The 224,117-nt window shown below is 72.0% G+C and carries 222 protein-coding genes, 5 tRNA genes and 2 pseudogenes (2 of these 229 only partly in view); 56 read left to right on the top strand and 173 right to left on the bottom strand.

What is annotated here, in order from left to right; genetic code table 11:
* A protein-coding gene (locus AB0O11_RS02705) for a serine/threonine-protein kinase (RefSeq protein ID WP_363381002.1) crosses the window boundary here: on the bottom strand, positions 1-1,885 show its 5' portion. The gene continues 14 nt to the left of window position 1, outside the view; only the first 1,885 of its 1,899 coding nucleotides appear in the window; the start codon lies at positions 1,883-1,885; the stop codon falls past the left edge of the window.
* Between the two features lie 252 nt (positions 1,886-2,137).
* On the opposite strand from AB0O11_RS02705, the gene AB0O11_RS02700 reads away from it, so the two are divergent.
* The gene (locus AB0O11_RS02700) at positions 2,138-2,701 is read left to right on the top strand and encodes a hypothetical protein (RefSeq protein ID WP_363381000.1); all 564 of its coding nucleotides are present in this window, start codon (positions 2,138-2,140) and stop codon (positions 2,699-2,701) included.
* 104 nt (positions 2,702-2,805) lie between these two features.
* Here AB0O11_RS02700 and AB0O11_RS02695 read toward each other — a convergent pair whose 3' ends face one another.
* From AB0O11_RS02695 to AB0O11_RS02680, 4 genes are all read right to left on the bottom strand, one after another.
* A complete protein-coding gene (locus AB0O11_RS02695; RefSeq protein ID WP_363380999.1) occupies positions 2,806-3,933 on the bottom strand; it encodes a GuaB3 family IMP dehydrogenase-related protein in 1,128 nt (375 codons plus the stop codon).
* Between the two features lie 160 nt (positions 3,934-4,093).
* Entirely contained in the window at positions 4,094-5,596 is a 1,503-nt protein-coding gene (guaB, locus tag AB0O11_RS02690) for an IMP dehydrogenase (RefSeq protein WP_363380998.1), read from the bottom strand.
* A gap of 274 nt (positions 5,597-5,870) precedes the next feature.
* The gene (gene shbA / locus AB0O11_RS02685; RefSeq protein WP_363380997.1) at positions 5,871-6,587 is read right to left on the bottom strand and encodes an RNA polymerase sigma factor ShbA; all 717 of its coding nucleotides are present in this window, start codon (positions 6,585-6,587) and stop codon (positions 5,871-5,873) included.
* A gap of 341 nt (positions 6,588-6,928) precedes the next feature.
* On the bottom strand, positions 6,929-7,540 hold the full coding sequence (locus AB0O11_RS02680) for a response regulator transcription factor (protein WP_014136228.1): 612 nt from the start codon (positions 7,538-7,540) through the stop codon (positions 6,929-6,931).
* Between the two features lie 563 nt (positions 7,541-8,103).
* On the opposite strand from AB0O11_RS02680, the gene AB0O11_RS02675 reads away from it, so the two are divergent.
* Positions 8,104-8,430, top strand: coding sequence for a WhiB family transcriptional regulator (locus AB0O11_RS02675; protein ID WP_049654358.1), 327 nt, complete (start codon positions 8,104-8,106; stop codon positions 8,428-8,430).
* Between the two features lie 99 nt (positions 8,431-8,529).
* On the opposite strand, the gene AB0O11_RS02670 is transcribed toward AB0O11_RS02675, so the two are convergent.
* From AB0O11_RS02670 to groES, 3 genes are all read right to left on the bottom strand, one after another.
* Positions 8,530-9,528, bottom strand: a complete 999-nt coding sequence (locus AB0O11_RS02670) for a LysR family transcriptional regulator (protein WP_363380996.1) — start codon at positions 9,526-9,528, stop codon at positions 8,530-8,532.
* A 134-nt stretch (positions 9,529-9,662) separates the two neighbouring features.
* Complete coding sequence (gene groL, locus AB0O11_RS02665) at positions 9,663-11,294, bottom strand: chaperonin GroEL (RefSeq protein WP_363380995.1); 1,632 nt, start codon at positions 11,292-11,294, stop codon at positions 9,663-9,665.
* A 116-nt stretch (positions 11,295-11,410) separates the two neighbouring features.
* Complete coding sequence (gene groES / locus AB0O11_RS02660) at positions 11,411-11,716, bottom strand: co-chaperone GroES (protein ID WP_014136232.1); 306 nt, start codon at positions 11,714-11,716, stop codon at positions 11,411-11,413.
* Between the two features lie 250 nt (positions 11,717-11,966).
* Here groES and AB0O11_RS02655 point away from each other — a divergent pair, with 250 nt between their 5' ends.
* Both AB0O11_RS02655 and AB0O11_RS02650 read left to right on the top strand, forming a co-directional pair.
* Positions 11,967-12,290 carry a hypothetical protein gene (locus AB0O11_RS02655; protein WP_363380993.1) on the top strand — a complete coding sequence of 108 codons (324 nt, stop codon included), beginning with the start codon at positions 11,967-11,969 and terminating at the stop codon, positions 12,288-12,290.
* 130 nt (positions 12,291-12,420) lie between these two features.
* A complete protein-coding gene (locus tag AB0O11_RS02650) occupies positions 12,421-13,617 on the top strand; it encodes a class I SAM-dependent methyltransferase (RefSeq protein ID WP_363380991.1) in 1,197 nt (398 codons plus the stop codon).
* Here the strand turns inward: AB0O11_RS02650 and AB0O11_RS02645 are convergent.
* The 5 genes from AB0O11_RS02645 to tsaB all read right to left on the bottom strand — a co-directional run bounded on the left by AB0O11_RS02645 (position 13,593) and on the right by tsaB (position 17,135).
* Positions 13,593-14,501, bottom strand: coding sequence for a polysaccharide deacetylase family protein (locus tag AB0O11_RS02645; RefSeq protein WP_363380990.1), 909 nt, complete (start codon positions 14,499-14,501; stop codon positions 13,593-13,595). The two genes, AB0O11_RS02650 and AB0O11_RS02645, sit on opposite strands and share 25 nt — an antisense overlap.
* A gap of 91 nt (positions 14,502-14,592) precedes the next feature.
* On the bottom strand, positions 14,593-14,853 hold the full coding sequence (locus tag AB0O11_RS02640; protein WP_363380989.1) for a hypothetical protein: 261 nt from the start codon (positions 14,851-14,853) through the stop codon (positions 14,593-14,595).
* Positions 14,850-15,956 (bottom strand): tRNA (adenosine(37)-N6)-threonylcarbamoyltransferase complex transferase subunit TsaD, encoded by a 1,107-nt coding sequence (gene tsaD / locus AB0O11_RS02635; protein ID WP_363380988.1) that lies wholly within the window; start codon positions 15,954-15,956, stop codon positions 14,850-14,852. Before tsaD ends, AB0O11_RS02640 begins: the two co-directional genes overlap by 4 nt.
* Positions 15,949-16,437, bottom strand: a complete 489-nt coding sequence (gene rimI, locus AB0O11_RS02630; protein ID WP_363381264.1) for a ribosomal protein S18-alanine N-acetyltransferase — start codon at positions 16,435-16,437, stop codon at positions 15,949-15,951. The genes tsaD and rimI overlap by 8 nt, the downstream gene beginning before the upstream one ends.
* Positions 16,438-16,460: 23 nt before the next feature.
* Positions 16,461-17,135: a tRNA (adenosine(37)-N6)-threonylcarbamoyltransferase complex dimerization subunit type 1 TsaB gene (gene tsaB / locus AB0O11_RS02625; protein ID WP_363380987.1), complete on the bottom strand. Its 675-nt coding sequence runs from the start codon at positions 17,133-17,135 to the stop codon at positions 16,461-16,463.
* Positions 17,136-17,290: 155 nt separating this feature from the next.
* Between tsaB and AB0O11_RS02620 the strand changes: the two genes are divergently transcribed.
* Complete coding sequence (locus tag AB0O11_RS02620; RefSeq protein ID WP_363381263.1) at positions 17,291-17,857, top strand: hypothetical protein; 567 nt, start codon at positions 17,291-17,293, stop codon at positions 17,855-17,857.
* Positions 17,858-17,908: 51 nt separating this feature from the next.
* On the opposite strand, the gene AB0O11_RS02615 is transcribed toward AB0O11_RS02620, so the two are convergent.
* The 5 genes from AB0O11_RS02615 to AB0O11_RS02595 all read right to left on the bottom strand — a co-directional run bounded on the left by AB0O11_RS02615 (position 17,909) and on the right by AB0O11_RS02595 (position 22,879).
* Positions 17,909-18,103 carry a hypothetical protein gene (locus AB0O11_RS02615; protein WP_363380985.1) on the bottom strand — a complete coding sequence of 65 codons (195 nt, stop codon included), beginning with the start codon at positions 18,101-18,103 and terminating at the stop codon, positions 17,909-17,911.
* Positions 18,104-18,203: 100 nt separating this feature from the next.
* Positions 18,204-18,701: a tRNA (adenosine(37)-N6)-threonylcarbamoyltransferase complex ATPase subunit type 1 TsaE gene (tsaE, locus tag AB0O11_RS02610; RefSeq protein ID WP_363380983.1), complete on the bottom strand. Its 498-nt coding sequence runs from the start codon at positions 18,699-18,701 to the stop codon at positions 18,204-18,206.
* Positions 18,702-18,797: 96 nt separating this feature from the next.
* Complete coding sequence (locus tag AB0O11_RS02605) at positions 18,798-20,033, bottom strand: alpha/beta hydrolase (RefSeq protein WP_363380981.1); 1,236 nt, start codon at positions 20,031-20,033, stop codon at positions 18,798-18,800.
* Positions 20,030-21,229 (bottom strand): alanine racemase, encoded by a 1,200-nt coding sequence (gene alr, locus AB0O11_RS02600; RefSeq protein WP_363380979.1) that lies wholly within the window; start codon positions 21,227-21,229, stop codon positions 20,030-20,032. Before alr ends, AB0O11_RS02605 begins: the two co-directional genes overlap by 4 nt.
* A 174-nt stretch (positions 21,230-21,403) precedes the next feature.
* Positions 21,404-22,879: an NAD(P)H-hydrate dehydratase gene (locus AB0O11_RS02595; RefSeq protein WP_363380976.1), complete on the bottom strand. Its 1,476-nt coding sequence runs from the start codon at positions 22,877-22,879 to the stop codon at positions 21,404-21,406.
* Between the two features lie 170 nt (positions 22,880-23,049).
* Here AB0O11_RS02595 and AB0O11_RS02590 point away from each other — a divergent pair, with 170 nt between their 5' ends.
* Complete coding sequence (locus tag AB0O11_RS02590) at positions 23,050-23,607, top strand: Uma2 family endonuclease (protein ID WP_363380974.1); 558 nt, start codon at positions 23,050-23,052, stop codon at positions 23,605-23,607.
* A 42-nt stretch (positions 23,608-23,649) separates the two neighbouring features.
* Here AB0O11_RS02590 and glmS read toward each other — a convergent pair whose 3' ends face one another.
* Positions 23,650-25,506 (bottom strand): glutamine--fructose-6-phosphate transaminase (isomerizing), encoded by a 1,857-nt coding sequence (gene glmS, locus AB0O11_RS02585; protein ID WP_363380972.1) that lies wholly within the window; start codon positions 25,504-25,506, stop codon positions 23,650-23,652.
* A gap of 99 nt (positions 25,507-25,605) precedes the next feature.
* On the opposite strand from glmS, the gene coaA reads away from it, so the two are divergent.
* Positions 25,606-26,601: a type I pantothenate kinase gene (gene coaA, locus AB0O11_RS02580; RefSeq protein WP_363380970.1), complete on the top strand. Its 996-nt coding sequence runs from the start codon at positions 25,606-25,608 to the stop codon at positions 26,599-26,601.
* Positions 26,602-26,655: 54 nt separating this feature from the next.
* Here the strand turns inward: coaA and glmM are convergent, their stop codons facing one another.
* The 43 genes from glmM to rfbB all read right to left on the bottom strand — a co-directional run bounded on the left by glmM (position 26,656) and on the right by rfbB (position 56,891).
* On the bottom strand, positions 26,656-28,020 hold the full coding sequence (gene glmM, locus AB0O11_RS02575; RefSeq protein ID WP_363380968.1) for a phosphoglucosamine mutase: 1,365 nt from the start codon (positions 28,018-28,020) through the stop codon (positions 26,656-26,658).
* Between the two features lie 165 nt (positions 28,021-28,185).
* Entirely contained in the window at positions 28,186-28,689 is a 504-nt protein-coding gene (gene rpsI, locus AB0O11_RS02570; protein ID WP_224273932.1) for a 30S ribosomal protein S9, read from the bottom strand.
* Positions 28,690-28,734: 45 nt separating this feature from the next.
* Complete coding sequence (gene rplM, locus AB0O11_RS02565) at positions 28,735-29,178, bottom strand: 50S ribosomal protein L13 (protein ID WP_035848207.1); 444 nt, start codon at positions 29,176-29,178, stop codon at positions 28,735-28,737.
* Between the two features lie 243 nt (positions 29,179-29,421).
* Entirely contained in the window at positions 29,422-31,080 is a 1,659-nt protein-coding gene (locus AB0O11_RS02560; RefSeq protein ID WP_363380965.1) for an ATP-binding cassette domain-containing protein, read from the bottom strand.
* A gap of 41 nt (positions 31,081-31,121) precedes the next feature.
* On the bottom strand, positions 31,122-32,033 hold the full coding sequence (gene truA, locus AB0O11_RS02555; RefSeq protein WP_363380964.1) for a tRNA pseudouridine(38-40) synthase TruA: 912 nt from the start codon (positions 32,031-32,033) through the stop codon (positions 31,122-31,124).
* 97 nt (positions 32,034-32,130) lie between these two features.
* Positions 32,131-32,610, bottom strand: a complete 480-nt coding sequence (gene rplQ / locus AB0O11_RS02550) for a 50S ribosomal protein L17 (RefSeq protein ID WP_224273920.1) — start codon at positions 32,608-32,610, stop codon at positions 32,131-32,133.
* A gap of 127 nt (positions 32,611-32,737) precedes the next feature.
* Positions 32,738-33,760 (bottom strand): DNA-directed RNA polymerase subunit alpha, encoded by a 1,023-nt coding sequence (locus tag AB0O11_RS02545; protein ID WP_363380961.1) that lies wholly within the window; start codon positions 33,758-33,760, stop codon positions 32,738-32,740.
* Positions 33,761-33,910: 150 nt separating this feature from the next.
* A complete protein-coding gene (rpsK, locus tag AB0O11_RS02540) occupies positions 33,911-34,318 on the bottom strand; it encodes a 30S ribosomal protein S11 (protein ID WP_014136257.1) in 408 nt (135 codons plus the stop codon).
* Positions 34,319-34,390: 72 nt separating this feature from the next.
* Positions 34,391-34,771 carry a 30S ribosomal protein S13 gene (rpsM, locus tag AB0O11_RS02535; protein ID WP_363380958.1) on the bottom strand — a complete coding sequence of 127 codons (381 nt, stop codon included), beginning with the start codon at positions 34,769-34,771 and terminating at the stop codon, positions 34,391-34,393.
* A gap of 176 nt (positions 34,772-34,947) precedes the next feature.
* Complete coding sequence (gene rpmJ, locus AB0O11_RS02530) at positions 34,948-35,061, bottom strand: 50S ribosomal protein L36 (RefSeq protein WP_003956441.1); 114 nt, start codon at positions 35,059-35,061, stop codon at positions 34,948-34,950.
* Between the two features lie 33 nt (positions 35,062-35,094).
* Entirely contained in the window at positions 35,095-35,316 is a 222-nt protein-coding gene (gene infA / locus AB0O11_RS02525) for a translation initiation factor IF-1 (RefSeq protein WP_003956442.1), read from the bottom strand.
* Positions 35,317-35,509: 193 nt separating this feature from the next.
* Complete coding sequence (gene mscL, locus AB0O11_RS02520) at positions 35,510-35,935, bottom strand: large conductance mechanosensitive channel protein MscL (RefSeq protein WP_363380956.1); 426 nt, start codon at positions 35,933-35,935, stop codon at positions 35,510-35,512.
* 142 nt (positions 35,936-36,077) lie between these two features.
* Positions 36,078-36,917 (bottom strand): type I methionyl aminopeptidase, encoded by an 840-nt coding sequence (gene map, locus AB0O11_RS02515; protein ID WP_363380953.1) that lies wholly within the window; start codon positions 36,915-36,917, stop codon positions 36,078-36,080.
* Positions 36,918-37,034: 117 nt separating this feature from the next.
* Positions 37,035-37,688, bottom strand: a complete 654-nt coding sequence (locus tag AB0O11_RS02510) for an adenylate kinase (RefSeq protein WP_363380951.1) — start codon at positions 37,686-37,688, stop codon at positions 37,035-37,037.
* Positions 37,688-38,998, bottom strand: a complete 1,311-nt coding sequence (gene secY, locus AB0O11_RS02505) for a preprotein translocase subunit SecY (RefSeq protein WP_359820423.1) — start codon at positions 38,996-38,998, stop codon at positions 37,688-37,690. The genes AB0O11_RS02510 and secY overlap by 1 nt, the downstream gene beginning before the upstream one ends.
* A gap of 309 nt (positions 38,999-39,307) precedes the next feature.
* Positions 39,308-39,763, bottom strand: a complete 456-nt coding sequence (gene rplO, locus AB0O11_RS02500; RefSeq protein ID WP_363381262.1) for a 50S ribosomal protein L15 — start codon at positions 39,761-39,763, stop codon at positions 39,308-39,310.
* Entirely contained in the window at positions 39,763-39,945 is a 183-nt protein-coding gene (gene rpmD, locus AB0O11_RS02495; protein ID WP_030055835.1) for a 50S ribosomal protein L30, read from the bottom strand. The genes rplO and rpmD overlap by 1 nt, the downstream gene beginning before the upstream one ends.
* Positions 39,945-40,565 carry a 30S ribosomal protein S5 gene (rpsE, locus tag AB0O11_RS02490; RefSeq protein WP_363380949.1) on the bottom strand — a complete coding sequence of 207 codons (621 nt, stop codon included), beginning with the start codon at positions 40,563-40,565 and terminating at the stop codon, positions 39,945-39,947. Before rpsE ends, rpmD begins: the two co-directional genes overlap by 1 nt.
* A gap of 48 nt (positions 40,566-40,613) precedes the next feature.
* The gene (rplR, locus tag AB0O11_RS02485; protein ID WP_030280785.1) at positions 40,614-40,997 is read right to left on the bottom strand and encodes a 50S ribosomal protein L18; all 384 of its coding nucleotides are present in this window, start codon (positions 40,995-40,997) and stop codon (positions 40,614-40,616) included.
* 3 nt (positions 40,998-41,000) lie between these two features.
* The gene (rplF, locus tag AB0O11_RS02480) at positions 41,001-41,540 is read right to left on the bottom strand and encodes a 50S ribosomal protein L6 (protein ID WP_363380947.1); all 540 of its coding nucleotides are present in this window, start codon (positions 41,538-41,540) and stop codon (positions 41,001-41,003) included.
* 22 nt (positions 41,541-41,562) lie between these two features.
* Entirely contained in the window at positions 41,563-41,970 is a 408-nt protein-coding gene (gene rpsH, locus AB0O11_RS02475) for a 30S ribosomal protein S8 (protein ID WP_188301635.1), read from the bottom strand.
* Between the two features lie 269 nt (positions 41,971-42,239).
* Entirely contained in the window at positions 42,240-42,425 is a 186-nt protein-coding gene (locus AB0O11_RS02470; protein ID WP_030055830.1) for a type Z 30S ribosomal protein S14, read from the bottom strand.
* 4 nt (positions 42,426-42,429) lie between these two features.
* Positions 42,430-42,999 (bottom strand): 50S ribosomal protein L5, encoded by a 570-nt coding sequence (gene rplE, locus AB0O11_RS02465; RefSeq protein WP_030300393.1) that lies wholly within the window; start codon positions 42,997-42,999, stop codon positions 42,430-42,432.
* Positions 42,999-43,310: a 50S ribosomal protein L24 gene (rplX, locus tag AB0O11_RS02460; RefSeq protein ID WP_030232484.1), complete on the bottom strand. Its 312-nt coding sequence runs from the start codon at positions 43,308-43,310 to the stop codon at positions 42,999-43,001. Before rplX ends, rplE begins: the two co-directional genes overlap by 1 nt.
* Before the next feature lie 15 nt (positions 43,311-43,325).
* Complete coding sequence (gene rplN, locus AB0O11_RS02455; protein ID WP_030055827.1) at positions 43,326-43,697, bottom strand: 50S ribosomal protein L14; 372 nt, start codon at positions 43,695-43,697, stop codon at positions 43,326-43,328.
* A 102-nt stretch (positions 43,698-43,799) separates the two neighbouring features.
* Entirely contained in the window at positions 43,800-44,072 is a 273-nt protein-coding gene (gene rpsQ / locus AB0O11_RS02450; protein WP_030055826.1) for a 30S ribosomal protein S17, read from the bottom strand.
* Positions 44,072-44,296, bottom strand: coding sequence for a 50S ribosomal protein L29 (rpmC, locus tag AB0O11_RS02445; RefSeq protein WP_049649042.1), 225 nt, complete (start codon positions 44,294-44,296; stop codon positions 44,072-44,074). Before rpmC ends, rpsQ begins: the two co-directional genes overlap by 1 nt.
* Positions 44,296-44,715, bottom strand: a complete 420-nt coding sequence (gene rplP / locus AB0O11_RS02440) for a 50S ribosomal protein L16 (protein WP_030055824.1) — start codon at positions 44,713-44,715, stop codon at positions 44,296-44,298. Before rplP ends, rpmC begins: the two co-directional genes overlap by 1 nt.
* 5 nt (positions 44,716-44,720) lie before the next feature.
* On the bottom strand, positions 44,721-45,545 hold the full coding sequence (gene rpsC / locus AB0O11_RS02435; RefSeq protein WP_030055823.1) for a 30S ribosomal protein S3: 825 nt from the start codon (positions 45,543-45,545) through the stop codon (positions 44,721-44,723).
* On the bottom strand, positions 45,545-45,892 hold the full coding sequence (gene rplV / locus AB0O11_RS02430) for a 50S ribosomal protein L22 (RefSeq protein WP_030055822.1): 348 nt from the start codon (positions 45,890-45,892) through the stop codon (positions 45,545-45,547). Before rplV ends, rpsC begins: the two co-directional genes overlap by 1 nt.
* A 55-nt stretch (positions 45,893-45,947) precedes the next feature.
* On the bottom strand, positions 45,948-46,229 hold the full coding sequence (gene rpsS, locus AB0O11_RS02425; protein WP_363380942.1) for a 30S ribosomal protein S19: 282 nt from the start codon (positions 46,227-46,229) through the stop codon (positions 45,948-45,950).
* An 11-nt stretch (positions 46,230-46,240) separates the two neighbouring features.
* Positions 46,241-47,077, bottom strand: a complete 837-nt coding sequence (gene rplB / locus AB0O11_RS02420) for a 50S ribosomal protein L2 (protein WP_355669651.1) — start codon at positions 47,075-47,077, stop codon at positions 46,241-46,243.
* A 43-nt stretch (positions 47,078-47,120) separates the two neighbouring features.
* The gene (gene rplW, locus AB0O11_RS02415) at positions 47,121-47,438 is read right to left on the bottom strand and encodes a 50S ribosomal protein L23 (protein WP_030280768.1); all 318 of its coding nucleotides are present in this window, start codon (positions 47,436-47,438) and stop codon (positions 47,121-47,123) included.
* The gene (gene rplD / locus AB0O11_RS02410; RefSeq protein WP_363380940.1) at positions 47,438-48,115 is read right to left on the bottom strand and encodes a 50S ribosomal protein L4; all 678 of its coding nucleotides are present in this window, start codon (positions 48,113-48,115) and stop codon (positions 47,438-47,440) included. Before rplD ends, rplW begins: the two co-directional genes overlap by 1 nt.
* A gap of 4 nt (positions 48,116-48,119) precedes the next feature.
* Positions 48,120-48,767, bottom strand: coding sequence for a 50S ribosomal protein L3 (gene rplC / locus AB0O11_RS02405; protein WP_360184161.1), 648 nt, complete (start codon positions 48,765-48,767; stop codon positions 48,120-48,122).
* Between the two features lie 14 nt (positions 48,768-48,781).
* Positions 48,782-49,090, bottom strand: coding sequence for a 30S ribosomal protein S10 (gene rpsJ / locus AB0O11_RS02400; RefSeq protein WP_012785157.1), 309 nt, complete (start codon positions 49,088-49,090; stop codon positions 48,782-48,784).
* Positions 49,091-49,481: 391 nt separating this feature from the next.
* A complete protein-coding gene (locus tag AB0O11_RS02395; RefSeq protein WP_363380937.1) occupies positions 49,482-51,287 on the bottom strand; it encodes a hypothetical protein in 1,806 nt (601 codons plus the stop codon).
* Between the two features lie 297 nt (positions 51,288-51,584).
* Positions 51,585-52,490, bottom strand: a complete 906-nt coding sequence (locus AB0O11_RS02390; RefSeq protein ID WP_363380934.1) for a glycosyltransferase — start codon at positions 52,488-52,490, stop codon at positions 51,585-51,587.
* A 4-nt stretch (positions 52,491-52,494) separates the two neighbouring features.
* On the bottom strand, positions 52,495-52,893 hold the full coding sequence (locus AB0O11_RS02385) for a DUF2304 domain-containing protein (protein WP_224273902.1): 399 nt from the start codon (positions 52,891-52,893) through the stop codon (positions 52,495-52,497).
* Positions 52,890-53,579, bottom strand: coding sequence for a glycosyltransferase family 2 protein (locus tag AB0O11_RS02380; protein ID WP_363380932.1), 690 nt, complete (start codon positions 53,577-53,579; stop codon positions 52,890-52,892). Before AB0O11_RS02380 ends, AB0O11_RS02385 begins: the two co-directional genes overlap by 4 nt.
* A 68-nt stretch (positions 53,580-53,647) precedes the next feature.
* Complete coding sequence (locus AB0O11_RS02375) at positions 53,648-54,964, bottom strand: hypothetical protein (protein ID WP_363380930.1); 1,317 nt, start codon at positions 54,962-54,964, stop codon at positions 53,648-53,650.
* A gap of 17 nt (positions 54,965-54,981) precedes the next feature.
* Entirely contained in the window at positions 54,982-55,917 is a 936-nt protein-coding gene (gene rfbD, locus AB0O11_RS02370) for a dTDP-4-dehydrorhamnose reductase (protein ID WP_363380928.1), read from the bottom strand.
* Entirely contained in the window at positions 55,914-56,891 is a 978-nt protein-coding gene (gene rfbB / locus AB0O11_RS02365; protein WP_363380925.1) for a dTDP-glucose 4,6-dehydratase, read from the bottom strand. The genes rfbD and rfbB overlap by 4 nt, the downstream gene beginning before the upstream one ends.
* 81 nt (positions 56,892-56,972) lie before the next feature.
* On the opposite strand from rfbB, the gene rfbA reads away from it, so the two are divergent.
* From rfbA to AB0O11_RS02350, 3 genes are all read left to right on the top strand, one after another.
* Positions 56,973-57,848, top strand: a complete 876-nt coding sequence (rfbA, locus tag AB0O11_RS02360) for a glucose-1-phosphate thymidylyltransferase RfbA (protein WP_363380922.1) — start codon at positions 56,973-56,975, stop codon at positions 57,846-57,848.
* Positions 57,845-58,444 (top strand): dTDP-4-dehydrorhamnose 3,5-epimerase family protein, encoded by a 600-nt coding sequence (locus AB0O11_RS02355; protein WP_363380919.1) that lies wholly within the window; start codon positions 57,845-57,847, stop codon positions 58,442-58,444. The genes rfbA and AB0O11_RS02355 overlap by 4 nt, the downstream gene beginning before the upstream one ends.
* Positions 58,445-58,563: 119 nt before the next feature.
* Entirely contained in the window at positions 58,564-59,847 is a 1,284-nt protein-coding gene (locus AB0O11_RS02350) for an acyltransferase (RefSeq protein ID WP_363380917.1), read from the top strand.
* A gap of 42 nt (positions 59,848-59,889) precedes the next feature.
* Here the strand turns inward: AB0O11_RS02350 and AB0O11_RS02345 are convergent, their stop codons facing one another.
* The 9 genes from AB0O11_RS02345 to AB0O11_RS02305 all read right to left on the bottom strand — a co-directional run bounded on the left by AB0O11_RS02345 (position 59,890) and on the right by AB0O11_RS02305 (position 71,295).
* A complete protein-coding gene (locus tag AB0O11_RS02345; protein WP_363380916.1) occupies positions 59,890-60,342 on the bottom strand; it encodes a GtrA family protein in 453 nt (150 codons plus the stop codon).
* Between the two features lie 27 nt (positions 60,343-60,369).
* A complete protein-coding gene (locus tag AB0O11_RS02340) occupies positions 60,370-62,790 on the bottom strand; it encodes a hypothetical protein (RefSeq protein ID WP_363380914.1) in 2,421 nt (806 codons plus the stop codon).
* Positions 62,791-62,885: 95 nt separating this feature from the next.
* The gene (locus AB0O11_RS02335) at positions 62,886-63,836 is read right to left on the bottom strand and encodes a glycosyltransferase family 2 protein (RefSeq protein ID WP_363381260.1); all 951 of its coding nucleotides are present in this window, start codon (positions 63,834-63,836) and stop codon (positions 62,886-62,888) included.
* A gap of 354 nt (positions 63,837-64,190) precedes the next feature.
* Positions 64,191-65,384, bottom strand: a complete 1,194-nt coding sequence (tuf, locus tag AB0O11_RS02330) for an elongation factor Tu (protein ID WP_363380912.1) — start codon at positions 65,382-65,384, stop codon at positions 64,191-64,193.
* A gap of 200 nt (positions 65,385-65,584) precedes the next feature.
* Positions 65,585-67,690, bottom strand: coding sequence for an elongation factor G (gene fusA, locus AB0O11_RS02325; RefSeq protein ID WP_363380911.1), 2,106 nt, complete (start codon positions 67,688-67,690; stop codon positions 65,585-65,587).
* A gap of 39 nt (positions 67,691-67,729) precedes the next feature.
* Positions 67,730-68,200: a 30S ribosomal protein S7 gene (gene rpsG, locus AB0O11_RS02320; RefSeq protein WP_030232420.1), complete on the bottom strand. Its 471-nt coding sequence runs from the start codon at positions 68,198-68,200 to the stop codon at positions 67,730-67,732.
* A gap of 2 nt (positions 68,201-68,202) precedes the next feature.
* Positions 68,203-68,574 (bottom strand): 30S ribosomal protein S12, encoded by a 372-nt coding sequence (rpsL, locus tag AB0O11_RS02315; RefSeq protein ID WP_014144289.1) that lies wholly within the window; start codon positions 68,572-68,574, stop codon positions 68,203-68,205.
* Between the two features lie 377 nt (positions 68,575-68,951).
* Positions 68,952-70,559, bottom strand: a complete 1,608-nt coding sequence (locus AB0O11_RS02310; RefSeq protein ID WP_363380910.1) for a DUF2142 domain-containing protein — start codon at positions 70,557-70,559, stop codon at positions 68,952-68,954.
* Between the two features lie 181 nt (positions 70,560-70,740).
* Positions 70,741-71,295, bottom strand: a complete 555-nt coding sequence (locus AB0O11_RS02305) for a DUF1707 and DUF4190 domain-containing protein (RefSeq protein WP_363380909.1) — start codon at positions 71,293-71,295, stop codon at positions 70,741-70,743.
* 259 nt (positions 71,296-71,554) lie between these two features.
* Here AB0O11_RS02305 and AB0O11_RS02300 point away from each other — a divergent pair, with 259 nt between their 5' ends.
* From AB0O11_RS02300 to AB0O11_RS02285, 4 genes are all read left to right on the top strand, one after another.
* Positions 71,555-72,376, top strand: a complete 822-nt coding sequence (locus AB0O11_RS02300; RefSeq protein ID WP_363380906.1) for an ABC transporter ATP-binding protein — start codon at positions 71,555-71,557, stop codon at positions 72,374-72,376.
* 73 nt (positions 72,377-72,449) lie between these two features.
* Positions 72,450-74,063, top strand: a complete 1,614-nt coding sequence (locus AB0O11_RS02295) for a transporter (protein ID WP_363380903.1) — start codon at positions 72,450-72,452, stop codon at positions 74,061-74,063.
* A gap of 155 nt (positions 74,064-74,218) precedes the next feature.
* A complete protein-coding gene (locus tag AB0O11_RS02290; protein WP_363380901.1) occupies positions 74,219-75,490 on the top strand; it encodes a DUF2786 domain-containing protein in 1,272 nt (423 codons plus the stop codon).
* Between the two features lie 181 nt (positions 75,491-75,671).
* On the top strand, positions 75,672-76,784 hold the full coding sequence (locus AB0O11_RS02285; RefSeq protein ID WP_363380898.1) for an ADP-ribosylglycohydrolase family protein: 1,113 nt from the start codon (positions 75,672-75,674) through the stop codon (positions 76,782-76,784).
* A gap of 18 nt (positions 76,785-76,802) precedes the next feature.
* On the opposite strand, the gene AB0O11_RS02280 is transcribed toward AB0O11_RS02285, so the two are convergent.
* The 18 genes from AB0O11_RS02280 to AB0O11_RS02195 form a co-directional block, all read right to left on the bottom strand.
* The gene (locus AB0O11_RS02280) at positions 76,803-78,122 is read right to left on the bottom strand and encodes a serpin family protein (protein WP_363380896.1); all 1,320 of its coding nucleotides are present in this window, start codon (positions 78,120-78,122) and stop codon (positions 76,803-76,805) included.
* Between the two features lie 56 nt (positions 78,123-78,178).
* Positions 78,179-79,177: an ADP-ribosylglycohydrolase family protein gene (locus AB0O11_RS02275; RefSeq protein WP_363380893.1), complete on the bottom strand. Its 999-nt coding sequence runs from the start codon at positions 79,175-79,177 to the stop codon at positions 78,179-78,181.
* Between the two features lie 20 nt (positions 79,178-79,197).
* Positions 79,198-80,412 carry a cytochrome P450 gene (locus AB0O11_RS02270; RefSeq protein ID WP_363380890.1) on the bottom strand — a complete coding sequence of 405 codons (1,215 nt, stop codon included), beginning with the start codon at positions 80,410-80,412 and terminating at the stop codon, positions 79,198-79,200.
* A 90-nt stretch (positions 80,413-80,502) separates the two neighbouring features.
* Positions 80,503-81,243, bottom strand: coding sequence for a Sir2 family NAD-dependent protein deacetylase (locus AB0O11_RS02265; protein WP_363380888.1), 741 nt, complete (start codon positions 81,241-81,243; stop codon positions 80,503-80,505).
* Between the two features lie 200 nt (positions 81,244-81,443).
* Positions 81,444-81,517: transfer RNA gene (locus AB0O11_RS02260), tRNA-Met, on the bottom strand.
* 163 nt (positions 81,518-81,680) lie between these two features.
* On the bottom strand, positions 81,681-85,574 hold the full coding sequence (locus AB0O11_RS02255; RefSeq protein ID WP_363380885.1) for a DNA-directed RNA polymerase subunit beta': 3,894 nt from the start codon (positions 85,572-85,574) through the stop codon (positions 81,681-81,683).
* A gap of 98 nt (positions 85,575-85,672) precedes the next feature.
* Positions 85,673-89,149, bottom strand: coding sequence for a DNA-directed RNA polymerase subunit beta (rpoB, locus tag AB0O11_RS02250; RefSeq protein WP_363380882.1), 3,477 nt, complete (start codon positions 89,147-89,149; stop codon positions 85,673-85,675).
* A 681-nt stretch (positions 89,150-89,830) separates the two neighbouring features.
* Complete coding sequence (rplL, locus tag AB0O11_RS02245) at positions 89,831-90,214, bottom strand: 50S ribosomal protein L7/L12 (RefSeq protein ID WP_224278207.1); 384 nt, start codon at positions 90,212-90,214, stop codon at positions 89,831-89,833.
* Between the two features lie 90 nt (positions 90,215-90,304).
* On the bottom strand, positions 90,305-90,868 hold the full coding sequence (gene rplJ, locus AB0O11_RS02240; protein WP_363380879.1) for a 50S ribosomal protein L10: 564 nt from the start codon (positions 90,866-90,868) through the stop codon (positions 90,305-90,307).
* A gap of 394 nt (positions 90,869-91,262) precedes the next feature.
* The gene (locus AB0O11_RS02235) at positions 91,263-92,141 is read right to left on the bottom strand and encodes a hypothetical protein (RefSeq protein WP_363380876.1); all 879 of its coding nucleotides are present in this window, start codon (positions 92,139-92,141) and stop codon (positions 91,263-91,265) included.
* Between the two features lie 198 nt (positions 92,142-92,339).
* Positions 92,340-93,257 (bottom strand): hypothetical protein, encoded by a 918-nt coding sequence (locus AB0O11_RS02230; protein WP_363380872.1) that lies wholly within the window; start codon positions 93,255-93,257, stop codon positions 92,340-92,342.
* An 88-nt stretch (positions 93,258-93,345) separates the two neighbouring features.
* Positions 93,346-93,576 (bottom strand): hypothetical protein, encoded by a 231-nt coding sequence (locus AB0O11_RS02225; RefSeq protein WP_363380869.1) that lies wholly within the window; start codon positions 93,574-93,576, stop codon positions 93,346-93,348.
* A gap of 123 nt (positions 93,577-93,699) precedes the next feature.
* Positions 93,700-94,482, bottom strand: a complete 783-nt coding sequence (locus AB0O11_RS02220) for a hypothetical protein (RefSeq protein WP_363380867.1) — start codon at positions 94,480-94,482, stop codon at positions 93,700-93,702.
* A gap of 235 nt (positions 94,483-94,717) precedes the next feature.
* Positions 94,718-95,440, bottom strand: a complete 723-nt coding sequence (rplA, locus tag AB0O11_RS02215) for a 50S ribosomal protein L1 (RefSeq protein ID WP_207809814.1) — start codon at positions 95,438-95,440, stop codon at positions 94,718-94,720.
* Positions 95,441-95,536: 96 nt separating this feature from the next.
* Positions 95,537-95,971 carry a 50S ribosomal protein L11 gene (gene rplK, locus AB0O11_RS02210; protein ID WP_153461023.1) on the bottom strand — a complete coding sequence of 145 codons (435 nt, stop codon included), beginning with the start codon at positions 95,969-95,971 and terminating at the stop codon, positions 95,537-95,539.
* 165 nt (positions 95,972-96,136) lie between these two features.
* A complete protein-coding gene (nusG, locus tag AB0O11_RS02205) occupies positions 96,137-97,003 on the bottom strand; it encodes a transcription termination/antitermination protein NusG (protein ID WP_363380864.1) in 867 nt (288 codons plus the stop codon).
* Between the two features lie 209 nt (positions 97,004-97,212).
* Positions 97,213-97,542: a preprotein translocase subunit SecE gene (secE, locus tag AB0O11_RS02200; protein ID WP_363380861.1), complete on the bottom strand. Its 330-nt coding sequence runs from the start codon at positions 97,540-97,542 to the stop codon at positions 97,213-97,215.
* Positions 97,543-97,689: 147 nt separating this feature from the next.
* Positions 97,690-97,762 (bottom strand) — tRNA-Trp (locus tag AB0O11_RS02195).
* A gap of 282 nt (positions 97,763-98,044) precedes the next feature.
* Between AB0O11_RS02195 and AB0O11_RS02190 the strand changes: the two genes are divergently transcribed.
* Positions 98,045-99,292 (top strand): pyridoxal phosphate-dependent aminotransferase, encoded by a 1,248-nt coding sequence (locus tag AB0O11_RS02190; protein ID WP_363380859.1) that lies wholly within the window; start codon positions 98,045-98,047, stop codon positions 99,290-99,292.
* A gap of 157 nt (positions 99,293-99,449) precedes the next feature.
* Complete coding sequence (locus tag AB0O11_RS02185; RefSeq protein WP_363380856.1) at positions 99,450-100,514, top strand: adenosine deaminase; 1,065 nt, start codon at positions 99,450-99,452, stop codon at positions 100,512-100,514.
* On the opposite strand, the gene AB0O11_RS02180 is transcribed toward AB0O11_RS02185, so the two are convergent.
* The 8 genes from AB0O11_RS02180 to AB0O11_RS02145 all read right to left on the bottom strand — a co-directional run bounded on the left by AB0O11_RS02180 (position 100,511) and on the right by AB0O11_RS02145 (position 105,323).
* Positions 100,511-101,554, bottom strand: a complete 1,044-nt coding sequence (locus tag AB0O11_RS02180) for a UDP-N-acetylmuramate dehydrogenase (protein ID WP_363380854.1) — start codon at positions 101,552-101,554, stop codon at positions 100,511-100,513. The two genes, AB0O11_RS02185 and AB0O11_RS02180, sit on opposite strands and share 4 nt — an antisense overlap.
* 115 nt (positions 101,555-101,669) lie before the next feature.
* Positions 101,670-103,115: an MFS transporter gene (locus tag AB0O11_RS02175; RefSeq protein ID WP_363380851.1), complete on the bottom strand. Its 1,446-nt coding sequence runs from the start codon at positions 103,113-103,115 to the stop codon at positions 101,670-101,672.
* A gap of 98 nt (positions 103,116-103,213) precedes the next feature.
* Positions 103,214-103,777, bottom strand: coding sequence for a TetR/AcrR family transcriptional regulator (locus tag AB0O11_RS02170; RefSeq protein ID WP_363380849.1), 564 nt, complete (start codon positions 103,775-103,777; stop codon positions 103,214-103,216).
* Between the two features lie 106 nt (positions 103,778-103,883).
* A complete protein-coding gene (locus AB0O11_RS02165) occupies positions 103,884-104,306 on the bottom strand; it encodes a MaoC family dehydratase (RefSeq protein ID WP_030055766.1) in 423 nt (140 codons plus the stop codon).
* Between the two features lie 5 nt (positions 104,307-104,311).
* Positions 104,312-104,770, bottom strand: coding sequence for a MaoC family dehydratase N-terminal domain-containing protein (locus AB0O11_RS02160; RefSeq protein ID WP_363380846.1), 459 nt, complete (start codon positions 104,768-104,770; stop codon positions 104,312-104,314).
* Positions 104,771-104,886: 116 nt separating this feature from the next.
* Positions 104,887-105,051: a 50S ribosomal protein L33 gene (rpmG, locus tag AB0O11_RS02155; protein WP_006604855.1), complete on the bottom strand. Its 165-nt coding sequence runs from the start codon at positions 105,049-105,051 to the stop codon at positions 104,887-104,889.
* Between the two features lie 83 nt (positions 105,052-105,134).
* Positions 105,135-105,207, bottom strand: a tRNA-Met gene (locus AB0O11_RS02150).
* A 43-nt stretch (positions 105,208-105,250) separates the two neighbouring features.
* Positions 105,251-105,323: transfer RNA gene (locus AB0O11_RS02145), tRNA-Thr, on the bottom strand.
* Between the two features lie 278 nt (positions 105,324-105,601).
* Between AB0O11_RS02145 and AB0O11_RS02140 the strand changes: the two genes are divergently transcribed.
* On the top strand, positions 105,602-106,870 hold the full coding sequence (locus AB0O11_RS02140; RefSeq protein WP_363380843.1) for a hydrolase: 1,269 nt from the start codon (positions 105,602-105,604) through the stop codon (positions 106,868-106,870).
* A 249-nt stretch (positions 106,871-107,119) separates the two neighbouring features.
* Here the strand turns inward: AB0O11_RS02140 and AB0O11_RS02135 are convergent, their stop codons facing one another.
* From AB0O11_RS02135 to AB0O11_RS02100, 8 genes are all read right to left on the bottom strand, one after another.
* A complete protein-coding gene (locus tag AB0O11_RS02135) occupies positions 107,120-107,794 on the bottom strand; it encodes a response regulator (RefSeq protein ID WP_363380841.1) in 675 nt (224 codons plus the stop codon).
* Positions 107,795-107,890: 96 nt separating this feature from the next.
* Complete coding sequence (locus AB0O11_RS02130) at positions 107,891-110,452, bottom strand: sensor histidine kinase KdpD (protein WP_363380839.1); 2,562 nt, start codon at positions 110,450-110,452, stop codon at positions 107,891-107,893.
* Between the two features lie 133 nt (positions 110,453-110,585).
* Positions 110,586-111,221: a potassium-transporting ATPase subunit KdpC gene (gene kdpC, locus AB0O11_RS02125; RefSeq protein ID WP_363380837.1), complete on the bottom strand. Its 636-nt coding sequence runs from the start codon at positions 111,219-111,221 to the stop codon at positions 110,586-110,588.
* A 21-nt stretch (positions 111,222-111,242) separates the two neighbouring features.
* Entirely contained in the window at positions 111,243-113,351 is a 2,109-nt protein-coding gene (gene kdpB / locus AB0O11_RS02120; RefSeq protein ID WP_363380836.1) for a potassium-transporting ATPase subunit KdpB, read from the bottom strand.
* On the bottom strand, positions 113,351-115,015 hold the full coding sequence (kdpA, locus tag AB0O11_RS02115) for a potassium-transporting ATPase subunit KdpA (protein WP_363380834.1): 1,665 nt from the start codon (positions 115,013-115,015) through the stop codon (positions 113,351-113,353). Before kdpA ends, kdpB begins: the two co-directional genes overlap by 1 nt.
* Position 115,016: 1 nt before the next feature.
* On the bottom strand, positions 115,017-115,106 hold the full coding sequence (gene kdpF / locus AB0O11_RS02110) for a K(+)-transporting ATPase subunit F (RefSeq protein ID WP_045693083.1): 90 nt from the start codon (positions 115,104-115,106) through the stop codon (positions 115,017-115,019).
* A gap of 497 nt (positions 115,107-115,603) precedes the next feature.
* Entirely contained in the window at positions 115,604-117,436 is a 1,833-nt protein-coding gene (locus AB0O11_RS02105; protein ID WP_363380831.1) for an APC family permease, read from the bottom strand.
* A gap of 385 nt (positions 117,437-117,821) precedes the next feature.
* Positions 117,822-117,902 (bottom strand) — tRNA-Tyr (locus AB0O11_RS02100).
* Positions 117,903-118,119: 217 nt separating this feature from the next.
* Between AB0O11_RS02100 and AB0O11_RS02095 the strand changes: the two genes are divergently transcribed.
* Positions 118,120-118,608: a YajQ family cyclic di-GMP-binding protein gene (locus AB0O11_RS02095; protein WP_363380829.1), complete on the top strand. Its 489-nt coding sequence runs from the start codon at positions 118,120-118,122 to the stop codon at positions 118,606-118,608.
* A gap of 196 nt (positions 118,609-118,804) precedes the next feature.
* Here AB0O11_RS02095 and AB0O11_RS02090 read toward each other — a convergent pair whose 3' ends face one another.
* A complete protein-coding gene (locus AB0O11_RS02090; RefSeq protein ID WP_363380826.1) occupies positions 118,805-119,299 on the bottom strand; it encodes a hypothetical protein in 495 nt (164 codons plus the stop codon).
* A 601-nt stretch (positions 119,300-119,900) separates the two neighbouring features.
* Between AB0O11_RS02090 and AB0O11_RS02085 the strand changes: the two genes are divergently transcribed.
* The 3 genes from AB0O11_RS02085 (at position 119,901) to mug (ending at position 122,870) form a co-directional block, all read left to right on the top strand.
* A complete protein-coding gene (locus tag AB0O11_RS02085) occupies positions 119,901-121,064 on the top strand; it encodes an aminopeptidase P family protein (RefSeq protein WP_363380824.1) in 1,164 nt (387 codons plus the stop codon).
* A 109-nt stretch (positions 121,065-121,173) separates the two neighbouring features.
* Positions 121,174-122,283 carry a phosphatase PAP2 family protein gene (locus AB0O11_RS02080; RefSeq protein ID WP_363380821.1) on the top strand — a complete coding sequence of 370 codons (1,110 nt, stop codon included), beginning with the start codon at positions 121,174-121,176 and terminating at the stop codon, positions 122,281-122,283.
* Between the two features lie 14 nt (positions 122,284-122,297).
* On the top strand, positions 122,298-122,870 hold the full coding sequence (mug, locus tag AB0O11_RS02075) for a G/U mismatch-specific DNA glycosylase (protein ID WP_363381259.1): 573 nt from the start codon (positions 122,298-122,300) through the stop codon (positions 122,868-122,870).
* 107 nt (positions 122,871-122,977) lie between these two features.
* Here mug and AB0O11_RS02070 read toward each other — a convergent pair.
* Positions 122,978-123,838: pseudogene (locus AB0O11_RS02070) on the bottom strand (LysR family transcriptional regulator); the annotation flags it as partial.
* Between the two features lie 139 nt (positions 123,839-123,977).
* Here AB0O11_RS02070 and AB0O11_RS02065 point away from each other — a divergent pair.
* Positions 123,978-124,982, top strand: coding sequence for an NADP-dependent oxidoreductase (locus tag AB0O11_RS02065; RefSeq protein ID WP_363380819.1), 1,005 nt, complete (start codon positions 123,978-123,980; stop codon positions 124,980-124,982).
* Positions 124,983-125,004: 22 nt separating this feature from the next.
* Here AB0O11_RS02065 and AB0O11_RS02060 read toward each other — a convergent pair whose 3' ends face one another.
* The gene (locus AB0O11_RS02060) at positions 125,005-125,946 is read right to left on the bottom strand and encodes a sigma-70 family RNA polymerase sigma factor (protein WP_363380817.1); all 942 of its coding nucleotides are present in this window, start codon (positions 125,944-125,946) and stop codon (positions 125,005-125,007) included.
* Positions 125,947-126,020: 74 nt separating this feature from the next.
* Between AB0O11_RS02060 and AB0O11_RS02055 the strand changes: the two genes are divergently transcribed.
* Positions 126,021-126,710: an NAD(P)H-dependent oxidoreductase gene (locus AB0O11_RS02055; protein ID WP_363380815.1), complete on the top strand. Its 690-nt coding sequence runs from the start codon at positions 126,021-126,023 to the stop codon at positions 126,708-126,710.
* A gap of 17 nt (positions 126,711-126,727) precedes the next feature.
* On the opposite strand, the gene AB0O11_RS02050 is transcribed toward AB0O11_RS02055, so the two are convergent.
* From AB0O11_RS02050 to AB0O11_RS01990, 13 genes are all read right to left on the bottom strand, one after another.
* A complete protein-coding gene (locus tag AB0O11_RS02050; protein WP_363380812.1) occupies positions 126,728-127,684 on the bottom strand; it encodes a M48 family metalloprotease in 957 nt (318 codons plus the stop codon).
* 3 nt (positions 127,685-127,687) lie between these two features.
* Positions 127,688-128,113, bottom strand: a complete 426-nt coding sequence (locus tag AB0O11_RS02045; protein WP_363380809.1) for a BlaI/MecI/CopY family transcriptional regulator — start codon at positions 128,111-128,113, stop codon at positions 127,688-127,690.
* 207 nt (positions 128,114-128,320) lie between these two features.
* Positions 128,321-129,184 carry a zinc metalloprotease HtpX gene (gene htpX, locus AB0O11_RS02040; RefSeq protein WP_363380806.1) on the bottom strand — a complete coding sequence of 288 codons (864 nt, stop codon included), beginning with the start codon at positions 129,182-129,184 and terminating at the stop codon, positions 128,321-128,323.
* A 153-nt stretch (positions 129,185-129,337) separates the two neighbouring features.
* Positions 129,338-130,882, bottom strand: coding sequence for an NADH-quinone oxidoreductase subunit N (locus tag AB0O11_RS02035; protein ID WP_363380803.1), 1,545 nt, complete (start codon positions 130,880-130,882; stop codon positions 129,338-129,340).
* 56 nt (positions 130,883-130,938) lie between these two features.
* On the bottom strand, positions 130,939-132,567 hold the full coding sequence (locus AB0O11_RS02030; protein ID WP_363380801.1) for an NADH-quinone oxidoreductase subunit M: 1,629 nt from the start codon (positions 132,565-132,567) through the stop codon (positions 130,939-130,941).
* 53 nt (positions 132,568-132,620) lie between these two features.
* Positions 132,621-134,681 (bottom strand): NADH-quinone oxidoreductase subunit L, encoded by a 2,061-nt coding sequence (locus AB0O11_RS02025; protein WP_363380798.1) that lies wholly within the window; start codon positions 134,679-134,681, stop codon positions 132,621-132,623.
* Entirely contained in the window at positions 134,678-135,070 is a 393-nt protein-coding gene (nuoK, locus tag AB0O11_RS02020) for an NADH-quinone oxidoreductase subunit NuoK (protein WP_363380795.1), read from the bottom strand. Before nuoK ends, AB0O11_RS02025 begins: the two co-directional genes overlap by 4 nt.
* Positions 135,070-135,768, bottom strand: a complete 699-nt coding sequence (locus AB0O11_RS02015; RefSeq protein ID WP_363380792.1) for an NADH-quinone oxidoreductase subunit J — start codon at positions 135,766-135,768, stop codon at positions 135,070-135,072. Before AB0O11_RS02015 ends, nuoK begins: the two co-directional genes overlap by 1 nt.
* Complete coding sequence (locus tag AB0O11_RS02010) at positions 135,765-136,322, bottom strand: NADH-quinone oxidoreductase subunit I (RefSeq protein WP_363380789.1); 558 nt, start codon at positions 136,320-136,322, stop codon at positions 135,765-135,767. Before AB0O11_RS02010 ends, AB0O11_RS02015 begins: the two co-directional genes overlap by 4 nt.
* Positions 136,319-137,272, bottom strand: coding sequence for an NADH-quinone oxidoreductase subunit NuoH (gene nuoH / locus AB0O11_RS02005; RefSeq protein WP_224284490.1), 954 nt, complete (start codon positions 137,270-137,272; stop codon positions 136,319-136,321). Before nuoH ends, AB0O11_RS02010 begins: the two co-directional genes overlap by 4 nt.
* A 2-nt stretch (positions 137,273-137,274) precedes the next feature.
* Positions 137,275-138,309: an NADH-quinone oxidoreductase subunit C gene (locus tag AB0O11_RS02000; protein ID WP_363380786.1), complete on the bottom strand. Its 1,035-nt coding sequence runs from the start codon at positions 138,307-138,309 to the stop codon at positions 137,275-137,277.
* Positions 138,306-139,004, bottom strand: a complete 699-nt coding sequence (locus tag AB0O11_RS01995) for an NADH-quinone oxidoreductase subunit B family protein (RefSeq protein WP_363380783.1) — start codon at positions 139,002-139,004, stop codon at positions 138,306-138,308. The genes AB0O11_RS02000 and AB0O11_RS01995 overlap by 4 nt, the downstream gene beginning before the upstream one ends.
* Positions 138,995-139,411: an NADH-quinone oxidoreductase subunit A gene (locus AB0O11_RS01990; RefSeq protein WP_363380781.1), complete on the bottom strand. Its 417-nt coding sequence runs from the start codon at positions 139,409-139,411 to the stop codon at positions 138,995-138,997. The genes AB0O11_RS01995 and AB0O11_RS01990 overlap by 10 nt, the downstream gene beginning before the upstream one ends.
* Positions 139,412-139,751: 340 nt before the next feature.
* Between AB0O11_RS01990 and AB0O11_RS01985 the strand changes: the two genes are divergently transcribed.
* The gene (locus AB0O11_RS01985) at positions 139,752-140,921 is read left to right on the top strand and encodes a sensor domain-containing protein (RefSeq protein ID WP_363381257.1); all 1,170 of its coding nucleotides are present in this window, start codon (positions 139,752-139,754) and stop codon (positions 140,919-140,921) included.
* 171 nt (positions 140,922-141,092) lie between these two features.
* Here AB0O11_RS01985 and AB0O11_RS01980 read toward each other — a convergent pair whose 3' ends face one another.
* Positions 141,093-142,274 carry a trypsin-like peptidase domain-containing protein gene (locus AB0O11_RS01980; RefSeq protein ID WP_363380778.1) on the bottom strand — a complete coding sequence of 394 codons (1,182 nt, stop codon included), beginning with the start codon at positions 142,272-142,274 and terminating at the stop codon, positions 141,093-141,095.
* 140 nt (positions 142,275-142,414) lie between these two features.
* Between AB0O11_RS01980 and galE the strand changes: the two genes are divergently transcribed.
* Positions 142,415-143,401: a UDP-glucose 4-epimerase GalE gene (gene galE / locus AB0O11_RS01975; RefSeq protein ID WP_363380775.1), complete on the top strand. Its 987-nt coding sequence runs from the start codon at positions 142,415-142,417 to the stop codon at positions 143,399-143,401.
* 37 nt (positions 143,402-143,438) lie between these two features.
* On the opposite strand, the gene AB0O11_RS01970 is transcribed toward galE, so the two are convergent.
* A complete protein-coding gene (locus AB0O11_RS01970) occupies positions 143,439-145,811 on the bottom strand; it encodes a PQQ-binding-like beta-propeller repeat protein (protein WP_363380773.1) in 2,373 nt (790 codons plus the stop codon).
* Positions 145,812-146,259: 448 nt separating this feature from the next.
* On the opposite strand from AB0O11_RS01970, the gene AB0O11_RS01965 reads away from it, so the two are divergent.
* Entirely contained in the window at positions 146,260-146,907 is a 648-nt protein-coding gene (locus AB0O11_RS01965; protein ID WP_363380770.1) for a TetR family transcriptional regulator, read from the top strand.
* Between the two features lie 241 nt (positions 146,908-147,148).
* Here AB0O11_RS01965 and AB0O11_RS01960 read toward each other — a convergent pair whose 3' ends face one another.
* From AB0O11_RS01960 to AB0O11_RS01935, 6 genes are all read right to left on the bottom strand, one after another.
* The gene (locus tag AB0O11_RS01960) at positions 147,149-148,093 is read right to left on the bottom strand and encodes a beta-ketoacyl-ACP synthase III (protein WP_363380767.1); all 945 of its coding nucleotides are present in this window, start codon (positions 148,091-148,093) and stop codon (positions 147,149-147,151) included.
* A gap of 122 nt (positions 148,094-148,215) precedes the next feature.
* Positions 148,216-149,409 (bottom strand): L,D-transpeptidase family protein, encoded by a 1,194-nt coding sequence (locus AB0O11_RS01955; RefSeq protein ID WP_363380764.1) that lies wholly within the window; start codon positions 149,407-149,409, stop codon positions 148,216-148,218.
* Between the two features lie 116 nt (positions 149,410-149,525).
* A complete protein-coding gene (gene mqnE, locus AB0O11_RS01950; protein WP_363380762.1) occupies positions 149,526-150,689 on the bottom strand; it encodes an aminofutalosine synthase MqnE in 1,164 nt (387 codons plus the stop codon).
* Positions 150,690-150,741: 52 nt separating this feature from the next.
* Positions 150,742-151,704, bottom strand: a complete 963-nt coding sequence (locus AB0O11_RS01945; RefSeq protein WP_363380759.1) for a threonine/serine dehydratase — start codon at positions 151,702-151,704, stop codon at positions 150,742-150,744.
* 3 nt (positions 151,705-151,707) lie between these two features.
* Positions 151,708-152,166, bottom strand: a complete 459-nt coding sequence (locus AB0O11_RS01940) for an Lrp/AsnC family transcriptional regulator (protein WP_030055719.1) — start codon at positions 152,164-152,166, stop codon at positions 151,708-151,710.
* 119 nt (positions 152,167-152,285) lie between these two features.
* Positions 152,286-152,969, bottom strand: coding sequence for a UbiX family flavin prenyltransferase (locus AB0O11_RS01935; RefSeq protein ID WP_363380755.1), 684 nt, complete (start codon positions 152,967-152,969; stop codon positions 152,286-152,288).
* 90 nt (positions 152,970-153,059) lie between these two features.
* Here AB0O11_RS01935 and AB0O11_RS01930 point away from each other — a divergent pair, with 90 nt between their 5' ends.
* The 5 genes from AB0O11_RS01930 (at position 153,060) to AB0O11_RS01910 (ending at position 156,949) form a co-directional block, all read left to right on the top strand.
* Positions 153,060-153,803 (top strand): cyclase family protein, encoded by a 744-nt coding sequence (locus tag AB0O11_RS01930; RefSeq protein WP_363380752.1) that lies wholly within the window; start codon positions 153,060-153,062, stop codon positions 153,801-153,803.
* Positions 153,804-153,870: 67 nt separating this feature from the next.
* A complete protein-coding gene (locus tag AB0O11_RS01925) occupies positions 153,871-154,587 on the top strand; it encodes an MOSC N-terminal beta barrel domain-containing protein (RefSeq protein WP_363380749.1) in 717 nt (238 codons plus the stop codon).
* Positions 154,588-154,686: 99 nt separating this feature from the next.
* On the top strand, positions 154,687-155,079 hold the full coding sequence (locus tag AB0O11_RS01920) for a GntR family transcriptional regulator (protein ID WP_363380746.1): 393 nt from the start codon (positions 154,687-154,689) through the stop codon (positions 155,077-155,079).
* The gene (locus tag AB0O11_RS01915; protein ID WP_363380743.1) at positions 155,076-155,960 is read left to right on the top strand and encodes an ABC transporter ATP-binding protein; all 885 of its coding nucleotides are present in this window, start codon (positions 155,076-155,078) and stop codon (positions 155,958-155,960) included. Before AB0O11_RS01920 ends, AB0O11_RS01915 begins: the two co-directional genes overlap by 4 nt.
* Complete coding sequence (locus AB0O11_RS01910; protein WP_363380740.1) at positions 155,957-156,949, top strand: ABC transporter permease subunit; 993 nt, start codon at positions 155,957-155,959, stop codon at positions 156,947-156,949. The genes AB0O11_RS01915 and AB0O11_RS01910 overlap by 4 nt, the downstream gene beginning before the upstream one ends.
* A 1-nt stretch (position 156,950) precedes the next feature.
* Here AB0O11_RS01910 and AB0O11_RS01905 read toward each other — a convergent pair whose 3' ends face one another.
* Together AB0O11_RS01905 and AB0O11_RS01900 are read right to left on the bottom strand one after the other, a co-directional pair.
* Positions 156,951-157,328 (bottom strand): VOC family protein, encoded by a 378-nt coding sequence (locus AB0O11_RS01905; protein WP_363380737.1) that lies wholly within the window; start codon positions 157,326-157,328, stop codon positions 156,951-156,953.
* On the bottom strand, positions 157,325-158,140 hold the full coding sequence (locus AB0O11_RS01900; protein WP_363380734.1) for a TetR/AcrR family transcriptional regulator: 816 nt from the start codon (positions 158,138-158,140) through the stop codon (positions 157,325-157,327). The genes AB0O11_RS01905 and AB0O11_RS01900 overlap by 4 nt, the downstream gene beginning before the upstream one ends.
* Before the next feature lie 99 nt (positions 158,141-158,239).
* Between AB0O11_RS01900 and AB0O11_RS01895 the strand changes: the two genes are divergently transcribed.
* The 6 genes from AB0O11_RS01895 (at position 158,240) to AB0O11_RS01870 (ending at position 162,727) form a co-directional block, all read left to right on the top strand.
* The gene (locus tag AB0O11_RS01895) at positions 158,240-159,463 is read left to right on the top strand and encodes an FAD-dependent oxidoreductase (protein ID WP_363380732.1); all 1,224 of its coding nucleotides are present in this window, start codon (positions 158,240-158,242) and stop codon (positions 159,461-159,463) included.
* Between the two features lie 45 nt (positions 159,464-159,508).
* A complete protein-coding gene (locus tag AB0O11_RS01890) occupies positions 159,509-160,264 on the top strand; it encodes an alpha/beta hydrolase (protein WP_363380729.1) in 756 nt (251 codons plus the stop codon).
* Between the two features lie 37 nt (positions 160,265-160,301).
* Complete coding sequence (locus AB0O11_RS01885; RefSeq protein WP_363380726.1) at positions 160,302-160,940, top strand: hypothetical protein; 639 nt, start codon at positions 160,302-160,304, stop codon at positions 160,938-160,940.
* A gap of 98 nt (positions 160,941-161,038) precedes the next feature.
* Positions 161,039-161,833, top strand: a complete 795-nt coding sequence (locus AB0O11_RS01880; protein ID WP_363380723.1) for a hypothetical protein — start codon at positions 161,039-161,041, stop codon at positions 161,831-161,833.
* Positions 161,834-161,906: 73 nt separating this feature from the next.
* Complete coding sequence (locus AB0O11_RS01875; RefSeq protein ID WP_363380720.1) at positions 161,907-162,245, top strand: hypothetical protein; 339 nt, start codon at positions 161,907-161,909, stop codon at positions 162,243-162,245.
* Between the two features lie 83 nt (positions 162,246-162,328).
* Positions 162,329-162,727 (top strand): hypothetical protein, encoded by a 399-nt coding sequence (locus AB0O11_RS01870; RefSeq protein ID WP_363380717.1) that lies wholly within the window; start codon positions 162,329-162,331, stop codon positions 162,725-162,727.
* Between the two features lie 36 nt (positions 162,728-162,763).
* Here AB0O11_RS01870 and mqnP read toward each other — a convergent pair whose 3' ends face one another.
* Together mqnP and AB0O11_RS01860 are read right to left on the bottom strand one after the other, a co-directional pair.
* Complete coding sequence (gene mqnP / locus AB0O11_RS01865) at positions 162,764-163,660, bottom strand: menaquinone biosynthesis prenyltransferase MqnP (protein WP_363380714.1); 897 nt, start codon at positions 163,658-163,660, stop codon at positions 162,764-162,766.
* The gene (locus tag AB0O11_RS01860; RefSeq protein ID WP_363380711.1) at positions 163,657-165,114 is read right to left on the bottom strand and encodes a menaquinone biosynthesis decarboxylase; all 1,458 of its coding nucleotides are present in this window, start codon (positions 165,112-165,114) and stop codon (positions 163,657-163,659) included. The genes mqnP and AB0O11_RS01860 overlap by 4 nt, the downstream gene beginning before the upstream one ends.
* A gap of 93 nt (positions 165,115-165,207) precedes the next feature.
* Between AB0O11_RS01860 and AB0O11_RS01855 the strand changes: the two genes are divergently transcribed.
* The 4 genes from AB0O11_RS01855 (at position 165,208) to AB0O11_RS01840 (ending at position 168,835) form a co-directional block, all read left to right on the top strand.
* Positions 165,208-165,630, top strand: coding sequence for a PLD nuclease N-terminal domain-containing protein (locus AB0O11_RS01855; RefSeq protein WP_363380708.1), 423 nt, complete (start codon positions 165,208-165,210; stop codon positions 165,628-165,630).
* Between the two features lie 451 nt (positions 165,631-166,081).
* Positions 166,082-167,683 carry an acyl-CoA carboxylase subunit beta gene (locus AB0O11_RS01850; RefSeq protein WP_363380707.1) on the top strand — a complete coding sequence of 534 codons (1,602 nt, stop codon included), beginning with the start codon at positions 166,082-166,084 and terminating at the stop codon, positions 167,681-167,683.
* A gap of 89 nt (positions 167,684-167,772) precedes the next feature.
* Complete coding sequence (locus AB0O11_RS01845) at positions 167,773-167,982, top strand: acyl-CoA carboxylase subunit epsilon (protein ID WP_363380704.1); 210 nt, start codon at positions 167,773-167,775, stop codon at positions 167,980-167,982.
* Between the two features lie 241 nt (positions 167,983-168,223).
* Positions 168,224-168,835, top strand: coding sequence for a ScbR family autoregulator-binding transcription factor (locus AB0O11_RS01840; protein WP_363380701.1), 612 nt, complete (start codon positions 168,224-168,226; stop codon positions 168,833-168,835).
* A gap of 30 nt (positions 168,836-168,865) precedes the next feature.
* Here the strand turns inward: AB0O11_RS01840 and AB0O11_RS01835 are convergent, their stop codons facing one another.
* Positions 168,866-169,510, bottom strand: a complete 645-nt coding sequence (locus AB0O11_RS01835) for a ScbR family autoregulator-binding transcription factor (protein WP_363380698.1) — start codon at positions 169,508-169,510, stop codon at positions 168,866-168,868.
* Positions 169,511-169,857: 347 nt separating this feature from the next.
* Between AB0O11_RS01835 and AB0O11_RS01830 the strand changes: the two genes are divergently transcribed.
* Complete coding sequence (locus AB0O11_RS01830) at positions 169,858-170,997, top strand: ScbA/BarX family gamma-butyrolactone biosynthesis protein (protein ID WP_363380695.1); 1,140 nt, start codon at positions 169,858-169,860, stop codon at positions 170,995-170,997.
* A 16-nt stretch (positions 170,998-171,013) separates the two neighbouring features.
* Here the strand turns inward: AB0O11_RS01830 and AB0O11_RS01825 are convergent, their stop codons facing one another.
* From AB0O11_RS01825 to hemL, 7 genes are all read right to left on the bottom strand, one after another.
* Positions 171,014-171,400: a hypothetical protein gene (locus AB0O11_RS01825; protein ID WP_363380692.1), complete on the bottom strand. Its 387-nt coding sequence runs from the start codon at positions 171,398-171,400 to the stop codon at positions 171,014-171,016.
* Between the two features lie 141 nt (positions 171,401-171,541).
* On the bottom strand, positions 171,542-172,672 hold the full coding sequence (ccsB, locus tag AB0O11_RS01820) for a c-type cytochrome biogenesis protein CcsB (RefSeq protein WP_363380689.1): 1,131 nt from the start codon (positions 172,670-172,672) through the stop codon (positions 171,542-171,544).
* Between the two features lie 3 nt (positions 172,673-172,675).
* The gene (locus tag AB0O11_RS01815) at positions 172,676-174,433 is read right to left on the bottom strand and encodes a cytochrome c biogenesis protein ResB (RefSeq protein ID WP_363380686.1); all 1,758 of its coding nucleotides are present in this window, start codon (positions 174,431-174,433) and stop codon (positions 172,676-172,678) included.
* 2 nt (positions 174,434-174,435) lie between these two features.
* Positions 174,436-175,209, bottom strand: coding sequence for a cytochrome c biogenesis protein CcdA (locus AB0O11_RS01810; RefSeq protein ID WP_363380684.1), 774 nt, complete (start codon positions 175,207-175,209; stop codon positions 174,436-174,438).
* The gene (locus tag AB0O11_RS01805) at positions 175,206-175,823 is read right to left on the bottom strand and encodes a TlpA disulfide reductase family protein (RefSeq protein ID WP_363380681.1); all 618 of its coding nucleotides are present in this window, start codon (positions 175,821-175,823) and stop codon (positions 175,206-175,208) included. The genes AB0O11_RS01810 and AB0O11_RS01805 overlap by 4 nt, the downstream gene beginning before the upstream one ends.
* 143 nt (positions 175,824-175,966) lie before the next feature.
* Positions 175,967-176,617 carry a histidine phosphatase family protein gene (locus AB0O11_RS01800; protein WP_363381255.1) on the bottom strand — a complete coding sequence of 217 codons (651 nt, stop codon included), beginning with the start codon at positions 176,615-176,617 and terminating at the stop codon, positions 175,967-175,969.
* 74 nt (positions 176,618-176,691) lie between these two features.
* Complete coding sequence (gene hemL, locus AB0O11_RS01795) at positions 176,692-178,020, bottom strand: glutamate-1-semialdehyde 2,1-aminomutase (protein WP_363380678.1); 1,329 nt, start codon at positions 178,018-178,020, stop codon at positions 176,692-176,694.
* Positions 178,021-178,312: 292 nt separating this feature from the next.
* Between hemL and AB0O11_RS01790 the strand changes: the two genes are divergently transcribed.
* Entirely contained in the window at positions 178,313-178,942 is a 630-nt protein-coding gene (locus AB0O11_RS01790; protein ID WP_363380675.1) for a hypothetical protein, read from the top strand.
* A 72-nt stretch (positions 178,943-179,014) separates the two neighbouring features.
* Here AB0O11_RS01790 and AB0O11_RS01785 read toward each other — a convergent pair whose 3' ends face one another.
* The 5 genes from AB0O11_RS01785 to AB0O11_RS01765 form a co-directional block, all read right to left on the bottom strand.
* Positions 179,015-180,457, bottom strand: coding sequence for a DHA2 family efflux MFS transporter permease subunit (locus AB0O11_RS01785; RefSeq protein WP_363380672.1), 1,443 nt, complete (start codon positions 180,455-180,457; stop codon positions 179,015-179,017).
* 193 nt (positions 180,458-180,650) lie between these two features.
* Complete coding sequence (locus AB0O11_RS01780) at positions 180,651-181,142, bottom strand: MarR family winged helix-turn-helix transcriptional regulator (protein ID WP_363380669.1); 492 nt, start codon at positions 181,140-181,142, stop codon at positions 180,651-180,653.
* 63 nt (positions 181,143-181,205) lie between these two features.
* On the bottom strand, positions 181,206-182,486 hold the full coding sequence (locus AB0O11_RS01775) for a glycosyltransferase family 39 protein (protein ID WP_363380666.1): 1,281 nt from the start codon (positions 182,484-182,486) through the stop codon (positions 181,206-181,208).
* A gap of 300 nt (positions 182,487-182,786) precedes the next feature.
* Entirely contained in the window at positions 182,787-184,460 is a 1,674-nt protein-coding gene (locus tag AB0O11_RS01770; protein WP_363380663.1) for an RICIN domain-containing protein, read from the bottom strand.
* Positions 184,461-184,704: 244 nt separating this feature from the next.
* Positions 184,705-184,944 carry a chaplin gene (locus AB0O11_RS01765; RefSeq protein ID WP_363380660.1) on the bottom strand — a complete coding sequence of 80 codons (240 nt, stop codon included), beginning with the start codon at positions 184,942-184,944 and terminating at the stop codon, positions 184,705-184,707.
* Between the two features lie 545 nt (positions 184,945-185,489).
* On the opposite strand from AB0O11_RS01765, the gene AB0O11_RS01760 reads away from it, so the two are divergent.
* The 3 genes from AB0O11_RS01760 (at position 185,490) to AB0O11_RS01750 (ending at position 186,624) form a co-directional block, all read left to right on the top strand.
* Complete coding sequence (locus AB0O11_RS01760; protein WP_363380657.1) at positions 185,490-185,780, top strand: chaplin; 291 nt, start codon at positions 185,490-185,492, stop codon at positions 185,778-185,780.
* 89 nt (positions 185,781-185,869) lie between these two features.
* Positions 185,870-186,133, top strand: coding sequence for a chaplin (locus AB0O11_RS01755; protein WP_363381254.1), 264 nt, complete (start codon positions 185,870-185,872; stop codon positions 186,131-186,133).
* Between the two features lie 113 nt (positions 186,134-186,246).
* Positions 186,247-186,624 (top strand): hypothetical protein, encoded by a 378-nt coding sequence (locus AB0O11_RS01750; protein WP_363380654.1) that lies wholly within the window; start codon positions 186,247-186,249, stop codon positions 186,622-186,624.
* An 81-nt stretch (positions 186,625-186,705) separates the two neighbouring features.
* On the opposite strand, the gene AB0O11_RS01745 is transcribed toward AB0O11_RS01750, so the two are convergent.
* A complete protein-coding gene (locus tag AB0O11_RS01745) occupies positions 186,706-187,371 on the bottom strand; it encodes a hypothetical protein (RefSeq protein WP_363380651.1) in 666 nt (221 codons plus the stop codon).
* 300 nt (positions 187,372-187,671) lie between these two features.
* Here AB0O11_RS01745 and AB0O11_RS01740 point away from each other — a divergent pair, with 300 nt between their 5' ends.
* The 3 genes from AB0O11_RS01740 to AB0O11_RS01730 all read left to right on the top strand — a co-directional run bounded on the left by AB0O11_RS01740 (position 187,672) and on the right by AB0O11_RS01730 (position 188,924).
* Positions 187,672-188,016: a rodlet layer protein gene (locus AB0O11_RS01740; RefSeq protein WP_363380649.1), complete on the top strand. Its 345-nt coding sequence runs from the start codon at positions 187,672-187,674 to the stop codon at positions 188,014-188,016.
* Positions 188,017-188,096: 80 nt separating this feature from the next.
* A complete protein-coding gene (locus AB0O11_RS01735) occupies positions 188,097-188,441 on the top strand; it encodes a rodlet layer protein (RefSeq protein WP_363380647.1) in 345 nt (114 codons plus the stop codon).
* Between the two features lie 213 nt (positions 188,442-188,654).
* Positions 188,655-188,924, top strand: a complete 270-nt coding sequence (locus AB0O11_RS01730; protein ID WP_363380644.1) for a hypothetical protein — start codon at positions 188,655-188,657, stop codon at positions 188,922-188,924.
* A gap of 65 nt (positions 188,925-188,989) precedes the next feature.
* On the opposite strand, the gene hemB is transcribed toward AB0O11_RS01730, so the two are convergent.
* The 7 genes from hemB to AB0O11_RS01695 all read right to left on the bottom strand — a co-directional run bounded on the left by hemB (position 188,990) and on the right by AB0O11_RS01695 (position 196,314).
* Positions 188,990-189,970 (bottom strand): porphobilinogen synthase, encoded by a 981-nt coding sequence (hemB, locus tag AB0O11_RS01725; RefSeq protein WP_363380641.1) that lies wholly within the window; start codon positions 189,968-189,970, stop codon positions 188,990-188,992.
* A gap of 68 nt (positions 189,971-190,038) precedes the next feature.
* The gene (locus AB0O11_RS01720) at positions 190,039-191,688 is read right to left on the bottom strand and encodes a bifunctional uroporphyrinogen-III C-methyltransferase/uroporphyrinogen-III synthase (RefSeq protein ID WP_363380639.1); all 1,650 of its coding nucleotides are present in this window, start codon (positions 191,686-191,688) and stop codon (positions 190,039-190,041) included.
* On the bottom strand, positions 191,685-192,692 hold the full coding sequence (gene hemC / locus AB0O11_RS01715; protein WP_363380637.1) for a hydroxymethylbilane synthase: 1,008 nt from the start codon (positions 192,690-192,692) through the stop codon (positions 191,685-191,687). Before hemC ends, AB0O11_RS01720 begins: the two co-directional genes overlap by 4 nt.
* A 41-nt stretch (positions 192,693-192,733) precedes the next feature.
* Positions 192,734-194,074: a glutamyl-tRNA reductase gene (locus tag AB0O11_RS01710; protein ID WP_363380635.1), complete on the bottom strand. Its 1,341-nt coding sequence runs from the start codon at positions 194,072-194,074 to the stop codon at positions 192,734-192,736.
* Between the two features lie 25 nt (positions 194,075-194,099).
* Complete coding sequence (locus tag AB0O11_RS01705; RefSeq protein WP_363380633.1) at positions 194,100-195,002, bottom strand: redox-sensing transcriptional repressor Rex; 903 nt, start codon at positions 195,000-195,002, stop codon at positions 194,100-194,102.
* Positions 195,003-195,103: 101 nt separating this feature from the next.
* Positions 195,104-195,850, bottom strand: coding sequence for a 3'-5' exonuclease (locus AB0O11_RS01700; protein ID WP_363380630.1), 747 nt, complete (start codon positions 195,848-195,850; stop codon positions 195,104-195,106).
* A gap of 170 nt (positions 195,851-196,020) precedes the next feature.
* Complete coding sequence (locus AB0O11_RS01695; RefSeq protein WP_224285312.1) at positions 196,021-196,314, bottom strand: glutaredoxin family protein; 294 nt, start codon at positions 196,312-196,314, stop codon at positions 196,021-196,023.
* A 105-nt stretch (positions 196,315-196,419) separates the two neighbouring features.
* On the opposite strand from AB0O11_RS01695, the gene AB0O11_RS01690 reads away from it, so the two are divergent.
* From AB0O11_RS01690 to AB0O11_RS01680, 3 genes are all read left to right on the top strand, one after another.
* A complete protein-coding gene (locus tag AB0O11_RS01690) occupies positions 196,420-197,421 on the top strand; it encodes an HAD-IB family hydrolase (protein ID WP_363380628.1) in 1,002 nt (333 codons plus the stop codon).
* A gap of 635 nt (positions 197,422-198,056) precedes the next feature.
* Positions 198,057-198,830: an ECF subfamily RNA polymerase sigma factor, BldN family gene (locus tag AB0O11_RS01685; protein WP_363381253.1), complete on the top strand. Its 774-nt coding sequence runs from the start codon at positions 198,057-198,059 to the stop codon at positions 198,828-198,830.
* A 265-nt stretch (positions 198,831-199,095) separates the two neighbouring features.
* The gene (locus AB0O11_RS01680) at positions 199,096-200,382 is read left to right on the top strand and encodes a DUF5667 domain-containing protein (protein WP_363380625.1); all 1,287 of its coding nucleotides are present in this window, start codon (positions 199,096-199,098) and stop codon (positions 200,380-200,382) included.
* A 94-nt stretch (positions 200,383-200,476) separates the two neighbouring features.
* On the opposite strand, the gene AB0O11_RS01675 is transcribed toward AB0O11_RS01680, so the two are convergent.
* The 5 genes from AB0O11_RS01675 to AB0O11_RS01655 form a co-directional block, all read right to left on the bottom strand.
* On the bottom strand, positions 200,477-201,484 hold the full coding sequence (locus AB0O11_RS01675) for a lysophospholipid acyltransferase family protein (RefSeq protein ID WP_363380622.1): 1,008 nt from the start codon (positions 201,482-201,484) through the stop codon (positions 200,477-200,479).
* Positions 201,485-201,491: 7 nt separating this feature from the next.
* Positions 201,492-202,613, bottom strand: a complete 1,122-nt coding sequence (locus AB0O11_RS01670) for an NAD-dependent epimerase/dehydratase family protein (protein WP_363380619.1) — start codon at positions 202,611-202,613, stop codon at positions 201,492-201,494.
* A gap of 151 nt (positions 202,614-202,764) precedes the next feature.
* On the bottom strand, positions 202,765-202,863 hold the full coding sequence (locus AB0O11_RS01665; protein ID WP_003948845.1) for an AURKAIP1/COX24 domain-containing protein: 99 nt from the start codon (positions 202,861-202,863) through the stop codon (positions 202,765-202,767).
* A gap of 191 nt (positions 202,864-203,054) precedes the next feature.
* Positions 203,055-203,264: a helix-turn-helix domain-containing protein gene (locus AB0O11_RS01660; protein WP_045699258.1), complete on the bottom strand. Its 210-nt coding sequence runs from the start codon at positions 203,262-203,264 to the stop codon at positions 203,055-203,057.
* A gap of 225 nt (positions 203,265-203,489) precedes the next feature.
* The gene (locus AB0O11_RS01655) at positions 203,490-204,686 is read right to left on the bottom strand and encodes an acetoin utilization protein AcuC (protein ID WP_363380617.1); all 1,197 of its coding nucleotides are present in this window, start codon (positions 204,684-204,686) and stop codon (positions 203,490-203,492) included.
* A 238-nt stretch (positions 204,687-204,924) separates the two neighbouring features.
* Between AB0O11_RS01655 and AB0O11_RS01650 the strand changes: the two genes are divergently transcribed.
* Positions 204,925-205,389: a hypothetical protein gene (locus AB0O11_RS01650; protein ID WP_363380614.1), complete on the top strand. Its 465-nt coding sequence runs from the start codon at positions 204,925-204,927 to the stop codon at positions 205,387-205,389.
* A gap of 28 nt (positions 205,390-205,417) precedes the next feature.
* On the opposite strand, the gene AB0O11_RS01645 is transcribed toward AB0O11_RS01650, so the two are convergent.
* Together AB0O11_RS01645 and proC are read right to left on the bottom strand one after the other, a co-directional pair.
* A complete protein-coding gene (locus AB0O11_RS01645) occupies positions 205,418-206,641 on the bottom strand; it encodes an MFS transporter (protein WP_363380612.1) in 1,224 nt (407 codons plus the stop codon).
* Positions 206,642-206,779: 138 nt separating this feature from the next.
* On the bottom strand, positions 206,780-207,607 hold the full coding sequence (proC, locus tag AB0O11_RS01640; RefSeq protein WP_363380609.1) for a pyrroline-5-carboxylate reductase: 828 nt from the start codon (positions 207,605-207,607) through the stop codon (positions 206,780-206,782).
* A gap of 167 nt (positions 207,608-207,774) precedes the next feature.
* On the opposite strand from proC, the gene AB0O11_RS01635 reads away from it, so the two are divergent.
* Entirely contained in the window at positions 207,775-208,224 is a 450-nt protein-coding gene (locus AB0O11_RS01635; RefSeq protein ID WP_363380606.1) for a hypothetical protein, read from the top strand.
* A 66-nt stretch (positions 208,225-208,290) separates the two neighbouring features.
* On the opposite strand, the gene AB0O11_RS01630 is transcribed toward AB0O11_RS01635, so the two are convergent.
* The 7 genes from AB0O11_RS01630 to AB0O11_RS01600 form a co-directional block, all read right to left on the bottom strand.
* Entirely contained in the window at positions 208,291-208,803 is a 513-nt protein-coding gene (locus tag AB0O11_RS01630; RefSeq protein ID WP_363380603.1) for an EamA/RhaT family transporter, read from the bottom strand.
* An 83-nt stretch (positions 208,804-208,886) separates the two neighbouring features.
* Positions 208,887-210,731, bottom strand: a complete 1,845-nt coding sequence (gene ilvD / locus AB0O11_RS01625; protein WP_363380600.1) for a dihydroxy-acid dehydratase — start codon at positions 210,729-210,731, stop codon at positions 208,887-208,889.
* 135 nt (positions 210,732-210,866) lie between these two features.
* On the bottom strand, positions 210,867-211,655 hold the full coding sequence (locus tag AB0O11_RS01620) for a methyltransferase domain-containing protein (RefSeq protein ID WP_363380597.1): 789 nt from the start codon (positions 211,653-211,655) through the stop codon (positions 210,867-210,869).
* A gap of 46 nt (positions 211,656-211,701) precedes the next feature.
* Complete coding sequence (locus AB0O11_RS01615; RefSeq protein ID WP_363381252.1) at positions 211,702-212,505, bottom strand: sugar phosphate isomerase/epimerase; 804 nt, start codon at positions 212,503-212,505, stop codon at positions 211,702-211,704.
* Positions 212,506-213,236: 731 nt separating this feature from the next.
* Positions 213,237-214,199, bottom strand: a complete 963-nt coding sequence (locus AB0O11_RS01610; RefSeq protein ID WP_363380594.1) for a Ppx/GppA phosphatase family protein — start codon at positions 214,197-214,199, stop codon at positions 213,237-213,239.
* A 302-nt stretch (positions 214,200-214,501) separates the two neighbouring features.
* Positions 214,502-216,070: an SUKH-4 family immunity protein gene (locus tag AB0O11_RS01605; protein ID WP_363381251.1), complete on the bottom strand. Its 1,569-nt coding sequence runs from the start codon at positions 216,068-216,070 to the stop codon at positions 214,502-214,504.
* A gap of 72 nt (positions 216,071-216,142) precedes the next feature.
* Complete coding sequence (locus AB0O11_RS01600; protein ID WP_363380592.1) at positions 216,143-216,700, bottom strand: MerR family transcriptional regulator; 558 nt, start codon at positions 216,698-216,700, stop codon at positions 216,143-216,145.
* A 95-nt stretch (positions 216,701-216,795) separates the two neighbouring features.
* Between AB0O11_RS01600 and AB0O11_RS01595 the strand changes: the two genes are divergently transcribed.
* On the top strand, positions 216,796-217,623 hold the full coding sequence (locus AB0O11_RS01595) for an oxidoreductase (protein ID WP_363380589.1): 828 nt from the start codon (positions 216,796-216,798) through the stop codon (positions 217,621-217,623).
* Here AB0O11_RS01595 and AB0O11_RS01590 read toward each other — a convergent pair.
* From AB0O11_RS01590 to AB0O11_RS01580, 3 genes and pseudogenes are all read right to left on the bottom strand, one after another.
* Positions 217,588-217,818, bottom strand: a pseudogene (locus AB0O11_RS01590) (DUF4158 domain-containing protein); the annotation flags it as partial. The gene AB0O11_RS01595 and the pseudogene AB0O11_RS01590 sit on opposite strands and share 36 nt — an antisense overlap.
* A 191-nt stretch (positions 217,819-218,009) precedes the next feature.
* Positions 218,010-220,796 carry a toxin glutamine deamidase domain-containing protein gene (locus tag AB0O11_RS01585; protein ID WP_363380587.1) on the bottom strand — a complete coding sequence of 929 codons (2,787 nt, stop codon included), beginning with the start codon at positions 220,794-220,796 and terminating at the stop codon, positions 218,010-218,012.
* Between the two features lie 26 nt (positions 220,797-220,822).
* Positions 220,823-221,329: a hypothetical protein gene (locus AB0O11_RS01580; protein ID WP_363380585.1), complete on the bottom strand. Its 507-nt coding sequence runs from the start codon at positions 221,327-221,329 to the stop codon at positions 220,823-220,825.
* 259 nt (positions 221,330-221,588) lie between these two features.
* Here AB0O11_RS01580 and AB0O11_RS01575 point away from each other — a divergent pair, with 259 nt between their 5' ends.
* A complete protein-coding gene (locus AB0O11_RS01575; RefSeq protein WP_363381250.1) occupies positions 221,589-222,473 on the top strand; it encodes a hypothetical protein in 885 nt (294 codons plus the stop codon).
* 6 nt (positions 222,474-222,479) lie between these two features.
* On the opposite strand, the gene AB0O11_RS01570 is transcribed toward AB0O11_RS01575, so the two are convergent.
* Positions 222,480-223,649 (bottom strand): NADH-quinone oxidoreductase subunit D, encoded by a 1,170-nt coding sequence (locus AB0O11_RS01570; RefSeq protein WP_363380582.1) that lies wholly within the window; start codon positions 223,647-223,649, stop codon positions 222,480-222,482.
* Positions 223,646-224,117, bottom strand: partial view of an SAM-dependent methyltransferase gene (locus AB0O11_RS01565; RefSeq protein WP_363380579.1) — the 3' portion only. 545 nt of this gene lie beyond the right edge of the window; the window shows 472 of its 1,017 coding nt (coding positions 546-1,017); the start codon falls outside the window, past its right edge; it ends in the stop codon at positions 223,646-223,648. The genes AB0O11_RS01570 and AB0O11_RS01565 overlap by 4 nt, the downstream gene beginning before the upstream one ends.

Genomic DNA, 224,117 nt, shown 5'->3' with positions numbered 1-224,117 from the left:
GGAAGCTGTTGAAGACGACGTCCCGGACCGGGGCCTGGGCGGCCCACTCGGTGTCCGGGACGATCCAGTAGATCGAGTACCCGTACTTGGCCGGGGTCCCGGTCACGAAGCCGCGGTTGAGCGAGTGCGTCCTGGGCGTGCCGCTGGTCCACTCCCAGTCCGCCGCGTTGCTCCACTGCCGGTAGCCGATCGCCGCCAGGTTCACCCGCTGGTAGTTGGTGACCTTCGCGCTCAGGGCCGGCTCGGACTCCTGCCAGTCCGCAACCGCGCTCGCACCGGGCGACGTGGTCCACTCGATCCGCAGCTGGCTGCCGTCGGCCGCGTTCTTGAAGATCCGCCGGTTGGCCTCCGACCCGGTCGGCTGCAGGCCGTCCGGGATCACGACCGAGAAGCCGCTCGGGTCCTTGTACTCGTGGTACCCGGCCGGCACGGCGCCCGGCGCGGGCTGCGCCGGGGTCTGCGCCGGGGGCTGGGCCTGCGCCGGGGGCTGCCCGGGGGCAGCCGGCGCGCCGGCGGACTGCACGGGCGCGTCCGGCACCGCGGCCGGATCGCCCGTCGGCTGGGCGGGCGCCGGCGCGGGTTCGCCCGCCGGTGCCGACGTCGGCACCGGCTCCGTACCGGTCGCCACCGGCGCCGTGGCACCCGCACTCTGCGTGGCCCCGCCGGTCGAGGCGCCGTCCCCACCGACCGCCTGGATCACCGCCACCACTCCCGCGATCAGCAGCAGCACCACGATCACGGTGGCGATGGCCAGCCGCCGCCGGCCGGTGCGCGGGTCGGCCCCGGCCGCCTGCGTCGCACCCCTCGTCCACTCACTGGTCACCGGCCGGATCGGCTCGGGCCCCGGCTCGGCCGGAGCGGGCTCCGCGGCCTCCGCGGGCGGCTCCCCACCCTGCGCCCGGCTCCCCACCCGAACCGTCCCCAGCAGCCCGCCCACAGCCCGCTTGCGGCCGTCCTCGGGCTGCTCCGGCTCCGCCTTCGAAGGCTCCGACGCCGCCTCGGCCGGCTTCTCCACCGGCACCGCGTGCTCGGTGGTCGACTCGGCCCGCGCGGTCGCCTCCGCGACCACCCGCTTGAGCATCGACCGGGTCTGCGAGGCGTCCAGCCGCTCGGCCGGGTCCTTCGCCAGCAGCCCCTCGATCACCGGCAGCAGCGGCCCGGCGTTCACCGGCGCCGTCAGGTCCTCGGTCATCACCGCGGTCAGCGTGGCCAGCGCCGAGCCCCGGTCGTACGGCGGCCGGCCCTCGACCATCGCGTACAGCGTGCCGCCCAGCGACCACAGGTCGGCCGGCGGCCCGGGCTTCTGCCCGCGGGCCCGCTCCGGCGAGATGTACGAGGGCGCGCCGACCAGCATCCCGGTGGAGGTGACCGAGGCGTCGCCCTCCACGCTGGCGATGCCGAAGTCGGTGAGCACCACCCGGCCGTCATCGCCGATCAGCACGTTGGACGGCTTGACGTCCCGGTGCAGGATGCCCAGCGCGTGCGCCGCGCTGAGCACGCCCAGCACGTCCAGCGCGATCTCCGCCGCCCGGCCGGGCGTCAGCGGCCCGTCCTCCCGTACCACGTCGGCGAGCGAGCGGGACTCGACCAGCTCCATGACGATCCACGGCCGGTCGTCCTCGTCGACCACGTCGAAGACCGTCACCGCCGAGCTGTGCCGGATCCGTGCGGTCGCCTTGGCCTCGCGCAGCGTCCGGGTGATCAGCCGGTGCTTCTCCTCCTCGTCGACGCTGGCGTTCATCCGCAGTTCCTTGACCGCGACGGTCCGGCCCAGCATCTCGTCCTCGGCGCGCCAGACCGTGCCCATGCCGCCGCGCCCGAGCACGCCGTTCAGGCGGTAGCGGCCGGCCAGGAGGCGGCCGGTGGAACCCTGCGCCTGGGTCATTCGGAACGTTCCCCCATGTGCTGCCGGCGGTCGTGGTGACGGCGCGTCGGCCCACCTGGGTCCCGAGCGCCCAAGCCTCCATCATCTCCTGTCCCGAGGGCCCTCGACCACCCACCCCCCGGCCCAAGCCGGGACGAACCGGAACGGGTACGGCGCTCCGTGCCTGATCTGTGATCGAAAACTCGCCAAGATCTGCCCGGGCCACTGCTACCGTTCGGCAGCTCATCGTCTTTCCGGGGGGATTCGACGCCCATGACCGCACCCGCACCGGGCACTGACGGCCCATCGACCCGGCCGCTCACCGCCCAGCACTACTCGGTCGCACCGGCCCCGGCCACCCCCGAGGGATACGTCGCCCCCGGCATGCCGGGCGCCCCGGTGACCGGCTTCGAGCCCGCCGAACCCGCGCCCCGCCCCGTCCCCCGCCGCCGCACCGCCCTGGCCGTGGCCCTGGCCCTGCTCGCCATGCTGCTCGGCGGCCTCGCCTACGGCAGCGCCCCCCTGCGCGCCGCCGACAGCCTCGGCTGGCTGGCGATCGCCCCGGCCGGCCTGGTCGCCCTCCCCCTCGGCCGCCTCGGCGGCCAGGGCCGCTTACTCCCCCCGCTCGGCGCCCTCCTCGCAGCCGGAGCCCTCCTCCTCGGCCAGCTGATCGAACACCTCCGCCGGATCCACGCCGACGGCCCCGCCCCCCACGGCCTGCTGCACGACGCCATCACCACCTGGCGCGCCGACCTGCGCCCCCTCGACGCCGCCTTCTACGCCATCGCCCTCATCGGCGGCTTCCTTCTCACCCGCCGAACCGCCACTCGCAGTTGAGCCCCGCACCACCCCCTCCCGAGAGCCCCGCCCCCGCCCCGGAAAACCGAGAGGCCCCGCCGTCTCCCCGGCAGGGGCCTCCCTCACCGCGAAGAACCCGAGCCTCAGCGGTGGTCGAGCGCCGGGTTGACCGTCACCTCGACCCGCTGGAACTCCTTGAGCTCCGTGTACCCCGTGGTCGCCATCGCCCGTCGCAGCGCACCGAACAGGTTCATGGTCCCGTCCGGCGTGTGCGACGGACCGGTCAGGATCTCCTCGGTGGTGCCGACGGTCCCGAGGTCCACCCGCTTGCCACGCGGCAGCTCCTCGTGGACGGCCTCCATCCCCCAGTGGAACCCCTTGCCCGGGGCATCCGTCGCCCGCGCCAGCGCAGCCCCGATCATCACCGCGTCGGCACCGCAGGCGACCGCCTTCGGGATGTCCCCGCTGTACCCGACCCCACCGTCCGCGATCACGTGCACGTAGCGCCCGCCGGACTCGTCCATGTAGTCACGACGGGCCGCCGCCACATCGGCCACGGCCGTGGCCATCGGCACCTGGATGCCCAGAACGTTCCGAGTGGTGTGGGCGGCGCCCCCACCGAACCCGACCAGCACGCCGGCGGCGCCGGTCCGCATCAGGTGCAGCGCCGCGGTGTACGTGGCGCAGCCGCCGACGATCACCGGGACGTCCAGCTCGTAGATGAACTGCTTGAGGTTGAGCGGCTCGGCGGCGCTGGAGACGTGCTCGGCCGAGACGGTGGTGCCGCGGATGACGAAGACGTCGACGCCGGCGTCCACCACGGCCTTGGAGAACTCGGCGGTGCGCTGCGGCGAGAGCGCGGCGGCGGTGACCACGCCGGAGTCGCGGACCTCCTGGATCCGCTGCTTGATCAGCTCGGCGCGGATCGGCGCGGCGTAGATCTCCTGGAGCCGACGGGTCGCGGTGGACTCGTCGGTGATCGCGGCGATCTCGTCCAGCAGCGGCTGCGGGTCCTCGTAGCGGGTCCACAGGCCTTCGAGGTTCAGCACGCCCAGACCGCCGAGGCGGCCGATCTTGATGGCCTGCTGGGGCGAGACCACGCTGTCCATCGGGGCGGCCAGGAACGGCAGCTCGAAGCGATAGGCATCGATCTGCCAGGCGATCGAGACCTCCTTCGGGTCCCGGGTCCGGCGGCTGGGGACGACAGCGATGTCGTCGAATGCGTACGCCCGACGGCCGCGCTTGCCTCGCCCGATCTCGATCTCAGTCACTTCGAGCCCTTCTGCTTTGTTGCTCATGCCCGCCGGGTCACCCCGGCCGCACCCCAGTATCCCGTACTGCTGCCGGTCCCGCCCCGACGGCCCACGGCCCGGACAGCCCGAAGGGCCCGCCGCCGTGGTCCGGCAGCAGGCCCTTCAGTGGTTCGACGGATCAGCGGGTCGAGTAGTTCGGCGCCTCGACGGTCATCTGGATGTCGTGCGGGTGGCTCTCCTTGAGGCCCGCCGAGGTGATCCGGACGAAGCGGCCCTTGCTCTCCATCTCGGCGACGGTGGCGGCGCCGACGTAGCCCATGGTCTGGCGCAGGCCGCCGACCAGCTGGTAGAGCACGGTCGACAGCGGGCCGCGGTACGGCACCTGGCCCTCGATGCCCTCGGCGATGAGCTTCTCGTCGGAGGTGACCTCGCCCTGGAAGTAGCGGTCCTTGGAGAAGGACCTCGCCTGGCCGCGGGACTGCATGGCGCCCAGCGAGCCCATGCCGCGGTAGGACTTGAACTGCTTGCCGTTGATGAACAGCAGCTCGCCCGGGGACTCCTCGCAGCCGGCCAGCAGCGAGCCGAGCATCACGGTGTCGGCACCGGCGGCCAGCGCCTTGCCGATGTCGCCCGAGTACTGGAGACCACCGTCGCCGATGACCGGCACGCCGGCCGCCTGGCAAGCCTGGGCGGCCTCGTAGATGGCGGTAATCTGCGGGACGCCGATGCCGGCGACCACGCGGGTGGTGCAGATGGAGCCGGGGCCGACGCCGACCTTGACGCCGTCCACGCCGGCGTCGATCAGCGCCTGGGCGCCGTCCCGGGTGGCCACGTTGCCGCCGACGACGTCGATCTTGACGGCGGACCTGATCTTCGCGATCCAGGCCAGCGCGTTGTGGCTGTGGCCGTGCGAGGTGTCCACCACCAGGAAGTCCGCACCGGCCTCGACCAGGGCCTGGGCCCGGTCGAACGCCTCGGCGCTGGCGCCGACGGCGGCGCCGACCAGCAGCCGGCCCTCGGCGTCCTTGGCGGCGTTCGGGTACTGCTCGGCCTTGACGAAGTCCTTGACGGTGATCAGGCCCTTGATCCGGCCCTCGTCGTCGACCAGCGGCAGCTTCTCGATCTTGTGGCGGCGCAGCAGGGCCATCGCGTCGACCCCGGAGATGCCGACCTTGCCGGTGATCAGCGGCATCGGGGTCATGATCTCGCGGACCTGGCGGCTGCGGTCCGACTCGAAGGCCATGTCACGGTTGGTGACGATGCCGAGCAGCTTGCCCGCCTCGTCGGCGATCGGCACGCCGGAGATGCGGAACTTGGCGCACAGCGCGTCGGCCTCGGCCAGGGTGGTCTCCGGGCCGACCGTGATCGGGTCGGTGACCATGCCGGACTCGGAGCGCTTCACCAGGTCGACCTGGTTGGCCTGGTCCTCGACCGACAGGTTGCGGTGCAGCACGCCGACGCCACCCTGGCGCGCCATCGCGATGGCCATCCGGGCCTCGGTGACCTTGTCCATCGCCGCGGAGAGCAGCGGGATGTTGACGCGGACGTTCCGGGAGACCCGGGAGGAGGTGTCCACCTGGTTCGGCAGCACCTCGGAGGCCCCGGGCAGCAGCAGGACGTCATCGAACGTGAGCCCGAGCATGGCGAACTTCTCGGGTACGCCTGCGGCGTTGTAAGACATTTGGGGGGTACCTTCCGTGGCCGGCCTAATCCGCTCACGCCCTGAGGGTGGGGGCGCATTCATCGCTCACTCGCGCAGACCGCCGAAGCCGGGTGCAATGGGAGGATCCTCCAAGGGGACCCCGCGCGCACCCGTGAAACTTTGGCAACCCGCCCAGGCGCCGATACCCCATGGTACTGGCACCGCGAATGTGTCCTCGTGTGCCCTTGACAACAACCCCGCCCCGTGGCCCATTCCCCCATGATCGGCGCGCAACCGGCGCAACCGGCACGGATCAGGAGGACTCCTCCGCAAGCGCCCGCAGCCGGCTGAGCGCCCGGTGCTGGGCGACCCGGACGGCACCCGGTGACATCCCGAGCACCTCGCCGGTCTCCTCCGCCGACAGCCCGGCGGCCACCCGCAGCAGCACCAGTTCGCGCTGACGGGCCGGCAGGTTGGAGAGCAGTTCCTTCGCCCAGGCCGCGTCACTGCTCAGCAGCGCCTGCTCCTCCGGGCCGAGCGCCTCGTCCGGCACCTCCGGCAGGTCGTCCTGCGGCACGACGGTCGAACCGGGCCCGCGCATCGCGGCCCGCTGGAGATCGGCGATCTTGTGCGCGGCGATCCCGTAGACGAAGGCCTCGAACGGGCGCCCCTGGTCCTTGTACCGGGGCAGCGCGCAGAGCACCGCGACGCAGACCTCCTGCGCGACGTCGTCCACGTGGTGCCGGGCCCCGCCGGGCAGCCGGACCAGCTTGGCGCGGCAGTACCGCAGCGCCAGCGGGTGGACGTAGGCGAGCAGCGCGTCGATCGCCGGGCCCTCGCCGCGCACCGCGGCCGCGACCAGCTCGCCCACCAGCGGCGAGCCACCCCTTCCGAGCACCGGCGGGCGGCCCGGCCCGGTCGCACCGGCGGAACCGCCGGGATCGGCGTACGACGGATCGTGGCCCGGACCGGAGGGCTCGGCCTCCACCGGGTCCGCCTGGCCGGCCGCACCGGCGACGTCGTCGCGCATCGGTCCATGGTGCCTGGTCGAGAGGGAAAACGCGGCACCGCGTCCGGAGTTGTGCACCGGAACGTTATGCGGTGCCGCACCGTACGGCGTGCCGCGCACCACCAGCCCCTCCTGCACCGTGCCGCCTCCCGCCCCGCCGTCGTCGTCGGTGATGGTCCCGTCCGTCGCGCCGTCCACCGAGTGTCCTGCGGCTGCGTGGTTCGCCGCAGTGCCTGTCCGCTGGTCCCCGAGGTGCTCCACTCCTCCATGGTGCAACCTCGGGACCGTGACGTCACACGCCTGTGCGGTGCCCGTTCCGGGAACCGCCGACGGCGCGCCGCAACCGGCGGCGCCGCCGATGGTCAGCGGACCAGGCCCCAGCGGAAGCCCAGCGCCACCGCGTGCGCCCGGTCGGAGGCCCCGAGCTTCTTGAACAGCCGTCGGGCATGGGTCTTGACGGTGTCCTCGGAGAGGAACAGCTCGCGGCCGATCTCGGCGTTGCTGCGGCCGTGGCTCATGCCCTCCAGCACCTGGATCTCACGCGCCGTCAGGGTCGGCGCCGCACCCATGTCGGGGCTGCGCAGCCGGCGCGGGGCGAGCCGCCAGGTCGGGTCGGCGAGGGCCTGGGTGACGGTGGCCCGCAGCTCGGCGCGCGAGGCGTCCTTGTGCAGGTACCCGCGGGCGCCGGCGGCCACCGCGAGCGCGACGCCGTCGAGGTCCTCGGCGACGGTGAGCATGATGATCCGCGCGCCCGGGTCGGCGGACAGCAGCCGCCGGACCGTCTCGACCCCGCCGAGGCCGGGCATCCGGACGTCCATCAGAACGAGATCGGAGCGGTCGGCCACCCAGCGGCGGAGGACCTCCTCCCCGTTCGTCGCGGTGGTGACCCGGTCCACACCGGGTACGGTCGCGACCGCGCGGCGAAGCGCCTCGCGGGCGAGCGGGGAATCGTCGCAAACGAGAACGGAAGTCATGACCGTCGTCCTCCGCAGCTGATCCGCGTCACGTTGAGCCTCCTGGCTGGTACGAACCTCTCCGACACGGCCGATCGGCGACGGACTCCGTGCCGATCGCCCCAACCTGCCCGCGATCGTTCCGACGTCCGGCGCCCGCTGACCGCCTCCGCACTTCCAACGACCGTCACTCGAATGAGTTACGGCCTTCGGGGCCACGTCCACCACTGTACGTGGCCAACCCATTACCGATCAGCCGCATCGCGGTGCACACGCCGCACTTTTCCGCAGCTCGCGCGCGGTGGGCGTGCGACCCGCACACCGATTCGGCACGTCGCGCGCCCGTCGGCCACCCGATTGCCACGCCCGCGCCCGGCGGAGCCCTTGCCCGCTATGCCCGTTTTTATAGCTTTCGTATGGTCATTGACTGTTGTGCCAGTGTGTGGGTGACTTGTCCATGGAGTTGCCTTAAGTCATATTTCCAGGTGTCCATACCAGTGCATCGAAGCCCCGCCGCACCGCTCGGCAGCAGCCCCCCGCCGAACGCCCGGCCGACGGCCGACAGCCTCTGAAGGGAATGAGCCATGGCAGATTTCTCCCGCCTCCCCGGTCCCAACGCGGACCTCTGGGACTGGCAGCTCTCCGCAGCCTGCCGTGGCGTGGACAGCTCGCTCTTCTTCCACCCCGAGGGCGAGCGCGGGGCCGCACGCAGTTCGCGCGAGGCCAGCGCCAAGGAGGTCTGTATGCGCTGTCCGGTGATCGCCGAGTGCGCGGCGCACGCGCTGGCGGTCCGTGAGCCGTACGGCGTCTGGGGCGGGATGACCGAGGACGAGCGCGAGGAGATGCTGGGGCGCTCGCGGCACCGGCTGGTCGAGGTCCCACTGGCCCCGCCGGCGGTCGCCCAGCGCTAGACCCGTCTCCACGAGCGCCGCGAAAAAACGTTTCTTCTTGACACCTCAGCCTGCCGACTCACCGTGCGTGCAGGGCCAGGGCAGCCCCGTCACCCACCGTCAGCGATCGGCAGCCGCCCCCGCCAGCCGCTCCAGCATCAGCGCCACGGCCGGCACCTCGGCCAGGTCCGGCAGGGTCAGCGCGACCACCTGGCGCACCGCGGGCGCCCCGGAGGCCGTCCGCACCGGCACCGTCGACACGCCGTCAGGGCGCACCGACTGGAGCGCCAGCCGAGGCAGCACCGCGACCCCGAGCCCGGCCGCCACCAGGCCGACCACCGCCGGGTAGTCGTCCGTCGCGAAGTCGATCCGGGGCTCGAAGCCCGCACCGGCGCACAGCTCCACCAGGTGCCCCCGGCACTGCGGGCAACCGGCGATCCACTGCTCCCCCGCCAGCTCGGCCAGCTCCACCGCCCCGCCCCGCCCCGCCAGCGGATGAGCGGCGGGCAGCAGGCCCACCAGAGGGTCGTCCAGCAGCGGGGTGGCCACCAGATCGGACCAGTCGGTCCCGGCGGTCAGCTGCTGCGCCTCCAGGTTGGCCTCGGCCCGGGCCTCGCGCGGCGTACCGTGGGCGGGCGCCGGGAGCGCGACGGCGCCGTCGGACTGCGGGTAGCGGAAGGCCAGTGCGATCTCGCACTCGCCGCCGCGCAGCATCGCCAGCGACTCCGGCGGCTCCGCCTCGACCAGCGACACGCGCACCCCCGGATGGCCGTCCCGCAGGCGGGCGACCGCGGGCGGCACCAGGGTGGAGCTCGCGGTCGGGAAGGAGACCAGCCGCACCCGTCCGGCCCGCAGCCCGGCGATCGCGGCCACCTCCTCCTCGGCGGCGGAGAGCCCGGCCAGGATTCCGGTGGCATGCTTGAGCAGGACCCGGCCTGCCTCGCTGAGCTGCATCCCGCGGCCCGAGCGGACCACCAGCGGGGTGTCCACCGACTTCTCCAGGGCCTTCATCTGCTGGCTGATGGCGGGCTGCGTACACCCCAGCTCGCGGGCGGCGGCGGAGAAGGAGCCGGTGCGGGCGACGGCACGCAGGACGCGCAGGTGGCGGGCCTCGATCATGCCTTAGTTATAAGGCAATCTTTGCGTTCTGCAAAATTCTACTGATAGTTGAAAGGTCAAGCGCGGACGGCCGGAGGCCCGGCCCGCATCCCCTCGCGGGGCGCGGACCGGGCCTCCGGTCAGTGGTTCGGGCCTCAGTGCGAGTGGCCGTGGCCGTGCGAGTGGCCGTGACCGTTGTCGGCCTCCTCCTCCTTCTTCTCCACCACGAGGGTCTCGGTGGTGAGGAGCAGGGAGGCGATCGAGGCGGCGTTCTCCAGCGCGGAGCGGGTGACCTTGACCGGGTCGATGACGCCGGCCTTCAGCAGGTCGCCGTACTCGCCGGTGGCCGCGTTGTAGCCGTGACCGGTCTCCAGCTCGGCGACCTTGTGGGTGATGACGTAGCCCTCGAGGCCGGCGTTCTGGGCGATCCAGCGCAGCGGCTCGTGCAGCGCCTTGCGGACGACCGCGACACCGGTCGCCTCGTCGCCCGACAGGCCCAGGCCGTCCTCCAGCACCTTGGCGGCGTGGACCAGGGAGGCGCCACCACCGGCGACGATGCCCTCCTCGACCGCGGCGCGGGTCGCCGAGATGGCGTCCTCCAGACGGTGCTTGCGCTCCTTCAGCTCCACCTCGGTGGCGGCGCCGACCTTGATGACGCAGACGCCGCCGGCCAGCTTGGCCAGGCGCTCCTGCAGCTTCTCGCGGTCCCAGTCGGAGTCGGTCGCGGCGATCTCGCCCTTGATCTGGGCGACGCGGCCGGCCACGGCCTCGGCGTCACCGGCACCGTCGACGACCGTGGTCTCGTCCTTGGTGATGGTCACGCGGCGGGCGGTGCCCAGCACGTCCAGGCCGACCTGGTCGAGCTTGAGGCCGACCTCCTCGGAGATGACCTGGCCACCGGTCAGGACGGCCAGGTCGCCGAGGATCGCCTTGCGGCGGTCGCCGAAGCCCGGGGCCTTGACGGCGACGGCGTTGAAGGTGCCACGGATCTTGTTCACGACCAGGGTCGACAGCGCCTCGCCGTCGACGTCCTCGGCGATGATCAGCAGCGGCTTGGAGGCACCGCCCTGGAGGATCTTCTCCAGCAGCGGCAGCAGCTCCTGGATGGAGGAGATCTTGCCCTGGTTGATCAGGATGTACGGGTCCTCCAGGACCGCCTCCTGCCGCTCCGCGTCGGTGACGAAGTACGGCGACAGGTAGCCCTTGTCGAACTGCATGCCCTCGGTGAAGTCCAGCTCCACGCCGAAGGTGTTCGACTCCTCGACGGTGATGACACCGTCCTTGCCGACCTTGTCGATCGCCTCGGCGATCAGCTCGCCGACCTGGGTGTCCTGGGCGGAGAGGGAGGCGACGGCGGCGACGTCGTCCTTGCCCTCGATCTCGCGGGCGACGGAGAGCAGGTGCTCGGAGACAGCGGCGACGGCCTTGTCGATGCCCTTCTTCAGGGCGGCCGGGCCGGCTCCGGCGGCGACGTTGCGCAGACCCTCGTTGACCAGGGCCTGGGCCAGCACGGTGGCGGTGGTGGTGCCGTCACCCGCGACGTCGTTGGTCTTGGTGGCGACCTCCTTGACGAGCTGCGCGCCAAGGTTCTCGTACGGGTCGTCCAGCTCGACCTCACGGGCGATGGTGACACCGTCGTTGGTGATGGTCGGGGCGCCGAACTTCTTGTCGATGACGACGTTGCGGCCCTTGGGGCCGATGGTCACCTTGACGGTGTCGGCCAGCTTGTTGACACCGCGCTCCAGCGAGCGGCGGGCGTCCTCGTCGAACTGCAGGATCTTCGCCATGTTCCCTATTCCCTCGGGGCTGCGGCCGGCCCACCGGCCGCCGAACTACGTGAACCAACAACCACGCCCCGGGCCACTGTCACTGAGGACACGGATCCGGGGCGGGTCGGGACGTCTTACTTCTCGATGATCGCGAGAACGTCGCGGGCGGAGAGCACCAGGTACTCCTCGCCCTGGTACTTCACCTCGGTGCCGCCGTACTTCGAGTACAGGACGATGTCACCCACGGCGACGTCGAGCGGCAGACGCTGGCCGTCCTCGAAGCGGCCCGGGCCGACGGCCAGGACGACGCCCTCCTGGGGCTTCTCCTTGGCGGTGTCCGGGATAACCAGGCCGGAGGCCGTGGTGGTCTCGGCGTCGAGCGGCTGGACCACGATGCGGTCCTCGAGCGGCTTGATGGCAACCTTGCTGCTGGTGGTCACGTCCGAGCTCCCCTTCGGAGATTACGGGGTTTTCTAACGGGTAGGGGCGAACCTGCGGGCCTGCCGTCGCGGGGGTCAGACACGCGTCTTCGCGTTAGCACTCCCCCAGTGGGGAGTGCCAAGGACGACCATAGGGCCCTGTTAGCACTCAGTCAACCAGAGTGCCAACGACGCGCCCTGAGGACCTCTGGTTCGCGGATGAGTAGCCGTACTCATGTGCGGCGGGCCCGGGCGTCGACAGACTCCTGCCATGACATCGATCCCGGCGCGACTCGGCCCGTCCCACCTCAAGGACGCGTCCCTCGCACTGCTGTCGCTGCCCCTGCTGGGAGCCGTGCTGCCGTTCCTCGTCTTCTCCTTCGTCGCCGGCCTCGGCAACGGCCCCGGCACCGGGGACGACGGGGCGGCCTTCCTGGGCATCGGGATGCTGGCCGGCCCGGCCGTCTCCCTGGTGGCGGGCCTCGTGGTGGCCTTCCGCACCTGGCGGTCCGGCTACCAGTTCCTCCCGGTCGCCGCCGCGCTCGCCCCGCTCCTGCTGCCCGTGGTCCTGTCCTCGGGCATCCTGTGGCGGTGAACCGACCGCCTGCGCGACCGCGGATGCACTCGGCGGCGGACCTGCTGCCCCTGATCGCGCTCACGGCGAGTACGCCGTTCGTCCTCGCGCTGCCGGCCCGGCCGGCCGACTGACCGGCGAGAATGACCCCGTGGACACCGAGAACCTCCAGCCCCTGCTGACGCCCGAGGGCCAGGCCCTGCTCGCCGAGTTGCGCGAGTTCACCCCCGAGGAGGAGCTCGCGCTGGCGACCCGCTTGCGGCGGGAGCACCCGGCGGAGCTGGTGTCGGCGGCGTTCGGGCAGGCGCGGCTGCGGCAGCGGGCCCGGGCGAAGTTCGGGGCGGACGCCGACCTGATGTACTTCACGCCCAACGGGGTCGAGCAGTCCACCCGGCGCAGCGTGGCCGAGTGGCGGGCGCAGCGGTTCGCCGGGCTGGGCGTACGACGGCTGGCGGACCTGTGCTGCGGCATCGGCGGGGACGTGCTGGCGCTGGCCCGGGCGGGCATCGAGGTGCTGGCCGTGGACAAGGACCCGGCGGCCTGTGCCGCCACCGCGGCCAACGCCGCCGCGCTGGGTCTGGCCGGGCTGGTCGAGGTGCGCTGCGCGGACGTCGCCGAGGTGGACGTCACCGGTTACGACGCGGTGTTCACCGACCCGGCCCGGCGCACCTCGCGCGGCCGGGTGTTCGACCCGGAGGCGTACGCCCCGCCGCTCTCCTGGGCGATCGGGGCCGGCCGGCGGACCCCGATCGGCGCGCTGAAGGTCGCGCCGGGCATCCCGCACGAGGCGGTGCCGGAGGACGCCGAGGCCGAGTGGGTCTCCGACCACGGCGACGTCAAGGAGGCGGTGCTCTGGTTCGGCACCGGGGCCGCGAGCCCGCACCGCGCCACCCTGCTGCCGCAGGGCGCCAGCCTGACCGGTGGCGACCTGCCCGACCCGCCGGCCGGCCCGGTCGGGCGCTACCTGTACGAGCCGGACGGCGCGGTGATCCGGGCGCACCTGGTGGCCGAGGTGGCCGGGCAGGTGCGCGGTCGGCTGATCGACCCGAAGATCGCCTACCTGACCTCGGACGAGCTGGTCGCCACCCCGTACGCGCACGCCTTCGAACTCACCGACGTGCTGCCGTTCAACATCAAGAAGCTGAAGGCACTGCTGCGCGAGCGCGGGGTCGGCACGGTGGTGATCAAGAAGCGCGGGATGGCGATCACCCCGGAGGAGCTGCGCCGTCAGCTCAAGCCCTCCGGGCCGAACACCGTCACGGTCATCCTCAGCCGCACCGACCACGGTCCGCTGATGATGCTGGGGCAGCCCGTACGGGCCGCTCAGGACGCGGGCGCCTGGATGTAGTCCTCCAGCCGGGCCACCGAGAATCCCTGCTCCTGGATCCGGGCGAGCAGGTCGCCGAACATCTGGGTCATCGTGGCGCCCTTGAGCTCCTTGGGGCCGCGGAAGTGCGCCAGGATGATGTCACCGGGCTTCAGCTTCTTGTCGCCGGCCTGGTACTGCATGTCGTGGATCTGCATCGACTCGCGCCACAGCACTATGGCGCGCGGGCCGCACTCCTGGACCGAGGTGTTGAGCGTCGGGGTGTTGGCGCCGTCGCCGAACGGCGGGCGGAACAGCAGCGGGGCGGTGCCGTACTGCTGGGTGAGCGCGGACTGGTCGTCGCAGATCTCGGCCTTCTGCTTCTCCGGCGGGAGCTTGCTCATCACCGGGTGGGTGACGGTGTGGTTCTGGATGTGGTTGCCCAGTGCCTGGAGCGGCTTGAAGTAGCCGTAGTCGTTCTTGACTATGTCCTTGGTCAGGAACATCGAGATCGGCACCTTGAGGTCGGTGAGCATCTCGACGAACTTCGGGTCCTTCTCGGCGCCGTCGTCGATGGTGATGAAGACGACCTTGTCGTTCGTCTTCACCTCGCTGAACACCGGCACGGTGCCGGTGCGTTCGAGCTTGACGGGCTTGTCGGCGGGCGGCGCGGGGGCCGGGGCGAGCGGCTTGAGGTTCCACTTCGCCCAGGCCGCGGCGTCGCCCTCGGCCGGGGCCGTGCCGGGCGTGGTGGCCGCAGCGGCCGGCGCGGCGCCGGCGGACTGGGGTGCGGCCGGGGCTGCCGTGGTCGCGGCCGGGGCGGCGCTGCCGCCGCCCCCGTTGTCGCCGCACCCGGTGGCGAGGGCCAGCAGGGCCAGCGCCCCCGCCGCGTACGTCCTGGTCCTGCTCCGCCCGTCCCTGCTCACCGCACCGCGCTCCCGGTTCCCGTCCAGCTGCCTCTCAGCTATGCACGGTAGCGGCCGGGGCGGCGGTTCCCCGTATCATCCGCTTTTCGGATTACTCGACGTGCTCACTGGTGAAGGACCAGCGGTGCACCGGACGGCCGAGCAGTTCGGTCGGCGGGTCGGCGACGGGCGCGGGCTCGCCGCTCCACCAGGTGATCAGCAGCACTCGCTCCCCGGGGGCGGAGAGCAGCTCGGCGCGCTCCAGGCCGGCCGCGCCACGGACTGCGGGCAGCGCGAACTCCCGCACCCAGGCCGCGAGTTCAGCCCCTCGACCGGCCGCCGCCCGGGCCTCCCACATCGCCGCGACGGTCATGCCGCGCCGCCGCCGAGGGCGTCGTAGGCCTGGCCGTGGAAGTCGCCGTGCCCGATGTCCGCAGCCGGCACGTGGACGTCGGTGACCGGCAGCGAGGAGTCCGCCGACAGGTCGAGGGCGGAGGGCGCGCGGTCGCGCCACACCATCTCGGCGCCCAGCGCCGCCACCATCGCGCCGTTGTCGGTGCACAGGCCCGGCCGGGGCACCCGCAGCCGGATGCCGGCCCGGTCGCAGCGCTGCTGGGCCATCTCGCGCAGCCGCGAGTTGGCCGCCACGCCGCCGCCGATCATCAGGTGGTCGACGCCGTTGTCCCTGCACGCCTTGACGGCCTTGCGGGTGAGCACGTCGGTGACCGCCTCCTGGAAGGACGCCGCCACGTCGGCGATCGGCACCTCCTCGCCGGCCCGGCGCTTGGCCTCCACCCAGCGGGCGACGGCGGTCTTCAGGCCGGAGAAGGAGAAGTCGTACGCGGGGTCGTTCCTGCCGCTCAGACCGCGGGGGAAGGCGATCGCCCCGGGGTCGCCCTCGCGGGCCGTGCGGTCGACGATCGGGCCGCCGGGGAAGCCGAGGCCGAGCACCCGGGCGACCTTGTCGAAGGCCTCTCCGGCCGCGTCGTCGATGGTCGCGCCGAGCGGGCGGACGTCGCTGGTGATGTCCTCGCTGAGCAGCAGCGAGGAGTGCCCGCCGGAGACCAGCAGGGCCATCGTCGGCGAGGGCAGCCGGCCGTGCTCCAGCTGGTCGACGCAGATGTGCGAGGCGAGGTGGTTGACCCCGTACAGCGGCTTGTCCAGCGCCCAGGCGTACGCCTTCGCGGCGCTGACGCCGACCAGCAGCGCACCGGCCAGGCCGGGGCCGGCGGTGACGGCGATGCCGTCCAGATCGCTCGCCTTGATCCCGGCGGTGTCCAGGGCGCGCTGGATGGTCGGGATCATCGCCTCCAGGTGCGCGCGGCTGGCGATCTCCGGGACGACGCCGCCGAAGCGGGCGTGGTCGTTGACGCTGGAGGCGACCGCGTCGGCGAGCAGCGTGGTGCCGCGCACGATGCCGACGCCGGTCTCGTCGCAGGAGGTCTCGATGCCGAGGACGAGCGGTTCGTCAGCCATGGCGGGTGTCCTCAATGTCCTTCGGGTCGGTGCTGTCAGTGCTCGGGTGGTCGAGGCGCATCACCAGCGCGTCGACGTTGGCCGGCTGGTAGTAGCCGCGCCGGATGCCCACCGGTTCGAAGCCGTGGCGCTCGTACAGCCGCTGGGCCCGCGGGTTGTCCACCCGCACCTCCAGCAGCAGCTCGGCGCACTCGCGCCGGGCGGCCTCCCGGATCAGGTCGGTGAGCAGCGCCGCGCCGAGGCCGGCGCCCTGGTGGCGCTCGTCGACGGCGATGGTCTGGACGTCGCCCTCGCCGGCGATCGCCATCAGCCCGGCGTAGCCGACGATCCTGCCGTCCGGGGCGGCCGCGACGGTGTAGTGGCGGGTGCCGCCGGGGTGGGATTCGGCCAGCTCGGACCAGAACATCCCGGCGGACCAGGCGTCCTCGGGGAAGAGCCGCAGCTCCAGATCCAGCACCGGCGCGATGTCCCACCAGCGCATCGGGCGCAGGGTGGTGCCGTGGTTCACGCCGGAAGCACCGCCTTGCCCCCTAGAACGGTCTTGTAGCCAGCGGGGACCTGGGCGTCCGGGCGGCGCAGGTACAGCGGGTGGTTCGCCAGCAGCTCGCGCCCGGCGGCCAGCTCGGCGGCGGCGAAGCCGGCCAGGGCGCCGGCCGAGACGTGCTCGGGGCCGTGCGCGCCCGGGAAGGCGTCGGGGTAGAGCAGCGCGCCGGCGCCGACGGAGCGTTCCTGCGGGGTCAGCTCGGCCGGGCGGTCCACGCCGGGGCCCTCGGTGCGGCGGCCGTCGGCGTCGTACGAGGCCCAGTAGACCTCCTTGCGGCGCGCGTCGGTGGCCACCGTGAACGGCTGCCCGGCCAGGCCCTCGGCGCGGGCCTGGAAGGCGATCGCGTCCAGGGTGCAGACACCGTGCACCGGCAGCCCGAGCGCGTGGCCGAGCGCGGCGGCGGTCACCAGGCCGACCCGCAGGCCGGTGTACGGGCCGGGACCGACGCCGACCGCGATGCCGGTCAGCTGGTGCTTGTCCACCCCGGCGGCCCGCAGCACCCGGTCGATCGCGGGCAGCAGCAGTTCGCCGTGGCGCCTGGCGTCGACCTGGTGGGTCTCGGCGAGGACGGCCGTGCCGTCGTGGACGGCGGCGGTGACGGCAGGGGTAGCGGTGTCGAACGCGAGCAGCAGCACGGGGTCAAGGTTAGACCGAGGTTGGGCCGACCGGCCGATCGGCAAGGTGTGCCACCCGGGAACACAGATCCGAGGCGCTGCGACCCGCGAGGATGAACCTGGCACGATGGGGCCGTACGTAAAGGGACGGCGGCGGGAGCGGCAACGTGGCGAAGATGGGTCCTGGAGTGGTGGTCACGGGGCTGACCCTGGGGGCCCTGGCGGTGGTGAGCCTGCTGGCCTTCCAGGCCAACGGCGCCCAGAACCGGGCGGGCGGCGCCAAGCCCACCGCCACCACCACGGCGACCGGCACGGCCACCGCCGCGGCCCCGACCCCCGCGGCCACCCCGACCGTTCCCGCGCTGCCGGCCACCTCGGGCACCGGCCTCCGGGTGGTGTACTCGGTCGGCAGCCACTACGTCTGGCTGGTCGATCCGAAGAAGAACCCGCAGGTCTCGGCCGCGTTCCCGGTCACCCCGGGCTCGGTCGAGCCGGCCCCGGGCAGCTACGCGGTGTACAGCCGCACCCAGGCCACCACGGGGACGGACGGCAAGCAGATCGAGCACGTGGTGCGCTTCGCGCAGCAGAACGGCGTGGTGTTCGGCTTCAGCGCGACGGTGGACGGCGCGACGCCGACCACCGACCCGAGCGCCAAGACCGGCGGCATCCGCAGCGGCCGCGCCGAGGGGCAGCTGCTCTGGGACTTCGCGCCGAAGGACACCAAGGTGGTCGTGATCGCCTGATCCCGGGCGGCCTGGAACAACCCACGTGCTCCAGGTCCGGGAAGTGCGGCCTCACGCGGCCCGGGGCGCCTGCGCCTCGGGCCGTTCGTCCTGCCTGGGCCGCGGTTCGGGCGGGGTGGACACCGCCTCGGCGGCCGCGCAGGCGGCCAACAGTGCCCGCATCGGCTCTCCCGGAGCGCGGCGGGCGGAGTCTCCGGCCTCGGCGGCGGGGACCGCGCGCTGCGGATCGGGGGTGGTGCTCGACATGGCGCCTCCCTAGTTAGGCAGACCTAACCGCAGCACCCATCCCACCACGCCCGGCACCCCGCCCGCAACACTTGCCGACAGTCTGTCGGCAACCCGTCGGCTATGCGAGGTCCGCCAGCGCCACGTCCGACCAGCGCGGGCCGATGCCGGTCAGCACCACCCGGCGGGGGTCCTGGTCGTCCCCGTCCGCGGCGTCGCCGATGGCACGCTCGATCCGGACCTCCAGCCGGTCCTCGGACAGCCGCTCGACCTTGCCCTCGCCCCACTCGACCACGACCACCGACTCGGGCAGCGAGACGTCCAGGTCGAGGTCCTCCATCTCGTCCAGGTCCCCGCCCAGCCGGTAGGCGTCCACGTGCACCAGCGCCGGGCCGCCGACCAGCGAGGGGTGCACCCGGGCGATCACGAAGGTCGGCGAGGTCACCGCCCCGCGGACCTGCAGGCCCTCCCCCAGGCCCCGGGTCAGCGTGGTCTTCCCCGCTCCCAGCTCACCGGAGAGCAGCACCAGGTCCCCCGGCCGCAGCAGCGCGGCCAGCTCCCGGCCGAGCCGGCCCATCCGCTCCGGGGTGGGGACGGTGAGAGTGGCGTGCGAGCCCATGCGCGTGTCTTGCCCTTCGGTCCGTACCGGCGCACCGACCACCGGCCGCCACCGCTACCGTGCCACATCGGCGCGCCCGGGTGCGGCACACGGGGCCTAGGCCGGGTCGACGACGGGTTCCGCGGCCCGCTCCCGGGCCAGGTCGAGGACGGTCGCGGGCAGCGGCGGCGCCCCGGCGAAGCGGGCGGCCCGGCGAAGCAGCCGCGCCAGCTCGTGGTCGACCAGCTCCGCGCGCTCCAGCATCACCAGGTGCCCGGCGCCCTCGGCCAGGACCAGCTCGGCGCCGGGCAGCTGCTCGGCCATCGCCTCGCTGAGCGTCGAGGGCGTCAGCAGGTCCTTCGTCCCGGCCAGCACCAGCGCGGGCAGGCCGCGCAGGACGGCCAGCGCCTCGTACTTCTCGTGCACGCCGAACACCGGGTAGAACTCGGCGACCACGTCGATCGGGGTGGCGTCCAGCAGCTGCTCGGCGAAGCGCACCACGCCGGGGTCGACGTCCCGGCCGCCGAAGGAGAACTTCCGGTAGAAGACGGCGGCCACGTCCGAGCCCAGCCGCCTGGTCGCCTCGACCAGGTCGACCTGGCGGCCCAGCAGCTTCACCATCCCGGGCGCGACCTTCTTGAACAGCTTCGCGCCGGCCTTCGGCAGGCCGAGGCTGACCTCGTCCCAGTCCCCGGCGAGGGTGCCGATCAGCGCCACTCCGGCGACGCGCTCGCGGAACAGCTCCGGGTGCTGGTCGGCCAGCGCCATCACCGTCATGCCGCCCATCGAGTGGCCCACCAGCACCAGCGGCCCGGTCGGGGCGACGGCGTCCATCACCGCCTTGAGGTCGCCGCCCAGCTGGTCGATGCCGGCCGGCTCGCCCGCCAGGTACGAGCGGGAGCGCTCGGAGCGGCCGTGGCTGCGCTGGTCCCAGAAGACCAGCCGCATGCCCTCGCGCAGCGCGGCCCGCTGGAAGTGCCAGCTGTCCTGGTTGAGGCAGTAGCCGTGGCAGAACACCACGGTCAGCGGCTCGGCGCCGGTGCCGTCGCCGTCCGGCTCGCTCCAGCCGGTGCCGTCCAGCTCGACGTACAGTTCGGTGCCGTCCGGCGCGGCCACCGTCCTCGGGCGGCCGCGCAGCGAGCCGTACGGCGCGTTCGCGTCCAGTTCGGTCCGGGCCCGGCGGCGCGTCGCCCGGCCGACGGTCAGCCGCTCGATCGCGACGCCCGCGGCCGCCCCGGCCGCCAGCACGCCGACCGAGATCCCGATCACACCCGCCCGGCTCACCCCGGAGGCGGCGCCGGCCGCCTTGGCGACCGCCGCGACCGGATTGCTCTCGGCCGGTGTGCCGGTCATGCCGACGGACCCTCGGTGCGGCTGCCGCCCAGGTAGCGGCGGGGCACCCGGGCGCCGATCCGGGTGATGATCTCGTACGAGATGGTGCCGCAGGCGCGGGCCCAGTCCTCGGCGGTGGGCTCGCCGCGCTCGCCGTTGCCGAACAGCAGCACCTCGTCCCCGATCGCCGGGGTGTCGCCGCCGAGGTCCACCACGAACTGGTCCATGGCGACCCGGCCGGCCACCGTGCGCCACTTGCCGTCGATCTGCACCGGGCCGGTGCCGCTGGCGTGCCGGGGGATGCCGTCGCCGTAGCCCAGCGGGACCAGGCCCAGGGTGGTCTCGCCCGGCGTCGTGTAGTGGTGGCCGTAGCTGACCCCGTGCCCGCCGGGGACGTGCTTGACCAGCGCCAGCCGCGCGGTCAGCGCCATCACCGGGCGCAGCCCGAAGTCGGCCGGCGAGCCCACCTGGGGCACCGGCGACAGCCCGTACGCGGCCAGGCCGGTGCGGACCAGGTCGAAGTGCGACTCGGGCAGCAGCAGGGCGGCCGGGGAGTTGGCCAGGTGCCGGACCTCGGGGCGCAGCCCGGCGGCCTCGGCCGCGGCCAGCGCGGCACGGTAGGAGTCCAGCTGGGCTTGGATCGACGGGTGGCCGGGCTCGTCCGCCGCGGCGAAGTGCGACCAGACGCCGACGACCGTCAGCAGCCCCTCCGCCTCGGCGCGGTGGGCTGCGGCCACCAGCTGCGCCCAGTCGTGCGGCTGGCAGCCGTTGCGGCCGAGGCCGGTGTCGGCCTTCAGGTGCACCCGCGCCGGGATGCCGGTCTCGCGCACGGCGGGCAACAGCTCGTCCAGCGCCCACCGGCCGCTGACCGAGATGTCCAGGTCCGCGCGCAGCGCCTCGCGCCACGGCCCGCCCGGCGTCCACAGCCAGCACAGGATGCGGGCCTGCTCCGGGCGGATGCCCGCGGCCCGCAGCGCCAGCGCCTCCTCCGGCGTCGCGCAACCGAGCCAGCCAACCCCGTTCGCGACCGCCTCCCGGGCGCACTCGACCGCGCCGTGGCCGTAGGCGTTCGCCTTGACCGCGAGCATCACCGCCGCGCTGCCGACGCGCTCGCGCAGCGTCGCGAGGTTGCCGCGCAGGGCGGCGAGATCGATGGTCGCCTCGGCCCGTACGCCTTCGGTGAGGGTGGCTGTCCCGGTCGTGTTCGCAGTTGTCATCAGGGTCAGTCTCCCAGACGTCCCGGAGTCCTCGCCGAACGGCCTGTCGGCACGGCGGCCGACGACCAGGCCGCGCACACCGCGCCGACCTGCGGCGAACCGCTCGTCATCCCTTGCACGGACGCGTTCGACGGGCCGTTCGGTTCCGTTTCCCGGCCTTCCGGACGTTCCGGGCTAGTCGGCCCGTACCGCCCGCCACACCGCCGGCAGCGCCCCGGCCACCGTGAGCGCCGTCGTGGGGGCGCCCGGCTCGCCCGCCGCCTCGCGGCCGGCCAGGCCGTGCAGGTAGGCGGCCGCCGACGCGGCGTCCAGCGGCGCGAGGCCCGCCGCCAGCAGGGAGCCGGCCAGCCCGGCCAGGACGTCGCCGCTGCCGGCGGTGGCCAGCCAGGAGGTGCCGGTGGGGTTCACCCGGACGGCCCCGCCCGGGTCGGCGACCACCGTGGTGGAGCCCTTCAGCAGCACCGTCGCGCGGTAGTCGGCCGCCAGCCGGCGGGCGGTGGCCAGCCGGGCGGAGGCCAGGTCGTCGGCGGCCGGCGGCGTGCCGCCCTCGGCGCCCGCGAGCAGCCGTGCGGCCTCGCCGGTGTGCGGGGTGAGCAGGGTGGGTGCGGTGCGGCCGGCCAGCGCGTCCGGGCCGAGCCGGCCCAGCTCGGTCAGCCCGTCCGCGTCCACCAGCACCGGGACGTCGCTCGCCAGCGCCTCGGTCAGCGCCTGCCGCGCCCCCTCGCCGCCGCCCGGCCCGACCACCCAGGCCTGCACCCGCCCGGCCCCGGCCGGCCCGCCCTCGGTGACCAGCGCCTCCGGGAAGCGCCGGACCACCTCCTCGGCGGCGGTGCCCACGTACCGGACGGCGCCCGCGCCGCCGTGCAGTGCCCCGGCCACCGCCAGCAGCGCCGCCCCCGGGTAGGTCGCCGAACCGGCCGCCACCCCGACCACGCCGCGCCGGTACTTGTCGCTCTCCGCGCCCGGCACCGGCAGCAGCGCCGCCACGTCCGCGTGCTGGAGCGCCGTCACCTCCGCGGCGGGCAGCTCCAGCCCGATGCCGACCAGCTGCACGGCGCCCGCGTACTCGGCCCCCGGGTCGACCAGCAGCCCGGGCTTGTAGGTGCCGAAGCAGACCGTGACGTCCGCGCGCAGGGCCGCACCCGGCACCTCGCCGGTGTCGGCGTCCACCCCGCTCGGCAGGTCCACCGCCACCACGATCCCGGACCGCCGGGCCTGCGCGTACGGCCGGGCCTCCGGGCGCAGCCCGCCCCGGCCGCCGATGCCGACGATGCCGTCCAGCACCAGGTCCGCGCGCGAGAAGTCGGCCAGGCCGACTGCCTGCTCCACCGTCACCCGTCCGCCGACGGCCCGCAGCGCGGCCAGCCCGCCCGGGTGCGCCTTCTCCGGCGCCAGCAGCACCGCCGTCACCCGCGCCCCGCGCCGGGCCAGCGCGGCCCCGGCGTACAGGGCGTCACCCCCGTTGTCCCCGCTGCCCGCGAGCACCGTCACCCGGCTGCCGTACACCCTCCCCCGGCGCCGGGTCAGCAGCCGGGTGCAGGTCGCCGCCAGTCCGGCGGCCGCCCGCTGCATCAACGTCCCCTCCGGCAGCCGCGCCATCAGCGCGGCCTCCGCGGCCCGGACGGCTTCCACCCGGTGTGCATGACGCATGGCAGGGCTCCTTCAGCAGTCGACGTACCGCCGACGCTAACCCGCGCCCCCGCCCCGCGGGGGCCGGGCCTGCGGCACACTTTCGAGTGACAACCACTTCGATCCCCCACCTGCTTGAGTCCGTGCACCTACCTTGTGGTTCGGTACGAACCAGCAAGAGGGAGAGGGCCATGGTCGCCATGCCGGCAGTCGAGCACCCGCTGGGCGAGGACAGCCTCCTCCAGGCGTTTCTGGAGCTGGACACCCCGCTGGGAAGCAAGGCCGAATTCATCGAAGGGGAGATCGTCGTGACGCCGCCACCGGATGGACAACACGAGGGCGCGGTCTCGAAACTCGCCAAGCAGTTCTTTCGGAACGCCGCGATCGATTTGGACATCGCGGGGGTCAAGGGCCTGATCACCCCCAAAGGCCGGTTCATCCCCGACGGCACCGTCGTTCCGGCCGACCACTTCGACCATCTGGATTCCTGGGCCCCGGCGGACGACGTCCTCCTCGTCTTCGAGGTCACCCCGACCAACCCACACAAGGACCGCGAGCCCAAGCGAACGGGATACGCCGCCGCCGGCATCCCGTGCTACCTGCTGATCGACCGCAGCGACGGCACGGTCACGCTGTTCACCAACCCTGAGGACGGGGACTACATCACCCAGAGCAAGGTCGAGTTCGGCAAGACGATCGACCTGCCCACTCCGTTCTCCTTCACGCTCGACACGGCGCCCCTGCGGTAGGACGCAGCCACCGCAGGGGCGCCGTTGCCGACGAACGCGGGACTACTCGACGGTGACCGACTTCGCCAGGTTGCGCGGCTGGTCGACCTCGTGACCCTTGGCCGTGGCCAGCTCGCAGGCGAAGACCTGGAGCGGGACGGTGGAGACCAGCGGCTGGAGCAGCACCGGGGTGACCGGGATGCGGATCAGGTGGTCCGCGTACGGGACGACCGCCTCGTCGCCCTCCTCGGCGATCACGATCGTGCGGGCGCCGCGGGCCCGGATCTCCTGGATGTTGGAGACGATCTTGTCGTGCAGGATCGACCGCCCGCGCGGCGAGGGCACGACCACCACGACCGGCAGCCCCTCCTCGATCAGCGCGATCGGGCCGTGCTTGAGCTCGCCCGCCGCGAAGCCCTCGGCGTGCATGTACGCCAGCTCCTTGAGCTTGAGCGCGCCCTCCAGGGCCACCGGGAAGCCGACGTGACGTCCGAGGAACAGCACCGAGCGGGCGTCGGCCAGCGAGCGGGCCAGCTCGCGCACCGGCTCCATGGTCTCCAGGACCTGCTCGACCTGCTTCGGCGCGTCGCCGAGCTCCTTGATGACGGCGAAGATCTCGTCGCCCCACTTGGTGCCGCGCACCTGGCCCAGGTACAGGGCGACCAGGTAGCAGGCGACCAGCTGGGTCAGGAACGCCTTGGTGGAGGCGACCGCGACCTCCGGGCCGGCGTGGGTGTACAGCACTGCGTCCGACTCGCGCGGGATGGTGGAGCCGTTGGTGTTGCAGATCGCCAGCACCTTGGCGCCCTGCTCACGGGCGTGCCGCAGGGCCATCAGGGTGTCCATGGTCTCGCCGGACTGCGAGATGGCGATGACCAGCGTGCCCGGGCCCATGATCGGGTCGCGGTAGCGGAACTCGGAGGCGACCTCGACCTCGCAGGGGATGCGGGTCCAGTGCTCGATGGCGTACTTGGCGATCATGCCGGCGTGGAAGGCCGTGCCGCAGGCCACGATGACGACCTTGTCGACCGAGCGCAGGTCGGCGTCGGAGATCCGCAGCTCGTCCAGGGTCAGCCGGCCGTCGGTGCCGATCCGGCCGAGCAGGGTGTCGGCGACCGCCTTCGGCTGCTCGGCGATCTCCTTGAGCATGAAGTAGTCGTAGCCGCCCTTCTCGGCGGCGGAGGCGTCCCAGTCGACGTGGTACTCGCGCACGTCGGCGGGGGTGCCGTCGAAGTTGGTGACGGTCACGCCCTCCCGGCGCAGCTCGACCACCTGGTCCTGGCCCAGCTCGATCGCCTCGCGGGTGTGGGCGATGAAGGCGGCGACGTCCGAGGCGAGGAAGTTCTCGCCCTCGCCGCGGCCGACCACCAGCGGCGAGTTGCGGCGGGCACCGACGACCACGTCCGGCGCGTCCGCGTGCACGGCGACGAGGGTGAAGGCACCCTCCAGTCGACGGCAGACCACCCGCATGGCCTCGGCGAGGTCACCCGTGTAGGCCTCGCCCAGCAGGTGGGCGACGACCTCGGTGTCGGTCTCGGACCGGAGGGTGTGGCCGCGCTCGGCGATCTCGGCCCGCAGCTGGGCGAAGTTCTCGATGATGCCGTTGTGCACCACGGCCACCCGCTGGTGGTCGTCCAGGTGGGGGTGGGCGTTGGCGTCCGTCGGGCCGCCGTGGGTGGCCCAGCGGGTGTGGCCGATGCCGGTGGTGCCGCCGGGCAGAGGGGCCTCGGCGAGCGACTTCTCCAGGTTGGCGAGCTTGCCCGCCCGCTTGTCGGTGGCCAGGCTCCACTGCCCCTCGGAGTCCTGGACCTGCACTGCGACGCCGGCCGAGTCGTAACCCCGGTACTCCAGGCGCTGCAGGCCGGCGATTACTACATCGAGGGCGGACTGAGCGCCCACATATCCAACAATTCCGCACATGCGTGCCAGCATAAGGGCGGTTCTGCGACCGCATTCCCGCCGCGCGGGAACGCTGCGTGACCGACACCACAGCCACTGTGAACGCCGCTACGGCTCACAATGGAGCATGTGCTGACCGAACTCTGTACGCGGGGCGCCGCCACGCCCGGCCCGTCACCGTCCCCCTACGTGGACCTCAGCCGGGCCGAGTGGAGCGCGCTGCGCGAGCGTACGCCGCTGCCGCTGAGCGCCGAGGAGGTGGAGCGGCTGCGCGGCCTCGGTACCGCCCTCGACCTGGACGAGGTCCGCGACGTCTACCTGCCGCTGTCGCGCCTGCTGAACCTGTACATCCACGCCACGCACGACCTGCGCGGCGCGCTGGGCACCTTCCTGGACACCCCGGACACCGAGCGCACCCGCACCCCGTTCATCATCGGCGTGGCCGGCTCCGTCGCCGTCGGCAAGTCCACCACCGCCCGACTGCTCCAGGCGCTGCTCGCCCGCTGGCCCGAGCACCCCCGGGTCGAACTGGTCACCACCGACGGCTTCCTGCTGCCCAACGCGGAGCTGCGCCGCCGCGGCCTGATGGCCCGCAAGGGCTTCCCGGAGTCGTACGACCGCCGGGCGCTGATGCGCTTCGTCGCGGACGTGAAGGCGGGCAGGGAGCGGGTCAGCGCGCCGGTCTACTCGCACCTGGTGTACGACATCGTGCCGGGCGAGCGGCTGACCGTGGAGCGCCCGGACATCCTGATCGTCGAGGGCCTGAACGTGCTCCAGCCGGCCCTGCCCGGCACCGACGGCCGCACCCGCCTCGCGGTGGCCGACTACTTCGACTTCTCGATCTACGTCGACGCCCGGACCGACGACATCGAGCACTGGTACCTGGACCGCTTCCGCAAACTGCGGCAGACCGCCTTCCAGGACCCGAACTCCTACTTCCGCCGCTTCACCGAGGTGCCGGAGGAGGAGGCGATGGAGTACGGCCGGCAGGTCTGGCGCACCATCAACAGGCCCAACCTGCTGGAGAACGTGCTGCCGACCCGCGGCCGGGCCACCCTGGTCCTCCAGAAGGGTCCGGACCACAAGGTCCGCCGGGCGCTGCTGCGCAAGCTCTGAGCGCACGGCGAAGGGCCCCCGCGGCGCGCGGGGGCCCTTCGCCGTCTCCGGGGCTCAGCCCAGGTGGGTGCGTACCGCCTCGGCCAGCCGCTGGGCGACCGTCTCGGCCTGCGCCGGGTCGGCGGCCTCGACCATCACCCGGACCAGCGGCTCGGTGCCCGACGGGCGCAGCAGCACCCGGCCGGTGGAGCCCAGCTCGGCCTCGGCCCCGGCGACCGCGGCGGCCAGCTCGGTGCTGGTCCTCACCCGGGACTTGTCGACGCCCTTGACGTTGATCAGCACCTGCGGCAGCCGGGTCATCACAGCGGCCAGGTCGGCCAGCGGCTGCTTGGTGGCGGCCAGCCGGGCGCCCAGCATCAGGCCGGTCAGGGTGCCGTCACCGGTGGTGGCGTGGTCCAGCAGGATCACGTGGCCGGACTGCTCGCCGCCCAGCGCGAAGCCGTGCTCCTTCATCGCCTCCAGCACGTAGCGGTCGCCGACGGCGGTCTCCACCAGCTCGACGCCCTCGCGCTCCATCGCCAGCTTGAAGCCGAGGTTGGACATCACGGTGGCCACCGCGGTGTTGCGGCGCAGGGTGCCGGCCTCCTTCATGGCGACCGCGAGGATGGCGATGATCTGGTCGCCGTCCACCTCGTTGCCCTCGGCGTCGGCGGCCAGGCAGCGGTCGGCGTCGCCGTCCAGGGCGATGCCCAGGTCCGCCCGGTGCTCCGTCATCGCGGCGCGCAGCCGGTCCAGGTGGGTGGAGCCGACGCCGTCGTTGATGTTGAGGCCGGTGGGCTCGGCCCCCAGGGTGTGGACCACCTCGGCACCGGCCCGGGCGAAGGCCTCGGGGGCGACGTAGGCGGCCGCGCCGTGGGCGCCGTCGATGACGACCTTGATGCCGTCCAGGCGGTTGGGCAGCACGCCGATCAGGTGGGCGACGTACTTGTCGAAGCCCTCGGTGTACTCGCGCACCCGGCCGACGGCCGCGCCGGTCGGACGGTTCCAGTCCTCGTCGCCGAGCGTGTGCTTGTGGTAGTGGGCCTCGATCGCGTCCTCGATCCGGTCGTCCAGCTTGTGGCCGCCGCGGGCGAGGAACTTGATGCCGTTGTCCGGCATGGCGTTGTGGCTGGCGGACAGCATCACGCCGAAGTCGGCGCCGAGCGCGCCGGTGAGGTACGCCACGGCCGGGGTGGGCAGGACGCCGACCCGCAGGACGTCGACGCCGGCGCTCGCCAGACCGGCGATGACGGCGGCCTCCAGGAACTCGCCCGAGGCGCGCGGGTCACGGCCGACCACCGCGACCGGCCGGTGGCCGTCGAAGGCTCCGGCCTCGCCGAGCACATGGGCCGCCGCGACCGACAGGCCGAGCGCCAGCTCCGCCGTCAGGCCCTCGTTGGCCACCCCGCGTACGCCGTCCGTACCGAAGAGTCGTCCCACTGTCCCGTCCTCCATCACCACTGCTCGGAACCCAACCGATGATCCCGGCCGCCGCACCATAGCCGGGGAACACGTCGCCCCGGAGTACACGGGGTACTCCGGGGCGACGGTTTCGCGCAACCAGGGGGTGCGCCGCCAGGGCGGACCGCACCCCCGGAGAGGCGATTAGCGCTTGCTGTACTGCGGCGCCTTGCGGGCCTTCTTCAGACCGGCCTTCTTGCGCTCGACGGCGCGGGCGTCACGGGTCAGGAAGCCGGCCTTCTTCAGCGCGCCGCGGTTGTTGTCCACGTCGGCCTCGTTCAGGGCACGGGCGACGCCGAGGCGCAGCGCGTAGGCCTGGCCGGAGACGCCGCCACCGCTGATGCGGGCGACGACGTCGTAACGGCCGTCCAGCTCCAGGAGCTTGAAGGGCTCGTTCACGGTCTGCTGGTGCACCTTGTTGGGGAAGTAGCCCTCAAGGGTGCGACCGTTGATCTTCCACTGGCCGGTGCCGGGGACGATGCGCACGCGGGCGATCGCCTCCTTGCGACGGCCCAGGCCGGCGCCCGGGACGGCCTCGCCGAAGCGGCCGGCCAGGGACTCGGAGGTGTAGCTCTCCTCGGAGGTGTACTCGCCCTCGACGACGGTCTCGTCGAAGTCGACCTCAAGGGTTTCAGTGGTCTCGGCCACGGTGTTCCTCAGCTCTTTTCAGTGTTGGGGGGCTTGGTGGCCGAATTACTGCGCGACCTGGGTGATCTCGAACGGCACCGGCTGCTGGGCAGCGTGCGGGTGCTGGTCGCCCGAGTAGACCTTCAGCTTCGAGAGCATCTGGCGGCCCAGGCTGTTCTTGGGGATCATGCCCTTGATGGCCTTCTCGACGGCCTTCTCCGGGTTCTTGTCCAGGAGGTCGTCGTAGCGCACCGAGCGGAGACCGCCCGGGAAGCCCGAGTGGCGGTAGGCCAGCTTCTGGGTCTTCTTGTTACCGGACAGGTGCACCTTGTCGGCGTTGATGATGATGACGAAGTCACCAGTGTCAACGTGCGGCGCGTAGATCGCCTTGTGCTTGCCCCGGAGGAGGTTGGCGGCCTGGGAAGCCAGGCGGCCGAGCACGACGTCGGTCGCGTCGATGACGTGCCACTGACGCTGGACGTCGCCGGGCTTGGGGCTGTACGTACGCACGGTCGTAGCCTTCGCTTTTCAGTGAGTGAGTCCTGACAGGAGCACCCGGACGGAAGAGCAGCCTGGCCATCCTTGGACGCAATTCAAGGGGGACCGCTGGTCGACGACCTGATGTCTCCGGCGTACCGACCTCTCACGTGAGATAGAGCGAGCCAATACGCACATCAAGCGTCCAGGTTACCGGCACGACCGGAACGGGTCAAAAATCGCCTGGGCCCCTCCCGCCGAAGGCGCGGCCGTCACTCAGCGTTCGCGCTCCACCCGGGTCACGTCCCAGACCGGCTCCGACGACTCGTACACCCGGCCGTCCGCGCCGAACACCAGGAAGCGGTCGAAGGTCTTGGCGAACCAGCGGTCGTGGGTGACGCACAGCACGGTGCCGTCGAAGGCCTCCAGGCCGGCCTGCAGGGCCTCGGCGCTCTCCAGGTCCAGGTTGTCGGTCGGCTCGTCGAGCAACAGGGCCGTCACGCCGGAGAGTTCGAGCTTGAGGATCATCAGCCGGGCCTGCTGCCCGCCGGACAGCGACTCGAACTTCTGCTCCTCCTGACGGTCCAGCTCGTACCGGCGCAGCGCCCCCATCGCGGCGCCGCGGCTGAGCGCGTGCTCCTCCTCGACGATCGACCGCACGGTGCGGCCGAACAGCTCCGGGTGGGCGTGGGTCTGCCGGAAGTGGCCGGGGACGACCCGGGCGCCGAGCTTCCACTCGCCGGTGTGCGCGACCGTCCCGTCACCGGCCAGCAGCCGCAGGAGGTGCGACTTGCCGGCGCCGTTGGCGCCCAGCACCGCGACCCGCTCGCCGTAGAAGACCTCCAGGTCGAAGGGCTGCATCAGGCCGGTGAGCTCCAGCTGCTCCATGGTGAAGGCGCGCACGCCGGTGCGCCCGCCCTTGAGCCGCATGGTGATGGACTGCTCGCGCGGCGGCGCCTCCGGCGGGCCGGCGTCCTCGAACTTCTTCAGCCTGGTCTGCGCCGCGGAGTAGCGGGAGGCCATGTCGTGGCTGACGGAGGCGGCCTGACGCAGGGTGACGACCAGCTTCTTGAGCTTGGCGTGCTCCTCGTCCCAGCGGCGGCGCAGCTCCTCGAAGCGCTCGAAGCGGGCCTTGCGGGCCTCGTGGAAGGTGTCGAAGCCGCCGCCGTGCACCCAGACGCTGCTGCCGGCCGCGCCGGACTCGACACTGATGATCTTGTCGGCGGTCTTGGAGAGCAGCTCGCGGTCGTGCGAGATGAACAGGACCGTCTTCGGGGTGGCCTTGATGGCCTCCTCCAGCCAGCGCTTCGCCGGGACGTCCAGGTAGTTGTCGGGCTCGTCGAGCAGGAGCACCTCCTCCGGGCCGCGCAGCAGCGCCTCCAGGACGAGCCGCTTCTGCTCGCCGCCGGAGAGGGTGTTCAGACCGCGCCACTGGGCCTTGTCGAAGGGCATGCCGAGGGCCGCCATGGTGCAGACGTCCCAGTCGGTCTCGTAGTCGTAACCGCCGACGTCGGCCCAGTCGGAGAGCGCCTGGGCATAGGCCATCTGCGTCTTCTCGTCGTCCTGGGCGATCATCGCCAGCTCGGCGGCGTCCACCGCGCGGGCCGCCTTGGCGATCCGCTCCGGGGCGACCGACACCAGCAGGTCGCGCACCGAGGCGTCGGCCGGCAGGGCGCCGGGGGTGGACCCCTGGTCCTCGCGGCCGGTGGTGCCGACGAACTGGCGCATCACGCCGAGCCCGCCGCTGATCGTCACCGAGCCGCCGTGCGGCTGGATGTCCCCCGCGATCATCCTCAGCAGGGTGGTCTTGCCGGCCCCGTTGGCGCCGACCAGGGCGACCGCGGCGCCCTCGCCGACCCGGAAGGACGCGTCGTCGAACAGCACCCGCCCGTCCGGCAGGTAGTACTCCAGGTGCGAAATCTCGACGTGTCCCATGCGGACGATTCTCGCAAGCGGACGCCTCCGGCCAAAACGGATTACGCGGGGGCGGGCTGCCCGGGCAGGGTCCGCATCCGCCGGGCCAGCCGGTTGCGCTCGGCCAGCTGGTCGTCCGGCGGGTAGCCGACCTCCTCCAGCGTGAGCCCGTACGGCCGGATCACGTTGACGGCGGAGTTGCGCACCCCGCCGGCCAGCACCTCGCCGGGGAACTCCACCGGCCGGTGCCCGTCACCGACCAGCAGCATCGCGCCGACCAGCGCCCGGACCATGTTGTGGCAGAAGGCGTCGGCCCGGACGGTGGCGACCGCGAGCGAGCCCTCCTGGGCGGCGTAGGAGTCCACCGGGACGCGGTCCCAGTGCAGCTCCAGCAGGGTGCGGATGGTGGTGGCGCCCTCGCGCTTCTTGCAGTACGCGGCGAAGTCGTGCTCGCCGAGCAGCAGTTGCGCGGCCGCGTTCATCCTGTCGATGTCCAGCGGCCGGTCGTGCCAGAGCACGTGGCCGCGCAGCAGCGGGTCCACCCCGCCGGGGTGGTCGGCGACCCGGTAGGCGTACCGGCGCCAGATCGCCGAGAAGCGGGCGTCGAACCCGGGCGGCGCCTCGCCGACCCGGTAGATCCGGACGTCCCCGGGGAGCCGGCCGGCCAGCCGGCGCAGCAGCTTCTCCCGGTGCGCCGCCCACAGCTCGGCCGGCAGGTCGACGTGGGCGACCTGGCCGCGGGCGTGCACCCCGGCGTCGGTGCGGCCGGCGACGGTCAGCGGGAACAGCTCCGAGCTGCGGGTGACGACCTGGAGCGCGCTCTCGATCTCCTCCTGGACCGTCCGGCGGCCGCCCTTCTGGCGGGCCCAGCCGGAGAACTCGGCGCCCTGGTAGGCGAGGTCGAGCCGGACCCGGACGTACCCGTCGGCCGGGCCGTCCTTCACCGGCGGCTGCTCGGCGCAATCGTTGACCACTGCTTCTCTTCTCCCGGACTGCTCTGATCGGCCAAAGGACGGGAACGGGCCCGCTCCCCCATCGCTGGGGAAGCGGGCCCGCGAACACCTGGAGGTGTCAGGCCTGCTCGGCCTCGGCAGCCTCGTCGGCCTTGGTCTCCTCGACCTTGGCCTCCTCGGCCTCCTTGACGGCGCGCTTGGTGGCGGCCTCGGCCTCGCCGACGGCGGTCTGCGCGACGGTCAGCGCCTCGACCAGCTCGATCACGGCCATCGGGGCGTTGTCGCCACGACGGGGACCGATCTTGGTGATGCGGGTGTAGCCACCCGGGCGGTTCTCGTAGCGCGGCGCGATCTCGGTGAAGAGGGTGTGCAGCACGGCGATGTCGGTGATCGTCTTGCGCACCAGGCGACGGTTGTGGATGTCGCCCTTCTTCGCCTTGGTGATCAGCTTCTCCGCCAGCGGGCGCAGGCGGCGGGCCTTGGCCTCGGTGGTGGTGATGCGGCCGTACTGGAACAGCTCACGGGCCAGACCGGCGAGCAGCAGCGGCTCGTGGTGCGGGCCACCGCCCAGGCGGGCACCCTTGGTGGGACGCGGCATGGAATTACTCCTCGAATCTCCGACTGCGGCCGTACCAGGTACCGCAGCGGGCGTACGGGCACTGTGCCCGTACGGCTTTCATGACGACGGGGGCGGCTCCGTGGAACCGCCCCCGCGGCCAAATCTCTTAGTACTGCTCGGTCTCGGCGAAGTGCGAGTCGTCGAGGTCGTCGGCGCCGAAGGCGTCGGCGGCAGCGGTCGGGTCGAACCCGGGCGGGCTGTCCTTGAGGGCCAGGCCCATGCCGGCCAGCTTCGCCTTGACCTCGTCGATCGACTTCGCACCAAAGTTGCGGATGTCGAGCAGGTCGGCCTCGGAGCGGGCGACGAGCTCACCCACGGTGTGGATGCCCTCGCGCTTGAGGCAGTTGTAGGAGCGGACGGTGAGCTCCAGCTCCTCGATCGGCAGCGCCAGGTCGGCGGCCAGGGCGGCGTCCGTCGGGGACGGGCCCATGTCGATGCCCTCGGCGTCGATGTTCAGCTCGCGGGCGAGGCCGAACAGCTCCACCAGGGTCTTGCCGGCCGAGGCCATGGCGTCGCGCGGACGCATGGCGGGCTTGGTCTCGACGTCGACGATCAGCTTGTCGAAGTCGGTCCGCTGCTCGACACGGGTGGCCTCGACCTTGTAGGTGACCTTCAGCACCGGGCTGTAGATCGAGTCGACCGGGATGCGGCCGATCTCCTGGCCGGAGGCCTTGTTCTGGACGGCGGAGACGTAGCCGCGACCGCGCTCGACGGTCAGCTCCATCTCCAGCTTGCCCTTGCCGTTCAGGGTGGCGAGGATCAGCTCGGGGTTGTGCACCTCGACACCCGCCGGCGGGGCGATGTCGGCGGCGGTGACGACACCCGGGCCCTGCTTGCGCAGGTACATCACGACCGGCTCGTCGTGCTCCGAGGAGACGACCAGCTGCTTGATGTTGAGGATGAGGTCGGTCACGTCCTCCTTGACGCCCGGCACGGTGGTGAACTCGTGCAGGACACCGTCGATGCGGATGCTGGTGACAGCGGCACCCGGGATCGACGACAGGAGCGTGCGGCGCAGGGAGTTGCCGAGGGTGTAGCCGAAGCCCGGCTCCAGCGGCTCGATCACGAACCGCGAGCGGAACTCGTCGACGACCTCTTCGGTCAGCGAGGGACGCTGAGCGATGAGCATGTTTTGATCCTCCAGTCTTCGGCGCCCACTATTTGACGCCGAACGAATGGCCATGAGGCGGTGGCCTCACGCCAAGCGTACGGGCTCCCGTGTGGAACGGGAGCCCGTACGAGGTTTAACACAGAACCCAGCGTGCCCGAAGGCGCTGCGTCAGACGCGGCGGCGCTTCGGCGGACGGCAGCCGTTGTGCGGGGTGGGGGTGACGTCCTGGATCGAGCCGACCTCCAGGCCGGTGGCCTGGAGCGAACGGATCGCGGTCTCGCGGCCGGAGCCCGGACCCTTCACGAAGACGTCAACCTTGCGCATGCCGTGCTCCTGCGCGCGACGGGCAGCGGCCTCGGCGGCCATCTGCGCGGCGAACGGGGTGGACTTGCGCGAGCCCTTGAAGCCGACGTGGCCGGCGGAGGCCCAGGAGATCACGTTGCCGGACGGGTCCGTGATCGAGACGATGGTGTTGTTGAACGTGCTCTTGATGTGCGCGTGGCCGTGAGCGACGTTCTTCTTTTCCTTGCGGCGGATCTTCTTCGCGCCGGCAGCCTGACGACCCTTGGGGGGCATAAGTCTGTTCTCCTACTGAGGTGGTCGGTCCGCTGACCCGCGGGCCGGAGGGATGTCCGGTTACGGGACGGACTACTTCTTGCCCGGCTTCTTCTTGCCGGCGATCGCGCGACGCGGGCCCTTGCGGGTACGCGCGTTGGTGTGGGTGCGCTGACCGCGGACCGGCAGGCCACGGCGGTGACGCAGACCCTCGTAGCAGCCGATCTCGACCTTGCGGCGGATGTCGGCGGCCACCTCACGGCGGAGGTCACCCTCGACCGTGTAGTTGGCGTCGATGTACTGGCTCAGCTTGACCAGGTCGTCCTCGGAGATGTCGCGAACGCGGACATCCGGGTTGACACCGGTCTCGGAGAGGGTCTGCTGGGCGCGGGTACGGCCGATGCCGTACACGTAGGTGAGGGCGATCTCGATCCGCTTCTCACGGGGGAGATCAACGCCGGCGAGGCGTGCCATTCAAGGCTCCTGTGGTTCTTCAGAGGTCTTGCGTGCTACCTACTCCGACACCTCACGGTGAGGGAGCCCCGGCCTCTGACCGGGGGCGGCAGTCCGTTCCTCGCGGATCGGATCGGGTAGCCCACTCATGACGTTTTCGCGTCGCGCGAAGTACTACGAGAAATGCTGGGGAGAGATCAGCCCTGGCGCTGCTTGTGGCGCAGGTTGTCGCAGATCACCATGACCCGGCCGTGGCGGCGGATCACCTTGCACTTGTCGCAGATCTTCTTGACGCTCGGCTTGACCTTCATGTTTCAGGTTCTCCGGGTCTAGATCTGACGTTCTTACTTGTAGCGGTAGACGATCCGCCCGCGCGTGAGGTCGTAGGGGCTGAGCTCCACGACGACCCGGTCGTCCGGCAGGATGCGGATGTAGTGCATGCGCATCTTGCCACTGATGTGCGCGAGGACCTTGTGACCGTTCTGCAGCTCGACCTTGAACATCGCGTTCGGAAGAGACTCGATCACGGTGCCCTCGATCTCAATGGCGCCTTGCTTCTTAGCCATGAACTGCGAGATCCACCTTCCGGGACCGGCTACCGTATGCGGAACGCTCGTGCGAACCTGGGTTCACCCCGCCCCCGAAGGGAAGAGGGCGTGCTGGAGCACGCTACGAGTGAGCCGACGGTCCATCCTACGCCAGCGCGTGCGATGGACCAAAACGGGGCTCCTGAAAGCGGTCGCCGTCACATCTGCTACGTCAGGCCCCGGCAGCGGCCGTCAGCGGCTCGACGTGGGCGGTGCAGGCCGAGCAGCGGCGGGCGGCCTGCGGGATCTCGGTCAGGCACTCGGGGCAGGGGCGCTTCGCCGCCTTCGGCTTCTTCGGCATGTAGCGCACGGTCGCCTTGGTGATCGGCAGCACCACGCAGAAGTACAGCACCGCGGCGGTCATGAAGAACGCGATCAGCACGTTGAGGAACTGCCCGTACGGGAAGGTCACTCCGGCGATGTGCGCCTTGTACGAGCTGAAGTCGCCGGCCGCGCCGACCACCACACCCACCAGCGGGGTGAGGAAGGCGGACACGAACCCGGTCACCACCGCGGTGAACGCGGCACCGATGACCACGCCGACCGCCATGTCGACGACGTTGCCGCGCATCATGAAGTCGCGGAATCCCTTGAGCACGCGCTCTCTCCTGCTTCGCTCGTAAACCAGTCAGGCCGCAGCGGACCACTGCCAGCGGATAAAAATAGGACAAAAGCCCTGGAGGTCCAAACCTCCAGGGCTCTGATCCCTTGTCAGCAGCGGCAGTCGGGTGCCGCCACGACTACGCGAGGGGGTCCGGAGCTGCGGTGATGCCCAGCTTGGCCAGTTCCGCCTTGCCGCCGTCGAAGGCCGTCAGCACCAGCGGGCCCTGCTCGGTGACGGCCACCGAGTGCTCCCAGTGCGAGGCCCAGGTGCCGTCGTTGGTGACGACCGTCCACTCGTCGTCGAGCACGGCGGTGTGCGGGGTGCCGAGCGAGACCATCGGCTCGATCGCCAGCACGGTGCCGGGGACCAGCTTCGGGCCCTTGCCGCGGCCGCGCTCGACGTAGTTCAGCACGTGCGGCTCCATGTGCATCGCGGTGCCGATGCCGTGGCCGCCGTAGCCCTCGGTGATGCCCCACTTGCCCTTCGGAGGCAGCGGCTGGCGGCGGATGTAGCCCTCGATCGCCTTGGAGACGTCCACCAGGCGGTTGTTCTTCTTCATCTGGGCGATGCCGGCCCACATCGAGCCCTCGGTGACGCGGCTCAGCATCTCGACCTCCGGGCGGACCTCGCCGACCGCGACGGTGATCGCCGAGTCGCCGTGCCAGCCGTCCAGGATGGCGCCGCAGTCGATCGAGATGACGTCGCCCTCCTGGAGCACCCGCTCGCCCGGGATGCCGTGCACGACCTCGTTGTTCACCGACGCGCAGATCACGCCCGGGAACCAGAGCCCGCCGTGGTGGGCGCGGAAGTTCGAGGTGGCGCCGTGGTCGGTGATGACCTTGTCCGCGATGTCGTTGAGCTCCTGAGTGGTCACCCCGGGGGCGACCGCCTCGCGGCAGGCCTTCAGGGCCTCGGCGACGACCAGCCCGGCCGCTCGCATCTTCGCGATCTGCTCGGGGGTCTTGATCTCCACCATCTGGTCACGCCTTCCAAGTCCGGATTACCACTGGTACCACCGTACGACGCCGAAACGGCCGGGCCGCCCGCGCTGGGCGGGCGATCCGGCCGTACCGTCGTACGTTCGCCGAGAGACTCAGCTGTCCTGCTTCAGCGCCTCGATCGAGCGGGCGGTGACCTCGTCCACCTTGCCGAGGGCCGAGATCGTCGCCACCAGGCCCTGCTGGACGTAGTAGTCGATGATCGGCTCGGTCTCCGTGTGGTAGACCTCCAGGCGCGTGCGCACCTTCTCCTCGGTGTCGTCCGAGCGCTGGTACAGCTCGCCGCCGCACTCGTCGCAGACGCCCTCGGCCTTCGGCGGGTTGTAGTCCACGTGGAAGACGTGGCCACCGTCGTTGCGGCACAGGCGGCGGCCGGCGATCCGGCGGACGACCTCGTCCTCGGGGACCTCCAGGTCCAGCACGCCGTCCAGCTTGATGCCCTGCTCGGCGAGGAACTCGTCCAGCGCCTTGGCCTGCCCGAGGTTGCGGGGGAAGCCGTCGAGCAGGAAGCCGTTGGCGGCGTCCTCCTGGAGCATCCGGTCCTTGGCCATCCCGATGGTGACCTCGTCCGGCACCAGGTGTCCCGCGTCCATGTAGCTCTTGGCCTCGAGCCCCAACGGGGTGCCCTGGCTGATGTTCGCACGGAACAGGTCGCCGGTGGAGATGTGGGGAATGGACAGGGTCTTGGCGAGCAGGTGCGCCTGAGTACCCTTCCCGGCCCCGGGAGGACCAACGAGGACGATACGCATCAGCGGAGGAACCCTTCGTAATTGCGCTGCTGGAGCTGGCTCTCGATCTGCTTCACAGTTTCGAGTCCGACGCCGACGACGATGAGCACGCTGGTGCCGCCGAACGGGAAGTTGGTCTGCTGTCCGAAGGCGACCAGGGCGATCATCGGGATCAACGCGATCAGGCCCAGGTAGAGCGAACCCGGCCACGTGATTCGGGTCAGCACGTAGTTCAGGTACTCGGCCGTCGGTCGGCCGGCCCGGATACCCGGGATGAACCCACCATACTTCTTCATGTTGTCGGCAACTTCTTCGGGGTTGAAGGAGATGGCGACGTAGAAGAAGGCGAAGAAGACGATCAGCAGGAAGTAGGTGGCCATGTAGATCGGGTGGTCACCCTTGACGAAGTTCGTCCGGATCCACGTGGCCCAGCCCGCTTGGCTGTTGGTCAGCTGGACCACCAGGGCGGGGATGTACAGCAGCGAGGACGCGAAGATGACCGGGATGACACCGGCCTGGTTCACCTTGAGCGGGATGTAGGTCGAGGTACCGCCGAACGCCCGGCGGCCGATCATCCGCTTCGCGTACTGGACCGGGATCCGGCGCTGGGCCTGCTCGACGAAGATGACCAGCATCACGACGATGACGCCGACCGCGACCACGGACAGGAACTCGACCCAGCCGCCGCCGATGGTGCCGGACTGCTTGATCGCCCACATCGAGGACGGGAACTGGGCCGCGATCGAGGTGAAGATCAGCAGCGACATGCCGTTGCCGATGCCGCGGTCGGTGATCAGCTCACCGAGCCACATGATGACCGTGGTGCCGGCGGTCATGGTGAGCACCATGACGGCGATCCGGAACACACCGGTGTCCGGCACGATCTGGTTGGCCAGCGGGCAGCCGGAGAACAGCGCGCCGCTGGAAGCCGTCGCCACGATGCCGGTGCCCTGGAGCACCGCGAGCGCGATGGTCAGGTAGCGGGTGTACTGGGTGATCTTCGCCTGGCCGGCCTGTCCCTCCTTCTTCAGCATCTCCAGTCGCGGGATCACGACGGTGAGGAGCTGGAGGATGATGCTCGCCGTGATGTACGGCATGATGCCGAGGGCGAAGATCGTCAGCTGGAGGAGCGCGCCACCGCTGAACAGGTTGACGAGTCCGAAGAGGCCGCTGTTCTTGGTCTCCTTCACGCACTCGTTCACGGCCGTGAAGCTCACGCCCGGGATCGGGATGTGCGAGCCCAGCCGGAACAGCACCATGATGCCCAGCGTGAACAGCAGCTTCTTGCGCAGGTCGGGCGTCTGGAACGCCCGCGCGAACGCACTGAGCACGGTGCCTCCTGCGCCTCCCGCACGTCGTCGGCGGGAGGGTCGGTCCTGAATGGGGAGTTTGCGGTACGGGCTCCCGTACAGACGGCACAGGCGAGCCTACGCGCAGCCTACAAGGGAACTCCACGGACTCTAACAGTGCGCAGCCACTCGGAAGAAGCGCGTGCCGCCGCTCCCCCACTCACGGGGTACGGGATGCCCGGTTTTGCCACACAAAAGAACGAGCGCCTTCCGGCCGGATGTCTCCGGGAACGGCGCGAGCCCCGCACCTCCCGAAGGAGGTGCGGGGCTCGTACGACGGGGTCAGCGGGCTCAGACGAGCTCGGTGACCGTACCGCCGGCGGCCTTGATCTTCTCGGCGGCCGAACCGGAGACGGCGTCCACCGTCACCTGGAGGGCGACCGAGACCTCGCCGGTGCCGAGCACCTTGACGAGGGAGTTCTTGCGAACCGCGCCCTTGGCGACCAGGTTCTCGACGGTGACCTCGCCACCCTGCGGGTAGAGCTCGGCCAGCTTGTCGAGGTTGACAACCTGGAACGTGATCTTGAACGGGTTCTTGAAGCCCTTCAGCTTCGGCAGACGCATGTGGAGCGGCATCTGGCCACCCTCGAAGCGCTGCGGAACCTGGTAGCGGGCCTTGGTGCCCTTGGTACCACGACCGGCGGTCTTACCCTTGGAACCCTCACCACGACCCACGCGGATCTTGTCGGTCTTGGCACCCGGGGCGGGACGCAGGTTGTGGATCTTGATCGGGTTGTCGCCCATGATCAGTCCACCTCCTCAACCGTCACCAGGTGACGGACCGTGTGGGCCATCCCGCGGATCTCGGGACGGTCCTCCTTCACCACGACATCGTGCATGCGCTTGAGGCCAAGCGAACGCAGGGTGTCACGGTGGTTCTGCTTGCTGCCGATGTACGACTTGGTCTGCGTGATCTTCAGGCGAGCCATCAGGCGCTCACCCCTGCAGCACGCGCCCGCAGCAGAGCAGCGGGGGCCACGTCCTCCAGCGGCAGGCCACGACGGGCGGCGATCTCCTCGGGGCGCACGAGGCCCTTCAGAGCAGCCACGGTGGCGTGCACGATGTTGATCGCGTTGTCCGAGCCGAGCGACTTCGACAGGATGTCGTGAATGCCGGCGCACTCCAGGACGGCGCGCACCGGACCACCGGCGATAACACCGGTACCGGGGGCGGCGGGCTTCAGCAGCACGACGCCGGCGGCCTTCTCACCCTGGATCGGGTGCGGGATGGTGCCCTGGATACGGGGGACCTTGAAGAAGTTCTTCTTGGCCTCCTCAACACCCTTGGCGATGGCGGCCGGAACCTCCTTCGCCTTCCCGTAACCGACACCCACGGTGCCGTCACCGTCGCCCACCACGACCAGCGCGGTGAAGCTGAAACGACGACCACCCTTGACAACCTTGGCGACACGGTTGATCGCGACGACGCGCTCGACGTAAGCGGTCTTCTCGACGGGGGCGCTGCCCCGGTCGTCACGCTTACGGTCGCGCCGCTCGCCACCGCCGGTGCCACCGCCGGCGCCGCTACCGCGGCGCTGGGGTCCAGCCATTGGAATTACCTCTCTCGTTTACGTCCGCCGACAGAGTCGACGAGCGGCTTAGAAGTCGAGCCCGGCCTCGCGAGCCGCGTCCGCCAGGGCGGCGATGCGGCCGGCGTACCGGTTGCCCGCGCGGTCGAAGACGACCGACTCGATGCCGGCGGCCTTGGCGCGCTCGGCGACCAGGCTCCCGACCTTCTTGGCCAGCTCGGTCTTGTCGCCCTCGGCGCCCTTGATGGACACGTCGAGGGTGGACGCCGACGCCAGGGTGTGACCCTTGGCGTCGTCGATGACCTGGGCGACCATGTGACGGTTCGAGCGCGTCACGACGAGGCGCGGACGCACCTCGGTGCCGACGACGCGCTTGCGAACGCGGATCGCGCGGCGCTTGCGAGCGGCGCTCTTGTAGGCGTTGCCCTTGCCGATCTTGACAGAGACGCTCATCGCTTACTTACCACTCTTTCCGACCTTGCGGCGGATGACCTCGCCCGCGTACTTGACGCCCTTGGCCTTGTACGGGTCGGGCTTGCGCAGCTTGCGGATCTTCGCGGCGACCTCGCCGACCTTCTGCTTGTCGATGCCGTCCACGTGGAACTTGGTGGCCGACTCGACGACGAAGGAGATGCCCTCGGGGGCCTCGACCAGGATCGGGTGGCTGTAGCCCAGCTGGAACTCCATGTCGGAGCCCTTCGCCAGAACTCGGTAGCCGACACCGCTGATCTCCAGCGACTTGCGGTAGCCCGCGGTCACGCCGGTGATCATGTTCGCCACCAGCGTGCGGGTCAGGCCGTGCAGGGCCTTCGACAGACGCTCGTCGTTGGGGCGGGTGACGAGCAGCGTGCCGTCCTCGCCCTTACCGATCTCGATCGGCGCGGCGACGACGTGGGTGAGGGTGCCCTTCGGGCCCTTCACCGAGACCGCCTGGCCATCGATGGTGACGTCCACGCCGGCGGGAACCGGGATGGGCAGCCGTCCAATGCGCGACATTGCTGTACCTCCGTTTCCCGAATTACCAGACGTAGGCGAGAACTTCTCCGCCTACGCCCTTCTTGGCAGCCTGCTTGTCGGTGAGGAGACCGGAGGACGTGGAGATGATCGCCACGCCCAGGCCGCCGAGCACCTTCGGCAGGTTGGTGGACTTTGCGTAAACGCGCAGACCCGGCTTGCTGATGCGCTTGATGCCGGCGATGGAGCGCTCACGGTTGGGGCCGAACTTGAGCTCGATGGTCAGCTTCTTGCCGACCTCGCCCTCGGTCGGCTCCTCAACCTTGTAGGAGGAGATGTACCCCTCCTGCTGCAGGATCTGGGCGACGTGCGCCTTGATCTTGCTGGCCGGCATCGCCACGGTGTCGTGGTACGCCGAGTTCGCGTTACGCAGACGCGTGAGCATGTCTGCGATGGGGTCGGTCATGGTCATGATGGCCTCAGGCCTCTCTCGCCGTGGTTTCTCCGCACCAGGTCCCCCCACCGCACTCGGAACGAGTGCGTCGGGGGCACAAGCGCAGGGGACCTACGTCGTAGTAAGACTGGGTGCGAGCCCTCCCAGAAGAGGACCACGGGCGTCCATGGGGAAGCCGTGGCAGGGGGCCCGACCCCACTACCTTACGGGAATCCGTACGGCAGCCCAAAAATGGGCGGTGTGGGATCGGGCACCTCTGCTTCGCTAGCGGTGCCTAAAGCTCTGGATTACCAGGAGCTCTTGGTCACGCCCGGCAGCTCGCCGCGGTGCGCCATCTCACGGAGGCAGACACGGCAGAGGCCGAACTTGCGGTACACCGAGTGCGGACGGCCGCAGCGCTGGCACCGGGTGTAGGCCCGGACGCCGAACTTCGGCTTGCGCTCGGACTTCGCGATGAGGGACTTCTTCGCCATTGGCTCACGCCTCCTTGAACGGGAAGCCCAGAGCGCGCAGGAGCGCCCGGCCCTCGTCGTCGGTCTGAGCGGTGGTCACGACGGTGATGTCCATACCGCGCTGACGGTCGACCTTGTCCTGGTCGATCTCGTGGAACATAACCTGCTCGGTCAGACCGAAGGTGTAGTTGCCACGGCCGTCGAACTGCTTCGGGGAGAGACCACGGAAGTCACGGATTCGCGGCAGGGCCAGCGAGACCAGACGGTCCAGGAACTCCCACATGCGGTCACCGCGGAGGGTGACGTGGGTGCCGATCGGCTGGCCCTCGCGCAGCTTGAACTGCGCGATGGACTTGCGGGCCTTGGTCACGGCCGGCTTCTGACCGGTGATCGCGGTCAGGTCGCGGATCGCGCCCTCAATCAGCTTGCTGTCACGGGCGGCCTCGCCGACACCCATGTTGACGACGACCTTGACCAGGCCGGGCGTCAGCATGACGTTCTCGTACGAGAACTGCTCCTGCAGCTGACCCTTGATCTCGGAGTTGTAACGCTCCTTGAGGCGGGGGGTCACCTTCTCAACAGACGTCTCAGACATCAGATGTCCTCACCGGTTCGCTTGGCAACGCGGATCTTGTTGCCCTCGTCGTCGAAGCGGTAGCCAACGCGGGTGACGACCTTCTTGCCGTCCTTCTCCACGACCAGCTGGACGTTGGAGACGTGCACCGGGGCCTCGACGGTGACAATGCCACCCTGAGTGCCCGGGCCCGGCTTGGTGTGCTTCTTGACCCGGTTCACACCCTCGACCAGGACCTTGTTCTCAGCCGGCATGGCCTGGATGACCTTGCCCTGCTTGCCCTTGTCCTTGCCGGTGATGACCTGAACCAGGTCACCCTTCTTGATCTTCATGCTGTTCGCCATGAGTTAGAGCACCTCCGGCGCAAGCGAGATGATCTTCATGAACTTCTTGTCACGCAGCTCGCGGCCCACCGGGCCGAAGATGCGGGTGCCACGGGGGTCACCCTCGGTGTTCTTCAGAACAACCGCGGCGTTCTCGTCGAAGCGGATGTACGAGCCATCCGGACGACGACGCGACTTCACGGTACGGACGACGACGCACTTGACGACGTCACCCTTCTTCACCGAACCGCCGGGGATCGCGTCCTTGACGGTCGCGACGATGACGTCCCCGATACCGGCGTAGCGGCGACCGGAGCCACCGAGAACGCGGATGCAAAGGATTTCCTTCGCGCCCGTGTTGTCGGCGACACGCAGTCGCGACTCCTGCTGGATCACAGCTTTCTCCTGATCGTCAACGAGAGCTGACGGGCCGGCCGCTGCTCACACCAGCGCCCGCAAGGGACCCGGTGCACATACGGCCGTACCGCATCAACTTCGTTACTTGGCCTTCTCGAGGATCTCGACGACGCGCCAGCGCTTCGTCGCGGACAGCGGACGGGTCTCCGCGAGGAGCACCCGGTCGCCGATGCCGCAGGCGTTCGCCTCGTCGTGCGCCTTCAGCTTGTTCGTACGGCGGATGACCTTGCCGTACAGAGCGTGCTTGACGCGGTCCTCGACGGCGACGACGACGGTCTTGTCCATCTTGTCGCTGACGACGAGACCCTCACGGGTCTTGCGGAAGCCGCGCGTCTCGTTGGTGTTCTCAGTCATCAGGCGCTCTCCACCGTCTCGATGCCCAGCTCGCGCTCGCGCATCAGGGTGTAGATCCGCGCGATGTCCTTACGGACGAGCTTGAGCCGTCCGTGGTTGTCGAGCTGCCCGGTCGCCGCCTGGAAGCGGAGGTTGAACAGCTCCTCCTTGGCCTCACGGAGCTTGGCAACGAGACCCTCGTTGTCCAGCTCGCGGAGGTCAGCAGCCTTGGTGCCGGCCGACATCAGCTCTCACCTGCCTCGCGCCGGATGATCCGGCACTTCATCGGGAGCTTGTGAGCTGCGCGGGTCAGCGCCTCACGAGCCACCTTCTCGTTGGGGTACGACAGCTCGAACATGACCCGACCCGGGTGCACGTTCGCGATCCACCACTCGGGCGAACCCTTACCGGAACCCATGCGGGTCTCGGCCGGCTTCTTGGTGAGCGGACGGTCCGGGTAGATGTTGATCCAGACCTTGCCGCCACGCTTGATGTGACGGGTGACGGCGATACGAGCGGACTCGATCTGCCGGTTCGTCACGTAGGCCGGGGTGACGGCCTGGATGCCGTACTCGCCGAACGCGAGCTCGGTGCCACCCTTGGCAGCGCCACGGCGCTTCGGGTGGTGCTGCTTGCGGTGCTTGACCCGACGGGGGATCAGCATTGGGGTCAGGCCTCCGTTCCGGTGTTCTCGGCAGCCGGAGCCTCGGCGACCGGGGCCGCGGGGGCCTCGGCAGCGGCGGGGCGACGGCCGCGGCCACCGCGCTCGCCACCACGGCGCTCGCCACCGCGGGCGGGACGACCACCCTCGGGACGGGCCGGGCGGTTGCCCGAGCGGGCAGCGGCGTTCTCAGCGCGGACCTCGGCGATGTTCTTGACGTCGCCCTTGTAGATCCAGACCTTCACGCCGATACGGCCGAAGGTGGTCTTGGCCTCGAAGAAGCCGTAGTCGACGTTCGCGCGCAGGGTGTGCAGCGGCACACGACCCTCGCGGTAGAACTCCGAACGGCTCATCTCGGCGCCGCCGAGACGACCGGAGCACTGGACCTTGATGCCCTTGGCGCCGGACTTCATGGTGCCCTGCATCGACTTGCGCATGGCACGACGGAAGGAGACGCGCGAGGACAGCTGCTCCGCGACGCCCTGAGCCACGAGCTGGGCGTCCAGCTCGGGGTTCTTGACCTCGAGGATGTTCAGCTGGACCTGCTTGCCGGTCAGCTTCTCGAGGTCGCCGCGGATGCGGTCGGCCTCGGTACCGCGACGCCCGATGACGATGCCGGGACGGGCGGTGTGGATGTCGACGCGGACGCGGTCGCGGGTGCGCTCGATCTCGACCTTGGAGATACCGGCGCGCTCCATGCCCTTCGTCATCATGCGACGAATGGCAACGTCTTCCTTGACGTAGTCCTTGTACAGCTTGTCGGCGTACCAGCGGGACTTGAAGTCCGTGCTGATGCCGAGGCGGAACCCGTGCGGGTTAACCTTCTGGCCCATTACCGGGTCCCTTCCTTGCTGCTGACGACCACGGTGATGTGGCTGGTCCGCTTGCGGATCCGGTAGGCACGACCCTGCGCACGCGGACGGAACCGCTTCAGGGTCGGACCCTCGTCAACGTACGCCTCGCTGATGACGAGGTCGTCCACGTTGGAGTGGTTGTAGTTGTGCGCGGCGTTGGCAATGGCGCTGTCGAGCACCTTGCCGACCGGCACGGTGGCGGCCTGCGGAGCGAAACGCAGGACGGCCTGGGCCTCCGTGGCCGGCAGGCCACGGATGAGGTCCACCACGCGGCGGGCCTTCATGGGCGTGACGCGGATGTACCGCGCCTGGGCCCTGGCTTCCATGGTTGTCCCCTTAATGGAGTAAGTCATTGAGTCTTTTTGGCGCGCAAGCTCAGGCTTAGCGACGCTTCGACTTCCGGTCTTCCTTCACGTGGCCACGGAAGGTGCGGGTCGGAGCGAACTCGCCGAGCTTGTGGCCGACCATCGACTCGGTGACGAACACCGGGACGTGCTTACGGCCATCGTGCACCGCGATCGTGTGGCCGAGCATGGCCGGGAAGATCACGGAGCGACGGGACCAGGTCTTGATGACGTTCTGGGTACCCGCCTCGTTCTGCGCGTCCACCTTCTTGAGAAGGTGGCCGTCGATGAAGGGGCCCTTCTTGAGACTGCGCGGCATCTGACCTGCTCCTAGCGCTTCTTGTTGGTCTTGCGGCGGCGCACGATGAGGGCGTTCGAAGCCTTCTTCGGGCTACGAGTGCGACCCTCCTTCTGGCCCCACGGCGAGACCGGGTGGCGGCCACCAGAGGTCTTACCCTCACCACCACCGTGCGGGTGGTCGATCGGGTTCATGGCGACACCACGCACGGTCGGGCGGACGCCCTTCCAGCGCATACGGCCGGCCTTGCCCCAGTTGATGTTCGACTGCTCGGCGTTGCCGACCTCGCCGACGGTGGCGCGGCAACGCGCGTCCACCAGGCGGATCTCACCGGAGGGCATGCGCAGGTGCGCCATCTTGCCCTCACGCGCCAGCAGCTGGATGCCGGAACCGGCGGAGCGGGCCATCTTGGCACCGCCACCGGGACGCAGCTCCACCGCGTGGATGGTGGTACCGACCGGGATGTTGCGGAGCGGCAGGTTGTTGCCCGGCTTGATGTCGGCGCCAGCGCCGTTCTCAATCCGGTCACCCTGCGTGATGCCGCGCGGCGCGATGATGTAGCGCTTCTCGCCGTCCGCGTAGTGCAGGAGCGCGATGCGCGCGGTGCGGTTCGGGTCGTACTCGATGTGCGCGACCTTGGCCGGCACGCCGTCCTTGTCGTGACGACGGAAGTCGATCACGCGGTAGGCGCGCTTGTGACCGCCACCCTGGTGGCGAACGGTGATCCGACCGGCGTTGTTACGGCCGCCCTTGCTGTGCAGGGGGCGAACCAGCGACTTCTCCGGCGTGGACCGCGTGATCTCTACGAAGTCGGCCACGCTGGAGCCACGACGGCCCGGCGTAGTCGGCTTGTACTTGCGGATGCCCATTTGGCTCTCTCGTCCTCGTCCTTATCGACGATCACGATCTCCGTTAGGAGACCGGACCACCGAAGATGTCGATGCGGTTGCCCTCGGCCAGCGTCACGATGGCGCGCTTGGTGTCCTTGCGCTTGCCAAAGCCCGTCTTGGAGCGCTTGCGCTTGCCCTGACGGTTGATCGTGTTGACAGCCTCGACCTTGACCGAGAAGACCGCCTCGACGGCCTGCTTGATCTGGGTCTTGTTGGCGCCCGGCGACACGATGAACGTGTACTTGTTCTCGTCGAGAAGGCTGTAGCTCTTCTCGGAGATGACCGGCTTCACCAGGACGTCACGGGGGTCCGTGAACGTCTTGCTCGTAACGTCGCTCATCAGGCGGCGCTCCCTTCGAGCTCGCCCTCAGCGGCAACGGCCTTGGCGGACGCAGCCGGACCGGCCACGAAACGCTCGAAGGCGGCCTGGGTGAAGACCACATCGTCGGAGACGAGCACGTCGTAGGTGTTCAGCTGACCGGCGTCCAGGATGTGCACGTTCGGCAGGTTGCGAGCGGACTTGAGGCCCAGCTCGTCCGAACGCTCGACGACCAGGAGGACGTTCTTGCGGTCGGTGATCTTGCCGAACAGGCTCTTGGCGGCCTTGGTCGACGGCGCCTCGGTCGCGGTCACGTCGGTGACGACGTGGATGCGGTTGTGGCGGGCCCGGTCGGTGAGCGCACCGCGCAGGGCGGCGGCGATCATCTTCTTCGGGGTCCGCTGCGAGTAGTCGCGCGGCACGGGACCGTGCACGACGCCACCGCCGGCGAACTGCGGCGCACGGGTCGAGCCCTGACGGGCGCGGCCGGTGCCCTTCTGGCGGTACGGCTTCTTGCCGCCACCGCGGACCTCGGCACGAGTCTTGGTCTTGTGGGTGCCCTGACGGGCCGCAGCGAGCTGCGCCACGACGACCTGGTGCATCAGCGGAACGCTGACCTTCGCGTCGAAGATCTCCGCCGGCAGCTCAAGGCTGCCGGTCTTGTCGCCCGCGGGCGACAGGATGTCAATGGTGCTCATATCCTCACAGCCCCTTCGCCGCGGTGCGGACGAGGACGAGGCCGCCGTTCGGGCCCGGGATTGCGCCCTTGATCAGGAGCAGCCCCTTCTCCGCGTCAACGGCATGGATGGTCAGGTTCTGGGTGGTCACACGCTCGTGGCCCATCCGGCCGGCCATCCTCACGCCCTTGAACACGCGACCCGGGGTGGCGCAGCCACCGATCGAGCCGGGCGAGCGGTGCTTGCGCTGCACACCGTGACCGGCGCCGAGGCCCCGGAAGTTGTGGCGCTTCATGACACCGGCGAAGCCCTTGCCCTTGGAGGTGCCGGTCACGTCGACCTTGACACCCGCCTCGAACAGCTCGGCGGTGATCTCCTGGCCCAGGGTGTACTCGGAAGCGTCCGAGGTACGGAGCTCGACCAGGTGGCGACGGGGGGTGACACCGGCCTTGGCGAAGTGGCCCGCGAGGGGCTTGTTCACCTTGCGGGGGTCGATCTCGCCGAAGCCGATCTGGACGGCGTCGTAGCCGGCCGGGCTGTCGGCGGTGTGGACCTGGGTCACGACATTGGGCCCAGCCTTGACGACGGTCACCGGAACGATCCGGTTGTTCTCGTCCCAGACCTGGGTCATGCCGAGCTTCTCGCCCAGGATGCCCTTAATCTGCTTAGCCATCTTCGGTGCGCCTCTCAGAGCTTGATCTCGATGTCGACGCCCGCCGGCAGGTCGAGACGCATCAGCGAGTCAACCGTCTTCGGCGTGGGGTCGAGGATGTCGATCAGACGCTTGTGAGTACGCATCTCGAAGTGCTCGCGCGAGTCCTTGTACTTGTGCGGCGAGCGGATGACGCAGTACACGTTCTTCTCAGTGGGCAGCGGCACCGGGCCCGCGACCTGCGCACCAGTACGGATCACCGTCTCGACGATCTTCTTCGCCGAGGAGTCGATGACCTCGTGGTCGTAGGCCTTGAGCCGGATGCGGATCTTCTGTCCCGCCATGGCTACTCAGTAGTCCTTCTGTCTGGTTGCCGCACGACTCCCCCTCCGACCCCCGCGCTCGGGCGTGTCGCCCTCGCGCTTGCAAAAAACCGGCGAAGAACTCGTCGGTTTCGAACTTTCAGGGTGGGGAAAGCCGGGCCGAGGCCCCGCCCACGCTTCCCGGAAGATTCCCGTACGTCCGCCCCGCAGCTGCCGTGGCGTAGAACTCACGCTTGACGGCCATCACGGGAACGACGAGTACATGGGACTCGCTTCCAGTCCTCCCGGCGGGAGGCGCGCAGCATCGGCACTCAACCGAGCAACTTGGACATACTGCCACATGGAGCAGCCCGGATGCCAATCGGGGCCGGTGAGGTGTACCTCACCGGCCCCGATGGGGTGACGACCCCGGTCAGTCCTTGCGCCAGAGCACCCAGTTGCGGTCCTTGTTGTACTTCGCGATGTGCCAGCCGGGCTCCGGGTGCGGCCAGCTGTCCTGCGGCAGGGCACCCTTGTACCAGCCGGCCAGGACCGCGGTGGCCTCCTCCGGCGGGTTGGAGCCGGCCTTCAGGTCCTCCGACCAGACCCGGCCCCAGTAGACCTCGTAGGCCATCGCCATTCGGGCGTCCCAGTCGAGGTCCGTGTCCAGGGCGACGTTGTCGCCCTTGCGCAGGCCCGCCTCCTTGGCCACGCCGACCGCCTGGTACTTGCGCTCCTGGGCGTGCGGCCCGGAGACGTTGTCGGTGACGGCGACCGTCGCGTAGGCGGCGAACAGCGCCACGCAGGCCACCAGTGCGGCGACCACCCGGCGCCCTCCGGCCACCCGCAGCAGCAGGCAGGCGGCCAGCACCGCCAGCGCGCCGAAGCTCGTCCGGGCCAGGTGCAGGCCTTCCCAACTCGAAGCCAGGAACATGGCGTCCGGCACCGTCCACGGACTGACCCAGAGCTTGAGCGCGGCGCCCGCGTACGCGCCGACCGACAGCTGGATGACGCCGATCGCCACCGTGCCGACCAGCGCCATCCACAGCAGCGCGCGGGCCCTGGCCCGGAACAGTGCGGCCAGGCCGACCACCAGGAACAGCGGCACCAGCACCGCGCAGTACCGGGCGTACACCCAGTTGTCGGTCCGGTCGTTGTCCGCCAGGCCGGCCGCGGACGCCAGCGCGGTGCCGAACAGCAGGGCCACCATGGTGAAGGCCACCACCCGCTCGGCCACCGTGTACCGGCGCCGGAACACGACCACCGCGCACAGCACCAGGGCGATCGCCCCGAAGCCGTACGTGGAGGTCATGAAGTACCACAGCTGCCCGAAGGTGCGGGCGATGATCGTGCCGATGTACTTGCTGTCCCCGAGGTTCTCGAAGACCTTGTTGCCGACGTCGCTCGGCGGCACGTCCTTGAACCGGCTCTCGATGAAGCCGGCCAGCAGCTTCGCGCCCAGGTACGACGCCCCGAGCGCGCCGGCGCCGGCCAGCGAGGCGAGCCGCGGCGCCCAGCCGAGGGCCAGCACCACGACCAGGACCAGCGCGGTCAGCACCACGACCACGCCGCCGCGGTCGTGGGTGGCCATCGTGTAGCCGGCCGCCAGGCCCATCCCCACCGCGTACAGCGCGCGGCGGTGCGTCGAACCGGGCGAGAGCCAGCCGTGCATCGCAATCAGCCAGGCCAGCAGGAGCACCGGGAGCACGGCGTCCGACATGGCGAACTGGGAGTAGAAGATCACCGGCGGCACCAGGGCCACGGCGGTGCCCACCAGGTACGCCTGCGGCCGGGAGAGGCCCACCCGGCGCGCCGCCGCCACGGCGAGCGGGAACACCAGCGCGTTGAGCACCGCGTTGATGACCATGACCAGGTGGTACGCGGTGGCCGGGTTGTCGGCGATCCGCAGCGCCGGCGAGATCAGCAGCGGGTACCCGCCGGGGATCACCACCCCGACCGGCATCTCGGTGGTCGGCCGGCCGGCCAGCACCCGCGCTATCACCAGGTAGGAGTCCTCGTCGGCGTGCACCGACGGGAAGTAGTTGTGGATCGACAGCGCCAGGCGGAACGCCACCTGCCCGCCGTACCCGAGCAGCAGGGCCACCGGCCAGAACCAGCGGTGGGCGGCCAGCGCCCGCAGCCGGGCCGGCACGACCGGGGTGTCGGGCACGTGCGTGCCGCCGTCCTCACCCCGGTCCGGCCCGTCGGACGTGTGGGCAGAGTCGATCAGCGGCTGCACCGAGACACTTCCCTACTTGTGTGAGTTGACGATCTCGTCATGGCCGGCTCCGGGCGGCGCGCCACGGTTTCCGCCATCGCTCGTCGAAGCGCATCGGCAGTGTGCCATGCGGCGATCGGCCGGAGCCAACGCGCTCCTCCCCCAAAGACGGCAACGGCCCGCCCGGGAACGACGGTTCGGCCGGTGCCGGATTCCCCTCGGCCGGGTGACAACCCCCACCGGGACCGCGAACGGCGCTGGGCCGGCAGTCCGGAGTTCGGACTGCCGGCCCAGTGCCGCATCAGGGCTTGCGAGGGGTCAGTGCCGCTCTCCGCCGGTCAGCGCGTGGCGGACCAGGACCTTGGCGCCGGCCCGCTGGCCGCGCTTCAGCGCACCCGGCAGCATGGTCAGCGCGTGCAGGCGGGAGGCGCTGCGGAACCGGGCCGCACGGGCGGCCTTCGGCCAGCCGCGGGCGTCCATCCGTTCGGCCACCGCGTTGAAGTACCGCTCCGCCTCGGTGAACCGGGTGCCGGAGAAGGCCTGCACCGAGGACTCGCTGACGGCGTGCCGGCGGTACTGGAAGACGACGGTGGTGTTGTCCACCAACATCTGCTCGCCGAGCTCCAGCAGGTCCACGACCAGGGCCAGGTCCTGGATCACCGAGTACTCGTCACGGAAGTTGACCGCGCGCAGCGCCTCGCCGCGCCAGCAGATCGACGGGAAGTAGAGCCAGTTGCCGCGCAGCACGCTGGCGGCCAGCTCCTCGCCGCCCATCAGCCGCCGGCCCTTGACGGTCGGCGCGTAGAGCTTCTCCTTGACGTTGTCCGCCAGGCCCGAACGGCTGACCTCGCCGCTGCCGTCGATGACCTCGACGCCCGGCTGCACCATGCCCAGGTCCGGGTTGTCCTTGACGATCGCCCGGACGGTCTCCAGGTAGTGCGGGTGCAGCAGGTCGTCGCAGCCCATGATGACCACGTGGTCGGCCGTGGACAGCTTCACGCACTTCTGGAAGTTCTTGGTGATGCCGAGGTTCTGCTCGTTGCGCAGGTAGCTCACCCGGTCGTCGCCGAGCGAGGCGAACCAGCCCGGGACGTCCGGCTCCTTGCCGTCGTCGATGACGGTCAGCCGGAAGTCCCGGTCGGTCTGCGCGAGGATGCTCCGCACCGCGGCCTGCATCAGCGCCACGTCGCCGTAGTACGGCAGCATGAACTCGAAGGTCGCCACGGGATCAGGCCTTGCTGCGGTCGACCGGCGCCGAGACCGGCAGGTCCAGGTCGAAGCGCTCCTCGTTCAGACGGGCGCCCTCGTTGATCGCCACGGTGCGCGCCAGGTCGGTGAGCTTCTTCTCCAGCGAGCGGAAGCGCAGGAAGGTGTTCAGGGTCAGGAAGCCCATCGCCAGCACCATCACGTACAGCACCAGGTCGGTGCCGCGGCCGACGCCGAGCTGGTGGGCCAGCCAGGTCACGTCGGTGGGGCGCAGCACCGCATAGATGTTCACGATCACGAAGACCGAGAACGCGATCCGCTTCCAGGCGCGGGTGTTGGCACGGTCCCAACGCCGGATGAACATGAAGGCGAGAGCGACCGAGCCGAGAATGAGAACCAGCTGGATCCAGAAGAATTTCATCGGCGGCTACGCTCCCGCAGCGAGATGTCGAAGATGATGTTGACGCCGTTGATCAGGGACTGACCCTTGGCGCGTGAGTACTCGGTGTACAGGATGTCCACCGGGAGTTCGGCGACCCGCAGATCCGAGCCGGCGAGGAAGCTGACGATCTCCGACGCGTGTGCCATGCCGTTCATGGTGATCCGCAGCCGACCGGCGGCCTCGCGGTTCAGCACGCGCAGGCCGTTGTGGGCGTCGGTCAGCTTGAGCTTGCGCGCGGTGGGGCTGACGGTCGCCGCGGTGCGCAGGACGACCCGCTTGATCCACGGCACCTGCCCGTTCTGCTCGATGAAGCGCGAGCCGAGGACGACGTCCACGTCGCCCTCCCGCAGCAGGGCGACCATCTTCTCGACGTCGGCGGTCTGGTGCTGGCCGTCGGCGTCGAAGGTGGCGAAGTACTTGGCGCCGGGCTGGGCCAGGGCGTAGGCGAGGCCGGTCTGGAGGGCGGCACCCTGACCGAGGTTGACCGGGTGGCGCACCAGGTGTGCGCCCGTCTCCATGATGTGCTTGGCGGAGTCGTCGCCGCTGCCGTCATCGACCACCACGATGTTCGGGAACGTCTTTCGCGCCCCCTCCACAACGTCGGCGATCACCTGGCCCTCGTTGTAGGCCGGGATCACCAGCCAAACATCGTCGTATTGGGACACGGAGGCTCCATCAATGGGGTCTGGCCCGCGCTGCTGCGCGGCGATCTGAAGATGAGGGGCGGACACGATCAGTCACCGGCCGTCCGGCTGCTCGACACCGCGGCGTCCGGGTCCCCCGACTGCTGGGCGAGACCGGCGGAATTCGTCGCCGAACGGGCGAAACTCTGCCTCAGAACCGCCAGCATACCGAGGACGGTGGCCACGGAACCCGCCGTGTACGCAAGGATCACGCGGGTGGACACCTCTCCCGGCAGGAAGGTCACCCCGGCGAGGACCGCGGTGCCGACCGCCCAGCAGAGCAGCTGAAGGTTGTGCCGCTTGAATACCATCAACGCCTGGCCGAGCACCATCGCGAACATGTACGCCACGGTTCCGGCGGACAACCAGAAGAAGTCGAGGCAGCCGAGCACCGGCTTGGCGCCGAACAGCACCTGGATCAGCCACGGGCCGAGGGCGACCGCCGGGATGCCGCCGAGCACGCCGAGCGCGCCCACCACGACGCCGATCCTCTTGAGCATCCCGGTGAAGGCGGCCCGGTCCCCGACCGCGATCGCGGCGGAGAGGCCGTTCAGCAGCGAGGCCTGGAGCGAACCGAAGACGAACAGCGGCACCCGGGCCAGCACCAGTGCGTTGAGCAGGGCGGCGATCAGCGCGGAGTCGGAGGGCGCGAGCAGCTTGGTGCTCACCACGGCCGCGTTCACCACGACCTGCGAGAGCAGCGTCGAGCAGATCAACAGGCCGAGCCCGGAGCAGAGTTCGGACCAGCCGACCTGCTCGCCGGGCTTGACCGCGCGCAGCAGCGGGGGCAGCGTGGCGATCGTGGCGAGGATCGGCGCGACGGCCAGGATCAGGCTGAACGCGAGCGCCGAGTGCACCCCGGCCACGCCGCAGGCGAAGGCCAGGCCGATCCGCAGGCCGCCGTCCAGGCCGAGCTGGGTGCCGTACGCACCGAAGCGGCCGAGGCCGGCCAGCACGCCGCGGGTGAGGTAGCAGACGGCCATGCCGGTGAAGGCGCCGCCGAGTGCCAGCACCAGCGAGCGGTCGCCGTGGAACATCGCCCGGGCGATCGGGCCGGAGGCGGCACCGAGGACCGCCAGGGTCGCCGCGAGGATCCCACCGGTGAGCAGGGTCGCCCGGCGCAGCACCGGCGCGGCGCCGTGGCCGAGCGCCGCGCGCGCCGCGACGATCCGGGTGAGCTCCTGCTCGATCGGGAAGAAGACGCCGATGCCGACGGACATCACGATCGTCCACAGCAGGGAGACGTTCGCCATGTCGTCGACGGACAGGCTGTGGCCCGCCACTCCGAGGTGGATGTAGTTGGCGGCGCCCAGTACGACGGTGCCGCCGGCCACCGCCAGGGTTCCCGGCGGTAGCGCGGCAGCCACCTTCGTCAGCGGGTTCTTCACTGAGGTCTGTCGCTCTCGGTGCTCCGGGCCGTGGCGGCCAGTTCGGCGAAGACGGGCTGGGCCAGGGCCTCGGCCAGCATGGCCCGCCACTCGGGCAGCGGCGCCAGCCCGGCGGCGGCCCAGCGGTCGTGGGCCAGCACGCTGAAGGCCGGACGGACGGCCGGGCGGACGAAGGCCTCCGAGGTGGTCGGGCGGATCCGCTCCGGGTCCAGCCCGCTCAGTGCGTAGGTCTCGCGGGCCAGTCCGCACCAGGTGGTCCGGCCGCTCGCGGTGCCGTGGTAGACCCCGGCCGGGGCCTGCCCGGCGAGCGCGGCCCGGCCGAGTTCGGCCAGGCGGCCGGCCAGCGCGTACGACCAGGTCGGCTGGCCGTGCTGGTCGTCCACCACGTCGAGGGTGTCCCGCTGGGCGGCGAGCTTGAGCATGGTGGCCACGAAGTTCGGGCCGTGCTCGCCGTACAGCCAGGCGGTGCGCACCACGTAGCCGTGCTCGGGGAGCAGTTCGGCGACCGCCTGCTCCCCCACCAGCTTGCTGCGGCCGTACGCGTTCACCGGCGCGGTCGGGGCGTCCTCCGGGCAGGGCTCGGTGGCGTCGCCCGGCAGGACGTAGTCGGTGGAGACCTGGAGCAGCCGCGCACCGCTCTTGGCGCACGCCGCGGCCAGGTGGCGCACGCCGGTGCCGTTGACGGCGGTGGCGGCGTCCTCCTCGGTCTCCGCGGCGTCGACGTTCGTCCACGCGGCGCAGTTGACCACGATGTCGTGGCCCTCGACGGCGGCCTGGACGGCCGCCGCGTCGGTGATGTCGAGGTCCGCCCGGCGCAGCGCGGTGATCTCGGCGGTCGCGTCGGCGCCCAGCACCGACAGCAGGTCCTGCCCGAGCATCCCGGCCGCGCCGGTGACCAGCCAGCGCACGGGCCCGGCGGCGTTCGCGGTCACTTGGCCAGGGCCGCCTTCTGCTTCAGCGGCTCCCACCAGGCGCGGTTCTCGCGGTACCAGGCGATGGTCGCGGCGAGGCCGTCCTCGAAGCGGACCTGCGGCTCGTAGCCGAGCTCCTCGCGGATCTTGCTGATGTCGATCGAGTAGCGCAGGTCGTGGCCCTTGCGGTCCTCGACGTGCTCGACCATGTCCCAGCCGGCGCCCGCGGCCTCGAGCAGCAGGCCGGTCAGCTCCTTGTTGGTGGCCTCGGTGCCGCCGCCGATGTTGTAGACCTCACCCGCACGGCCGCCGCGCATGACCAGCTCGATGCCCCGGCAGTGGTCCGAGACGTGCAGCCAGTCGCGGACGTTGCCACCGTCGCCGTACAGCGGCACCTTCTTGCCGTCGATCAGGTTGGTGGTGAACAGCGGGATGACCTTCTCCGGGAACTGGTAGTGCCCGTAGTTGTTGGAGCAGCGGGTCACCACGACGTCCATGCCGTGGGTGCGGTGGTAGGCCAGCGCCAGCAGGTCGGAGGACGCCTTGGAGGCCGAGTAGGGGGAGTTCGGCACCAGCGGCCAGGTCTCGGTCCAGGAGCCCTCGCTGATCGAGCCGTAGACCTCGTCGGTGGAGATGTGCACGAAGCGGCCGACGCCGTGCTTCCGGGCGGCGTCGAGCAGCACCTGGGTGCCCACGACGTTGGTCAGCACGAACGGGCCCGCGCCGGCGATCGAGCGGTCCACGTGGGACTCGGCGGCGAAGTGCACCACCACGTCGTGGCCCGGCATGACCTGGTCGACGGCGTCCGCGTCGCAGATGTCGCCCTGGACGAAGGTGTAGCCCTGGTGGCCGGCCACCGGGGCCAGGTTCTCCAGGACACCCGAGTAGGTGAGCTTGTCAAAGACCGTGATCCGGGCATTCTCGTCAGCCCCGAGGAGCTGACGGACGAACTCCGAACCGATGAATCCGGCGCCGCCGGTCACGAGGATGCGCATAATGCGCGTAGTCTACCGTCGCCCGAACACCCTCCCGACCCGGCCCCTCCCGCGTCCACCGATCTCGAATAGGGTGCACCCATGCGTGGAATCCTCCTGGCCGGCGGCACCGGCTCGCGGCTGTGGCCCCTGACCCGTGCGGTGTCGAAGCAGCTCCTGCCGGTCTTCGACAAGCCGATGATCTACTACCCCCTCTCGACCCTCGTGATGGCCGGGATGAGCGAAATCCTGATCATCACCACCCCGAACGACCGGGACCAGTTCGAGCGGTTGCTGGGCGACGGTTCCCAGTTCGGCCTGAAGCTCCAGTACGCCGTCCAGGAGAAGCCCGAGGGCATCGCCCAGGCCTTCGTGCTCGGCGCGGACTTCATCGGCGACGAGTCGGTGGCCCTGATCCTCGGCGACAACATCTTCCACGGCAGCGGCCTGGGCACCTCGCTCACCGAGCACTCCGACATCAAGGGCGGCCGGGTCTTCGCCTACCCAGTGGCCGACCCGACCGCGTACGGCGTGGTCGAGTTCGACGAGACCGGCCAGGTCATCTCCATCGAGGAGAAGCCGGCCGAGCCCAAGTCCCGTTACGCCGTCCCCGGCCTGTACTTCTACGACAACCGGGTCGTGGAGATCGCCCGCACCCTGGAGCCGAGCGCCCGCGGCGAGCTGGAGATCACCGCCGTCAACGACGCCTACCTGCGCACCGGCGACCTGCACGTGACGACCCTCGACCGCGGCACCGCCTGGCTGGACACCGGCACGTTCGTGTCGATGGTCCAGGCCTCGGAGTTCGTCCGGGTCATCGAGGAGCGCCAAGGCTTCAAGATCGGCTGCATCGAGGAGGCCGTCTGGCGGGCCGGGCTGATCGACGACGCCCAGCTGCGCGCGCTCGCCGAGCCGCTGCTGAAGAGCGGCTACGGCCAGTACCTGCTGGACCTGCTCGACGAGGCGGCCGCCAAGTGAAGTTCCGTGAGCTCTCCATCGAGGGCGCCTTCGAGATCGCCCCGCAGGTGCACGGCGACGCCCGCGGCCACTTCACGGAGTGGTACCGCTTCGACGGCCTCGCCGAGGTCGTCGGCCACCCGCTGAACCTGGCCCAGGCCAACCTGTCGCTCTCCGCCAAGGACGTCGTCCGCGGCATCCACTTCGCAGACGTCCCGCCCGGCCAGGCCAAGTACGTGGTCTGCACCCGCGGCGCGGTGCTGGACGTGATCGTGGACCTGCGCGTCGGCTCGCCCGGCTTCGGCACGTGGGAGTTCATCCGGCTGGACGACACCGAGCGCAAGGCCGTATACATCCCCGAGGGCCTCGGCCACGGCTTCTGCGCCCTCACCGACGACGCCACGCTGACCTACCTCTGCTCGGCGACGTACAACCCGACCGGCGAGCACGGCGTGCACCCGCTGGACCCGGAGCTCGGCATCGAGTGGCCGACCGACGCCCCGCAGCTCTCGGCCCGCGACGCGGTGGCGCCTTCTCTCTCGGAGGCCCTCGCCACCGGGCTGCTGCCGGACTACCAGGCCTGCAAGGCCTACACGGACTCGCTGAAGCAGCAGTAGCCGCACGAGGCCGGTTGAGGGGACGTGCGCGCAGGCGCACACGTCCCCTCAAGTCATATTTCCTGCCACTTCCCAGGCCCCTTCTCAGGCCGCTCCCAGCCGGCCGGATCGGACGGACCATGACCCACCAAGCGGGACCCTCACGCGACATACGCGAAGGCGCCGACACCCGGCGCCCCGCGTGGCTGAGGGGAGGCAGTCTGTCCGGCCGCCAGAACAGCTTCGGCGCGATCCGGACGGCCCTCGCGGTAGCCGTTGTCTACTCCCACGCCTACCCGCTCGGGTGGGGCCGGCCCGCTCCGCTCTCCCAGTTCAGCGGCGGCCAGATCGACCTCGGCCGGCTCGCGGTGGTCGGCTTCTTCGCGCTCTCCGGATTCATGATCACCGGCAGTGCGATGCGCAGCACGATCGGCCGGTACTCCTGGCACCGCGCCCTGCGCATCCTGCCCGGGCTCTGGGTCTCGCTCCTGGTCAGCGTCCTGGTGGTGGCGCCCGCCCTGTACTACCGGACCCACCACTCGCTCACCGGTTACTGGTCGCACCCGACCGGGCCGCTGCACTACCTGGCGGGTGCCTGGAACGCCTCGTTCACCAACGGGTGGGACATCTCGAACGTGGTCGCCGACGGCGTCGCGGCCGGCACCAACCACGACCCCGGGCTCAACGGCTCCCTCTGGTCGCTCGACTACGAGATGCTCTGCTACATCATGATGGGCCTGCTGGCCGCCGGCGGCGTGCTGCTGCGCGCGAAGAAGGCGGTGCCGCTGCTGACCCTGGTGGTCTGGATCCTGATCGTCGAGGACTGGCGGACGACCCCCGGCTACGTCAACATCCCCAACAGCATGGGCCACTTCCTGCACGTGCCGGTCTTCGGCCAGATCTACGTGCAGTACTTCGTCTACCTGGGCTTCGTCTTCCTGCTCGGCGCCACGGTGCAGCTGTACAAGGACCGGATCCCGATGAACGCCGGGCTCGCGCTGCTGTCGGCCGCCGTGCTCGTCGCCAGCCTGCACTACGGCGGGCTCTTCGCGTTCGGCTACCCGGCCTTCGCCTACCTGCTCTTCTGGCTGGCGGTCCGGCTGCCCGTGCCGTTCCAGCGGATCGGCGTCAAGCGGGACCTCTCGTACGGCATCTACATCTACGGCTTCACCGTCGAACAGGTCGTCGCCGCACTCGGCTACAACGCGCACGGCATGCGGGTCTACCTCCCGCTGTCGCTCGCCGGGACGGTCGTCCTCGCCGCGCTCTCCTGGTACCTGGTCGAGAAGCCCGCGCTGAAGGCGAAGGACTGGACGCCGCGACCGGTCCGCGCCCTGGCCGAGCGCCGGGCCCGCGGGGTGGCCGTCCCCGAGACGGCCGAGCCGGTCGGGGAACCCGCGAGGTCCGCGGTCCCCGCACCCTGATCACGCGGCGCCCGGCCCGGCACACGGTGGCCCGGTTCGACCTCAGTGGGTCCTGAAGACCCACACCTTGAGGAGGACGAACCGGGCCACCGTCGCGAGGCCGTTGGCCACGACCAGGCCGGCGACCTCGACAACGCGCGAAGCGTTCGGCGCGAGCAGGGCGAGCAGGGCGAGCGCGCCGCTGCTCAGGCCCAGACCGATCAGGAAGGCGACGGCGCCCTGCAGCTGGTGGCGCACCGCGCCCTCCGAGCCGGTGATGCCGAAGGTGAAGCGCCGGTTGGCGGCGGTGTTGGCGACCGCGCTCACCGCCAGGGCGATCAGGTTGGCCGCCTGCTGGTCGACGACCTGCCGGGCCACCACGTACAGGCCGAGGTAGAAGAGCGTACTGAGCACGCCGATGACCAGGAACGACGGGAGCTGCCGCTTGGCGGTGCCGGCCGGGGAAACCGCCCGGCCGTCGGGTGCCGGTACCGGCACGTTGTCGGTGGAGACCATGGTTTGCCCACTGCTTCGTTCGTCGGGTCAGGAGAGCTCGTAGACGGCCACCCGGCCGTTGTCGTACACCGGCTTGGCGAGGTTCCTGAGCTGTGGCGACTCGGCGCCCGCCTTCCGCTGGACCACCAGGTAGCGGACCTTGTGGTCGTGGTGCAGCCGACGCAGGACGTCCGGCGTCGGCGCGTAGAACGCGGCCTCGTTGAGGTTGAACAGCTCGGTGTCCCAGAACGGCGCCACGGAGGCTGTCGCCCCGCCCGCGGTGGCTATCATCCTCGGTGCGTACGCCCAGCCCTCGATGAGGACCGAGCGCTCCGAATAGCCGCTGAGCCACTGCGAACGGTAGTTGTCGCACTCGGGACCGTACAGGTAGTCGTTGTACTCCCAGCAGTGGCTGTTCGTCGCCAGGATGTCCGAGGGGGCGCTGTGCGAGCGGATCCAGCGTGCGGCGTTCACCTGGCTCGCCGGCATCACCCAGCTGCCCTCCCACGGGACCTCCTGGGACTGGAGGGCGTCGAGGGCGAGGCTCGGGGCGCCGAGCGTCAGTCCGGCGGTGAGCAGGATGATCCCGCCCCGGCGCCGCAGGCCGCGCGCCGCCCGGGAGCACAGCCACCAGAGCAGCCCCAGGACGCCCGCCAGCACCGCGAACGCGGCCGCCACGCTCAGCGCCGGCAGCAGCGGCGTGTACGGCTCGGTGCCCGTGCCGTCCCCGGTGTGCTCGGCCAGGAAGGTCGCCAGGTCCGCCGAGTACCGGTACGAGAGCCAGATGAACAGCCCGGTCAGGGCCGCCGCGCCGACGGCCAGGGCGGCCTTGCCGGCCCTGGGCAGGGCGGCGCGTTCGAAGGCCTCGCAGTACCCCCAGGCGGACAGCACCACCCCGAAGGGCATAGCGGAGATGGTGAAGTAACTGGCGTTGTAGCCGTTGACCATCAGGTAGGCCGCCGGTCCGGCGACCACCGCGCCGAGCAGGAACCACTGCGCCGGTTCCAGCCGGAGCCGACGCCGCCACAGCAGCGGCACGGCGCCCAGCAGCTTGATCTGGTGGTTCAGGAAGAAGGCGAGCAGGACCGCCACGACCACACCGCTCTGGAGCAGCACGGGCCTGCCGTCCAGGGGTTCGGCCCAGTACTTCTGGACGTTGCCGAAGGGAATGACTTCCAGGCCGTAGCTCTCGAAGTCGAAGATCGCCGCCGTCGCGAAGAGCTGGGCGCCCGCGATGACCGCCCCCAGCCCGACGATCGTCCAGGGGATGCGCCGGGTCCTGATCAGGACCGCCAGGCCGGCGACGGCCAGGCCCCCGAGGGCCACCGGGAGGGTGCTCGCCTTGGCGGCGCTGGAGGCGGTCGCGAACAGCGCCGTCAGGACGAAGACGCCCCGCCCGAAGCCCGGCGCCCGGGACGTCCCGTCCGCGTCGCCCGGGCTGCCGACCCGGCGGAGCCCGTCGGCGACCGCGCCGACCAACGCGATCAGCAGCGGCTGACTGTAGGCCAGCGACATGCTCGACCAGGACATCAGCCGGACGGCCGGCGCACCGAAGGTCCAGGTCACCACGTTGTTCGGGTAGATCGCGGTGAACTCGCCGACCGCGAAGAGCAGCAGCGCGGCCAGCGGGCCGGCCCACGCCCGAGCGGTGATCCGGTGGGCCACCACCGCCATGATCAGCACACCGAGCGCGGCGAACGCGGGAACGAGCAGCCTGGTCTCGACCACCGGCAGGTCGATGTGGCCGACCATGTCGGTCATCGCCATGTGGGAGAACGTGAACCAGTGGTAGTGGAGGGGCTCCCCCGCCACCTGCGGCACGGTCAGCGGCACATGCTGCTTGGCGTTGGCCGCCAACGACAGCATGTACGGCATGTCGCCGAACAGCCGCGACTGCTCGTCGACCGCCAGGACCGGGAACTTCGACAGGAAGACCTGGAAGTAGTACAGGCTGGTCAGGCCCACCACCGCGGCCAGCGACCAGGACCAGGCGAGGGACGGCCGCCGGTAACCGCCGGGACGCCAGTGCCGGCGCAGGCCCGGAACGAGCGCGAACGGGACCACCACGACGAGCGGCCAGGCGACGGCTACCGACTGGAGACCCGAACGGACGAGGACCGCCCAGGCCCCCAGCTCCAGCACCAGCCCGGTCACCGCGCCGAAGGCCAGGTCCTCCATCAGGGTGTGCGGACGCCTGCGCAGGGCCCGGAAGACCAGGGTGCCGGGAAGCACCACGCCCCAGGCCGCGTAGAAGGTGTACCGGGCGATGTCGCCCGCCTTGGTGTCCGCGGCCAGCAGCAGCCCCACCAGGAGCAGGTACGCCGAGACCGCGGGCAGGAACCGCCAGAAGGCGTGGGCCCTGGATCCCGCGTCCGCCGCGCCGCCGGACGGCCCACCGGACGGCGCCGGGACCCCCGGACGTCCTCCGGTGGCCGGCGCCGATCCGGTCGCGGTGCTGTTCGTTTGCATGGTGTCCGTTCTCTCGTCCGAGCTCACAGCTCGCAGCACGGCGGCCTGGCGGAGGCCGGCGGCGGTCCGCCGACCGGCGTCGGAACGACTCCGGGTCAGCCCGTGTAGGAGACGCTGCGGCGAGCCGTCGCGGGGTCGGTCCCCTCCGCCGAGTCGTAGCCGACGAAGTAGGCCGGCCGGGCCTGCGCCGCCGAGTAGATGCGGCCGACGTACTCGCCCAGCAGCCCCATGCAGATCAGCTGGACCGCGCCGAGGAACAGCATGCCCATGAACAGCGAGGACCAGCCGGGGACGGTCTTGCCGAACGCGTACTCGACCACGGTGTAGACGCCGAGGGCGAAGCAGAGCACGAAGCTCAGCAGGCCGAGCCAGGTGGCGAGCCGCAGCGGGCTCGCGGAGAAGTTGGTGACGCTGTCGACGGCGAGGCGGAGCATCTTGGACAGCGGGTAGTGGGTCGAACCGGCGACCCTCTCCTCGCGCACGTAGACGACCTCGCCGCTGGGGAAGCCGAGCCACGGCACGAGCAGCCGGTAGACCGGCTGGTGCTCGGGCAGCGCCTTGAGCGCGTCCACCGCGGCACGGCTGAGCAGACGGAAGTCTCCGGCCTGGTTCGGCATCTTCTTGCCGACGAGCCTGCGCATCAGCCAGTAGTAGGCGCCCGCGGTGCGGCGCTTGAAGATCGTGTCGGTGCCTCGGTCGCCGCGCACGCCGTAGACGATGTCGAGGCCCCGCTCCCGCGCGAGCGAGAGCATCTCGGGGATCTTCTCCGGCGGGTCCTGGAGGTCGGCGTCGATGGAGACGACGTAGTCGCCGAAGGCACGGTGGATGCCGGCGGTGAGCGCGGCCTGGTGCCCGGAGTTGCGGGCGAAGCGGACGATCCGGAACTCCGGCCAGTCCTGGTGGATCTTCTGCATCAGTGCCGGGGTGGCATCCGTGCTTCCGTCGTCGATGCCGACCACTTCGTACGTGATCCCCAGCCCGTCGAGGATCGGGCGCAGGCGCCGCACGGTCAGCGGCAGCGCCTCCTGCTCGTTGTAGATCGGCATGACGACCGACAACAGCGGCGCCGGCTCCCCGGCCGACACGACTCCCTGATCTCCTGCGTTGAGCATCCTTCTTCGCCTGTCCCCATGTGATCCGAAAGCGGTCGGAAGGCCTGGACCGCCGGGTAGACCCCACCGGCCGGAATCCTTCTCCCTCCGCACCCGGAGCATCTCGGGCAGCGGCGCGGGAGAGCCAATGTGCGGCAGGATAGCAGTCCGTTCCAGCCCCACTCTCCACGGGCCTGTTACCTGATCGCCGTCGATTCGATATCCCGACACGCCGAAGGGCCCCACGCACCCGGGGTGCGCGGAGCCCTTCGGACTGAGCCTGTACGAGCAGGCAGGTCAGAGCATCAATTACTTGATGATCTTGGTGACCTGGCCGGCGCCGACGGTGCGGCCACCCTCACGGATGGCGAACTTCAGGCCCTCCTCCATGGCGATCGGCTGGATCAGCGCGACGGTCATGGCGGTGTTGTCGCCCGGCATGACCATCTCGGTGCCCTCGGGGAGGGTCACGACGCCGGTCACGTCCGTGGTACGGAAGTAGAACTGCGGGCGGTAGTTGTTGAAGAACGGGGTGTGGCGGCCACCCTCGTCCTTCGACAGGATGTAGGACTGGGCCTCGAAGTCGGTGTGCGGCGTGACCGAACCCGGCTTGATGATGACCTGGCCGCGCTCGACGTCCTCGCGCTTGATGCCACGGAGGAGCAGACCGACGTTCTCACCGGCCTGGCCCTCGTCGAGCAGCTTGCGGAACATCTCGATGCCGGTGACCGTGGTGGTGGTCTTCTCCTGCTTGATGCCGATGATGTCGACGGTCTCGTTGACCTTCAGGATGCCACGCTCGATACGACCGGTGACGACGGTGCCACGACCGGTGATCGTGAAGACGTCCTCGATCGGCATCAGGAACGGCTGGTCCACGGCGCGGGCCGGGGTGGGGATGTTCTCGTCGACGGCCTTCATCAGGCCGAGGAGCTTCTGGCCCCACTCGGCGTCGCCCTCCAGCGCCTTCAGCGCGGAGACGCGGACGACCGGCAGGTCGTCGCCCGGGAACTCGTACTCGCTGAGGAGCTCACGGACCTCGAGCTCGACGAGCTCCAGGATCTCCTCGTCGTCCACCATGTCGGCCTTGTTCAGGGCGACGACGATGTACGGAACGCCGACCTGGCGGGCCAGGAGCACGTGCTCCTTGGTCTGCGGCATCGGGCCGTCGGTGGCGGCGACCACCAGGATGGCGCCGTCCATCTGGGCGGCACCGGTGATCATGTTCTTGATGTAGTCAGCGTGACCCGGGCAGTCGACGTGCGCGTAGTGACGGTCCTCGGTCTGGTACTCGACGTGCGCGATCGAGATGGTGATACCGCGCTGACGCTCCTCCGGGGCCTTGTCGATCTGGTCGAACGGCGTGAAGGGGTTCAGGTCCGGGTACGCGTCGTGCAGCACCTTGGTGATGGCCGCGGTCAGCGTGGTCTTGCCGTGGTCGATGTGACCGATGGTGCCGATGTTGACGTGGGGCTTCGTCCGCTCGAACTTCGCCTTCGCCACTGAGTCCTCCTGAGGACAGTTCCTGTACGCCGTGGTGACGTCAGTTGGTCTTGATCGGTTTTGGTGCGGGTTGTCCGGAGGACACCCCGTGCCGTCCCGCTGGTAGGGGGGGCCGGAGGCCCCGGGAGGATCCGACCGGATCCTCCCGGATTGCCTCCTAATAGCCTAAAGGCTTCGCTATCGTCCCGAATATCGGGACGTCACTCGCCCTTGGCCTTGGCGATGATGTCGTCCGCCACGTTCTTCGGAACCTCGGCGTACGAGTCGAACTGCATCGAGTAGCTCGCGCGACCAGAGGTCTTGCTGCGCAGGTCACCGACGTAGCCGAACATCTCGGAGAGGGGCACCAGCGCCGTGACGACGCGGGCACCGTGACGCTCGTCCATGGACCGGATCTGGCCACGGCGAGAGTTGATGTCGCCGATCACGTCGCCCATGTAGTCCTCGGGCGTGGTGACCTCGACGGCCATCATCGGCTCGAGGAGGACCGGCTTGGCCTTCCTCGCGCCTTCCTTGAAGGCCATCGAACCGGCGATCTTGAACGCGAGCTCGGAGGAGTCGACGTCGTGCGACTGGCCGTCCAGCAGGCTCACGCGGACACCCTGGAGCGGGTAGCCGGCGAGGACACCGAACTCCATGGCCTCCTGGCAACCGGCGTCGACCGACGGGATGTACTCGCGCGGAACGCGGCCACCGGTGACCTTGTTGACGAACTCGTAGCCCTCGGCCTGCTCGAGCGGCTCGATCGCGATCTGCACCTTGGCGAACTGACCGGAACCACCGGTCTGCTTCTTGTGGGTGTAGTCGATGCGCTCGACCGCCTGGCGGATGGTCTCGCGGTACGCGACCTGCGGCTTGCCGACGTTGGCCTCGACCTTGAACTCACGGCGCATACGGTCGACGAGCACCTCGAGGTGCAGCTCGCCCATACCCGCGATGATGGTCTGGCCGGTCTCCTCGTCCGTGTTGACCTGGAAGGACGGGTCCTCCTCGGCGAGACGCTGGATGGCGACACCCAGCTTCTCCTGGTCACCCTTGGACTTGGGCTCGATGGCGACGCGGATGACCGGGGCCGGGAAGTCCATGGACTCCAGGATGACCGGGTTCTTCTCGTCGGCCAGCGTCTCACCGGTGGTGGTCTGCTTCAGGCCCATGACGGCGACGATGTCGCCGGCGCCCACCGACTCGATCTCCTCACGCTTGTTCGCGTGCATGCGGTAGATCTTGCCGATGCGCTCCTTCTTGCCCTTCACGGCGTTCAGCACCGAGGTGCCGGACTCCAGGCGGCCGGAGTAGATCCGGACGAAGGTGAGCTTGCCCAGGTGCGGGTCGGACATGATCTTGAACGCCAGCGCGGACAGCGGCTCGTCGTCCGAGGCCTTGCGGGAGATCTTGGTGTCCGGGTCGTTGGGCTTGGTGCCCTCGATGGACTCGATGTCCAGCGGCGACGGCAGGTACTTGACGACCGCGTCGAGCAGGGGCTGAACGCCCTTGTTCTTGAAGGCGGTACCGCAGAAGATCGGGGTGAAGTCCGAGTTCAGGGTGCCCTTGCGGATCGCGTCCTGCAGCAGCTCGACCGGGATGTCCTCGCCCTCGAGGGCGAGCTCCATGATCTCGTCGCTGACGTTCGAGACGGTGTCGATCAGCGCCTCGCGGTACTCCGCGGCCTGCTCCTGCAGCTCGGCCGGGATGTCGACGACGTCGTACATCTCGCCCTTGGCGGCCTCGGCGGACCAGACCAGAGCCTTCATGCGGACCAGGTCGACGACGCCCTGGAAGTCCGACTCGGCACCGATCGGGAGCTGCATGACCAGCGGGGTGGCGCCGAGGCGGTCCACGATGGTCTGCACGCAGAAGAAGAAGTTCGCGCCCGTGCGGTCCAGCTTGTTGATGAAGCAGATGCGCGGGACGCCGTAGCGGTCAGCCTGCCGCCACACGGTCTCGGACTGGGGCTCGACACCAGCGACACCGTCGAACACCGTCACGGCACCGTCGAGGACGCGCAGCGAACGCTCCACCTCGACGGTGAAGTCGACGTGACCCGGGGTGTCGATGATGTTGATGGTGTTGTCGACGCCGTCGACCGTCCAGTGACAGGTCGTCGCGGCCGACGTGATCGTGATGCCGCGCTCCTGCTCCTGCTCCATCCAGTCCATGGTGGCAGCGCCATCGTGGACCTCACCGATCTTGTACGAGACACCGGTGTAGAACAGGATCCGCTCGGTGGTGGTGGTCTTGCCCGCGTCGATGTGCGCCATGATCCCGATGTTGCGGACCCTGGCGAGGTCAAGGGAGGTTGCAGCCATGGTGGCTCGTTCTCTCTCTGTCTAGTGACGGGGTACGGACTACCAGCGGTAGTGCGCGAAGGCCTTGTTGGACTCGGCCATCTTGTGGGTGTCCTCGCGACGCTTCACGGAAGCGCCCAGGCCGTTGCTGGCGTCGAGGATCTCGTTCATCAGGCGCTCGGTCATGGTCTTCTCGCGACGGGCGCGGGAGTAACCGACCATCCAGCGCAGCGCCAGGGTGCTGGCGCGGCCCGGACGGACCTCGACCGGAACCTGGTAGGTCGCGCCACCGACACGGCGGGACTTGACCTCGAGGGCCGGCTTGACGTTCTCCAGCGCGCGCTTCAGCGTGACGACCGGGTCCGAGCCGGTCTTGTCGCGGACGCCCTCGAGGGCGCCGTAGACGATCCGCTCGGCGGTGGAGCGCTTGCCGTGCAGCAGGATCTTGTTGACCAGCTGGGTGACGACCGGGGAGCCGTAAACCGGGTCGATGATGACCGGGCGCTTCGGGGCGGGGCCCTTACGAGGCATTCTTACTTCTCCTTCTTGGCGCCGTAGCGGCTGCGGGCCTGCTTGCGGTTCTTGACACCCTGGGTGTCGAGCGAACCGCGGATGATCTTGTAGCGGACACCAGGAAGGTCCTTCACACGACCACCGCGCACCAGCACGATGGAGTGCTCCTGCAGGTTGTGGCCCTCGCCCGGGATGTAAGCGGTGACCTCGATCCCGCTGGTGAGGCGCACACGGGCGACCTTGCGGAGAGCCGAGTTCGGCTTCTTCGGGGTGGTCGTGTACACACGCGTGCAGACCCCACGGCGCTGCGGGGAGCCCTTCAGCGCGGGAGTCTTGTTCTTCTCGACCTTGTCCTGCCGGCCCTTTCGGACCAGCTGCTGGATCGTAGGCACCGTTTCTCCGTTTTCTGTGTGCCAAGGCTTGGTGGAACTAACCTGCGATGTCTCCCTCGCACACGGCCCCGTGGTCGACCCACGCGGTCGGGTGTGTTGGGTTTGTTACGACACGGAATCCCATGAGCTGATGTACAGCGACGGCGCTCTACGCGCGGCGCGCTGGGAAGCGCTCCGGCTCGGCGCGGCGACCGGTGTGCATGCACGCACAAGGACCCGGGGACACCCCAGGCACAAGGTCAGAGCGTACCTAGCGCATCGGGCGCGGTCAAAACAAATGCAACGCCGCAGGTCGCGGGGCTTGGACTCGAAACGGGACGGGAACCGACGCGGGCGGCGCCCATACCATGGCCGAGAACCCCCCGCATCGCGAAACCTTACGCCTGTACACGAACGGCGGCGAGCTGGGCGCTCCCACCGTCGTCACCGCCCTCGGAGGGCCCGGCCGGCGACGCGTCCAGCTGCCGGTCCGCCCCCTGCCTGTCCGGCACGGCGACGAGCAGCCCCAGGGCCACCACGGCCACCGCGTACAACGCCACGCAGGGCTGCCAGCCCACCGGCGGCGCCCAGTGGGCCGGGCTGATGAAGAACGACCCACCGTTGCCGACCGTGATGCGGCGCAGCGCCCAGACGAACCCCGCGAAGTCGGCCACGACGAGCGCGCCGGAACAGAGCATCAGCAGTCGCCGCCAGGCGAAACCGCCCGGCAGCCGCTCGTGGCAGACCGCGGCGCACACGATCGGCAGCCCGACGGCGAACGGCAGCAGGTAGCGGCCCTGCCAGATCATGCCGAGCTCCCGCGCCTGCAGGGCCTGGGCCACCAGCGGTATGACGACGATCCCGGCAAGGACCCCCAGGACGGCCAGTGCGTCCCGACGCCGCGCGTAGCAGAGCGCGAGCAGCACCAGGGCGACCACCACGCCGCTCCACAGCAGCAGCGTCGCGGCCGGCGGCTCGACGTCCAGCCAGCCGAAGTAACCGATCATCTGCTTGATGTACGTCAGACCGTTGTCGAAGGTCTTACGAGCCGCGGCCAGCGGAGTGAGACCCCTCGGGGTGTCGATGACCGAGTGGTCCGGGTGGGTCGAGGACCAGAGGAGGGCCAGGACGGCCGTGACCAGGGTCACGGCGCCCCAGATCCAGGTGGTCCGGTGACGCAGGACCGTGCGCAGCGCGTCCCTGCTTCCGAGCAGCAGGGCGAAGAGGACCGCCCCGGGCAACCAGATCAGGCCCAACGGCCGGATGCTGATCAGCACCACCGCACCCATGCCGAGCCGGGCGAGGCGGCGGTTCAGGAGCTCGGGGTCCGGGCTCATCAGCAGCGCCAGGGCAGCGCTCCAGACCAGGATGCTCGCGGCGATCTCCGGGCCGTTCGGGTTGACCACACCGAACATGAACAGTGACATCGGGGTGGTGGCCGCCACCACCCCGAACAGGGTGAAGGAACGCCGACGCCACTCCGCCGCCGAGACCACCGCGCTCGCCGCGAGGGCGGAGCAGATCGCGGCCGACATCAGGCGCATCAGGTAGAAGGCCGTCTTGCCCGGGAGCAGCAGGCTGGGCCAGCCGACGGCGAAGTAGTACGCCGGGTGGTAGCGGCCCGCCGACGTGGTCACCTCGGCCGTGCCGGGGCTGTGCTTGAGCGCGGGTGCGCAGTCGGCCGACTGCCAGGGCTTGAAGGCGTAGCAGAGATGGGTCTCCGACAGGTCCTCGTAGATCCGCGGGAGCTCGACCCCGCTCTCGGCCCAGTGGGTTTTGATCCCGCCGACCTCGTGCGGGGTCATGACCTCGGTGCCGTTGATCTGGCCCCGGGCGACCGCGGCTGCCCGGATGAGGTGCGCGGGTTCGTCCGGCGCGCCGCCGATCGGAGTCGCCAGCGCCCAGGACGCACTCAGCGCGAACAGGATCGCGAACGCGACCGCCCACAGCCGCCGGGGCGAGGACGAAAGCCGCTCGGCGATGCTCTTGACGGCAGTGATCATCATCTGGAAATGGGCCTTCGGGTCGGTCCGAACTCGGCGTGCGGCACCCATGGCCGGGCGTGGTGGGTGCTCGCGTCGACGAGATGCAACAGGCAGCGTCAGCCATGGACGAGAAGACCGTACCGAACGGAGCCCCGCGGGACTAATGGCACCCTCCCGATGACGGCTCGTGAGTCGGGCGGGATCAGTGCGGTCCGCCGACGGCGGCGACGGTAACCAGCAGCATCATCAAGGTCCAGAGCGCAGTGCCCGCATAGCCGACGACCAGACCGGTGACGGCCGCCCAGTCACCGTTCATGCCGCGGCGGCGGATCTGCGACCGGGCGATGTGGCCGGTGACCACGGCGGGCAGGGAGAAGCCGCACACGCCGAGCACCAGCGAAGTGACCGCGAGCACATTGGTGGGGCGGGGCGGAGGCGGCGGCGGGAGGAAGGTCGCCGGGACGGACGGCACGGCGACCGGCGGCACCGCCATCGGTCCGGAGGGCAGGTCGGCCACCAGCGCGGCCAGCTGGCCGTAGGTCTGCGAAGCGGCCACCGCCTCGTGGCGCTGCTCGTACTCCTGGGCGGAGAGCCGTCCCTCGGCGAACGCGGCCTTGAGCACGTCGAGCGTCCGGTCCCGGTCCGCGTGGCCCGCCCGCATCGCGGCCTGCGACGCCGCCGCGGGCTGCCGGTCCCCCGCCGGCCACTTGCCGGGCGGATTGCCGGAACCGGGCTCGCCCCATGGTTGTACGGACATCCGCCACCTCCGGGTAGCGCGGCACCCCCGCGCACGTCACTGCTTCCTCATAGTGCAGGACGAACAGCCGAGCTGAGTAGTTGCCAGATCGGGCCAGTAGCCGCCGGGATGCGGATACCGGCCCGGCGTGCCTCACCCGTTCGGCGGGCACATTCAGGGGATGCTCAACTCGGGCGACAGCCTGTTCGAGCAGTGGCAGGCTGGGCCCCGAGAAACTCTCCACCACGACTTTTCACCACTACGAGCAGAGAAGGCCGCCATGCAGGCGTCAGCGCCGCCGTCCTCCGACCTCCCCGGGCCGGGAACCCCGCCCGCCGTCAGCATCCAGGGGCTCTGGAAGCACTTCGGCGCCCAAGCCGCCGTGGCCGGGCTGAGCCTGGAGCTGCCGGCCGGGGCGTTCATCGGCCTGGTCGGGCCGAACGGCGCCGGCAAGACGACCACGCTGTCGATGGTCACCGGGCTGCTCCGGCCCGACCAGGGCACCGTCCTGGTGCACGGCACCGACGTGTGGGCGGACCCGGTCTCGGTCAAGGCCCGGATCGGCATCCTGCCCGAGGGCCTGCGGATGTTCGAGCGGCTCAGCGGGCGCGAGCTGCTCCAGTACACCGGGCGGCTGCGCGGCCTGCCCGGCGCCGAGGTGGACCGGCGGGCCGAGGAGCTGCTGGCCGTCCTGGACCTCGGCCGGGACGCCGACAAGCTGGTCGCCGACTACTCCACCGGCATGCGCAAGAAGATCGGTCTGGCCGCCGCGCTGCTGCACAACCCCGACGTGCTGTTCCTGGACGAGCCCTTCGAGGGCGTCGACCCGGTCTCCGCCCAGACCATCCGCGGTGTGCTCAAGCGGTACGCGGCGGCCGGTTCCACGGTGGTCTTCTCCAGCCACGTGATGGAGCTGGTCGAGCAGCTCTGCGACTGGGTCGCGGTGGTCAACGCCGGCCGGGTGATAGCCCAGGGTCCGCTGGACTCCGTACGGGGCGGGCGCAGCCTGCACGAGGCCTTCCTGGACCTGATCGGCGTGCGTGAGGACGACGGGCAGGCGCTCGGCTGGCTCGGCGGCGGGCAGGCCGGGGGCGCACGGTGAGCGAGCGAAGCGAGGTCACCATCGAAAGGTGCGTACGGGCGAATGCCCCTGCCGAGCGGAGCGAGGTGGGCGCATGAGTACGGCCTCGGTGCCCGACGGGCGGACGGTCGTCCGCGCCCTGGTGGCGCTCAAGCTGCGGCTGCTGCGCAACGGGCTGCGGCGCAGCCCCGGCCGGACCGCCGTCTACGTGATCGGCGCCATGGCCGGCCTGGCCTTCGCGGCCGGCGTCGCCGTCGGCATGACCGCGCTGAACGGGCGGTACGAGGGCTCCGGGGACGCCGGGGTGATGCTGCTCGGCGTGCTGACCCTGGGCTGGGCCGCGCTGCCGCTGTTCCTCTTCTCCAGCGACGAGAGCGCCGACCCGACCCGGCTGACCATGCTGCCGCTGCGGCCCGGCCCGCTGCTGCGCGGCTCGCTGCTGGCCGCGCTGATCGGGCCGGGGCCGCTGATCAGCCTGGTGCTGGTGACCGGCGCGGTGCTGGCCGGCGCGGCCGGCGGCGCCTCGGCCGCGGTCGCCGTGCTCGGCGTGCCGCTCGCGGTGCTCTGTCTGGTCACGCTCTCCCGGGCGGTCGCGGCGGGCAACGCCCGGATGCTCTCCAGCCGGCGCGGCAAGGACTTCGCGATCTTCGGCGGGCTGGCCTTCGCACTGCTGGTGCAGGTGGCCAATGTCGGCTCGCAGAGCATCCTCGGCCGCCGGGGCGGGCCCATCGACCTCAGCCCGCTGAAGCCGATCGCCTCGGTGCTGCGCTGGATCCCGCCGATCAGCGCGGCGGACGCGCCGCGCACCGTCGGCGAGGGCCGGTACGGGGCGGCGCTGCTCCAGCTCGCCGCGGCCGCCGTGCTGCTGGCGCTGCTGCTGCGGTGGTGGCGGCGGAGCCTGCAGGAGCTCATGGTCACCGCCGACTCCTCCACCCTGGAGGTGGCCCGCGGGGTGCAGAAGGCGCGCGGCTGGGGCTTCCTGCCCCAGGGCCGGACCGGCGCGGTGATGCAGCGCCACCTGCGGTACGCCTGGCGCGAGCCGCGGGCCAAGGCGGCACTGTTCACCAGCATCGGGATGACGCTGGTGATCTGCGTGCTGTCGATGGTCCAGGGCTGGGCGAGCGTCTACCTGCTGGCGATGACCGGGGTGTTCCTCGGACTGCAGATGCTCAACCTGTTCGGCATGGACGGCTCGGCGTTCTGGATGGTCGCCGCCACCCTGCGCACCCCGGCCGACGCCCGGTCCGAGCTGCGCGGCCGGGCGTACGCGGTGCTGTCGTACGCGGTCCCGGTCACGGTGATGCTCGGACTGGTGCTGGCGGCCGTCACCGGCCAGTGGAGCGAGCTGCCGTCCGCGCTCGGCCTGGCGCTGACGCTGCTCGGCTGCGGGATCGCGCTGGGCTCGATGTTCAGCGTGCTGGCGCCGTACACCATGCCGGCCGACAGCAACCCGATGCGCAACGCCGCCCCGGGGCAGGGCGGGCTGATCCTGCTCAACCAGTTCGGCTCGATGCTCGGCGTCTCGGTGCTGGCGCTGCCGGTCGGCGGCTACCTCGCCTGGGCGCTGGTCTCGGACGGCCCGAACTGGCCGGTGCTGCTGATCGGCCCGCTGTACGGCGCCCTGGTCGCGGCGCTGGGCGTGCGGCTGGCGGCGGGCCGGCTGCTGGAGCGCACGCCGGAGATCCTGGCCAAGGCCATCGAGCGCTGAGCCGAGTCGCCGCCGAGCCGAACCGTTTCGCCGGGCAGCGGGGGAACCCGCCCACCCGGTGAAACGGTTCGGCAGCCTGCTCGCCGGACGGTCCTCGCCGCGGCTCCGGCATCATGGGCAGGAGGCCGGACCGTCGAGGAGAGCAGGGACACACCGTGGGCAAGCGCGCGCAGCAGACCGGGACCGCCGGGCCGCTGCTGGAGCAGGCGGTGCGGTCGGTGCTGACGGCCCCGGAGGACGCACTGGACCTCGCCCTGGACACCGGGGCCTCGCTGCTGGCCGCCTCGGCCGGGCAGTGGCCGGAGGTCAGCCGGGCGCTGCTCGGCCACGCGGACACCGCCGTCGGCCGCTGCTGGTCCGCCGGATGGCGGCCCGCCGACCTGGCCCGGGTGGTGCGGCGCGAGCTGAAGCCCGTCCACCTGGCGCTCGCGGTGGACCTGATCGCCGCCGAGGGCCGCCGCCACCCCACGGCCGCCCTGGACCGGCGCTGGCGGGAGCAGCTGCGCGAGCTGGAGACCGAGGTCTGGTGGTCCGGCGACGAGGAGTACCTCGGCGCCTTCGCCCACCGGCACCGGCTGGACCGCTTCGCGCTCGCCACCGCCGTCCTGGAGCTGCTGCGCACCTGGGGCCGGCTGCCGCCGATCGCCCCGGTCGGGCCCGCCCCCGGGCAGGCCGTACGGCCTCAGCGCTCGGCGCCGACGGCCGACGAGCCGCGGATGCTCGCGCGGATCCGGGCGCTGCTGGCCAAGGCCGAGTCCACCGAGTACCCGGAGGAGGCCGAGGCGCTGACCGCCAAGGCCCAGCAGCTGATGGCCCAGCACAGCATCGACGAGGCGCTGCTGGCCGCGGCCGACGCCGACCGCGACACTCCGGCGGCACTGCGGATCGGGGTGGACAACCCGTACGAGGGCCCCAAGACGATGCTGCTGGACGCGGTCGCGGCGGCCAACCGGTGCCGGGTGGTGTGGGCGAAGGAGTTCGGCTTCTGCACCGTGGTCGGCTTCGACGGCGACCTGGACGGCGTCGAGCTGCTGTACACCTCGCTGCTGGTGCAGGCCACCCACGCGCTCAACAAGGCGGGCTCCCGCAAGGACTCGCGCAGCAAGGCGTTCCGGCAGTCCTTCCTGGTGGCGTACGCGGCGCGGATCCGCGAGCGGCTGACCGCCGCGACCGAGCGCGCCACCAGCGCCGCCGCGGCCGGGCGGCACCTGCGCGAGGACGGCACCGAGGAGCAGCTGCTGCCCGACGAACGGCTGCTGCCCGCGCTCGCCGCCCGCTCCGAGGCGGTGGACGAGGAGGTCGGCCGGCTGTTCCCGAAGCTGGTCTCGCAGCGGGTGCGGGTCAGCGACGGCGTGGGCTGGGCGGCCGGGCGCGCCGCCGCCGACCGGGCCGCGCTGCACGGGCGTGCCGGGGCGATCCGCCGGTAGGGCGGGTCCCACGGCTCCGCACCGGTCGCCGCCGGCCCAGCACCGGCCCGGCACGCGCCCCGCACCGGCCCCCGGACCCCGGACCCCGGACCCCGGACCCGCGACAAGATCCACAGGCGCCGCCCGGTTCCCGGAGCGACCTGATAGAACGTAGTCCGCCACGAACGAAGGGGGACTCGACGTGACGGAACCGGCGGCGGAGTCGGGGTACCGGGACCGGGTGCGCGGAGCGCTGCTCGGCGGAGCGGTCGGCGATGCGCTGGGCTGGCCGGTGGAGTTCCAGCAGCTCCACCAGATCCAGGACCGGTACGGACCGCAGGGCGTGACCGGGCTGCCGGCCGGGCCCGGGCCGGTCGAGGTCACCGACGACACCCAGATGACGCTGTTCACCGCCGAGGGCCTGATCCGCGGCTTCGTCCGCGGCTGGACGGGCGGCGGCGGCTCGGTGCCGGAGGCCGTGCACGGCGCCTACCGGCGCTGGCTGCTGACCCAGTACCAGCCCTCGCCGGACGCCGAGCCGCAGCCCCGCCCCTACGACGGCTGGCTGCTGAGCCGGCCCTTCCTGTACGCGCGACGGGCGCCGGGCAACGCCTGCCTGAGCGGGGTGTCCGAGCACCCGGTGTTCGAGGCGCCGTCCGCGATCGGGCTGAACGGGCCGATCAACCCGGGCTCCAAGGGCTGCGGCACGGTGATGCGCTCGGCGCCGTTCGGGCTGGCCCGGCTGGGTGTCGAGCAGTCCTTCGGGCTGGCGGTACAGTGCGCCCAGCTCACCCACGGCCACCCGACCGGTTACCTCGCGGCGGGCGCCTTCGCGGCACTGGTCGAGCGGCTCGCGGACGGCACCGAGCCGTGGGCCGCGGTCGGCGAGACGGTGGAGCAGATCCGCGAGCTGCCGAGTTCCAAGGAGATCGTCCAGGCGCTGGCCCGGGCGGTGCGGCTCGCCCAGGAGGCCGAGCCGGCGGCGGAGACGGTGGAGCGGGTCGGGCTCGGCTGGATCGCCGAGGAGTGCCTGGCCATCGCGGTGTACTCACTGCTGGCGGCCACTTTGGACCCCGACCCGGTGCGCACCGCGCTGCTGCTGTCGGTGAACCACTCCGGGGACAGCGACTCGACGGGCGCGGTCTGCGGCAACCTGGTCGGGGCCGCGTACGGCGCCGCCGCGCTGCCCGCCGAGTGGGCCGGAGCGGTCGAGGGCCGGACGGAGCTGCGGCAGGTCGCGGACGACCTGCTGGTGCTGTTCGGCAGCCGTGACCCGCTGCACCCGGGACTCGGCGGGCGCTACCCGGCCTGGTGAGCCGCCCGGGCCGCGCGCCTACCGGGCCTGCGGGTCGGTGACCTGGCCGAGGAACAGCGGCGCTCCGCCCCGGGCGTCCCGGATCAGGAACAGGAACGGCCGGTCGAGGTGCACCTGGACCGGCCGGTCGGCGTTCGGCGCCGCCGCCGCTTCCAGCCCGGCACCGCTGCCGGCCGCCGCGACCGTACCGTCCTCGCCGACCTCGATGGTGGCCTTCTGCACCACCGTGCCGACGACCAGCGGGTCCTTGGCGATGCCGCCGAAGTCGGCCTGGTCGAAGGCCGCCTGCACGCCGAGCTCGCGCAGCGCGGGGGTGAGCTCCTTCGAGGTGCCGAAGTGGAAGCGCGGCAGCTGGAGGTCGACCGGCCGCTCGGCGAGGGCGCCGAGGATGCGGTCGAGCTGGGGCTGGTCCAGACCCTTGGCGAAGGCGGCGAAGCCTCCCTGCGCGGGGACGATCAGGTCCATCACCAACCCGCCGTCCGCGTACGGCAGTTCGACGGCCTGCCAGGGCTCGCCGACGATCCCGCCGGAACCGTCGGCGTACTTGAAGTCCCCGGTCTGCGCCATCGTGGGGACGGCCGGGGCGGAGCCGTCGAGCTTGTGGAACGGGCGGTCGGCGGTGTGCGAGGGCTTGAAGGCGGAGGCCCACGCGGCCTTGAGGTAGAGCGCGTCGGTGAGCACCAGCCGGGTGTTCGGGGTGATCGCGTCCCGGCCGAACAGGTCCTTGATCCGGCCGTCGGTGGCCTTCTCCACGGCCGCGTTGACGGTCTTGCGGGCCCCGTCCGGGTCCTTGGCGAAGTCGGCCTGGTGCACGCCGGTGTCGAAGGCGGCGGCGAGGGTGGCCAGGTAGTCCGGTGCGACGGCCAGGCCCTGCTGCGTCCAGACGTCGTCGCTGCGGCGCAGGGTGAGCTTGTCGGTGGCCGGGACCGGCCGGTTCAGCGCGCCGGTGGCGAACGCGTACTGCTGGGGGCCGAGCCCGGTGTGCAGGGCCTTGGCCAGTTCCTCGGCGGTGGTGCCGCGGGCGCCGGGCAGCAGCATGGCCAGCAGGGTGGCCAGGCCGGACGGGGAGACCACGAGGTTGCTCCCGGCGGCGTCCGGCTGGGCGGTCAGGGCGTGCAGGAGGTCCAGGCCGAAGGCGTCGGTGGCGGTCGCGGTGGCGGCCAGCTGGGCCGGGTCGACGGCCGGCCGGCTCGCGGGCCCGGACGCCCGGAGCTCCACGGGCGCGGCGGCTCCGGTGCTGCCGCAGCCGGCGAGCAGCGGTGTGGCGAGCGCGGCCGCGAGGAGCAGCGCCGCCGGGCGGCGGAGGGTGCGGCGGGTTGCGGTGCTGCGGTTCGTCATGGCCCTTCGACGCGCCGCCCCGAAGACCGGTTCCGTCCGGTCCGGAGCGCCCTGGATCAGTCCCAGAGCGCCCCGAACTCCAGCAGTTCGTCCCGGTGCTCGATCCGCTCCACCCAGTCGGCCGGCCAGGCCGCCTCGCCGTGGTGGGCGCCCGCGAAGGCGCCGGTCAGGCAGGCCAGCGAGTCGGAGTCGCCGCCGGAGTAGGCGGCGCGGCGGACGGCCGCCACCGGGTCGTCCGGCAGCAGCAGGAAGCAGAGCAGACCGGTGCCGAAGGCCTCCTCGGCGACCCAGCCCTCTCCGGTGGCCAGGCAGGGGTCGGCGTCGAGGTCGCGGGCGGCGAGCGCGGCGTCCAGCTGGTCGAGCACCTTGAGGCAGTCGTCCCAGCCCCGGGCGAGGACGGCCTGCGGCGAGGCGCCGTACCAGCGGTCGGCGAGGTTGCCGAGCCAGAACTCGTCGTACCGCTCCCGGCTCGCCACCGCGTACGCCCGCAGCACCGCCGGCAGACCGGACGGCGGCAGGCCCTCGGCGAGCTTGCGGACGGCGTACGCGGTGAGGTCGCTCGCGGCGAGCGCGGTGGGGTGGCCGTGGGTGAGCGCGGACTGGAGCTGGGCGGCGCCGGAGTGCTGCCGGGCGTCCAGCTCGCGGACCAGCCCGATCGGGGCGACCCGCATGTTGGCGCCGCAGCCCTTGGAGCCGACGTCGCTGGCCTGCTGCCAAGCGGTCCCGGCACGGCTGAGCCGCTCGCAGGCACGCAGGCAGGTCATGCCGGGGGCGCGGTTGTTCTGCGGGGAGCGCCACCAGTCGACGAACTCCTCGCGGACCGGCCGCTCCAGCCGCAGGGGCGTCAGTGGCCCGCGCGCCAGGGCGGTGCGCAGGCCGCGGGCCAGGGCGAGGGTCATCTGGGTGTCGTCGGTGACCAGCGCCCGCTCGGGCAGCGGGAGCCGCCGCCAGTCCGGATGGTCGGCGGCGATCTGCTCGACGCTCCTGAACTCGGTCACCCGGCCGATCGCGTCCCCGATCGCCAGCCCCAGCAGTGCCCCCGTCGCCTTGCCCACGGCCGCTCCCCCTCCACTCGTTACAGCTCGACCATCAGCTCCTTGAGCCCGCGGATCACGTAGCCCGGGTTCCACTCGGGCTCGCGGACCAGCCGCAGGCCCGGGGCCCGGCGCAGCAGCGTGCCGTAGGACTCGGTGAGCTCCAGTCTGGCAAGCGGGGCGCCGAGGCAGAAGTGAATTCCGGCGCCGAAGGTGATGTGCGGGTTGTCGGTGCGGCCGAGGTCGAGGCGGTCCGGGTCGGCGAAGCGCTCGGGGTCGCGGTTGGCGGAGCCGAAGAGCAGGGCGATCTCGGCGCCGCGCGGGATGGTGACGCCGCGGACCTCCATGTCCTCCAGCACCCAGCGCTCGAACATCTGCAGCGGGGTGTCCCAGCGCATCAGCTCCTCGACGGCGGTGGGCAGCAGCTCGTCCACCGAGCCGCGCAGCCGGGCGAGCTCCTCGGGGTTGCGGAACAGCGCCCACCAGCCGTTGCCGGTGGTGTTGACGGTCGCCTCGTGACCGGCGTTGAGCAGCAGCACGCAGGTGGAGATCATCTCCTGCTCGCTGAGCGCATCGGAGCCCTCCTGGGCCTGGATCAGCGCGCTGATCAGGTCCGTCCCCGGGTTCGCCCGGCGCTCGCGGATCAGGGTGCGCAGGTAGTCGGAGAACTCGATGCTCGCGGAGACGGCCCGGCGGGCGGCCTCCTCGGTCGGGTTGAGCTCGAACATCCCGGTGATGTCGGCGGACCACGGCCGCAGCAGGTGCCGGTCGCCCTCCGGCACGCCGAGCATCTCGGCGATCACGGCGACCGGCAGCGGCTCGGCGACGGTGGCGATCAGGTCGCCGCCGCCGGCCGCGAGCAGTTCGTCGACCAGCTCACCGGCCAGCCGCTGCACGGTGGGGCGCAGGCCCTCGACCATGCGCGGGGTGAAGGCCTTGGAGACCAGCCGGCGCAGCCGGGTGTGGTCCGGCCCTTCCAGGTCCAGCAGCCCGTGGTCGTTCAGGGTGTGGAAGGGCTCGTGCGCCGGATCGGGCTCGGGGCGGCCGAACTCCGCGTGGCTGAAGCGGTGGGTGTAGGTGCGGCCCAGCCGCCGGTCGCGCAGCAGGGCGCTGACGTCCTCGTGGCGCGAGACCAGCCACTGGTTCGTCGGCTCGAAGTACGTCACCGGCGCGTGCTCGCGCAGTTCGGCGTACGCGTCGTACGGGTGGGCCACGAACGCCGCCGACCAGGGGTCGAACTTCGCCGTCGTCGTCATCGGTCGATCACTCCAGGCCATGAGGGGGGAAGCCGGAAAGATCATCGTACGCACGCGGTACGTCCGGGAATATGACCTTCCGGCCCCTGCTCAGGCCCGCTCCAGGACAAGTCGGCGCACCAGCTCGGGCAGCGCCTGGGAGATCGGCTCCCGGATCACCTCGGCCGCCGCCTCGTCGTACGGCGTCGGCTCGCCGTTCACGATGATCAGCTTCGCCCCGGTCTTCACCGCGTTGTACGGCAGCGCCGCCACCGGGAACACCTGGAGGCTGGTCCCGATCGCGATGAACACGTCACAGGCCCGGGCGACCGAGTCGGCCTGCCCGAGCACCTCCGGGTCCAGGTTCTCGCCGAACATCACGATGCGCGGCTTCAGGATCCCCCCGCACTCCCGGCACGCCGGGTCCGGCTCGCCCGCCTCGACCCGGTCCAGGGCCTCCGCCATCGAACCGACCACCCGGCAGCGCAGGCACTGCGTCTCCCGTGCGTTGCCGTGCAGTTCGAGCACCTTGCGGGCGGTCAGCCCGGACTTCTGGTGCAGCCCGTCGATGTTCTGGGTGAGCACCCGCAGCGGCAGCCCGGAACGCTCCAGGTCGACCAGCGCCCGGTGCCCGGCGTTCGGCTCGGCGGCCAGTGCGCCCGTCTCCAGCCGCATCCGCCAGGCCCGCCGGCGCACCTCCGGGTCGTCCCGGTACGGCCCGATGGTGACCAGCTCCTGGGCCGACGGGTCCTTCTGCCACAGCCCTTGCGGGCCGCGGTAGTCGGGGATGCCGGAGTCCGTCGAGATGCCCGCGCCGGTCAGGACGGCGATCAGGGGGCGCTTCGCGTTCATGCCCCGGACGGTACGGGCGGCGGCCCGCCCGCCGCCACCGAAAATCCGGGTCCCCCGGGCCGGGGCACGCTTCGGGCCGGGACGGCGTGCGGTGCGAGCGCGAGCAACGGGTCCCGCCCCTCCCCCGTGCGACGGAGCCGGCCGCCCCCGGGAACGCCGAAGGGCCCGGAGGCTTGATGCCTCCGGGCCCTTCGAACGAGTAGCGGGGACAGGATTTGAACCTGCGACCTCTGGGTTATGAGCCCAGCGAGCTACCGAGCTGCTCCACCCCGCGTCGGTGAACACGACTCTACAAGACTCCGGCCGAATGTCCTAACCGGCTTCCTTCCGGGCCACCGGCAGCGCTCGGCGGAGGGGCCGGGAACGCCGCAGGGCGGCCACCCCGTGCGGGGTGACCGCCCATGCGGTCCGGGCCCGTCGTCGGGCCAGGAGGTGACTCAGCCGGTGTACGGGCCGTAGTCGTAGTCGTCCAGCGGGACCGCCTGGCCGGAGCCGGCGCCGAAGGGCGACAGGTCGTAGTCGTCGTAGCCGACGGCCGAGTACATCGCGGCCTTGGCCTCCTCGGTCGGCTCGACCCGGATGTTGCGGTAGCGGGGCAGGCCCGTACCGGCCGGGATGAGCTTACCGAGGATGACGTTCTCCTTGAGGCCCAGCAGCGGGTCCGACTTGGCGTGGATCGCCGCGTCGGTGAGGACCCGGGTCGTCTCCTGGAAGGAGGCGGCCGACAGCCAGGACTCGGTGGCCAGCGAGGCCTTGGTGATACCCATCAGCTGCGGACGGCCGGAGGCGGGGTGACCGCCCTCGGCGACGACGCGGCGGTTCTCCTGCTCGAAGCGGCCGCGCTCGACCAGCTCGCCGGGCAGCAGCTCGGCGTCGCCCGACTCGATGATCGTCACGCGGCGGAGCATCTGCCGGATGATGATCTCGATGTGCTTGTCGTGGATCGACACACCCTGCGAGTTGTAGACCTTCTGGACCTCGGCGACCAGGTGGACCTGGACGGCACGCTGGCCCATGATGCGCAGGACGTCGTGCGGGTTGGTGGCACCCATGGTCAGCTTCTGGCCGACCTCGACCGCCTCGCCCTCGCTGACCAGCAGCTTCACACGCTTCGAGACCGGGTAGGCGATCTCGTCGCTGCCGTCGTCCGGCGTGATGACCAGCTTGCGGGTCTTCTCGGTGTCCTCGATCCGGACCCGGCCGGCGGCCTCCGAGATCGGGGCCACACCCTTGGGGGTACGGGCCTCGAAGAGCTCGACGACACGCGGCAGACCCTGGGTGATGTCGTCACCGGCCACACCACCGGTGTGGAAGGTACGCATGGTCAGCTGGGTACCGGGCTCACCGATGGACTGGGCGGCGATGATGCCGACCGCCTCACCGATGTCGACCAGCTTGCCGGTGGCCAGCGAGCGCCCGTAGCACATGGCGCAGGTGCCGACGGCCGACTCACAGGTCAGGATCGAGCGGGTCTTGACCTCGCCGATGCCGTGGCGGATCAGCTCGTCGATCAGGACGTCACCGAGGTCGGTGTTGGCGGTGGCCAGCAGCTTGCCGTCGACGGTGATGTCCTCGGCGAGCATGCGGGCGTACACGCTGGTCTCGACGTCGTCGGCCTTGCGCAGCACGCCGTCCGCGCCCACGGAACCGATCGCCAGCTTCAGGCCGCGCTCGGTGCCGCAGTCCTCCTCGCGAATGATGACGTCCTGGGAGACGTCGACCAGACGACGGGTGAGGTAACCGGAGTCGGCGGTACGGAGGGCGGTGTCGGCCAGACCCTTACGGGCACCGTGGGTGGAGATGAAGTACTCCAGAACGGTGAGACCCTCACGGAACGACGCCTTGATGGGTCGCGGGATGGTCTCGTTCTTGGCGTTCGACACCAGACCACGCATACCGGCGATCTGGCGCATCTGCATCATGTTTCCACGAGCACCCGAGTCGACCATCATGAAGATGGGGTTCGTCTTCGGGAAGTTCGCGGCCATGGCGTCCGCGACCTCGTTGGTCGCCTGGGTCCAGATGCCGACGAGCTCCTGCTTGCGCTCGTCGTTGGTGATCAGACCGCGCTCGTACTGCTTCTGGACCTTCTCCGCCTTCGCCTCGAAGCCCTCCAGGATCTGGGGCTTGCTCGGCGGGACGATGACGTCCGAGATCGAGACGGTGACACCCGAGCGGGTCGACCAGTGGAAGCCGGCCGCCTTCAGGTTGTCCAGGGTCGCCGCGACGACGACCTTGGGGTAGCGCTCCGCCAGGTCGTTGACGATCGCGGAGAGCTGCTTCTTGCCCACCTCGTAGTCGACGAACGGGTAGTCCTCGGGCAGCAGCTCGTTGAAGAGCGCGCGGCCCAGGGTGGTGGTCAGGCGGAAGGGCTCGCCCTCGTACCAGGTCGACTGGCCGTCCTCGTCCACCGGGGCGGTCCAGCCGCGCGGCGGGACGGTGCCGGCCGGCAGGCGCAGCTCGATCGGGGCCTGGACGTCCAGGTCGCGGGCGTCGAAGGCCATGATCGCCTCGGCGGTCGACGAGAAGGTGCGGCCGGCGCCCTTCACGTTGTCGCGGTCCGAGGTCAGGAAGAACAGACCGAGCACCATGTCCTGGGTCGGCATGGTGACGGGGCGACCGTCGGCCGGCTTCAGGATGTTGTTCGAGGACAGCATCAGGATGCGGGCCTCGGCCTGCGCCTCCGCGGAGAGCGGCAGGTGGACGGCCATCTGGTCACCGTCGAAGTCCGCGTTGAACGCGGTGCAGACGAGCGGGTGGATCTGGATGGCCTTGCCCTCGACCAGCTGCGGCTCGAAGGCCTGGATGCCGAGGCGGTGCAGGGTGGGCGCACGGTTCAGCAGGACCGGGTGCTCGGCGATGACCTCTTCGAGCACGTCCCACACGACCGGACGGGCACGCTCGACCATGCGCTTGGCCGACTTGATGTTCTGCGCGTGGTTCAGGTCGACCAGGCGCTTCATCACGAACGGCTTGAAGAGCTCCAGCGCCATGGCCTTCGGCAGACCGCACTGGTGCAGCTTGAGCTGCGGGCCGACGACGATGACCGAACGGGCCGAGTAGTCGACTCGCTTGCCGAGCAGGTTCTGACGGAAACGACCCTGCTTGCCCTTCAGCATGTCGCTGAGGGACTTCAGCGGGCGGTTGCCCGGACCGGTGACCGGACGGCCGCGGCGGCCGTTGTCGAACAGCGCGTCGACGGCCTCCTGGAGCATGCGCTTCTCGTTGTTCACGATGATCTCGGGGGCACCGAGGTCGAGCAGGCGCTTCAGGCGGTTGTTGCGGTTGATGACGCGGCGGTACAGGTCGTTCAGGTCGGAGGTCGCGAAGCGGCCACCGTCCAGCTGCACCATCGGACGCAGGTCCGGCGGGATGACCGGGACGCAGTCCAGCACCATGCCGTTGGGCTTGTTGGTGGTCTGCAGGAACGCGGAGACGACCTTGAGGCGCTTCAGCGCACGGGTCTTCTTCTGGCCCTTGCCGGTGCGGATGATCTCGCGCAGGCGCTCGGACTCCTCCGCCAGGTCGAAGGTCTCCAGGCGGTCCTTGAGGGCCGCCGCGCCCATCGAGCCGGAGAAGTAGGTGCCGAAGCGGTCGCGCAGCTCGCGGTAGAGCAGCTCGTCGCCCTCCAGGTCCTGGACCTTGAGGTTCTTGAAGCGGGCCCACACCTCGTCGAGGCGGTCGAGCTCGCGCTGCGCGCGGTCGCGCAGCTGCTTCATCTCGCGCTCGGCGCCCTCGCGCACCTTGCGGCGCACGTCGGCCTTGGCGCCCTCGGCCTCCAGCTCGGCCAGGTCGGTCTCGGCCTTCTTGGCGCGGGCCTCAAGGTCCGAGTCGCGGCGGTTCTCGATCTGCTGGCGCTCGACCGAGACGTGCGCCTCCAGGGACGGCAGGTCGCGCTGGCGGCGCTCGTCGTCGACCCAGGTGATCATGTAGGCGGCGAAGTAGATGACCTTCTCGAGGTCCTTCGGCGCCAGGTCGAGCAGGTAGCCCAGACGGGACGGCACGCCCTTGAAGTACCAGATGTGGGTGACCGGGGCGGCCAGCTCGATGTGGCCCATCCGCTCACGGCGCACCTTGGCGCGGGTCACCTCGACGCCGCAGCGCTCGCAGATGATGCCCTTGAAGCGGACGCGCTTGTACTTACCGCAGTAGCACTCCCAGTCCCGGGTGGGGCCGAAGATCTTCTCGCAGAAGAGGCCGTCCTTTTCGGGCTTCAGGGTGCGGTAGTTGATGGTCTCCGGCTTCTTGACCTCGCCGTGCGACCACTGGCGGATGTCGTCGGCGGTGGCCAGGCCGATGCGGAGCTCGTCGAAGAAGTTGACGTCAAGCACTGGTCGTCAAGCCCTCTTTCGTAAGTCGAGAGTCGTTCATGTGGTCTGAGGGGGGCCTGGGGGCGGGCCGGCCGCCGCTGCGGCCGGCCCAGCCTCCGTCAGACCTCTTCGACGCTGCTGGGCTCGCGCCGGGACAGGTCGATGCCGAGCTCCTCGGCGGCGCGGAACACGTCCTCGTCGGAGTCCCGCATCTCGATGGACTGGCCGTCCGAGGACAGCACCTCCACGTTGAGGCAGAGCGACTGCATTTCCTTGATGAGAACCTTGAAGGACTCGGGAATGCCGGGCTCGGGGATGTTCTCGCCCTTGACGATGGCCTCGTAGACCTTGACTCGGCCGAGGACGTCGTCGGACTTGATGGTGAGCAGCTCCTGGAGCGCGTAGGCCGCGCCGTACGCCTCGAGGGCCCACACCTCCATCTCACCGAAGCGCTGACCACCGAACTGCGCCTTACCACCGAGCGGCTGCTGGGTGATCATCGAGTACGGACCGGTCGAACGGGCGTGCAGCTTGTCGTCGACCAGGTGGTGCAGCTTGAGGATGTACATGTAGCCGACCGAGATCGGCATCGGGAACGGCTCGCCGGAGCGGCCGTCGAACAGCCGGGCCTTGCCGGTGGAGTTCACCAGGCGCTCACCGTCGCGGGTGAGGGTGGTGTTGTCCAGCAGGCCGGTGATCTCGTCCTCGCGGGCGCCGTCGAAGACCGGGGTGGCGAGGTTGGTGCCGCCCTCGACCTGGTCGGCGCCGATCGCCTGGAGGCGCTTGGCCCACTCGTCGGCGAGGCCGGAGACGTCCCAGCCCTGCTTGGCGAGCCAGCCGAGGTGGATCTCCAGGACCTGTCCCGGGTTCATTCGGGACGGGACACCCAGCGGGTTGAGGATGATGTCGACCGGGGTGCCGTCCTCCAGGAACGGCATGTCCTCGACCGGCAGGATCTTGGAGATGACGCCCTTGTTGCCGTGGCGGCCGGCGAGCTTGTCACCGTTGGTGATCTTGCGCTTCTGCGCCACGTAGACGCGGACCAGCTGGTTGACACCCGGGGGAAGCTCGTCGCCCTCCTCGCGGTCGAACACGCGCACGCCGATGACCTTGCCGGACTCACCGTGCGGGACCTTCAGCGAGGTGTCACGGACCTCGCGGGCCTTCTCGCCGAAGATCGCGCGGAGCAGGCGCTCCTCGGGGGTCAGCTCGGTCTCACCCTTCGGGGTGACCTTGCCGACCAGGATGTCGCCGGTGACGACGTCGGCGCCGATCCGGATGATGCCGCGCTCGTCGAGGTCGGCCAGGACCTCCTCGGAGACGTTCGGGATGTCCCGGGTGATCTCCTCGGGGCCGAGCTTGGTGTCACGGGCGTCGACCTCGTGCTCCTCGATGTGGATCGAGGAGAGGACGTCGTCCTGCACGAGGCGCTGCGACAGGATGATCGCGTCCTCGTAGTTGTGACCCTCCCACGACATGAACGCCACGAGCAGGTTCTTGCCGAGGGCCATCTCGCCCTCGTCGGTGCACGGGCCGTCGGCCAGCACCTGGTTGACCTCGACCCGGGCGCCCTCGTCCACGAGCACCTTCTGGTTGAAGGAGGTGCCCTGGTTGGAGCGGGTGAACTTGGCGGCGCGGTACGTGGTGTACGTGCCGTCGTCGTTGGCCACGGTGACGTAGTCGGCCGAGACCTCCTGGACCACACCGGCCTTCTCGGCGGTGATGACGTCCTGGGCGTCGACGGCGCAGCGGTACTCCATGCCGGTACCGACCAGCGGGGCCTCGCTCTTCAGCAGCGGCACCGCCTGGCGCATCATGTTCGAGCCCATGAGCGCGCGGTTGGCGTCGTCGTGCTCGAGGAACGGGATCATGGCGGTCGCGACCGACACCATCTGGCGCGGCGAGACGTCCATGTAGTCGATCTCGGAGCCCGGGATGTAGTCGATCTCGCCGCCACGGCGGCGGACCAGGACGCGCGGCTCGGCGAAGTGCAGGTCCGCGGTCAGCGGCGCGTTCGCCTGGGCGATGACGTAGCGGTCCTCCTCGTCGGCGGTCAGGTAGTCGACCTGCTCGGTGACCACACCGTCGACGACCTTGCGGTACGGCGTCTCGATGAAGCCGAACGCGTTGACCCGGCCGTACGAGGCCAGCGAGCCGATCAGACCGATGTTCGGGCCTTCGGGGGTCTCGATCGGACACATGCGGCCGTAGTGCGAGGGGTGCACGTCACGGACCTCGAAGCCGGCCCGCTCACGGGACAGACCACCGGGGCCCAGCGCGGACAGACGGCGCTTGTGGGTCAGGCCCGACAGCGGGTTCGTCTGGTCCATGAACTGCGACAGCTGGCTGGTGCCGAAGAACTCCTTGATGGAGGCGACGACCGGCCGGATGTTGATCAGGGTCTGCGGCGTGATCGCCTCGACGTCCTGGGTGGTCATGCGCTCGCGCACGACGCGCTCCATGCGGGCGAGACCCGTACGGACCTGGTTCTGGATGAGCTCGCCGACGTTGCGCAGGCGGCGGTTGCCGAAGTGGTCGATGTCGTCGACCTCGACCACGATGTCGCGGCCCTCGCCGTCACGCCACTCGGTCTCGCCCGCGTGCAGCTTCACCAGGTACTTGATCGCACCGATGATGTCGGGCTCGGTGAGCACGCCGGAGTCCAGCGACTCGGCGTTGCCCAGCTTGCGGTTGACCTTGTAGCGGCCGACCTTGGCGAGGTCGTAGCGCTTCGGGTTGAAGTACAGGTTCTCCAGCAGCGTCTGCGCGGCCTCGCGCGTCGGCGGCTCGCCCGGACGCAGCTTGCGGTAGATGTCCAGCAGCGCGTCGTCCTGGCCCTGGGTGTGGTCCTTCTCCAGGGTGTTGCGCATGGACTCGTACTCGCCGAACTCCTCGAGAATCATCTCGTTGGTCCAGCCGAGGGCCTTGAGCAGCACGGTGACGGACTGCTTGCGCTTGCGGTCGATGCGGACGCCGACCATGTCGCGCTTGTCGATCTCCATCTCCAGCCAGGCACCACGCGAGGGGATGACCTTGCAGGAGTAGATGTCCTTGTCGGACACCTTGTCCAGGGTGGAGTCGAAGTACACACCCGGGGAGCGGACCAGCTGCGACACGACGACACGCTCGGTGCCGTTGATCACGAACGTGCCCTTGTGGGTCATGAGCGGGAAGTCGCCCATGAAGACCGTCTGAGACTTGATCTCACCGGTCTCGTTGTTGGTGAACTCGGCCGTGACGAAGAGCGGGGCCGCGTACGTGAAGTCACGGTCCTTGCACTCGTCAATGGAGTTCTTCGGCGGCTCGAAACGGTGGTCGCGGAAGGTCAGCGACATCGACCCGCTGAAGTCCTCGATCGGGGAGATCTCCTCGAAGATCTCCTCCAGACCGGACTTGGTGGGGACGTCCTGACCGGACTCCAGCGCCTCCTCGACCCGGGCCTTCCAGGCCGCGTTGCCGAGCAGCCAGTCAAAGCTCTCGGTCTGCAGGGCCAGGAGGTTCGGGACCTCGAGGGGCTCCTTGATCTTCGCGAAGGAGACGCGGAGCGGGGCGGTGGATGCGGCGGAATTGTTCGAGGCGTTGCGCGGCGCGGCCAAGAGGGGGGTCCTTCCGAGGGCTCGGAGCTCACTACGCGCGTACCAGCCGGGCCTGCTTGGGCTTGGTGCCGCCTCCCTCGCCACTGGCCTCTGCCGGAGTCGAAACCCCAGGTCAGAGCCGCTTTGCGGAGGCGGTGCCAGACCCCTTCAGGGCAACGCAAACTCCGGGCGACGAGTCACGGAGCAGCTAACAGGCAGCGCAAAGGGACAGTGTAGCCAAAGGCGACACTGCTGTCCAGCTCTGATTCGGAGACCGAATCGGAGACTCCTCCCGGTAGCCGGCGGGCGCGGGCGCCCACCGGGTACTGCTCTAACTCACGTGGAGTCATTTCCCGCCGGGCCACTGGTTATGCATCCAGCGGCGAACCAACCGGGCGGACTCGCGCCTTGAGAATCGCGCGCCACGACGGGTTCGTCAAGGGCCCACCGGCGGTGCGGGCCTCGACCGGTCTATCGATCCGGACCCCCTCGGCGTTACAGAAGCCGTGGTGGGGCCGCCCTCGACGACGGTGATCACCCTACCCCCCGGCACCGACGGTGCCGAGTGAGCCATCGGCCACACCGGTGGCCCGGACCGGCCGATCGGGCGAACGGGCCCGCCCCGGGAACGCGAAAAGGCCGGGCCGACCACCCGCAAGGGTGATCGGCCCGGCCGTACGCCCCCTCAGAGGGGGCGCGAGATCACTTGACGGTGACCTTGGCGCCGGCGCCCTCGAGGGCAGCCTTGGCCTTCTCGGCAACGTCCTTGGCAACCTTCTCCAGGACCTTGGCACCAGCGGTGTCAACGAGGTCCTTGGCCTCCTTCAGGCCGAGGGAGGTCAGGGTGCGCACCTCCTTGATGACCTGGATCTTCTTGTCGCCAGCGGCCTCGAGGATGACGTCGAACTCGTCCTGCTCCTCAACGGCCTCGGCGGCCGGGCCGGCAACGCCGGCGGCGGCAACGGCGACCGGAGCGGCAGCGGTGACGTCGAACTTCTCCTCGAAGGCCTTCACGAAGGCGGCCAGCTCGATGAGGGTGAGCTCCTCGAACTGCGCGAGCAGCTCGTCCTGGGTCAGCTTCGCCATGATTGGCGTCCTTCCACTAAATCGGCAGGTGGTGCCGGATGTACGGGTTGGCGGGCGTACGGGCCCGCAGCGAGGCATGGCCCCGGCCGATTACTCGGCCGCGGTCTCCTCGGCGGCGGGAGCCGGCGTACCGGCACCGCCCTGCTCGACCTTGTCGCGCAGCGCGTCCACGGTGCGGACGAGCTTCGACGGCAGGGCCTGGAAGAGCGCGGCAGCCTGGGACTGCTTGGCCTTCAGGGCACCCGCCAGCTTGGCGAGCAGCACCTCGCGGGACTCGAGGTCCGCGAGCTTCTTGATCTCATCGGCGGACAGCGCCTTGCCGTCAAGGACACCGCCCTTGATGATGAGAGCGGGGTTCTCCTTGGCGAAGTCACGCAGAGCCTTCGCCGACTCCACCGGGTCACCGGTGACGAAGGCAACAGCCGTCGGACCAGTGAACAGGTCGTCGAGCTCCGTGATCCCGACCTCGTTGGCCGCGATCTTGGTCAGCGTGTTCTTCACCACGGCGTACTCGGCGTTGTCGCCGAGCGAGCGACGCAGGGTCTTGACCTGCTTCACCGAGAGACCGCGGTACTCGGTCAGCAGCGCCGCGGAGGAGCCACGGAACTTGTCCGTGATCTCGGCGACGGCAGCAGCCTTGTCGGGCCTGGCCATAGGCTTACGCCTCCTTCCGTGATGTCGAAGTCGGGCCGACCGCGAAAGTCGACCTAGGTCGCCGTGGACCGACCGGACGGAAGGAAAGCTCTTGCGGAAATGCAATGAGCCCCGGTGCGCAGGGGCACGGGGCTCGGAACGACCTCGACGGGCGGCCGCGCGAACGCGGACCCGGAGGTCGAAGCTCCAGACACACCTGCGCGGGCTGCCTGCGACGAAGCGCAGATCCTTCGGCCACCGGCTCCCTGACGGGCGCGCGGCGACAACCAGCGGTCTTTGGCTTCGGCCAGACTAGCCGGAGCCGCTCGTCAGGTGCAAATCGCCCTCGGACAGAGCAACCCCGGGCCCCTCGACACGGCCCGACACGGCACGGCCCGGCACGGCCCGGTGCGGCTCAGCGGGCCAGCGGGGAAACCGTCCGGACGCCGGTGTCCACGGTGTCCGTCTCGGCCGGCGCCTGCGCCGAGAGCAGCGCCCCGGCGAGGTCGGTGTAGAGCACCGAGTCGTCCGCGAAGCCGCTGTCCCCGCTGCCGGTGCGCTGGAGCCGGACCAGCTGGTCCTTGTCGTTGAGCCAGAGGTCCAGGGTGAGCGAGAGCGAGCCGCCGGGCGCGAGCGCGGCCCGCAGGCCGTCCCGGCGGGACTGGGTCAGCTGGGTCTGGGCGGCCGCGTACTTCTCGGCGGTGGTGGTGACCCGGTAGTGCTCGACGGTCGAGTCCTCGAACTTCTCCTCGCCGACGAATTCGGGCACCGTCCCCTCGGCGGTGGCCGCGGTCAGCGCCTCGACCGGGTTCAGCAGGTCGATCAGCCCTGCGTACGGGATCTCCTTGTGGCCGTCCGCGTCCGGCGGGACGGTGAAGCGTTCCCAGTGCTTCCCGCCCTGGCGGGCCGCGGTGGCGGTGTCCCCGCCCTGGTAGGCGACGGTGTCCACGACGATCAGCTGCTCGGCCTCGGCCGGGGTGGAGCGCTTGATCTGGAGCGCGGTCTTGGGCTGCCAGAACAGCGGGCCGGACCCGGCGTCCGCGCCGAGCCGGTAGCTGACCTTGGCCCGGCGGGCGGTCTGCATGGCCAGCTGGGCGGAGAGCAGCACCCCGTGCGGCGAGCGGTCGGTCGGCTTGGCCTGGGCGCTCGGGGAGGCGGCGGACGGCGAGGCGCTGGTCGGGGTCGGGCTGCCGGACGGCGTCGCGGGTGCGTCCCCGCCCCCGCCGCAGCCGCTCAGCCCGCTCGTCAGCAGGACGACGACGGCCACCGCCGCCAACCGCTGCCGTCCCGCCATCGTCCGTTCCCCTCTCGCCCGGCCCCGTCCGACGGCGGCCTCGTTCCGGCCACCCTGCCACCCGCCCCCGGTCCGCCCGGCGGCGGCCCCCCTCGGGCGGGCGGATCCACCGGGTCGGCCGAGCCGGGCCCGGCGGCGGGACACCACCCGGGGGCGACGGGGTGCCGGGCGGTGCCCCGTCGCCCCAGGCCGCGCGGATCAGCTGGTGGCGCCGGCCTTCTGGATGTCGGCGAGGTCGATGAAGTCCGTCGGGGCGGAGGCGGTCACCGGGGTGCCGTAGTCCGAGTAGTTGACGGTGACGTCCATCGTCCCGGCCTTGGTCTCGGCCTGCTCGCTCCGCTTGACGACGAGCTGGTCGGCGTCGACCCAGACGTCGATCTGGTCGCTGGTGACGCCGGCCGCGTCCAGGTTCTGCTTGAGCCGCTCGACCTGCGCCTGGGTCATGCCCTGGCTGGTGGCCTTGGCCACGTCGGCGGCGCTGAGCACGCCGGTGTAGTGGGTGGTGGCCTTGCCGTTCACCGTCTCCTGGCCGACCTCGGTGACCTTGCCGCTGGCGATCAGGGTCCGGACGCCCTGCACCGGGTCGGCGCTCTGGAGCTGGTCGGTCGTGCCGCCGGACGCCTTGGCCAGGTCGGCCTTGCTGTAGCGCACCCACTGCGGGCCGCCGTCCTTCACGATCTTCCCGCCCATGCCCATGAACATCGCGTCCTTGGTGTACAGGTACCGCACGTTCGGCCCGCCGGTCACCGGCTCCAGGACCTTGGCCATCGGGGAGCCCGACAGGTCCATCGTGAGGTCGGCCTCCAGGCCGTCGGCCCAGGACACCGCCCCCTTGCCCTTCATGGTGATCTCGCCGACCTTGATCAGCTCGTCGACCTTCGCCGACTTGGCCGCGCTGGTCTTCTGGGTGACCTGCTCCAGGAAGACCGCCGGGCTGACCTTCCCCGGCTTCGCGCCGGTGGCCGGGGCGGCGGCCGACGGGGTGGCCGAGGTGGCGGCGGCCGTGGTCGGCGCGGCCGGGGCGGCGCTCTTGTCGTCGTTGTTGTTGCACGCGGTCGCGGTCAGCGCCAGGGCGGCGAGGACGACGACGACGGCGGTGTTGCGGGTTCCAGCCATGATTCCCCCCTTGAGGACCCCGGGCGCGCGGTGCTCCCGGGGTGGTAGCCGGTTGTTGCCTGTGGGCTCGGCGTACGGTCCCGCGGGATCAGCCGAGCAGCTTGAGCAGGTCGGCCTCGTTGCCGAGGTCTCCGGCCGGCGCCGCCGCGAGCGGATCGCCGCCCTTGGTGTCACCGGACTTGGTGTCACCGCCCTTGGTGTCACCGGACTTGGCGTCACCGCCCTTGGTGTCACTGCCGCCGCTGCTTCCGCAGGCGGTGACCGCACCGAACAGGACGGCCGCCGTGGCGACGGCCGAGGCGAGGCGCTGAGCGCGCATGAAACCACCCCCCGTGAGATCTGCATCCCCCGTGAAGAACCGATCATCGGCTCTTCTCATGTTCTTCTCACGCGGACTCTAACGGATCGTCGATATCCCCACCCACCGGATATCCGCTCCCCGTCACCCGCCCGCGGCGGGCGTCGCGTCCGCCGCCCCGGGAGCCGAGACATCCGTCGTGGTCACCGTGGTTCCCGCACTCCCCCGGACCGTCTCACGCAGCCGCAGCAGCTGCATGCCGGGCCCGACCCAGACGTCGTAGCCGATCGCCGTCACCCCGTGCTCCCGATACCAGTCCAGTGTGGCGGCGCGCCGCTGCGGGCTCAACTCCTCGTCCTTGCCGAACAGTTCGGTCACCGGCGCGGAGCCCTGGTAGTGCGCCGCGGTCACTCCGGCCAGCTGCTCGCCGCCGAGCGAGCCGAGTTTGACGCTCTGCGCGACCGCGTACGCCCGGCCGCCCGGGCCGGTGATCAGCGCGGTCGTCCAGCCGCCCGCGAAGCCCTCCGGGTCGGGGCCCGCCCCGGGATCGACCGACTCGGCGGTGCTCCGCTCCGCATGCTTGGCCGCGCCGCCCTGGTAGACGAGGTCGAGCGCGCCGTCCTTCACGGTCAGCCGTCCGCTGCCCAGCTCGTCGGTGACGGTCAGTGCAGCCTCGTCCGAGGCGCCCCAGACCAGTGAGCCGCTCGCGGTGCGCCGGCCGCCCGGGCCCTCCTGCACCACGTCGATCCGGGCGCTGCCGGCGTCGTCCAGCATCTGCGCGGCCGAGAGCACCACCTGCTTGGGCGGCACCGGCGCGGGCCCACCGGGGGTGCCGGTGGTCGGAGCGGCCAGCAGGCTGCACCCGGTGGTGGTGGCGAGCAGCAGCAGGGCCGCTACGAGAACGGTGGGGCGAGGGGCGGGCGGCACGGCACACTCCGGCGGTCACAGCTTCTCCACGTGGTCTGACCGGCAGAGCGTACGACGGTTCGGCCTGTCGTTCCCATCCGCCGGTGTCCCGATCCGGCAACCGTTCCGGCCCACAGGCGTTCCCGGCCCGGGCCCCGGTCGCGGCCGGGCTCGGTTCCGGGAACGACGGCGGGCCCGCACCCCCGGGTGAGGGGGGTGCGGGCCCGCCGTACGGACTGCTCTAGAGCGCTGGGGCTCAGACCGCGGCCGGGTCCTCCTCGACGAGGAGGTTGCGGGTGCGGTTCGGGTCGACCTGGATGCCGGGGCCCATGGTGGTCGAGAAGGCGGTCTTCTTGATGTACCGACCCTTGGCGGCGGACGGCTTGGCGCGGAGCACCTCGTCCAGCGCGGCGGCGTAGTTCTCGACCAGCTGCTCGTCGGTGAAGGAGGCCTTACCGATGATGAAGTGCAGGTTCGAGTGCTTGTCGACGCGGAACTCGATCTTGCCGCCCTTGATGTCGTTGACAGCCTTGGCGACGTCCGGGGTCACGGTGCCGGTCTTCGGGTTCGGCATCAGACCACGGGGACCGAGCACGCGGCCGAGGCGGCCGACCTTGCCCATGAGGTCCGGGGTGGCGACGACGGCGTCGAAGTCCAGCTTGCCCTTCGCGACCTCGTCGATCAGCTCGTCGGCACCGACGATGTCGGCGCCCGCAGCACGCGCGGCCTCGGCACGCTCGCCGGTCGCGAAGACCAGGACCCGAGCGGTCTTACCGGTGCCGTGCGGGAGGATCACGGTGCTGCGGACCATCTGGTCGGCCTTGCGCGGGTCGACGCCCAGACGCATGGCGACCTCAACGGTGCCGTCGAACTTGGTGGTGCTGGTCGCCTTGGCGAGGCGGACGGCCTCGAGGGGGGCGTAAAGGCGCTCGCGGTCGACCTGGGCGTCCGCGGCCTTCAGGGCCTTGCTGCGCTTCATGGCTGCTCCTGAATGGTGAATGGAGTTGTGGTGTCACGGGCCTGCGCGGGCCCTACCACAGGGGACGGCTGAGCCGATCTGTCCCGGATGGGGAGATCAGCCCTCGACGGTGATGCCCATCGACCGGGCGGTGCCGGCGATGATCTTCTCCGCGGCGTCCAGGTCGTTGGCGTTCAGGTCGGGCATCTTGGTCGTGGCGATCTCGCGGACCTGGGCGCTGGTGAGCTTCGCGACCTTGGTCTTGTGCGGCTCGCTGGAGCCCTTCTCGACACCGGCGGCCTTCAGGATGAGGCGCGCGGCCGGCGGCGTCTTCGTGATGAAGGTGAAGGAACGGTCCTCGTAGACCGTGATCTCCACCGGCACGATCATGCCGCGCTGCGACTCGGTCGCAGCGTTGTAGGCCTTGCAGAACTCCATGATGTTGACGCCGTGCTGACCCAGCGCGGGGCCGACCGGCGGGGCCGGGTTGGCCGCACCGGCGTTGATCTGGAGCTTGATAAGCCCCGTGACCTTCTTCTTCTTGGGAGGCATGTCTCTCCGGGTCCTTCCGAGAGGTGATTGCTGGTGCGTGCGGAACCGGGGCGACACCCGGCCGCCAGCACACACATCGGACCAGGCTAACGCGTCCGCGCCGCTGGACCAAAACGGATTCGGGGCAGGGCCCGCGGCCCCGCCCCGAATCCGAAGAGCGTACGACTAGTTCTTCTGGATCTGGTCGAAGGAGAGCTCGACCGGGGTCTCCCGGCCGAAGATCTCGACCAGGCCCTTGACCTTCTTCGAGTCCGGGTTGATCTCGTTGATGGTCGCCTGGAGGGTCGCGAACGGGCCGTCGGTGACGGTGACCGAGTCGCCGACCTCGAAGTCCAGCACCTGGACCTCGACCGGGCGGACCGGCGAGGCCTTGCCGGCCTCCTTCGCGGCCTGGCGCTCGACGTCGGGGGCGAGCATCTTGACGACCTCGTCCAGGGTCAGCGGGTACGGGTCGTAGGCGTTGCCGACGAAGCCGGTGACACCCGGGGTGTTGCGCACGACGCCCCAGGACTCGGGGGTGAGGTCCATGCGCACCAGGACGTAGCCGGGGAGCTTGTTCTGGCGGATGGTCTTGCGGTCGCCGTTCTTGATCTGGACGACCTCCTCCTGAGGCACCTCGGCCTGGAAGATGTACTCCTCGACGTTCAGCGAGACGGCGCGCTGCTCCAGGTTCTGCTTCACCCGGTTCTCGTAGCCGGCGTAGGTGTGGATCACGTACCACTCGCCCGGCATGAAGCGCAGGTCCTCGCGGAACTTGGCGACCGGGTCGACCTCGTCGGCCGGCTCCTCCTCGGCGGCTTCCTCGGCGACGGCGGACTCGGCGTCGCCCTCCACGTGCAGCGCGGCATCCTCGGCGGGCTCGCCGGCCTCGGCCTCGTCGTACGCCTCGACCTCGTCCTCGTCGCTGTCCACGGCGTCGACGATCTGCTCGGCGGACTCGGTGTCGTCAGCCAGCTCGGCCGCGTCCAGCTCGGCGGCGACATCCGCCTCGCGGACGGTCTCGTCGGCGTCGTACAGGGGGGACTCAGACACGGTGGCGGCTTCTTTCCTGGAGATGGTGAAGGTGGCGCGCTCCTCGACCGGCCCGGCGTACGGCCGCTCACGCGGGCGCCAGGTGAGGTCTCGGAGACTTCAACAGTACCGAGTCCACGGTAACCGCGCGTACGTCCGGCGCCGACAGCTCGACCCGGGCCGAGGATCCGGCCCGGGTCGGGAGGCTGTTCGAGAGGTGGGGCGGCCGGTCAGCCGAAGACCCAGAGGCTCAGCTTGGAGAGGCCGTAGTCCAGGCCGGCCACGAAGGCCATCACGACCACCACGAAGGTGACCACGACAGCGGTGTAGTTGGTGAGCTCGCCGCGGGTCGGCCAGACGACCTTGCGCAGTTCCGCGATGATCTGGCGGTAGAACAGGCCGATGCGGGCGAACAGGCCCTTCTTGGCCCGCTTGCCGGACTTCTTCTCGCGGTTGCCGCGCTTGCCCGACCCCTCGGCCGACGTGGTCTCGGCAGCGCCGTCGGCACCCTCGGGGTTGCCGCTCTCAGGCGTTGCGGTGGAGCCCGTGGTCTCCGTCACTCGTCCTCACCTGAATCCGGGTCCTGCCGAGCTTCGCCACGCACCCGGTGGGGCACGGCCAGTCGGCTAGCGGTGCTGATCGGTGCCATCTCCGCATCAAGCCCGCTCACTCCTGTGGAGCGAACGGGCTGAAAACGGATCTAGCAGCAGGGCAAGAGGGACTCGAACCCCCAACCGCCGGTTTTGGAGACCGGTGCTCTACCAATTGAGCTATTGCCCTACGGTGCCTCGCGGCTCCGGTGGCGACCAACCTACCGCATCTCCCCCCGCTGTCTGTACAGGCGGTGAAAGCTCCGGTTTTTCGGCGGGCCGTCGAGCAGCGAGTGTACGTGGTCGAGGGGTGTTTGGTCGAACCTCTTCTTCCGGACCGGCCGGTCGCCCGGCGGATGTCCGGTCCGGCGGGGCCGGCGCCGCCGGATCGCCGGGGCCGCGATCCGGACAGGAACGTACGGATGCCGATACCCCGATGCCCGGTCCGTCCGGGTTCTGCGACCATGCAGGCATGAGCGCTTCCACCCCGCAGCCCGACCAGTCCATCCGCCCCGCCGACCGCCGGGTCTCCGCCCGGATCGGCGCGATCGCCGAGTCCGCGACCCTCGCCGTGGACGCCAAGGCCAAGGCCCTCAAGGCGGCCGGCCGTCCGGTGATCGGCTTCGGTGCCGGCGAGCCCGACTTCCCCACGCCGGACTACATCGTCGAGGCGGCCGTCGAGGCCTGCCGCGACCCGAAGAACCACCGCTACACCCCGGCGGGTGGCCTGCCCGAGCTGAAGGCCGCGATCGCCGCCAAGACGCTGCGCGACTCCGGCTACGAGGTGGACGCCTCCCAGGTGCTGGTCACCAACGGTGGCAAGCAGGCGATCTACGAGGCCTTCGCCGCGATCCTGGACCCGGGCGACGAGGTCATCGTCCCGGCGCCGTACTGGACCACCTACCCGGAGTCGATCCAGCTGGCCGGCGGTGTCCCGGTGGAGGTCGTGGCCGACGAGACCACCGGCTACAAGGTCTCGGTCGAGCAGCTGGAGGCCGCCCGCACCGAGAACACCAAGGTGGTGCTGTTCGTCTCGCCGTCCAACCCGACCGGCGCGGTGTACACCGAGGCCGAGGCCGAGGCGATCGGCCGCTGGGCGCTGGAGCACGGCCTGTGGGTGCTCACCGACGAGATCTACGAGCACCTGGTCTACGGCGACGCGAAGTTCACCTCGCTGCCGGCCCTGCTGCCCGAGCTGGCCGACAAGTGCATCGTGGTCAACGGTGTCGCCAAGACCTACGCGATGACCGGCTGGCGGGTGGGCTGGGTGATCGCCCCCAAGGACGTGATCAAGGCCGCGACCAACCTGCAGTCGCACGCCACCTCGAACGTCTCCAACGTCGCCCAGCGCGCCGCGATCGCCGCCGTGGCCGGCGACCTGTCCGCGGTGCACGAGATGCGCACCGCCTTCGACCGCCGCCGCAGGACCATCGTGCGGATGCTCAACGAGATCGAGGGCGTCGTCTGCCCCGAGCCCGAGGGCGCCTTCTACGCCTACCCGTCGGTCAAGGGCCTGCTGGGCAAGGAGATCCGCGGCCGTCGCCCGCAGACCTCCGGCGAGCTGGCGAGCCTGATCCTGGACGAGGTCGAGGTCGCCGCCGTCCCGGGTGAGGCCTTCGGCACCCCCGGCTACCTGCGGTTCTCCTACGCGCTCGGCGACGAGGACCTGGTCGAGGGCATCAGCCGGATCCAGAAGCTGCTCGGCGAGGCCCGCGACTGACCTCGGCCGCGCGGTCGACGTCCCTGCGGTCGACGTCCGTGCAGTCGACGTCAATCCGACGCCCGGGTTTCACCCGGCACGCCGCCCCCTTTCATCCCTTCGGGGGATGGATAGGGGGCGGTTCCCGTTCGGGGGCCGTATACGGCAGTATCGGCGAATGGAACGCCTGTTGAACCCGCGAGACGTCAGGGGCCTCCCGAAGGCCCACCTGCACCTGCACTTCACCGGATCGATGCGGCCCGCCACCCTCCTGGAGCTGGCCGACAAGCACGGCGTCCGGCTGCCGGAGGCGCTCAGCTCCGGCGAACCGCCCCGGCTGCGGGCCACCGACGAGCGGGGCTGGTTCCGCTTCCAGCGGCTGTACGACACCGCCCGCTCGGTGCTGCGGGACGAGGAGGACATCCGCCGGCTGGTCCTGGAGACCGCCGAGGACGAGCGGCGGGACGGCTCCCGCTGGCTGGAGATCCAGGTCGACCCGACCTCCTACGCGCCCCGGCTGGGCGGGCTGATCCCCGCCCTGGAGCTGATCCTGGACGCGGTGGAGCACGCCGCCGCGGCCACCGGGGTGGGCATCCGGGTCCTGGTCGCGGCCAACCGGATGAAGTCCCCGATGGACGCCCGGACGCTGGCCCGGCTGGCCGTCCGCTACGCCGACCACGGGGTGGTCGGCTTCGGCCTCTCCAACGACGAGCGCCGGGGCCTGGCCCGGGACTTCGACCGGGCCTTCGCGATCGCCCGCAAGGGCGGGCTGCTGGCGGCCCCGCACGGCGGTGAGCTGTCCGGCCCGGAGTCCGTCCGGGACTGCCTGGACGACCTGGGCGCCGGCCGGATCGGCCACGGCGTGCGGGCCGCCGAGGACCCCCGGCTGATGGAGCGGCTGGCGGACCGGCAGGTCACCTGCGAGGTCTGCCCGTCCTCCAACGTCTCGCTCGGCGTCTACGAGCACCCCGAGGAGGTCCCGCTGCGCCGGCTCTTCGACGCCGGGGTGCCGCTCGCACTGGGTGCGGACGACCCGCTGCTGTTCGGCAGCCGGCTGGCCGCCCAGTACGAGCTGGTCCGGGACGTGCTGGGCTTCTCCGACGCCGAGCTCGCCGAGCTGGCGCGGCAGTCGGTGCGCGGCTCGGTCGCGCCGGAGGCCGTCCGCAAGGAGCTGCTGGCGGACATCGACGCCTGGCTGGTGGACGGCCACGCCCCCGCGGACGCGGCCGCCGTGCCCGTCTAGAGCTTGACGCCGACCATCACCGGCTCGTTCACCAGCTCCACCCCGAAGGCCTCGCGGACCCCGTCCCGGATCTCCCGGGCCAGGTCCAGCAGGTCGTCGGCGGTGGCCGAGCCCCGGTTGGTGAGCGCCAGGGTGTGCTTGGTGGAGAGCGTCGCCGGGCCGCTGCCGTAGCCCTTGCCGAAGCCCGCCCGGTCGATCAGCCAGGCCGCCGAGGTCTTGGTGCCGCCCTCCGGGGCCGGGTAGGCGGGGGCGTCCTCGGCGCCCGGGCGGGTGCGGAAGGACTCGTACTGCGCGGCCGTGAGCACCGGGTTGGTGAAGAAGGAGCCCGCCGACCAGGTGTCGTGGTCCGCCGGGTCCAGCACCATGCCCTTGCCGGCGCGCAGCAGCAGCACCGCGTTCCAGGCCGTGCCGACCGCCACCCGGTCGCCCTGCTCGACGCCCAGGTGCCGGGCGGTCTCGGCGTAGCGGACGGGGGTGGAGAGCCCGCCGTTGTCCTCCAGCCGGAACCGCACCCGCAGCACCACGTAGCGGTCCGGCTCGGCCTTGAAGCGGCTGTGCCGGTAGGAGAACGCGCACTCGGCGTTCGGGAGCACGACCACCTCGTCGGCGGTGCGGTCGTACGCGACCACCTCGGTGATCGACTGCGCGACCTCCTGGCCGTACGCGCCCACGTTCTGCACCGGGGTGGCACCCGCCGAGCCGGGGATGCCGGCCAGGAACTCGATGCCCGCCAGGTCGTGGTCCAGCACGGTCCGGCGGACCACCTCGGACCAGGTCTCGCCGGCCGCGACCTCCAGCGCGGTGCCGTCCAGGACGAAGCCCTCGGTGGCGATCCGCAGCACGGTGCCGGGGAAGCCGGCGTCGCCGATCACCAGGTTGGAGCCGCCGCCGAGGACCAGCAGCGGCTCGCCGGCCGCGTCGGCCTCGCGCACGGCGGCGATCACCTCGTCGTCGGTGTGGGCGGTCACCAGGCGGCGGGCCGGGCCGCCGAGCCGGAGCGTGGTCAGCGGGGCGAGGGGAGCGTCGTTTTCTACCAGCACGCCCACCAGCGTACGGGTGGCAGGGATGCCCCCCCCGGCACCCCTGTCACCCGGCGGCGCGGCCCCCCGGGGCACGGACCCTGGGGCGCGCACCCGAGGCTTCGGCCGCGGCGGCTCAGATCCGCGCGGGCGCGGCCGGTTCCCCGGCCCGCTCCCCCGCCGCCGCGACCAGCGCCTTGCGCCGCCGCGGGATGAACGCCGCGGCGAGCGCGCCGAGCCCGACAGCGGCCGCGCCGACGTACAGCGCGGGCACCAGCCCGTCCGTGAACGCCCGCGCGGACCGGTAGCCGCCCTGCTCCGAGAACACCGCCGCGAGCACGGCCACCCCGAGCGCCCCGCCGACCTCGCGCAGCGCGTTGTTGGCGCCGGAGGCGATCCCCTGCTCCTGCGGCCGGACACTGGCCATCACCAGCTGGGCGGTCGGGCCGAAGTACAGCGACATGCCGATCCCGCAGATCACGATGGCCGGAACCTGGGCGAGGTAGTCGAGGCCGGTGCTCCCGTCCGCGACCAGGCCGAACAGCGCCAGGCCCGCGGCCTGCAACGCCAGCCCGGCGACCACGATCGGCCGGCCGCCGATCCGGTCGGAGACGATGCCCGCGACCGGCGAGACCAGCAGCGGCATCGCCGTCCACGGCAGCATCCGGATGCCCGCCTCCTGCGGGCTGAAGCCGCCGACACCCTGGAGGTACTGGCTGATCAGGAAGATCGAGCCGAACATCCCCAGGTACATCAGCAGGCTGGCCGCGTTGACGGCGGAGAAGGCCCGGTTGCGGAACAGCCGCATCGGCAGCATCGGGTGGGCGGCCACCCGCTGCTCGTACCAGACGAAGGCGACCAGCAGCAGGGCGCCGGCGATCAGGGCGGCGAGGACCAACGGGCTGGTCCAGCCGTCCGGGTTGCCGCGGATCAGGCCGAGGACGATCCCGAACATCCCCAGGCTGACCAGCAGGGTTCCGGGCACGTCCAGGGCCCGGTCCGCGCCCCGGCTCTCCCCGAGCCGCAGGAAGGCCAGCGGCAGCAGGACGAGGCCGACCGGGACGTTCACCCAGAAGATCCACTGCCAGGAGAAGTGCTCGGTCAGCGAGCCGCCGATCAGCGGCCCGGCGGCGACGGCGAGGCCGCTGACGCCCGACCAGACGCCGAAGGCCAGCCCCCGCTTGGCCTCGGGCACGGCGGTGGTGAGCAGGGTGAGGGTGAGCGGCATCATCACCGCGGCCCCGGTGCCCTGGACGGCACGGGCGGCGATCAGTTCGCCGATGCCCGGGGACAGGGCGGCCGCGGCGGAGCCGGCGGTGAAGACCGCCAGGCCGGCCAGGAAGATCCGGCGCCGGCCGAAGCGGTCGCCGAGGGCGGCGCCGAACATCAGCAGCACCGCGAAGCTCAGGGTGTAGGCGCTGACCGTCCATTCGAGGTCGGACAGCCCGCCGCCGAGCTCCTCGCGGATCGACGGCAGTGCGGTGGTGACCACCAGGTTGTCCAGTGCGGCCATGAAGCTGGCCGCGCTGACGATCACCAGGGTCCAGATCGCGGCTCTGCCCATGGCCGGTTTGTCCGTCATGGCTTCCCCCAGGTTTCTCTAGGTCGTTGAAGGTAGTTATTGCTCAATAACTTCAATGGGCCGAAAAGGGGCCGCACGGACGCCACCGTGCGACCCGTCTACTCCGGCGCCTCGCACCCGTCGAAGCCGGCCCAGATCCGGTGGTCCGGCGGGTAGCCCAGCGCCACCAGGGTGTTGATCAGCATCCCGTACGCGAAGAACTGCGTGGCGCCCTTCATGTCGCCGCCGATCCGGATCCTGACCCGGTCGAACAGGCTCTCCCACAGCCGCCGGGCGGTCTCCCCGATCTCCTCCTCGCCGGCCGCCCGGGCCGCGAAGACCGAGACGTAGAGCTGCATCTGCATCATGAGCTGGTCGCGGTCCTCGACCAGGCCCAGGTACGCGTCGGACATCGCCTGGGCGGCCTCCTCGCCGGACAGCCCGGCCGAGGCCTCGTCGAAGACCCGCCAGGTCTCCTCCACGCAGCGCTCGGCGGCCGCGGCGAAGATCGCCTGCTTGCCCGGGAACAGCCGGAACAGGTAGGGCTGCGAGACGCCCACCCGGCGCGCGATCGCCTCGGTGGAGGTGCCGTGGTACCCGCCCCGGGCGAACTCGGTCAGGGCGGCCCGGACGACGCTCTCGCGCCGCTCCTCCGCACTCATCCGGATGCTCGACTTCGCCATGAGCTCCAAGTTAGTGGCCAATCACTATCCAGGCAAGACCCGCGTCCGCAGCCGGAGATCCGAACGGTACGGACCCCGGCCGCGGCCGCCGACGCGCGGGAGCGGCTCAGCCGAGCCGGACGACGGCCCGGGACATGCCGAGCACCTTCTGGCCGCCCGTGGTGGCCAGCAGGTCGACCTGCACCTTGCGGTCGTCCAGCTTCTTGGCGACCTTGGCGGAGACCTCGACCACCGCACCGACCCCGTCGTTCGGCACCGGCACCGGGCGGGTGAAGCGCACGCCGTACTCGACCACCGCGGCCGGGTCGCCGACCCAGTCGGTGACCACCCGGATCGCCTCGGCCATGGTGAACATGCCGTGCGCGATGACGTCCGGCAGGCCGACCTCCAGGGCGAACTTCTCGTTCCAGTGGATCGGGTTGAAGTCACCCGAGGCGCCCGCGTACCGCACCAGCGTGTCGCGGGTCACCGGGAAGGACTGCGCCGGCAGCTCGGTGCCGACCTCGACCTCGTCGTAGCTGATCGCCATCGCGCTCACTCCCCCGCCTCGTCGGCGGCCCGGGCCACCAGGGTCATGACCGACGTCACAACGTGCTCGCCGGTCCCGTCCGTCACCTCACCGCGCACGGTGAGCACGTCGTTGCCCGCCAGCGACTTGATGTTGTCGATGGTCACCGCGACCGACAGCCGGTCGCCGGCCCGCACCGGGCGGGTGTAGACGAACTTCTGGTCGCCGTGCACCACCCGGCTGAAGTCCAGGCCCAGCTCCGGGTCCTCGACCACCTGACCGGCCGCGCGGTAGGTGATCACGAACGGGAAGGTCGGCGGGGCGATCACGTCGGGGTGGCCCAGCGCCTTCGCCGCCTCCGGATCGGTGTACGCCGGGTTGGCGTCGCCGATCGCGGTCGCGAACTCACGGATCTTCTCCCGGCCGACCTCGTACGGCTCGGTGGGCGGGTAACTACGCCCGATGAAGGAGGGGTCGAGCGCCATGGCAGCTCCTCGGAACGCGGGTGGATACGAAAAAACTCCGGGCCGCACCCCCTGTGAGGGATGCGGCCCGGAGTCGAAGACCTGGTTTCACACAGGCCCGTCGCCCTGCGAGAGGGTCAGCGGGTCTCGCGGTGCGCGGTGTGCGAGTTGCAACGGGGGCAGTGCTTCTTCATCTCAAGACGGTCCGGGTCGTTACGCCGGTTCTTCTTGGTGATGTAGTTCCGCTCCTTGCACTCCACGCAGGCCAGCGTGATCTTCGGGCGGACGTCGGTGGCAGCCACGGGAGTGCCTTCCTTGGACAACGAATAAGAACACAACAAGAGTAGCCGACCGGGAGTGCGATCTCCCGACCGACTACGCGGGGTAGCGGTGACCGGACTTGAACCGGTGACACAGCGATTATGAGCCGCTTGCTCTACCAACTGAGCTACACCGCCACAGTGATCCACAGAACAGCCGGAGCTGACTGCTTCTCACCCGAGCCCCCATGCGGAATCGAACCGCAGACCTTCTCCTTACCATGGAGACGCTCTACCGACTGAGCTATAGGGGCGAACGAGGAAGAGATTACACGTTCCGCGCCCGGAGGTGAAATCCGTATCCCGCGGCGAAGACCGCAGGTGGGCGAGGGGTACTGGCGGACGATCCAAGGCCCGGCGTTCGATCGGCCCACGAGCCGTACGGCCCGACCCGATACGACTAATGCCCGCCTCCCGGCGCCCCGCCCCCCGGGCCCATAGGCTCGACGCTCATTGATCGGGAGGACTGGCCGGCAGTACGGGCCAGCCGTACGGGGCCGACCGCACGGGCCGGCCCGAGAAGGAGCCGGCGATGGACAGCGCAGCCGCCGACGGGCCGCACTCCGGGCCCGGCCCGGCGGCCAACCCGCTCGGGCACGGCCCGGTCCTGCTGCTCACCGGCGCCCGGCTGGCCGACGGACGGGTGGTGGACGTCCGGATCAGCGGCGACCGGATCCAGGCGGTCGGCACCGCCGGCAGCCTCGGCCCGCTGCCCGCCCTGCCCGGCGCGCCCACCGTCATCACCGGCGCCCGGATCGACCTGCGCGGCTACCTGCTCCTCCCGGCCCCCGCCGAGGCGCACGCCCACTACGACGCCGCCTTCTCCGCCGCCCTGCCCACCCCGCCGCCGGAGACCCCGGCCGACCTCACCCGCCGGATCACCGAAGCCGCGCTGACCTCGCTCGGCTACGGCGCCACCGCCCAGCGCACCCACGTCCGGATCGGCGACGTGCACGGGCTGCGCCGGCTGGAGGCTGTGCTCACCTCCCGGCAGGCGCTGCGCGGGCTGGCCGACCTCCAGGCGGTGGCGATGCCCCGGCTGCTCACCGGACGAGCCGGGGCGGACGGCCGGGCGCAGCTGCGCGAGGCGCTCAAGCTGGGCGCCACGGCGGCCGGCGGCTGTCCGGAGCTGGACCCGGACCCGGCCGGGTACGTACAGCTGCTGCTGGAGGCCGCCCGGGAGGCCGACTGCCCGGTGGACCTGCACACCAGCGCCGCGGATTCCGCCCAACTCGCCCGGATGGCCGGGGCGTTGGCGCCACTTCGGCCACGGGTGACGCTCGGCCCGTGCGGGGCGCTGGCCCGGGGTGCGTCGACGGTGCTGGCGACCAGCGGGGTCCGGGTGGTCTGCCTGCCGCAGAACGGCTGCTGCGCCGGGCTGGAGGGTCGGACGACAGGCCTGCGGCCCGGCCTGGTACGGGAGTTGGCAGCCGCCCGGGTGCCGCTGGCGGCGGGCAGCGGGGCACTGCGCGACCCGTCCAATCCGGTCGGCCGGGCGGATCCGCTGGAGTCGGCCTATCTGCTGGCGGCCGGTGGGGAGTTGGACCCGGAGGCGGCGTACGACGCGGTGGCGAACCAGGCCCGGGCGGCGCTCGGCCTGGCGCCGGTCCGGGTGGACGCCGGATTCCCGGCGGAGCTGCTGGCGGTGCGCGGGGACAGCCTGGCCGGCGCGCTCGCGGGCGGGCACAGCCGGCTGGTGGTGCACAGCGGCCGGGTGGTCAGCCGGACCAGCGCGGTCCGGGAGTTCGCGGACACGGTGGTGCTGGCGCTGCCCCGGCAGACCGGGGGCGGGGACGGCTGAGCCGGGCCGGGTCGGTTCCGTGGGCACATGGGGGCGCGCGACGGGTGTCGCGCGCCCCTCCCCCACCTGCTGGCCGTCCGTGGACGGCGGCCGGAGCGGCCCCGGGCTTCCCCCACACGGAGCAGGGCCCGCTCCTTCGACACCGACGCTACGCCCGCGAAGCACCGCGGCCCGGCGGCCTTGACGCCCTCCTGTCGCCCGTCGTCCGGCTCTTGACGGTTCGTTGACGGAGGGCGCGCCGGCCGCCGGTCACGGCACGTACCGGTACCCGATCCCCGGCTCGGTGATCAGGTGCCGCGGCCGGGCCGGGTCGCGCTCCAGCTTGCGGCGCAGCCCGGCGAAGTAGACCCGCAGGTAGTTGCCGTGCCCCTCCTGGGCTGGGCCCCACACCTCGCGCAGGATCTGCCTCCCGGGCACCAGCCGGCCGGGGTTGGCGAGCAGCAGGGCGAGGATGCGCCACTCGGTCGGGGTGAGCCGGACCGGGCCGTTCGGGCCGTTCACCGCGGTGGCCACGAGGTCCACGGTGTGGTCGCCGATCACCGGCCGGCCCAGCGGCACGCCGCCCGGCGGCCGGCGCAGCACGGCGCGCAGCCGGGCCAGCAGTTCGTCCATCAGGAACGGCTTGGTGAGGTAGTCGTCGGCGCCCGCGTCCAGGGCGCCCACCTTGTCGGCGGCGTCGGTCCGGCCGGAGAGCACGATGATCGGCACCGCGCTGCGGGTGCGCAGGCCGCGCAGCACGTCCATCCCGTCGAGGTCGGGCAGGCCGAGGTCGAGCAGGACGGCGTCCGGGGCCGAGTGCGCCGCGCGGTCGAGCGCCTCCCCGCCGCTGGCGGCGGTGCGGACGGCGTAGTGCCGGGCGCTGAGGTTGATCCGCAGGGTGCGCAGGAGGGCCGGCTCGTCGTCGACGACCAGGATCTCGCTCATGCGTCCGCCCCTCCCCCCGCCTGCGGCCGGGGGGACCCCCACCGCTCGACGGTCGCTCGGCGGGACACGCACCTTTCGGTGATTCGATCACTCCGTTCACTCATGCGGTGATTCCTCCCCGGGGGTTGCGGGCTCGGTGGTGGCGGCGTTCAGGGTGAGCAGCATGGTGGTGCCGCCACCGGGGGTGTCCTCGACCTCCAGGCTGCCGCCCATCGCCTCGGCGAGGCCGCGGGAGAGCGCGAGGCCGAGGCCGACGCCGGTGGTGTTGTCGGTGTCGCCGAGGCGCTGGAAAGGCAGGAAGACCCGGTCGCGGTCCTCGGGGGCGATGCCGGGGCCGCGGTCGATCACCCGGATCTCGACCTGGTCGGCGTGGTGGCTGGCGGTGACCAGGACGGGCGCGCCGGGGGCGTTGTGCCGCAGCGCGTTGGTGATCACGTTGGCGAGCACCCGCTCCAGCAGCGGCGGGTCGGCGAGCACCGGCGGGGTCGTGTCGAGGTCGAGCGGCTGGATCGGCGCGTACGGGTCGGGGAGGCTGTCGAGCGCCCGGGGCAGGACCTCGTCCAGGTGGGTTCCGGTGAGGTGCAGGGTGAGCGCGCCGGCCTGGAGGCGGCTCATGTCGAGCAGGTTGTCGACCAGCCGGGTGAGCTTGACCAGCGACTCGTCGGCGGTGGCGAGGAGTTCGGCCTGGTCCTCGGGCGAGAACTCGACGTCGGGGCTGCGCAGCGAGCCGACCGAGGCGCGGGCGGCGGCCAGCGGGGTGCGCAGGTCGTGGCTGACGGCGGCGAGCAGGGCGGTGCGCATCCGATCGGCGGCCTTGATCGGCTCGACCTCGGCGGCGACCACGGCCAGCCGGTCACGTTCCAGCACGGCGGCGACGTGGGCGGCGAAGGCGGTCAGCACCCGCTGGTCGGCCGCGGGCAGCCGGCGGCCGGTGAGCACCAGGACGGCGTCCGCGCCGACCGGGACCTCGGTGGTCCCGTGCGGCCCCTCGCCGTCGTCCTGGTGGTCGTCCTCGCAGAGCGCGAGCACCTCGCCGTCGGCCCGGGAGAGCAGGGCGACGGCCCGCATGCCGAAGGCCGTCCGGGACTTCTCCAGCAGGGCGGGCAGCGCGTCGGCGCCGCGCAGCACGCTGCCGGCCAGGGTGGAGAGCGTCTCGGCCTCGGCGGTGGCGCGGGCGGCCCGGCTGGTGAGCCGGCCGGCGTGGTCGACCACGGTGGAGACGGTGAGCGCGATGGCGGCGAAGACCACCAGGGCGACGATGTTGTTGGTCTCGCCGATGGTCAGGCTGTGGATCGGCGGGATGAAGTAGTAGTTGAGCAGCACCGAGGCGACGACCGAGGCCAGCAGGGCCGACACGGCGCCGCCGAGCAGGGCGACGACGACCACGCCGAGCTGGAACATCAGCGCGTCGGTGGTCAGGTTGATGCTGTGGTCCGCCTGCGAGAGCAGGGCGGTGAGCAGCCAGGGCAGCACCAGGCCGGCCAGGTAGCCGGCGATGGTGCGGCGCCGGGAGTGGCGGCGGCCGAGCGAGGGCAGCCGGCCGCGGCCGGTGAACTCGTGGGTGACCATGTGGACGTCGATGTCCTCGGAGGCGTCCACGGTGGTCTGCCCGGTGCCGGGGCCGGTGAGGAACCGGTTGATCCGGCCGCGGCGGCTGGTGCCGAGCACCAGTTGGGTGGCGTCGTGGGCGCGGGCGAAGGTGAGCAGTGCGGTGGGGACGTCGTCGCCGACCACCACGTGGTAGCTGCCGCCGAGGGTCTCCACCAGCTGCCGTTGCTGGGCGAGCGCGCCGGAGGAGGCGCCGGCCAGGCCGTCGCTGCGGGAGACGTGGACGGCCAGCAGGTCGCCGCCGGCCGTGCGGTCGGCGATCCGGGCGGCGCGGCGGATCAGGGTCTCGCCCTCGGGGCCGCCGGTGAGGGCGACGACGACCCGCTCGCGGGTCTCCCAGACCCGGTCGATGTTGTGGCTGGCCCGGTAGTCGCGCAGGCCCTCGTCCACCCGCCCGGCCACCCAGAGCAGGGCGAGTTCGCGCAGGGCGGTGAGGTTGCCGATCCGGAAGTAGTTGGAGAGCGCGGCGTCCACCTTCTCCGCCCTGTAGACGTTGCCGTGGGCCATCCGGCGGCGCAGTGCCTGCGGGGCCATGTCGACGAGTTCGATCTGGTCGGCCCGGCGGACCACCTCGTCCGGGACGGTCTCGCGCTGCGGGATGCCGGTGATCTTCCGGACGACGTCGTTCAGCGATTCCAGGTGCTGGATGTTGACGGTGGTGATGACGTCGATCCCTGCGGCGAGCAGTTCCTCGACGTCCTGCCAGCGCTTGGCGTGCCGGCCGCCGGGGATGTTGGCGTGCGCCAGCTCGTCCACCAGCACGACGGCCGGGCGGCGGGCGAGCGCGCCGTCGAGGTCCATCTCCTCGAACTCGGCGTCCCGATAGGAGCGGCGGACCCGCGGCAGGACCTCCAGGCCCGCCAGCATGGCCTCGGTGTGGCGTCTGCCGTGGCATTCGATGTACCCGACCACGACATCGGCCCCGCGCTCCCGTCTGCGCCGGGCCTCGTCCAGCATCCGGTACGTCTTGCCGACCCCCGGCGCGGAGCCGAGGTACACCCTCAGCCGGCCTCCGCGGTTGCCGGTGCCGGGGGTGAGGTCGCGGGCCATGGGCACTGCTCTTTCCATCGAGAAGCCGACAGCTTGGATGGTGCGTGTGTGGGTTGTGGCGCGGCCGGCCCGGTCACGGGAGACGTGCTCCCGCGACCGGGCCGGCCAGGTCATGCGCGTGTGTGATGTGTCGTCATTTCTGCTCGCTCAGCGCCTTGTTGAGAAGGACGACGTTGACGCCCTCGTTGCCGAGGAAGCCGAGCGAGCGGCTCTCGGTGTACTCGTCGACCAGCTTGGTCACCGTCTCCACCGGCAGGTTGCGGTTCTTGGCGACCCGGTCGACCTGTTCCTTGGCGTACGCGACGGAGATGTGCGGGTCGAGGCCGGAGCCGGAGGCGGTCAGCGCGTCGGCCGGGACGCTCGCCGGGTCGACGCCGTCGAACGCGGCGACGGCGGCGCGGCGGTCGTTGACGGCCTTCAGCAGGTCCTCGTTGTTGGGGCCGAGGTTGCTGGCGCCGGAGGAGGAGGCGTCGTAGCCGGTCCCGGCCGCGGAGGGGCGGGGCTGGAACCACTTCGGGTCCGGCTGGGCCTCCTCCTTCGGGTCGTCCGGGTTGACCTTGGGCAGGTTGAAGCTCTGGCCGATCAGGCTGGAGCCGGCCTCCTTGCCGTCGGACTCCACCGGCGAGCCGTTCGCCCTGTCGGTGAAGGCGACCTGGGAGATGCCGGTGATCAGCAGCGGGTACGCGACCCCGAGGATCACGGTCAGCACCAGGAGTACCCGCAGGGCCGTGAGGTGGGTCCGCACGACGGCGGGCAGGGGCTTGGACATGGTTTTCTCTCCTTCCCCGCGTCAGTTGAGGCCGGGGATGAACTGGACGATCAGGTCGATCAGCTTGATGCCGACGAACGGCACCACCAGGCCGCCGAAGCCGTAGATCCCGATGTTGCGGCGCAGCAGGGAGCTGGCGTCGGACGGGCGGTAGCGCACGCCGCGCAGGGCGAGCGGGATCAGGCCGATGATGACCAGGGCGTTGAAGATGATCGCCGAGGTGATCGCGGACTGCGGGCTGTGCAGGCCCATGATGTTGAGGTGGCTCAGGCCCGGGTAGACCCCGGCGAACATCGCGGGGATGATCGCGAAGTACTTGGCCACGTCGTTGGCGATCGAGAAGGTGGTCAGCGCGCCGCGGGTGATCAGCAGCTGCTTGCCGATCTCCACGATCTCGATCAGCTTGGTCGGGTTGGAGTCCAGGTCGACCATGTTGCCGGCCTCCTTGGCCGCCATGGTCCCGGTGTTCATCGCGACGCCGACGTCGGCCTGGGCGAGCGCGGGGGCGTCGTTGGTGCCGTCGCCGGTCATCGCGACCAGCTTGCCGCCCTCCTGCTCCTTCTTGATCAGGGCCATCTTGTCCTCGGGCGTGGCCTCGGCGAGGAAGTCGTCCACGCCGGCCTCCTCCGCGATCGCCTTGGCGGTCAGCGGGTTGTCGCCCGTGATCATGATGGTCTTGATGCCCATCCGGCGGAGCTCGTCGAAGCGCTCCCGCATGCCCTCCTTGACCACGTCCTTGAGGTGGATGACCCCCAGGACGCGGGCGGGCTCGCTGCCGATCTTGGTGGCCACGACCAGCGGAGTGCCACCGGCCGCGGAGATGCCGTCGACCAGGGCGGAGACCTCGTTGCCGACCGAACCGCCGTTCCCGGTGACCCAGTTGGTGACCGCGCCGGCGGCTCCCTTGCGGACCTGGTGGACCCCTTCGGCCTCGTCCAGGTCGACACCCGACATCCGGGTCTGGGCGGTGAACGGGACCCAGGTGGCGTGGGTCAGCTCGCCCTGGGCGCGGGCCCGCAGGCCGTACTCGGTCTTGGCCAGGACCACGATCGAGCGGCCCTCCGGGGTCTCGTCCGCGAGGGAGGAGAGCTGCGCGGCGCTGGCCAGTTCGTCGGTGCCCACGCCCGGGGCGGGCAGGAACTCGGCGGCCTGGCGGTTGCCCAGGGTGATGGTGCCGGTCTTGTCGAGCAGCAGGGTGTTGACGTCGCCGGCGGCCTCGACGGCGCGGCCGGACATCGCCAGCACGTTGCGCTGCACCAGGCGGTCCATGCCGGCGATGCCGATCGCGGAGAGCAGCGCGCCGATGGTGGTCGGGATGAGCGCCACGATCAGGGCGACCAGGACGATCATCGACTGCGGAGCGCCCGCGTAGGTGGCCATCGGCTGGAGCGTGACGACCGCGACCAGGAAGACGATGGTCAGCGAGGCCAGCAGGATGTTGAGCGCGATCTCGTTCGGCGTCTTCTGCCGGGCGGCGCCCTCGACCAGGGCGATCATCCGGTCGATGAACGACTTGCCGGGCTCCGAGGCGATCTTCACCACGATCCGGTCGGACAGCACCTTGGTGCCGCCGGTCACCGCGGAGCGGTCGCCGCCGGACTCGCGGATGACGGGCGCGGACTCGCCGGTGATCGCCGACTCGTCGACGCTCGCGACGCCCTCGACCACGTCGCCGTCGCCGGGGATGACCTGCCCGGCCTCGACCACCACGTGGTCGCCGAGCCGCAGCTCGGTGCCGGGCACCTCCTCCTCGGCCCGGGTCGCGGGCCAGTCGGTGAGCCGACGGGCGACGCTCTCGGTCTTGGTCTTGCGCAGGGTCTCGGCCTGGGCCTTGCCGCGGCCCTCGGCGACGGCCTCCGCCAGGTTGGCGAAGACCGTGGTGAGCCAGAGCCAGACGGTGATCGCCCAGGCGAACACGGACGGGCTGGCGATCGCGGAGATCGTGGTGACCACCGAGCCGACCTCGACCACGAACATCACCGGGTTCTTGACCATCACCCGGGGGTCGAGCTTCTTCACCGCGTCCGGCAGGGACGCGACGATCAGTTTCGGGTCGAGCAGGCCGCTCGCCACTCTGTGCGGCTCGGTGCTGGGGACGGCCGGTACGGGGTTGAGCGTAGGGGTGGACATCAGGAGGACAGACCTTCCGCGATCGGCCCGAGAGCCAGGGCCGGGAAGTAGGTGAGGCCGACGACGATCAGGATCACGCCCGACAGCAGGCCCACGAACAGCGGCTTGTGGGTGGGCAGGGTGCCCGGGGTGGCCGGGACCGGCTGCTGCTGGGCGAGCGAGCCGGCCAGCGCCAGGACGAAGACGATCGGCAGGAGACGGCCGAAGATCATCGCCAGGCCGAGCGCGGTGTCGTACCAGTCGGTGTTGACGGTGATGCCGCCGAAGGCCGAGCCGTTGTTGTTGGCGGCCGAGGTGAAGGCGTACAGCACCTCGGAGAAGCCGTGGGCACCCGAGTTGAGCATCCCGGCGCGCTCGCCCGGCAGGGCCATCGCCACACCCGTGCCGACCAGCACGATCGTCGGCGTGGTGAGGATGTACAGGGAGGCGAACTTCATCTCCCGGCCGCCGAGCTTCTTGCCCAGGTACTCGGGGGTGCGTCCGACCATCAGACCGGCCACGAACACCGCGACGACCGCCAGCACCAGCATGCCGTACAGGCCGGAGCCCACACCGCCGGGCGCGATCTCGCCCAGCATCATGTTGAAGACCGTGAGCCCGCCGCCGAACGGCGTGTACGAGTCGTGGAAGGAGTTCACCGCGCCGGTCGAGGTCAGCGTGGTCGACGCGGCGAACAGCGAGCTGGCGGCGATGCCGAAGCGCTGCTCCTTGCCCTCCATCGCGGCGCCCGCGGCCTGCAGGGCGCTGCCCTGGTGCTGCGACTCGGCGAAGGTGAGCAGGGCCACCGAGGCGACCCAGAACAGGCCCATCACGGCGACGATCGCGTAGCCCTGGCGGTTGTCCCCCACCATCCGGCCGAAGGTCCGCGGCAGCGCGAACGGGATCAGCAGGATCAGGAAGATCTCGACCAGGTTGGTGAAGCCGGTCGGGTTCTCGAACGGGTGCGCCGAGTTGGCGTTGAAGAAGCCGCCGCCGTTGGTGCCGAGCAGCTTGATGACCTCCTGGGAGGCCACCGGGCCACCGGGGACCTTCTGGACCTCGCCCGCGAGGGTGGTCACCTCGTGGAAGCCGTGGAAGTTCTGGATCACGCCGTTGGCGGCCAGGACCAGGGCGAAGACGATCGAGATCGGCAGCAGCAGGCGCAGGCTGATCCGGGTGAGGTCGACCCAGAAGTTGCCGACCCGGTCCGTCCTGTTACGGGTGAAGCCCCGGATCAGCGCGGCGACGACGGCGATGCCGACGGCCGCGGAGACGAAGTTCTGCACCGCCAGGCCCGCCATCTGCACCAGGTGGCCCATCGCGGACTCGCCGCTGTAGGACTGCCAGTTGGTGTTGGCGACGAACGAGATCGCGGTGTTCCAGGCCTGGTGGCCCTCCATCTGCGGAACGCCCAGGTTCAGCAGCAGGTAGCCCTGGAGGCGGATCAGGCCGTAGAGGAAGAGGACCGAGACGGCCGAGAAGGCCAGCACCGAACGCAGGTACGCCGGCCAACGCTGATCGGCGTCGCCGTCGACGCCGATCACCTTGTAGATGCCGCGCTCGACTCTCAGGTGTTTGGCGGAGGTGAGGAGCTTGGCGATGTAATCGCCGAGGGGGCGGTAGCACAGGGCCAGCGCGCCGACGAGGGCGAGGACCTGGAGCCAGCCCGCGAGAGTGGATCCCATGTCAGAACTTCTCCGGGAAGATCAGCGCCACGACGAGATAGCCGACGAGTGCGACGGCCACGACCAGACCAGCGATGTTCTCGGCGCTCATGCGCCCACCTCGCTGCGCTCGGCGGGCGCTTCGCGCAACACGCCCCTGTTGATGGTTCGCTCGCTGCGCTCGTTCACAGCTTCTCCACCCCCCGCGCGATCAGGGCGATGACGGCGAACACGGCGACCGTGACACCGACGTAGATGAGATCGGACATGGGCTCCACCAGAGTGGTTCGGGAGATGCCGCGACCTGGGCCGAAGGGGCTCACGCGGCACCGGCGGACGACCGGCAGATGCAGCAAAGCAGCCGTCAGGGGCGCGTTATGGCCCCCTGACGCCCTCCATACGGGTGATAGCGCGACGTTGACGCGACGTTGACGGGCGCTTCACCGGACCGAGACCGTCGTGATCGGGCCGAGATCGGTCGGCGGCCCGGCGGCAGGGTCCGGCAGTGGCCCGGCAGCGGGGTCCGGCGGCGGCCCGGCGGCGGGGTCCGGGAACGGAACGGCCCCGGACGGCAGGCTGCCGTCCGGGGCCGTTCACCCCCGTTCCCGGTCACATCCGCATGCGCAGCCGGCAGACCACCGCGTCGGTGTGCCGCCGCAGGGCGCGGTCGATGACGGCGCCGCGCCGGTTCTGGAGCGCCCGCTGCCACCAGCGGGCCGGCTCCACCTCGGGGATCAGCACGGTCAGCCGGTCGTAGGCGTGCTCCGCCCCCAGCTCGTTGACGAAGTCGGCGATCGGCCGGCCCAGCCGGCGGTGGACGTCCGGGACCTCCACCAGCGGCACGCCCGGCCGCCACAGCTCCCAGTCCCGGCGCAGCGCCTCGGCGGCGGCCGGCTCGTGCACCACGGTCACCGCCATGACCTCGTCGCCGAGCGAGAGCGCCGCCGACAGGCCGTCCCTGGTCAGCCGGGTGATCGCGGTCACCGGGACGACGACCAGGCTGCGCTGCCTGGTCAACGGGCCGGGCACCCGGCCCAGCTCCAGCCGCTCGCCGATCCGCGCGTAGCTGCGGTGGACCGCCTCGAACAGCACCACCAGCAGCGGCAGCGCCACCACGATGCCCCAGGCGCCCTCGGTGAACTTGGTGCCGGTGACGACCACCGCCGCGGCACCGGTGAGCACCGCGCCGAAGCCGTTCAGCGCGGCCTTCCACCGCCAGCCGGAGGGCCGGTGCAACAGCCAGTGCCGGACCATGCCGACCTGGCAGACGGTGAAGCCGACGAACACACCGATCGAGAACAGCGGCACCAGGCTGTTGACGTCCCCGCCGGAGCCGGCCAGCAGCGCCGCCGACACCGCGGCCAGGAACAGCACGCCGTACCGGTACACCTGGCGGTCGGCGCGCAGCGCGAACAGGTGCGGGAGGTGGTTGTCCCGGGCCAGCAGGTCGAGCAGCACCGGCAGCCCGCCGAAGGAGGTGTTGGCGGCCAGCCCCAGCAGCACCACGGTGGCGAACTGGACGACGTAGAAACCGAAGCCGTGGCCGAGCGAGGCGTCGGCGAGCTGGGCGAGCACGGTGACGCCCTCGACCGGCTGGAGGTGGAAACGGCCGATCAGCACGGCCAGCCCGATCAGCATCACGCCGAGCAGGGCGCCGAGCGCCACCTCGGTGTGCTGCGCGCGTCTGACCCGCGGGGTGCGGAAGGCGGGGACGGCGTTGGCCACCGCCTCCACGCCGGTCAGCGCGGAGCAGCCGGCCGCGAAGGCCTTGAGGAGCAGCAGCGCGCCGACGGTGGTGGCGTTCTCGGCGAGCGTCGAGGCGTGGCCGGTGGCGGCCGCGGTGCTGGCCGGGCCGTCCCGGAACAGGCCGGCCACGATGATCGCCAGGATGGAGAGCACGAAGACGGCGGTCGGTGCCATGAACCAGCGCGCCGACTCGGCGATCCCGCGCAGGTTCACCGCGGTGACCAGTGCGAGCACTCCCAGGCAGAGCCAGACCCGGTCGTCGTACAGGCCCGGTACGGCCGAGGTGAGCGCGGCGACGCCGGCGGTGACCGAGACGGCAACGTTCAGGACGTAGTCGATGACCAGCGAGGCGGCCGCGGTCAGCGCGATCCGGCGGCCCAGGTGCGCCTTGGCCACCGCGTAGGAGCCGCCGCCGTCCGGGAAGGCCGCGATCACCTGCCGGTAGGAGGCGACCAGCACCGCCAGCAGCAAGGCGATCGCCGCGGTGACCGGCAGCGTGAAGCCCAGCCCGTACGCCCCGGCGGCGGCCAGCACCAGCACGATCGACTCCGGTCCGTACGCGACCGAAGCCATGGCGTCCAACGAGAGCGCGGCCAGCCCGCCCAGCGCGCTGAGCCGGTGCCGGTCGCCGCCCGTACCGGTATCAGGTGGCTCGGGTTCGACCGTGACGGCCGGGGTGGTGGTGGCGCTGGACATCGGACGGGACCTCCGCAGTCGGCAGTAGGTCCGATCCTGCGGTCCACACGCCCGCCGCCCGGCGGGTCCTACGCGTTCCTGACGCCGCCACGAGCGGCCTTGACGCGCCCTTGACGCGGCCGTCACGCCGCGCCGGCCCGTCCGGTGGCTGTTGGCGGGGGTGGGGCGAGCCGTTGTCCCGGCGGTCGCCGGCTGGGAAGACGATCAGCTCTGTCGAAGGACTCCCACCCCCGGCCCTTACTCTGCTGCCTGTGGCCAGTAATTGCAAGCAATGTGCAATAAGTGTGCCCGGGGCCGGGGTCCGGCTCCAGGCGGGACGGCCCGGAGAAAACGAAACAGCCCCCGATCTGCGTTTCCGCAGATCGGGGGCTGTTTCTCTATCCTGTGGCTGGTGCAGGGTTCGAACCTGCGTAGCTTGCGCGACAGATTTACAGTCTGCTCCCTTTGGCCGCTCGGGCAACCAGCCAGGATTTTCGTTTCCCGGGGTGTTCACCCCGTTCGACTTGGTAAACCATACCTGATGCCGGGGGGTACTCCGCCACTCGATAGATCACACGATGATCAAGAAACCTCGGGCGACCGCTACGGGCGGGGCCCGTGTGGCGCTGGATAGGCTGGGGCTGCGGGCGCCCGGAGGGGCGGGCCGTGCCAGTGCAGCCAGAGCATCAAGGAGACCAACACCCATGGCCGACTCCAGTTTCGACATCGTCTCGAAGGTCGAGTGGCAGGAGGTCGACAACGCGATCAACCAGACCTCCCGCGAGATCGCGACGCGCTTCGACTTCAAGGGCGTCGGCGGCGAGATCAGCCGCTCCGGCGAGAAGATCGAGATGAAGGCGAACGGCGAGGAGCGCGTGCGCGCCATCCTCGACGTCCTCCAGACCAAGTTCATCAAGCGCGGCCTGTCGCTGAAGGCTCTGGACGCCGGCGAGCCGCAGCTGTCCGGCAAGGAGTACAAGATCTTCGCCAACGTCAAGGAGGGCATCACCACGGAGGACGCGAAGAAGGTCGCGAAGATCATCCGTGACGAGGGCCCGAAGGGCGTCAAGGCGCAGGTCCAGGGTGACGAGCTGCGCGTCAGCTCGAAGAGCCGCGACGACCTCCAGGCCGTGCAGGCCCTGCTGAAGGGCAAGGACCTGGACTTCGCGGTCCAGTACGTGAACTACCGCTAGTACGGGCCCGGGCCTGCGGAAGCGCGGGCTCCGAGCAGCCACGGTCATGACGGGGCGCGGCGCCGAGGACGTCCTCGGCACCGCGCCCCGTCCTGCTCCGCTCCATCGGTCGGCGCCGGCGCACCAGTGCCCCCACCTCGCCCTGACCGCCCTGGCCCGCGGCCGGGCGATCCCCGCGAGCACGGGGCCGACCGGGTCAGCCGGCCGGCTCCGCCCAGCCGCCGGTGCTGCGGTGCCGGCCCAGGCCGACCGACTCGAACTCGTCCGCCCGGCCCTCCTCCGTGCGTGCGCCGACCTGCCGCAGGACACGGGATATCGGGGTGCCCTCGGCCGGGGCGGGCTCGAACTCGCCGATGGTGAGCGGGCCGAGGACGACCTTGCCGTCCGTCCAGACGGCGGCACGCTGGGTGCCGCTGCCGCCGAAGTACTCGGCCTCGACGCAGGCGATCGGGCCGGCCTTCGACCAGGCGGCCAGCCGCAGTTCGAAGCCGTCCGAGTGCCAGCCGAACCCGGCCCCGCCGCCGGGCTTGCGCACGCTGCCGTCCCCCTGGAGCGCGGCACGGACGGCGGAGGTGACCGGGATCAGCGCAAGCCCCTGCGCCAGCGGCACCACCCGGGCCGCCGGAACCTCCGCCGCCGCCACCGTCAGCAGCTCAAATGTTCCAATCAGCGCCTGGAGTTCGTAGGACATGCCGGACATGGTGTCCCACGGCACCGACAACCGGCGCGGAATTTATGATTCCGTGCCCGGTCGGAGACCGTAGAGCAGGCCGTAGAGCAGACCGCGGAGCACCCCGGCGCGGACCGCGGCCGGCCCCGGAGCCGTTCCTGCCGCTGGTCCCGGTGCCGGCCCCGGTGCCGATCGCGCCGCCGGTCACCCGCTCGGGCCCGTGCGCGTGCGGCGGCCGCGGCGCCCGGGTGGACTGGCCGGGTACGGCCCGTCCCGGGCCCTTCCGCCGGCTCCCGTGCAGCCGGGCACTTCCGGCCGGGGCCGCACGGAGGAGGACCGCATGCATTCCACGGACACGCTCCCGCCGCACCGGACGGTCGCCGCCCCGGCCACGGCGGTCCGCGTCCTGGCCCGCGTCCTCCTCCGCCTCGTCCCGGCGCTCGTGTTCCGGCTGCCGGCCGCGCCGGTCGCCGGCCGGGGTGACGGCGCCCCCCGCTGGGGTCCGGCGGGGCCGTCGAAGCCGCCCCGGCCGGCGGAGGATCGGCCGGCCCGCCGTCCGGATCGCGGCGGTGCCTCACCGAGGGCTTCGCCAACTCGGCGAGGAAGTGATGGAGTTGACCCGATGGCGTCTCAGCAGAGCCCGTCCGGCCCCAGAGGAGGAACCGCCGTGCCCCGCCCCTTCACCGTCGAGGACCACACCGCCCGGATGGCCCGTGCCACCGCCGAGGCGACCGCCGCCGGGCTGGCCGGCCTGGTCGTCGCCCCCGGCCCCGACCTGGCCTACCTGTGCGGCTACTCGCCCACCGCGATCACCGAGCGGCTGACCGCCCTCGTCCTCACCGCCGGGAACGAACCCGCCCTGGTGGTCCCCAAGTTGGAGCGCCCGGACGCCGAGAAGGCGGTCGGCGCCCCGGCCGTCCGGCTGCTCGACTGGTCCGACGGCGAGGACCCGTTCGCCACCGCCGGCCCCCTGCTCGCCCCGGCCGGGCGGTACGGCGTCTCCGACAACACCTGGGCGCTGCACCTGCTCGGCTTCCAGGCCGCGCTGCCCGGCGTCTCCTTCACCTCGCTCACCGACAGCCTGCCGATGCTGCGCGCCGTCAAGGACGCCGAGGAGCTGGACCGCCTGGCCGCGGCCGGCGGCGCGGCGGACGCCGCCTACCGGCGCATCCTGGAGGTCGACTTCGCCGGCCGCCGGGAGACCGACGTGGCCGCCGACCTCGGCGCGCTGCTCATCCAGTACGGGCACAGCCAGGTCGACTTCACCGTGGTCGGCTCCGGCCCGAACGGCGCCAACCCGCACCACGAGGCCGGCGACCGGGTCATCCGTACGGGTGACACCGTGGTGCTGGACTTCGGCGGCCTCAAGGACGGCTACGGCTCCGACACCACCCGCACGGTGCACGTCGGCCCGGACGTTCCGGACGAGGTGCGGAAGGTGCACGAGCTGGTCCGGCAGGCCCAGCAGGCCGCCTTCGAGGCGGTCCGCCCCGGGGTCGCGTGCCAGGAGATCGACCGGATCGCCCGCCGGGTGATCACCGAGGGCGGGTACGGCGAGTACTTCATCCACCGCACCGGCCACGGCATCGGCACCACCACGCACGAACCGCCCTACCTGGTCGAGGGCGAGGAGCGGCCGCTGGTGCCCGGCATGTGCTTCTCGATCGAGCCCGGCGTCTACCTGCCCGGCCGGTTCGGGGTGCGGATCGAGGACATCGTCACCGTCACCCCGGCCGGCGGCCGCCGCTTCAACAACACCCCGCACGAGCTCGGCATCGTGGCCTGACCATGTCTGACCGTGCGTCGAACCGGATGCCGACCGAGTCGGCTGTTCTTACGATCCGGTCATATTTCACCCAGTGTCCTCCAAGCTTGAGTTGCTAGTTTCGGTGCGCATGACCAAGACCCTCCCCCCGGCCCCGCACCACGTGCGGGCCGGGCAGCCGCGCCCGGTGCCTCCGCCCCGACCCCGCGTGACGGGCTGGTCGAGACTCCGGTGGCTGGCCTGGCCGCTCTACCTGACGTTCTTCCTCTGGTTCCTGCGCACCGAGGGCATCCCCGCAGCCAACGACGTGCTGTTCCTCTGGCTGATCGCCGCCCTGCTGACCGCCGCCGTGCACAGCGGGCACGGCCCCCGCGGCTTCCTCCTGGTCCTGCGCGACTGGGTCCCGGTGATGGCCGTGGTGTGGACGTACTCGCTGCTGCGCGGCTACGGCGCGCACACCCCGTGGGCCCCGCACTGGGTGCCGCAGCTCCGCTTCGACGAGGTGCTCGGCCTCGGCGAGACCTGGACCGTCCGGCTCCAGCACGCCCTCTACACCTCCGGCTCGCCGCACTGGTACGACTACGCCGCGGTGGCCGTCTACCTCTCGCACTTCTTCGTCGTCTTCCTGCTGCTCGCGGTGCTCTGGCGGCGCGCGCACCACCGGTTCCGGCAGCTGCTCGCCTGCTACCTGACGCTCACCTTCGCGGGCTTCGCCACCTACATCCTCTATCCGGCCGACCCACCGTGGCTGGTCTCCCAGGAGGGCAACCTGCCGCACCTGTCCCGGGTGGTCTGGGAGGTGATCTCGGTGAGCGGGCTGCCGCAGGCCGACTCGCTGCTGGAGAACGGCAGTCAGTTCGCCAACGACGTCGCCGCGATGCCCTCGCTGCACTCCGCCTACCCGGCGATGCTGCTCTTCTTCTTCTGGCCCACCGCCAAGCGCTGGCTGCGGGCGGTGCTGGTCGCCTACCCGCTCGCGATGACCTTCACCCTGGTCTACGGCGCGGAGCACTTCATCATCGACGTCTTCGTCGGCTGGGCCTACGCGGCCGCGGTGGTGTTCGGTCTGCGCCTGCTGCACAACCGCCGTTCCGCTGCCGCGACTTCGGCTCCGGATCCGGCTCCGACTTCGGCCCCGAATCCGGCTCCGTCTTCGGCCCCGGATCCGGCTTCGACTTCGACTTCGGCGGAGGGCCAGGCGGAGGCCCCGACGCAGGGCCGGGCAGACTTGGCCGGGTGAATCCGAGCGCACCGATGAAGCCCACCGCCGAGCAGCTGCGCGGCGCCAAGGACACCACCATCCCGGACGTCACCGGGCCCGGGCTGCGGGTGCTGTTCTGCGGCATCAACCCGGGCCTGTGGTCCGGCGCCACCGGTCACCACTTCGCCCGCCCGGGCAACCGCTTCTGGCCCGCCCTGCACCGCTCCGGCTTCACCGGACGCCAGTACCGGCCGGACGAGCAGCAGGAGTTGCTCGCACTCGGCCTCGGCATCACCAACGTCGCCCCGCGCACCACCGCCAAGGCGGACGAGCTGACCGCCGAGGAGCTGCGCGAGGGCGGCGCCGCGCTGCGCGAACGGGTGCTGCGGCTGCGCCCGCGCGTCCTGGCCGTGCTCGGCATCGGCGCCTACCGGACGGCCTTCGGACAGCGCCGGGCCGCGCTCGGACGGCAGCCGGAGGGCATCGGCGACACCGAGGTGTGGGTGCTGCCGAACCCCAGCGGCCTCAACGCCCACTACACCCTGGACGGGCTGGCCGAAGAGTTCCGCACGCTCCGGGAGGCCGTCGGGGACCGATCCGTCGAAGACCGATCCGCCGGGAGCTGAGCCGCCGAGGGCTGAGTCGCCGGGGGCCGGCTCGTCGGGGGCCGGCTCGTCGGGGGCCGGCTCGTCGGGGGCCGGACCGCCGACAGCCCGGCCGGCAGCGGCAGTTCGCGCAGCTCGCGGATCAGTGCCCGGACGGCGGCCGTCCCGGCCAGCTCGGGCGTGGTGACGTACCCGACGGAGCGGCTCGGCGGCTGCGGTCCGAGGTCGGTGACGGCGAGGCCGGCCGGGGCGCCGAGCAGGGCCGTCCGGGGCATGATCGCCATGCCCAGGCCCTGGGCGACCAGCGAGACGGCCACCGTGTCGTCCTCCACGTCCACGGTCGCGGGCGGGATCCAGTCCTGCCGTCGCCACCAGTCCCGGGTGTACGAGCCGCAGTTCTCGTCCCAGTCGACCAGCGGGAGCTCGCGCGGCGCCGGGTGGCCCTGCGGGTGCGCGAGCGCGTACGACTCCTCGTACAGCCGCACCGCGAGCAGGCCCGGGACGGGCGGCGGGCCGCCCGCGTCGAGCGTGGCCAGCCCGAGGTCGGCGCGCCCGTCCGCGACCTCCCCGGCGGTGCCGCGGCCGATCTCCCGGACGATCCGGACGTGGGTGCCGAGCCCGGGGTGGCGCTCGGCGAGCCGGGCCAGGACGGGCGGCAGCAGATGGGCGGCGGCGCCGCGGAAGGCGGCGATCCGCAGGGTGCCGGTGAGCGGCCCGTCCGCTCCCGCACCACGCACCTCGGGGCCCATCGCGTCCAGCAGCCGCAGGATCCGGCGGGCGTACGCCACCGCCCGCGCGCCGCCCTCGGTGGGGCGCGCGCCGTGACGCCCGCGGTCGAAGAGCACCGTACCGAGCTTCCGCTCGCAGGCGCGCACGGCGTGCGAGACGGCGGACTGGGTGGTGCCCAGGCGCGCGGCGGCAGCCGTGAAGCTCCGCTCCTCCTCGACGGCGACCAGGGTCCGCAGCTCGTGCGGGGCGAGATCGGTCATGCGCCCGAATCTAACCCGCGATCCATCGATGCTGCTCATGGATCCCGCCGTTCCATCGACCCGCGCCCCTGCCCGGCCGCTCCTCCGCTTCCTACGGTGATCACGTCCCGCCCGCCCCGCGCCCCTGGAGCAGCTTCCGATGTCCCGTCCCACCGCCCGCGCCGTCCACCTGGTCTCCCGCCCCGACGGCGCGCCGACCGCCGCGAACTTCGCCTTCGTCGACGAGACCGTCCCGGCACTCGCGGCGGGCGAGGCCCTGGTCGAGAACCTCTACCAGTCCGTCGACCCGTACATGCGCGAGGAGATGGAGGAGGGCGGCTGGGAGCTGCACGCCCCACTGGAGGGCCGCACCCTCGGCCGGGTGGTGGAGTCCCGGGCCGACGCCCTGCCGGTCGGGGCGCTGGTCCAGCACCGCCAGGCCTGGCGCACCCACTCGGTCGTCACCGCCGAGCGGGCGAGCCTGCTGCCCGACGTCGCCGGAGTCCCGCTCAGCGCCCACCTGTCGGTGCTCGGCGGCACCGGCCTGTCCGCGTGGGTCGCCCTGACCAGGATCGCCCGGCTCCAGCCCGGCGAGACGCTCTTCGTCTCGGCGGCCGCCGGCGGTGTCGGCACCGCCGCCGGACAGCTCGCCCGTCTGCTCGGCGCCGGACGGATCGTCGGCAGCACCGGCTCCGCCGCCAAGGCCGCCCGCCTCACCGAGCGGCTCGGCTTCGACGCCGCCTTCGACTACCACGACGGCCCGATCGCGGACCGCCTGCGCGAGGCCGCTCCCGAGGGGCTGCACATCTACCTGGACAACGTCGGCGGCGACCATCTGGAGGCCGCCATCGGCGCCCTGCGCGAACACGGCCGGATCGCCTGGTGCGGCGCGGTCGCCCAGTACAACCGGCTCGGGAACCCGCCGGCCGCGCCGCGCAACCTGTTCGACGTGGTCGGGAAGAGCCTGCGGCTGGAGGGCTTCCTGGTCCGCAACCACCTCGACGCCCGGCCGGAGCTGTACGACTTCCTGGTCCCGCACCTGCGCTCGGGCGCCGTCGTCCCGGACGAGACGGTCGTGGACGGCTTCGAGCGGGTCGTGGACGCCTTCCTCGGCATGCTGCGCGGCGCCAACACCGGCAAGATGCTGGTCCGGATCGCCGACTGACCGGGCTCGGCCGGCCACGCGCTCACCCCGGCAGCACGGCCAGTTCGATCGCGGCGAGCCGGGCCGGGTCGGCCACCACCTCGTAGCCGGCCACCCGGCCGTCCGCGACCGCCACCCGCAGCACCAGCCGCAGCCGCCCGTCCGGGGCGATCAGGATGCCGGGCGCCCCGTCCACCAGGGCCACCGCACCGTAGCGGGCCCGGCGGCCGAGGACCGTGGTCTCCCGGGCGACGGCCTGCGCGCCCCGGGCCACCAGGGCGCGGCCGGGCCCCAGCGCCGCCGGATCGGCCCGCCGCACCACGTCCGGGGCCAGGACGGCCAGCAGGTCCGCCAGGTCCCCGCCCCGGGCGGCGGCCAGGAAGGCCTCCACCACCCGCCGGTGCCCGGCCGGCGGCTCCGAGGACGGCGAGGCCGTCCCGCGGACCCGCTGCCGGGCCCGGCTGGCCAGCTTCTTGGCGGCCGCCGGAGTCCGCCCGACGATCGGCGCGATCTGGTCGAAGGGCACCGCGAAGCCGTCGTGCAGCACGAAGGCGACCCGCTCGGCCGGGCCCAGCCGGTCCAGCACCACGAGCAGCGCCCGGCCCACCGACTCGACCAGCAGCGCCTCCCGCTCCGGCTCCGGGCCGCCTCCCGTCGCGTCCGGCAGCGCCTCGTCGGTCGGCTCCTCGCGGCGCGCGGCGCGGGCCCGCAGCAGGTCCAGGCAGATCCGGGAGACCACCGTGGTCAGCCAGCCGGGCAGGTTGTCGATCTCCGCCGGATCGGTGCGGACCAGCCGCAGCCAGGCCTCCTGCACGGCGTCCTCGGCCTCGCCGGTCGAGCCGAGCATCCGCTGGGCGATCGCCCGCAGCCGGCCGCGCTCGGCCTCGAAGCGCTCCGTCGGCGCTCCGGCCCTCCGCTCCGAGGCCACCGCTCGCCCGGCCGCTGTTCCCCCGGCCGCCGCTCCCGGCATCGCGTCCCGGTCCATCGGTCACCTTTCCTCGGCGCGGCTCGTCACCGCTATGACGATCCGTCCCCCTCCAAGGTGACCGGGAGACCCCCATGACCTCCGCCACGCTGCTCCACCTGGACTCCAGCATCAGCCCGTCCGGCTCGGTCAGCCGCGCCCTGACCGCCCGCTTCGCCGCCGCCTGGCACGCCCGGCACGGCGTCGCCGCCCGACACCGGCACCACGACCTCGCCGCCGACCCGGTACCCCCGGTGCGCACCGCCTACGACGCCCTCGGCCGCCGCACCGAGCGCAAGGGAATTCTCCCGCTGGACGACATCGGCCGCCTCGCCGAGGGGCCGGACGAGGCGCACGAGTGGGCGCTCAGCCGCCCGCTGATCGAGGAGCTGCGGGCCGCCGGCACCCTGCTGATCGGCAGCCCGATGTACAACTACACCGTCTCGACCGGCCTCAAGGCATGGATCGACCGGGTCACCTTCCCCGGCGTCCACCACGACCCGGAGACCGGCGCGCCGCTGCTGCGCGACACCCGCGTGGTGGTCGTCGCGGTCCGCGGCGGCGGCTACGGTCCGGGCACGCCGCGCGCCCACTGCGACTTCCAGGTCCCGTACCTGCGGGCGTACTTCGACCGGATCGGGGTCGCGGCGGAGCACCTGCACGTGGTCACCGCCGAGCTCACCAGGGCCGCGGACGTCCCGGCGCTGAACGCCCTCCAGCCGCTCGCCGCCGAGTCCCTGGCGGCGGCCGAGGCCGCCGTCGACGAGCTGGCCGCGACGCTCTGAGCCGTCCGGGCGGGCTGCTACAGCGGGGTGACGGCCTTGAGCACCACCAGCAGGGCCACGACGGCGTTGAGCGCGCACAGCGCCGACGCGGCCGTCCCGATCGCCGCGACCATCGCCGCCAGGCCCGCCGGGGTCTTGGCCGGCGGCCAGTTGCGGGAGGTCGGCACCGGGCCGAGCAGCGCCGCCACCCGGCGCGGCACAGGGCCGGCCGCCGTGGCCGGGGTGGCGAAGGCCGCGAAGCCGGGCGCCGGGGCGGCGTGCGAGACCAGGGCCGCCCGGGCCACCGCCCGCGCGGTGATCCGGCGGTCCCCCACGGCCTGCGCCGACTCCTCGTCCGCCCAGCGCTCCGCGCTGTACGCCACCGCGTTCTGCAACGGCCGCAGGAACGGGTTGACACAGGCGGCGAGCTGGGTGGTCAGCAGGTACCGGTGGTGCCGGTGGCGCAGGTGCGCCCGCTCGTGCGCGAGCAGCGCCTCGCGCTCGTCGGCGGCCAGGCCGGCCAGCATCCCGGTGGAGACCACCACCCGGCCGGGCGATCCGGGCAGCGCGTAGGCGTACGGGCTGTGGTCCGGCAGCACCGCGAGGTCGCTGCTCTCCCCCGGCCCGGCGGGCAGCCCGCTCAGCGCCCGGCGGGCCCGGCTCCGCACCCGGAGGTGCCGGACGGTCGTCCGGGCACAGGCGAAGGCCACCAGGGCCAGCAGCCACATCGCGGCCGTGCCGACCGTCTCGTGGTACGGCAGCGCGGCCCGCACCTCCGGGTCGGACCAGCTGTCCGGCAGCGGGTTGCCGGGGATCTGCGCGGTGCCCACCACGCCGATCAGCCCGAGGCAGAGCACGCTGCACACCGCCATCACCGCGCTGATCACGGTCATCAGCCGGGTGGCGCCGCGCGGATGCAGGTGCTGCTCGGTCAGTCGCGCGATCGGAACCGCGGTGAGCGGCAGGACGAGCGGGAGGAAGACGAAGAAGCCCACGGGTCAGCTCTCACGGTCGGGCGCTGCCGGATCGGCGGACGCGGCGTCCAGCAGCGCCCGGAGCAGTTCCTCGTCGTGCGGCAGCAGCGCGCTGACGAAACTGGCCAGGACGGCGTCCCGGTCCGCTTCCCCGTCGAGCATCCGGCGCATCCGCAGCGCGGCCAGACCGGCGGCGTCCGAGGAGGCCTGCCAGAGGTAGGAACGGCCGGAGCGGGTCCGGGTCACGGCGTTCTTGGCGTGCAGCCGGGACAGGATGGTCATCACCGTGGTGTACGCCAGGTCGCCCTCCAGGCGTTCCTGGACCCATCCCGCGGCGGCCGGGCCGGGCGCCTGCTGGAGCACCGCGAGCACCTGTGCCTCCAGCTCGCCCTGGCCGCGTCGTCGGGCCGGCGCGTCCCCAGCTGCCGGGGCGTGCCTCTCGTCTGCCATGACGGCCCACTCCCTCCGGATGCCGCGCCCGGACCGACGGGCGCGGGTTCATCCTAACGAGCGCGGGGCCGCGCCGAACCGGTCGGAGCAAGGGGTTCGGGGGCGTACGGCGCGGCCCCTGCGGTGCCTCCGGGCCGCCCCGCCGCTCGCTCCCGTCGACGGCCGGCCCCGGACACGCCACGGAGGGCGTGCAGGCCGGTGGCCGCGCTACCGGCCGTACCCCGCCATCCGCTCCAGGCGGGCGATGCGCTCGGCCATCGGCGGGTGGGTGGAGAAGAGCCGGGCACCGGCCTCGCCGGGGCGGAAGGGGCTGGCGATCATCATGTGGCTCGCCGTCTGGAGCTGCGGCTCGGGCGGGAGCGGCAGCCGACGGGTGCCGTCGTCGAGCTTCCGCAGGGCGCTCGCGAGGGCGAGCGGGTCGCCGGTGATCCGGGCCCCGTCGGCGTCGGCCTGGTACTCGCGGGAGCGGCTGACCGCCAGCTGGATCAGCCCGGCCGCGAGCGGGCCGAGGATCATGATGGCGAGCATCCCGAACAGCCCCGGGCCGTCGTCGTCCTCGTCGCGCCCGAACGGGATCAGCCAGGCGAAGTTCACCAGGAACATCACCACCGAGGCGAGCGCCCCGGCCACGGAGGAGATCAGGATGTCCCGGTTGTAGACGTGGCTCAGCTCGTGCCCGAGCACGCCCCGCAGCTCGCGTTCGTCCAGGATCTGCAGGATGCCCTCGGTGCAGCAGACCGCCGCGTTGCGCGGGTTGCGGCCGGTGGCGAAGGCGTTCGGGGCCGGGGTCGGGGAGATGTAGAGGCGGGGCATCGGCTGGCGGGCCGAGGTGGAGAGCTCGCGGACGATCCGGTACAGCCCGGGTGCCTCGAACTCGCTGACCGGCCGGGCCCGCATGGCCCGCAGCGCGATCTTGTCGCTGTTCCAGTAAGCGTAGGCGTTGGTCCCGAGGGCGACCAGCAGGGCGATCACGAAGCCGGTGCGGCCGAAGAGGCTGCCGATCACCAGGATCAGCGCCGACAGGCCTCCGAGCAGGACGGCGGTCCTCAGTCCGTTGTGCCGGCTGTGCACGTCAGGCCCTCCAATGGCGCGGTGGGGAAGCCCTTTCTGCCTCGTCCCTCTTGCCCGGTCAACGGGTGGGGCCGGGGACCTTGTTCCCTTGTGACCGACGAGACACCGCCGCGGCGCCTCCGGGCCGCACCCCCGGCCCGGCGCGGCGCGGGCTCAGAACAGCGACCCGCCCGCCACCTGGAGGACCAGCTGCGGCGCCACCGAGAGGACCACGGCGACCGAGGCGGTGAGCCCCAGCGTCGCGGTGAGGCTCGTCGGCAGGCGGTGCCCGGCGGCGCCCTCCCCGAGGGGCGCGTCACCCGCCGGGGCGAACAGCCGGGCCGTCCACAGCAGGTAGTAGTACAGGGCGGCGACCACGTTGACGGCCATCACCACGGCGAGCCAGCCCAGCCCGGCGTCGACCGCCGCGCGGAACACCACGACCTTGCCGAACAGGCCGACCACGCCCGGCGGCAGCCCGGCCAGGCAGAGCAGGAAGAAGGCGAGCGCCAGCGCCGTCCAGCGGCTGCGGGTGAACAGGCCGCGGAAGTCGTCCACGCTGGTCCCGGCCCGGCGTCCGACGGCGGCGACCACCCCGAAGGCGCCGAGGTTCACCACGCCGTAGATGAGCGCGTACGCGGCGGTGGCGCCGAGGGGGTCGACGCCGGTGGGCGCGTAGCCGGCCGCGGCGAGCGGCACCAGCAGGTACCCGGCCTGGCCGACCGAGGACCAGGCGAGCAGCCGCACCGCGCTGTACCGGGTGTCGAAGCGCTGGCGCAGCGCGCCGACGTTGCCGACGGTCATGGTGACGGCCGCCAGCACGGCGAGCACCAGGCCCCAGGTGTGGGCGTACGGGCGGAAGGCGATGGTGGTGGCGAGCGCGAGCCCGGACAGGCCGGCCGCCTTGCCGACCACCGAGAGGTAGCCGGCCACCGGCAGCGGGGCGCCGGTGTAGGTGTCGGGCACCCAGAAGTGGAACGGGACGGCGGCGACCTTGAAGGCGAAGCCGACCAGGGTCAGCACGGCACCCGCCTCGGCCAGCGGCTTGAGCTGCCCGGGGGCGTGCTCCAGGCCCTGGGCGACGGCGTCGAGGTGGAGGCTGCCGCCGGCCGCGTAGACGAAGCCGACGCCGAGCAGCATCACGGCGGTCGCGGTCACCGAGGAGACGAAGAACTTGAGCGCGGCCTCCGCGCCCCGGCCGTCCCGGCGCAGCGCGACCAGGGCGAAGGCGGGCAGCGAGGCGACCTCCAGGGCGATCACCATGGTGGCGAGGTCGCGGGAGGCGGGCAGCAGGGCGGCGCCGGTGGCGCTGGAGAGCAGCAGGAACCAGTACTCGCCGCGCGGCAGCCTCTCGCTCTCCACGGTGTGCATCGACAGCAGCGCCGCGATCAGCGCGCCGCCGAGGGCGATCAGCTGGAACACCAGGGCGAAGTGGTCCGCGACGTACGAGCAGCCGCCACTGTCGGACCCCCCTGCTACGTTCTGCACACAGAAGGTCGCCCGGGGTGATGACCCGGCCAGGGGAAGGAGCGCGATGAGGGCAAGGGCGAGTCCGGCCGCGGTGAGGCGGCCGAGCCACTTCTTGTGCCGCTCGGGCAGGAACAGGTCCGCGAGCAGCACGGCGAGGGCGGCCACGGCGGCGATCAGCGGGGGCGCGATCGCCACCCAGTCCACGGACTGGATCAGGCTGCCCGGGTTGGCTACGGCGAGGGAGGTCACAGTGTGCTGCCCCGTGGAGTGAGGTCCGAGTGCGGCGGTCTGGGCTGCGAGCACGGTCAGCCACCCCCGAGGAGGTGCTTGACGGCGGGGTCGGAGAGGCCGAGCAGCAGTGCGGGCCACAGGCCGGCGACCAGGGTGAGCGCGGCCAGTGGCGTCCAGCTGACGGCCTCGTAGGGGCGCAGGTCGGCCAGCTCGGCCACCGGTGCGGGCTGCTCGGGGTCCCCCATGCAGACGCGCTTGACCACGATCAGGAGGTACGCGGCGGTGAGGAGGGTGCCGAGGCCGGCCAGGACCATGTAGGTGACGAACGCGGGGCGCGACAGGCCGTCGGCCGGGTCGAACGCGCCGAACATGGCGAGCAGCTCGCCCCAGAAGCCGGCCAGGCCGGGCAGGCCGAGGCTGGCGACGGCGGCGAAGGCGAGCAGCGCGCCGAGCCGCGGGGCCCGGCCGTACAGGGCGGCGCCGGTGGCGCCGGAGAGGGTGTCGAGGTCGGCCGTGCCGTAGCGGTCCTTGAGCGCGCCGACGACGAAGAACAGCAGACCGGTGATCAGACCGTGGGCGATGTTGGCGAACAGCGCGCCGTTGACGCCCACCGGGGTGAGGGAGGCGATGCCGAGCAGCACGAAGCCCATGTGGCCGACGGAGGAGTACGCGATCAGGCGCTTGAGGTCGCCCTTGGATCCGGAGCCGGAGGGCTCGGAGCGCTTCGAAAGAAAGGTGGTGATGGGCGACGGGAGGGCGAGCGCCAGGCAGGCCAGTGAGCCGTAGACGATGCCGACGGCCGCGAAGGCGCCCAGGTAGGGCGCCAGGGTGGCGGCGCCCTCCGGCACGACCGGGAGGAGGACGCGGACGAGACCGTAGGTGCCCATCTTCAGCAGCACGCCGGCGAGCAGCACCGAGCCCACCGTCGGGGCGGCGGTGTGCGCGTCGGGGAGCCAGCTGTGCAGCGGCCAGGCGGGGGCCTTGACCGCGAGCCCGACCAGGATCGCCAGCGCGGCGATCACCTGGGTGGTGTGACTCAGGCCGCTGCCGTGCGCGGCGGCCAGGGCCTGCATGTCGAAGGTGCCGGCCTTGCTGCCGATCAGCAGGAAGCCGAGCAGCATCACGGCCGAGCCGAGCAGCGTGTAGAGGATGAACCGGTTGGCGGCCGGGACCTTCGCGCCGCTCCCCCAGCGGGCGATCAGGAAGTACATCGGGATCAGCACGATCTCGAAGGCCAGGAAGAAGAGCAGGAGGTCCAGCACCGCGAAGGTGGCGAGCATGCCGACTTCGAGGAGGAGGAACAGCCCGACGAAGGCCTGCGCGGACGGACGGGGCTCGGCAGGGGTTCCGTCCCGGGCGTCCCCCTGCGGCAGCCGTTTCTCCGAGTACAGCGCGCAGAGGAAGGTGAGCAGCGCGGTCAGCACGATCAGCGGCAGCGAGACGCCGTCCACCCCGAGGTGGAAGCGCACGTGCAGGGCCGGGATCCAGGACACGTCGGTGGTGGCCTGCATCCGGGCGGGTTCGTCGTGGTCGAAGCCGGCCGCGAGGGCGACGGTGAGCAGGAACACCGCGCCGGTGACGACGGTGTTCAGCCGCAGTGCCCGCCGGTCGGCGGCGGCCCGGTCCGGCCCGAACACCGGTGCCAGGGTGAGCGCGGCGCCGAGCAGCGGCAGCACCAGGAGGGCGATGAGGACTGCGTTCATCGGGGGCTCCCGGGAGCGGTCGAGGGGACGGAGGTGGAGGAGAGCGGCACCGGCTACACCGCCACCAGGACGGCCAGCAGGACGACCGCGGCCAGCAGGGCGCTGAGGTACGTCTGCGCGTTCCCGGTCTGCGCGAGCCGGACGGCCCGGCCGAGCAGGTTGGCACCCGCTCCGCTGCCGCGCACGTAGGTCTCGACGACCTCCCGGTCGAGGAAGCGGACCAGATCGGCGGCGGCGCCCACCGGGCGGACGAACAGCGCGTGGTACAGCCGGTCGACGCCGAAGCCGTGCCGGGCCGGGCCGAACAGCGGGCCGAGCAGGGTGCGCCCGGGGTCGCCGACGATCACCTCGGCGGTCGGGGCTCCGCCCTGCTCGGGCACCCGGCCCGCGACGGCCGGGGCCGGACGGCCGGTGCCCAGCCGGGCGGTCGCCGAGCGCCAGGCGCCGTACGCGGCGAGCACGCCGACCACGGCGAGCCCGGTCCCGGTGACGGCGGTGACCGCGGAGGGCCGCAGCGAGCCGCCGTCCAGCAGCGCGGGCAGCCAGTCCGAGCGCAGACCGAAGACGCCGAAGCCCATGGTCGGAACGGCCAGCACCCACAGCGGCCAGCGCATCGCGGGCGGCTCGGCGGTGGCCGGGTCGGCCTCGTCGAGCTCGGGCGAGTACGGCGCGCCGTTCTCGTGGTCGGCCGTGACGGTGCCCCGGTCGGCGGCGGGCAGCACCTGCGGTGCAGCCGCGGCGGCACCGGCCGGGCTGTGGAAGGCCAGCAGGAAGAGCCTGGTCGCGTACGCGGCGGTGAGCAGCGCGGTGAGCCCGGCGGAGATCAGCACGATCCACCCGGCCGCCTGCGGCACCGCCGAGGCCGGGCCGAGCCCGTTGGTCAGCGCCTCGCCGTTGGCGGCGTGCTCGGCGGCGGTCAGCACCGCCTCCTTGCTGAAGAAGCCGGAGAACGGCGGCAGCCCGACCAGGGCGACCAGCGCGATGCCCATCGTCCAGTAGGCGTCCGGCACCCGCTTGCGCAGCCCCGGGATGCGGGACATCGCGGAGATCGAGTTGGTGTGCGCGGCGTGGATCACCACACCGGCGGCCAGGAACAGCAGCGCCTTGAACGCGCCGTGGCTGACCAGGTGGAAGACCGAGGCCTCGCGGTCCCCGGCGGCCAGCGCGCCGGCCATGTAGCCGAGCTGGCCGACGGTGGAGTAGGCGAGCACCCGTTTGAGGTCGTCCTGGGCGAGCGCGCACAGCGCCGAGCCGATCATCGTCACGGCGGCCATCACCGCGAGCACGACCAGCGCCGCGCCCGACAGCAGGAACACCGGCAGCAGCCGGGCGACCAGGTAGATGCCGGCCGCGACCATGGTGGCGGCGTGGATCAGCGCGGAGACCGGGGTCGGGCCGGCCATCGCGTCCGGGAGCCAGGTGTGCAGCGGGAACTGCGCGCTCTTGCCGGCCACGCCGGCGAGCAGCAGCAGGGCGGTCAGCGTCGGGTGTCCGAGCCTGCCCTCCGTCGCGGCCGCCAGCACGTCCGGGACGCGGAAGCTGCCGGCGTCCGCGCCGAGCAGGAAGATCCCGAACAGGAACGGCACGTCGCCGAGCTTGGTGACCAGGAAGGCCTTCAACGAGGCCGAGCGGGCGTCCGCGGTCTCCCAGTGGTGGCCGATCAGGAAGTACGAGCACAGGCCCATGACCTCCCAGCCGACCAGCAGCACGATCAGGTCGCCCGAGTAGACCACGAGGAACATCGCCGCGGTGAACAGCGAGACCAGCGCCGCGTACGAGGGGTAGCGCGGGTCCTCCTTGAGGTACGCGGTCGAGTAGACCTGGACGCAGGTGGCGACCAGACCGACGAGCACCGAGATCAGCGAGCTGAAGCCGTCCAGGTGGAGGGCGAGCGCGATGTCCGGGCCACCGGTCGGGGTGAGCCGGGTGGCGGCGTCCAGGGCCTGGCCGGTGCCGAGCTGGAGGGCCACCACCAGGGCGAGCACCGCCGAGACGGCGACCGGGACGATCGCCAGCGGCCGGGCCAGGCCGGGAGCCTTCTTGCCGACGGCCAGGGTCGCGGCGGCGCCGAGCGCGGGCAGCGCCGGGACGAGTGCGGGCAGGGCGAGGTTCATGCGGCGGCTTGGCCCTTCGGTGCCTCGGCTCCGGCCGGCGCCTCGGCGCCGACCGGCGTCTCCTCGACGGCGAGCGTCTCGGCCGGGTCGCCGAGCGCGGTGGCCCGGTCGATGTCCGCGGTGCCCCGGGCCCGGAACAGCAGCAGGACGATGGAGAGCCCCAGCCCGACCTCGGCGGCGGCGACGGTGATGGTGAACAGGGTGAGCGCCTGCCCGGCGTGCAGCGAGTCCCGCAGCCAGGCGTCGAAGGCGACCAGGTTGAGGTTGACGGCGTTGAGCATCAGCTCGACCGACATGAGCACCAGGACGGCGTTGCGCCGGGCGAGCACGCCGTACACGCCGACGCTGAACAGCAGCGCGGCGAGGACGACGGGATAGGCGAGGTGCATCAGCCCTCCTGCTCAGGGGTCGACTGCTCGGAGGCCGCCGAACCCGGCTTCGGCGCGGTGGCGGCGACCGTCCCATTGGACCCGACCGGCCGGCCGGCGCGCAGCTTGCCCGCCCGGGGCGCCGGCACCCGCCGCTTGGACCCGCGCGACAGCACGATCGCGCCGACCAGGGCCGCCAGCAGCAGCACGGACAGCGCCTCGAAGGGCAGCACCCAGTACCGGAACAGACTGGCCCCGGTGACGGCGGCCGAGCCGCCGCCCTGGCCGAGGTCGACCCAGGAGGTCCGGAAGGCGTCGACCACCAGCGTGACCAGCGTCCCGGCCGAGGCCAGCGCCACGAGCAGGGCCACCCAGCGGTTCTCGGAGTCGGCGTCCGGCGAGCGCCCGATCGGCGCCTTGGTGAGCATCAGCCCGAACAGCACCAGGACGACCACCGAGCCGAGGTAGATCAGCACCTGCACCCAGGCGATGAACTCGGCCGTGAGCAGCAGGAACTCCACCGCCAGCCCGCCGAGCGCGACCACCAGCCAGAGCGCCGCGTGCACCAGCTGCCTGGTGGTCACGGAGACCACGGCCGAGCCGAGCACGGCGATGCCGACCAGCAGGAAGACGATCTCCTGGCCGGTCGGGGACAGGAACGAACGGGCGGCCGGCTCCAGGGAACCGGTCGCCGCGAGAAGCGTGGCGGCACCGATCACGCGTCGTCATCCTTCTCCTCGAGAGCCGCCGCGGCGGCCGCGGCCAGCTTGTCCGCCGCCTTGCGCGCGGTGGCGATCTCCTTGGGCTCCTCGGCCGCCGGGTCCAGCGCCGGCGGCGCGGGGACGGTCCACATCCACTCGCGGAGCTTCTCCCGCTCGTGGGTCAGCTCGTGGATGTCGGTCTCCGCGTACTCGAACTCCGGCGACCAGAACAGCGCGTCGAAGGGGCACACCTCGATGCAGATCCCGCAGTACATGCAGAGCGAGAAGTCGATGGCGAACCGGTCCAGCACGTTGCGGGTGCGGGCCCGGGCGTTCGGCTCGGCGGCCGGCAGCGTCTCCTTGTGGGAGTCGATGTAGATGCACCAGTCCGGGCACTCGCGCGCGCAGAGCATGCACACCGTGCAGTTCTCCTCCAGCAGCGCGATGACGCCGCGCGAACGCGGCGGCAGCACCGGCTGCACGTCGGGGTACTGCGCGGTGACGCTCTTCTTCGTCATCGTCCGCAGCGTCACGGCCAGCCCCTTGGCGAGGCCTACACCGGGAAAACTCATGAGATCGCCACCTTGATGATGCCGGTGAGGGCCAGCTGGACCAGCGCGAGCGGGATCAGCACCGTCCACGCGAAGCGCATCAGCTGGTCCTCGCGCAGACGCGGGTAGGTGACCCGCAGCCAGATGACCACGAAGGCCAGCGCGAAGGTCTTGAGGATCGTCCAGAGCCAGCCGAGCTGGTCCGGCAGCGGTCCGTGCCAGCCGCCCAGGAAGAGCACCGCGGTCAGCGCGGACACCACCAGGATGCCCACGTACTCGGACAGCAGGAACAGTGCGAACCGCAGACCGGTGTACTCGGTGTACGCGCCGAAGATGATCTCCGAGTCGGCGATCGGCATGTCGAACGGCGGACGCTGGAGCTCGGCCAGCCCGGCCGTGAAGAAGACGAACGCACCGATGATCTGCCAGGGCAGCCAGTACCACTGCCAGGCGTCCACGATCCCGGGCAGCGACAGCGTGCCGGCGGCCATCGCCACCGAGGCCGCCGCCAGCACCATCGGCAGCTCGTACGACATCAGCTGCGCGGCCGTGCGCAGGGCCCCGAGCAGCGAGAACTTGTTCGCCGAGGCCCAGCCGGCCATCAGCTTGCCGATCACGCCGACGCCCATCACGGCCAGCACGAAGAACAGACCGGCGTCGACGGCCTGGCCGACGAAGCCGTCCGGGCCGACCGGGACCGCCAGCAGCACGAAGAGGTACGGCAGCAGCGAGACGGCGGGTGCCAGCTGGAAGATCCGGCGGTCCGCCCCGGCCGGGACGATGTCCTCCTTCTGCGCGAACTTCACGCCGTCCGCGACGAGCTGCGCCCAGCCGTGGAAGCCGCCCGCGTACATCGGGCCGAGCCGGCCCTGCATGTGCGCCATGACCTTGTGCTCGGTCTGGCCGATGACCAGCGGGAAGACCAGGAAGACGACGAGGGTGGCGACGCAGCGCAGCACCGTGTCGAGCAGGTTCACGTGCCGTCTCCGTCCTGGTCGGCCGCTGCGGCCGAGGTCTCGTCCTTATGCTCACCCGGTTCACCGGCCGACGGCTTCTCGTCGTGGGCGGGCACCGGGTTGTGCCAGGGCGCGTCGGAGGACCGGGGGCGTACGGGAGCCGCGGGCTCGGCCGTCGGCTCGCCGGCCGTCCGGTCGGCCGACCCCTCGGGCACCGTGGGGGTCCCCCCGGCCGGAGGCTGGGGGAGGGTCCGCCGCGGCCGGTCCGCCCGCGCCGGCGGGGCGCCCTCGGCCGGAACCGCCGCAGGAGCCTCGCCGGCCGCCTGGCTCGCCGAACCCTCCGACACCGACCGGGTCCGCCGCGGCCGGTCCGCCCGCACCGGGGCGCCGCCCTCGCCGGCGGCGGCACCAGCGGCCGCCCGGGGCGTCCGCGCCGCCGCACCCGCCGCCCGCGCACCGCGCGCGGGCCGCTCGGCGACCGGCGGCAGGGTGCCCTTGAGCGGCCCCCACTCGTTCGGGTCCGGCACACCGGCCGGCTGCATCTTGCGCCGGGCCGGCCCGGCGCCGTGGTCGGACTCGCCCGGCTCCTTGGCGCCCGGCCAGTCCTTGGCGACCCGGGCGGCGAGCACGAACTCCTTGCGCAGCGGGTGCCCCTCGAAGCCGTCCGGCAGCAGCAGGGTGGCCAGGTAGGGGTGCCCGGGGAAGTCGATGCCGAACATCTCGTGGGTCTCGCGCTCGTGCCAGGCGGCACCCGCGTACACGGGGACGGCGGTCGGCAGCGCCGCCCGGTCGCGCGGCACCCGGGTACGCAGCGCGAGGTGCCGCACGCCCGGCGCCTCGACGCCGGCCAGGTGCGCGACCACGGAGAAGCCCTCGGCAAGCTCGTCGACGGCGCTCAGCCAGTCGAAGAAGCCCAGCCCCAGGACGTCCCGGGCGTTGGTGAGCGCCTCGATCCAGTTCTCGGCCGGGACGTCGACGGTGATCAGCCCGTACGCCTCGGCGCCGGTCGCCCACTCCCCGACCGACGCCGCGCACTGCTCGGCGGACGTCACGAGACCCCTCCCTGGGTCGAAGGGCCGGACGGCGCCCCGGTCGGGGAACCGGCCTCGGAACCGGCCTCGGAACCGGCCTCGGGCCCGGCCACCAACGGGCGGCGCAGCGCCGCCGCGGGCGCGGTGTAGCGGTCCGGCAGGGACTCGGCGGCGATCTTCTCCTGGAGCTTGAGGATGCCCTGGAGCAGCGCCTCCGGCCGCGGCGGACAGCCGGGCACGTAGACGTCCACCGGAATGATCTGGTCCACGCCCTTGGTGACCGAGTACGAGTCCCAGTACGGGCCGCCGGAGTTGGAGCAGGCGCCGAAGGAGATGACGTACTTCGGCTCGGGCATCTGCTCGTAGAGGCGCTTGACGGCGGGCGCCATCTTGTCGGTGACCGTCCCGGAGACGATCATCAGATCAGCCTGACGGGGTCCGGGCGCGAACGGGATGACCCCCATACGGATGAAGTCGTGCTTGGCCATGGACGCGGCGATGAACTCGATCGCGCAGCAGGCCAGCCCGAAGTTGAAGCACCAGAGGCTGTAGCGGCGGCCCCAGTTGAGCACCACCTTGACCGGGTCCGGCGCGAGCCGGGCCAGCGGGCCGATGCCGCGGCGCTCGACGGCGCCGGGGCGCGCGGGGTCCGGCAGGCCGAGCGGGACGGGACCGCCCTGAGCGCCGCCGTGCGAGTGGGAGTGCGTCACGTCCATTCCAGAACGCCCTTCTTCCAGGCGTAGAGCAGTCCGACCGCGAGGAAGCCGATGAACAGGAACATCTCGACCAGCGTTCCGGCGCCGTAACCGGCGGAGGCGAAGACGGTCGCCCAGGGGAACAGGTAGATCGCGTCGACCGCGAAGATCACGTACAGGAAGGCGTACACGTAGTAGCGGATCTGGGTGTGCGCCCAGTCCTCGCCCACCGGGTCCACTCCGCACTCGTAGGTGAGGAGTTTCTCGGGCGAGTACACCACGGGCCGCAGCAGCCGGTTGGCGGTGAACGCCACGGCGACGAAGAGCACCCCGACGACGGCCAGCAGGCCCATCGCGGCGTACGCGTCGAAGTAGCCGCTGCCGACCGCCGGGTCGGCCACGACGGCAGCCGTGTGCTTCCCCTCCATGCCTTCGCCTCCACCTCGGCCGTGAACCCGCCCTCAGGACAGTTCTACGACGTTTGCTCTCACAGGCCCAACCATGGCCGAAGCGTGAGTCTAAGGGGACGGCTCCGCTCCGCCCGAACCCTGCCCGGTCCGCAAGACGGCCGGTGGACACCCTGTCGGGCGTCCGGTGCCCGGGCCCGGGGGTGGGGATAACCCCCGGTTGGGAAGATGTATCACCCCCATGGCATCCGCCGCCTCCGGTTCGGGAAGCTTGGTCCAGCCGCACGACGAAGAGGGATGGTAGATCCGGATGAAGCCGCTGCACCGCGCCGTGGACGCCATCAGGGAGCAGGACGCTCGGATGGAGCGCCCGCCGCTGTACGGCACGAGGATGTGGCACCAGGTCGGCCGACTGCTGCTCAACCTGCCGCTCGGCATCTTCGGCTTCGTGCTGGCCGTGACCACGCTCTCGGTCGGTCTGGGACTGTCGATCACCGTGGTCGGCCTGCCGCTGCTGGCCGGCGGCCTGGCCGTCTCACGCTCCCTGGGTGCGCTGGGCCGGCAGCGGGCGCGGTCGGCGTACGGCTCCGAGATCGACGAGCCGGAGCCGGTGAAGCCCCGCCGCCCGGGGGTGGTCGGCTACACCATCGCCCAGCTCACCGACCTGCTGAACTGGCGCTCGGCGCTCTACAACGTGCTGATGCTGCCCTGGGGTGTGCTCAGCTTCACGCTGACCCTGGTCTCCGTGATCGTGCTCTGGCCGGTGCTGCCCTGGGTGATCCGCGCGCTGGCCGCGGTCGACCGCATCCTGATCGAGTCGCTGCTCTTCCCGGGCGCCCTGGCCGAGCGGGTGCGCGAGCTGGAGGACGACCGCGGCACCGTGGTCGACACCGCCGCCGCCGACCTGCGCCGCATCGAGCGCGACCTGCACGACGGCGCCCAGGCCCGGCTGGTCGCGCTGGCGATGGACCTCGGCATGGCCAAGGAGCGGCTGCGCGAGGTGGAGAGCGAGGACGACATGGCGGCCGCCACCAGGATGGTCGACAACGCCCACGGCGAGGTGAAACTGGCCCTCCAGGAGCTGCGCGACCTGGCCCGCGGCATCCACCCGGCGGTGCTCACCGACCGCGGCCTGGACGCCGCGCTGTCCTCGGTCGCCGCCCGCTGCACCGTCCCCGGCGGGGTCCGGGTGAACGTCGACCTGAGCGGCCCGGACGGGCAGCCCGAGCGTCCGGACTCGGCGGTCGAGGGCATCGCGTACTTCACCGTCAGCGAGCTGCTGACCAACGTCTCCAAGCACGCCGGCGCCCGCTCCGCCTCGGTCGAGGTCTGGCGCTCGGACAACCAGCTGATGGTGCTGGTCCAGGACGACGGCAAGGGCGGCGCGGCCCCCTACCCGGGCAGTGGCCTGGCCGGGCTGGCCGAGCGGATCCGGGCGGTGGACGGGGTCTTCCTGGTGGACAGCCCCGAGGGCGGCCCGACCACCGTCACCGTCGAACTCCCCTGGCGCACCCGCACCGCCCGGCACTGACCCCGCCCGCGCAGCCACCCGGCAAGCGGGGCGGCACGGAAACGGCAGTGCGCCGGGACCCCGTCGAGGCGAGACGGGGTCCCGGCGCCGGTCCGGTACGGCACCCGGCCCGCTGAACCCTTGCGCGGCGTGCGGCCCGGCGTCCCCGTACCGGGGCTGCGGGGGAGGCGGTCAGGGCGTTCCCAGTTCGCCGAGGCTGACGTCGACGGTCTTGGTGGTGCCGCCCCGGGTGTAGGTGACGGTGACGTTCCTGCCCGGGGTGAGCGAGGCGAGCGCGGTGGTGAGCGCGTTCAGCGAGTCGACCTGGGTGTCGTCGATCTTGGTGATGACGTCCCCGGCCTGGAGCCCCGCCGAGGCCGCCGCCCCGCCCGGGGTGACCGACACGATGACCGCGCCGGCCGGCTGGAACTGCTGGTTGAAGCTGGTCCGGGCGGTGACACCGAGCGCGGCCCGGCCGGAGTTGGTGACCTTGCCCTGCTTGATCAGCTGGTTGGCGATGTTGGTGATGGTGCTCGCCGGGATGGCGAAGCCGATGCCGGGGGCGGCCGCGCCGTTGGTCTGCGGCTCGGTCGCGGCCAGCGTGTTGATGCCGATCACCTGGCTGTCCAGGTTCGTCAGCGCGCCGCCGCTGTTGCCCGGGTTGATCGCCGCCGAGGTCTGCACCATGTTGCCGATGGTGGCGCCCGGCGACCCGGGGCCCTGGGGCTCGGTGACGGTCCGCCCGACGGCCGAGACGATGCCCTGGGTGACGCTGCTGGTGAGCCCCAGCGGGCTGCCCATGGCGAGGGTGATCTGGCCGAGCTGGACCTTGCTCGAGTCGCCGAAGCTCGCCGGCTTGAGACCGCTCGGCGGGCTGCTCAGCTTGATCACCGCGAGGTCGGAGTCGGGGTAGCTGCCGACCAGGGTGGCGTCCAGTGCCGTGGTGCTGTTGGCGAGGGTCACCGTGAAGGTGGTTGCGGTGCCGACCACGTGGGCGTTGGTGACGATGTCGCCCTTGTCGTCGTAGACGATCCCGGAGCCGAGGCTTTCGCCGGTGGTGATCTGCACCACGGAGGGCAGCACGTTGGCGATCACCGTCTGGTAGGCGTCCTGCAACTGGGTCCCGCCGTTCTGCTGGCCGGGCGTCGGGGAGGCCTGCGGGGAGCCGGAGACCTGCGGGGAACCGGAGGCCTGGGGCGAGCCGGTGGCGGAGGCGGACGAGGAGGAGGAGCTGCTGCCGCTGCAGCCGGCCAGCGCCAGCGCGGCCGCCGCCACCACCGCGACCGCCCCCGGCAGCCGCCCGGACAGCGCCCTCGGCCCGGTCTGCCGCGGCCCGGCGGGCAGGCGGCGGGAATGTTCCTTGTGACGGCGCACCTGGCTGCCTCCGATTCGTCACCACGCCGGGGCGCGGGCATGAGAGCACGAAAATCTTTGCCAGTTTTTCACCGTTTTGTCCGATTTGCGGCCCCGACTCGCCCGAACGTGGTGATCGCGTGCGCCCCTAGGATCGGCACATGACTTGGTTGATCACCGGCGGTGCCGGATACATCGGCGGACACGTCGTCCGACAGCTGCTCGACGCCGGGGAGCGCGTCGCCGTCCTGGACGACCTCAGCACCGGCGACGCCTCCAGGCTGCCGGCCGGCGTCCCCCTGATCGAGGGCTCCACCCTGGACCGCGCCGTCCTGGACACCGCGATCCGCGAGCACGGCGTCGAGGGCATCCTGCACTTCGCCGCCAAGAAGCAGGTCGGCGAGTCCGTCGAGCAGCCGTTCCTGTACTACCGCGAGAACATGATCGGCCTGCAGACCGTCCTGGAGGCCGCCGCCGAGGGCGGGGTGAAGCGCTTCCTCTTCTCCTCCTCCGCCGCGGTCTACGGCATGCCCGACGTCGACCTGGTCACCGAGTCCACGCCCTGCGCCCCGATGAGCCCGTACGGCGAGACCAAGCTGGCCGGCGAGTGGCTGGTCGCCGCGGCCGGCAAGGCGCACGGCATGTCCACCGTGGCCCTGCGCTACTTCAACGTGGCCGGCGCCGCCTGCGCCGAGCTCTCCGACGCCGGGGTGTTCAACCTGATCCCGATGGTCTTCGAGCGGCTCACCGCCGGCCAGGCGCCGCGGGTCTTCGGCGACGACTACCCGACCCCGGACGGCACCTGCGTCCGCGACTTCATCCACGTCTCCGACATCGCCTCGGCGCACGTGGCGGCCGCCAAGCGGCTGGCCGCCGACCTGGCCGGCGCGACCTCCCTGGTGCTGAACATCGGCCGCGGCGAGGGCGTCAGCGTCAAGGAGATGCTGGAGGTGATCGGCAAGGTCACCGGCTACGACACCACCGCCGAGGTGACCCCGCGCCGCCCCGGCGACCCGGCCCGGGTCGTGGCCTCCGCCGACCTGATCCACCGCGAGCTGGACTGGACCGCCCGTCACGACGTGACCGAGATGGTCTCCTCCGCCTGGGACGGCTGGTGCAGCCGCCACCCCGGGGCCCGCAAGGCCTGACCGGACGACGCCGGTACGGCGGTGTCCGCCCCGCGGTTCAGCGGGCGGGCACCGCCGTGCCGTAGAAGGCGTCCAGCGCGTACACGCAGCGGTCCTTGGAGCCGACGAAGACCCGGCCGCCGACCGCCACCGGCGAACCGGTGAGCTCGCCCTTGGTGCCGAGCTCCCAGCGCAGCTGACCGCTCGCCAGGTCCAGGGTGTGCAGCGAGTGGTCCCGGCTGCCCAGGTGCACCAGGCCGTCGGCCACCGCCGGGGAGCCGACGATCTCGCCGCGGGCGGTGTAGCGCCAGCGCTCCCGGCCGGTGGCCGCCTCGAAGGCGTACAGCACCTCGCCGTTGCCGACCAGCACCATGCCGTCCGAGACCACTACCGGGTCGGCGCCCTGGCGGCGGCCGGTGACCCCGCGCCAGCGGTCCAGGCCGGTGGCCGCGTCCAGTGCGTAGACCGTGCCCAGGTAGTCGGCCACGTAGACGGCGTCGGCGTCCAGGGCGGGCGGGGTGAACAGCACCACCGGGGCCTCGAAGCGCCAGCGCTCGGCCCCGCTGGCCGCGTCCAGCGCGTACACCCGGGTGCCGGCCGACACGTACAGCACGCCTCCGCGCTCGACCGGGCGCGACGGCACGTCCTCGCCGACCGGGAAGGACCAGCGCAGGCCCGCGCCGCGCGGGTCGACGCAGCGCAGCCGCCCGCCGCCGTAGTAGTAGGCGGCGCCGCCCACCAGGACCGGGCCGGACTGCGGGTTCTCGTAGTCCTGCTGGGCGTCGTCGGCGCGCCACAGCTCGGCGCCGTTGGCGGCCGAGCGGAGCTGGACGCCGCCGCCCCTGATCCCGCAGCAGAGCACGCCGTCGGCGGCGGAGAGCGAGTAGACCCAGCCGTCCAGCGAGGTGCGCCAGCGCTCGGTGCCGTCCGCGGCGTCCACGGTGTACAGGTGCGGGCCGTCCGCGGCGTGCACCCGGCCGGCGTCCACCGCGAGCGCCCAGGCGACGTCCCGGGTCTTGTAGCGGCGCTCGCCGGAGGCGATGTCCAGCGCGTGCACCTCGAAGCTGGAGACGAAGAGGGTGCCGTCGGCGACCACCGGGGTGCCCCAGACGTCGTTGGACATCCGGAACCGCCAGGGGCGCCAGCGGGCGACCGGCGGGGGCGGCGGGGTGGGGGCCCGGCGGACCCAGTCGGTCGTGGCCGGGGCGGTGTTCGGGCCGGGCTGCTCGTGCTCGGCCCGCGGTCCCGGGCCTATCCGCACCGAGGCGCCGGACAGCTGCACCTCGACGGCACCGCCGGACGGCGCCCGGTGCCTGTTCGGCGAGGCGATCTTCGCGGTCGGGATCTCGGCGTCCGGGCCCTGGCCCGGCTGCGGCAGGCTGTGCACCGGCCCGGCCGGCGGCTGCGCGTGCCGCCCCGGGTTGGTGCGCGGGTCGGCCGCCCCCAGGTGCTGCGGCGGGACGTGCGCGGGCGGCGCCTGCGGGGGCTGTTGCGGCGGCTGGGCCGGGCCTGCCGGCGGGCGCGACGGCGGGGCGACCGGCCGGCGGCCGCGCTTGCGCTCGATCAGCTCCAGCGCGTTGGCCGGCAGCCAGTCCCCGGCCTCGCCGGAGGCGTCGTCCCGGGAGAAGAGGTGCGGGGCCAGCTCGGCCTGGATCTGCGCCGGGGTGGGCCGGCGCTCGGGGGCCTGCTGCATGCAGGCGCGGACCAGGTCCATCAGCTCGGGCGGCATGCCGGTCAGGTCCGGCTCCTCGCGCAGCAGCTGGAACACCGTCTCGACCGGGTTGGAGCCCCGGTAGGGCGGGTGCCCGGTGGCACAGAAGACCATCAGCGAGCCGAGCGAGAACACGTCGCTGGCGCCCCGGACGGTACGGCTGTCCCGGGCCTGCTCGGGGGACATGTAGGCGGGGGTGCCGACCGCGACGTTGGTCATGGTGAGCCGGGTGCTGGACACCCCGGACGCGATGCCGAAGTCGATCACCTTCGGGCCGTCCTCGACCACCAGGACGTTGGAGGGCTTGAGGTCGCGGTGGATCAGCCCGGCGCCGTGGATCGACTGCAGGGCCTCGGCGATGCCCGCGACCAGCCAGCGGGTGGCCTCCACCGGCAGCGGGCCGCACTCCTCGACCAGGTCCTCCAGCGAGGGCGACGGGATGTACGCGGTGGCCAGCCAGGGCACCCGGGCGTCCGCGTCCGCGTCCACCACGGCCGCGGTGTAGAAGCCGCCGACCGTCTTGGCCGCCGCGATCTCCCGGGCGAAACGGACCCGGAACAGCTCGTCCTCGGCCAGCTCCCCCCGCACGGTCTTGATGGCCACCCGCCGCCCCGACGCGGAACGCGCCAGGTAGACCAGCCCCATCCCGCCCGCGCCGAGCCGCCCCAGCACCTCGAAGGGCCCGATCCGCCTCGGATCGTGCGCCGTCAGCTGGTCCACTCCGCTGCCACCTCCCCGTTGTCCGCACCCGCCGCGTGGTGCCGGACCCGATTCTCCAATGCCGCCCCGCGCATATCCAACCTCCCCCACCCGCCGGAACCCGTCGTCCGGGCCCGGACGACGCCCCGGGCAGGCCCCTGACCAGCGCGGACGGAACGGCCGGATCCTGATGCCCGCTCCGGGGGCGGCTTGCGCGCGCGGCCCCGGACCGTCCACTTCCGGACGGTGCCGCACCTTCCCGTCATCGTCACTCTCCGTCACTCGACCACCCCTCAGCGGACTCGCCGTCACGCTGTGAGATCAAAAGCACACGGGGGGGCTTCAACAGGGGCTTCGAAGCCCGGTGAATATCCGTCCGAAGTGGTTCATGCCGCTATACCAACCCCCGTGCGGAGTAATAGTCGCATCACCGAATCGCGCCAAGATCGTGCCACGGTAAGCTGACGGCATGACAGGACAAGTTCGCACCGTCGACGGTCGCGTCGCCGGGCGACGCGGACAGGAGACGCGGCAGAAGCTGCTCGACTGCCTCCGCGAGATGCTCAGCACGTCGCCCTATCGGGACGTCAAGGTCATCGACGTCGCCCGTATGGCGGGTACCTCCCCCGCGACCTTCTACCAGTACTTCCCGGATGTCGAGGGCGCTGTCCTCGAAATCGCCGAGGAAATGGCCAAGGACGCCGACCGGCTCAAAGAGCTGGTGGCCGGAAAGTCCTGGGCAGGGAAGTCCGGACCGACCACTTCGGAAGAACTGGTCGACGGATTCCTCGCCTTCTGGCGCAAGAACGACGCCATTCTCCGAGTGGTCACGCTCGGTGCCGCCGAAGGGGACAAGCGGTTCTTCAAGATCCGCATGACGGTCCTCAACGCGGTCGCCAAGCCGCTCGCCGAGGCCGTCAAGGAACTCCAGGCGAAGGGTCAGGCCGACAAGACGCTCGACCCGAACGCCGTGGCCGGGGCCCTGGTCTCGCTGCTCGCCTCGGCGGCCGAGCACCAGAAGGCCTTCACCTCCTGGGGCGTCAAGGTCAAGGACCTCAAGCCCAACCTCGCTCCCCTGGTGTACCTGGGCGTCACCGGCAAGAAGGCGCCCAAGTAGGACCATCCTCCGACCCACCATCCGCTCCGCGCGCAGCCCCGGCCTCCTGTCCGGGGTACGCGGGACGGCGGCCGTGTCCTCGGGGGAGGTCCGCCGACGTACCGCACGCACGCCAGACATGCCGGTGGGCGGGTACCCGTGACAGGGTGCCCGCCCACCGGCATGTGTGCGTCCAGGCGGCCTCGTGGCGCCTTCAGGGGGCGTCGCGGCGCCGTTCGGGCGGCCTGGCGACGCCGTCGGGTCAGGGGCAGCGCACGACCTGGCCGGCGTAGGCCAGGCCGCCGCCGAAGCCGAAGAGCAGGACCGGGTCGCCGGGCGAGAGCTCGCCGCGCTCGACCAGCTTGGAGAAGGCCAGCGGGATGGAGGCGGCCGAGGTGTTGCCGGAGTCGACCACGTCCCGGGCCACCACGGCGTCGGTGAGGCCCAGCTTGTTGGCGATCGCGTCGATGATCCGCAGGTTGGCCTGGTGCGGGACGAAGCCCTTCAGGTCGGCCGGGTCGATCCCGGCCCGCTCGCAGGCCTCGCGGGCCAGCGGGGCGAGCTGGGTGGTGGCCCAGCGGAAGACCGACTGGCCCTGCTGGCTGATCACCGGATCCCAGCCGGTGATCACCACCGCGTCGCCCTTCTCCGGCACGGAGCCCCAGACCACCGGCCCGATGCCCGCCTCGTCGCCGTCCTCCTGGGCCTCGACCAGCGCGGCGCCCGCACCGTCGCCGAAGATCACGCAGGTGGAGCGGTCGGTCCAGTCGAGCGTGTCGGACATCCGCTCGGCGCCGATCACCAGAGCGCGGCGGGCCGAGCCGGCCCGGATCGCGTGGTCGGCGGTGGCCAGGGCGTACGAGAAGCCGGAGCAGACCGTGTTGATGTCGTACGCGGCGGGCGAGCGGATGCCCAGCCGGGCGGCCACGGCGGCGGCGGTGTTGGGACTGCGCTCGATCGCAGTGCAGGTGGCGACCACGACGAGGTCGATCTCCGCCGCCGTCCGGCCACCCTTGGCGAGCGCCTTCTGCGCGGCCTCGGTGGCGAGGTCGACCAGGCTCTCGTCCTCGGCGATGTGCCGGCTGCGGATGCCCACACGGGTGCGGATCCACTCGTCGTCGGTGTCGACGAGCGCCGCCAGGTCGTCGTTGGTGAGGACCTTGGGGGGCTGGTAGTGGCCGAGTGCCACAATGCGCGAACCGCTCATACTGCCATGGAACCGGGTTACCCGCTGGTCAGCATGGTACGACCGGTGACAGGATCCGCCGCCTCGTTCTGTAGGAGATCCACAAGGGGCGTTGCGGCGCCCGGGCTGCGCGTACGCCGAGGTCAGGCGGCCAGTGCGGTGGCGTCGCCCATCACGATGACCGGATGGGCCGCCGGGTCCAGGGTGCGGATCAGCTGGGCCATCTTGTCCTCGGGGATCGACACGCAGCCGTGGGTCGGGCCGTCGTGGTCCACGTGGAGCCAGATGCCGCCGCCCTTCTTGGAGCCCATCGGGCGGCGCGGGTCGAGCGGGGAGTTGCCGGGGACGCGGTTGTAGTCGATCGCGACCACGTAGTCGAAGGAGCCGGCCAGCTGGTCCCCGAAGAAGCCCGTGCCGGAGACCACGAAGCTCGGGTCCTTGTCGTACGGGAGCTTGCTGCCCGGGTCCGCCTTGCGGCCGCCCGCGTCGGTGAGGCTGAACACACCGATCGGGCTGCGCAGGTCGCCCTCGTTGTGGTCCGTGGTCCAGCCGTTCTTGCCGTTGTGGCCCTGCCAGGTCTCGCCGGCCAGCCAGCGGCCCTCGGGGGTGCGGGTCCAGAGGGTGACGGTGTTCTTGTCGGTGTTCTTGTCCTGGCCGGAGGCGACCACGACCTGGGTGGTCGCGGCGGGGATCTTCGCGGTGAAGGCGGCGCCGAGGCCGGGTATCGCGGCGACCGAGCCGTCCGCGCGGGTCTGGCTGCGGTCGGCGGCCGGGGCCGCCGCCTGCCGGTCGGAGGCGGCCTTGGCGGCCGCGGGGGCCGGGGCGGGCCCGTCGGGCTTGCTGACGCCCTCCGGGCCGGGGCCGTCGGCGGCGGCGATGCCGGGCTTGGCGTCGTCCTGGCCGACGGCGTACCAGCCGGCGGTGGCGGCGACCAGCAGCGCGGTACCGGCCATCACGGCCTTGCCGTGACGTTTCTGCTTGGCCTTGCGACGCCGACCCCGGGCAGCCGTCCGGGCGCCCACCACGGGCGCGGCGGGCGCGGCGAGCACGACGGGCTCGGACTCGAAGGATACGGGGGGCTCGGGAGCGGGCTCCGCCTCGTAGTAGACGGACTCGGGGACGGGCTCGGCCCCGTACGGCTGGAACGGCTGGTCGTACGTCTCGAAGTACCCGTCAGGGGTCTGCGCGTACGGCTGGTACTCGCCCTGGTAGTAGCCCTGCTGAACCGGCTGCTGGTACGCCTGGCCGCTCTCGTACTGCTGCTGCGGCATCAGGTCGACCGGCCCCTGCATCGGCTGGTGCGGCGGGTACGCGGTGGCACGATCAGAACCGGACATGCCTTCGATCCTGCCAAACGCCGTAGCCGTTGGTAAACCCGGGCCTCGTGCGGAGGCCGTGAAGACCACCGCCGCCCGGGCCGCAGAGCGGTCCGGGCGGCGGGGAACTTCGCAGGTCAGAGGCGCATCGCCTGCGGGGACTCCCGGCGCATCGGGTCCGGGCCGTCGTACTCGCGGATGACCTCGTAGCGGGTGTTGCGCTCCACCGGGCGGAAGCCGGCGTCCCGGATCAGCCCGAGCAGGTCGTCGCGGCCGAGCTTGTTCGGGGTGCCGAAGTTGTCCGCGTCGTGGGTGATCTTGTACTCGACCACCGAGCCGTCCATGTCGTCCGCGCCGTGGCTGAGCGCCAGCTGGGCGGTGGTGACGCCGTGCATCACCCAGAAGACCTTGACGTGCGGGACGTTGTCGAAGAGCAGCCGGGAGACCGCGAAGGTCTTCAGTGCCTCGGCGCCGGTGGCCATCTCGGTGCGGGCCATCAGCTTGTTGCGCACGACGCCGTCCTTGGAGTCGTGGAAGTCGTGCTGGTAGCGCAGCGGGATGAAGACCTGGAAGCCGCCGGTCTCGTCCTGGAGCTCGCGCAGCCGCAGCACGTGGTCCACCCGGTGGCGGGGCTCCTCGATGTGGCCGTACAGCATGGTGGCCGGCGTCTTGAGGCCCTTGCTGTGCGCGAGGCGGTGGATCCGCGACCAGTCCTCCCAGTGGGTGTCGTGGTCGACGATGTGCTGGCGGACCTCCCAGTCGAAGATCTCCGCGCCGCCGCCGGTCAGCGACTCCAGGCCGGCGTCGATCAGCTCGTCCATGATCTCGTCGGCGGACAGGCCGCTGATCTTCTCGAACCAGTGGATCTCGGTGGCGGTGAAGGCCTTCAGCGAGACGTTCGGCAGAGCCGCCTTCAGCTCCCGCAGCGAGCGCGGGTAGTAGCGCCACGGCAGGGTCGGGTGCAGGCCGTTCACGATGTGCAGCTCGGTGAGGGACTCGCTCTCCATCGCCTTGGCGAGGCGGACGGCCTCCTCGATGCGCATCGTGTACGCGTCCTTCTCGCCCGGCTTGCGCTGGAACGAGCAGTACGCGCAGGACGCGTTGCACACGTTGGTCATGTTGAGGTGGCGGTTGACGTTGAAGTGGACCACGTCGCCGTTCTTCTGCGTCCGCACGTGGTGGGCCAGCCCGCCCAGCCAGGCCAGGTCGTCGCTCGCGTAGAGCGCGATCCCGTCCTCGCGGGTCAGCCGCTCACCCGCGTAGACCTTCGCCTCCAGCTCGCGCTTGAGCCCTGCGTCCATGCGGTGCCCCGCCTCCTCCGACGTTCGATTCCTTGCCGGAACGAGCGTACGCCTATGCCGAGAGCAGCTCGGCGAGCAGTGCGGGGTCGATGTTGCCACCGCTGACCACGGCCGCCACCGCCTGGCCCCCGGTCTCGGCGGCACGGTGGAAGTAGGCGGCCGGGGCGACCGCCCCGGAAGGCTCGGCGACCAGCCGGCCGCGGCGGGCCAGCACGGCCACCGTGGCCCGGATCTCGTCCTCGGTGACGGTGACGATGTCGTCCACGTAGGCGGTGACGTGCTCGAACGGCAGCACGCCGAGCGACGGGGTGCGCAGCCCGTCCGCGATGGTCCGGTAGGTGTCGGCGACCGGCCACTCGACCCGGCGGCCGGCCCGCAGGCTGGCCCGGGCGTCGGCGGCCAGCTCGGGCTCGACGCCGATCACCCGGATGCCCGGGCGGGTGAGCTTGAGCGCGGCCGCCGTCCCGCCGATCAGGCCGCCGCCGCTGACCGGCACCAGGACGGTGTCCAGCTCGGCCGGGGCGTCCTCGGCGATCTCCAGGCCGACCGTGCCCTGGCCCGCGATGATGAACGGATCGTCGTACGGGGGCACCCAGACATAGCCGTGCTTCTCGGCCAGCTCGCCGGGCAGGGTGTCCCGCTCCTCCGGTGCGACCAGGATCACCTCGGCGCCGAACGAGCGGGTGGCCTCCACCTTCACCGCGGGCGAGGTGTCCGGCATCACGATCACGGCCTTGATGCCGAGCGTCCGGGCCGCGTACGCCACCGCCTGTGCGTGGTTGCCGCTGGACTGGGCGACCACGCCCCGGGACCGCTCGCCCTCGGTGAGCGCGGCCAGCCGGTTGTAGGCGCCACGGGTCTTGAAGGCCCCGGTCGGCTGGAGGTTCTCGGGCTTCAGCCAGAGCCGCCGCTCACCCTCGGCCGCCCAGGGGGCGGGAACCAGCGGGGTGCGCACGGCGACCCCCGCGATCCGCTGCCGGGCCGCGCGCAGTTCCTCCAGGCCGACCAGTGCCATGCGTCACTCTCCTACGGGAGGAAGTTCACTCACCCGGTTTTCCCACTTCGTGGAGAGTACGACGGTGGTGCGTGTCCGGGCCACACCCTTCGTGCCCGAGATCCGCTTGACCACCGACTCCAGGCCGGCCACGTCGGCCACCCGGACCTTCAGCATGTAGGAGTCGTCACCGGCGATGAACCAGCAGTCCTCGACCTCGTTGAGGTCCTTCAGCCGGAACGCGACGTCCTCGTGGTCCGCGGCGTCGGTGAGTTGAAGGCCGATCAGGGCCGTGACGCCGAAGCCGAGCGAGGCCGGGTTGACCGTCGCCCGGTAGCCGGTGATGACCCCGGCCTGCTCCAGGCGGTTGATCCGGTCCGTCACGCTCGGGCCGGAGAGTCCGACCAGCCGGCCCAACTCGGCGTAGGACGCGCGGCCGTTCTCCCGGAGCGCCTGGATGAGCTGTCTGTCCACCGTGTCCATATACCGTCCGCGTCCTTCCGAACCTCTCCAGACCCACAGATCATTATCCGGTTTCAAAGGCGCTGCGCGCCGACCGACCCGGATATCGCAGAGAAGATACTCTCCCGCCCTCGGTCTCCTCACTCCCCCTCAGGCCGGACGCCGCCGCTGTCGTCCGCGCGGCGGGCCGCCGCCCCCAACTCCCCTTCCCAGCGCAGGTACAGGGAATGCGGCACGTCGACGGCGTCCAGCACCCTTCCTGCCACGAAATCCACGAGCTCGCGCGCGGTGGAGCCGCCGGCGTAGAAACCGGGCGAAGCGGGCAGGACGACCGCCCCCTGTGCGTCGAGCTCCACCAAGTGCTTCAACGTCACCCCGTTGAGTGGTGTCTCGCGCACGCAGACGACGAGCGGGCGGCGCTCCTTGAGGGTGACGCTGGCGACGCGCTGCAACAGGTCCTTGCTCAGGCCGAGCGCGATCCCGGCCACCGCGCCGGTGGTCGCGGGCACCACCAGCATGCCCTTGGCGGGGTAGGAGCCGCTGGACGGGCCGGCCGCGAAGTCCCCGGCGGACCAGTAACGGACGTCGTCCAGGCCGTCGTCCGGGCCCTCGGTGCCGAGCCAGGCGGCGAGGTCGGCGCGCCAGTGGGCGTCCCGGAAGGAGATTCCGGTCTCGTCCAGGATGGTGAGCCGGGCCGCGCGGCTGACGATCAGGTCCACCGCCTCGCCGGCGGCCAGCAGCGCACGGATCACCGAGGCCGCGTACGGCGTCCCCGACGCGCCCGAGACCCCGACCACCCACGGCTGACGCTTCGCAGTTCCCATGGGGCAATTCTGTCCCGGCTCCACCTGTGCGTTCGGCCCGGGCGGGCCGGGAGGGGTCCGGAAGCCCCCCGCCCCTGGAAGGATGGGCGCATGGCAGCGACCCTCGTCGACCTCACCCATCAGGTGACCACCGCGATGCCGGTCTACCCCGGCGATCCGGCCGTCCTGCTGGAGCCCGCGCTCACCACGGCCACCGCCGGAGTGAACGTGCTGGCCCTGCACCTCGGCTCGCAGTCCGGGACGCACGTGGACGCGCCGTACCACGTGGACGTCACCTGGCCGACCCTGGACGGGCTGCCGCTGGAGCGGTTCACCGGCCCGGCCGTGGTCGCCGACCTGCGCGGGCTGGAGCCCCGGGCGGCCGTCACCCCCGAGCTGCTGGCGCCCGCGCTGGAGCGGGCCGCCGGGGGCACCGTCCTGCTGCTGGCCACCGGCTGGGCCCGGCACTGGGGCACCGACGCCTACCTCGCCCACCCCAGCCTGACCCCGGCCGCCGCCGAGGCGATCGTCGCCGCCGGGGTGCGGACGGTCGGGGTGGACGCGCTCAGCGTCGACCCGACCCCCGACCCGGGCCCGGGCGACCCGGCCGTGGCCGCCCTGCTCGCCGACCTCACCGACGAGCACGACCACGGCACCGCCGACGAGCCCTCGCTCGCCGCGCACCGGGTGCTGCTGGGGGCGTCCGGCGGCGGGGTGATCGCCGAGAACCTGACCGACCTGCGGCCGCTGCTGGCCGCCCAGGAGGCCGGGCTGCCGGTGGAGGTCTCGCTGTTCCCGCTGCGGCTGGTCGCGGCGGACGGCGCACCGGTACGGGCGGTGGCCCGGCTGGGCTGAGCGGACGGTACCCGCCCCGACACTTGGTCTAGACCATCCCCCGTCAACGCCAGTACGCTTTCCGGCCATGGCTGAGATCATCGGAGTGATCGAGCGACTCTGGCGCTACCCCGTGAAATCCACCGGCGGCGAGCGGCTCGACTCCGTCGAGGTGGACGAGCGCGGCCTGGCCGGAGACCGCCTCTACGCCGTCCGCGACGCGGCCGGGAAGCTCGGCTCGGGCAAGAACACCCGCCGCTTCCGCCGGATGGACGGCCTGCTCCGCCTCTCCGCCCGGCTCGGCCACCGGATCGACGGCCCCGAACTGTTCGACCCGCTCGGCCGCCCGGTCGACCGGCCGAACGCCTTCCTGCGCGCCTACCTCCAGCACGAGGACGTCGAACTCGCCCGCGAGGACGCCGTCTCGCACTTCGACCGGCTGCCGGTCAGCGTGCTCAGCACCGCCACCCTGGACTGGGTCCGCGAGGCCGCCCCCTTCGCCGTGGTCGACGAGCGCCGGTTCCGCCCCAACATCGTGCTGCGCACCCCGCCCGGCACCCCGCCGTTCGTCGAGGACGCCTGGCTCGGCCGCCAGGCGTCCGGCGAAGCCCCCGGCAGCGCCCGGCTCGCCTTCGTCGCCTCCAGCGAGCGCTGCGTGATGACCGCCGCCCCGCAGCCCGGGCTGCCGCACGCGCCCGAGATCCTCAAGGCCGTGGTGCACGCCCACGACGGCCGGCTCGACGCCCTCGCCGAGGTCGCCGCCCCCGGCCGTCTTCGGGTCGGCGACCGGCTGGCCCTGGACTGACCGATCATCTCCGACCGTTCGTCAACACCTCTTTCCGGTTGACGACTTGACCTTCGTGCGCCCATCCTGTCTTACTGTCATAAGACAGGAGAACAAGTAGTGATCGAGTTCGTCCTCGACGGCCGCTCGCGGGTCGCCACCTACATGCAGCTCGTGCTCCAGGTGAAGCAGGCTCTGCGGGTCGGACTGGCCCGGCCGGGCGACCAGCTGCCGAAGGTCCGCGAGGTGGCGCGCGCCCTGGCGATCAACCCCAACACCGTCCTGAAGGCCTACCGGGAACTGGAGTTGGAGGGGCTCGCCGAGGGGCGGCCCGGCGTGGGGACCTTCCTGGTCGGCACGCTGGCCGGTCCCGCGCTGGCCAACCAGGCCGAACTGCGCGAGGACCTGGTGGTCTGGCTGCGCAAGGCCGAAGCCGCCGGGCTCGCCCACGAGGACATCGCCGCACTGATCGACACCACGATGCGGGCCACGCTCAATTGGGGGAAGACATGACGGAAGTCGCACTGGAAACACGAGGGCTGGGCAAGCGGTACGGCAAGGCCTGGGCGCTGGAGGGCTGTTCGCTCCAGCTGCCGGCCGGGCGGATCGCCGCGCTGGTCGGCCCGAACGGGGCGGGCAAGTCCACCCTGCTGCACCTGGCCGTGGGACTGCTGGAACCGGATGCCGGCGAGGTCCGGGTGTTCGGCCGCGATCCCCGGCAGGGCGTCGAGGCGCTGGCCGGGATCGGGTTCGTCGCCCAGGACACCCCGCTCTACCCGGACTTCACCGGCGACGAGCTGATCACCATGGGCGGCAAGCTCAACCGCCGCTGGGAGGCCGCCACCGCCCGGGACCGGCTGGTCCGCCTCGGCATCCCCCTCGACAAGCCGGTCGGCCGGCTGTCCGGCGGCCAACGCGCCCAGGTGGCACTGGCGTTGGCGCTGGCCAAACAGCCCCGCCTGCTGCTGCTGGACGAGCCGGTGGCCGCGCTCGACCCGCTCGCCCGGCACGCGTTCATGCAGGAGCTGATGGGCGCCGTCGCCGAGAGCGGCACCACCGTCCTGCTCTCCTCGCACCTGCTCGCCGATCTGGAGCGGGTCTGCGACCACCTGGTCGTGCTGAACACCGCACAGGTCCAGCTGACCGGCGCGGTCGACGACCTGCTCGCCGAGCACTGCACCCTGGTCGGCCCCCGGGTGGGCCCCGGCCCGGTCCCCGGCGTCGCCGCGGTCGTCCAGGCCAGCCACACCGAGCGCCAGTCCACCCTGCTGGTGCGCACCGACCGGCCGGTGGACGAGAGCATCTGGACCGTCCACCCGGTCACCCTCGAAAACCTCGTCCTCGCCTACCTGGGCGCGGGCGACACCCGGCTCTCCCCGGAGGTGGCGGCATGACCTGGCTGATCTGGCGCCAGCACCGCAAGCAACTGCTCTGGACACTCGTCGCCCTGGCCGCGCTGACCGCCGTCATGGTGCCCACCGGCCTCACCATGCGCGGCACCTTCGACCACAGCGGCCTCGGCGCCTGCCTCGCCGGACTCGGCCACGAGACCGTGCTGACCGGGGCCGGCGGCTGCGAGGGCCTGAACCAGCGCTTCCAGAACCAGTACGGCGGGTTCGCCTACGTCGCCATCCTGTTCGTCCTGCTGCCGGTGCTGGTCGGGCTGTTCTTCGGCGCGCCGCTGGTCGCCCGCGAGGTGGAGAACGGCACCCACCGCCTGGTGTGGACCCAGGGGATCAGTCGGCGGCACTGGGCGCTCGCCAAGTTCGGCCTGGTCGGCGGCGCTTCGGTGCTGCTCGCGGTCACGTACGCGCTGGGCGTGGCCTGGTGGCTGGGGCCCCTGGTCGCCTCCGGCCTGGGACGGCTGGGCTACCTGAGCTTCGACGTCCAGGGCGTCGCCCCGATCGCGTACACCCTGTTCGCGGTGGCACTCGGCGTGTACACCGGCACGGCGGCCCGCAAGGTACTGCCCGCCATGGGGATCTCGCTGGCCTCGTTCGCCGCGGTGCGCATCCTGGTCGAGACGGTGGCCCGCCCGTCCTTCCTCCCGGCGAAGACCATGACGTACGCGGCGGAGAGCGGGCTGCTCCCCAACCGCTACGCCGGGGACTGGGTCTACGACCAGGTGGTGCGCAACGGCTCCGGCGAGGTCGTGCTGCACGACGGGCAGATCGGCTGCCCGCCTCCCGGGGGCCCGGGGGCCGCCGACTGCGCCAGGAACATGGCCGAGCACGGCTTCGGCGCCGGGCCGTACACCAACGCGCTGGAGTACCAGCCCGCCGACCGGTTCTGGACCTTCCAGGCGATCGAGTCGGGCCTGTTCCTGGCCCTGACCGCGCTGCTGGTGTTCCTCGCGGTACGGCGGATCCGGCGGATCTCGTGAGTCAGGCCCGGTGCGCGCGGACCAGGCAGAAGAAGTGCCCGGCCGGGTCGGCGTAGATCCGCCACCCGCCGGCATCGTGCAGCCGGACGGCGCCGAGGGCGAGCACCTGCCGCTCGGCGTCGTCGAGGTCCGCCACCTCGACGTCCGGATGCGCCTGCTGCGGGTGCTCCGGGTCGGCCCAGCGCGGCGGCCGGTGGTCGGCGACGCGCTGGAAGCAGAGCACCGCGCCGTCGTCGAGGTGCAGCGTGGACCAGTCCGCGCCCAGCGACCAGCGCCGGTCCGGGCGGTCCACCTCGCCGCCGAGCAGGCCGGCGTAGAAGCGGGCCAGCACTGCCGGGTCGGGGCAGTCGAGCACGAGGCACTGCAGTGTGCCGATCACGGTTCTCCTCGGGTCGGGGTCCGGTCCGCACAGTCTGCCCCGGGGAGGGCGACCGCCCGCAGGTAGGACTCGGCGAACAGCTCGGTGGCCTCCTCCACCGCGGGCAGCACGGCACCCAGCATCGGGCTCAGCACGGGCCGCAGCAGCAGGTGGCTGACCACCGGCCCGAACAGCAGCTGGACCAGCACCGGGAACGGCAGCGGCCGCAGGCGGCCGGCCTCGACGTGCGGCAGCAGCAGCCGGCCCAGACAGTCCAACAGCCGCGGGAGGCTGGCCGTCATCACCCGGGCCGCGGGGCCGTCCGGCCGGCTGAACAGGTCTCCGAAGACCGCCGGGACGATCCGCGGTTCGCAGGTGAAGCTCGCCACGAAGGTCCGGTAGAGCGCCCGGACGGTGTCCTCCAGGCGCTCCGGCGGGTCGGCCGCGAGCACCTCCAGGTCCGGCAGCGGGCCGTACTGCTCGAAGACGGCGGCGAGCAGGCCGTCCCGGCCCTCGAAGACGGTGTGCAGGCTGGGCACCGAGCACTCGGCACGGTCCGCGACGGCGTCCAGGGTGACCGCGCCCAGGCCCCGTTCGGCCACCAGCCAGGCCGCCGCCCCGATCGCGCGCTCCCGCACCGGCGGCCGTCCGCCCGGGTCGTGGCCCGCCTGCCGGACGGCCTCGTCCAGCGCGGCCCGGGAGCCGCCGAGCCGGCGCAGCAGCGTGCTGCGGGAGATGCCGGCCGCCGCCGCGATCGCCGTCAGCGGGACGTCCGCGACGTCCTGACCCCGCTCCCCTGCCGCCGCGAGGGCCGCTGCCACCAGATCCTTCATGTGAAGCATCGTACTACTTGACACCTGAGACGGTTCCAGAGAGTCTCTATATGCGAGTTCCATACGGGAGGTCGCGAGCGGAACCGAGGGGAGAGAGCCATGAGCGTCGTCATCTCCGGGGGCGGACCGGCCGGCATGATGCTGGGCCTGATGCTGGCCAGGGCCGGGGTCGAGGTGACCGTGCTGGAGAAGCACGGCGACTTCCTGCGCGACTTCCGCGGCGACACCGTCCACGCGTCCACCGTGCGGCTGATGGACGAACTCGGGCTGGGCCGGAAGTTCGCCGCACTGCCGCAGAACCGGCTCGGCAACCTGGTGGTCCCGGTGCCGGGCGCCGGCCGGGTCGCGATGAGCGCCTTCGAGAAGCTCCCGGCGCCGTACAACTACATCGCGATGGTCCCGCAGTGGGACCTGCTCGACTTCCTCGCGGAGGAGGCGAAGCAGGAGCCCACCTTCACGGTGCGGATGAACACCGAGGCCACCGGGCTGATCAGGGAGCACGGCCGGGTGGCCGGCGTCCGCTACCGGACCCGGGACGGCGAAGAGGGCGAGATCCGGGCCGCACTCACCGTCGCCGCCGACGGCCGGCACTCCACCCTGCGCCGGGAGGCGGGGCTGGCGCCCGAGGAGTACCCGGTGCCCTTCGACGTCTGGTGGTTCCGGCTGCCGCGGCACGCCGACGAGCAGGCCGTACCGCCCAGCCTCGCCCCGAGCTTCGGGGACGGCGAGATGGCGCTGAGCCTCACCCGCGAGGACTACTTCCAGATCGCCTACTTCAAGCCGAAGGGCACCGACCCGCAGCTGCGCGCCGAAGGCATCGAGCGCTTCCGCGCCCGCATCGCCCGCCTGATGCCCCAGTACGCCGACCGGGTCGACCGGTTGGCGAGCATGGACGACGTCCACCTGCTCGACGTCAGGCTCAACCGGCTGGACCGCTGGTACGTGGACGGGCTGCTGCTGATCGGCGACGCCGCCCACGCGATGTCCCCGGCCGCCGGGGTGGGCATCAACCTCGCCGTCCAGGACGCCGTCGCGGCCGCCGCCCTGCTCGCCGAACCGCTGCGCCACGGCCGCCCGACCGTCGCGGCCCTGGCCCGGGTGCAGCGCCGTCGGTGGCGACCGACCGTGATCATGCAGCGCCTGCAGCGGATCCTGCACCATGTGATGTTCGAGCCCGTCATCACCGGCCGCCGGGTCGGCCCGCCCACCCAGCTGGTGCTGCTCGCCCGCTACGCCCCCGGCTTCCCCCTGCTGCTGTCCCGCCTGATCGCCTTCGGTCCGCTCCCCGAGCACGCCCCGGCCTTCGCCCGGCGCGACGCCTGAGCCCCGCTCGTTCGGGCGGGCGGTTCACGGGGAACGACCGGTGGCATGACGATCCCTCACCGCTTGACCGGCACCGGCGACCACCACGTCCTGGTCCTGCACGACTGGTTCGGCACCAGCGCGGGCTGGGGCCCGTTCCTCGACTACCTCGACGGCGGCGCCTTCAGCTACGCCTTCCTCGACTACCGCGGCTACGGGCAGCGCAAGGACGTCCCCGGCACGTACACGCTCGCCGAGATCGCCTCCGACGCGCTCGCCCTGGCCGACCAGCTCGGCTGGGACCGCTTCTCGCTGGTCGGCCACTCGATGGGCGGCAAGGCGGCCCAGCAGGTGCTCGCCGAGGCACCGCTGCGGGTGCGCAAGCTGGTCGGCCTGGCCCCGGTGCCGGCCGGGGCGTACCCGCTGGACGAGGCGGGTGCGGCGCTGTTCTACGGCGCCGCCGAGGACCGGGAGAAGCGCTTCGCCATCCTGGACCTGGTCACCGGCCGACGGGCCGGCCGGGTCTGGCTCGACCACATGGTCGACCAGTCCCTGCGGCTGTCCACCCCCGAGGCCTTCGGCGGCTACGTCCGCGACTGGGCGACGGCCGACCTGGAGCGCCGGATCGACGGCAACCCGGTGCCGGTCAAGGTGATCGTCGGCGAGCACGACCTCGCCCTGACCGCCGACGTGATGCGCGGCACCTTCCTCACCCACTACCCCAACGCCGAGCTGGAGGAGCTCGGCGGCAGCGGGCACTACCCGATGTACGAGGCCCCGGTGGCCCTGGCCTCCGCCATGGAGGCTTTCCTGCACAACTGAGGCCACCCCGCCGGGGCTTCCGTATGATCCGGTGATCATGACCGATCAGGAACTCCGGCACCGTCTGGACCGCATCCGCCACCAGCGCGGACTCCTCACCCCGGGCGAGCTGATGCTGCTCGCCGACCAGGGCGTGGTGGTCCTCGACCCGTTCTCGGTGCTGGTCTCGCGGCGGGTGACGCTGCGGGCGGGGACCGTCCTGTACCCGGGCGTGACGATCGAGTGCGACGCGGACAGCAGCTGCGCGCTCGGCCCGGGCGCCGTCCTGCACGGCGGCACCCGGGTCGTCGCGACCGGCGGCGGGCGGATCACCGTCGGACGGCGCGCGCAGATCGGCGAGGGCGGCGCCGTGATCAAGGCGGGGGCGGGCGAGACCATCGAGCTCGGGGACGAGGTCAGGATCACCAACGGCGCCGAGCTGACGGGCTGCTGCCGCCTCGGCACCGGCGCCCAGATCCTGGGCCCGATCTCCGCCCGCGCGGTCGAGCTCGCCGCCGGCCGCCCCCACACCCACCCCGATCCGGACGGCCGCGGCGGCGTCCTCAAGGGCCACGGCCGTGCCCGGGGCATCCGCGTCGGCGTCGGCGAAGTCGTCAACGGCAACGGCGACTTCGCCACCGCCCCACTCGAACGCCAGCGCACGTACCACCCGGAGGCGCCCCGGCTGAGCAGCTGACCGCGCGCGGGAGTTGGCGCGCGCCGGGTAGACGCTGGCACATGGATCCGATACCCGTGCACATTGGGCGTCTCATCCTTCTCGCTTACGTTCGATGCATGACAAATAAGCGAGTTGACGACACGCCGCCGGTGCTGGTAATCGGCGCCTCCGGGGCGGTCGGACGGCACGTCGGGCTGCAGCTCGCGGCCTCCGGCGTACGGGTACGGACCCTGACGCAACGGGAGTTGCTCGACCCGGCGTCGCTGGAGGCGGCGGTGCAGGGTGCGGGCGCGGTGCTGCTGGGGTGGCCGTTCCCGACGGCGGACGGGGCGACGGAGGCCGTGGGCGTACTGGCCCGGGAGGTCGGGCGGGTGGTGTTCCTGTCGTCGTCCGTCCCCGGCCGGCCGGACGGCGGGGTCGAGGCGCTGCTCGCCCGCAGCGGGGTACCGCACACGGTGCTGCGGGCGCACGGCTTCGCCGCCGCGCTGCAGTGGGCCGAGGAGATCAGGGCCGGGGGCGCGGTGCAGGGCTACGGCGGTGCGGCCGGGCTGAACCCGGTGGACGAGCGCGACATCGCGGCGGTGGCCGTCCGCGCCCTGGTCGAGAACGGCCACGACGGCGCCCGGTACGTCCTGACCGGACCGGAGTCGCCCACGCAGGCCGAACAGGTGGAGATGATCGGCGCGGCCGTCGGCCGCCCGGCCACGTGGCAGGAGATCCCCCGCGAGACCGCCCGCCGCCGGATGTCCGCCACCGGCCGGCTCCCGGCCGCCGTCGACGGCGCCCTCGACTTCCTCCACGCCCGCATCGCCGCCCCGGAGCCCGCCACCACGACGGTCCAGGACCTCACCGGCCACCCCGCCCGCAGCTTCCGCGCCTGGGCGACAGATCACGCGGCCCTGTTCCGCTGAGCCGGCCCGCTCGTGGGGATGTCCGGCAGCCGGGGTCGACCTTGACCCGAGGGCAGGCCTCAGGCTCATGGGCATGACGACGAACACGAACGCGAAGCCGAGCCCCGACTCCCCGTGGACCGGCATGGTTCCGGTCGAGGACACCGCTCTGGCCGTCACCGACAGCGGCGGCGCCGGCCACCCGGTGGTGTACCTCAACGGCTCGTACGCCACCCGGAAGAACTGGCGCCCCACGATCGCCGAACTCGGCGGCGGCTACCGGCACATCACCTTCGACGAGCGCGCCCGCGGCAAGCCGGAGCGGGCGTCCCGCTGGCCGAGGTCGGGCCGATCCTGGACACCGACCCCGACGGGTTCGCAGCCTCCCTCGTCGAGGTCGAGGAGAGCCTCACCGACAGGATCGAGGAGCTGATCGCCCGCCGCGAGACGCTGCGGCAACTCGCCCACGGCGACCGGGTCCTGCTGCCCGAACGCGCCCTGGCGCTGCTGGACCGGATGCCCGCGCTCGGCTTCGCCGCACAGGACGTGACGACGGCCCGCGAGGCCCTGATCCTGGTCCGGGCCCTGATGCCGGAGGGCTTCGAGGAGTACCTCGCCCAGATCGAGCACGGCCTCGACGATCCGAAGCACGTCGCCATCGTCAAACTGACCTGGGCCGCGGGCAGCTGGGACCCCGACGACCCGAGGATCGAGGAGCTCGCCGCCGAAGTCGCCGAGCACTTCATCGCCGATCCTTCCCTGCTGCCCACCCTGTCCGGCCTCCAGGACCGCGAGGACGGCAGGACCCGCAAGGAACTCCTCACCCGTCACGGCGAGGACGAGCGACCGGGCTGGACCCGGCTGACCACCCTGATCGAGCAGAAGGTGCGGGCAGCCGGCATCGACGTCCGGTAGGGCGCCGGGGGGTGGGCCGACGCGGTCGGACGCGGATCAGATCCCGAGCCCGCGAACGACCAGGTCCACCAGCGCGAAGAAGAACAGCGAGATCCCCACGAAGCTGTTGGTCTGGAAGAACGCCCGGTTGAGCTTCGACAGGTCGTTCGGCTTCACGATGGTGTGCTCGTACACGAACGCGCCCGCGACGACCACCAGGCCGATCCGGAACGCCACTCCGGCATCCGTCAGGACCGCGAACCAGCCCAACAGGAGCGTCGTCAGGACGTGGCACACCCGCGCGCCCCGGATCGCCGCCGGCACGCCGTACCGCGCGGGCACCGAGCGGACCCCGTTCTCGCGGTCGGACTCGACGTCCTGGCAGGCGTAGATCAGGTCGAAGCCGCCGATCCAGATGCCGACCGCCGCACCGAGGACGACCGCGTCCCACGACCAGCTGCCCGTCACCGCGAGCCAGGCGCCGACCGGGCCCATCGCCTGGGCCAGGCCCAGGATCGCCTGCGGGAAGTCGGTGAACCGCTTGCCGTACGGGTAGACCACCATCGGCACCACGGCGACCGGCGCGAGCGCCAGGCAGAGCGGGTTGAGCATCGCGGCCGCGCCGAGGAAGACCACCAGCGCGACGGCCGAGCCGACGTACGCGGTCTTCAACGACACCGCGCCGGTGACCAGTTCACGCGTGGCCGTGCGCGGGTTCCGGGCGTCGATCTCGCGGTCGATGATCCGGTTGGCGGCCATGGCGAAGGTGCGCAGCCCGACCATGCAGACCGTGACGACGAAGAGCTCGCCCCAGTGCACCCGCTCGTCCGCGAGGAACATGGCCGTCAGTGCGGCGATGTACGCGAAGGGCAGGGCGAAGATCGAGTGCTCGATCATCACCAGCCGGAGGAACGCCTTCGTGCGGCCGGGAGTCTCGATCGCAGCGGTGCTCACAGCCCGTACTCCTTCCAGCGACGCGACACCAGCGCGGCCGTCGCCGGGTCCGAGGACACCATCTCGGGCCAGCCGCCGTCGCGGGTGTAGCCCTCCTCGGGGAGCTTGCGGGTGGCGTCGATGCCGGCCTTGCCGCCCCAGAACTGCTGGTACGAGGCGTGGTCCAGGTGGTCCACCGGGCCCTCGACCACGGTGAGGTCGCGGCTGTAGTCGACGTTGCCGAAGGCCCGCCAGGCGACTTCCTGGTAGTCGTGCACGTCGCAGTCGGAGTCCACCACGATGATCAGCTTGGTCAGCGACATCATGTGCGCGCCCCAGATCGCGTGCATCGTCTTCTGGGCGTGCTTGGGGTACTTCTTGTCGATCGAGACGATCACGCAGTTGTGGAAGCCGCCGGCCTCGGGCAGGTCGTAGTCGACGATGTCCGGGATGATGATCTTCAGCAGCGGCAGGAAGAACCGCTCGGTGAACTTGCCCAGCGGGCCGTCCTCCGTCGGTGGGCGGCCGACCACGATGGACTGGAGGATCGGGCGGCGGCGCATCGTCACGCAGTCGATCTTCAGCGCCGGGAAGGGCTCCTGCGGGGTGTAGAAACCGGTGTGGTCGCCGAACGGGCCCTCCGGCAGCATCTCGCCGGGCTCCAGCCAGCCCTCGATCACCACCTCGGCGTCGGCCGGGACCTGGAGCGGCACCGTCTTGCAGTCGACCATCCGGACGCGCTCCCCGGCGATGAAGCCGGCGAAGAGGTACTCGTCGATGTCCCCGGGCAGCGGCGCGGTGGCCGCGTAGGTGACGGCCGGCGGGCAGCCGAAGGCGATCGCGACCGGGAGGCGCTCGCCCCGCTTGGCCGCCACCGCGTAGTGGTTGCGGCTGTCCTTGTGGATCTGCCAGTGCATGCCGATGGTGCGGCGGTCGTGCCGCTGGAGCCGGTAGAGGCCCAGGTTGCGGATGCCGGTGTCCGGGTCCTTGGTGTGGGTCAGGCCCAGGTTGAAGAAGGAGCCGCCGTCCAGCGGCCAGGTGAAGAGGGCGGGCAGTTCGTCCAGGTCGACGTCGTCACCGGTGAGCACGACCTCCTGCACCGGGGCGTCGCCGGACTTCACGTGCCGGGGCGGGACGTGCGCCATCGAGGCGAGCTTGCCGAAGGCGTCCCGGAAGCCGGTGAAGCCCTGCGGCAGCTCCGGCTTGAGCAGGCCGGCGATCTTCTCGGAGATGTCGTCCGGGCCCTTGAGCCCGAGCGCCTTGGCCAGCCGCCGCTCGGTGCCGAAGACGTTCATCGCCAGTGGCATCGACGAGCCCTTGACGTTCTCGAAGAGCAGTGCCGGGCCCTTGGCCTTCTGCACCCGGTCGACGATCTCGCCGATCTCCAGGTGCGGGTCCACCTCCGCCTTGATGCGCTTGAGGTCGCCCTCACGGTCGAGGGCCCGGAGAAACGAACGGAGATCGTCGTATGCCATGCATGTCAGTATCCGCCACCCGATAGCCTGGCTCGGTCAAGGGCCCCTGGAAGGCGCCCGCCGCCGTCGTCGCCCGGGGGGGAGATCCCAGCCGTGCCGAGGATTCTTCTGACCATCGTCCTTCCGCTCGCGCTCTGGGTCTGGGCGTTCGTGGACTGCCTGACCACGCCCGAGGACGAGGTGAAGCACCTGCCCAAGGTGGTCTGGGTGCTGATCGTGCTGCTCTTCCCGCCGCTGGGCCCGATCGCCTGGCTGATCGCCGGCAAGCAGCGCGGCTTCCTGCGGGCCGCGCCCGCCGGGGCCCACCCGGGGTACCCGGCCGACGACCGCCCGGGCCGCACCGCAGCGCGCGGCGGGCGCCCGCTGGCGCCGGACGACGACCCCGAGTTCCTCGCCTCGTTGAAGAAGAACAACAAAGAGCACGAGGACATGCTCAAGCAGTGGGAGGCCGACCTGCGCCGTCGCGAGCGGGAGCTGCGCGACCGCGACGAGCCCGAGGACGGCAGGAAGAGCTGATCGCAACGGTCCGCCCGCTCGCTCGGACAGCCCACCCCCACCAGTCGGGGTGGGCTGCGGCATTTTTGGCGCTTCCCTACGACTGCCGGACCGCTCACCCGCCCGGCGACCCACCGGCCGGCGGGCTTGAGCGGACCTTGAGCGCGACCCAAGAGGGCCGGCCTACAGTACTGGAAGACGGCCCTGACCTGCGCTTTTCCTCATGCTCAGATCATCGGACCATCACCTGCCCGACAACCCCCGGTACCCGAATGACCACCGAGCGCTCAGTGCCCGAACCAACCACTTCTGTACAGGCCTGACAGCTAAACGAACTCGACCTTGTACGGAATCGACGCCGAAACCAGCGCACGGCCCCTCGTACAGTCATAAGTGAAGAAAGTGATTCGCAGCCGGGGGCACAGCAGACGTTGGCTGTCGGACAGTTCCCTCACCCTTGGAGTGGTTCGAGATGACGGTTGTGCATGAGGCGCCGATCGACGGCGAGGTCCCGGAGGTCCCGGCCGATGCCCGCGGGCGCGTCGCCGAGCTGCACGAGCTGCGCGAGAAGGTCCGCCGCGGCCCCAGCGACAAGGCCACCGAGGCCCAGCACGCCAAGGGCAAGCTGACCGCCCGCGAGCGCATCGAGCTGCTGCTGGACGAGGGCTCCTTCCAGGAGGTCGAGCCCCTGCGCCGGCACCGCGCCCAGGGCTTCGGCCTGGAGGCCCGCAAGCCGCACACCGACGGCGTGATCGTCGGCTGGGGCACCGTCCACGGACGCACCGTCTTCACCTACGCGCACGACTTCCGGATCTTCGGCGGCGCGCTGGGCGAGGCCCACGCACAGAAGATCCACAAGATCATGGACATGGCCATCGCAGCCGGTGCTCCCCTGGTCTCGCTGAACGACGGCGCCGGCGCCCGCATCCAGGAGGGCGTCACCGCGCTGGCCGGCTACGGCGGCATCTTCCAGCGCAACACCAAGGCCTCCGGCGTCATCCCGCAGATCTCGGTGATGCTCGGCCCGTGCGCCGGCGGCGCCGCGTACTCCCCCGCGCTGACCGACTTCGTCTTCATGGTCCGCGAGACCTCGCAGATGTTCATCACCGGCCCGGACGTGGTCCAGGCGGTGACCGGCGAGAAGATCACCCAGAACGGCCTCGGCGGCGCGGACGTGCACGCCGGCGTCTCCGGCGTCGCCCACTTCGTCTACGACGACGAGCAGTCCTGCATCGAGGAGGTCCGCTACCTCCTGTCGCTGCTGCCGCAGAACAACCGCGAGATGCCGCCGCCCGTGGCGAGCGAGGACCCGGTCGAGCGGCGCAACGACAGCCTGCTGGACCTGGTGCCCGCCGACGGCAACCGCCCGTACGACATGCGCAAGGTGATCGAGGAGATCGTCGACCACGGCGAGTACCTGGAGGTCCACGAGCGCTGGGCCACCAACGTGCTCTGCGTGCTCGCCCGGATCGACGGCCACGTCATCGGCATCATCGCCAACCAGCCGCAGTCGCTGGCCGGCGTGCTGGACATCAACGCGAGCGAGAAGGCCGCCCGCTTCGTCCAGATGTGCGACGCCTTCAACATCCCACTGGTCACCCTGCTCGACGTCCCCGGCTTCCTGCCCGGCGTCGACCAGGAGCACGGCGGCATCATCCGGCACGGCGCCAAGCTGCTGTACGCGTACTGCAACGCCACCGTGCCGCGCATCTCGCTGATCCTGCGCAAGGCCTACGGCGGCGCCTACATCGTGATGGACTCCCGCTCGATCGGCGCCGACCTGTCGTACGCCTGGCCGACCAACGAGATCGCCGTGATGGGCGCCGAGGGCGCGGCCAACGTCATCTTCCGGCGCGAGATCAACGCCGCCGAGGACCCGGACGCCATGCGCGCCCAGAAGATCAAGGAATACAAGAACGAGCTGATGCACCCGTACTACGCGGCCGAGCGCGGCCTCGTGGACGACGTCATCGACCCGGCCGAGACCCGCCAGGTGATCGCTTCCGCCCTGGCCATGCTCCGCACCAAGCACGCCGACCTGCCCAGCCGCAAGCACGGCAACCCGCCGATGTAGCGGCACGGCCGCACCGCAGCAGTCCGCACCGCAGCAGTCCGCACCGGGCAACCACCTCAGACCACAGCAACCGGGGGAGAAACCAGGACATGACCGCTTCCGCCGAACCCCTCGTCCGCATCGTCCGCGGCAGTCTCACCGACGAGGAACTCGCCGCCCTGACCGCCGTCATCGCCGCGCGCGCCGCCGCCACGCAGCAGGCCGCCGCCACCGCGCCCATCGAGCCGATCGCCAACTGGCAGCGCCTGGAGCGCCGCCCGGCGTACTACTCGCCGGTCAGCTGGCAGCAGGCCGCCTGACGGCCAACGGCCCGGACCGACGGCCGGTCACCCGAACGGGGTGACCGGCCGTCGGGCGTTCCCCGGGGCCGCGCCGGGGGTTCCCCGGGGCCGCGCCGACGGTGCTCCCGCGTGGTCGGCCGGGCCGGTGGGGCCCGCGACGGGCTCGGTAGGATACCTCCTGGACGACACACGTCCGCCGCCCCGTCCGCCCCCGTAGGATCGGCCGCTGCCGAGACCAGAACTTTCCAGGGAGGCTGCGATGGCCAGGCAGGCCCGCGCACTGGCGACCCGCCAGGCGGTACTCATCGCGGCGGCCGAGGTGTTCGACGAGCGGGGCTACGCCGCCGCCACGATGTCCGAGATCCTGGACCGCGCCGGCGTCACCAAGGGCGCGCTGTACTTCCACTTCCGCTCCAAGGAGGAGCTGGCGCTGGCCGTCATCGAGGGGCAGGGCGCCTGGATCTCCGGCTGGACACCGGCCTCGGACAGCCCGGTGCAGAACCTGATCGACCTCGGGTACGCCTTCGCCCGCGCGCTCCAAACCGACCCGCTGGTGCGCGGCAGCATCCGGCTGACGATCGAGCACGGCAGCTTCACCCAGCCGCAGCTCGCGGCCTACCAGGGCTGGATGGACCTGGTCCGCGAGCTGCTGGAGCGCGCCCGGGAGGCCGGCGACCTCCACCCGGGGGTCGACGTGACCGCGGCCTCCGGGGTGATCACCGGGGCCGTCACCGGCATCCAGCTGAGCTCCCAGGTGCTGGCCGACCGGCAGGACCTGATCCAGCGGATGTCGGACCTCTGGACGCTGCTGCTGCCGGGCCTGGTCCAGCCGCACGCGCTCGCCCGGCTGAGCGTCGCCGAGCGGGCCTGAGCCACGGCCCGGCCTGACGGCCGCCTCGGATCAGACCCGGTAGCCGGCCCGGCGCTCCTGCGCCACCAGGGCCGGCAGCGCGGCCGCCCAGAGCCGGCTCACGGCCTCCGGTCCGGGCCGGCCGGTCTCCTCGCCGGCGAGCAGCACCTGGCCGGCCGCCACCGCGGTGAGCAGCTCGGCGGCGGCCCGCCGGTCCACCCCGGGGCACAGCTCGCCGGCCTCGGCGGCGCGGTCCAGCAGGCGGTGGACGACGGCGGTGAGGCTTCGCCACGTGGTGTCGGGGGCCACCGGAGCGAGCCGGCCGTCCGGCCCCTCCGGGGCGCCGTCCCGGCGCGGGCCCTGGCGGCCGAGCCGGACGCCGGCCCGCACCACCACGTCCTCACGCAGCATCCGGGCCAGCTCGTGCGAGAAGTCGATCAGGCCCTGGAGCGCCGGGCCGTCGGCTCGCAACGCGCGCAGCGCGGCCGAGCCGACCTCCCGCCCGGAGGCGCGGCGCACCCCGTCGGCGAGGGCCTGCTTGGACACGAAGTGGAAGTAGAGAGCCCCCTTGCTCACCCCGGCCCGGCGGCTGATGTCGACCAGGCTGGCGGCCTCGAAGCCCACCTGCGCGAAGGTCTCCGCGGCGGCGAGCAGTACGGCCTGCCGGGTCCGCCCAGCCCGTTCCTGCTTGACCACTGGCCCCCTCCGGACTCGGCCGGGCGCGATCCCCGCCCCACCCGGCTGCTGTCGGCGCGCCCCTGCGGGGGCGGCTCCCGCATGCGGACGGAACCTGCCGAAACCGCATGGTTGGTATCTAATCTAGCGCTTGCTTCGCCCCAGCCGTCCAGCGGGGACGACCCCCCGCCCATGGCCCGAAGCCTCCCGAACGGACATTCCCCCAGCCCACGGGGCAGGTAGCGGGACCGGACCGGAGAGTGCGGCCCGGGCACCCCCAGTCGCCGAAGACAAACCGGGTGGTATGTATGTTTTGCTCGACGGCCGTGGCGGCCGCTCCGACCGACACCCTGAAGCGGGGGCCAGTCATGCCATCGATCGTAGAGCCGGACCCGCACGGCCTGTACGCCCACCCCGGCCCGGGCGGCGGTGGCGGCTTCGGCGTCCACGGCGGCCCCGCGAGCGGCTACGACGTCCACGGCGGCCCCGCGAGCGGCTACGACTTCCACGACCGGACCGTCTCCCGGCACCTGGTGCACCGCGCCTCGGTGTCCGAGGTGTTCCTCACCGGCTGGCAGGCCACCGGCCCGTACGACTTCCTGCTCGGCGCCCAGTGGCCCCGGCTGCACGGCTTCTACCGGCTGCCCGGGGACCGCTACCACGACCCGGTGCTGCTCGCCGAAACGATCCGGCAAGCCGGGCTGCTGGTCGGCCACGCCGGATTCGGCGTGCCGCGCGGGCACCACTTCGTGATGGAGGACCTCTCCTACGTGCTCGACGGGCCCGGGCTGCCGGGTCTGGCCGTCACCGCCGGCCCCGCCTCGCTGATGCTGGCCGTCGGCTGCGAGGACGTCCGGATCCGGCACGGCGAGCTGGTCTCGCTGCGGGTGAACATCGACGTCACCCGGGACGGCCTGCCGATCGGCCACGGCACCGGCCGGCTGCGGGTGCTCTCCCCCGCCTCGTACGCCCGGCTGCGAGGCCCCGCGCGGCGCACCGTCCCGCCGCGGCCGCCGGCGCCCGCCGCACCCGAGCTGGTCGGCCGCGCGCAGCCCGCCGACGTGGTGCTCAGCCCGACCCTGGCACCGGACACCTGGCTGCTGCGCACCGACGCCACCCACCCGGTGCTGTTCGACCACGAGCTGGACCACGTGCCCGGGATGCTGGTGCTGGAGGCCGCCCGGCAGGCCGCCCAGCGGCTGCGCCACCCCGAGCCGGTGGTGCCGGTCGAGCTGGTGACCTCCTTCGACCGCTACATCGAGCTGGACCGGCCCTGCTTCGTCCGGGCGGTCCCCGAACCGGCCGCCGACCCCGCCGCGGCGGACGGCCGGCTGCCGGTACGGGTCCAGCTGGTCCAGGACGGCCGGACGGCGGCCGAGTGCCGGCTGCTCACCGCGCCGGTGGACGGGCCGGCCGAGGGCCCGACCGTGCCGGCCCGGCGGGACGCCTACGACGGCCGTCCCGCCGCACCGGGCCTCGGCGGCACCCGGCTGCCACTGGCGAGCTGAGGCACGCCCCGGCCCGTCAGGCGGCCACCAGGGCGGCCGGCCGGCCGGCGTGCATCACGCTGAGGTTGGTCGCCAGCCGGGCCGGGTCCTGGGCCAGCCAGAGCCGCAGCGCCGCGCCCAGGGCGGCGCTGGCCGACTCGACCCGGACGTCGGTGATCTGCGCGATCCGGGCCGCGCCGGGCACCAGCAGATCGGCCAGCGGGGTCGGCAGCCAGACCGTCAGGGCGCACGGCGCGGGCACCGCCAGCGCCCCCAGCAGCCGGTAGGCGTCCCCCGGCGCGCTGAGCGTGGGGATGATGTCCAGCAGCGCGTCGGACACCACCTCTGACACGTCGCTCCGGTGTCCCTGGGCGAGCCGGCGGAGCAGCATGCGCTCGGCGGCGGTGATTCGGACGGTCAGCATGACCTCGTCGCACTCCATTGCGCGATTTCCTCCTCAATTCCCTCTCGCGCCGACCGGCGGCCGGCACGCACTACTCCTGTCGCACCTCGGCCCGGCTACCTGTGGGAGAGAGCCGGGCCGGTGGGTGACTGTGTGCCCCGGTCAGATCCCCGCGTAGGAGTGCTTTCCGGTGACGAAGATGTTCACGCCGTAGTAGTTGAAGAGCCAGCAGGCGAACGCCGCCAGCGCCAGGTAGGCGGCCTTGCGGCCCTTCCAGCCGGCCGTCGCACGGGCGTGCAGGTAGCAGGCGTAGGCGACCCAGGTGATGAACGACCAGGTCTCCTTCGGGTCCCACTCCCAGTACTTGCCCCAGGCCGCCTCGGCCCAGATCGCGCCCGCGATGATGGTGAAGGTCCAGAGCGGGAAGACCAGGGCGTTGATCCGGTAGGACAGCTTGTCGAAGGTCGACGCGGCGGGCAGCCGGCGCCAGATCGAGGCCGAGGTGCCCAGCGGACCGGTGGTCAGGCCGGCCGCCATCCGCTTCTCGAAGGAGTCCTTGCCGAGGTACAGCAGCGTGGCGATGAACGCCGCGTAGAACGCGCCGCCGCAGAAGATCGCGGTGGAGACGTGGATCGCCAGCCACGGCGAGTGCAGCGCCGGAACGAGCTGCTCGGAGTCGGTGTACAGCACCGTGGTGGCGATGCCCAGGGTCAGCAGCACCGCGAGGACGACCGGCAGGCCGAGCCAGCGGACCTTCTTCTTCGCGCCCAGCAGCACCAGGTACGCGGCCGTCATCGCGAAGGCGAAGGCACAGGAGAACTCGTACATGTTGCCCCACGGCCAGCGGGAGACCGACATGCCGCGGGCGATGATGCCGCCGCCGTGCAGCAGCAGCGCCAGCACGGTGAGCGAGACGGCGATCCGGCCGGCCAGGTCGGCCTTCTCGTTGGTGCCGGCCGCGCCCGGGCCGTCCTCCTCGTCCGCGCCGCGCCCGCTGGTGACCACCGTCGCGCCCTCGCCCGCGACCGCGGTGCGGGTGAGCGTGGTGGTGCCGCCGCCGGCCTCCGCCACGGTGACGGTGACCTTCTTGGCGGCCCTGGTGTCCGCGGCGGCGACGGTCTCGGCCAGGCTGCCCGCCTGTTCCTTCGAGCGGACGGCGACGCCGCCCTTGCTGCCGAAGGTCCACTCGATCATGTGGGCGAACATGGCGAGGGTGTAGACCACCATCGCCGAATAGATCAGTTTGTTGGAGAGGTCGGCCAGCTGGGGGTCGACCGCCGAGGCGAGTTGCACCGTCTACTCCTTGGAGTTCTGGTCGGCAGGGACTACGGGGTCCGAGGACGTCTCCGGGGCTGTGGGGGCCCCGGTCTCCTCGGGTCCGTCCGTTTCGGCGTTGTCGCCCTCGTCCTCCGACGCCGGGGCGTCGTCCTGGAGGTCGACCGCCAGTTCGGCGAGTTCCTCGGCGATCTTCGCCGACTCGCTGCGGGCCAGGCCGGCCAGCTCCACCTGGGTACCGCCGCCCGGCAGGGCGACCGCCCGCACCCAGATCCGGCGGCGCTGGATGAACAGCGAGCCGATCAGGCCGAGGATCGCCAGCACCCCGCCGGCCAGGGCGATCGAGTTGCCCGGGCGGTGCGAGACGTTGAAGCTGGCCCACTGCTTGTAGCCCTCGAAGGTCACCGAGCCGTAGCCGTCGGGCAGCTCCCAGGCCTGGCCGGGCTTGAGCCGGGCCTTGGCCGGCTCGCCGTCCTGGGTCAGCTGGGTGAGCTTGCGGGTGTTGAGCTGGTAGACGTTCTGCGGCAGGCCGGAGTCGGTGCCGAGGTCGCCCGCGAAGGCGTTCAGCACCAGCTGGGGGTCGGCGTCACCGGGGAACAGCGAGCGCGGGCCGGTGCCCTCGAAGCTCAGCGGCGCCGTCGGCAGGAAGAAGCCGGAGAAGCCCATCTGGGTCTTGTTGCCGTCGGGGCCCACGCCGTAGTCGGAGACCTTCACGACTCCGGTGGAGGTCAGGTTGCCGTCCTGCGGCAGGAACGGGACGGCGCCCCGGTAGACGACGTCGCCCTTGCCGTTCTTGACGGTGACGATCGGTGCGTAGCCGTGGCCGATCAGGTAGACCTTGCTGCCGCCGATCTCCAGCGGGTGGTTGACCTCGATCGTCGACTTCTTCAGCTTCGACTCGTCGCTGCCCTCGTAGTACTCGACGTTCGCGGTGAACTGCCGGGCGGCGCCGATCTGGTCGCCCTTGGTCTGGAACTTCGAGGTGAAGCTGTCCAGCTTCAGGTAGAAGGGGTCGAGGTCCTGGCTTCCGTAGAACCGGGTGCCGTTGAAGTCGTCGAGCTGGGTGATGGTGTTGGAGTAGCCCTCGCCCTGGACCATCAGCTTGCCGCCCGTGCCGGAGGCCAGGCTGGCCCAGGCGAAGCCGCCGAGCAGCGCGAACAGCGACAGGTGGAACAGCAGGTTGCCGACCTCGCGCAGGTAGCCCTTCTCGGCGGACACCGCGCCGCCGGACAGGTGGGCGCGGAAGCCGCGCTTGCGCAGCAGCCGGTGCGCGGCGGCGTTCACCTTGTCGGCGTCCGCCTCGGTGTGCCAGGCCGCGTGCACCGGCATCCGGGTCAGGTTGCGCGGCGCGGCCGGCGGCTGGGAGCGCAGCACGCCGACGAACTGCCAGGTGCGCGGGACGATGCAGCCGGCCAGTGAGACGAACAGCAGGATGTAGATCGCGGAGAACCAGACCGAGCTGTAGACGTCGAACAGCTGGAGCTTCTCGTAGATCGGCGCGACCGTGGAGTGCTGCGCCTTCCAGGCCTCGACCTTCAGCTGGCCCTGGCCGTTCTGGTACTGCGGGATCAGCGAGCCGGGGATGGCGGCCAGCGACAGCAGGAAGAGCAGGATCAGGGCGACCCGCATCGAGGTCAGCTGGCGCCACATCCAGCGCGCCCAGCCGAACGCCCCTATGCCGGTCGGGCCCTCGGACTCGACCGGCGCGGTGCTGAGCCGCTCGGCGGCGCTGTCGTCCGGCGCCAGGGGCTGCTCGGTCTCGGTCGTGGTGTTGCTCACGGTCAGATTCCGATCTGGAAGTCGGCGGTCCAGGACTGCAGCTGGCTCATCATCGAGTCCCAGATCCCGGTGACGAGCAGCAGACCGACCGCGACGAGCATGCCGCCGCCGATCCTCATGACGAGCGGGTAGTGCCGCTTGACCCAGCCGAAGGCGCCCAGCGCCCGGCGGAAGGCCACCGCGGCCAGGATGAACGGTACGCCGAGGCCCAGGCAGTAGAAGGTGGTCAGCAGCGCGCCACGCTGGGCGTCGGCCTGGTTGAGGGCCAGGTTCTGCACGGCGGTCAGGGTCGGGCCCATGCACGGGGTCCAGCCGACGCCGAACACCACCCCGAGCATCGGGGCGCCCAGCAGGCCGACCGCCGGACGGCGGTGCGAGCGGACCTCGCGCATGCTCAGCCCGGGCACCAGGCCCATGAACGCCAGGCCCATCACCACGGTGAGCGAGCCCAGCACGATGCTGATGACCCGCTTGTAGTCCTGGAGCTCCTGGCCGAAGTAGCCGAACAGGGCGCCGGTGGAGACGAACACCGCGGTGAAGCCGAGGATGAACAGCACCACGCCGAGCAGCATCCGGCCGCGCCGCGAGCCGCGGGCGTCCGCGAGGTCGGCGGCGGAGAAACCGGTCACGTACGACAGATAGCCGGGGACCAGCGGCAGCACGCACGGCGAGAAGAACGACACCAGCCCCGCCACCAGCGCGACCGGGGCGGCGGCCAGCAGCGCGCCGCTCTGAACGGTCGAGGTGGTGTCGGCGAGCTGCTGCGGCAGGCTCACTGCTTCTGCTCCGCGACCACCGGCTGGAGGATCGACTCCAGCGCGTCGTCGGTGGTGCCGCCGACGGCGCGGGCGGCCAGCTTGCCGTCCCGGTCGATGATCAGGGTGGTCGGGATGGACTGCGGGTTGAGGCTGCCCTTGGGGAACTTGAGCAGCTGGGTGCCGGCCGGGTCGAAGAGGCTCGGGTAGGTGACGCCCTGCTCCTGCTCGAAGCGGACGGCGTTCTGCTTCTCGGTGTCCCGGGTGTTGATGCCGAGGAACTGGACGCCCTGGTCCTTGTACTTCTCCGAGACCTTCTGGAGGCTCTGCGCCTCGGCCCGGCACGGGCCGCACCAGGAGCCCCAGACGTTCAGCACGACGACCTTGCCCCGGTAGTCGGAGAGCTTGGCCGGGGTGCCCTCCAGGGTCTCCCCCGAGATGTCCGGCGCGTCCCCGCGCTTGCCGGCCTCCGCCTTCGACAGGTTGGTGCCCTTGACCGTGACGAAGCCGACCTGGCCCTCGCCGCTACCCGACGAGCCCGAGGAGGAACAGCCGGTGAGGGCGAGTGCAGCGGCGGCGACGGTGGCGGCGGCTGCTGCGGCGACACGGGGGCGGGGGCGCGTCATGGCAGACATGTGAAAAGTTTCGCATGGAGTTCCGGGCAGGTTCGGGGGGGTCCTGCCTTGCGCGCGGCACCTGCTCTGACCTGCGACGACTTCGGGTCACCCGGCGTTTGCCAGGTGACCCGAAGTCATACTTACGTACCGCTTATGGAGGGCTAGGCGCCGAAGCTCTTGCCCACCGGCTTGTCGCCCTTGCGGCCCTTGCCCACCAGGTGCGCGGGCAGCAGGTCGCGGGCCGGCTCGCGGTAGCCGACCGAGACGATCTTGTCGCCCTCGAAGGTGAAGCTGGTCAGCGAGGCCAGCGAGCACTGCCGGTTGCGCGGGTCGTGCCAGAGCCGGCGGCGCTCGACGAAGGAGCGGAGGATCCAGATCGGCAGCTGGTGGCTGACGCAGACCGCCTCGTGCCCGCGCGCGGCGTCCCGGGCCGCACCCAGCGCGCCCATCATCCGCACCACCTGGTCGAGGTACGGCTCGCCCCAGGAGGGCTTGAACGGGTTGGTGAGGTACTTCCAGTAGCCCGGGTTCCTCAGCGAACCGTCGCCGACCCCGAAGGTCTTGCCCTCGAAGACGTTCTCCGCCTCGATCAGCCGCTCGTCCACCGCGAGGTCGAGGCCGTGCGCCTCGGCGATCGGCGCGGCGGTCTCCTGGGCCCGCTCCAGCGGGGAGGCCACCACGTGGGTGACGTCCCGCTCGGCCAGGTCCTCGGCGACCCGGTCGGCCATCTTCCGGCCCAGCTCGGACAGGTGGTAGTCCGGCAGGCGCCCGTACAGGATGCCCTCCGGGTTGTGCACCTCGCCGTGCCGCATCACGTGGACGACGGTGATCTCTTTGGCGCTCACTTCTCGACTACTCCTGGAAATCGGGTTCGGGCCGCGGCGGGTCAGGCCGTGGCGGCGGCAGCGGCGCGCGCGGCGGCCGGCAGGGCGGCGGCGATCCGCTCGATCGCCCGCTCGTCGTGGGCCGCCGAGACGAACCAGGACTCGAAGGCGGACGGCGGCAGGTAGACGCCCTCGGCCAGCATCGCGTGGAAGAAGGCGGTGAAACGGTACGCCTCCTGGGTCCTGGCCTGGTCGTAGTCGGTGACCGGGGCCTCGGTGAAGAACACCGAGAACATGTTCCCGGCGGTCTGCAGCCGGTGCGCCACGCCCTCCTTGACGAGCGCGTCGGAGACCAGACCGGAAACCTCGGCGGCGACCTTGTCCACCGTCGAGTACACCTCGTCGGTGCAGCCGCGCAGCTGGGCCAGGCCGGCCGCGGTGGCGATCGGGTTCCCGGACAGGGTGCCCGCCTGGTAGACGGGGCCGGCCGGGGCCAGGTGCGCCATCACGTCGGCGCGGCCGCCGAAGGCCGCGGCCGGGAAGCCGCCGCCCATGACCTTGCCGAAGGTCAGCAGGTCCGGCGCCCAGCCCTCGTTCGCGGCCTCCAGGCCGTACCAGCCGGCCTTGGAGACGCGGAAGCCGGTCATCACCTCGTCGGAGATGAACAGCGCGCCGTTCTCCCGGCAGAGCCGGGCCAGGCCGCCGTTGAAGCCCGGCAGCGGCGGGACGACGCCCATGTTGCCGGGCGAGGCCTCGGTGATCACACAGGCGATCTCGCCCGGGTGGGCGGCGAAGGCCTGCTCGACGGCGGCCAGGTCGTTGTACGGCAGCACGATGGTGTCGCCGGCCTGGGCACCGGTGACGCCCGGGGTGTCCGGCAGGCCGAAGGTGGCCACGCCGGAACCGGCGGCGGCCAGCAGCGCGTCCACGTGACCGTGGTAGCAGCCGGCGAACTTGACCACCTTCGCCCGGCCGGTGAAGCCGCGGGCCAGCCGGATCGCGGACATGGTGGCCTCGGTACCGGAGGAGACCAGGCGGACCTGCTCGACCGGGGCGACCCGGGCGACGATCTCCTCGGCCAGCTCGACCTCGCCCTGGCCGGGGGTACCGAAGGAGGTGCCGCGGGAGACGGCCTGCTGGACGGCGTCGATCACCGCGGGGTGCGCGTGGCCGAGGATCATCGGGCCCCACGAGCACACCAGGTCGACGTACTCGCGGCCGTCGGCGTCGGTGAGGTAGGGGCCGGTGCCGGACACCATGAAGCGCGGCGTGCCGCCGACCGCGCGGAAGGCACGCACCGGGGAGTTGACGCCGCCGGGCGTCACCACGGAGGCGCGGTCGAACAGCGACTGGGACTGGGGGGCTTCATAGGGGTAGCTCACAAAAGACATGGTCTCAAATCGTGTCCTCGCACTCTGCATGTCCGACCCGATCATCTGGAACGATGATCCGGGCACCGTTGTCTGTACGGTTGTCCGTACAGCAGGGGCGCTGACTGCACCGGACCGTGGACCAGTCAGACTGTGTACACACAGTGCGCAGGCGCTCCGGTTTGTGTGCAGGGGTGTGGAGAGGACTGCCGCGTACCGCGAGTGGGTACGGCGGCGCATGACGGGTAAGGAGCACGTCCGGTGGGACGCCGGGTGTGCGGGGGTCTGTCGATTCCGGCGAATTCCGGTGAGGATGGTCCGAGTGTCCGAGGCGCAGGACGGCTACGACGAGGCTACGGGGGGCTCCCGCCGGCCCGCCGAGGCCGCACGCGGGGGTACGGGAGCGGGTACGGGGCGCGGTCGTCGCGGCGGTGAGAGGCGGGGTGAGGGACACGTGGGGGTGACGTACAAGTACTTCGGAGCCCCGGACCGCGCGACGGCCGCCAGAGTCCCCACCGCCCTCGGCCCGGGCGGGCTCGGCCTGGACGCCGGCGAGCTCGGCGCGCTGGGGCGGCTCGGCGACCTGATGGAGACCAGTGGCTCCCCCACCGGCCACCTCTCCACCAAGATCAAACCGGAGACGATGAGCGCCATGGTGCTCACCGGCATCCAGGGCGTCCCGCTGCACCAGGTGCCGCCGCTGGAGCTGGTCGTGCTGCACCCCGACTACGCCGTCGTCCAGCTCCCCCACAACGTCGTCGAGCCGCTGCGCAAGGCCGACGAGACCGAGCTCGGCGCCGCCGCCTTCATCTGGTCCACCGTGCCGGACCGGCGCGGGCCGCGGGACGCGTTCGTGATCTACAGCATGCTGCACGAGTGGCAGGACTTCGCCAACCGGCTGCACGAGGCCGGGCACCAGCTGTACTGCCTGGTCTGGCCGTGACGCCGACGGCCCGAACGCCTTCGCCCCGGGTGCCGCGCAACGCGGGCCGGGGCGGGGCGTGCTGACGATTAGTCAGACCTGACGTCCGGTCGGCCGCAGGACGGCGGCGGCGAGCAGCAGAGCCACCGTCAGCAGTCCTGCGGCCACCGCGAAGGCGAGCCGGAAGCCGGCCGTGAGCGCCTCGGCGGCGGGCTGTCCGGCGGCCGCGAGGGCTCCGGTGCGGCCGTTGGCGAGGGTGGTGAGAACGGCGACCCCGAGCGCGCCGCCGACCTGCTGTGTGGTGTTGAAGAGCCCGGAGACGGTGCCCGCGTCGGCCGGTCCGGCGCCCGACATGCCGAGCACGGTGAGCGCCGAGATCGCCAGGCCGAAGCCGGCCGCGAGCAGCATGGTGGGCAGCAGGTCGAGGGCGTAGTGCGAGTCCGCGGGCAACCGGGTCAGCAGCGCCAGGGCGGCGACCAGCAGGAGCAGCCCGGCCAGCAGCACCGGGCGTTCGCCGAAGCGGGCGTTCAGCCGGGCGGAGAGCGTGAGCGAGACGGTGCCGATGGCGAGCGCGGCCGGGAGCAACGCGAGGCCGGTGGCGGCGGCACCGTAACCGCGGACGTTCTGCAGGTAGAGCGCGACCAGGATCTGGAAGGCGAACAACGCGGAGACCATCAGCACCTGCACAGCGTTGGCGCCGGAGACGTTGCGCGAACGGAACATCCGCAGCGGGAGCAGGGGTTGGGCGGCCCTGGCCTGGCGGAGCAGGAAGCCGGCCAGCAGGACGAGCGAGAGCGCGCCGAGGCCAAGGGTGCGGGCCGAGACCCAGCCGTGCTCGCCGGTGCCGACGATCGTGTAGATGCCGAGCATCAGGGCCGCGGTGATCAGCACGGCGCCGAGGACGTCGGCGCCGGCCCGCAGGCCCGGGCCGCGGTCGGACTCCAGCAGCCGCAGGGACAGCAGGACGGCGGCCAGGCCCAGCGGCAGGTTGATCAGGAAGATCCAGTGCCAGTTGAGCGCCTGGGTGAGCACCCCGCCGAGGACCTGGCCGATCGAGGCGCCGGCCGCGCCGACGAAGCTGAACGCGCCGATCGCCCGGCCGCGCTCGGCCGGCTCGGGGAAAAGCGTGACGATCATGCCGAGGCTGACCGCGGAGGCCATCGCGCCGCCGACGCCCTGGAGGAAGCGGGCGGCGATCAGCATCTCCTGCCCGGCGGCGACGGAGCAGAGCAGCGAGGCGGCGGTGAAGAGGGCGAGCCCGGCGACGAACACCCGTCTGCGGCCGATCAGGTCGCCGAGCCGGCCGGCCAGCAGGAGCAGGCCGCCGAAGGCGATCAGGTAGGCGTTGACCGTCCAGGTGAGGTCGGCGGGCGAGAAGTGCAGGTCGTCCTGGATCGCGGGCAGCGCCACGGTGACGATCGAGCCGTCCAGGATGATCATCAGCATTCCCGCGCAGAGCACCGCGAGGGCGAGGGCGCGGGAGCGGGCGGGCGCTGCGGAAGCCGGCCCGGGCGGGGCCGGGGCGTGCGTGGTCATGGCGGTTCTCCCGGTTCGTCGAGTACCGGGTGGGACGCTATCAGATCGTTTTGTTCGGGACTATCCATTTCGGGACTACACTGGTGGACGCATCCGCGCTTCGAGGCAGACGTGGCAGGTCGGCGCGGCAGGTCGGCGCGGCAGGTCCGCGCGGCAGGTCCGCGCGGGGCCTTCGAGCAGCAGCCGGGGAGGGTCAGCCCCGGGAGCGGCGGGCGCGGCGAACGGTGCGCTCGACCTCGACGGGCTCCGCGAGGTGGCCCTCCACCAGGTGCGTCAGGGCCGAGACGAACACCTCGCGCTCGGGCCGCGGCAGCGACTCCAGCAGCTCGCGGTGCACCCGGTCGGCGATCGCGGTGCCCTGCACCACGGCCCGCTCGCCCGCCTCGGTGACCGAGACGATCCGGGCCCGCCGGTCGGTCGCGGACGGGCGGCGCTCGGCCAGGCCCGCCTTCTCCAGCTCGTCGACGGTGACCACCATGGTCGTCTTGTCCAGGTCCGTCAGCTCGGCCAGCTGGATCTGGGTGCGCTCGGCCTCCTGCGCGTGGAACAGCACGCAGTAGGCGCGCGGAGTGATCCCGAGTTCGGTGAAGGCGGCCGCCATCCGGGTGGCCAGCACGTGGCTCGCGTGGTCCATCAGCCCGGAGATGTCGCGGATCTGGCGCACGGGCGGCGGGGTCGTCGTCATACGTCCGAGGTTAGCAACGGCCCGTCTGCTGTCGGATGATCCCGTTGCCAACCAACACCGGGTCTACGGGATGCCCAACTCGAACAGCGCATACCCCGCGTACCAGCCCGCCGCGAGGACCGGCATCGCCAGCAGCCCGGCCAGCGAGGAGGTCCGCAGCCGGCGCAGCGCCACCGCCAGGCCGATGCAGAGCGGGAAGGCGGGCAGCAGGTAGCGCGAGATGTTGCCGAAGATCTGGTTGCTGCTCAGCGCCGTGAAGATGGTGAGCGCGGTGTAGACCCACAGCACCAGCGGCGGCCGGGTGCGCCAGAGCAGCACCAGCAGCCCGGGCAGGGCCATCAGGAGCGCGATCGCGATCAGGTCCGGGACGGGGTTGGACTGCCAGAAGTCCCAGTGGCCGGTGATCACGTCCATGATCGTGCGCAGGGTGGAGGCGCCGCCGTCGAAGTAGCGGTTCCAGGCGCCCTGCTGGAGCTTGAAGTAGCCGCCCCAGTCGCCCATCTTCCAGCCGACCCAGGCGATGTAGCCGATCAGGCCCCAGGGGGTGATCAGCATCGCGGTCAGCGGGCGGGCCACCCCGTCGGTGCGGCGGACCAGCGCGACCAGCGCGGCTATCGAGACGGCGGCGATCAGCGCGGCGGCGGTCGGCCGGTTGAGCCCCGCGACCAGCGCCAGCAGGCCGGCCGCGAGCCAGCGGCGGGTCATCACGCAGTAGCAGGCCCAGGCGGACAGCGCGACGAACAGCGAGTCCGAGTAGACCGCCCACTCCACGCCGGAGCCCGGGAACAGCCCCCAGAGCACCGCCGCGATCACACCCGCCCGGAAGCCGCCGAGCCGCTCGGCGACCGCGAAGATCCCGGCCGCGGCGACCAGCGAGGCGAGCACCGAGACGACGATCCCGGAGCCGTACGGGCCGAGCCCGGTGACCGTGCCGACCAGCCGCATCAGCCAGGGGTAGAGCGGGAAGAAGGCGGCCGAGTTCTCGTAGTAGGTGGCCAGCGGGAAGCCGTGCAGCGGGATCAGCTGCGGGTTGTACCCGTTCTCGGCGATCCGCTGGTACCAGACGCCGTCCCAGGTGCCCAGCACGTCCCAGGCGTTGGCACCGCCGCCGCGGCCCGGCTGCTTCTTCAGGTAGTCGCCGGTGTGCGAGAGCAGCAGCATGAAGACGGTCAGGCCGATGGCCTTGACCACCGCGTACGCGCCCAGCGCGGGCGCGAAGCGGTCCACCAGCGCCCCGAACCGCCCGGGCGCCCGGCCCGTCCGTTCCCCGGAGGTCTCCTCCGGTGCCTCACCGGGCGCTCCGGGCTGGGCGCTGGACGACTCGGTGCTCGATGCCGTGCTCATCTGCTCTGGGTACTCCCCGCCCCGCCCGTGGTCCGCGCGGCTCCGGCGCAACGATTTTCCCGTGAGCCTACGGCACGCCCCCGAACCGAAAGCCCCTGGCGCCCCCCGGACCGGCGCCCAGCACCATGCCGCCCGTGCCGAACACCACGCCGCCACGCCGCGTCCGAGCCGCGCGCAACGACCGGTCGCGGAGCCCGGGGCAGGAGCCCGGCACGGCTGCCGGTCGAGACGCCGTACCCGGTGAACGCGGCCGTCGCCGCCCGGTCGGGGGCGGCGACGGCGTGAGGACGTGCGGGCGGATCAGCCGTGGACGTAGACGATGCCGAGCTTGGTGAGCTGCCAGAGCTGGTTGGCGGCGCCGGTGTCGGTGGCGAGTTCGACGTACGGGTTGCCCTTGGCGTCGAGGGTGGCGCCGGCGGCCAGGACCTTGGTCTGGTCCTGGGAGTCGACGATCTTGTAGCGGCCGTTGCCGGCCGGCTTGAACACCCAGTGCTGGTTGCCGCCGCCGTTGCAGCCCCACTGCTGGATCCGGGTGCCGGGGGCGGTGGAGGCGGCGTTGGCGTCCAGGCACATGTCCCGGTTGCCGCTGAAGTCGAGCTCGTAGCTGCCGCCGGCCTTGGCCTCCAGGACGAAGGACTGGTTGAGCCCGCCGGCGGCCGGATAGGTGATCGCGGGCCGGCCGGCGGTGGAGTCGCCGTAGGTGCCGCCGCCGGTGAGGTCGAGCACGTTGCCGCTCGCGGCGTTGGTCAGCTGGTACCAGGAGCCGTCCTCGGGGACGTCGCCGAACGGCTGTCCGGGCGTGAGCGGCTGGATCGAGGTGGTGTTCTGCTGGTTGAGCGTGCAGTACGCCTGCGCCAGCTCGGGCCGGGCGTAGAACTGGCCGAGGCAGACGCCCTCACCGCGGTAGCCGGCCACCCGCAGGTGGTACGACTGGCGGACCATGTTCATGCACAGCCCGGGGATGCCGATCTGCGAGTCGCAGCCGTTGCGCACCCACTCGGAGAGGTTGATGACGTCCCCGTTGGTGTACTCGTACGGGGAGGTCGTCCACTCCGCGCAGACCTCGTGCCCGAAGGCGACCCGCCGCTGGTCCAGGTACCGGACGCCGGGCACCTGCTCGACGGCACCGCGCAGCGCGTCGCTGAGCGTCGGCACCACCCAGTTGTGGCCCCAGGCGAGGTCCTCGGGGAAGGCCGGGCAGCCGTCGGCGACCTTGCCGACGTAGTCGTTGCGCCGGATGTCCGGGGTGATCGGGTTGAAGTACGACTGGTAGACCAGCTGGTACGAGGAGTCGGCGTAGCCGGCCTTGCGCATGGTCTGGCGGATGTTCTGGAGCGCCGCGACCACCTTGGGCTGGACGCCCTTGGCGCGCCGGCGGATCTCGTCGCTGCCGATGGTGTCCCGGCAGCCCTGGTCCTTGGGGATCGGGAAGTACTGCGCGAGGCAGTGCATCATGATGCCGCTGAAGTCGAAGTCGTCGTTGGCGCCGATGGTGACGACGACCATCTTGACGTCGTACCTGGCCGCCGTGTCGGCCAGCTTGACGTCCTGTTTGGGCTCGCCGAAGTCGCCGCTGCCGGAGCCGGTGATCTTGGCCAGCTCCGGGTCGCTGACCAGGTCGCCGGTCTGGGCGCCGGAGCAGGCGAGGTCGATCGGGGTGACCCCGGGGATGTCGGTGACGAAGATCTCCGACTTGGGGTGGCGGTGGCAGTAGTTGGTGGGGCTGTCCGTCTCCGGGAAGTAGCCGTCGTTGGTGTCGGTGCCGGCGCCCTCCCCGGAGATGGCGCTGTCGCCGAGGGCGACGATCGCGGCCGGACGGGTGGCCGCGGGTGCGGCCGGGGCGGGGTCGGCCAGCGCGGTGGGGGCGCCGGCCAGGCCGAGGGTGGCGAGAAAGACTCCGGTGGCGAGCAGCGCGGCGCACCGGGAGGACCCGGTACGCGTCCGCCGTGCCGTCGGCAGTGGGGGCCTGATCACACGCGACTCCTTGCGGGGGTGGGGGGACCGCCCGGGCGGGGCGCCGAGCGGCGCGGAGCAAGAGAGGAGCAGGAAAGGTGAGCAGGTCTCGCATTCTAGGTACTGACAAGTAACGCAACAAGGCTTGTGACAGGGAAGGAAGCTGACGGAAGAGCGGATTCCCGGGTACGCGCAGAGCCGCCGCCCCGCGCCCCAGGAGGGAAGCGCGGAACGGCGGCTCTCACCGGCCGAACCGGGTGCGGGCTCAGCCCTTGTTGATGCAGTGGTGGCCGAACGCCGGGTTCAGCAGGCCGACGATGTCGACGGTGTTGCCACACAGGTTGATCGGGATGTGCAGCGGCACCTGGATCTGGTTGCCGGAGAGCACGCCGGGGGAGCCGGCGGCGACGCCCTCGGCGCCCGCGCTGGCCATGGCGGTGCCGGCGCCGGCGGCCACGATGCCCGCCACGGCCGCGCCGACGGCGGCGGTCTTCTTGATGCTCATAGCGAGCCTCCTGACTGTTCGACAGAGATGCACGGGGAGTGCGACATCTAGAACGAGACCCCATCGGACCGGTTGCGACGGTCCTCGCACTGTCACCCATCCGGCGCAACGGCGACCCGGACCAGGCATTCGGGTGAACAGAGGGCCGGACCGTTTCCCCGTGCACGGTGCCTCGTTCTCCCTCACGGAACCCGGTCTCCACCGGCCCCCACGCACGAATCGAGTACCGCCCATGCGCAAGCGCGCCTGTGGCGTCGTCGGCATGGCGGGCCCCCAAAGCCGGCGCCCGGCAACCCGTGCCGGAACGCCCGACCGGAATTCCACCTGGTCGCGCCTTTGTCCGAAGCCTTTCCCGGCCGTGCGGGAATTGTTTCGAGAGGCATTGCGACCCGGCTGCCGCGGCCACGCCCGAGCCATGGGCGGAACACGCCGGGATGCGCCGACCGAGTGACAGTCACGGCAATCCCTGAAGACAACGGGCGGGTATTCGTGCTCGCCCGGCGCCCGACATTTCCCTTCCGTCGGGTCGAAATCGGAGGAATGACATGCGTAAGTTCAAGAAGGCCGCCGTCCTGTCGCTGGGCGCCGGCGGCCTGGTGCTCGGTGCCGCCGGCGGTGCGTTCGCCAGCGCGGGCGCCGAGGGCGTCGCCGCCGGCTCCCCCGGCGTGCTCTCCGGCAACCAGATCCAGGCGCCGGTCCACGTCCCGGTCAACGTGTGCGGCAACACCGTCAACGTTCTCATCGGCCTGCTGAACCCGACGTTCGGCAACAAGTGCGCCAACGTCGAGGTGCACCGGCACCACGAGCACGAGCACGAGCACGAGGGCGACTACTGATTCACCAAGCCCGTGCCGCACTCCGCAAGCGCCGGGGTGCGGCACGCTCCACCCGTGTGTGATCGAGGAGATCAACCCCCATGCAGAACATGAAGAAGGCCGCCGTCCTCTCCGCCGCCGCTGCCGGCCTGGTGCTGGGTGCGGCGGGCTCCGCCGCCGCCGGCGCGGGCGCCCAGGGCGTGGCCGCCGGCTCCCCCGGCGTGCTCTCCGGCAACCAGATCCAGATGCCGCTGCACATCCCGATCAACCTGTGCGGCAACACCGTCGACGTCATCGGCGCGCTGAACCCGGCCTTCGGCAACAAGTGCGCCAACATCGACGTGCACCCGAAGCCCGCGGACGACGACTGCTGATCCCCGATCGGCACGTGTTCCGGCCGTCCTGCCCCCCGACCAGCCGGCCGGGGGGCAGTTCGGTGTCCCCGGACAGCCGTCCGGGACCCCCGATCCACCGAAGGGTGATCAACATGGTTTCGAAGAAGAGCGCGGCCGGCCTGGCCGCCGCCGCGGGTGCCGTGGTGCTGCTCGGCGCCGGTTCGGCGCAGGCCGCCACCGCGCCGGGCGAGGCGCCGGCCGGCCCGGCCACGCTGACCAAGACCGACGTCGGCCAAGCGCTGAACGGGACGACCACCGGCCTCGGCTACGGCATCGCGCCGGTCAAGAGCCTGCGGCTGGACCCGTGGGCGAAGTCCTCCGCCGACTTCCTCAACAACGGTGCGGTCCTCCAGCCTGACCAGGGCCTGCCCTCGGTCGGCACGGGGACGCTGACCGGCCCGCTGAGCGACGGCGGCGGCATCAAGGACCTCCCGCTGGCCGGCGCGCTGACCGGCCTCCTGCCGGGCTGAGCCTCCGGACGCATGAGAGCCCGGCATCCCGCCGCGCAGCCGGGGTGCCGGGCTCTCGTGCGATCCGCGCCGCGGCGACGGCTAGAGCCGGGTGACGTCGGTCAGACCGGTCTGCTCCACCACGCCGGTGGTCATCGCGGTGGTGGTCCCGGCCAGGGCGCCCGCCGTGTCGGTGACGGAGAGCCGGCTGTCCTCGCCGCCGAGGCTGGCCTTGGCCCCGGGGATCACCTGCACCGCGCCGGTGACCAGGCGCGGGTCGATCTCGTCCACCTTGAGCCGGCCGTCGGCGAGCTGGCCGGCGCCGTCCTGGGCGAGCGAGAGCGGCTTGCCGAGGGTGAGACCCGGGGTCTTGGCGTGCAGCGGCGCGGCCGGGGCGTCCAGCAGCACCTTGCCGAGGTCGGCGCTCCGGTCGAGCAGCGGGAGCGGCAGCTCGGCATGGGCGCTCGGGCCGGCCTTGCCGGTGCCCAGCTCGGGGAGGATCCGCTCCGGGATCAGCTCACCACCGGCGCTGGTGGTCGGTCCGGGCACCGGCGGCATCACCAGCGAGGTCGGGATGCCGGCCGTGAGGCGGCTGCCCAGCGGGGCGAGCGGGATGTCCGCCGGGACCTGCTGGGTGGCCAGCGCGTCCTCCAGTGCGCCGACCTGATCGAGACCGACCGGGGCGGCAGCGGAGGCCGCTCCCTGGGAGGCGAGCACGCCGGCACCGACCGCCAGCAGCACCGCGCCGGCCCGCTTGGAGAACTTCATGCTTTTCACCGTTCTGCTGTCCGTACTGGAGATCACTGGGAAGGGCTGCGGGGGCCGCAGCCGGAAAACGATCTGCTCAACGAGTGACCGGGAGCACGGATTGCGGCGGTTAACCGATTCGGGCTAATAATCCGACCGGAATCTCTTCACCGTCGCGCCTCCGGGACTCTTTTCAAGAATCCCCGTAACCTTCCGTGCCGTCGTTCTTTGATCTGGACGTCAGTGACTGCAGACCGGGTCTGAGCGTTCTCAGCGTTGTACGCACGGAATCCAAAGAGCATTTCAGAGAGGGATCTCGCCATGATCCAGAAGTCCTTCGCCGCCGCCGGCCTGGCCGTCGCCGCGCTGGCCGGTGCCGCCGCGCCCGCCTCGGCCATCGCCGACTCGGACGGCGCCTCGGCCTCGATCGAGGGCAACGGCGGCACCAACTTCACGGGCACGGTCGGGAACGACAGCCCGAACTTCCACTTCCTGGACAACCCGAACATCTGCCTGCCGGAGATCCACAACATCGCGGTCGCCGTGGGCGGTCTGGCCATCCCGCTCGAGGTCCCGATCGCCAACAACGGCGGCCGGCAGTACTGCAACGTGGGCCAGGGCACCCAGAGCCAGGGCGACGGCGGCGTGTCCCACCTGATCGGCTGACGCTCCGCCCGCCCTGCACCACCCCTTCCGTTCCACCTCCGAATCGCTCCCCGATTCACCCTTGAGAGGAAAACCCGGAAATGATCAAGAAGACCCTCGCCGCGGCCGGCCTGGCCGCCGCCGCCCTCGCGATGTCCGCCGGCTCGGCCTCCGCCATCGCCGACTCGGACGGCGCCGCCACCTCCGTCCAGGGCAACGGCGGCACCAACCACACCGGCACCTTCGGGGACAACAGCCCGAACTTCCACACCCTGGACAACCCGAACATCTGCCTGCCGGAGATCCACAACGTCGCCGTCGGCGTGCTCGGCCTCGCGGTGCCGGTCGAGGTTCCGGTCCTGAACAACCAGCCGAAGCAGATCTGCAACGTCGGCCAGAACACCCAGTCCTCGGGCGACTCGGGCGTCTCGCACCTGATCGGCTGATCAAGGGGCCTGGCACGAACGGAGGGCCCGGGGAGGAAAAGCCTCCCCGGGCCCTCCGGGCTTTGCGGACGAAGTGTCCCTCCGGACCGTGCCGCGGCGCGGTCCGGAGGGGTGACCGGCGGTCCGGTCCGGCGTGGGGCGCGGGACCGGGCGGCCGGATGTGATCACGTGTCAGAGCGCCCGCGGGGGCGCTCCCAGAGAGAGGGCAGTTCCATGAAGAGCAAGCTGGCCAAGGCCGCCCTGACCGCCGCCGCCGCACTGGCGCTCGCGGGTGCCGCCACCCCGGCGTTCGCGCACGTCGGCGTGGCCGGCGGCGGCGAGTTCGTGGCCTCCGCCGACCACCCGTTCGCGGCCCTCGAAGCCTTCGGCCTCGCCCACGCCGGGGACACCGCCGCCGGCGGGATCGGCGGCGGCGCGGCCACCTCCACCGACCTGATCGGCGGCGGCGTGGGCTTCGCGCACGCCGGCGACGTGGGCATCTAGCAGGAACCCGGAAGGCCGGGCCGCTCCCCACGGGAGCGGCCCGGCCTTCCGCCGTGCGGTGCCCGCTACTTGATCATCTTCGCGGCTTCGAGGGCCCAGTAGGTGAGGATCTGCTCGGCGCCCGCGCGGCGGATCGAGGTGAGCGTCTCCATGATCATCCGCTCCCGGTCGATCCAGCCGTTCGCGGCGGCCGCCTCGACCATCGCGTACTCGCCGGACACCTGGTACGCGGAGACCGGCACCGGGGAGGCGTCGGCGACCTGCCGCAGGACGTCCAGGTAGGCCATGGCGGGCTTCACCATCACCATGTCCGCGCCCTCGGCGATGTCCTGCTCCAGCTCGCGCAGCGACTCGCGGGCGTTGGCCGGGTCCTGCTGGTAGGTCTTGCGGTCGCCCTTGAGCGAGGAGCCGACGGCCTCGCGGAACGGGCCGAAGAAGGCCGAGGCGTACTTGGCGGTGTAGGCGAGGATGCCCACGTCCTGGTGCCCGGCCTCGTCCAGCGCCCGCCGGATCACGGCGATCTGGCCGTCCATCATGCCGGACGGGCCGACCAGGTGGACGCCGGCGTCGGCCTGCACCCGGGCCATCTCGGCGTAGCGCTCCAGGGTGGCGTCGTTGTCGACGCTGCCGTCGGCGGCCAGCACGCCGCAGTGGCCGTGGTCGGTGTACTCGTCCAGGCAGAGGTCCGACATGACCACCAGGGAGTCGCCGACCTCGGAGACCACGTCCCGGATCGCCTGCTGGAGGATGCCGTCCGGGTTGGTGCCCTCGGTGCCGGTCGCGTCCTGCACCTCCGGGACGCCGAACAGCATGAGGCCGCCCAGGCCCGCCTCGGCCGCCTCCACCGCGGCCTTGCGCAGGGTGTCCCGGGTGTGCTGGACCACGCCCGGCATCGAACTCACCGGGACGGGCTCGCTGACGCCCTCACGGACGAACAGCGGCAGGATCAGCTCCGCCGGGTGCAGCCGGGTCTCGGCCACCAGGCGGCGCATCGCCGGGCTCTGGCGCAGCCGGCGGGGGCGTACGTACGGGAATTCAGCGGACACGGCTTCTCTCTCCGAACGGTTGTGCAGTACCGGGGGCGACGGTCGGCCGCCCCCGGTCATGAGGGGTGTCAGCGGGCCTTGCGGCGCGAGCCGGGACGGCGCTCGCTGGGCCGGTAGACCGGCTCACCGGCGGCCGTCGCGGTGTCGCGGCGCTTGGCCCCGAAGTCTGCCAGCGCCTGGGCCAGCGCGGCCGCCGCCGGCGCCGGGGCCATCACGTCGACCCGCAGGCCGTGCTCCTCGGCGGTCTTGGCGGTGGCCGGGCCGATGCAGGCGATGACGGTCACGTTGTGCGGCTTGCCCGCGATGCCGACCAGGTTCCGGACGGTCGAGGACGAGGTGAACAGCACCGCGTCGAATCCGCCGCCCTTGATCGCCTCGCGGGTCTCGGCCGGCGGCGGCGAGGCGCGCACCGTCCGGTACGCCGTCACGTCGTCGACCTCCCAGCCGAGCTCGACCAGGCCGGCCACCAGGGTCTCGGTGGCGATGTCGGCGCGCGGCAGCAGCACCCGGTCGATCGGGTCGAAGACCGGGTCGTACGGCGGCCAGTCCTCCAGCAGGCCGGCCGCGGACTGCTCGCCGGAGGGCACCAGGTCGGGCTTCACGCCGAAGTCCACCAGAGCCTGCGCGGTGGTCTCGCCGACCGCCGCGACCTTGATCCCGGCAAACGCGCGGGCGTCCAGGCCGTACTCCTCGAACTTCTCCCGGACGGCGCGCACCGCGTTCACCGAGGTGAAGGCGATCCACTCGTAGCGGCCGGTGACCAGGCCCTTGATGGCCCGCTCCATCTGCTGCGGGGTGCGCGGCGGCTCGACCGCGATGGTCGGCACCTCCTGCGGCACCGCGCCGTACGAGCGCAGCTGCTCGGACAGGCCGGTGGCCTGCTCCTTGGTGCGCGGCACGAGGACGTTCCAGCCGAACAGCGGCTTGGTCTCGAACCACGAGTGCGAGGCCCGGTGGGCGACCTGCTCGCCCACCACGGCTATCACCGAGGTGGCCGGGTCGACCGGGGCGGAGACCGGCGAGGGCAGCACCCGGGCGGCCTTCAGGTCGGCCGCGATGCCGGACAGGGTGGAGGTGAAGGTCCGCTGGCGGGTGGTGGTGCCGGAGAGCGTGGCGCTCAGCGCCGACTCCGGCTTGCGGCCGCCCGCGACCAGGGCGGCGGCGGTGGCGGGCAGCTGGCCCAGGGTGGTGCGGACCACCAGGGTGGTCTCCGGCGCGCCCAGGTCCACCGGCTTGCCGGCCAGCAGCGCGGCGCCGTCCACGAAGCGCACGTCGGTGCCGGACCCGGCGCGCAGCGGGACGCCCGCGTACGCCGGGACGCCGACCGACTGGGCGACGCCGGGGATCACCTCGAACGGGATCCCGTCGCCCGCGCAGCTGAGCATCTCCTCGGCGGCGCAGCCGTCCAGGCCGGGGTCTCCGTCGACGGTGCGGACCACGTGCTTGCCGGAGCGGACGGCCTCGGCGACCAGCTTGGCCAGGTCGAAGTCGGCGCCCTCGGCGGCGGGGCCGTGCACCTGCACGCCGGCCGGACAGTGGCTGCGCACGGCGGCGGCGGTCAGCGGGTCGGCGACCAGCACGTCGGCGGTGGACAGCACCTCGACCGCGCGCAGGGTCAGCAGACCCGGGTCCCCGGGGCCCGCGCCCAGGAAGGTGCACCGTCCGGTGGCGGGCTGTCCCGCCGGGAAGAGGGCGTCGGTGGCGGTGGTGGGGCTCATCGGGCTCGCTCCCCCATCAGGGCGGCCGCGCCCGCGGCGAGCAGCCGGTCAGCCAGCGCGCGGCCGAGGGCCGCCGCCTGCTGCTCGGCGGTCTCGTCGAGGACGATCGGACCGTTGGCGGACATCTTCAGCAGGGCGGTTCCGTCGGGGTCGCCGACCACGCCGTCCAGCCGCAGTTCGTTCTCCCGGCCCCAGGTGGCCAGCGCGGCCACCGGCGCCGAGCAGCCGGCCTCCAGGGTGGCCAGCAGGGCGCGCTCGGCGGCCACGGCGACCCGGGTGGGGGTGTGGTCCAGGGCGGCGAGCGCGGCGATCAGCGCGGTGTCGGCGGAGGTGCACTCGATCGCGAGCGCGCCCTGGCCGGGGGCCGGGATCATCAGCTCGGTGTCGAGGTGCTGGGATATCTCGGCGCTGCGGCCGAGCCGGTTGAGGCCGGCCGTCGCCAGCACCACCGCGTCCAGCTCGCCGCTGGTCACGAAGCCGATCCGGGTGTCCACGTTGCCGCGGATCGCGACGGTCTCCAGCTGGGCGCCGCGGGCGGCGGCCCAGGCGTTCAGCTGCGCCATCCGGCGGGGCGAGCCGGTGCCGATCCGGGCCGGGCGGCCGGCGCCGGCGAGCTTCTCCACCAGCTCGTCCAGGGCGAGGCCCTCGGCCGCGACCAGGGCGTCCCGGACGTCCTCGCGCTCGGGGACGGCGGCCAGCACCAGGCCCGCGGGGGCGGCGGTGGGCAGGTCCTTGAGCGAGTGCACGGCAAAGTCGATCCGGCCCTCCAGCAGCGCGTCGCGCAGCGCGGAGACGAACACCCCGGTGCCGCCGATCTGCGCCAGCGACTCCCGGGAGGTGTCGCCGTAGGTGGTGATCTCGACCAGCTCGACGGGGCGCCCGGTGACCCTGGTCACCTCGCGGGCCACCATGCCCGACTGCGCCATGGCGAGGGCGCTGCGCCGGGTGCCGAGCCGCAGGGCCGCGGTGGCCGAGGGCTGCTCCGTGATCGGTTGACCATTCATGAGGTGATCGTCCCGGTGGTACTCGTGGGATGGCTGACGGTTCATCTGGTGCCCCCGGTCGAGGGCTGGGGCGCGCCGCCGACGGGCGTGCCCGACACGGCGTGCACGGCCGCCGGGTCGAGGTCGAACAGTTCGCGCAGCGCCTCCGCGTAGGAGGCGCCGCCGGGCTCGGCGGCCAGCTGCTTCACCCGGACGGTCGGGGCGTGCAGCAGCTTGTCGACGACGCGGCGGACGGTCTGGGTGATCTCGGCGCGCGAGCGCTCGTCCAGATCGGGCAGCCGGGAGTCCAGCCGGCCGAGCTCGGCGGCGACCACGTCGGAGGCCATCGAGCGCAGCGCGACCACGGTCGGCGCGATCCGGGCGGCCCGCTGGGCGGCGCCGAAGGCGGTCACCTCGTCGGAGACGATCCGGGTGACCTGGTCGACGTCGCCGGCGCCGGGGCTGGCGGCGTGCGCGTGGGAGAGGCTCTCCAGGTCGACCAGCAGGGCGCCGGCCAGCTCGTGCACGGCGTGGTCGACGTCGCGCGGCATGGCCAGGTCGAGCAGGGCCAGCGGCTCGGGCACCGTGCGGGAGGCAACGGCGGCGGCCACGTCCGAGGCCTTGATCACCACGCCTGCCGCGCCGGTGCAGGAGATCACCAGGTCCACGTCGGCGAGCGCCTCCGGCACCTTGGCGAGGTCCAGGACCCGGGCCACGTCCGGGCCGAGGATCTCGACCAGCCGCTCCGCGCGGGCCGGGGTCCGGTTGGCGATCAGCAGGTCGGTCACGCCGGAGCGGACCAGGGTGGCGGCGGCCAGCGAGCTCATCGAGCCGGCGCCGACCACCAGCGCGCGCTTGCCGGCGATCTCGCCCGCGCCCGCCGCGACCTGCTCCAGGCCGAAGGTGACCAGCGACTGGCCGGCCTTGTCGATGCCGGTCTCGCTGTGCGCCCGCTTGCCGACCCGCAGCGCCTGCTGGAACAGCTCGTTCAGGCCGCGCCCGGCGGTGTGCTCCTCCTGGGCCTTGGCCAGCGCGTCGCGCAGCTGGCCGAGGATCTGGCCCTCGCCGACGACCATCGAGTCCAGGCCGCAGGCCACCGAGAAGAGGTGGTGGACGGCGCGGTCCTCGTAGTGGACGTACAGGTGGGAGGTCAGTTCCTCCAGGTCCACCCCGCTGTGGTGGGCCAGCAGCAACGACAGCTCGGCGACGCCGGCGTGGAACTTGTCCACGTCCGCGTACAGCTCGATCCGGTTGCAGGTGTTCAGCAGCGCGGCCTCGGCGACCGTCGCGGTGGCGGCGGCGTCGTGCAGCAGCCGGGTCGGCACCTCACCGGTCAGCGCGGCGCGCTCCAGCACCCCGACCGGGGCCGTGCGATGGCTCAGCCCTACGACGAGAAGGCTCATGCCCGCCCCCCACAGCTCTCGGTGTTCATGCGGGCATCACCGCGGAGAGATCCCCGTCGCCGCCCTTGGCGGACTTCTCCTTGGCCTGCTCGGCCTGGTCCCTGGCCGCCGACTCGGCGGTGCCGCGGCCCTTGCCGCTGCCGCCGGCCGCCCGGCGCAACTTGGCCGCGGCCGCCCGGACCGGACCGGGGGCACGGTCCAGCACCGACTCGGCGCGGTCGTCCGGCTCCTCCCCGGCCTTGCGCTGCTCGTGGAAGGCGAGGATCTGGAGCTCGATGGACAGGTCCACCTTGCGCACGTCCACGCCGTCCGGAACGGCCAGCACGGTCGGGGCGAAGTTCAGGATGCTCGTAACGCCTGCCTCGACCAGCCGGTCGCAAACCTGCTGGGCGGCACCGGGCGGGGTGGTGATCACGCCGATGGAGACGTGCTGGCTCTCGACGATCGACTCCAGCTCGTCCATGTGCCGGACCGGCAGTCCGGCCGCGGTGGAACCGACCACGTTGGGGTCGGCGTCCAACAGGGCGGCCACCCGGAAGCCACGGGAGGCGAACCCGCCGTAGTTGGCGAGCGCGTGGCCGAGGTTCCCGATGCCGACGATGACGACCGGCCAGTCCTGGGTCAGGCCGAGCTCGCGGGAGATCTGGTAGACGAGGTACTCGACGTCGTAGCCGACGCCGCGGGTGCCGTACGAGCCGAGGTAGGAGAAGTCCTTGCGCAGCTTGGCCGAGTTCACGCCGGCGGCGGCGGCCAGCTCCTCGGAGGAGACGGTCGGCACCGAGCGCTCGGAGAGCGCGGTGAGGGCCCGCAGGTAGAGGGGCAGGCGGGCGACGGTCGCCTCCGGGATGCCCCGGGCACGCGAGGGTCGGCGCGCGGCGCCCTGGTCGGGCGTCTGCGAACTGCTCTGTGGTGATCGGCCGATTGCCACGGTGCTCCTGTGGGTGAAGCTGGGCTTTGACAGCCAGGCTATGCGTTTGTGAACGTGTGCACAAAGATGGTGTCCGTTTTGTCCCTGCACAGTGATGCGCATCACGCCGTCGAACCCATAGCACCGGCCTGGGTCAGTACGACCTCCGGGGCCCGGGAACCGGGCAGCCAGGGACCGTACGGCGCCTCCCGGCGCACCAGCGGGACGGCGGTGCCGGACGGGCGGGAGCGGGCCCGGCCCAGCCGGGGCCAGGGCACTCGGACGGCCTCGCGCAGCGGGTCGGCCCAGTCGTCCGGCGGGCAGGACGGGGCGTCCAGGCAGTGCCGCAGCAGCTCGGCGGTCACCCGGGCGTCGCCCAGTGCGGTGTGCGCCGGGTACCGGCCGAGGCCCGCCGCCTCCGCACAGGCCGCCAGGCCGTGACTGCGGGCCTCCGGCAGGTGGGCACGGGCCAGCCGCATCGTGCACAGCAGCGGGACGGGCGGCAGCGGCACCCCTATCCGGGCGAACTCGCGATCCAGGAAGGCGTGGTCGCAGCTGACGTGGTGGCCGACCAGCACCCGCCCGGCCAGCAGCTCCAGCAGCCGCGGGGCGATCTCGCGAAAGCGCGGGGCGCCCTCGACGTCGCACTGGCGTATCCGGTGCACATGGGTCGGCCCGACCGGGCCCAGCGGATCCAGCAGGGTCGCGAACTCCCCCTCGGGGCGCAGCCGCGCGTCGAGCAGCACCACCGCGACCTCGACCACCCGGTGCCGCCACGGGCTGCGGCCGGTCGCCTCCACGTCCACCACGGCGAAGCCCCCGCCCCCGTCCAGGGCTCGGGGCGGCCCGGGGACAGGACCGGGAAGCATGGCGCACTCCTCGTGTGCTCAGCCCCCCACGGGCGCAAACGCGTTCGATCGTAAGCCGACCGACCCGCCCCGCCCCAAGCCGGAACGGAGTGTCTTCGGCAACGATTCGGCGAACCTCCCCCGCCGAGTGGCGGGGGCGGCGGACGGACGAACGCCCGGTCAGACCCTGCTCAACCGCCGAGGGCGGTGCGCAGACGGCGCTCGTCGACCCGCCAGAAGTCGTGCTGGCGGCCGTCGATCAGGGTGACCGGAATCTGCTCCCAGTAGCGGCGGTACAGCTCCTCGTCCTGGGTGATGTCCCGCTCCTCGAAGGACGCCCCCAGCTCGCCCGTCACCCGGAGGATCACCTCGCGGGCCTCGTCGCACAGGTGACAGCCGGGCTTGCCGACCAGGGTCACGGTCCGGTCCGCGGGCTCGGGGCTCTTACGTCGCAGCAGTGGGCTCACCGCCCCATTCTCCGCCATGGCGCCGACCCGCCTCCGGGGCGCCCGGCACCCGGTGGAGCTGTTCACCTCGCGGGCACGGCTACGTCACGGCCGCCGAGCGCTCGGCTGGCTATCCTCGGTGACATGGCCGTGCTCAGAAGGCTCACCCAGGCAAGGCGTTCCAGCAGCGAGCGGAACGCCCTGGCCGGCGAAGCCGCAGCCGCGGCGGCCGAGGGGGCCCTGCGGGCCGAGCCCGAGCCGGAGCCCGCCACCGGGCCGGAAAGCACCTCCGAGCCGGACGCGCCGGCCGCCACCAAGCCCGGCAAGGCGCCCAAGGCCCCGGCCGAGAACCACACCCCGGACCGGGACGACCCCCGCGCCGCCGCCTTCTTCGACTGCGACAACACCATCCTGCGCGGCGCCGCGATCTTCTACCTCGGCGTCGGCCTCTACCGCCGCGGCTTCCTCACCCGCCGCGACATCGCCCGCTTCGCCTGGCAGCAGGCCTGGTTCCGGCTGCACGGCGCCGAGGACCCGGACCACATCTCGGACGCCAAGCAGTCCGCCCTCGGCATCGTGGCCGGCAAGCCCACCGCCGACCTGGAGGCGATCTGCGAGGAGATCTTCGAGGTCGTCGTGGCCGACAAGATCTGGCCGGGTACCCGCGCCCTGGTCCAGATGCACCTGGACGCCGGACAGCGGGTCTGGCTGGTCACCGCCGCCCCGCTGGAGGTGGCCCGGATCATCGCCCGGCGGCTCGGCATGACCGGCGCGCTGGGCACGGTCGCCGAGGCCCGGGACGGCCGGTACACCGGCCGGCTGGTCGGCGACCTGCTGCACGGCCCGGCCAAGGCCGCCGCCGTCCGCGCGCTCGCCCGGCGCGAGCGCCTCGACCTCGACCGCTGCGCCGCCTACAGCGACTCGGCCAACGACATCCCGATGCTCTCGCTGGTCGGCCACCCGTACGTGGTGAATCCGGACGGCGCGCTGCGGCGCCACGCCCGGACCCAGGGCTGGCGGGTGCGGGACTTCCGGACCGGGCGCAAGGCGGCCCGGGTGGGGCTGCCGGCGGCGGCCGCGCTCGGGGTGCTGGCCGGTGCGACGGCGGCCGGGGTGGCGCTGAACCGGCGCCGCCGCCGCGCCTGAACCTCCCGCGCCCGAGGCCGCGCGGGCCGCTGAAGGACACCCGGAGGCCGTCCGGGCCGTCCGGTGCGGTCCGGGCGGGCTCGCCCTGACGGGTGAGTGGTCGTCAACAGGGCCTCTGACCTGGCCCCTCTTACGGGCGAACTCCCCTCCATCGCGGTCAGCCCGAGCCGCCTGCACGAATCTGTCACCCAGCGACCGGTTCTGATCGTTCGCCAGGCCGGGGAAGTCGGGGGTTGCCGAGCCCCAAGGCTGGGAAACCGCCCGCCAGTCCCCCGAATTGGTCACCCTGAGCGCCTGTTCGATCACGTTGAGCCGGATGAACGATGACACCTTCGGTCACTGTCGGCCGAATATGCACAACAAATGGATCCCAAATGACCGCTTCGACCACACGGTGTAGCTGTCATTGCACAAAGCGTTATTCTCTCCTGGATGCACGTCACCACGCGTCCCGCTCGAACGGTCGCTTCGGGAAGTGCTCTCCGCGCAGGCGGAGGTGATCCGTCCACAGTTCTGCCTCTGGGAGTCCCGTGTACCCACCCGTCCGGAACGACGCGCCTGCACCCTCCCGCCCGTCGTCCGCGTCCCTGCGCCCCCGCACCGGCCTCCGCGGCCGGCCGACCGCCGAGCGGCAGATCTTCACGGGCCTGGACCTGTTGCGCAGCCTGCTCCGCAGCCAGCTCGCCGTCTCGCCCCCACTCGCGCTCGCCGGAGGATCGTTCGTCCAGCCGCCGGCACCCGGCCCGGCGCTGCGCACCACCGCCGCCGGCTCGGCCGGGACCGGCTCGCGCGGCCGCACCGGCACCACCGGCGTCGGCCGGGGGCGCACCCGGACCGCGCCCAGCCCCGGCTACGAGACCGAGCACAACCCGATCATGGAGCTGGTCGAGCGGGCCCAGGCCGGCGAGAGCGAGGCCTTCGGCCGGCTCTACGACCACTACGCGGACACCGTCTACCGCTACATCTACTACCGGGTCGGCAGCCGGGCCACCGCCGAGGACCTCACCAGCGAGACCTTCCTGCGCGCCCTGCGCCGGATCGGCACCTTCACCTGGCAGGGCCGGGACTTCGGCGCCTGGCTGGTCACCATCGCCCGCAACCTGGTCGCCGACCACTTCAAGTCCAGCCGCTTCCGGCTGGAGGTCACCACCGGCGAGATGCTCGACTCCAACGAGTGCGAGCGCAGCCCGGAGGAGTCGGTGCTGGAGTCGCTCTCCAACGCCGCGCTGCTGGACGCGGTGCGCCGGCTCAACCCGCAGCAGCAGGAGTGCGTCACCCTCCGCTTCCTGCAGGGGCTCTCGGTGGCCGAGACGGCCCGGATCATGGGCAAGAACGAGGGTGCCATCAAGACCCTCCAGTACCGCGCCGTCCGCACCCTGGCCCGACTGCTCCCGCCCGACGCGCGATGAGCCGGCCCGGGGACGGCGCCGGCGCCCTACGGCCCGGCCGGCCGTCATCGTTCACGCCCGGCCGACACGTCAGGGTGAACGGTCGGTCCGATGATCAGCCGTGCGTAACCGACCGCCCGCACCGCTCGTTGGCCAGCGTGCAAGCCCCCACCGGGCGTACGGTCAAGTCGAATTGCGGCCTATCACCCGATGGAGTGGCTTTGGCCAGCCGGGGCAACCGTCCGGCAGGCCGGGGTGTCGACAACGACGAAGGGAGGTGTGGCCCGTGACGGCAAACGTGCTGGAGCACCGGCGGGCGAAGGCCTTCGCCGAGGCGCTGGAGGCCCACCAGGCGGAGCAACGCGCTGCGGCCAACGCCGAATCGGACAACGCCACTGCCACCGGCGCCGGTTCGGCCGCAAGGGCCGAACTGGTCGGTCTGACCGACGCGCTGCGGGCGCTGCCCGGGCCGGTGCTGGACCGGGAGGTCCGCACGGTCCAACGCGCCCAGCTGATGGCCGCGTTCGAGCAGGCCTTCGCCGACGGGACGGGCACCCCGGTGCCCCGCCAACGCCGCCACCGGGCGATCCGGACGGCGCCGCGCGGCCGCTGGAGCCGCCGGTTCGCGATCGGCGGACTGGTCGCCGGGCTCGCCGTGGGCAGCCTGGCCGGCGCCGCCGCGGCCAGCTCCAACGCCCTCCCCGGGGACACGCTGTACGGCCTCAAGCGCGGGATGGAAGGACTCCGGCTCGACTTCGCGGGCTCCGACTCCGAACGCGGCGAACTGCTGCTCGACAACGCGGCCACCCGGCTCGGCGAGGCCAAGACCCTGGTCGGCCGCACCGGTCCGGCCGGCGCGCTCAGCCCGGCCACCGTCGAACAGGTCCGCCGCGCCCTGAACGACATGCACGCCGACGCCCTCAAGGGCCGCGAGCTGCTGCGTTCGGTCTATCGCAGCAACGGCTCGCTCGACCCGATGCGGGCCCTGGCCGGGTTCGCCCACGACGAGGACGGCCGGTGGAGCGAGCTGCAGGGCAGGCTGCCCGTCCAGCTCACCCGGCAGGCCGACCTGGTGAACCGGCTCTTCGACGACATAAGCGAGGACGTCGCGCCCCTGCGCCTGGTCCTGCCCCCCGCCGAGAGCGGTGGCACGGCCGGCACCGGAGCGGGCGACGGCTCGTCCGGCTCGACCGGCGGTTCCCCGGCCGGCTCCCCCGCGGCCGGCTCCGGCACCACGGCCGGCGCCGACAAGGCCCCGGGCTCCGGCGCCGACAACCGCCCCGGCGCCACCGAGCACGCCCCGGCCGGCTCCGGCGCCTCCGGCAACGGCGGCAAGGGCGGCGTCCTGCCGGACACCCTGCCCAGCAGCGCCCCGGATGCCGTCAACGGCCTGGTCGGCGGCCTCACCAGCGGGCTCACCGGCACCAAGCCCTCGCCGAGCGCCGACGCGGCCCCGCCGCAGGCACCGCGGCCGGCCACGCCCAGCGCCCCGAACGCGGCCCAGCCGCAGGGCGTCGAGGTGCCCCCGCTGCTCCCGGACCTGCTGCCCGGGCTGCGCATCCTGGGCGGCTGACGGCAGGACGGCGAGGGCCCGGCGGAGTGCGATATCCGCCGGGCCCTCGCCGTACCCGGCGGCCTTCCGGAAGAGCACCGCCGGAGGAACACCGTCAGAAGAACACCGAACGCCGCTGCACCAGCAGCTGGTAGAGGGTGTGCTGGATGGTCTCGCGCACCTCGTCGGCCAGGTCGAAGACCAGCATCGGGTCGTCCGCCGCCTCCGCCGGGTAGGTGTCGGTGGCGATCGGCTCGCCGAAGCGGATCGTCCACTTGGTCGGCAGCGGCAGCACCCCGAGCGGGCCCAGCCACGGGAAGGTCGGGGTGATCGGCACGTACGGCAGGCCCAGCAGCCGGGCCAGCGTCTTCACGTTGCCGATCATCGGGTAGGTCTCCTCCGCCCCGACGATCGAGCAGGGCACGATCGGCACCCGGGCCCGCAGCGCCGAGGCGACGAAGCCGCCGCGGCCGAACCGCTGGAGCTTGTAGCGCTCGGAGAACGGCTTGCCGATGCCCTTGAAGCCCTCCGGCCAGACCCCGACCACCTCGCCGCGCTCCAGCAGGGCCTGGGCGTCCTCGTTGCAGGCCAGCGTGTGGCCGGCCTTGCGGGCCAGCTCGTTGATGCCGGGCAGCACGAAGACCAGGTCGGCGGCGAGCATCCGCAGGTGCCGTCGGGCGGGGTGGTGGTCGTGGATGACCACCTGGGTCATCAGGGCGTCCAGCGGGATCGTCCCGGAGTGGTTGGCGACGATCAGCGCGCCGCCCTCGGCCGGGATGTGCTCCACGCCCTGGACGTCGATCCGGAAGTACTTCTCGGCCAGCGGGCGCAGCAGCGAGAGCAGCACCTCCTCGGTGAGCTCCCGGTCGAAGCCGAACTCGTCCACCTCGTAGTCGCCGGTCACCCGGCGGCGCAGGAAGGCCAGCCCCTCGGCGGCACGGCCCTCCCAGCCCTTGCCGAACAGCCGGGTGGCGGCCGGGCCGAGCGGCCCGGACAGCGCCCCGCCGACGGCCCCGGCGAGCCGGTCGGCCAGTTTCGGCCCCTCGGGCGAGGTCCAGCTGGGGGCGGACTCGATCGGGATGACCTTGGCCTCGCCCGGCGCGTTCTCGGCTGCGGCACTCATCGCGGGTTCAGCTCCTCGGTCGGCGGGGGCGGTTCGGTACGGTGTCCGGTCCGGCGGGCAGACCGGCGGGCTCGACCCCTTCCGGGCCGAGCAGGGCGGTCAGCCGGTCGGTGGCGGCGGCCAGCCGCTCGGGTGGCAGCAGGCCCGGGCCCCCGGCGGCGGCGAAGTCGGCGAAGGCCTCCGGAGTGCTGAACGCCGGACGGTAGCCCAGGGTGTCGCGCAGCCGTGCGGTGTCCACCACCCGGCCGTGGGTGAGCAGCCGCAACTGCTCGGGCGAGACGTCCACCAACCGGGTCTGCCGGGCCAGCGCGGCCATCCAGCTGACCGCGGGCAGCAGCAGCGGCAGCATGGGCCGGCCGAGCCGGCGGGCGCACTGGGAGAGCAGCAGGACGCCCTCCCCCGCCACGTTGAAGGTCCCGGTGTTGACGGTGCCCGGTGCGGGCTCGCCGGCGGCCCGGCAGAGCACCGCGACGGCGTCGTCCTCGTGCACGAACTGCAGCCGCGGGTCGTAGCCCAGGACGGTCGGCAGCACGGGCAGCGCGAAGTACTCGCTGAGCGGGGTGTCCGCGTTCGGGCCGACGATGTTGGCGAAGCGCAGCACCGTCACCGCGACGTCCGGGCGGCGCCGGGCGAAGCCGCGCACGTAGCCCTCGACCTCCGCCGCGTCCTTGGCGAAGCCGCCGCCGGGCGGGTCCTTGGGCTGCATCCGCTCGCTGAACACGGCCGGGTCGCGGGGCGCGGAGCCGTAGACGCCGGTGGTGGACTTCACCACCAGTCGGCGCACCCCGGGGGCCTTCTGGCAGGCGCCGAGCAGCTGCATGGTGCCGATCACGTTGGACTCCTTCACCGCGGAGCGGTTGGTGGAGCCCAGCCCGGTGGCGCTGACGCTGAGGTGCACCACGGTGTCCACCTGGTGCTCGGCGAGCACCCGGGAGAGCACCGGGCGGCGCAGGTCGAGCTGGTGGAAGCGGTACGGGGCGGCCGGGCCGGCCGGCTCCTCGGGCGGCAGCCCGGGCGGCTGCACGTCCACGCCGACCACCAGGTCCACGCCCGGTCGGCGGCGGACCTCGGCGACGAAGCGGGCACCGAGATGGCGTGCCACGCCGGTGACGAGCACGACCACACCCACGGTGCTGCACCCCATTCCCTCGGCCCGAGCGGCCTGCGTGCACCGTACCGTGCCGCCCCGCCGGGCCGGGAAACGACACCGCCCGCCCGGGCCACGACGGGCCCGGGCGGGCGGTGGAAGCGCTGGGCGCGCTAGGCGCGGCCGGGGGCGCTTACTTCTTGTTGCGACGCTGAACGCGAGTCCGCTTCAGAAGCTTGCGGTGCTTCTTCTTGGCCATACGCTTGCGACGCTTCTTGATGACAGAGCCCACGGAACAACCCTCGCTCACTGAGACTCTCGCCCGTGAGAGACGGAGTCCATACGACTGACGTGAGGGCCTAGCCTACCTTCCGGTTGCCCGGGGCTGTAAATCGCGCCCCCGGCAGCCGGAGAACTCGGGGGAAATCCCCGGCGAACGGGTGCGGGGCCCACCGGTGTGGATCCCGCACCCGCGCGCCGCCGCTACGCGCTCTCGAGCCGCACGTAGGACTCCTTGAGGTACTCGTGCACCGCCTGCTGGGGCACCCGGAAGGACCGTCCGACCCGGATGGCCGGCAGCTCTCCGCTGTGCACCAGCCGGTACACCGTCATCTTGGACACCCGCATGACCGCGGCGACCTCCGCCACGGTCAGGAAGACGACTTCCTGAAGGGGGCGCTCGACGGAACTCATGACCATCACCCGACCCTTACCCGTGTGCAAGGCACCGGCTTCCCCTCCGGTGACTCCACCGGCACACGTGTATCCCCAGAGTAGTTATGGGTGGTACCAGTGGGAAGAGGGGAAGTGCAGTCCTCGTACGGTGAGAGATAGGACTGTTGCAGTACGTAGCCGCCCCGCGGATGGCACCGCCCGGGGTACGCACGGCCCGGGCCAGGCGCGGCCGGGAGGGCGGGTTCAGGCCAGCAGTCCGTGCTGGGGGAACACCGCTCGGCGGGTGGCGAGGATGGCCTGATCGAGTCGGTCGGCCGGATCGTAACCCGAGTCGAAGTCGCGCCAGGCCGGGCGGGCGCCGTCGGTCATCCGCAGCGGGGCCGGGCGGCGGGTGCGGCGGTAGACCTCGGCGCGCCAGGACTCGGGGGTCTCGGTGGCCGGGTCGACGGGCCGGGCGGCGGCGGTGGCGACCAGGTGAGTCCAGGTGCGCGGGACGACGTCGACCACGGCGTAGCCGCCTCCGCCGGTGGCCACCCAGCGGCCGCCGGCGTGCTGGTGGGCGAGGTCGTGCAGCGCCTCGGCGATCAGCCGCTGGGCGTCCACGGTGACGGCGAGGTGGGCGAGCGGGTCCTCCAGGTGCGTGTCGGCGCCGTGCTGGGTGACCAGGACCTGCGGCCGGAAGGCGTCGAGCAGTTCGGGCACCAGGGCGTGGAAGGCGCGCAGCCAGCCGGCGTCGCCGGTGCCCGCGGGCAGCGGCAGGTTGGCGGCGGAGCCGGGGGCGTCCTCGCCGCCGGTCTCGATCGACCAGCCGGTCTGCGGGAAGAGCGTGGCCGGGTGCTCGTGCAACGAGATGGTGAGCACCCGGGGGTCGTTCCAGAAGGCCGCCTGGACGCCGTCGCCGTGGTGGACGTCCACGTCGACGTAGGCGACCCGCTCGGCCCCGAGTTCGAGCAGCCGGGCGATGGCCAGCGCCGGGTCGTTGTAGACGCAGAATCCGGAGGCCTTGCCGGGCATCGCGTGGTGCAGCCCGCCGGCGAAGTTGACGGCGTGCGGGGTCTCGCCGCGCCAGACCGCCTCGGCGGCGGCCACGGACTGGCCGGCGATCAGTGCGGAGGCCGAGTGGATCGCCGGGAAGGACCAGTTGTCGTCGGTGCCGAGTCCGTGCAGGGGGTCGGAGCGCTCGGGGTGGGCGGCGGCATTCCGGACCGCCTCGATGTACTCCCGGGTGTGCACCAGCCGGAGGGTGGACTCGCCGGCGGGCGGCGCGGAGCGGACGGTCACCCCGGGCCCGGTGCTCAGTCCGAGTGCCTCGACCAGCCGCATGGTGAGGGCCAGCCGGGTCGGGTCCATCGGGTGGCCGGGGCCGAAGTCGTAGGCGGTGACGGCCTCGTCCCAGAAGAGGTGCAGGCCGCAGGGGGTGTCACGCTCGGCTTCGGGCATGGCCTCCACCGTAGCGGGTGGCGGTGGCAGGGCTGCCGCCAGGGCGCGCCGGGGCCGTGCTCGTGGGTACGGCCGGACGGCAGGTGCGCGATGAAACTACGGAAGTTGTGGGGCGGCTGTGGAGGCGGGTGTTGAGGCGGTGCAGACAAAAGCTTTGCGACTCCATATCCTCTCCGCCATGAAGCCATTCAGCGTGCAACGCCTTGGGGTAATTCTCGCTGCAATACTGGGATTTGGCGTGTTCTTCGCCGCCCAGCCGGCCTCCGCCGCGGTCAGCGGCACCACCTTCGCGGTCGACAAGCCGACGGCGAAGGCGGGAGACCAGCTGACCCTGACGCTGTCCCTCACCAACACCGAGAACAGCGCCATCTACTTCGCCTACGAGTCCGTCCAGCCGACCTGGCCGGCCAACACGCAGGCCGGAGCGTTCACCGTCGTCGGCTGCACCGGCGACACCTCCGACTGTGCGATCAACGGGAACAGCGCCAACTTCCACTTCAACGCGCCGATCGCGCCCGGGGCGACGAAGAGCGTCACGCTCACCGTCAAGATCACCGACACCCCGTCGTGGGGCACCGCACCGTACACACTGAACTGGGCGCCGTACGTCTACTACGAGTTCGGCCAGGTGGGCGGCACCACCACGGCCAAGGACCAGAGCTGGACCTTCGGCCTGCCCGAGCTCCAGACCGTGATCAGCTGACCCCACGCCCCGTCGACCGCCCCCGCCGTCACCCGACGGCGGGGGCCAGGGCCGGTGCCGGGGCGAAGCGGCCGGCCAGCGGCAGGACGGCAAGCACCAGCAGCATCGGGGCGAGCAGCGCCCAGCGGTACGAGCTCGCGTCCGCGATCGCCCCGACCAGCGGCGAACCCAGCAGGAAACCCGCGTAGTTGAAGAGGTTGAGCCGGGCCACCGCGGCGTCCGAGTCGGCCGGGAAGAGCCGGCCGCCGGCCGCGAACACCTGCGGGATGATCGCGCAGATGCCGAAGCCCAGCACGGTGAAGCCGGCAATGCCCGCCCAGGCGGCGGGCGCGAGGGCGGCCACTGCGAAGCCGAGCGCGGCCAGCGCGGCACCGGCGCGGACCACCGGAACGGCGCCGAAGTGCTGCACCGCGCGGTCGCCCAGGGCGCGGCCGAGCAGCATCGCGACCATGTAGCCCAGGTAGGAGAGCTTGGCGAGGTCCTCCGGGCTGCCCAGCCCGTCGGTGAGGTACTTGACGCTGTAGTTGGAGACCGAGGCGTCCGCGATGTACGCGAAGGCCATCGCCAGGCAGAGCGGCAGCAGCGGACGCCAGGGGACGGACCGGGCGGCGGCCTCGGCGGCCTCCCGGACGGCGTCGCCGAGTTCGGCCGGGCCGGCGGTGGGGGTCGCCCCGGCCGAAGGCCGGGGGAGGGTGCCGGTCAGCACGGCAAGGGGGGCGACCACGGCGGCGGCCGTGCCGAACAGCACCGGCAGCCCGAGGGCGTAGTGCGAGCCGAGGCCTGCCAGGGCCGCGCCGAGGATGCCGCCGAGGCTGAACGCGGCATGGAAGCCGATCATGATCGAGCGGCCGTAGCGGTGCTGGAGCCCCACCCCGAGCATGTTCATACTGGCGTCCAGCGCGCCCACCAGGAGGCCGAACGCGCCGAGCGCCAGGGCGAGTTGCCACAGCGTGCCGCCCAGTCCGACGGCCGCCAGGCTGAGGCAGACGGCGGGCTGGACCACCCGCAGCACGGCCCGCGCGCCGGTGCGCTTCACCAGCTGCTCGGAGAGGATCGAGCCGACCCCGGCCAGGACCGGCACCGCGGCCAGGAAGACCGGCAGCAGCCCGTCGCTCAGCCCGTACCGGTGCTGGATCTCCGGGATGCAGGTGACCAGCAGGGCGAAGACGGTGCCCTGGAGCAGGAAGCTGACGGCGAGCGCGGCCCGCCCGGCGCGCAGGCCGGGCGGGATCGTGGGGGGTGCGGCACTCAAGCGGACCTCCAGGCGACCTCGCTACCGACCGGTAGGACGATGTTGGCGAGAGCGTAGGGGGTGCGCCGCGATTGCGGGAGGGGTCGCGCAGGGACTTCTGCCGCGGGTTTCCGCGGACCGTTTCCCCGCGGCTTCCCGCTACTTCCCGCCCGAGGCCAGCTCCCGGGAGCGGTCCCGGGCCGCCTCCAGGGCGCCGAGCAGGGCGGCCCGCACCCCGTGGTTCTCCAGCTCGCGGATCGCCGCGATGGTGGTGCCGGCCGGGGAGGTGACCGCCTCGCGCAGCTTCACCGGGTGCTCGCCGGAGTCGCGCAGCATCACCGAGGCGCCGATCGCGGACTGCACGATCAGGTCGTGCGCCACCTGCCGGGGCAGCCCGAGCAGGATGCCGGCGTCGGTCATCGCCTCGACCAGGAAGTAGAAGTAGGCCGGACCGGAGCCGGACAGCGCGGTGGCCGCGTCCTGCTGGGACTCGGGCAGCCGCAGCGCCTTGCCGACCGAGCTGAAGATCTCCTCGGCGCGCACCAGGTGCTCCTCGCCCGCGTGCGAGCCGGCCGAGATGACGCTCATCCCCTCGTCCACCAGGACCGGGGTGTTGGGCATCACCCGGACCACCGGGGTACCCGGCGCCAACCGCTCCTCGAACCAGGCGGTGGGGACGCCGGCCGCGGCCGAGATCACCAGCCGGTCCGGACCGACGTGCGGGGCCAGCTCGTCCAGCAGAGCGCCCATGTCCTGCGGCTTGACCGCGAGGATCAGGGTGTCGGCGAGCTTGGCGGCCTCGATGTTGGAGACGGCCACCACGCCGTAGCGGGCCGCGAGTTCGACCGCGCGCTCGGGACGCCGGGCGGTCACCAGGACGTCGGCCGGGTTCTTGCCGGCCCGCAGCAGACCGGAGAGCAGGGCCTCGCCGATCTTGCCGGTGCCCAGGAAGGCGATCTTCTGTCCGTGTGCTGCGCTGCTGCCCATGGTCCACTCCTTGCCTCGGTGCTGCGGCCATCCTCGCACCGCCCGGCGGCACCCGCGGGGACCGTCCGCTCCGTGGTCGCCACGGACCCGAACGACCCTGCCCCTAGGGAGAAATCTCGGGGGTTTCCCCTATGGCCTCCGGGCTCCGGCGGGCGCACCGTGGAGCCATGGCACACGACGAAATGTCCCGACGTGAGAACCGGCAACTCGCCGTCGCCTCGGCGACCGTGGGTCCGTGGCGGACCGCCGCGGGGGTCGGTGCGGTGGTGGGGGCGACGGCCCTGGGGATCGAGGCGATCTCCGGGAACTGGTCGCTGAGCATGCTGGCCTCACCGGCCGGCTGGGGCCTGTTCTTCTTCTTCCTGGTCGGCACCGTCGGCGGCCAACTGCGGCGCGACACCGCCGACCGGCGGCTGCGCCGCTGGGCGAACGAACACCCGTGGCAGGCTGCGCTCCCGGCGGCCGGCGGCCTGCTGGCGCTGAACACGCTGGCCCAGCTGTTCCTCGGCGACGCGGGCCTGTTCGACGCCTTCTTCGTCTCGCTGCTGCCGGCCGGCCTGCTGCTGGCGATCGCCGGGGTGGTCGGGTCGGTCAAGCAGGCCCGTGGCAAGGACTGAGCAGCCGGAGGACCGGGCAGCGGCGCGGTTCCGCACGAAGCGGGGCGAGCACCGGCTGCGGCACGGTCAGCGCTTGCGCTTGGCGCCGGGCCGGCCACTGCGGCCGGCCCGGAGCTTCCCGTGCTGCTCGACGGCCCGCTGGTAGGCGGCCCGCTTGACGCCCTCGCCGGGGGCCTCGACCAGGCTGCGGGCGAAGTAGGCGGCCAGGGAGCCGGCCCCGCCGATCAGCCAGACCGCGCCGAGCGACGTGTCCTCGGCCATCCAGCCGGTCAGCTGGTCCTTGCCCTCGGTGAGCACCTTCCAGGTGCGCCGCACGGCCATCATCGAGCAGACCACGATGGCGGCGGTCAGCAGCCCGTTCACGAAGCCGCCGCTGTCGGAGAGCGCGACGCCCTCGACGCCGAAGCGCAGCACCAGCACGGCGGCGGCGGTCGCGGCCAGGGCACCGACCGAGACGGCGACCCGGCGCAGCCAGTAGCCGTTGTCCCGGTTGAGCCAGCTGGTGCCGAAGAAGCGGATCGGCTCCGGCTCGGGGGTGCCGGCGGGGGCGGGGGCGGGGATGGGGGGCTGCTCGCTCACGCCGTCGATTATCACCCGACCGCCGCATGCGGCGGAGGAGCCGTCCCGGCCTGCGGGACGGCTCCTCCTCGGTCCGTGCGGGCTCAGCCGAGCTTGCTCACGTCCCGGACGGCGCCCTTGTCCGCCGAGGTGGCCATCGCCGCGTACGCCCGCAGGGCCTGGCTGACCTGCCGGTCGCGGCTCTTCGGCCGGTAGCCGCCCGCGGCCTCCAGGACGCGGCGGCGCTCGGCCAGGACCTCGTCCGGGACCTCCAGGGAGATCCGGCGGCCGGGGATGTCGATGGCGATGGTGTCACCGTCCTCGACCAGCGCGATGGTGCCGCCGGAGGCCGCCTCCGGGGAGGCGTGGCCGATGGACAGGCCCGAGGTGCCGCCGGAGAAACGGCCGTCGGTGACCAGCGCGCAGGCCTTGCCCAGGCCCCGGCCCTTGAGGAAGGAGGTCGGGTAGAGCATCTCCTGCATGCCCGGGCCGCCCTTGGGGCCCTCGTAGCGGATGACGACGACGTCGCCCTCCTTGACCCGCTTGGCGAGGATCGCCTCGACCGCGTCCTCCTGGGACTCGACCACGACGGCCGGGCCGCTGAAGGTCCAGATCGACTCGTCCACGCCGGCGGTCTTCACGATGCAGCCGTCCTCGGCGAGGTTGCCGTACAGCACGGCCAGGCCGCCCTCGACCGAGTAGGCGTGCTCGACGCTGCGGATGCAGCCCCTGGCGGCGTCGGTGTCCAGCGACTCCCAGCGCTCGGACTGCGAGAAGGCCTCGGCGGAGCGGACGCAGCCGGGGGCGGCGTGCCACAGCTCGACGGCCTCGTCGGACGGGGAGCCGCCGCGCACGTCCCAGGTCTTGAGCCACTCGGCGAGCGAGTCGGCGTGCACGGTGTGGACGTCCTCGTTGAGCAGCCCGGCCCGGTACAGCTCGCCCAGGATGGCCGGGATGCCGCCGGCCCGGTGCACGTCCTCCATGTAGTACGAGCCGTTCGGCGCGACCTTGGACAGGCAGGGCACCTTGCGGGAGATCGCGTCGATGGCCCGCATGTCGAAGTCCAGCTCGGCCTCCTGGGCGGCGGCGAGCAGGTGCAGGATGGTGTTGGTCGAGCCGCCCATGGCGATGTCCAGGGCCATGGCGTTCTCGAAGGCGGCGCGGGTGGCGATCGCACGGGGCAGCACCGAGGCGTCGTCGCCGCCGTAGTAGCGGTTGGCGATCCCGACGACGGTCTGCCCGGCCTTCTCGTACAGTGCCCGGCGGGCGGTGTGGGTGGCGAGCACCGAGCCGTTGCCGGGCAGCGAGAGGCCGATAGCCTCGGTCAGGCAGTTCATCGAGTTGGCGGTGAACATGCCTGAGCACGAGCCGCAGGTGGGGCAGGCGTTCTCCTCGATGATCGCGATGTCCTCGTCGGAGACGTTCTCGTTGACCGCCTGGGAGATCGCGTCGACCAGGTCGAGCTTGCGCACCGTGCCGTCGACCAGGGTGGCCTTGCCGGCCTCCATGGGGCCGCCGGAGACGAACACGGTCGGAATGTCGAGGCGCAGCGCGGCCATCAGCATGCCCGGGGTGATCTTGTCGCAGTTGGAGATGCAGATCAGGGCGTCGGCGCAGTGCGCGTTGACCATGTACTCGACCGAGTCGGCGATCAGGTCGCGCGAGGGCAGCGAGTACAGCATGCCGCCGTGGCCCATCGCGATGCCGTCGTCCACGGCGATGGTGTTGAACTCGCGCGGGATGCCGCCCGCCTGCTTGATCGCCTCGGAGACGATCCGGCCGACCGGCTGGAGGTGGGTGTGACCGGGGACGAACTCGGTGAAGGAGTTGGCGACCGCGATGATCGGCTTGCCGAAGTCCTCGCGGGCTACGCCGGCCGCCCGGAGAAGCGCCCGGGCGCCTGCCATGTTGCGACCGTGGGTGACCGTACGGGACCTCAGCTCGGGCACTGTGCTCCACTCCTTCGGGGCTCGCCGGCTCCCCGCTGCCGGGAGGGTTCGGGGGCCGCTGTGGGTACCGAGCCTACGCCCGCCGTCCGGCCGGCGGACGGTCCGTCCGCGATGCGGGCAGACGGTGGGCGGTCCTCAGCCCCGCTTGACGGCCACGGTGAGGTCCACGACGTACGGCTCGACCACCTGCCCGTCCGGGAACTCGGCCAGCAGCGCCGCGCGCTCGGTGGCGAGCAGCGGTTCGCGCTGCTCGGGGGCGAGCGAGGCGAAGTAGGAGCGCGAGGTGAGGTTGTCGACGACCTGGTCGACGGGCACCTGCCGCTGCCAGCGCAGCTTGGTGCGGGAGACCTCCAGCCCGGCGTCGGCGGCGGGGGCGATCAGCCCGGCGACCCCCTGGTAGCCGTGGTAGCGGCCGGACAGCGCGGCCGACAGCCGCTCGCCGCGGGCGCGCACCCACGGGACGGTCTCGTCGAAGACGTTCCACCAGGCCGCGACGGCGCCGCCGGGCCGCAGCACCCGGACCACCTCGGGGACGGACTTCTCGGGGTGCGTCCAGTGGAAGGCCTGGGCGTAGGTGACCAGGTCGGCGGAGCCGTCGTGGAAGGGCAGGTCGTCGCCGCCGCCGCGGACCACCGGGAGGTGCGGTGAGACGGCCTGGAACTGCGCGGCCATCCCGGCGGAGGGCTCGACGGCGACGACGTCCGCACCGCGGGCCGCCAGCAGGCGGGTGGCGATGCCGGTGCCGGCGCCGACGTCCAGCACCCTGGCGCCCTTGAGCTCACGGCCCCAGAGCCGCTCCAGCTCGTCGAACAGTTCCTCCGGGTAGCCGGGGCGGCCGCGGTCGTACGCGGCGGCCACCGCGCCGAAACTCGCGGCCAGCTCGCGGAAGTCGCGGAGTCCGACGAACTCCTGATCCTTCGTCACCCTTCCCCCTCGGCAAGGCGGTTCGCACCCTCTCGGGCCGGACGGCTCAGCGTACGTGCGAGGGGGTGGCCAGGTGCAAGCGGGTGAAGGCGAGGGCCTCGGCCAGATCGGCCTCGCGTTCGGCGGGGGAGGCCGAGCGGCGGGTGTTGACCTCCAGCACCACGTGGCCGTCGAAGCCGGTGCGGGCCAGGTGCTCCAGCAGCTCGGCGCAGGGCTGCTTGCCGCGGCCGGGGATCAGGTGTTCGTCCTTGCCGGAGCCGCTGCCGTCGGCCAGGTGGACGTGGGCGAGCCGGTCGCCCATCCGCTCGACCATGGCGAAGGTGTCGATCCGGGAGGTGGCGGCGTGCGACAGGTCGATGGTGAAGTGCCGGTACTCCTCGTCGGTGACGTCCCAGCCGGGCGCGTACGCGAGCATCTCGCGGTCGCGGTAGCGCCACGGGTACATGTTCTCGACGGCGAAGCGGACGTCGGTCTCGCCCGCCATCCGGTTGATGCCCTCGACGAACTCCCGTGCGTACTGGCGCTGCCAGCGGAACGGCGGGTGGACGACCACGGCGCTCGCTCCGAGCTTCTCGGCCGCCGCCCGGGCCCGGACCAGCTTGGTCCACGGGTCGGTGGTCCACACCCGCTGGGTGATCAGCAGGCAGGGCGCGTGCACGGCCAGGACGGGCAGCTGGTGGGCGTCGGAAAGCCGGCGCAGGGCGTCGATGTCCTGGCTGACCGGGTCGTTCCAGACCATCACCTCGACCCCGTCGTAGCCGAGCTTGGCGGCCAGCTCGAAGGCGACGGCGGTGCTCGCCGGGTACACCGAGGCGGTGGACAGCACCACCTTGGTGTCGGGGATGTGCAGGGCCGGGTGCCGGGGCAGCACCAGCCGGTCGGTGGTGCGCAGCAGCGGCGGGCGGGCGGCCTCGCGCTTGGCTGCCTTGACCGAGCGGACGGACTGGACGGCGGCCTTGGCGGCGCCTGCGGCCCGGGCGGTGCGGGTCTCCTTCGGGGCGGGCTGCTTCGCGGCGGCGCTCTTCGGGGCGGGCTTCCCGGCGGTGGCCTGCTTCGTGGCGGCCGGTTTCGTGGTGGCCGGTTTCGCCGCTGTCGTCCTCGGGGCGGCGGTCTTCGTGGCGGCGGTCTTCGTGGCGGCAGCCCTCGCTGCGGCCGTCTTGGCGGCTGCCGTCCTCGCCGCAGCCGTCTTGGCCGCTGCCGTCTTCGCTGCGGCCGTCTTCGCGGTGCGCTGGGCGGCCTTGACCGCCTTCGCGGCCTGCTTCGCGGCCTGGGCGGCGGTGGCGCCCGTGACCGCCTTGCCGAGCCGGCGGCGCGGGCCGTCCGACCGCGACTGCCCGTTCCCGGGAGTGCGGCCCTCCTGCGTTCCGTCCTCGCCCGCTGGTTGCACCACGGGAGACAGCGTAAGCGGAGCACGCTGCGAACGGGGCGGGACGACAGGCGCAGTGACCATCGGCACGTTGTGTCGGGGGCGGTCGATCGGTGGTCGATTCGGTCATTGGTCGGTGCCGAACCGGGGCGGGTGTCCGGCGCCCGGGTGTCGCGGTGCCGCCCGGCGGGACGGCCGTCCCGGGCGCGCCCGGGTTACGGGGTGAGCGCCGGGCGGCGGCGGTCGGCGGGGCTGTCCATGGCGTCCAGACGGCGCAGGATGATGCCCTCGCGCAGCGCCCACGGGCAGACGTCCAGCTCGTCCAGGCCGAACAGGTCCATCGCCGCGTCGGCGACCAGCGCGCCGGCCAGCAGCTGCTTGGCCCGGCCCTCGGAGACACCGGGGATCTGCGCGCGCTGGGCGACGGTCATCGCGGACAGCCGGGGCAGCCAGGCGGCCAGCCCGCTGCGGGTGAGCCGGCGGTCGGCGTACGGGCCGGCGTCGGCCGGGGCGGCGCCGGTCATCCGGGCCAGCTGCTTGAAGGTCTTGGAGGTGGCGACCGCGTGCCGCGGCGGGCCGAGCCGGGTGATCTCGCCGACCACGGTGGCGAGCTCGGCCCGGATGTGGCGTCTCAGCTCGCGCAGCCCGTCCGGGTCGGCGACGTCCCCCGGCAGCCAGCGGGCGGTCAGCCGACCGGCACCCAGCGGCAGCGAACAGGCGACGTCCGGCTGCTCGTCCAGGCCGCAGGCGATCTCCAGCGAGCCGCCGCCGATGTCCAGGTTGAGCAGCCGGCCCGAGGACCAGCCGAACCAGCGGCGGACGGCCAGGAAGGTGAGCCGGGCCTCGTCCTGCCCGGAGAGCACGCGCAGCTCGACGCCGGTCTCGGCGGTCACCCGGCGCAGCACCTCCTCGCCGTTGGTGGCCTCGCGCACGGCGGAGGTGGCGAACGGGAGGATGTCGACGACGCCCTTGTCCTCGGCGACCCGCAGCGAGGAGGAGACGTGGCCGACCAGCCGCTCGATGCCGGCCTCGCTTATCGCGCCGTCCGCGTCCAGCAGCTCGGCGAGGCGCAGCTCGGCCTTGTGCGAGTACGCGGGCAGCGGGGCAGCGCCCGGATGGGCGTCCACCACGAGGAAGTGGACCGTGTTGGAACCTACGTCGAGCACACCGAGTCGCATAACTCTCCACGCTACGCGATCCGGATCCTGGTGAAGGGGGGTGCGGCGGTATTCACGCTGGTCCGGGACCGGTCGGCGGGCAGGCCCTCGATCCGGCGGATCCGGTCGTCCGTGCCCGTACCGCCCGGGCGGTCAGTGGCCGCGCGGGCGCCCGGAGGGGCGGTCGGTGGCGGGCCTGGGCCGGAGTGTCGGTGGTCAGGCCGTCGACGTCCCGGGCGGTCACCGGCTGCCAGGACTGCCCGCTGTCGCGCCTCCGGACGCCCGCCTCTCGCGCTTCGGTGGCCCGTTGCGACGGCCGACCGTCACAACAGGCCGTCCCACAGCTGCTCCACGATGACGGCCCACCAGTTCTCCGGGTCGGCGAAGACCGTGCCGTCCGCCTCCGCCAGCGCGCGCTGCAGGGCGTCCACCGCGCCGCCCGCGGCCACCGGGTCGAGCCCGCGCAGAGCAGGCCACCAGCCGGCGAGCAGTTCCAGGCAGCGGACGAAGGCGCGCAGGCTCGCGTTGCAGTGGCGGGCGGTCGCGTAGTCCGGGTCGACCGCCCGGACGGCGCCGTCCGCCGGGTCGAGGGCCAGCAGCGCCCAGCCGTCCGTCCCCAGCACCAGCTGCCCGGCCAGCGCCAGGCGCTCCCGCTCGGCCGCCCGTGTGCCACGGCCGAGCTCGGCCAGGTGCGCGGCGAGCAGGGGCAAGGCGCCACCCTGGCGGGTGCCGTCGGCGATCGCCTCCGCGCCCGGGTGGTGCAGCGCGAAGAACCCCGGCACGGCCACCGGGACACCCACCGTCAGCAGCAACGCGGCCGCGTCCCCGGGCAGTTCGGCGCGGGCGACGTCCGCCGGCTCGAAGCGCTGGACGCCCGCCGGGCCGAACCGCTCCGCGAGCCGGGCGGCGAGCGCCGCGTCGGTCTCGTCGGGTGCGTTGCGCACCGCGCGGGGGAAGGGCACCCGGTTGCGGGCCGGACCGTCCGGCGGCGCGGGCAGCGCCCGTACGGCGGCGGCCCGGTGGTCGAAGCGCGGGCCGTACGGGAGCTCGAAGTCGATCCGGGCGTGGGGCAGTTCGGCGGCCAGCGCGTACGACCAGTAACCGCCGGGCAGGGCGCTCGGCCGCAGGTCGGTCCGGACGGCCAGCACGTCCTCGGCGGCGACGCCCTGCTCGCGCAGCCACCACCAGCCGCGCAGCGCGGGGTGCGGCAGGCCCCCCGCGGAACGCAGGGCCAGGGACCGCTCCTCGCCCGTGCCGTCCCGGTAGGTCAGCTCGGCCCGGGCGCCCCGGCCGGTCGCCGGTGGGAGGGTCGGGTCGTAGCCGCCGGCACCGACGAAGTCCCGGTACAGCCCGATCACTTCGTCCACCGGAACCGAGGGCCACACCGAGAACCGACCGCTGTCCCGGTCCACCACGGCGCAGGCAGCCCCCACCTCCTCGGGCGCCCGCCGCTCCCCCGTCCGCGGGTCCACCACCGCCCGGGCGGGCTCGGCCCACACCACCCAGCCGAGCTCGAACTCGTGGGTGCACACCCGCCGCACCGCTCCGGCGCCCTGCGGCAGATCCCCGTTGATCCACCGGTGCCCCGCCTCCACCGCCTGCGCCCGCGAAATCACCCGGCCACCCCCGTCCCGTCCACTCCCCGACGCCCATCCCGGCCCGACCCGCGACCCTACGCCCCCACGCCGGGCCCGCACCAAGCACCGGAAGTCGGACAGGCCGACTTCTCGCACCACTTCTCCCAACCGCTCGGTGTACTCCTTGACGCAGGAGACGTCCTCGATCTCCAACCGCGCGGCCAGGTGCTCGGCCACCGGCCACGGCACCGCCAGAGGGTCCTCCAGGAACAACCCGATGTAGCGGACCGTGCACATCCGGAGAGCGAAGCTTATCTTCAGCCGCTCCTCCGGGTAGGGCTGTGACCTGTGGCTTTGCGTGGTGATCGGTGTCGATGACGGACGCGATCAGCAGGGTCTGATGGTCTTCGCCGACGGGTGGCCGCTGCCGCTCCTTTCACTCGAAGAGGTGACTGCGGCAATCCGCTGCTGGCCGAGTGCCGGGGCAAGCTGGTCGCTCAGCTCGCACACAGAGCCGATCACATGTTCTGCGCATTGCTCGGTATCCGGGTGGGATGGGTTCCAAAGTCGGTCGGCTTCGCCGCGGGCGACATGGTTCTCGTAGATCCGCACCTTGTGTCGCATCACGTCCAGGGTCCCCTGCAGCTCCCGGATCTGCGCCTCCACATGGTTTTGGTGTCGGCGCAGCAGCTCAAGCCGCTCGTGTTCGTTGCCCGGGCCCTGGCGGACCAGCTCGATGTACTGCCGGATCATCGCCAGGGACATGCCGGAGGAACGTAGCTTTGTGCAGATCGCCAGCCACTCCAGATCTTCCTCGTGATAGATCCGGCGGCCGTTGGACAGGCGGCGTACCGGGTTGGCGAACAGGCCCTCCCGCTCGTAGAACCGCAACGCGTGCACGCTCAGCCCACTGCGCTGCGCCACCTCACCGATGCTCAGGCCCATGAGCGCCCCTCCCTCACACAGCTGTTGATCTAGACCCGACTCTAGGGTCTAGCGTCGAGTTGTCGGCCCATCGGGCCATCAGAACAGGGGAGAACATGAGTATTTGGTTTGTCACTGGGGCATCGCGGGGGCTCGGCGCGGCGATCACCCGTGAGGCACTGGACCGAGGGCACAGCGTGATCGCCACTGCGAGGGACGCATCGGCAGTGCTCAAGGCGTACCCGCACAAGCCGGATGAACTGCTGGCGGTGAACGCGGACGTGACCGAACCGAAGCAGCTGACGGCCGCGGTGGAGGCCGGGCTGGCCCGGTTCGGCCGGATCGATATCGTGGCCAACAACGCCGGTTACGGCCTCGTCGGCGCAATCGAGGAGACCTCCGACCAGGCCGCTCGGGCACTGTTCGACGTCAACGTGTTCGGCGTCCTCAACACGTTGCGGGCGACCCTGCCGACGTTGCGCGCCCAGCGATCCGGACATGTCCTGAACATCAGCTCCGTGGGCGGTTTCGCCACCGCACCGGCGACGGGCCTGTACGGCGCATCGAAATTCGCCCTCGAAGGCATCTCCGAAGCACTGCACGGCGAACTGGCCCCCCTCGGAGTCCGCGTCACGATCATCGAGCCGGGCGGCTTTCGCACGGACTTCCTGGGCAGCTCCAGCTTTCAAGTCGAGCCGGCCACCATCGCCGACTACACCGAAGGCGCGGGACCGGTGCGCGAGGCGCTGGCCCACTACGACGGCCGCCAGCCGGGCGACCCGGTGAAGGCTGCCAAAGCCATCGTCGACGTCACCGAGACCGTCGAGCCTCCGCTGCGCCTCCAACTGGGCGCAGACGCGGTCGAGCGCATCGAGGCGAAACTGGATCTGGTACGGCGTGAACTCGACCAATGGCGCCACGTAGCACTCTCCACTTCCATCTGACAGACGAGCGGGCGCCCCCACCACCGCCCACTCGACGGCGGATCCGAGCCGGTTGTGATCACCACGCCGCTTCGCCATCAGCTTCCGGTCCTCGTCATCGAGGAAGAAGAACCGCTCCAGCTCGGGCCTCGTCGGCTCCTCGGCGAACTTCCCGTACGCCTCAGCCTGCTCATCAGTCAGAAATTCCACCGGCATGCGGCGGACGGCAGCCGGCCCCCGCCAGCGATCGAAGAGCTTCCGGCGAACCCCCGCAACAGCCCGATCGCCTGTGCTGGACGACCAAGATCACGTGCTTGGCGCCAACGGCTGTACCGCTGGTCCCCAACGCCGGAACCGAACCGCGCAGGAAGTCGGCCCGGTCGACTTCCTACGCATCCGGGTGCGGGTCAGGCGGCGGGGGTGAGGTCGAGAGGGCGGCCTTCGGGGGTGAGGGCGATGGCCCAGAGGCCGTGGGTGGCGGGGTGGAGGGGGGTGGGGGCCTGGCGGGCGAGTTGGTGGTCGAGGTAGGTGACGGTGTCCTGGTGGTTGACGGCGTTCCAGGCGTGCGGGCGGCCGTAGGCGTCGAGGGTGAGGAGCACCGCCTGGGAACCGTGGCCGGCGCGGCGCAGGTCGTCGGCGAGGCGGTCGAAGGCGCGGCCGCCGTCGCCCAGGTCCCGGAACGGGGCGCCGAGTTCGCGTTCGGCGCGGTCCCGGCCGCCGCGTTCACCGGCGTCGCCCTCGGTGGGGATGCGCGGGGCCGCACAGGTCGGGCGGCCGGTGTAGCACTCGACCGCGGAGAGGGCGATCTCCAGACTGTTGTTCGCCCGGCCCGGTTCGCGGTAGCCGCCGTCGTTGACGGCCTCCGCCCAGCCGCCGGCCGCCGGGTCGGGGTGGCGGACGGGCCGGCCGTCCTCGTCCCGGGGTGCGCGGCGTTCGAGCTCGGCCTGGTGCTCCGGGTCGACCGGCGCAAGCCCGCCCGGCAGGCCGTACGGACGGCTGTCGGCGATGCTGCGCAGCCGTACCGCCGGATCGTCCGGCTGGGCTCCGCACCGTGCGCGAAGGGCGAGTTGGAGGGCCATCGCATGGGCGGTCGCGACCGGGACCGCGCCCCAGGCGAGGGTCGGGTCGGCGAGGCCCGCCGCGCTCTCCCGTCGCCGGGCCTCCCCCGGGTGCGCTTCGGGTCGGCCGGTCACGGGGGTGGTCCCGACGATCGGGGGTGCGGTCGGAGGCGGCGGCGCGGCCTGGACCGGCGGCGGTCCGACGACCGGGTGCGGCGCCGCGCCGACCGGGGTCCGGGCCGCCGGCGCGCCGGGCTGCGATGTGCCGGGCTGCGGTGCGCCGACGGCCGGGCCGCCGCCCACCACGCCACCGGGGCCGCTGGCCGCGCCCGCCCCGACGCCACTGCCGAACGGTGCCGCCACGTTCACGGGTCCGCCTCCGGTGCCCGCCAGCGGCCCGGGCCCGACGGTGCCGACCGGACCGGCCGCCTGGTACCCGCCGTACCCGCCGCCGTACGCCGGAGTCCCGAACTGTCCGGGCACCCCGACCGGCCGTACCGTCGACGGTGCGTCCGGCGCCGGCCCGTGCGAGGGGACACCGACGGACGGCGCGGTGACGGGCGCGGCCGGCGCACTCACCGAGTCCGTCCGTACGGTCACCGGCCCACCGCCACCGCCCGCACTGCTCGCACCACCACCGCCACCACCACTGCCACCACTGTGCGAGGAAGCCGCGGGCGCCTGGAGCGGGTAGTCCCCCTCCGACCAGCCCGCCGACCCGCCGCCCTGCCGGACCGGCGCGGCAACGGCCGGCGGCGTCCAGTCACTGCCACCCCCACCACCACTGCCCGTCGCCCGGTGCTGCCCCGGCAAGCCCCCGGCGCCGTACCCGGCCCCGGCCCCGGCCGACACCGCACCCACGGGCGCGCTCGCCGCGACCGCCGCGTCCGGGCCGCCGACGACCGCCCCAGGCTCCGCCACCGCGAACGAGGCCACCGTCACGGCGCCCGGCGCCTTCGGATCCGCCGGCCCGTCGGGCGTCGCACCCGCGACCGGTTTGTCCGCCCCCGGCTTGTCGACACCGGGCTCGTCGACACCGGGCCCGTCCGTCCCCGGCGTCAGCCCGGCGAGCGGCACCCCGCGGACCTCCTTGCCGTCCTCGCCGGTGAGCACCGGCTGCCCGTGCTCGTCCAGCCGGACGGCCAGGTCCGCCACCCCGACCACCGGCTTGCCGTCCGGTCCCGGGACGATCAGCAGCCCGGTGGCGTCGGCCACCGGTGTGCCGTCGGCACGGAGGATGACCGGCTGCCCGTCCGGGCCGAGGACGGGCTTGCCGTGCTCGTCCACCTTGACCGTCAGCCCCGGCACGCCGACCAGCGGCTTGCCGTCCTTCCCGGCGAGCAGGACCAGCCCGGAGCCGTCCGCAGCGAGCACGCCCGGTTCGCCGAGGGCGGCGGGCAGCCCGGCGGCGAGCGGGTCGAACGCGCCGCTGCGGTACGCGGCGGCGGTGACCCCCGTCCCCTGCGCGGTGCCGAGCTTCAGCAGGGCGACGGCGGCCGGCTCCTTGAGCACGCCGGACAGGGCGTCCTTCATGGCGCGGGCGAGTTCGGCGAGCAGTCCGCCGATCTTCAGTGCGGCGGCCTCGACGGCGACCGCCGCCACCCCCGCCGCGACCTGCTCGGTGGCGACGTTCCTCACCGTGGCCGCGAAGCCGCCGACGGCGTTCTCCAGCCCGCCGACCACCCCGCTCTTCGCCGGGTCGCCGGCGGCCGTCGCGGCGACCTTGCCGGCCGCCTCCTTGGCCCTGGCCGCCTGTTCCTCGGCCTGCTTGAGGTCGGCGGCGAGCTGCTGCAGGGTCGCGATGATCTCGGCCTTGCAGGTGTCCACGGCCCGCGCGGCCGTGTCGAAGGCCCCGGCGACCAGCCCGACCGCGCTGTGCGCGTCGTCCAGGTGGCCCCTGCCGCCGCCGCTGAAGGCCTGCCAGTACGCTCCGAAGGCCTCGACCGCGTGACCGGAGTTGTCGGCGGTGACCCGCCGGACGGACTCACCGCAGCGGCGGGTGAGCCGGTCGGCCTCCTTGCCGAACTCGCGCCAGACTCCGGCGGCCTTGCGCAGGCCCTCCTCGTCGGCCTGCAGCCACTGCTGGCCGGTCCGGGCCAGCACCGGGACCAGTTCCTCGGGCAGTTTCCGGGACACGCGCTTCCCCCTTCGAGCCGGGTCCGTCAGACCGGCATGTCCTTGGGGACGGCGGGGGCCGCCCCCGGGGTTGCCTCCGGCACCGTCGAGTACACCGCGGACGTCACCGGCGAGGCCCCCGGCACCCCCGCCGTGCCCGGCACCCCTGCCGCGCCCGACACCCCCGGCGCCCCCGGCGCCCCCGACACCGCCGACGCCCCGAACCCGCTCGCCGCCGAGCTGTCCGCGTCGGCCGTCCGCGCGGCCATCGCGTGCAGCCCGGCCCCGATCCCGGTCACCCGCCCGGCCAACCCCCGCAGCCCCCCGACGAGTTCACCGCGCGCCAGCCCGTACACGGCGGCGAACCCGCTGCCCGGCCGGTCCGCCCCCGAGGGGGCGCCGAGCGCGGCGAGCCCCTGCTCCAGGGCGGCGACGGCCTTCGTCAGCTCGCCGCCGATCTTCTCGAACTCCCGCCCCTCGCCGTGCAGTTCCCACGGCTTGACGACGAACTCCCCGCCCGCGCGGCCGGACACCCCGGTGCTGCCGTCTGCCATCCCCGCACCTCCCCGTAGCGGCCCCGTGGCGGGCCGGCCGCCATCCTAGGCACGCCCCCGGGCCCGCCCGCAGGGCCCGACGGACCTCTTCACCCCGCCTTCACCCCGGACGGTCCCACCGCCACGGGCCCCGCCACCGGTCCCGCCACCGCGCCATCGCCCACGAAAGCTCTACCCTTGCCGGGTGGCACCAGCAGAAACGTCCAAGAAAAAGGCCAAGGCGAAGCCCAAGGCCTCCCCCGCCCCCGTCGACCTCGCGATGCCGACCCTGCGCCGCGAGATCCCGCGCGACGAGGTCCCGCTCGACTTCCCCCGCGCCTGGGTCGAGTTCGCCGACCCCGCCGACGAGGAGCAGGTCTTCCGCTGCGACCTCACCTGGCTGACCTCCCGCTGGTCCTGCGTCTTCGGCCAGGGCTGCCACGGCATCCGCGAGGGCCGTGGCGAGTCGGACGGCTGCTGCACGCTGGGCGCGCACTACTCGGACGAGGACGACGAGAAGCGCGTCCGGTCGCACGCGGCCCGGCTGACTCCCGAGCTGTGGGAGAACTTCGCCGAGGGCACCGACGCCAAGGGCCGGATCGTCGCCGACGGCGGCATCACCATGCTGGACGAGGACGGCGACCGCCAGACCCGCCGGGTCAACGGCGCCTGCATCTTCGTGAACAGCCCGGGCTTCGCGGGCGGCGCCGGCTGCGCCCTGCACGCGCTCGCGCTCAAGGAGGGCCGCGAGCCGCTGGAGACCAAGCCGGACGTCTGCTGGCAGCTGCCGATCCGCCGCACCTACGACTGGATCGACCGCCCCGACGACACCCGCTACCTCCAGGTGTCGATCGGCGAGTACGACCGCCGCGGCTGGGGCCCGGGCGGCCACGACCTGCACTGGTGGTGCACCGGCGCCCCGGCGGCCCACCAGGGCGCGGAGCCGGTGTACGTCAGCTACCGCCCCGAGCTCACCGAGCTCATGGGCAAGGAGGCGTACGAGGTGCTGGCCCGGCTGTGCGAGGAGCGGATCGCCACCAAGGGCGACCGCAAGGTGGCCCCGCACCCGGCCGACCCGGCCAAGAAGGCCGGGAAGGCGGGGACGGCGGGGACGGCAGGAACGGCAGGAACGGCAGGAACGGCAGGGAAGACCGGGAAGAACTGACCGGCCCTACTTGTCGATGTCCCCGACCACGAAGAACATCGACCCCAGGATCGCCACCATGTCCGCGACCAGCGTCCCCGGCAGCAGCTCGGTCAGCGCCTGGATGTTGTTGAAGGACGCCGAGCGCAGCTTGAGCCGCCACGGCGTCTTGTCGCCATGCGAGACCAGGTAGTAGCCGTTGATCCCGAGCGGGTTCTCGGTCCACGCGTAGGTGCTGCCCTCGGGGGCCTTGAGCACCTTGGGGAGCCGCTGGTTGACCGGGCCGGGCGGCAGCGTGGCGAGCTTGTCGAGGCAGGCGTCGGCGAGGTCCAGCGAGTTGAGGGTCTGCTCCAGCAGGCACTCGAAGCGGGCCAGGCAGTCGCCCTCCTCGCGGGTGACCACGGTGAGCACCTGCCGCAGTTCCTCGGAGCCGTAGGCGAGGTACGGCTCGTCGCGGCGCAGGTCGAGGTCGAGGCCGCTGGCCCGGGCGATCGGGCCGCTGACGCCGTACGCCTCGGCCTGCGCCCTGGTGAGGACGCCGACGCCGGCGGTGCGGGCGCGGAAGATCTCGTTGCCGAGGACGAGGTCCTCGAAGACCGGCAGCTGCGAGCGCACGGTGGCAACGGCGGTGCGGACCCGGCCGAGCCAGCCGGCCGGCAGGTCCTCCTTGAGGCCGCCGACCCGGTTGAACATGTAGTGCATCCGGCCGCCGGAGGCCTCCTCCAGCACGTACTGGAGGTCCTCCCGGCTGTTGAAGGCGTGGAAGACCGGGGTGATCCCGCCCAGCTCCAGCGGGTACGAGCCGAGGAACATCAGGTGGTTGAGCACCCGGTTGAGCTCGGCGAGCAGGGTGCGGACCCACACCGCCCGCTCCGGGACCTCCATGCCGAGCATCCGCTCGACGGCCATGACGACGCCGAGCTCGTTGGAGAAGGCGGAGAGCCAGTCGTGCCGGTTGGCCAGCATGATGATCTGCCGGTAGTCGCGGGCCTCGAACAGCTTCTCGGCGCCCCGGTGCATGTAGCCGATCACCGGCTCGGCGCTCACGATGCGCTCGCCGTCGAGCAGCATGCGCAGCCGCAGCACGCCGTGCGTGGCCGGGTGCTGCGGGCCGATGTTGAGCACCATGTCGGTGGTGCCCGCCGCGCCGGTGACGTTCTCGGCTCCGGCCCCGATGCCGACCGTGGTCTCCCTCATGCCCCCAGAGTCTGCCATCCCGGCAGGCCTGCCAAGCCCGCAGGTTCCGGCATGTGGACGGCCTGTACCAGCCACCCGAACCCGCCCAGCCCGCCCGGGTCGGTCAGCTCGGCCCCCTCCCCCGCCCCGCTCAGCGCCCGCAGGTAGCCGGCCGGGTCACTGGTGGCGAGCGCGAGCGCCGGGCGCTCCCCGCTCACGCCGAGCGCCCGCAGCGCCTCCCGCTGGGTTGTCCACAGGCTGTGGAGACCGGGCACGGCGATCGAGTCCAGCGCGACGTGCGCGGTGACGTCGCAGGAGCCGTCCGGCACCGGGGCCGCCTCCCGGCCGTCCCGGAAGCCGGCGTACGTGCCGAACGGCGGCCGCCGCCCGGCGGTGTGCCCGTAGTCGACGGCGACGGCCAGGCCCCGGTCCAGCCCGGCCACGGCCCGCGCCCAGGCGGCGTCCCGGGGGCCGCCGAACTCCACCACC

This window comes from Kitasatospora sp. NPDC093102, from assembly GCF_040683915.1.
GTDB lineage: Bacteria > Actinomycetota > Actinomycetes > Streptomycetales > Streptomycetaceae > Kitasatospora.
This window is presented reverse-complemented; position numbering and strand designations above follow the sequence as displayed.

Coding starts and splice junctions, on each gene's coding strand:
- AB0O11_RS02700 (WP_363381000.1), top strand. CDS start 2,138: ATGACCGCACCCGCACCGGGCACTGACGGCCCATCGACCCGGCCGCTC.
- guaB (WP_363380998.1), bottom strand. CDS start 5,596: ATGTCTTACAACGCCGCAGGCGTACCCGAGAAGTTCGCCATGCTCGGG.
- shbA (WP_363380997.1), bottom strand. CDS start 6,587: ATGCGCGACGACGTCGCCGGTGCGGCCGGCCAGGCGGACCCGGTGGAG.
- AB0O11_RS02680 (WP_014136228.1), bottom strand. CDS start 7,540: ATGACTTCCGTTCTCGTTTGCGACGATTCCCCGCTCGCCCGCGAGGCG.
- AB0O11_RS02675 (WP_049654358.1), top strand. CDS start 8,104: ATGGCAGATTTCTCCCGCCTCCCCGGTCCCAACGCGGACCTCTGGGAC.
- AB0O11_RS02670 (WP_363380996.1), bottom strand. CDS start 9,528: ATGATCGAGGCCCGCCACCTGCGCGTCCTGCGTGCCGTCGCCCGCACC.
- groL (WP_363380995.1), bottom strand. CDS start 11,294: ATGGCGAAGATCCTGCAGTTCGACGAGGACGCCCGCCGCTCGCTGGAG.
- AB0O11_RS02655 (WP_363380993.1), top strand. CDS start 11,967: ATGACATCGATCCCGGCGCGACTCGGCCCGTCCCACCTCAAGGACGCG.
- AB0O11_RS02640 (WP_363380989.1), bottom strand. CDS start 14,853: ATGACCGTCGCGGCGATGTGGGAGGCCCGGGCGGCGGCCGGTCGAGGG.
- tsaD (WP_363380988.1), bottom strand. CDS start 15,956: ATGGCTGACGAACCGCTCGTCCTCGGCATCGAGACCTCCTGCGACGAG.
- rimI (WP_363381264.1), bottom strand. CDS start 16,437: ATGCGCTGGTGGGACATCGCGCCGGTGCTGGATCTGGAGCTGCGGCTC.
- AB0O11_RS02620 (WP_363381263.1), top strand. CDS start 17,291: ATGGGTCCTGGAGTGGTGGTCACGGGGCTGACCCTGGGGGCCCTGGCG.
- AB0O11_RS02615 (WP_363380985.1), bottom strand. CDS start 18,103: ATGTCGAGCACCACCCCCGATCCGCAGCGCGCGGTCCCCGCCGCCGAG.
- tsaE (WP_363380983.1), bottom strand. CDS start 18,701: ATGGGCTCGCACGCCACTCTCACCGTCCCCACCCCGGAGCGGATGGGC.
- AB0O11_RS02605 (WP_363380981.1), bottom strand. CDS start 20,033: ATGACCGGCACACCGGCCGAGAGCAATCCGGTCGCGGCGGTCGCCAAG.
- alr (WP_363380979.1), bottom strand. CDS start 21,229: ATGACAACTGCGAACACGACCGGGACAGCCACCCTCACCGAAGGCGTA.
- AB0O11_RS02595 (WP_363380976.1), bottom strand. CDS start 22,879: ATGCGTCATGCACACCGGGTGGAAGCCGTCCGGGCCGCGGAGGCCGCG.
- AB0O11_RS02590 (WP_363380974.1), top strand. CDS start 23,050: ATGGTCGCCATGCCGGCAGTCGAGCACCCGCTGGGCGAGGACAGCCTC.
- glmS (WP_363380972.1), bottom strand. CDS start 25,506: ATGTGCGGAATTGTTGGATATGTGGGCGCTCAGTCCGCCCTCGATGTA.
- coaA (WP_363380970.1), top strand. CDS start 25,606: ATGGAGCATGTGCTGACCGAACTCTGTACGCGGGGCGCCGCCACGCCC.
- AB0O11_RS02560 (WP_363380965.1), bottom strand. CDS start 31,080: ATGGGACACGTCGAGATTTCGCACCTGGAGTACTACCTGCCGGACGGG.
- rplQ (WP_224273920.1), bottom strand. CDS start 32,610: ATGCCGCGTCCCACCAAGGGTGCCCGCCTGGGCGGTGGCCCGCACCAC.
- AB0O11_RS02545 (WP_363380961.1), bottom strand. CDS start 33,760: ATGCTCATCGCTCAGCGTCCCTCGCTGACCGAAGAGGTCGTCGACGAG.
- rpsK (WP_014136257.1), bottom strand. CDS start 34,318: ATGCCCCCCAAGGGTCGTCAGGCTGCCGGCGCGAAGAAGATCCGCCGC.
- rpsM (WP_363380958.1), bottom strand. CDS start 34,771: ATGGCACGCCTCGCCGGCGTTGATCTCCCCCGTGAGAAGCGGATCGAG.
- rpmJ (WP_003956441.1), bottom strand. CDS start 35,061: ATGAAGGTCAAGCCGAGCGTCAAGAAGATCTGCGACAAGTGCAAGGTG.
- infA (WP_003956442.1), bottom strand. CDS start 35,316: ATGGCTAAGAAGCAAGGCGCCATTGAGATCGAGGGCACCGTGATCGAG.
- map (WP_363380953.1), bottom strand. CDS start 36,917: ATGGTGGAGATCAAGACCCCCGAGCAGATCGCGAAGATGCGAGCGGCC.
- AB0O11_RS02510 (WP_363380951.1), bottom strand. CDS start 37,688: ATGCGTATCGTCCTCGTTGGTCCTCCCGGGGCCGGGAAGGGTACTCAG.
- rpmD (WP_030055835.1), bottom strand. CDS start 39,945: ATGGCTCGCCTGAAGATCACGCAGACCAAGTCGTACATCGGCAGCAAG.
- rpsE (WP_363380949.1), bottom strand. CDS start 40,565: ATGGCTGGACCCCAGCGCCGCGGTAGCGGCGCCGGCGGTGGCACCGGC.
- rplR (WP_030280785.1), bottom strand. CDS start 40,997: ATGAGCGTCTCTGTCAAGATCGGCAAGGGCAACGCCTACAAGAGCGCC.
- rplF (WP_363380947.1), bottom strand. CDS start 41,540: ATGTCGCGCATTGGACGGCTGCCCATCCCGGTTCCCGCCGGCGTGGAC.
- rpsH (WP_188301635.1), bottom strand. CDS start 41,970: ATGACCATGACCGACCCCATCGCAGACATGCTCACGCGTCTGCGTAAC.
- AB0O11_RS02470 (WP_030055830.1), bottom strand. CDS start 42,425: ATGGCGAAGAAGTCCCTCATCGCGAAGTCCGAGCGCAAGCCGAAGTTC.
- rplE (WP_030300393.1), bottom strand. CDS start 42,999: ATGTCTGAGACGTCTGTTGAGAAGGTGACCCCCCGCCTCAAGGAGCGT.
- rplX (WP_030232484.1), bottom strand. CDS start 43,310: ATGAAGATCAAGAAGGGTGACCTGGTTCAGGTCATCACCGGCAAGGAC.
- rpsQ (WP_030055826.1), bottom strand. CDS start 44,072: ATGACTGAGAACACCAACGAGACGCGCGGCTTCCGCAAGACCCGTGAG.
- rpmC (WP_049649042.1), bottom strand. CDS start 44,296: ATGTCGGCCGGCACCAAGGCTGCTGACCTCCGCGAGCTGGACAACGAG.
- rplP (WP_030055824.1), bottom strand. CDS start 44,715: ATGCTGATCCCCCGTCGGGTCAAGCACCGCAAGCAGCACCACCCGAAG.
- rpsC (WP_030055823.1), bottom strand. CDS start 45,545: ATGGGCCAGAAGGTTAACCCGCACGGGTTCCGCCTCGGCATCAGCACG.
- rplV (WP_030055822.1), bottom strand. CDS start 45,892: ATGGAAGCCAGGGCCCAGGCGCGGTACATCCGCGTCACGCCCATGAAG.
- rpsS (WP_363380942.1), bottom strand. CDS start 46,229: ATGCCGCGCAGTCTCAAGAAGGGCCCCTTCATCGACGGCCACCTTCTC.
- rplB (WP_355669651.1), bottom strand. CDS start 47,077: ATGGGCATCCGCAAGTACAAGCCGACTACGCCGGGCCGTCGTGGCTCC.
- rplW (WP_030280768.1), bottom strand. CDS start 47,438: ATGAGCGACGTTACGAGCAAGACGTTCACGGACCCCCGTGACGTCCTG.
- rplD (WP_363380940.1), bottom strand. CDS start 48,115: ATGAGCACCATTGACATCCTGTCGCCCGCGGGCGACAAGACCGGCAGC.
- rplC (WP_360184161.1), bottom strand. CDS start 48,767: ATGGCTAAGCAGATTAAGGGCATCCTGGGCGAGAAGCTCGGCATGACC.
- rpsJ (WP_012785157.1), bottom strand. CDS start 49,090: ATGGCGGGACAGAAGATCCGCATCCGGCTCAAGGCCTACGACCACGAG.
- AB0O11_RS02385 (WP_224273902.1), bottom strand. CDS start 52,893: ATGAAATTCTTCTGGATCCAGCTGGTTCTCATTCTCGGCTCGGTCGCT.
- rfbB (WP_363380925.1), bottom strand. CDS start 56,891: ATGCGCATCCTCGTGACCGGCGGCGCCGGATTCATCGGTTCGGAGTTC.
- rfbA (WP_363380922.1), top strand. CDS start 56,973: ATGCGTGGAATCCTCCTGGCCGGCGGCACCGGCTCGCGGCTGTGGCCC.
- AB0O11_RS02350 (WP_363380917.1), top strand. CDS start 58,564: ATGACCCACCAAGCGGGACCCTCACGCGACATACGCGAAGGCGCCGAC.
- AB0O11_RS02345 (WP_363380916.1), bottom strand. CDS start 60,342: ATGGTCTCCACCGACAACGTGCCGGTACCGGCACCCGACGGCCGGGCG.
- AB0O11_RS02340 (WP_363380914.1), bottom strand. CDS start 62,790: ATGCAAACGAACAGCACCGCGACCGGATCGGCGCCGGCCACCGGAGGA.
- AB0O11_RS02335 (WP_363381260.1), bottom strand. CDS start 63,836: ATGCCGATCTACAACGAGCAGGAGGCGCTGCCGCTGACCGTGCGGCGC.
- fusA (WP_363380911.1), bottom strand. CDS start 67,690: ATGGCTGCAACCTCCCTTGACCTCGCCAGGGTCCGCAACATCGGGATC.
- rpsG (WP_030232420.1), bottom strand. CDS start 68,200: ATGCCTCGTAAGGGCCCCGCCCCGAAGCGCCCGGTCATCATCGACCCG.
- AB0O11_RS02310 (WP_363380910.1), bottom strand. CDS start 70,559: ATGATGATCACTGCCGTCAAGAGCATCGCCGAGCGGCTTTCGTCCTCG.
- AB0O11_RS02305 (WP_363380909.1), bottom strand. CDS start 71,295: ATGTCCGTACAACCATGGGGCGAGCCCGGTTCCGGCAATCCGCCCGGC.
- AB0O11_RS02300 (WP_363380906.1), top strand. CDS start 71,555: ATGCAGGCGTCAGCGCCGCCGTCCTCCGACCTCCCCGGGCCGGGAACC.
- AB0O11_RS02295 (WP_363380903.1), top strand. CDS start 72,450: ATGAGTACGGCCTCGGTGCCCGACGGGCGGACGGTCGTCCGCGCCCTG.
- AB0O11_RS02280 (WP_363380896.1), bottom strand. CDS start 78,122: ATGACGAACCGCAGCACCGCAACCCGCCGCACCCTCCGCCGCCCGGCG.
- AB0O11_RS02270 (WP_363380890.1), bottom strand. CDS start 80,412: ATGACGACGACGGCGAAGTTCGACCCCTGGTCGGCGGCGTTCGTGGCC.
- AB0O11_RS02265 (WP_363380888.1), bottom strand. CDS start 81,243: ATGAACGCGAAGCGCCCCCTGATCGCCGTCCTGACCGGCGCGGGCATC.
- rplL (WP_224278207.1), bottom strand. CDS start 90,214: ATGGCGAAGCTGACCCAGGACGAGCTGCTCGCGCAGTTCGAGGAGCTC.
- rplJ (WP_363380879.1), bottom strand. CDS start 90,868: ATGGCCAGGCCCGACAAGGCTGCTGCCGTCGCCGAGATCACGGACAAG.
- AB0O11_RS02235 (WP_363380876.1), bottom strand. CDS start 92,141: ATGGCGGGACGGCAGCGGTTGGCGGCGGTGGCCGTCGTCGTCCTGCTG.
- AB0O11_RS02230 (WP_363380872.1), bottom strand. CDS start 93,257: ATGGCTGGAACCCGCAACACCGCCGTCGTCGTCGTCCTCGCCGCCCTG.
- AB0O11_RS02225 (WP_363380869.1), bottom strand. CDS start 93,576: ATGCGCGCTCAGCGCCTCGCCTCGGCCGTCGCCACGGCGGCCGTCCTG.
- rplA (WP_207809814.1), bottom strand. CDS start 95,440: ATGAAGCGCAGCAAGGCCCTGAAGGCCGCGGACGCCCAGGTCGACCGC.
- rplK (WP_153461023.1), bottom strand. CDS start 95,971: ATGCCTCCCAAGAAGAAGAAGGTCACGGGGCTTATCAAGCTCCAGATC.
- AB0O11_RS02190 (WP_363380859.1), top strand. CDS start 98,045: ATGAGCGCTTCCACCCCGCAGCCCGACCAGTCCATCCGCCCCGCCGAC.
- AB0O11_RS02185 (WP_363380856.1), top strand. CDS start 99,450: ATGGAACGCCTGTTGAACCCGCGAGACGTCAGGGGCCTCCCGAAGGCC.
- AB0O11_RS02175 (WP_363380851.1), bottom strand. CDS start 103,115: ATGACGGACAAACCGGCCATGGGCAGAGCCGCGATCTGGACCCTGGTG.
- AB0O11_RS02170 (WP_363380849.1), bottom strand. CDS start 103,777: ATGGCGAAGTCGAGCATCCGGATGAGTGCGGAGGAGCGGCGCGAGAGC.
- AB0O11_RS02165 (WP_030055766.1), bottom strand. CDS start 104,306: ATGGCGATCAGCTACGACGAGGTCGAGGTCGGCACCGAGCTGCCGGCG.
- AB0O11_RS02160 (WP_363380846.1), bottom strand. CDS start 104,770: ATGGCGCTCGACCCCTCCTTCATCGGGCGTAGTTACCCGCCCACCGAG.
- AB0O11_RS02140 (WP_363380843.1), top strand. CDS start 105,602: ATGGACAGCGCAGCCGCCGACGGGCCGCACTCCGGGCCCGGCCCGGCG.
- AB0O11_RS02135 (WP_363380841.1), bottom strand. CDS start 107,794: ATGAGCGAGATCCTGGTCGTCGACGACGAGCCGGCCCTCCTGCGCACC.
- AB0O11_RS02130 (WP_363380839.1), bottom strand. CDS start 110,452: ATGGCCCGCGACCTCACCCCCGGCACCGGCAACCGCGGAGGCCGGCTG.
- kdpC (WP_363380837.1), bottom strand. CDS start 111,221: ATGTCCAAGCCCCTGCCCGCCGTCGTGCGGACCCACCTCACGGCCCTG.
- kdpB (WP_363380836.1), bottom strand. CDS start 113,351: ATGTCCACCCCTACGCTCAACCCCGTACCGGCCGTCCCCAGCACCGAG.
- kdpA (WP_363380834.1), bottom strand. CDS start 115,015: ATGGGATCCACTCTCGCGGGCTGGCTCCAGGTCCTCGCCCTCGTCGGC.
- kdpF (WP_045693083.1), bottom strand. CDS start 115,106: ATGAGCGCCGAGAACATCGCTGGTCTGGTCGTGGCCGTCGCACTCGTC.
- AB0O11_RS02105 (WP_363380831.1), bottom strand. CDS start 117,436: ATGTCCAGCGCCACCACCACCCCGGCCGTCACGGTCGAACCCGAGCCA.
- AB0O11_RS02095 (WP_363380829.1), top strand. CDS start 118,120: ATGGCCGACTCCAGTTTCGACATCGTCTCGAAGGTCGAGTGGCAGGAG.
- AB0O11_RS02090 (WP_363380826.1), bottom strand. CDS start 119,299: ATGTCCTACGAACTCCAGGCGCTGATTGGAACATTTGAGCTGCTGACG.
- AB0O11_RS02085 (WP_363380824.1), top strand. CDS start 119,901: ATGGCGTCTCAGCAGAGCCCGTCCGGCCCCAGAGGAGGAACCGCCGTG.
- AB0O11_RS02080 (WP_363380821.1), top strand. CDS start 121,174: ATGACCAAGACCCTCCCCCCGGCCCCGCACCACGTGCGGGCCGGGCAG.
- mug (WP_363381259.1), top strand. CDS start 122,298: ATGAAGCCCACCGCCGAGCAGCTGCGCGGCGCCAAGGACACCACCATC.
- AB0O11_RS02065 (WP_363380819.1), top strand. CDS start 123,978: ATGTCCCGTCCCACCGCCCGCGCCGTCCACCTGGTCTCCCGCCCCGAC.
- AB0O11_RS02060 (WP_363380817.1), bottom strand. CDS start 125,946: ATGGACCGGGACGCGATGCCGGGAGCGGCGGCCGGGGGAACAGCGGCC.
- AB0O11_RS02055 (WP_363380815.1), top strand. CDS start 126,021: ATGACCTCCGCCACGCTGCTCCACCTGGACTCCAGCATCAGCCCGTCC.
- AB0O11_RS02045 (WP_363380809.1), bottom strand. CDS start 128,113: ATGGCAGACGAGAGGCACGCCCCGGCAGCTGGGGACGCGCCGGCCCGA.
- AB0O11_RS02030 (WP_363380801.1), bottom strand. CDS start 132,567: ATGAACGCAGTCCTCATCGCCCTCCTGGTGCTGCCGCTGCTCGGCGCC.
- AB0O11_RS02025 (WP_363380798.1), bottom strand. CDS start 134,681: ATGAACCTCGCCCTGCCCGCACTCGTCCCGGCGCTGCCCGCGCTCGGC.
- nuoK (WP_363380795.1), bottom strand. CDS start 135,070: ATGCACCTCGCCTATCCCGTCGTCCTCGCCGCGCTGCTGTTCAGCGTC.
- AB0O11_RS02010 (WP_363380789.1), bottom strand. CDS start 136,322: ATGAGTTTTCCCGGTGTAGGCCTCGCCAAGGGGCTGGCCGTGACGCTG.
- AB0O11_RS01995 (WP_363380783.1), bottom strand. CDS start 139,004: ATGGACGTGACGCACTCCCACTCGCACGGCGGCGCTCAGGGCGGTCCC.
- AB0O11_RS01990 (WP_363380781.1), bottom strand. CDS start 139,411: ATGGAGGGGAAGCACACGGCTGCCGTCGTGGCCGACCCGGCGGTCGGC.
- AB0O11_RS01985 (WP_363381257.1), top strand. CDS start 139,752: ATGGAGCGCCCGCCGCTGTACGGCACGAGGATGTGGCACCAGGTCGGC.
- galE (WP_363380775.1), top strand. CDS start 142,415: ATGACTTGGTTGATCACCGGCGGTGCCGGATACATCGGCGGACACGTC.
- AB0O11_RS01965 (WP_363380770.1), top strand. CDS start 146,260: ATGACAGGACAAGTTCGCACCGTCGACGGTCGCGTCGCCGGGCGACGC.
- AB0O11_RS01960 (WP_363380767.1), bottom strand. CDS start 148,093: ATGAGCGGTTCGCGCATTGTGGCACTCGGCCACTACCAGCCCCCCAAG.
- AB0O11_RS01955 (WP_363380764.1), bottom strand. CDS start 149,409: ATGTCCGGTTCTGATCGTGCCACCGCGTACCCGCCGCACCAGCCGATG.
- mqnE (WP_363380762.1), bottom strand. CDS start 150,689: ATGGACGCAGGGCTCAAGCGCGAGCTGGAGGCGAAGGTCTACGCGGGT.
- AB0O11_RS01945 (WP_363380759.1), bottom strand. CDS start 151,704: ATGGCACTGGTCGGCCTGGAGGAACTGCGCGCGGCCCGGCAGCGGATC.
- AB0O11_RS01940 (WP_030055719.1), bottom strand. CDS start 152,166: ATGGACACGGTGGACAGACAGCTCATCCAGGCGCTCCGGGAGAACGGC.
- AB0O11_RS01935 (WP_363380755.1), bottom strand. CDS start 152,969: ATGGGAACTGCGAAGCGTCAGCCGTGGGTGGTCGGGGTCTCGGGCGCG.
- AB0O11_RS01930 (WP_363380752.1), top strand. CDS start 153,060: ATGGCAGCGACCCTCGTCGACCTCACCCATCAGGTGACCACCGCGATG.
- AB0O11_RS01925 (WP_363380749.1), top strand. CDS start 153,871: ATGGCTGAGATCATCGGAGTGATCGAGCGACTCTGGCGCTACCCCGTG.
- AB0O11_RS01915 (WP_363380743.1), top strand. CDS start 155,076: ATGACGGAAGTCGCACTGGAAACACGAGGGCTGGGCAAGCGGTACGGC.
- AB0O11_RS01910 (WP_363380740.1), top strand. CDS start 155,957: ATGACCTGGCTGATCTGGCGCCAGCACCGCAAGCAACTGCTCTGGACA.
- AB0O11_RS01900 (WP_363380734.1), bottom strand. CDS start 158,140: ATGAAGGATCTGGTGGCAGCGGCCCTCGCGGCGGCAGGGGAGCGGGGT.
- AB0O11_RS01895 (WP_363380732.1), top strand. CDS start 158,240: ATGAGCGTCGTCATCTCCGGGGGCGGACCGGCCGGCATGATGCTGGGC.
- AB0O11_RS01890 (WP_363380729.1), top strand. CDS start 159,509: ATGACGATCCCTCACCGCTTGACCGGCACCGGCGACCACCACGTCCTG.
- AB0O11_RS01885 (WP_363380726.1), top strand. CDS start 160,302: ATGACCGATCAGGAACTCCGGCACCGTCTGGACCGCATCCGCCACCAG.
- AB0O11_RS01880 (WP_363380723.1), top strand. CDS start 161,039: ATGACAAATAAGCGAGTTGACGACACGCCGCCGGTGCTGGTAATCGGC.
- AB0O11_RS01875 (WP_363380720.1), top strand. CDS start 161,907: ATGACGACGAACACGAACGCGAAGCCGAGCCCCGACTCCCCGTGGACC.
- AB0O11_RS01870 (WP_363380717.1), top strand. CDS start 162,329: ATGCCCGCGCTCGGCTTCGCCGCACAGGACGTGACGACGGCCCGCGAG.
- AB0O11_RS01860 (WP_363380711.1), bottom strand. CDS start 165,114: ATGGCATACGACGATCTCCGTTCGTTTCTCCGGGCCCTCGACCGTGAG.
- AB0O11_RS01850 (WP_363380707.1), top strand. CDS start 166,082: ATGACGGTTGTGCATGAGGCGCCGATCGACGGCGAGGTCCCGGAGGTC.
- AB0O11_RS01845 (WP_363380704.1), top strand. CDS start 167,773: ATGACCGCTTCCGCCGAACCCCTCGTCCGCATCGTCCGCGGCAGTCTC.
- AB0O11_RS01840 (WP_363380701.1), top strand. CDS start 168,224: ATGGCCAGGCAGGCCCGCGCACTGGCGACCCGCCAGGCGGTACTCATC.
- AB0O11_RS01830 (WP_363380695.1), top strand. CDS start 169,858: ATGCCATCGATCGTAGAGCCGGACCCGCACGGCCTGTACGCCCACCCC.
- AB0O11_RS01825 (WP_363380692.1), bottom strand. CDS start 171,400: ATGCTGACCGTCCGAATCACCGCCGCCGAGCGCATGCTGCTCCGCCGG.
- AB0O11_RS01805 (WP_363380681.1), bottom strand. CDS start 175,823: ATGTCTGCCATGACGCGCCCCCGCCCCCGTGTCGCCGCAGCAGCCGCC.
- AB0O11_RS01800 (WP_363381255.1), bottom strand. CDS start 176,617: ATGCGGCACGGCGAGGTGCACAACCCGGAGGGCATCCTGTACGGGCGC.
- hemL (WP_363380678.1), bottom strand. CDS start 178,020: ATGTCTTTTGTGAGCTACCCCTATGAAGCCCCCCAGTCCCAGTCGCTG.
- AB0O11_RS01790 (WP_363380675.1), top strand. CDS start 178,313: ATGGTCCGAGTGTCCGAGGCGCAGGACGGCTACGACGAGGCTACGGGG.
- AB0O11_RS01785 (WP_363380672.1), bottom strand. CDS start 180,457: ATGACCACGCACGCCCCGGCCCCGCCCGGGCCGGCTTCCGCAGCGCCC.
- AB0O11_RS01780 (WP_363380669.1), bottom strand. CDS start 181,142: ATGACGACGACCCCGCCGCCCGTGCGCCAGATCCGCGACATCTCCGGG.
- AB0O11_RS01775 (WP_363380666.1), bottom strand. CDS start 182,486: ATGAGCACGGCATCGAGCACCGAGTCGTCCAGCGCCCAGCCCGGAGCG.
- AB0O11_RS01765 (WP_363380660.1), bottom strand. CDS start 184,944: ATGAGCATCAAGAAGACCGCCGCCGTCGGCGCGGCCGTGGCGGGCATC.
- AB0O11_RS01760 (WP_363380657.1), top strand. CDS start 185,490: ATGCGTAAGTTCAAGAAGGCCGCCGTCCTGTCGCTGGGCGCCGGCGGC.
- AB0O11_RS01755 (WP_363381254.1), top strand. CDS start 185,870: ATGAAGAAGGCCGCCGTCCTCTCCGCCGCCGCTGCCGGCCTGGTGCTG.
- AB0O11_RS01750 (WP_363380654.1), top strand. CDS start 186,247: ATGGTTTCGAAGAAGAGCGCGGCCGGCCTGGCCGCCGCCGCGGGTGCC.
- AB0O11_RS01745 (WP_363380651.1), bottom strand. CDS start 187,371: ATGAAGTTCTCCAAGCGGGCCGGCGCGGTGCTGCTGGCGGTCGGTGCC.
- AB0O11_RS01740 (WP_363380649.1), top strand. CDS start 187,672: ATGATCCAGAAGTCCTTCGCCGCCGCCGGCCTGGCCGTCGCCGCGCTG.
- AB0O11_RS01735 (WP_363380647.1), top strand. CDS start 188,097: ATGATCAAGAAGACCCTCGCCGCGGCCGGCCTGGCCGCCGCCGCCCTC.
- AB0O11_RS01730 (WP_363380644.1), top strand. CDS start 188,655: ATGAAGAGCAAGCTGGCCAAGGCCGCCCTGACCGCCGCCGCCGCACTG.
- AB0O11_RS01720 (WP_363380639.1), bottom strand. CDS start 191,688: ATGAGCCCCACCACCGCCACCGACGCCCTCTTCCCGGCGGGACAGCCC.
- hemC (WP_363380637.1), bottom strand. CDS start 192,692: ATGAATGGTCAACCGATCACGGAGCAGCCCTCGGCCACCGCGGCCCTG.
- AB0O11_RS01710 (WP_363380635.1), bottom strand. CDS start 194,074: ATGAGCCTTCTCGTCGTAGGGCTGAGCCATCGCACGGCCCCGGTCGGG.
- AB0O11_RS01700 (WP_363380630.1), bottom strand. CDS start 195,850: ATGCTTCCCGGTCCTGTCCCCGGGCCGCCCCGAGCCCTGGACGGGGGC.
- AB0O11_RS01695 (WP_224285312.1), bottom strand. CDS start 196,314: ATGGCGGAGAATGGGGCGGTGAGCCCACTGCTGCGACGTAAGAGCCCC.
- AB0O11_RS01690 (WP_363380628.1), top strand. CDS start 196,420: ATGGCCGTGCTCAGAAGGCTCACCCAGGCAAGGCGTTCCAGCAGCGAG.
- AB0O11_RS01675 (WP_363380622.1), bottom strand. CDS start 201,484: ATGAGTGCCGCAGCCGAGAACGCGCCGGGCGAGGCCAAGGTCATCCCG.
- AB0O11_RS01660 (WP_045699258.1), bottom strand. CDS start 203,264: ATGAGTTCCGTCGAGCGCCCCCTTCAGGAAGTCGTCTTCCTGACCGTG.
- AB0O11_RS01655 (WP_363380617.1), bottom strand. CDS start 204,686: ATGCCCGAAGCCGAGCGTGACACCCCCTGCGGCCTGCACCTCTTCTGG.
- proC (WP_363380609.1), bottom strand. CDS start 207,607: ATGGGCAGCAGCGCAGCACACGGACAGAAGATCGCCTTCCTGGGCACC.
- AB0O11_RS01635 (WP_363380606.1), top strand. CDS start 207,775: ATGGCACACGACGAAATGTCCCGACGTGAGAACCGGCAACTCGCCGTC.
- AB0O11_RS01610 (WP_363380594.1), bottom strand. CDS start 214,199: ATGCGACTCGGTGTGCTCGACGTAGGTTCCAACACGGTCCACTTCCTC.
- AB0O11_RS01600 (WP_363380592.1), bottom strand. CDS start 216,700: ATGGGCCTGAGCATCGGTGAGGTGGCGCAGCGCAGTGGGCTGAGCGTG.
- AB0O11_RS01595 (WP_363380589.1), top strand. CDS start 216,796: ATGAGTATTTGGTTTGTCACTGGGGCATCGCGGGGGCTCGGCGCGGCG.
- AB0O11_RS01580 (WP_363380585.1), bottom strand. CDS start 221,329: ATGGCAGACGGCAGCACCGGGGTGTCCGGCCGCGCGGGCGGGGAGTTC.
- AB0O11_RS01575 (WP_363381250.1), top strand. CDS start 221,589: ATGCCGACCCTGCGCCGCGAGATCCCGCGCGACGAGGTCCCGCTCGAC.
- AB0O11_RS01570 (WP_363380582.1), bottom strand. CDS start 223,649: ATGAGGGAGACCACGGTCGGCATCGGGGCCGGAGCCGAGAACGTCACC.